This window comes from Nostoc sp. DSM 114161 (genome assembly GCF_052692665.1).
Window position 1 is genome coordinate 7,565,794 of record NZ_CP195141.1, and the last position, 230,686, is coordinate 7,796,479.

Annotated in this window: 209 protein-coding genes, 2 tRNA genes and 1 pseudogene (2 of these 212 running past the window's edge); 115 read left to right on the plus strand and 97 right to left on the minus strand. The window is 42.3% G+C overall.

All coding sequences use genetic code 11. The features are described 5' to 3' along the window. The 3 genes in view from NSTC745_RS31585 to NSTC745_RS31595 are tightly spaced (at most 31 nt apart) and all read left to right on the plus strand, a layout consistent with a single transcriptional unit that may run on beyond the window. Positions 1-153 carry the 3' portion of a hypothetical protein gene (locus tag NSTC745_RS31585; protein WP_445634539.1) on the plus strand. It extends 567 nt beyond the left edge of the window, so the window shows 153 of its 720 coding nt (coding positions 568-720); the start codon falls outside the window, past its left edge; it ends in the stop codon at positions 151-153. Between the two features lie 11 nt (positions 154-164). Further along, complete coding sequence (locus NSTC745_RS31590) at positions 165-635, plus strand: hypothetical protein (protein WP_445634540.1); 471 nt, start codon at positions 165-167, stop codon at positions 633-635. Between the two features lie 31 nt (positions 636-666). Further along, a complete protein-coding gene (locus NSTC745_RS31595; protein ID WP_445634541.1) occupies positions 667-873 on the plus strand; it encodes a hypothetical protein in 207 nt (68 codons plus the stop codon). On the opposite strand, the gene NSTC745_RS31600 is transcribed toward NSTC745_RS31595, so the two are convergent. After that, complete coding sequence (locus NSTC745_RS31600; protein WP_445634542.1) at positions 870-1,157, minus strand: TRADD-N-associated membrane domain-containing protein; 288 nt, start codon at positions 1,155-1,157, stop codon at positions 870-872. The genes NSTC745_RS31595 and NSTC745_RS31600 overlap by 4 nt on opposite strands. A 150-nt stretch (positions 1,158-1,307) precedes the next feature. Between NSTC745_RS31600 and NSTC745_RS31605 the strand changes: the two genes are divergently transcribed. The 5 genes from NSTC745_RS31605 to NSTC745_RS31625 all read left to right on the plus strand — a co-directional run bounded on the left by NSTC745_RS31605 (position 1,308) and on the right by NSTC745_RS31625 (position 14,639). Further along, the gene (locus NSTC745_RS31605; protein ID WP_445634543.1) at positions 1,308-3,584 is read left to right on the plus strand and encodes an NACHT domain-containing protein; all 2,277 of its coding nucleotides are present in this window, start codon (positions 1,308-1,310) and stop codon (positions 3,582-3,584) included. Between the two features lie 79 nt (positions 3,585-3,663). Beyond that, positions 3,664-12,375 (plus strand): tape measure protein, encoded by an 8,712-nt coding sequence (locus NSTC745_RS31610; RefSeq protein WP_445634544.1) that lies wholly within the window; start codon positions 3,664-3,666, stop codon positions 12,373-12,375. Between the two features lie 126 nt (positions 12,376-12,501). After that, a complete protein-coding gene (locus NSTC745_RS31615; protein ID WP_445634545.1) occupies positions 12,502-13,269 on the plus strand; it encodes a TIGR04255 family protein in 768 nt (255 codons plus the stop codon). Continuing rightward, positions 13,259-14,047, plus strand: a complete 789-nt coding sequence (locus NSTC745_RS31620) for a hypothetical protein (protein WP_445634546.1) — start codon at positions 13,259-13,261, stop codon at positions 14,045-14,047. The genes NSTC745_RS31615 and NSTC745_RS31620 overlap by 11 nt, the downstream gene beginning before the upstream one ends. Beyond that, positions 14,040-14,639, plus strand: coding sequence for a hypothetical protein (locus NSTC745_RS31625; RefSeq protein ID WP_445634547.1), 600 nt, complete (start codon positions 14,040-14,042; stop codon positions 14,637-14,639). The genes NSTC745_RS31620 and NSTC745_RS31625 overlap by 8 nt, the downstream gene beginning before the upstream one ends. Positions 14,640-14,781: 142 nt before the next feature. Here NSTC745_RS31625 and NSTC745_RS31630 read toward each other — a convergent pair whose 3' ends face one another. The 3 genes from NSTC745_RS31630 to NSTC745_RS31640 all read right to left on the minus strand — a co-directional run bounded on the left by NSTC745_RS31630 (position 14,782) and on the right by NSTC745_RS31640 (position 16,417). Next, positions 14,782-15,762, minus strand: coding sequence for a pentapeptide repeat-containing protein (locus NSTC745_RS31630; RefSeq protein WP_445634548.1), 981 nt, complete (start codon positions 15,760-15,762; stop codon positions 14,782-14,784). A 2-nt stretch (positions 15,763-15,764) separates the two neighbouring features. After that, positions 15,765-16,205 (minus strand): hypothetical protein, encoded by a 441-nt coding sequence (locus NSTC745_RS31635; protein WP_445634549.1) that lies wholly within the window; start codon positions 16,203-16,205, stop codon positions 15,765-15,767. Between the two features lie 86 nt (positions 16,206-16,291). After that, complete coding sequence (locus NSTC745_RS31640; RefSeq protein WP_445634550.1) at positions 16,292-16,417, minus strand: hypothetical protein; 126 nt, start codon at positions 16,415-16,417, stop codon at positions 16,292-16,294. 183 nt (positions 16,418-16,600) lie between these two features. Here NSTC745_RS31640 and NSTC745_RS31645 point away from each other — a divergent pair, with 183 nt between their 5' ends. Then, positions 16,601-17,185, plus strand: a complete 585-nt coding sequence (locus tag NSTC745_RS31645) for a hypothetical protein (RefSeq protein WP_445634551.1) — start codon at positions 16,601-16,603, stop codon at positions 17,183-17,185. Here the strand turns inward: NSTC745_RS31645 and NSTC745_RS31650 are convergent. Continuing rightward, positions 17,182-17,391: a hypothetical protein gene (locus NSTC745_RS31650; RefSeq protein ID WP_445634552.1), complete on the minus strand. Its 210-nt coding sequence runs from the start codon at positions 17,389-17,391 to the stop codon at positions 17,182-17,184. The genes NSTC745_RS31645 and NSTC745_RS31650 overlap by 4 nt on opposite strands. Here NSTC745_RS31650 and NSTC745_RS31655 point away from each other — a divergent pair. After that, complete coding sequence (locus tag NSTC745_RS31655) at positions 17,369-17,836, plus strand: hypothetical protein (protein WP_445634553.1); 468 nt, start codon at positions 17,369-17,371, stop codon at positions 17,834-17,836. The genes NSTC745_RS31650 and NSTC745_RS31655 overlap by 23 nt on opposite strands. Positions 17,837-17,885: 49 nt before the next feature. Then, positions 17,886-20,189 carry a hypothetical protein gene (locus tag NSTC745_RS31660; RefSeq protein WP_445634554.1) on the plus strand — a complete coding sequence of 768 codons (2,304 nt, stop codon included), beginning with the start codon at positions 17,886-17,888 and terminating at the stop codon, positions 20,187-20,189. 242 nt (positions 20,190-20,431) lie between these two features. Here the strand turns inward: NSTC745_RS31660 and NSTC745_RS31665 are convergent, their stop codons facing one another. The 3 genes from NSTC745_RS31665 to NSTC745_RS31675 all read right to left on the minus strand — a co-directional run bounded on the left by NSTC745_RS31665 (position 20,432) and on the right by NSTC745_RS31675 (position 22,573). Then, entirely contained in the window at positions 20,432-21,691 is a 1,260-nt protein-coding gene (locus tag NSTC745_RS31665) for an RNA-guided endonuclease InsQ/TnpB family protein (protein WP_445634555.1), read from the minus strand. Positions 21,692-21,789: 98 nt separating this feature from the next. After that, complete coding sequence (locus NSTC745_RS31670; protein ID WP_445634556.1) at positions 21,790-22,338, minus strand: HNH endonuclease; 549 nt, start codon at positions 22,336-22,338, stop codon at positions 21,790-21,792. Further along, positions 22,331-22,573 (minus strand): helix-turn-helix domain-containing protein, encoded by a 243-nt coding sequence (locus tag NSTC745_RS31675; protein ID WP_445634557.1) that lies wholly within the window; start codon positions 22,571-22,573, stop codon positions 22,331-22,333. The genes NSTC745_RS31670 and NSTC745_RS31675 overlap by 8 nt, the downstream gene beginning before the upstream one ends. 160 nt (positions 22,574-22,733) lie before the next feature. Here NSTC745_RS31675 and NSTC745_RS31680 point away from each other — a divergent pair, with 160 nt between their 5' ends. The 7 genes from NSTC745_RS31680 to NSTC745_RS31710 all read left to right on the plus strand — a co-directional run bounded on the left by NSTC745_RS31680 (position 22,734) and on the right by NSTC745_RS31710 (position 26,502). After that, positions 22,734-23,012 carry a hypothetical protein gene (locus tag NSTC745_RS31680; protein WP_445634558.1) on the plus strand — a complete coding sequence of 93 codons (279 nt, stop codon included), beginning with the start codon at positions 22,734-22,736 and terminating at the stop codon, positions 23,010-23,012. Positions 23,013-23,093: 81 nt separating this feature from the next. Further along, a complete protein-coding gene (locus tag NSTC745_RS31685; protein ID WP_445634559.1) occupies positions 23,094-23,945 on the plus strand; it encodes a KilA-N domain-containing protein in 852 nt (283 codons plus the stop codon). 27 nt (positions 23,946-23,972) lie between these two features. Continuing rightward, positions 23,973-24,218, plus strand: coding sequence for a hypothetical protein (locus NSTC745_RS31690; RefSeq protein WP_445634560.1), 246 nt, complete (start codon positions 23,973-23,975; stop codon positions 24,216-24,218). Positions 24,219-24,371: 153 nt separating this feature from the next. Continuing rightward, a complete protein-coding gene (locus NSTC745_RS31695; protein ID WP_445634561.1) occupies positions 24,372-24,602 on the plus strand; it encodes a hypothetical protein in 231 nt (76 codons plus the stop codon). Further along, a complete protein-coding gene (locus tag NSTC745_RS31700) occupies positions 24,583-25,176 on the plus strand; it encodes an HNH endonuclease (protein ID WP_445634562.1) in 594 nt (197 codons plus the stop codon). The genes NSTC745_RS31695 and NSTC745_RS31700 overlap by 20 nt, the downstream gene beginning before the upstream one ends. After that, entirely contained in the window at positions 25,169-25,417 is a 249-nt protein-coding gene (locus NSTC745_RS31705; protein WP_445634563.1) for a hypothetical protein, read from the plus strand. Before NSTC745_RS31700 ends, NSTC745_RS31705 begins: the two co-directional genes overlap by 8 nt. Positions 25,418-25,590: 173 nt before the next feature. Continuing rightward, the gene (locus NSTC745_RS31710; protein ID WP_445632702.1) at positions 25,591-26,502 is read left to right on the plus strand and encodes an IS982 family transposase; all 912 of its coding nucleotides are present in this window, start codon (positions 25,591-25,593) and stop codon (positions 26,500-26,502) included. Between the two features lie 94 nt (positions 26,503-26,596). On the opposite strand, the gene NSTC745_RS31715 is transcribed toward NSTC745_RS31710, so the two are convergent. Genes NSTC745_RS31715 through NSTC745_RS31725 form a run of 3 tightly spaced genes read right to left on the minus strand, consistent with a single transcriptional unit; the run spans position 26,597 to position 29,003 of the window. Continuing rightward, complete coding sequence (locus NSTC745_RS31715; RefSeq protein ID WP_445634564.1) at positions 26,597-28,435, minus strand: pentapeptide repeat-containing protein; 1,839 nt, start codon at positions 28,433-28,435, stop codon at positions 26,597-26,599. A gap of 31 nt (positions 28,436-28,466) precedes the next feature. After that, positions 28,467-28,676 carry a hypothetical protein gene (locus NSTC745_RS31720; protein WP_445634565.1) on the minus strand — a complete coding sequence of 70 codons (210 nt, stop codon included), beginning with the start codon at positions 28,674-28,676 and terminating at the stop codon, positions 28,467-28,469. Then, positions 28,677-29,003 (minus strand): hypothetical protein, encoded by a 327-nt coding sequence (locus NSTC745_RS31725; protein ID WP_445634566.1) that lies wholly within the window; start codon positions 29,001-29,003, stop codon positions 28,677-28,679. It abuts the gene before it with no gap. Positions 29,004-29,148: 145 nt separating this feature from the next. Here NSTC745_RS31725 and NSTC745_RS31730 point away from each other — a divergent pair, with 145 nt between their 5' ends. The 5 genes from NSTC745_RS31730 to NSTC745_RS31750 all read left to right on the plus strand — a co-directional run bounded on the left by NSTC745_RS31730 (position 29,149) and on the right by NSTC745_RS31750 (position 34,922). Next, the gene (locus NSTC745_RS31730; protein WP_445634567.1) at positions 29,149-31,530 is read left to right on the plus strand and encodes an NACHT C-terminal helical domain 2-containing protein; all 2,382 of its coding nucleotides are present in this window, start codon (positions 29,149-29,151) and stop codon (positions 31,528-31,530) included. Positions 31,531-31,915: 385 nt separating this feature from the next. Then, positions 31,916-32,470, plus strand: a complete 555-nt coding sequence (locus NSTC745_RS31735; RefSeq protein ID WP_445634568.1) for a hypothetical protein — start codon at positions 31,916-31,918, stop codon at positions 32,468-32,470. Then, positions 32,460-34,010 carry a hypothetical protein gene (locus NSTC745_RS31740; protein ID WP_445634569.1) on the plus strand — a complete coding sequence of 517 codons (1,551 nt, stop codon included), beginning with the start codon at positions 32,460-32,462 and terminating at the stop codon, positions 34,008-34,010. The genes NSTC745_RS31735 and NSTC745_RS31740 overlap by 11 nt, the downstream gene beginning before the upstream one ends. Further along, entirely contained in the window at positions 34,007-34,285 is a 279-nt protein-coding gene (locus tag NSTC745_RS31745) for a hypothetical protein (RefSeq protein WP_445634570.1), read from the plus strand. The genes NSTC745_RS31740 and NSTC745_RS31745 overlap by 4 nt, the downstream gene beginning before the upstream one ends. 43 nt (positions 34,286-34,328) lie before the next feature. Further along, positions 34,329-34,922: a hypothetical protein gene (locus NSTC745_RS31750; protein ID WP_445634571.1), complete on the plus strand. Its 594-nt coding sequence runs from the start codon at positions 34,329-34,331 to the stop codon at positions 34,920-34,922. Here the strand turns inward: NSTC745_RS31750 and NSTC745_RS31755 are convergent. From NSTC745_RS31755 to NSTC745_RS31770, 4 genes are all read right to left on the minus strand, one after another. Further along, a complete protein-coding gene (locus NSTC745_RS31755; protein ID WP_445634572.1) occupies positions 34,905-35,540 on the minus strand; it encodes a hypothetical protein in 636 nt (211 codons plus the stop codon). The genes NSTC745_RS31750 and NSTC745_RS31755 overlap by 18 nt on opposite strands. 152 nt (positions 35,541-35,692) lie before the next feature. Continuing rightward, a complete protein-coding gene (locus NSTC745_RS31760; RefSeq protein WP_445634573.1) occupies positions 35,693-37,630 on the minus strand; it encodes a pentapeptide repeat-containing protein in 1,938 nt (645 codons plus the stop codon). 30 nt (positions 37,631-37,660) lie between these two features. Further along, positions 37,661-37,870, minus strand: coding sequence for a hypothetical protein (locus tag NSTC745_RS31765; protein ID WP_445634574.1), 210 nt, complete (start codon positions 37,868-37,870; stop codon positions 37,661-37,663). Next, on the minus strand, positions 37,871-38,221 hold the full coding sequence (locus NSTC745_RS31770) for a hypothetical protein (RefSeq protein WP_445634575.1): 351 nt from the start codon (positions 38,219-38,221) through the stop codon (positions 37,871-37,873). Positions 38,222-38,368: 147 nt separating this feature from the next. Here NSTC745_RS31770 and NSTC745_RS31775 point away from each other — a divergent pair, with 147 nt between their 5' ends. Then, on the plus strand, positions 38,369-40,663 hold the full coding sequence (locus NSTC745_RS31775; RefSeq protein WP_445634576.1) for an NACHT C-terminal helical domain 2-containing protein: 2,295 nt from the start codon (positions 38,369-38,371) through the stop codon (positions 40,661-40,663). Between the two features lie 135 nt (positions 40,664-40,798). Here NSTC745_RS31775 and NSTC745_RS31780 read toward each other — a convergent pair whose 3' ends face one another. Next, on the minus strand, positions 40,799-41,920 hold the full coding sequence (locus NSTC745_RS31780) for a pentapeptide repeat-containing protein (RefSeq protein ID WP_445634577.1): 1,122 nt from the start codon (positions 41,918-41,920) through the stop codon (positions 40,799-40,801). Between the two features lie 296 nt (positions 41,921-42,216). Here NSTC745_RS31780 and NSTC745_RS31785 point away from each other — a divergent pair, with 296 nt between their 5' ends. Further along, complete coding sequence (locus NSTC745_RS31785; RefSeq protein ID WP_445634578.1) at positions 42,217-42,594, plus strand: hypothetical protein; 378 nt, start codon at positions 42,217-42,219, stop codon at positions 42,592-42,594. A gap of 11 nt (positions 42,595-42,605) precedes the next feature. Here the strand turns inward: NSTC745_RS31785 and NSTC745_RS31790 are convergent, their stop codons facing one another. Genes NSTC745_RS31790 through NSTC745_RS31800 form a run of 3 tightly spaced genes read right to left on the minus strand, consistent with a single transcriptional unit; the run spans position 42,606 to position 44,988 of the window. After that, complete coding sequence (locus NSTC745_RS31790) at positions 42,606-44,300, minus strand: GIY-YIG nuclease family protein (protein WP_445634579.1); 1,695 nt, start codon at positions 44,298-44,300, stop codon at positions 42,606-42,608. A gap of 40 nt (positions 44,301-44,340) precedes the next feature. Further along, positions 44,341-44,691 (minus strand): four helix bundle protein, encoded by a 351-nt coding sequence (locus NSTC745_RS31795; protein ID WP_445634580.1) that lies wholly within the window; start codon positions 44,689-44,691, stop codon positions 44,341-44,343. A gap of 51 nt (positions 44,692-44,742) precedes the next feature. Beyond that, entirely contained in the window at positions 44,743-44,988 is a 246-nt protein-coding gene (locus NSTC745_RS31800; RefSeq protein WP_445634581.1) for a helix-turn-helix domain-containing protein, read from the minus strand. A gap of 165 nt (positions 44,989-45,153) precedes the next feature. On the opposite strand from NSTC745_RS31800, the gene NSTC745_RS31805 reads away from it, so the two are divergent. The 16 genes from NSTC745_RS31805 to NSTC745_RS31880 all read left to right on the plus strand — a co-directional run bounded on the left by NSTC745_RS31805 (position 45,154) and on the right by NSTC745_RS31880 (position 55,514). Continuing rightward, positions 45,154-45,462 carry a hypothetical protein gene (locus tag NSTC745_RS31805; protein ID WP_445634582.1) on the plus strand — a complete coding sequence of 103 codons (309 nt, stop codon included), beginning with the start codon at positions 45,154-45,156 and terminating at the stop codon, positions 45,460-45,462. Positions 45,463-45,534: 72 nt separating this feature from the next. Beyond that, on the plus strand, positions 45,535-45,765 hold the full coding sequence (locus NSTC745_RS31810) for a hypothetical protein (protein ID WP_445634583.1): 231 nt from the start codon (positions 45,535-45,537) through the stop codon (positions 45,763-45,765). Beyond that, the gene (locus NSTC745_RS31815) at positions 45,762-46,547 is read left to right on the plus strand and encodes a BRO-N domain-containing protein (RefSeq protein ID WP_445634584.1); all 786 of its coding nucleotides are present in this window, start codon (positions 45,762-45,764) and stop codon (positions 46,545-46,547) included. The genes NSTC745_RS31810 and NSTC745_RS31815 overlap by 4 nt, the downstream gene beginning before the upstream one ends. 27 nt (positions 46,548-46,574) lie before the next feature. Continuing rightward, positions 46,575-46,820 carry a hypothetical protein gene (locus NSTC745_RS31820; protein ID WP_445634585.1) on the plus strand — a complete coding sequence of 82 codons (246 nt, stop codon included), beginning with the start codon at positions 46,575-46,577 and terminating at the stop codon, positions 46,818-46,820. A gap of 153 nt (positions 46,821-46,973) precedes the next feature. Continuing rightward, on the plus strand, positions 46,974-47,204 hold the full coding sequence (locus NSTC745_RS31825; protein WP_445634586.1) for a hypothetical protein: 231 nt from the start codon (positions 46,974-46,976) through the stop codon (positions 47,202-47,204). Further along, a complete protein-coding gene (locus NSTC745_RS31830; protein WP_445634587.1) occupies positions 47,185-47,781 on the plus strand; it encodes an HNH endonuclease in 597 nt (198 codons plus the stop codon). Before NSTC745_RS31825 ends, NSTC745_RS31830 begins: the two co-directional genes overlap by 20 nt. 924 nt (positions 47,782-48,705) lie before the next feature. Next, positions 48,706-48,999: a hypothetical protein gene (locus tag NSTC745_RS31835; protein WP_445634588.1), complete on the plus strand. Its 294-nt coding sequence runs from the start codon at positions 48,706-48,708 to the stop codon at positions 48,997-48,999. A 68-nt stretch (positions 49,000-49,067) separates the two neighbouring features. After that, positions 49,068-49,682 carry a hypothetical protein gene (locus NSTC745_RS31840; RefSeq protein WP_445634589.1) on the plus strand — a complete coding sequence of 205 codons (615 nt, stop codon included), beginning with the start codon at positions 49,068-49,070 and terminating at the stop codon, positions 49,680-49,682. 679 nt (positions 49,683-50,361) lie between these two features. Next, positions 50,362-51,099 carry a hypothetical protein gene (locus tag NSTC745_RS31845; RefSeq protein WP_445634590.1) on the plus strand — a complete coding sequence of 246 codons (738 nt, stop codon included), beginning with the start codon at positions 50,362-50,364 and terminating at the stop codon, positions 51,097-51,099. A gap of 91 nt (positions 51,100-51,190) precedes the next feature. Beyond that, positions 51,191-52,141, plus strand: coding sequence for a major capsid protein (locus NSTC745_RS31850; RefSeq protein WP_445634591.1), 951 nt, complete (start codon positions 51,191-51,193; stop codon positions 52,139-52,141). Between the two features lie 158 nt (positions 52,142-52,299). Then, on the plus strand, positions 52,300-52,713 hold the full coding sequence (locus NSTC745_RS31855; protein WP_445634592.1) for a hypothetical protein: 414 nt from the start codon (positions 52,300-52,302) through the stop codon (positions 52,711-52,713). Further along, positions 52,704-52,967: a hypothetical protein gene (locus NSTC745_RS31860; RefSeq protein ID WP_445634593.1), complete on the plus strand. Its 264-nt coding sequence runs from the start codon at positions 52,704-52,706 to the stop codon at positions 52,965-52,967. The genes NSTC745_RS31855 and NSTC745_RS31860 overlap by 10 nt, the downstream gene beginning before the upstream one ends. Beyond that, complete coding sequence (locus NSTC745_RS31865) at positions 52,936-54,033, plus strand: hypothetical protein (RefSeq protein WP_445634594.1); 1,098 nt, start codon at positions 52,936-52,938, stop codon at positions 54,031-54,033. Before NSTC745_RS31860 ends, NSTC745_RS31865 begins: the two co-directional genes overlap by 32 nt. Before the next feature lie 3 nt (positions 54,034-54,036). After that, positions 54,037-54,594 carry a hypothetical protein gene (locus NSTC745_RS31870; RefSeq protein ID WP_445634595.1) on the plus strand — a complete coding sequence of 186 codons (558 nt, stop codon included), beginning with the start codon at positions 54,037-54,039 and terminating at the stop codon, positions 54,592-54,594. 3 nt (positions 54,595-54,597) lie between these two features. Further along, positions 54,598-54,957: a hypothetical protein gene (locus tag NSTC745_RS31875; protein ID WP_445634596.1), complete on the plus strand. Its 360-nt coding sequence runs from the start codon at positions 54,598-54,600 to the stop codon at positions 54,955-54,957. Beyond that, complete coding sequence (locus tag NSTC745_RS31880) at positions 54,957-55,514, plus strand: hypothetical protein (RefSeq protein ID WP_445634597.1); 558 nt, start codon at positions 54,957-54,959, stop codon at positions 55,512-55,514. Before NSTC745_RS31875 ends, NSTC745_RS31880 begins: the two co-directional genes overlap by 1 nt. Here NSTC745_RS31880 and NSTC745_RS31885 read toward each other — a convergent pair. From NSTC745_RS31885 to NSTC745_RS31945, 13 genes are all read right to left on the minus strand, one after another. Then, positions 55,500-57,827 carry a hypothetical protein gene (locus NSTC745_RS31885; RefSeq protein WP_445634598.1) on the minus strand — a complete coding sequence of 776 codons (2,328 nt, stop codon included), beginning with the start codon at positions 57,825-57,827 and terminating at the stop codon, positions 55,500-55,502. The genes NSTC745_RS31880 and NSTC745_RS31885 overlap by 15 nt on opposite strands. Beyond that, a complete protein-coding gene (locus tag NSTC745_RS31890) occupies positions 57,767-58,150 on the minus strand; it encodes a hypothetical protein (protein WP_445634599.1) in 384 nt (127 codons plus the stop codon). Before NSTC745_RS31890 ends, NSTC745_RS31885 begins: the two co-directional genes overlap by 61 nt. 83 nt (positions 58,151-58,233) lie before the next feature. Further along, the gene (locus tag NSTC745_RS31895) at positions 58,234-58,662 is read right to left on the minus strand and encodes a hypothetical protein (RefSeq protein ID WP_445634600.1); all 429 of its coding nucleotides are present in this window, start codon (positions 58,660-58,662) and stop codon (positions 58,234-58,236) included. Beyond that, positions 58,659-59,048 (minus strand): hypothetical protein, encoded by a 390-nt coding sequence (locus tag NSTC745_RS31900; RefSeq protein WP_445634601.1) that lies wholly within the window; start codon positions 59,046-59,048, stop codon positions 58,659-58,661. The genes NSTC745_RS31895 and NSTC745_RS31900 overlap by 4 nt, the downstream gene beginning before the upstream one ends. A 50-nt stretch (positions 59,049-59,098) precedes the next feature. Further along, a complete protein-coding gene (locus tag NSTC745_RS31905) occupies positions 59,099-59,497 on the minus strand; it encodes a hypothetical protein (RefSeq protein WP_445634602.1) in 399 nt (132 codons plus the stop codon). Further along, positions 59,494-60,084 (minus strand): hypothetical protein, encoded by a 591-nt coding sequence (locus NSTC745_RS31910; RefSeq protein WP_445634603.1) that lies wholly within the window; start codon positions 60,082-60,084, stop codon positions 59,494-59,496. Before NSTC745_RS31910 ends, NSTC745_RS31905 begins: the two co-directional genes overlap by 4 nt. Further along, a complete protein-coding gene (locus NSTC745_RS31915; RefSeq protein ID WP_445634604.1) occupies positions 60,081-60,683 on the minus strand; it encodes a hypothetical protein in 603 nt (200 codons plus the stop codon). Before NSTC745_RS31915 ends, NSTC745_RS31910 begins: the two co-directional genes overlap by 4 nt. A 9-nt stretch (positions 60,684-60,692) precedes the next feature. Next, entirely contained in the window at positions 60,693-61,673 is a 981-nt protein-coding gene (locus NSTC745_RS31920; RefSeq protein ID WP_445634605.1) for a hypothetical protein, read from the minus strand. Between the two features lie 124 nt (positions 61,674-61,797). Continuing rightward, positions 61,798-62,214 carry a hypothetical protein gene (locus NSTC745_RS31925; RefSeq protein WP_445634606.1) on the minus strand — a complete coding sequence of 139 codons (417 nt, stop codon included), beginning with the start codon at positions 62,212-62,214 and terminating at the stop codon, positions 61,798-61,800. Next, positions 62,211-62,813, minus strand: coding sequence for an alpha-ketoglutarate-dependent dioxygenase AlkB family protein (locus tag NSTC745_RS31930; RefSeq protein WP_445634607.1), 603 nt, complete (start codon positions 62,811-62,813; stop codon positions 62,211-62,213). Before NSTC745_RS31930 ends, NSTC745_RS31925 begins: the two co-directional genes overlap by 4 nt. Beyond that, on the minus strand, positions 62,810-63,001 hold the full coding sequence (locus tag NSTC745_RS31935) for a hypothetical protein (RefSeq protein WP_445634608.1): 192 nt from the start codon (positions 62,999-63,001) through the stop codon (positions 62,810-62,812). The genes NSTC745_RS31930 and NSTC745_RS31935 overlap by 4 nt, the downstream gene beginning before the upstream one ends. Further along, a complete protein-coding gene (locus NSTC745_RS31940) occupies positions 62,998-64,398 on the minus strand; it encodes a hypothetical protein (RefSeq protein ID WP_445634609.1) in 1,401 nt (466 codons plus the stop codon). Before NSTC745_RS31940 ends, NSTC745_RS31935 begins: the two co-directional genes overlap by 4 nt. 47 nt (positions 64,399-64,445) lie before the next feature. Further along, the gene (locus NSTC745_RS31945) at positions 64,446-64,886 is read right to left on the minus strand and encodes a hypothetical protein (protein WP_445634610.1); all 441 of its coding nucleotides are present in this window, start codon (positions 64,884-64,886) and stop codon (positions 64,446-64,448) included. A gap of 368 nt (positions 64,887-65,254) precedes the next feature. On the opposite strand from NSTC745_RS31945, the gene NSTC745_RS31950 reads away from it, so the two are divergent. Next, positions 65,255-65,602, plus strand: a complete 348-nt coding sequence (locus tag NSTC745_RS31950; RefSeq protein WP_445634611.1) for a helix-turn-helix domain-containing protein — start codon at positions 65,255-65,257, stop codon at positions 65,600-65,602. Here the strand turns inward: NSTC745_RS31950 and NSTC745_RS31955 are convergent. Continuing rightward, positions 65,556-65,786 (minus strand): hypothetical protein, encoded by a 231-nt coding sequence (locus NSTC745_RS31955; protein ID WP_445634612.1) that lies wholly within the window; start codon positions 65,784-65,786, stop codon positions 65,556-65,558. The genes NSTC745_RS31950 and NSTC745_RS31955 overlap by 47 nt on opposite strands. Before the next feature lie 346 nt (positions 65,787-66,132). Here NSTC745_RS31955 and NSTC745_RS31960 point away from each other — a divergent pair, with 346 nt between their 5' ends. Further along, positions 66,133-66,366, plus strand: coding sequence for a helix-turn-helix domain-containing protein (locus NSTC745_RS31960; RefSeq protein WP_445634613.1), 234 nt, complete (start codon positions 66,133-66,135; stop codon positions 66,364-66,366). Position 66,367: 1 nt separating this feature from the next. On the opposite strand, the gene NSTC745_RS31965 is transcribed toward NSTC745_RS31960, so the two are convergent. Continuing rightward, a complete protein-coding gene (locus NSTC745_RS31965; protein ID WP_445638730.1) occupies positions 66,368-66,670 on the minus strand; it encodes an HNH endonuclease in 303 nt (100 codons plus the stop codon). Between the two features lie 216 nt (positions 66,671-66,886). Between NSTC745_RS31965 and NSTC745_RS31970 the strand changes: the two genes are divergently transcribed. From NSTC745_RS31970 to NSTC745_RS31980, 3 genes are all read left to right on the plus strand, one after another. Then, positions 66,887-67,093: a hypothetical protein gene (locus NSTC745_RS31970; RefSeq protein WP_445634614.1), complete on the plus strand. Its 207-nt coding sequence runs from the start codon at positions 66,887-66,889 to the stop codon at positions 67,091-67,093. Positions 67,094-67,382: 289 nt separating this feature from the next. Then, positions 67,383-67,793, plus strand: coding sequence for a hypothetical protein (locus NSTC745_RS31975; RefSeq protein ID WP_445634615.1), 411 nt, complete (start codon positions 67,383-67,385; stop codon positions 67,791-67,793). 355 nt (positions 67,794-68,148) lie between these two features. Then, the gene (locus tag NSTC745_RS31980; RefSeq protein WP_445634616.1) at positions 68,149-68,274 is read left to right on the plus strand and encodes a hypothetical protein; all 126 of its coding nucleotides are present in this window, start codon (positions 68,149-68,151) and stop codon (positions 68,272-68,274) included. Positions 68,275-68,431: 157 nt separating this feature from the next. On the opposite strand, the gene NSTC745_RS31985 is transcribed toward NSTC745_RS31980, so the two are convergent. Beyond that, positions 68,432-68,650: a hypothetical protein gene (locus NSTC745_RS31985; protein WP_445634617.1), complete on the minus strand. Its 219-nt coding sequence runs from the start codon at positions 68,648-68,650 to the stop codon at positions 68,432-68,434. Between the two features lie 215 nt (positions 68,651-68,865). Here NSTC745_RS31985 and NSTC745_RS31990 point away from each other — a divergent pair, with 215 nt between their 5' ends. The 5 genes from NSTC745_RS31990 to NSTC745_RS32010 all read left to right on the plus strand — a co-directional run bounded on the left by NSTC745_RS31990 (position 68,866) and on the right by NSTC745_RS32010 (position 72,339). Further along, the gene (locus NSTC745_RS31990) at positions 68,866-69,750 is read left to right on the plus strand and encodes a hypothetical protein (protein WP_445634618.1); all 885 of its coding nucleotides are present in this window, start codon (positions 68,866-68,868) and stop codon (positions 69,748-69,750) included. Between the two features lie 111 nt (positions 69,751-69,861). Beyond that, positions 69,862-70,014, plus strand: coding sequence for a hypothetical protein (locus tag NSTC745_RS31995; RefSeq protein WP_445634619.1), 153 nt, complete (start codon positions 69,862-69,864; stop codon positions 70,012-70,014). A gap of 78 nt (positions 70,015-70,092) precedes the next feature. After that, complete coding sequence (locus NSTC745_RS32000) at positions 70,093-70,845, plus strand: Rad52/Rad22 family DNA repair protein (RefSeq protein ID WP_445634620.1); 753 nt, start codon at positions 70,093-70,095, stop codon at positions 70,843-70,845. A 42-nt stretch (positions 70,846-70,887) separates the two neighbouring features. Next, positions 70,888-71,508, plus strand: a complete 621-nt coding sequence (locus tag NSTC745_RS32005) for a hypothetical protein (RefSeq protein WP_445634621.1) — start codon at positions 70,888-70,890, stop codon at positions 71,506-71,508. A gap of 57 nt (positions 71,509-71,565) precedes the next feature. Then, positions 71,566-72,339 carry a hypothetical protein gene (locus tag NSTC745_RS32010; protein WP_445634622.1) on the plus strand — a complete coding sequence of 258 codons (774 nt, stop codon included), beginning with the start codon at positions 71,566-71,568 and terminating at the stop codon, positions 72,337-72,339. Here NSTC745_RS32010 and NSTC745_RS32015 read toward each other — a convergent pair. Next, positions 72,331-73,422, minus strand: coding sequence for an integrase (locus NSTC745_RS32015; RefSeq protein WP_445634623.1), 1,092 nt, complete (start codon positions 73,420-73,422; stop codon positions 72,331-72,333). The genes NSTC745_RS32010 and NSTC745_RS32015 overlap by 9 nt on opposite strands. Before the next feature lie 149 nt (positions 73,423-73,571). Further along, positions 73,572-73,643, minus strand: a tRNA-Thr gene (locus NSTC745_RS32020). A 398-nt stretch (positions 73,644-74,041) separates the two neighbouring features. Between NSTC745_RS32020 and argF the strand changes: the two genes are divergently transcribed. The 7 genes from argF to NSTC745_RS32055 all read left to right on the plus strand — a co-directional run bounded on the left by argF (position 74,042) and on the right by NSTC745_RS32055 (position 81,178). Continuing rightward, positions 74,042-74,962, plus strand: a complete 921-nt coding sequence (gene argF, locus NSTC745_RS32025; protein ID WP_445634624.1) for an ornithine carbamoyltransferase — start codon at positions 74,042-74,044, stop codon at positions 74,960-74,962. 229 nt (positions 74,963-75,191) lie between these two features. Beyond that, entirely contained in the window at positions 75,192-75,797 is a 606-nt protein-coding gene (gene lexA / locus NSTC745_RS32030; protein ID WP_445634625.1) for a transcriptional repressor LexA, read from the plus strand. A 123-nt stretch (positions 75,798-75,920) separates the two neighbouring features. Next, a complete protein-coding gene (locus tag NSTC745_RS32035; RefSeq protein ID WP_445634626.1) occupies positions 75,921-77,399 on the plus strand; it encodes a DNA phosphorothioation system restriction enzyme in 1,479 nt (492 codons plus the stop codon). A 318-nt stretch (positions 77,400-77,717) separates the two neighbouring features. Next, positions 77,718-77,891 (plus strand): hypothetical protein, encoded by a 174-nt coding sequence (locus tag NSTC745_RS32040; protein WP_180267563.1) that lies wholly within the window; start codon positions 77,718-77,720, stop codon positions 77,889-77,891. Beyond that, entirely contained in the window at positions 77,888-79,960 is a 2,073-nt protein-coding gene (locus NSTC745_RS32045; RefSeq protein ID WP_445634627.1) for an AAA family ATPase, read from the plus strand. The genes NSTC745_RS32040 and NSTC745_RS32045 overlap by 4 nt, the downstream gene beginning before the upstream one ends. A gap of 5 nt (positions 79,961-79,965) precedes the next feature. Further along, positions 79,966-80,631: a hypothetical protein gene (locus tag NSTC745_RS32050; protein WP_445634628.1), complete on the plus strand. Its 666-nt coding sequence runs from the start codon at positions 79,966-79,968 to the stop codon at positions 80,629-80,631. 85 nt (positions 80,632-80,716) lie between these two features. Next, complete coding sequence (locus NSTC745_RS32055) at positions 80,717-81,178, plus strand: DNA phosphorothioation-associated protein 4 (protein ID WP_445634629.1); 462 nt, start codon at positions 80,717-80,719, stop codon at positions 81,176-81,178. A gap of 161 nt (positions 81,179-81,339) precedes the next feature. Here NSTC745_RS32055 and NSTC745_RS32060 read toward each other — a convergent pair whose 3' ends face one another. From NSTC745_RS32060 to NSTC745_RS32075, 4 genes are all read right to left on the minus strand, one after another. Further along, entirely contained in the window at positions 81,340-81,828 is a 489-nt protein-coding gene (locus NSTC745_RS32060; RefSeq protein ID WP_445634630.1) for a hypothetical protein, read from the minus strand. Positions 81,829-81,879: 51 nt separating this feature from the next. After that, on the minus strand, positions 81,880-83,340 hold the full coding sequence (locus tag NSTC745_RS32065; protein ID WP_445634631.1) for a DNA sulfur modification protein DndB: 1,461 nt from the start codon (positions 83,338-83,340) through the stop codon (positions 81,880-81,882). Positions 83,341-83,352: 12 nt separating this feature from the next. Next, positions 83,353-84,012 carry a GIY-YIG nuclease family protein gene (locus NSTC745_RS32070; protein ID WP_445634632.1) on the minus strand — a complete coding sequence of 220 codons (660 nt, stop codon included), beginning with the start codon at positions 84,010-84,012 and terminating at the stop codon, positions 83,353-83,355. 84 nt (positions 84,013-84,096) lie between these two features. Beyond that, entirely contained in the window at positions 84,097-85,695 is a 1,599-nt protein-coding gene (locus tag NSTC745_RS32075; RefSeq protein WP_445634633.1) for a DGQHR domain-containing protein, read from the minus strand. Positions 85,696-85,849: 154 nt separating this feature from the next. Between NSTC745_RS32075 and dndC the strand changes: the two genes are divergently transcribed. Then, the gene (dndC, locus tag NSTC745_RS32080; protein ID WP_445634634.1) at positions 85,850-87,493 is read left to right on the plus strand and encodes a DNA phosphorothioation system sulfurtransferase DndC; all 1,644 of its coding nucleotides are present in this window, start codon (positions 85,850-85,852) and stop codon (positions 87,491-87,493) included. An 8-nt stretch (positions 87,494-87,501) separates the two neighbouring features. Here dndC and NSTC745_RS32085 read toward each other — a convergent pair whose 3' ends face one another. Then, complete coding sequence (locus NSTC745_RS32085; RefSeq protein WP_445634635.1) at positions 87,502-87,828, minus strand: helix-turn-helix domain-containing protein; 327 nt, start codon at positions 87,826-87,828, stop codon at positions 87,502-87,504. A 40-nt stretch (positions 87,829-87,868) separates the two neighbouring features. On the opposite strand from NSTC745_RS32085, the gene NSTC745_RS32090 reads away from it, so the two are divergent. Together NSTC745_RS32090 and dndD are read left to right on the plus strand one after the other, a co-directional pair. Further along, entirely contained in the window at positions 87,869-88,123 is a 255-nt protein-coding gene (locus NSTC745_RS32090; protein WP_445634636.1) for a hypothetical protein, read from the plus strand. A 113-nt stretch (positions 88,124-88,236) separates the two neighbouring features. Beyond that, entirely contained in the window at positions 88,237-90,222 is a 1,986-nt protein-coding gene (dndD, locus tag NSTC745_RS32095) for a DNA sulfur modification protein DndD (protein ID WP_445634637.1), read from the plus strand. Positions 90,223-90,359: 137 nt separating this feature from the next. Here dndD and ftsH2 read toward each other — a convergent pair whose 3' ends face one another. From ftsH2 to NSTC745_RS32135, 8 genes are all read right to left on the minus strand, one after another. Then, the gene (gene ftsH2 / locus NSTC745_RS32100; protein WP_445634638.1) at positions 90,360-92,246 is read right to left on the minus strand and encodes an ATP-dependent zinc metalloprotease FtsH2; all 1,887 of its coding nucleotides are present in this window, start codon (positions 92,244-92,246) and stop codon (positions 90,360-90,362) included. Positions 92,247-92,595: 349 nt separating this feature from the next. Beyond that, on the minus strand, positions 92,596-93,087 hold the full coding sequence (locus tag NSTC745_RS32105; protein WP_445634639.1) for a hypothetical protein: 492 nt from the start codon (positions 93,085-93,087) through the stop codon (positions 92,596-92,598). Between the two features lie 206 nt (positions 93,088-93,293). After that, on the minus strand, positions 93,294-94,742 hold the full coding sequence (gene gltX / locus NSTC745_RS32110; protein WP_445634640.1) for a glutamate--tRNA ligase: 1,449 nt from the start codon (positions 94,740-94,742) through the stop codon (positions 93,294-93,296). A gap of 175 nt (positions 94,743-94,917) precedes the next feature. Continuing rightward, a tRNA-Asp gene (locus NSTC745_RS32115) sits at positions 94,918-94,991 on the minus strand. Positions 94,992-95,169: 178 nt separating this feature from the next. Beyond that, entirely contained in the window at positions 95,170-96,696 is a 1,527-nt protein-coding gene (locus NSTC745_RS32120; protein ID WP_445634641.1) for a serine/threonine protein kinase, read from the minus strand. A 101-nt stretch (positions 96,697-96,797) separates the two neighbouring features. After that, positions 96,798-98,417 carry a serine/threonine protein kinase gene (locus tag NSTC745_RS32125; protein WP_445634642.1) on the minus strand — a complete coding sequence of 540 codons (1,620 nt, stop codon included), beginning with the start codon at positions 98,415-98,417 and terminating at the stop codon, positions 96,798-96,800. 394 nt (positions 98,418-98,811) lie between these two features. Next, entirely contained in the window at positions 98,812-99,996 is a 1,185-nt protein-coding gene (locus tag NSTC745_RS32130) for an esterase-like activity of phytase family protein (protein ID WP_445634643.1), read from the minus strand. Between the two features lie 151 nt (positions 99,997-100,147). Beyond that, on the minus strand, positions 100,148-101,608 hold the full coding sequence (locus NSTC745_RS32135; protein ID WP_445634644.1) for a TM0106 family RecB-like putative nuclease: 1,461 nt from the start codon (positions 101,606-101,608) through the stop codon (positions 100,148-100,150). Between the two features lie 128 nt (positions 101,609-101,736). Here NSTC745_RS32135 and NSTC745_RS32140 point away from each other — a divergent pair, with 128 nt between their 5' ends. From NSTC745_RS32140 to NSTC745_RS32175, 8 genes are all read left to right on the plus strand, one after another. After that, positions 101,737-102,930: an aminotransferase class V-fold PLP-dependent enzyme gene (locus NSTC745_RS32140; protein ID WP_445638731.1), complete on the plus strand. Its 1,194-nt coding sequence runs from the start codon at positions 101,737-101,739 to the stop codon at positions 102,928-102,930. A 112-nt stretch (positions 102,931-103,042) separates the two neighbouring features. Further along, the gene (locus NSTC745_RS32145) at positions 103,043-104,125 is read left to right on the plus strand and encodes a glycosyl transferase (protein WP_445638732.1); all 1,083 of its coding nucleotides are present in this window, start codon (positions 103,043-103,045) and stop codon (positions 104,123-104,125) included. A gap of 8 nt (positions 104,126-104,133) precedes the next feature. Next, complete coding sequence (locus NSTC745_RS32150) at positions 104,134-104,523, plus strand: hypothetical protein (RefSeq protein WP_445634645.1); 390 nt, start codon at positions 104,134-104,136, stop codon at positions 104,521-104,523. Between the two features lie 43 nt (positions 104,524-104,566). Next, positions 104,567-104,980, plus strand: coding sequence for a secondary thiamine-phosphate synthase enzyme YjbQ (locus NSTC745_RS32155; RefSeq protein ID WP_096537801.1), 414 nt, complete (start codon positions 104,567-104,569; stop codon positions 104,978-104,980). Positions 104,981-105,251: 271 nt separating this feature from the next. After that, entirely contained in the window at positions 105,252-106,001 is a 750-nt protein-coding gene (locus NSTC745_RS32160) for a hypothetical protein (RefSeq protein WP_445634646.1), read from the plus strand. Positions 106,002-106,041: 40 nt separating this feature from the next. After that, positions 106,042-106,830, plus strand: a complete 789-nt coding sequence (locus tag NSTC745_RS32165) for a Nif3-like dinuclear metal center hexameric protein (protein WP_445638733.1) — start codon at positions 106,042-106,044, stop codon at positions 106,828-106,830. A 313-nt stretch (positions 106,831-107,143) separates the two neighbouring features. Then, positions 107,144-107,362 carry a hypothetical protein gene (locus NSTC745_RS32170; protein ID WP_445634647.1) on the plus strand — a complete coding sequence of 73 codons (219 nt, stop codon included), beginning with the start codon at positions 107,144-107,146 and terminating at the stop codon, positions 107,360-107,362. A 788-nt stretch (positions 107,363-108,150) separates the two neighbouring features. Then, on the plus strand, positions 108,151-108,462 hold the full coding sequence (locus tag NSTC745_RS32175; RefSeq protein WP_096537805.1) for a DUF6679 family protein: 312 nt from the start codon (positions 108,151-108,153) through the stop codon (positions 108,460-108,462). A 149-nt stretch (positions 108,463-108,611) separates the two neighbouring features. Here NSTC745_RS32175 and NSTC745_RS32180 read toward each other — a convergent pair whose 3' ends face one another. The 4 genes from NSTC745_RS32180 to NSTC745_RS32195 form a co-directional block, all read right to left on the minus strand. Further along, the gene (locus tag NSTC745_RS32180; RefSeq protein WP_096537806.1) at positions 108,612-110,279 is read right to left on the minus strand and encodes an MBL fold metallo-hydrolase; all 1,668 of its coding nucleotides are present in this window, start codon (positions 110,277-110,279) and stop codon (positions 108,612-108,614) included. A 603-nt stretch (positions 110,280-110,882) separates the two neighbouring features. Beyond that, entirely contained in the window at positions 110,883-111,350 is a 468-nt protein-coding gene (locus NSTC745_RS32185) for a DUF29 domain-containing protein (protein WP_445634648.1), read from the minus strand. A 368-nt stretch (positions 111,351-111,718) separates the two neighbouring features. Then, complete coding sequence (locus NSTC745_RS32190) at positions 111,719-114,865, minus strand: efflux RND transporter permease subunit (RefSeq protein ID WP_445634649.1); 3,147 nt, start codon at positions 114,863-114,865, stop codon at positions 111,719-111,721. A 146-nt stretch (positions 114,866-115,011) separates the two neighbouring features. After that, positions 115,012-116,469 (minus strand): efflux RND transporter periplasmic adaptor subunit, encoded by a 1,458-nt coding sequence (locus tag NSTC745_RS32195; protein WP_445634650.1) that lies wholly within the window; start codon positions 116,467-116,469, stop codon positions 115,012-115,014. Positions 116,470-117,206: 737 nt separating this feature from the next. Here NSTC745_RS32195 and NSTC745_RS32200 point away from each other — a divergent pair. Beyond that, on the plus strand, positions 117,207-118,088 hold the full coding sequence (locus NSTC745_RS32200) for an Npun_R2479 family HD domain-containing metalloprotein (protein WP_445634651.1): 882 nt from the start codon (positions 117,207-117,209) through the stop codon (positions 118,086-118,088). 118 nt (positions 118,089-118,206) lie between these two features. Next, a complete protein-coding gene (locus NSTC745_RS32205; protein ID WP_445634652.1) occupies positions 118,207-119,322 on the plus strand; it encodes an ABC transporter permease in 1,116 nt (371 codons plus the stop codon). Positions 119,323-119,410: 88 nt separating this feature from the next. On the opposite strand, the gene NSTC745_RS32210 is transcribed toward NSTC745_RS32205, so the two are convergent. The 3 genes from NSTC745_RS32210 to NSTC745_RS32220 all read right to left on the minus strand — a co-directional run bounded on the left by NSTC745_RS32210 (position 119,411) and on the right by NSTC745_RS32220 (position 123,957). Then, positions 119,411-119,632, minus strand: a complete 222-nt coding sequence (locus NSTC745_RS32210; protein ID WP_445634653.1) for a hypothetical protein — start codon at positions 119,630-119,632, stop codon at positions 119,411-119,413. A 217-nt stretch (positions 119,633-119,849) separates the two neighbouring features. Continuing rightward, positions 119,850-122,579 (minus strand): AAA family ATPase, encoded by a 2,730-nt coding sequence (locus tag NSTC745_RS32215; RefSeq protein ID WP_445634654.1) that lies wholly within the window; start codon positions 122,577-122,579, stop codon positions 119,850-119,852. A 304-nt stretch (positions 122,580-122,883) separates the two neighbouring features. After that, positions 122,884-123,957, minus strand: coding sequence for an AAA family ATPase (locus tag NSTC745_RS32220; RefSeq protein ID WP_445634655.1), 1,074 nt, complete (start codon positions 123,955-123,957; stop codon positions 122,884-122,886). Positions 123,958-124,147: 190 nt separating this feature from the next. On the opposite strand from NSTC745_RS32220, the gene NSTC745_RS32225 reads away from it, so the two are divergent. Next, the gene (locus tag NSTC745_RS32225) at positions 124,148-124,690 is read left to right on the plus strand and encodes a hypothetical protein (protein ID WP_445634656.1); all 543 of its coding nucleotides are present in this window, start codon (positions 124,148-124,150) and stop codon (positions 124,688-124,690) included. A gap of 98 nt (positions 124,691-124,788) precedes the next feature. On the opposite strand, the gene NSTC745_RS32230 is transcribed toward NSTC745_RS32225, so the two are convergent. The 3 genes from NSTC745_RS32230 to NSTC745_RS32240 form a co-directional block, all read right to left on the minus strand. After that, entirely contained in the window at positions 124,789-125,736 is a 948-nt protein-coding gene (locus NSTC745_RS32230) for an SGNH/GDSL hydrolase family protein (RefSeq protein WP_445634657.1), read from the minus strand. 256 nt (positions 125,737-125,992) lie between these two features. Beyond that, positions 125,993-128,005: a tetratricopeptide repeat protein gene (locus tag NSTC745_RS32235; protein WP_445634658.1), complete on the minus strand. Its 2,013-nt coding sequence runs from the start codon at positions 128,003-128,005 to the stop codon at positions 125,993-125,995. Positions 128,006-128,732: 727 nt separating this feature from the next. Continuing rightward, positions 128,733-129,251, minus strand: coding sequence for a COP23 domain-containing protein (locus NSTC745_RS32240; protein ID WP_445634659.1), 519 nt, complete (start codon positions 129,249-129,251; stop codon positions 128,733-128,735). A gap of 137 nt (positions 129,252-129,388) precedes the next feature. On the opposite strand from NSTC745_RS32240, the gene NSTC745_RS32245 reads away from it, so the two are divergent. From NSTC745_RS32245 to NSTC745_RS32255, 3 genes are all read left to right on the plus strand, one after another. Continuing rightward, on the plus strand, positions 129,389-132,019 hold the full coding sequence (locus NSTC745_RS32245; RefSeq protein ID WP_445634660.1) for a two-partner secretion domain-containing protein: 2,631 nt from the start codon (positions 129,389-129,391) through the stop codon (positions 132,017-132,019). A 143-nt stretch (positions 132,020-132,162) separates the two neighbouring features. Further along, positions 132,163-133,914 carry a ShlB/FhaC/HecB family hemolysin secretion/activation protein gene (locus NSTC745_RS32250; protein WP_445634661.1) on the plus strand — a complete coding sequence of 584 codons (1,752 nt, stop codon included), beginning with the start codon at positions 132,163-132,165 and terminating at the stop codon, positions 133,912-133,914. A 124-nt stretch (positions 133,915-134,038) separates the two neighbouring features. Further along, positions 134,039-136,738, plus strand: a complete 2,700-nt coding sequence (locus NSTC745_RS32255) for a CHAT domain-containing protein (RefSeq protein WP_445634662.1) — start codon at positions 134,039-134,041, stop codon at positions 136,736-136,738. 214 nt (positions 136,739-136,952) lie between these two features. Here NSTC745_RS32255 and NSTC745_RS32260 read toward each other — a convergent pair whose 3' ends face one another. The 3 genes from NSTC745_RS32260 to NSTC745_RS32270 form a co-directional block, all read right to left on the minus strand. Continuing rightward, positions 136,953-137,576, minus strand: a complete 624-nt coding sequence (locus NSTC745_RS32260) for an NUDIX hydrolase (protein WP_445638734.1) — start codon at positions 137,574-137,576, stop codon at positions 136,953-136,955. A 222-nt stretch (positions 137,577-137,798) separates the two neighbouring features. Beyond that, positions 137,799-138,824, minus strand: a complete 1,026-nt coding sequence (locus tag NSTC745_RS32265; protein WP_445634663.1) for an ABC transporter permease — start codon at positions 138,822-138,824, stop codon at positions 137,799-137,801. 96 nt (positions 138,825-138,920) lie between these two features. Further along, positions 138,921-140,573: an ABC transporter substrate-binding protein gene (locus tag NSTC745_RS32270; protein ID WP_445634664.1), complete on the minus strand. Its 1,653-nt coding sequence runs from the start codon at positions 140,571-140,573 to the stop codon at positions 138,921-138,923. Between the two features lie 496 nt (positions 140,574-141,069). On the opposite strand from NSTC745_RS32270, the gene NSTC745_RS32275 reads away from it, so the two are divergent. From NSTC745_RS32275 to NSTC745_RS32300, 6 genes are all read left to right on the plus strand, one after another. Continuing rightward, entirely contained in the window at positions 141,070-141,396 is a 327-nt protein-coding gene (locus tag NSTC745_RS32275; RefSeq protein ID WP_445638735.1) for a hypothetical protein, read from the plus strand. A 465-nt stretch (positions 141,397-141,861) separates the two neighbouring features. After that, positions 141,862-143,391, plus strand: a complete 1,530-nt coding sequence (psbB, locus tag NSTC745_RS32280; protein WP_445634665.1) for a photosystem II chlorophyll-binding protein CP47 — start codon at positions 141,862-141,864, stop codon at positions 143,389-143,391. Between the two features lie 136 nt (positions 143,392-143,527). Then, positions 143,528-143,632 (plus strand): photosystem II reaction center protein T, encoded by a 105-nt coding sequence (locus NSTC745_RS32285; protein ID WP_096537819.1) that lies wholly within the window; start codon positions 143,528-143,530, stop codon positions 143,630-143,632. 348 nt (positions 143,633-143,980) lie between these two features. Then, positions 143,981-145,042, plus strand: a complete 1,062-nt coding sequence (locus tag NSTC745_RS32290; protein ID WP_445634666.1) for a 30S ribosomal protein S1 — start codon at positions 143,981-143,983, stop codon at positions 145,040-145,042. A 453-nt stretch (positions 145,043-145,495) separates the two neighbouring features. Next, on the plus strand, positions 145,496-146,230 hold the full coding sequence (locus NSTC745_RS32295) for an HAD family hydrolase (protein ID WP_445634667.1): 735 nt from the start codon (positions 145,496-145,498) through the stop codon (positions 146,228-146,230). Between the two features lie 245 nt (positions 146,231-146,475). Next, the gene (locus NSTC745_RS32300; RefSeq protein WP_445634668.1) at positions 146,476-147,057 is read left to right on the plus strand and encodes a Uma2 family endonuclease; all 582 of its coding nucleotides are present in this window, start codon (positions 146,476-146,478) and stop codon (positions 147,055-147,057) included. A gap of 149 nt (positions 147,058-147,206) precedes the next feature. Here NSTC745_RS32300 and NSTC745_RS32305 read toward each other — a convergent pair whose 3' ends face one another. Further along, positions 147,207-148,223 carry a sulfate/molybdate ABC transporter ATP-binding protein gene (locus tag NSTC745_RS32305; RefSeq protein ID WP_445634669.1) on the minus strand — a complete coding sequence of 339 codons (1,017 nt, stop codon included), beginning with the start codon at positions 148,221-148,223 and terminating at the stop codon, positions 147,207-147,209. A gap of 112 nt (positions 148,224-148,335) precedes the next feature. Then, positions 148,336-149,769, minus strand: a complete 1,434-nt coding sequence (locus NSTC745_RS32310) for a transglutaminase domain-containing protein (protein WP_445634670.1) — start codon at positions 149,767-149,769, stop codon at positions 148,336-148,338. 236 nt (positions 149,770-150,005) lie between these two features. Here NSTC745_RS32310 and chlP point away from each other — a divergent pair, with 236 nt between their 5' ends. Then, positions 150,006-151,226 carry a geranylgeranyl reductase gene (gene chlP, locus NSTC745_RS32315; protein WP_445634671.1) on the plus strand — a complete coding sequence of 407 codons (1,221 nt, stop codon included), beginning with the start codon at positions 150,006-150,008 and terminating at the stop codon, positions 151,224-151,226. 353 nt (positions 151,227-151,579) lie between these two features. Then, complete coding sequence (locus NSTC745_RS32320; RefSeq protein WP_445634672.1) at positions 151,580-152,287, plus strand: choice-of-anchor K domain-containing protein; 708 nt, start codon at positions 151,580-151,582, stop codon at positions 152,285-152,287. Positions 152,288-152,494: 207 nt separating this feature from the next. Here NSTC745_RS32320 and NSTC745_RS32325 read toward each other — a convergent pair whose 3' ends face one another. After that, positions 152,495-153,619 carry a site-2 protease family protein gene (locus NSTC745_RS32325; protein ID WP_445634673.1) on the minus strand — a complete coding sequence of 375 codons (1,125 nt, stop codon included), beginning with the start codon at positions 153,617-153,619 and terminating at the stop codon, positions 152,495-152,497. Between the two features lie 529 nt (positions 153,620-154,148). Between NSTC745_RS32325 and NSTC745_RS32330 the strand changes: the two genes are divergently transcribed. Beyond that, the gene (locus NSTC745_RS32330) at positions 154,149-155,618 is read left to right on the plus strand and encodes a TrbI/VirB10 family protein (RefSeq protein ID WP_445634674.1); all 1,470 of its coding nucleotides are present in this window, start codon (positions 154,149-154,151) and stop codon (positions 155,616-155,618) included. Positions 155,619-155,878: 260 nt separating this feature from the next. Further along, complete coding sequence (locus NSTC745_RS32335) at positions 155,879-156,706, plus strand: CDP-diacylglycerol diphosphatase (RefSeq protein ID WP_445634675.1); 828 nt, start codon at positions 155,879-155,881, stop codon at positions 156,704-156,706. A gap of 195 nt (positions 156,707-156,901) precedes the next feature. Here the strand turns inward: NSTC745_RS32335 and NSTC745_RS32340 are convergent, their stop codons facing one another. Both NSTC745_RS32340 and NSTC745_RS32345 read right to left on the minus strand, forming a co-directional pair. Further along, entirely contained in the window at positions 156,902-157,591 is a 690-nt protein-coding gene (locus NSTC745_RS32340; protein WP_445634676.1) for a phosphorylase family protein, read from the minus strand. Continuing rightward, entirely contained in the window at positions 157,584-158,438 is an 855-nt protein-coding gene (locus NSTC745_RS32345; protein WP_445634677.1) for a ferritin-like domain-containing protein, read from the minus strand. Before NSTC745_RS32345 ends, NSTC745_RS32340 begins: the two co-directional genes overlap by 8 nt. A gap of 266 nt (positions 158,439-158,704) precedes the next feature. On the opposite strand from NSTC745_RS32345, the gene NSTC745_RS32350 reads away from it, so the two are divergent. From NSTC745_RS32350 to hpnH, 3 genes are all read left to right on the plus strand, one after another. After that, positions 158,705-161,383, plus strand: coding sequence for an efflux RND transporter permease subunit (locus NSTC745_RS32350; RefSeq protein ID WP_445634678.1), 2,679 nt, complete (start codon positions 158,705-158,707; stop codon positions 161,381-161,383). Positions 161,384-161,447: 64 nt separating this feature from the next. Continuing rightward, entirely contained in the window at positions 161,448-162,458 is a 1,011-nt protein-coding gene (hpnA, locus tag NSTC745_RS32355; protein ID WP_445634679.1) for a hopanoid-associated sugar epimerase, read from the plus strand. 53 nt (positions 162,459-162,511) lie between these two features. Further along, positions 162,512-163,531: an adenosyl-hopene transferase HpnH gene (gene hpnH, locus NSTC745_RS32360; RefSeq protein WP_445634680.1), complete on the plus strand. Its 1,020-nt coding sequence runs from the start codon at positions 162,512-162,514 to the stop codon at positions 163,529-163,531. A 179-nt stretch (positions 163,532-163,710) separates the two neighbouring features. Here the strand turns inward: hpnH and NSTC745_RS32365 are convergent, their stop codons facing one another. From NSTC745_RS32365 to aepY, 4 genes are all read right to left on the minus strand, one after another. Then, positions 163,711-163,974: a hypothetical protein gene (locus NSTC745_RS32365; protein WP_445634681.1), complete on the minus strand. Its 264-nt coding sequence runs from the start codon at positions 163,972-163,974 to the stop codon at positions 163,711-163,713. Positions 163,975-164,041: 67 nt separating this feature from the next. After that, on the minus strand, positions 164,042-165,979 hold the full coding sequence (locus tag NSTC745_RS32370) for a P-loop NTPase fold protein (protein ID WP_445634682.1): 1,938 nt from the start codon (positions 165,977-165,979) through the stop codon (positions 164,042-164,044). 126 nt (positions 165,980-166,105) lie between these two features. Next, entirely contained in the window at positions 166,106-167,224 is a 1,119-nt protein-coding gene (locus NSTC745_RS32375; protein WP_445634683.1) for a 2-aminoethylphosphonate aminotransferase, read from the minus strand. Between the two features lie 3 nt (positions 167,225-167,227). Further along, the gene (gene aepY, locus NSTC745_RS32380) at positions 167,228-168,505 is read right to left on the minus strand and encodes a phosphonopyruvate decarboxylase (protein WP_445634684.1); all 1,278 of its coding nucleotides are present in this window, start codon (positions 168,503-168,505) and stop codon (positions 167,228-167,230) included. 120 nt (positions 168,506-168,625) lie between these two features. Between aepY and NSTC745_RS32385 the strand changes: the two genes are divergently transcribed. Beyond that, the gene (locus NSTC745_RS32385; protein WP_445634685.1) at positions 168,626-169,021 is read left to right on the plus strand and encodes a four helix bundle protein; all 396 of its coding nucleotides are present in this window, start codon (positions 168,626-168,628) and stop codon (positions 169,019-169,021) included. A gap of 126 nt (positions 169,022-169,147) precedes the next feature. Here the strand turns inward: NSTC745_RS32385 and aepX are convergent, their stop codons facing one another. From aepX to NSTC745_RS32405, 4 genes are all read right to left on the minus strand, one after another. Then, positions 169,148-170,770 carry a phosphoenolpyruvate mutase gene (aepX, locus tag NSTC745_RS32390; protein ID WP_445634686.1) on the minus strand — a complete coding sequence of 541 codons (1,623 nt, stop codon included), beginning with the start codon at positions 170,768-170,770 and terminating at the stop codon, positions 169,148-169,150. Between the two features lie 414 nt (positions 170,771-171,184). Then, entirely contained in the window at positions 171,185-171,934 is a 750-nt protein-coding gene (locus NSTC745_RS32395; RefSeq protein ID WP_445634687.1) for a phosphocholine cytidylyltransferase family protein, read from the minus strand. 176 nt (positions 171,935-172,110) lie between these two features. Further along, a complete protein-coding gene (locus NSTC745_RS32400; RefSeq protein ID WP_445634688.1) occupies positions 172,111-172,953 on the minus strand; it encodes a cyanophycinase in 843 nt (280 codons plus the stop codon). Positions 172,954-173,456: 503 nt separating this feature from the next. Further along, positions 173,457-173,660, minus strand: coding sequence for a hypothetical protein (locus NSTC745_RS32405; RefSeq protein WP_096537839.1), 204 nt, complete (start codon positions 173,658-173,660; stop codon positions 173,457-173,459). Positions 173,661-174,198: 538 nt separating this feature from the next. On the opposite strand from NSTC745_RS32405, the gene NSTC745_RS32410 reads away from it, so the two are divergent. Continuing rightward, positions 174,199-176,109, plus strand: coding sequence for an acetate--CoA ligase family protein (locus NSTC745_RS32410; RefSeq protein WP_445634689.1), 1,911 nt, complete (start codon positions 174,199-174,201; stop codon positions 176,107-176,109). Positions 176,110-176,132: 23 nt separating this feature from the next. Here NSTC745_RS32410 and NSTC745_RS32415 read toward each other — a convergent pair whose 3' ends face one another. Next, complete coding sequence (locus tag NSTC745_RS32415; RefSeq protein ID WP_445634690.1) at positions 176,133-176,753, minus strand: Uma2 family endonuclease; 621 nt, start codon at positions 176,751-176,753, stop codon at positions 176,133-176,135. A 198-nt stretch (positions 176,754-176,951) separates the two neighbouring features. Between NSTC745_RS32415 and NSTC745_RS32420 the strand changes: the two genes are divergently transcribed. Next, entirely contained in the window at positions 176,952-177,542 is a 591-nt protein-coding gene (locus NSTC745_RS32420) for a thioredoxin family protein (RefSeq protein WP_445634691.1), read from the plus strand. Positions 177,543-177,750: 208 nt separating this feature from the next. Here the strand turns inward: NSTC745_RS32420 and NSTC745_RS32425 are convergent, their stop codons facing one another. Next, on the minus strand, positions 177,751-177,873 hold the full coding sequence (locus tag NSTC745_RS32425) for a hypothetical protein (RefSeq protein ID WP_445634692.1): 123 nt from the start codon (positions 177,871-177,873) through the stop codon (positions 177,751-177,753). A gap of 305 nt (positions 177,874-178,178) precedes the next feature. Here NSTC745_RS32425 and NSTC745_RS32430 point away from each other — a divergent pair, with 305 nt between their 5' ends. Then, positions 178,179-178,553 carry a hypothetical protein gene (locus tag NSTC745_RS32430; RefSeq protein ID WP_445634693.1) on the plus strand — a complete coding sequence of 125 codons (375 nt, stop codon included), beginning with the start codon at positions 178,179-178,181 and terminating at the stop codon, positions 178,551-178,553. A 41-nt stretch (positions 178,554-178,594) separates the two neighbouring features. Next, positions 178,595-178,924 (plus strand): hypothetical protein, encoded by a 330-nt coding sequence (locus NSTC745_RS32435; RefSeq protein WP_445634694.1) that lies wholly within the window; start codon positions 178,595-178,597, stop codon positions 178,922-178,924. A 529-nt stretch (positions 178,925-179,453) separates the two neighbouring features. Here NSTC745_RS32435 and NSTC745_RS32440 read toward each other — a convergent pair. Then, the gene (locus tag NSTC745_RS32440) at positions 179,454-179,678 is read right to left on the minus strand and encodes a hypothetical protein (protein WP_445634695.1); all 225 of its coding nucleotides are present in this window, start codon (positions 179,676-179,678) and stop codon (positions 179,454-179,456) included. A 348-nt stretch (positions 179,679-180,026) separates the two neighbouring features. On the opposite strand from NSTC745_RS32440, the gene NSTC745_RS32445 reads away from it, so the two are divergent. Next, entirely contained in the window at positions 180,027-181,844 is a 1,818-nt protein-coding gene (locus NSTC745_RS32445) for a tetratricopeptide repeat protein (RefSeq protein WP_445634696.1), read from the plus strand. 89 nt (positions 181,845-181,933) lie between these two features. On the opposite strand, the gene NSTC745_RS32450 is transcribed toward NSTC745_RS32445, so the two are convergent. Next, positions 181,934-183,022, minus strand: a complete 1,089-nt coding sequence (locus NSTC745_RS32450) for a hypothetical protein (protein WP_445634697.1) — start codon at positions 183,020-183,022, stop codon at positions 181,934-181,936. A gap of 456 nt (positions 183,023-183,478) precedes the next feature. Here NSTC745_RS32450 and NSTC745_RS32455 point away from each other — a divergent pair, with 456 nt between their 5' ends. Together NSTC745_RS32455 and NSTC745_RS32460 are read left to right on the plus strand one after the other, a co-directional pair. Next, positions 183,479-184,222 carry a pentapeptide repeat-containing protein gene (locus tag NSTC745_RS32455; RefSeq protein WP_445634698.1) on the plus strand — a complete coding sequence of 248 codons (744 nt, stop codon included), beginning with the start codon at positions 183,479-183,481 and terminating at the stop codon, positions 184,220-184,222. A 189-nt stretch (positions 184,223-184,411) separates the two neighbouring features. Next, entirely contained in the window at positions 184,412-185,887 is a 1,476-nt protein-coding gene (locus NSTC745_RS32460; RefSeq protein ID WP_445634699.1) for a pentapeptide repeat-containing protein, read from the plus strand. A 162-nt stretch (positions 185,888-186,049) separates the two neighbouring features. Here NSTC745_RS32460 and NSTC745_RS32465 read toward each other — a convergent pair whose 3' ends face one another. Beyond that, complete coding sequence (locus tag NSTC745_RS32465; RefSeq protein WP_445634700.1) at positions 186,050-186,586, minus strand: hypothetical protein; 537 nt, start codon at positions 186,584-186,586, stop codon at positions 186,050-186,052. A 316-nt stretch (positions 186,587-186,902) separates the two neighbouring features. Here NSTC745_RS32465 and NSTC745_RS32470 point away from each other — a divergent pair, with 316 nt between their 5' ends. The 5 genes from NSTC745_RS32470 to NSTC745_RS32490 all read left to right on the plus strand — a co-directional run bounded on the left by NSTC745_RS32470 (position 186,903) and on the right by NSTC745_RS32490 (position 197,346). Further along, positions 186,903-187,157, plus strand: coding sequence for a helix-turn-helix domain-containing protein (locus tag NSTC745_RS32470; protein ID WP_096537916.1), 255 nt, complete (start codon positions 186,903-186,905; stop codon positions 187,155-187,157). Continuing rightward, positions 187,147-188,772 carry an ATP-binding protein gene (locus tag NSTC745_RS32475; RefSeq protein ID WP_445634701.1) on the plus strand — a complete coding sequence of 542 codons (1,626 nt, stop codon included), beginning with the start codon at positions 187,147-187,149 and terminating at the stop codon, positions 188,770-188,772. Before NSTC745_RS32470 ends, NSTC745_RS32475 begins: the two co-directional genes overlap by 11 nt. Continuing rightward, positions 188,769-189,245 carry a response regulator gene (locus NSTC745_RS32480; RefSeq protein ID WP_445634702.1) on the plus strand — a complete coding sequence of 159 codons (477 nt, stop codon included), beginning with the start codon at positions 188,769-188,771 and terminating at the stop codon, positions 189,243-189,245. Before NSTC745_RS32475 ends, NSTC745_RS32480 begins: the two co-directional genes overlap by 4 nt. Next, complete coding sequence (locus NSTC745_RS32485; protein WP_445634703.1) at positions 189,242-191,206, plus strand: response regulator; 1,965 nt, start codon at positions 189,242-189,244, stop codon at positions 191,204-191,206. Before NSTC745_RS32480 ends, NSTC745_RS32485 begins: the two co-directional genes overlap by 4 nt. A gap of 677 nt (positions 191,207-191,883) precedes the next feature. Next, on the plus strand, positions 191,884-197,346 hold the full coding sequence (locus NSTC745_RS32490) for a trifunctional serine/threonine-protein kinase/ATP-binding protein/sensor histidine kinase (protein WP_445634704.1): 5,463 nt from the start codon (positions 191,884-191,886) through the stop codon (positions 197,344-197,346). A 423-nt stretch (positions 197,347-197,769) separates the two neighbouring features. Here the strand turns inward: NSTC745_RS32490 and NSTC745_RS32495 are convergent, their stop codons facing one another. Further along, positions 197,770-198,987, minus strand: a complete 1,218-nt coding sequence (locus NSTC745_RS32495; protein WP_445634705.1) for a M20 family metallopeptidase — start codon at positions 198,985-198,987, stop codon at positions 197,770-197,772. Between the two features lie 685 nt (positions 198,988-199,672). Further along, positions 199,673-199,957 (minus strand): DUF2470 domain-containing protein, encoded by a 285-nt coding sequence (locus NSTC745_RS32500; protein WP_445634706.1) that lies wholly within the window; start codon positions 199,955-199,957, stop codon positions 199,673-199,675. A 280-nt stretch (positions 199,958-200,237) separates the two neighbouring features. Between NSTC745_RS32500 and NSTC745_RS32505 the strand changes: the two genes are divergently transcribed. Then, complete coding sequence (locus NSTC745_RS32505) at positions 200,238-200,987, plus strand: metallophosphoesterase family protein (RefSeq protein WP_445634707.1); 750 nt, start codon at positions 200,238-200,240, stop codon at positions 200,985-200,987. A gap of 120 nt (positions 200,988-201,107) precedes the next feature. On the opposite strand, the gene NSTC745_RS32510 is transcribed toward NSTC745_RS32505, so the two are convergent. Then, on the minus strand, positions 201,108-201,965 hold the full coding sequence (locus tag NSTC745_RS32510) for a M48 family metallopeptidase (protein ID WP_445634708.1): 858 nt from the start codon (positions 201,963-201,965) through the stop codon (positions 201,108-201,110). Between the two features lie 378 nt (positions 201,966-202,343). Here NSTC745_RS32510 and NSTC745_RS32515 point away from each other — a divergent pair, with 378 nt between their 5' ends. After that, positions 202,344-202,877 (plus strand): DUF4330 domain-containing protein, encoded by a 534-nt coding sequence (locus NSTC745_RS32515; RefSeq protein ID WP_096537904.1) that lies wholly within the window; start codon positions 202,344-202,346, stop codon positions 202,875-202,877. Positions 202,878-203,018: 141 nt separating this feature from the next. Here the strand turns inward: NSTC745_RS32515 and NSTC745_RS32520 are convergent, their stop codons facing one another. Continuing rightward, a complete protein-coding gene (locus NSTC745_RS32520) occupies positions 203,019-203,915 on the minus strand; it encodes an alpha/beta fold hydrolase (RefSeq protein WP_445634709.1) in 897 nt (298 codons plus the stop codon). Between the two features lie 554 nt (positions 203,916-204,469). Between NSTC745_RS32520 and NSTC745_RS32525 the strand changes: the two genes are divergently transcribed. Together NSTC745_RS32525 and NSTC745_RS32530 are read left to right on the plus strand one after the other, a co-directional pair. Beyond that, a complete protein-coding gene (locus NSTC745_RS32525; RefSeq protein WP_445634710.1) occupies positions 204,470-205,054 on the plus strand; it encodes a hypothetical protein in 585 nt (194 codons plus the stop codon). 218 nt (positions 205,055-205,272) lie between these two features. Continuing rightward, entirely contained in the window at positions 205,273-206,037 is a 765-nt protein-coding gene (locus tag NSTC745_RS32530) for an armadillo-type fold-containing protein (RefSeq protein WP_445634711.1), read from the plus strand. A gap of 98 nt (positions 206,038-206,135) precedes the next feature. Here the strand turns inward: NSTC745_RS32530 and ftsE are convergent, their stop codons facing one another. Both ftsE and NSTC745_RS32540 read right to left on the minus strand, forming a co-directional pair. Next, entirely contained in the window at positions 206,136-206,882 is a 747-nt protein-coding gene (gene ftsE / locus NSTC745_RS32535; RefSeq protein ID WP_445634712.1) for a cell division ATP-binding protein FtsE, read from the minus strand. A gap of 284 nt (positions 206,883-207,166) precedes the next feature. Then, positions 207,167-207,937, minus strand: coding sequence for a WecB/TagA/CpsF family glycosyltransferase (locus tag NSTC745_RS32540; protein WP_445634713.1), 771 nt, complete (start codon positions 207,935-207,937; stop codon positions 207,167-207,169). Between the two features lie 409 nt (positions 207,938-208,346). On the opposite strand from NSTC745_RS32540, the gene NSTC745_RS32545 reads away from it, so the two are divergent. The 3 genes from NSTC745_RS32545 (at position 208,347) to NSTC745_RS32555 (ending at position 211,327) form a co-directional block, all read left to right on the plus strand. Beyond that, a complete protein-coding gene (locus tag NSTC745_RS32545) occupies positions 208,347-209,066 on the plus strand; it encodes a response regulator (protein ID WP_445634714.1) in 720 nt (239 codons plus the stop codon). Between the two features lie 158 nt (positions 209,067-209,224). Beyond that, positions 209,225-210,898 carry a SpoIIE family protein phosphatase gene (locus NSTC745_RS32550; RefSeq protein ID WP_445634715.1) on the plus strand — a complete coding sequence of 558 codons (1,674 nt, stop codon included), beginning with the start codon at positions 209,225-209,227 and terminating at the stop codon, positions 210,896-210,898. 3 nt (positions 210,899-210,901) lie between these two features. Next, positions 210,902-211,327: an ATP-binding protein gene (locus NSTC745_RS32555; RefSeq protein WP_445634716.1), complete on the plus strand. Its 426-nt coding sequence runs from the start codon at positions 210,902-210,904 to the stop codon at positions 211,325-211,327. A gap of 90 nt (positions 211,328-211,417) precedes the next feature. Here the strand turns inward: NSTC745_RS32555 and NSTC745_RS32560 are convergent, their stop codons facing one another. Next, positions 211,418-211,846 (minus strand): nuclear transport factor 2 family protein, encoded by a 429-nt coding sequence (locus NSTC745_RS32560; RefSeq protein WP_445634717.1) that lies wholly within the window; start codon positions 211,844-211,846, stop codon positions 211,418-211,420. A gap of 255 nt (positions 211,847-212,101) precedes the next feature. Between NSTC745_RS32560 and queG the strand changes: the two are divergent. Both queG and NSTC745_RS32570 read left to right on the plus strand, forming a co-directional pair. After that, positions 212,102-213,081: pseudogene (gene queG / locus NSTC745_RS32565) on the plus strand (tRNA epoxyqueuosine(34) reductase QueG). Next, positions 213,050-213,679, plus strand: a complete 630-nt coding sequence (locus tag NSTC745_RS32570) for an HAD-IA family hydrolase (RefSeq protein ID WP_445634718.1) — start codon at positions 213,050-213,052, stop codon at positions 213,677-213,679. The pseudogene queG and the gene NSTC745_RS32570 overlap by 32 nt, the downstream one beginning before the upstream one ends. Positions 213,680-213,804: 125 nt before the next feature. Here NSTC745_RS32570 and NSTC745_RS32575 read toward each other — a convergent pair whose 3' ends face one another. After that, positions 213,805-214,179, minus strand: coding sequence for a hypothetical protein (locus NSTC745_RS32575; RefSeq protein WP_445634719.1), 375 nt, complete (start codon positions 214,177-214,179; stop codon positions 213,805-213,807). A gap of 219 nt (positions 214,180-214,398) precedes the next feature. Here NSTC745_RS32575 and NSTC745_RS32580 point away from each other — a divergent pair, with 219 nt between their 5' ends. Then, positions 214,399-214,929: an orange carotenoid protein N-terminal domain-containing protein gene (locus tag NSTC745_RS32580; RefSeq protein ID WP_445634720.1), complete on the plus strand. Its 531-nt coding sequence runs from the start codon at positions 214,399-214,401 to the stop codon at positions 214,927-214,929. A 70-nt stretch (positions 214,930-214,999) separates the two neighbouring features. On the opposite strand, the gene NSTC745_RS32585 is transcribed toward NSTC745_RS32580, so the two are convergent. From NSTC745_RS32585 to serA, 3 genes are all read right to left on the minus strand, one after another. Further along, the gene (locus NSTC745_RS32585) at positions 215,000-215,764 is read right to left on the minus strand and encodes an ABC transporter ATP-binding protein (protein ID WP_445634721.1); all 765 of its coding nucleotides are present in this window, start codon (positions 215,762-215,764) and stop codon (positions 215,000-215,002) included. A gap of 686 nt (positions 215,765-216,450) precedes the next feature. After that, entirely contained in the window at positions 216,451-217,371 is a 921-nt protein-coding gene (gene prmA, locus NSTC745_RS32590) for a 50S ribosomal protein L11 methyltransferase (protein ID WP_445634722.1), read from the minus strand. Between the two features lie 146 nt (positions 217,372-217,517). Then, a complete protein-coding gene (gene serA / locus NSTC745_RS32595) occupies positions 217,518-219,098 on the minus strand; it encodes a phosphoglycerate dehydrogenase (RefSeq protein WP_445634723.1) in 1,581 nt (526 codons plus the stop codon). Positions 219,099-219,644: 546 nt separating this feature from the next. Between serA and NSTC745_RS32600 the strand changes: the two genes are divergently transcribed. Next, on the plus strand, positions 219,645-220,511 hold the full coding sequence (locus NSTC745_RS32600; RefSeq protein WP_445634724.1) for a Uma2 family endonuclease: 867 nt from the start codon (positions 219,645-219,647) through the stop codon (positions 220,509-220,511). 90 nt (positions 220,512-220,601) lie between these two features. Here the strand turns inward: NSTC745_RS32600 and NSTC745_RS32605 are convergent, their stop codons facing one another. Together NSTC745_RS32605 and NSTC745_RS32610 are read right to left on the minus strand one after the other, a co-directional pair. After that, on the minus strand, positions 220,602-221,453 hold the full coding sequence (locus NSTC745_RS32605) for a bifunctional class I SAM-dependent methyltransferase/HIT family protein (RefSeq protein WP_445634725.1): 852 nt from the start codon (positions 221,451-221,453) through the stop codon (positions 220,602-220,604). Positions 221,454-221,531: 78 nt separating this feature from the next. Continuing rightward, entirely contained in the window at positions 221,532-222,335 is an 804-nt protein-coding gene (locus NSTC745_RS32610; protein WP_445634726.1) for a Uma2 family endonuclease, read from the minus strand. A 515-nt stretch (positions 222,336-222,850) separates the two neighbouring features. Here NSTC745_RS32610 and NSTC745_RS32615 point away from each other — a divergent pair. Continuing rightward, positions 222,851-223,243, plus strand: coding sequence for a hypothetical protein (locus NSTC745_RS32615; RefSeq protein ID WP_445634727.1), 393 nt, complete (start codon positions 222,851-222,853; stop codon positions 223,241-223,243). Positions 223,244-223,746: 503 nt separating this feature from the next. On the opposite strand, the gene NSTC745_RS32620 is transcribed toward NSTC745_RS32615, so the two are convergent. Continuing rightward, the gene (locus NSTC745_RS32620) at positions 223,747-223,881 is read right to left on the minus strand and encodes a hypothetical protein (RefSeq protein WP_445638782.1); all 135 of its coding nucleotides are present in this window, start codon (positions 223,879-223,881) and stop codon (positions 223,747-223,749) included. Between the two features lie 657 nt (positions 223,882-224,538). Here NSTC745_RS32620 and NSTC745_RS32625 point away from each other — a divergent pair. Continuing rightward, complete coding sequence (locus NSTC745_RS32625) at positions 224,539-225,024, plus strand: sensor histidine kinase (protein WP_445634728.1); 486 nt, start codon at positions 224,539-224,541, stop codon at positions 225,022-225,024. Positions 225,025-225,644: 620 nt separating this feature from the next. Continuing rightward, positions 225,645-226,793 (plus strand): histidine decarboxylase, encoded by a 1,149-nt coding sequence (locus tag NSTC745_RS32630; protein ID WP_445634729.1) that lies wholly within the window; start codon positions 225,645-225,647, stop codon positions 226,791-226,793. A gap of 96 nt (positions 226,794-226,889) precedes the next feature. Here the strand turns inward: NSTC745_RS32630 and NSTC745_RS32635 are convergent, their stop codons facing one another. Beyond that, positions 226,890-230,276, minus strand: a complete 3,387-nt coding sequence (locus NSTC745_RS32635) for an EAL domain-containing protein (RefSeq protein ID WP_445634730.1) — start codon at positions 230,274-230,276, stop codon at positions 226,890-226,892. A 215-nt stretch (positions 230,277-230,491) separates the two neighbouring features. Then, a protein-coding gene (locus NSTC745_RS32640) for a ParA family protein (RefSeq protein ID WP_096537882.1) crosses the window boundary here: on the minus strand, positions 230,492-230,686 show its end. The gene runs 690 nt beyond the window's last position; the window shows 195 of its 885 coding nt (coding positions 691-885); its start codon lies beyond the right edge, outside the window; its stop codon occupies positions 230,492-230,494.

The window sequence follows — 230,686 nt, forward strand, 5'->3', positions numbered from 1 at the left end:
GTAAATCAGAAAATTACTGAAGAAGACTTGGGAAACTTGCCGCCGAACATCGAGATCCCAACTGGGGAGAAATCTACTGGCGAGTCCGCCGCTACTGGCCCCAAGAGCAGCGGTTCTCGCAAGAAAACTTTGGCAACCAGCCAACCTGGGTAATTTTACAAGCGTTGCACTACGGCGCCAAGTTGCACCGCGAGGAGTTGCACCTTGGCGAACTCGGCATTGCTACTCTCACTTCGTGCTTTGTGAACTCGAACCGCGACCCCAAATCTGAAGCCGCAAAACCTTCGGACTTTTTCTACTTCACGCCTGTTGAGGATGAAGGCGATCGCATTCCAAACACTGCTGCCAATGCCTTTTTCGCTCTGGCTGATGCGGGTAAATTGCCGGGGTGGTGTGTGGCGATCGCGCCTGTGGATAAATTAGTTAAATCCCGCAATGGTGTTGCCGTTAATCCCGTCGTTTGGGTGGGTGAGGGCGTGGTGCTGATTCAGCCGACAATTGATAATGGATTGGTCAGGTTCCCCTTGGGGTTCGTGGATGGCGTGAGTGGGGAAGTCACTACGGATAGCGGTGTGGTGAGAGTGCCGGAGTTAGGTCAAGCGTGGGTACTGGATGGGGAGTTTGCGCTTATGTAATACGTCCGCCTGCGACTGCCGAATTGAATTCATGAAAAATTTTTCAGGATGCTACGGTTCGTTAGTTGTTGTAAAAAGAAAAATAAGCGATCGCTTCCACCAAGAACATTCCTTTTCAATAAAGATGTCTCTCGGTTATGAAAAATTTTTCATGTACGCTTATTTTGAGTTGAGAATTGGGGGCGATCGGTTATGCACGAAACGCGATCGCGCCCTAGTTAGTAGGACACTTCTCTAATGAGCGTCGTTAATCTCAGCCAAAGTTTTGTCAAGTCTATCGTTAGCTTCCTTGGCAAGTTGAGCGCATCGCACGCTAGCAGCTATTCCTCCAGTGGCGGTAACAGTTCCCTCTGTAGCTTTGCCTGACAGCAATAACCCAGCACCCACTAAACTTACAAAGAAAGACATGGCAGTAGCAAACAGAGTCAGGTTAAAACTATGCCGAGCTTGGCGCAAACGTTCCATCAAAACTTGCTGATTAAAATTGGGTTCGCTTTGGTGAGATACCGTCAACTTATTCATAAATTTATCCATCACTCAACTGCTTCAAGTCTCGCAATTTGTTGCCCAAAGTTCAGTCTAGATAAGGGTTTTGCAGAAATAGTTTTCGTATGGGTTTGGTATAACTTTGGATTTTTACCATTAAAATAAGCATAGTTTTTGCGTTGAGCTATGCCCAGAAAATCGCTGAAAGCGTGTCCAGCAGGTATTGAGAAAGCGAGAATAGCTTTGACTGGTAAAGCTTGGTCATACGACAAATTGGCAGAAGCAATAGGAGTACAAACCCGTCAGCCAGTAGGCAATTTTTTTAATGGCAAGGGAGTAGCTACCGAAAACTTTGTTGCTATCTGCCAAGTGCTGGAACTCAATTGGCTAGAAATTGCTGGTCAGGTTGATTCGACCACTGATTTACCCAAGGAAGCTAATGTCGGTAATGACATCGCTGCTCTAGTCCAAGAGGTACGGGAAAAGGTAAGACCTTATATCCAAGAGCGTTGTGGCACGATGCGGGTGCTGGATATGAGACAATCTATTGGATTAGATGACATTTACACTGATGTCAATATTTTGGAGCAAATCACTGGACGCAGGCGGTTGAAAATTGAGGATCTGCAAACAGAACTATTACAAAACTCCGATGTAGAAGAACTCAGTCGTTTTGGACTTTGCGTAACCCAAAAGCGAGTACCAGGGCTAGAAGCAGTGCAACAGCACAGCAAACTCATGGTATTGGGTAAGCCAGGAGCGGGGAAAACCACATTTTTGAAGTACCTAGCAATCCAATGCATTGAAGGACAGTTTCAAGGCGATCGCTTTCCAGTTTTTATCACTCTCAAAGATTTTGCAGAAGCGCACAAAAAGCCAGACGTTTTAGAATATATTGCTCTAAAGTTATCTAAATATCAGGTGACAGATGCCAGCACCAAAGCAGAGCAACTCTTAAACTACGGGAAAGTATTAGTCTTATTAGATGGGTTAGATGAAGTCCGAGAAGAGGACACTAAGAAGGTATTAAATCAAGTCCAAGAATTTTCATACCAGTTTCACGCAAATCAATTTGTTATCACCTGTCGAATTGCTGCCAAAGAATACACGTTTCAAGGATTCACTGAAGTAGAAGTCGCAGATTTTAACTCCGAACAAATCGCCACTTTTGCTCAAAATTGGTTTCGATTAACTGACCCAGTTAAAGGTAAGCGTTTTATCCAAAAATTGAATGATAATAAGCCAATTGAAGAATTGGCAACCAATCCCTTGCTGTTAACTTTGCTTTGTTTGGTGTTTGGTGAAGTTGGAAATTTTCCAACGAATCGCTCCGAGCTTTACGAAGAAGGCTTGGATGTGCTGTTGAAAAAATGGGATGTCAAACGCAACATTGAGCGGGATGAAGTTTATAAAGGACTATCCTTGCGACTTAAGGAAAATTTACTTTCGCAAATTGCTCTAACTACTTTTGAACGCAAGGACTATTTTTTCAAGCAAAAGACAGTTGAAGCGTACATCGCTGACTTTATCTCCAACTTACCCAATGCTCGTACTCAACCCAAGGAATTAGAACTAGACAGCGAAGCGGTTTTGAAATCAATTGAAGCACAGCACGGGTTACTAGTAGCGCGGGCAACTGGCATTTACTCCTTTTCTCACCTAACCTTTCAGGAATATTTTGCTGCTAGAGAAATCAAAGAGAAGTCTGCTGAGGTAAATTTAGTAGAGCATATTACTGAGAAGCGATGGCGAGAGGTCTTTTTACTTGCCGCATGTATGATGCGTGATGCAGATAATTTAATACAACTAATGAAGCAAAAAGTTGATGGTTTACTACCAACTGATGAGAAATTGCAGCAGTTACTCACTTGGGTTGAAGAAAAATCTCGTTCTGTAGATACGCTTTACAAACCTGTTGCTATTCGAGCTTTCTACCTCAGCCTCTCCCTCGACCTCTCCCGAACCCTCGACCTCTCCCGAACCCTTTCCCTCAACCTCTCCCTCTCCCGAACCTCCTCCCTCGACCTCTCCCTCGACTTCTCCCTCTCCCTCTTCCTCTCACTCTCCCTCTCCGGAGCCTTCTCCCTCTTCCTCTCACTCTCCCTCGAGCTCACTCTCTTCCTCTCCCTCTCCCTCGACCTCGAATTGAAGCGATCGCTTCAACGACTAGTAGACCAACTCCCCAACGTTGACGATCGAGAAGCATTCAAGCATTGGCGGCAGGAAAACGGTAAAGTCTGGACTGAACAACTTAAAACAGTAATGATTGAACATCGCAATATTGGTCATGACTGGCAGTTCAACAACGAACAAAAACAACTATTAAAGCAGTATTACAACGCCAATAAGCTACTAGTCGATTGCCTCAACAGCGAGTGTTACATCAGCCGAGATGTGCGACAGCACATTGAAGATACATTGCTATTACCAATTAATAGCCAAGGTATGAAAAATTTTTCATGAGCATCAGCAGCCACCCTTTAGAGGTGATTTTTTGCTAGAGAGGGGAATCTAAGACATGATGTAATGCAATTGTCAGGTTATGGGAACCCTCGGCTCCGCTTCAATCAAATTAAACCTGGATCGTTCCCAATTTGACAGCGATCTAAAAAAGTTACAGCAGCAGGATGCGGGATCTGTTGCTCTCAAGCTCGACACTAAGGGTTTTGAGCAGCAACTCAAGGGACTGCGATCGCAACTAAAACCAATATCAATCGCCGTTGAACTCGACACAACAAAATTCAACGAGCAAATCAAAAAGCTTGCGATCAGCATCGACCCCATCAAAGTTGACTTAGCGCCCAACGTTAAGGATTTTCAGGAGAAGCTAAAGCGACTTGGGCGAATTAGTCCGATTGACGTTGAGGTTCGGGTTGATAAAGCAGCAGTCAAGAAAGAGTTTGTAGAGATTGGTAAGTATGCTGCTGATGGGTTTGCCCAAGGATTCACCGGGGCTGAGGATGCGGGTAAATCTGCCGTTGATTCAATGGTGAAGTCGGTTAAGTCCCAACTGGGGATTCAATCGCCGTCGAGAGTTTTTAGGGAGATTGGTAGATATTCTGCCGAGGGATTACTGGAAGGATTGCGCCCTGATAAAGGCAAGATCCGCAGTATTGTCAATTCAATTGAGGCAGAGTTTAAGTTCAACTCCATACTGGTTGACTTGGAGCCAGACTTAGTTAGATTTCAAAAAAAGCTGAGATCGCTCAAAGCATCAGTTGACTTAAATCCTGATTTCGGGGATATCTCCAAGGCGGTTGAGAAGGGAGTCAGAGGAGCATCCAGCAAAAATATATTCACAACCTTAACTGGGGGACTATTCAAGACGATCGCGGGCATTGGTACTGGGCTATTGGGTGTAGTGTTATCGCCCTTGAAAAGTGCTGCTGGCGCTGCTATTACTGTCTTTACTGGTGCCGGATTGAAGCTGGGGGAAGAACTCAGCACTGGCATCACAACTGGCATCAAAACATCAATCAAAGACGCACTAAGCAACACTATTGGTAGTGGTAGTGTTGTGGGTGAGGCATTAGGGGAAGCGATCGCTTCTGGATTGGGTACAGCCATCAAATCCCGATTCCCGAACGCCCTCAAGCAAGCAACTCAAGTAACTAAAGAAATTCTAGGAGAGGACAAGGTAACTGCTGCGGGGGCTGCCAGCCGCGCCAAAGCTCAGGCATCTCAGAACCAACAGCGCGAAGTAGCTGTTACTCAGCTGCAAAAAGAATTTCAAAAAAGTGTAGCCAAGGGCGAAGGTGCAAGGGCAAGACAACTTAAAGGAGAGATTGATGCTGCTGCCCCTGGACTCGCTGCCGATACCCAAAGTTTTACAGCAGAGTACGCGGCAGAGCAAAAACGCTTGCAAGAAGCTGCCGCAAGATTCCGCGTTATTTTAACTCCAGAAAGACTCATTAAAAAGCGGGTCAAAGAATACGAGGCACAAGTCAAAAAATACGAGCAAGCGATCGCCCAACTCGAACAACAGGGCAACAAACAGCAAGCGGCTCAACTTCGCCAAGTTTTATCTCAACTCCAAGCGCCCAACACAGACCCCAGTAAAATTTCCGAACAAGAGCTGCGTTTTCAACAAACTGCTCAACTAAGCAAAATTCAAAACCAGTTTGTCGCCCGCAACCTGCAACAGCGTTTTGGGGCGAGGGCAACAGACTTGCAACAAAGAAAAGCCGAACTCGCACCGAAAATTCAAGAATACGACTCCATCACTGGACGAATTGGCGGAATTGCTAGGGGATTGGAGGTGTTAGGCGCTGACCCAATACCACAAGAAACAAAACCTGTCGCCAAATCTCGTCCGACCCAACCCCAGTTATACAGAAATATTTTTCAAGAAGTTCTGGGACTATCTGGAGTTGGCAATGTCGATCCGAGTCTAATTCCTAAATTAGCTATCTCAGGCAAGTTACGAGCCGGTGCATTCGGAACCTACGATCCCGCTCGCAACCAAATCGATGTTTCCAAGGAAGCCTACGAACTCATCCAAAAAGGTAAACTGGACGCTCAAGCAATTGAGACATTAGTGCATGAGGTTCGCCACGCCTTGCAGTTCGATTTCGGTAGGGCCGATGTAGCAACAGGTAAAGCCGCAATTCCATTGCTATCCCCGAACGCTCAAGAAACACGGCAATTAGGCAGAAGAATCGAGCAAAGCGTGGAAGTTCAATCGCCCGAATTGCAGCCTATTTCTCGCAAATTAGAAGCCGATGCCTATGTATTTGCTTCGCGCAATTCCAAAGGTGTGGCTCAGAAGTTGCAAAAAGAATCGGCGATTGGCGATTTTGAAAAAGCTTTTGGGATTGGCGGATCTAAGGCAGAATTACTAATTAAGCGATCGCAAACCGAAGCCACCAAGCGACTCTTAAAAATTGGTGAATTTGCCAAGCAATATGGATTGGATTTGCAGCATGAAATGGGTTCTATTGCTGTCGAATTAGAGCAGATTGCTAGCTCAATTGCTCCGCTGCTCTCCAAAGCTTCTGGGCTAGAAGGATTATCTACCCAAGAAATAGAACAAATTCAACAAAGTCTAGAGTCTGCGTTAACTGAAATTATCAATTCTATTGGCGCAACTCCTGAAAAATTAAAAGCGATCGTCGTTGCTAAAACTCAGCAGCCCAAAGCCCAAGAGCCAACACCCGAACTCGAAGCAAATCTTAGCCGACTTAACGCTAAAGATATCCGTGCATTATCCAAAGAGTTGGGAGTGCCGACGTACAACAAACAAGCCAAAAAGAACTTTACCAAGCCCGAATTAATTCAAAATCTTTTAGGCAGCGTTGACCTACAAAAATTAGAGGCAGCCCTGCCCAGTGTCGGCAAACCATCGCCAGAAGTCTTGGTTCAAGCCAAGGAATTGGTAAAAATTCCTCGCAGTTTGCTGCAACTGGAACTCGAAGCGGAGCGAATGCAGATTAAAGAAGCATTTGCCCAAGCTAAGACCAATGGCGATGCCAGCGCACTCAAGCGGGTATTGGATGACATTCATAAATCTCAAGAATTAGTTACCCAAGCCCTAGCTCAAGATATCGACGCAGATATCAAGGCAGAACTAGAAGGGTTTCGCCTCAATTTGAGCAAGCAAAAATATAAAACTAAAGGCGAACTAGGTAAACTTAATCTTCAGCAAAAACAATCCTCACGAACTCGCGTCCCATCCGTCTCTCAAATGGCAGGTGGCAATAGTTTTGAGTCTCTCGCATCATTTGAAGATGCAGAAAACGCTCTTGCTGCGGCTAGAGCGCAATTATTCAAATTCATTTCTCAAGCGAAAAACGGCAAACAGAATTCCTCAGCTTATGGTGATTTTTACACAAGGCAAACAGCTAAGCCATTGGCAGCGATGGAGGCTCAAGCCAAAGCTCAAGAAAAGTCGGCGAAAGGTGCAGCTGCCCAGACCCAAAAAGAACTAGAAGCAGCCAAGCGTTTATTAGAGCAAGCCCAAGCCCAACAAAAAGTTATTGCCGAAGTTAACGCCAAACTAAGCGACTTAGAAGATGTTAATTCCTACGATCCATCAGTTAGTGCCGACGTTGCGATCGCTGACGCCAATAAAAATAAAAATAGGCGGGATAACACATTTAAAGAAATCCGCTCTGCACCGCTACAATTTCTACAGCAACGCTCCAAAAATGCCACTATTCAAAAGGCAAGATACATCACTGAAAATGCTGAAGGCATTGCCAATTTAGTCGGCGCAAAGTTAGGTGACAACCCAACCGCACAGCAAACCAAGACGCTTATTGGACTTCAAAATGCATTCGGGACTTTAGGAGAAGCCGCAACTAAATTCGGACAAAAACAATCTAAAAATAATTTTAAAGAACTAGATACCGCAGTTAAAGAATTAGAGAAAAGCCTGCGACAACTAGGAATACCATTTACCTTAATTAACCAAGAAATAGATGCTTACGTCAGCAAACTAAAAACTTTACAGGGGCAAGGCAAGATTGATGTCGAAGTGGATGTTGAATCTCTTGCTCCTGAAAAATTTAGTTTCATAGATAATATATTAAGCAAATTTTCAGGATTGGAAGTTAGAGGAATTAAGGCGATCGCGGGACTTGTCAAAGGGTTTTTATCCTTTGGGGCGATTACTTTTGTCCAACAATTTTTTACTAATCTCGCCAAGGATGCTTTCGGGGCATTTGTCGAACTTGACAGACTTAAAACTGCCCTCAATTTCGCTAGTGGTGGCTCAATTGGTGGCGCTCAAAATTTAGCCTTTGTACGCAAGACCGTTGAAGACCTCAAAGTTCCTCTGAAGGCTTCCACAGAAGGATTTGTGCAACTTGCTGCCGCTGCCAAGGGTTCAACTCTGGAGGGCAAGCAATCCCGCGAATTGTTTTTAGGTATCTCTCAAGCCAGCACTGTATTGAGTCTCAGTGCCGATCAAACCCAAGGCGCGATTCTGGCTCTCTCGCAGATGATTTCCAAAGGGAAGGTATCGGCTGAAGAATTACGGTGTTACGATTCCAACACAGAGGTACTGACATCTAGAGGATGGGTTCGTTGGGACGAAGTAAGCGATCGCGATTTGTTCGCTTCTCAGAATTTAGAGACTGGAGAAATCGAGTTTCAGTTGCCAACTCGGACAATCAGGTATCGCTACACTGGCTTGATGCTTCGCGTCAATTCACCTGATGTTGACTTACTTGTTACTCCCGACCACCGGATGGTTGTGAGAGGTGCCAACGATACTAATTTCAAGATAGTCAAGGCGAAGGACTTAGAACTCCAACCATATTTTTATTTGGCTGGACTTGATAGTAGTACACAAGTGTTAGTAGAGCCATCAAGTCTAGAATGGGTTGAATTCGATGATGAAGTATTTTGCGTAGAGGTTCCATTTACTACGCTTTACGTTCGCAGATCGGGTAAAACCTGTTGGTCTGGTAACTCGCAACTTGGCGAACGCTTGCCGGGTGCGATGGGGATTGCAGCGCGGGCAATGGGCGTTACAGAGGCAGAATTCCAAAAGCTTTTAGACTCTGGGAGCATATTGTCACAAGATTTCTTGCCTCGCTTCGGTGCCCAGCTAAGGCTAGAATTTGGCGATGCCGCGAAAGATGCGGCGGGTAATGCTCAATCAGCAATCTTTGACCTGCAAAACTCATTCTTGAGCTTGCAACAGGGCATTGGTGAGGGAGTATCACCAGCTGCTACAGCTGGGTTGAGCGGGTTATCAGCAATCTTGAAGGGTGTAGCTTCTGTCTCTAAGGAATTGGGATTTATCCTTTTAGCGGTCACAGCAACACTCTCACTGAAAATGGTGGGAGCATTGCAAGCTGTGATTGCCCAACTAATTGCCACCAAGCTAGCTACTGGCACGCTAGGCGGTGGTATGGCGAACTTAGCCCAGACCATTAACAATTCTTTCTCTGTCAAGTTGTCTGCTGGTATTTTTGCGGTTTTGGAGATTGTCAATCTCCTAAATCAGGCGGTTAACACCGAATTAGTTAAGTCTTTCGACGAAGCAGCCAAAGCCGCAATTAGAGCAGCCGATGCTTCCGACGCAGCCTTTAAAAAAGGAAAGGATGGCAAACCAAAGCAAGTAGAAACAGCCCCAGAAGCCAGTAGTGGCCCTGGCAAATTTGCTGATGACTTTTTAATCAATCCACTTAAGTCTGTTGGACAGCAACTAAAAAGCAATCCTGTAGCTGCATTCTTGCCAGGTGGGGCAAAGGCTTTGGATGCCGCAAGTAAGCTCAAAACCTTTGGAGAGTACGAGAAAGGCGACATTACAAAAAACGTAGGCAATCAAGTATCCGCAGGTAACAAACTTATTGCTAACGCTAATCTACGAATTACTCAACTGCAAAAAGGCACTGGAGATGGCTCAAGCCTTCCTAATATTGATGCCCAGCTTCAAGCAGCAGAGCAGCAAAGGCAGATTCTACAAGCTCGAATGAAGCGCGAGTTTGTTGATAAAGGCTTAACTGTACCATTTCAATTAAAGCTAGATCTGGAGACCCAAAATAAGAATATTTCCGACCTTAACGATAAACGTGCAAGTATTTCCAAGCCCTTCACTGACGATTTGAATCGCTTAAATCAAGCGATCAACTTTACTAAGAGCCAAATAGAGGCTTTGTCTACAGAAAAAGGCATTAAAGCAGTAGGAGGTGACAAGGCTGCGGATAGCCTCAAGGCTCAATACGAAGATCTGCTGCCTAGACTAAAAAAAGCTAAAGCTCAACAAGAAGAAACTCTCGCCTCATTCCGAATCGATCCAGTAAGAGCATTTACTCAAGCATTACGTGAGCTAAATCTAGCACTGGCAGAGAGTCAGGAGAAGAATAGAGAAAATCTTTCACAACGCAAACTAGCTAATTCTAGAGAAGCGATCGCTGGATTCTCTACCGATAAACTCGCATCCAAAAAACTCACCTTCAAGAATGCTGATGCTGAATACAATGCGGCTCAAATTGACGAAGCGAATTTAGCTGCATCCGTCAAAAGTTATGAAGAGGCAGCATCGAAACCCGATTTTCAAGCCACCTTAAAACGACTTGGGCTGACACCGGATTCTAGTGTTGCCAAAATTGACGATACCCTCAAAAATACAAGTGATGAAGCCGATAAAGGGATATTAGAAAAGCTAAAAGCTGGACGCGAATCTAAAGCAAAATTCACCGAAGCCCAAGCATCTACTGTTGATGCCAAAGCAAAACGGGATCAAGTCATCCAAGATACTTCGCTGTATCTACTAGAAGATTCTGCTGCCAAGGAACGCGCTGCTATTCAAAAGACTGAAAATGATAAAATCTCTTTCCTCAAAGGCGCTCAGGCGGTTAGGCTCCTCAGTGAGGAAGTAGTCAGCGAACAAATTGCTAGAGTTCAACTTAGTAGCTCTCAGTCGCAGAAAAAGAGCTACTTAGACCAGTTAACTACCCTCCGCGCCTATCACGAGCAAGGCAAGATATCTGCTGAGAAATTCACCGAACGCCAACGCGATTTGTCTGTTGAATTAACTTCTGTAGAGCGCCAAGAAGCTGAGAACAGATTAGCCGTGCAGCAGGCGGTCACAGCACGCAGGCTCAAGGATATCGAGCTTATTAACAAGAAAGCTGAAGCCGCGATCGCCACAAAACAAGCTGACAGCACCCGCACCGCAAAAGAGAAATTTTTATCAAGTGGTTTAACGCCACAAGCTCAAGACCAATTTGCCCTGGAACAAACCAGCATTGATGCTACTTCTGCAAGCGATCGCGTTAATTTGATCAAAAACAAAATCGCTCAAAACAAGCAGCTGTATAAAGAGGGATTGCGCGATGCTAGAGACTTCACAGCAGAACAATACGCACTCAACCAAGAACTTGCACAAGCTAACTTGGTGGTAGTCGATCAGAAAATAGCTGCTGAGGAGAAATACCGCGAGACTGTAGAGCATAATATTCAACGGATAATGCAAGCCGAGGAAAATCGCTTCAAGTCGCTGGTTTCTCAGATAGACTTTCAAAAAGCCTCGCTTGACCTCTACAACCAAAGTCTAGAGCGTACCGGGAAGCTCGAAGAAAGCCGCTACAACTTAGCCAAGGCTTTAACCGACGCTGCTGTCGCCCCACTCGAAACCAAGCGCGACAACGCCAATAGAGCTTTAGATTTAAGCCGCAAACTCAAGGACGAAAATCTCGATCCTGGCGTTCGTCGTGAAGTTAATTCTCAGTTGAATGCTCTGGGTTTTGGCAACAACGAACTGGATATTTTAGCCAAACGCAGTCAAATTGAGGATGAGATTGCTGCCAAGAAGCTGGAAGCATTGAAGCTAGAACAGGAGTACCAAAGGAAGTCCCTAGCGCTTGATTTGCAACGCCAGAAGATTGCTGCTGAAACTGCTGTCTACGATGCCCAATCTGCCCAGCTAGCGGCTGCTAAATCTAAATTGGAAGCAGAAGGGGCATTGCGGATTGCTCAAATCAAAAAAGATCCGACCGCCATTAAATCAGCCGAAGTGGGGCTGGAAATAGCAGGACGTGAAATCGAACTGAGTGACAAGAGGCTAGATAATGCGATCGCCAATCTGAATATCCAAGACGAACTCACAAAGAACGCCACGCTGGCGCAGGAGTTAAACCGGCGCAGCGCCATAGACCAACAGCTAGCAGCAGATTCATCCTCTAAGCAAGCGTCGGCACTGGAGAAGGCTGAAGCGATGGCTCCCAAGGAAGCAGGAGGACAGGGGGACAGGGGGACAGGGGGAATTGAGGATAAAGGTTCTCGCCGTCGCCGAGTCGGAAGAATTGGCGAAACCTTCGTGCGAAATGGGCGGACTATCAAGGACGGGGTGGATGTTACCAATTACCAGTATGATGAATCGCTAAACCGCGCCCAAAGCAACATTTCAGCATCAGACTTACAGTTACCCAAAAAAATTGAGATTAACCAGTTACCAGAACTAAGCCGCAAGCCGGGAGAGAATTTATTTGAGGCTTACCAACGGCACAATGAACTGAGTTTGAAAGGCAAAGGTGCTGATATGCCGCCGACTGATATGGTTACAAGCTTTCTCAACAAGGCAGGTATTCAAGTCAGCGATTCTGGCTACAGCCAGTTTGCGGAGTCCTTAAAGATGGCGAACCAAGGGATTGAAAAGCAGTTGGCGACTTTAAACGATCGCATCTTACAACTTGCCAATACACCGCGATCTCTTAGTGTCTCCACCGCCAACCCTGTGGATGATGCGGCGAAATTGATGAGCGATTTATCAAGGGGTCAGGTTGTGGGGGCGGGTTTGTAAGCTTATGAAAAACTTTTCATAAGGATAGACTTAGATATCCTAAGATTAATGAACAGGAATCTTTATTTTTCGTTTTAAATTTGTAGCTTATTAAAAACGTGAGGTTATACCAAATTTAGGTAATCTATGACACGCCGCCAGTATCTTAACCCACCAATACAAGAAGCGGTCTGTGAGTTTCGCTTTGCCCCAAGCCGAGCCTGGAATTTTACAATACCTAGTTTATTTTATGAAAAGATAAAAGATTTTTACACAGGTGAACCACAACAACAGGCTTTTATAGCGACCGAATTCCAAGTCAGTCCCCAGTTTCTAAACCCTGAATTTACGGTAAGACCGGGCTGGACTAAACTTCTGTTCCCCTCTGCGGATGCTAACAAATTAGTGGCTGTAGGACAGGATCTGGCCAGCGTCCACGCCTTACGTCCTTATGAGGGGTGGGAGGGGTTCAAACAAAGAATTGACCGGGCATTTGATGTCTACGTAGACGTTGCTAAACCTGTTGGCGTAACGCGTATTGCTCTTCGTTACATAAATCAAATAGCTATTCCAACTAACGTGGAAATTGAGCTTAGTGATTATTTCACTATATATCCTCAACTTCCAGCGGATGGTGTTCCAAGTAGGATATCAGCATTCTTAACGCGAACTGAATTAATCTATGAAGATATACCAATAAGGCTAGTATTAAATTTATCAGATGCTATATCACCTCCTGAAAAAGCTGGACAAGTTGCAATTGTCCTTGATTTGGAAATTTCTCAAGAATGGGTAGAAAAACCTCTACCTCTAGAAGAGGCACTTTCGACTTTATATGAATTAAGACAAAGAGAAGGGCAAGCCTTTGAGAGTTTAATTACTGACCGCACAAGGGAGTTGTTCGATGTCAAGTAAAGCCGCCTATTACATAAAAGATGATCGTCGTAATTCAGAGACAGCAGCGCTATCTCAGATACGTAGCAAATTAACTCAACTTCCGCCTTCTCAATCAGCAGAAGACTTGCAAAGTGCATCAATTGGGCAAAACTCCAATCTTGTTATTCTTGCGGCAGACAAAACATCAACTGTGGGGAGTTGGAAATATCAGCCTAAGATGGTTGCTTTTTCAGTTAAAAGAGCCAAAGCTATCTCTGAGCAAGCTGAAAATCATGCAGTTCTGGAACTTTCAAACTGGAGCTATTCACCAATTCACAAAACTTACAGAAGAATTGCTGAATTAGGAGCCGACAATGAAACTTATAAATACACCATACAATGGTTAGACAAACTCCGTGACGTTGTTACTGCTAACCAAATGTGGTGGTGCGAGCCATTAGTAAATCTAGGTATCGACTCAGAAATAGTTTTTGAATGGTGGCACGAAAGTAAAAAGTTAACTGTTTGTATTCTGGGAAATACCGCAGAATACATCAAAGTTTGGGGGACTGACATTGACAACGAAATGGAAAACGGCTCGGCGACATTACCCGCTGAACTTACAGATTTATGGAAGTGGTTGGATCGTGAAGATTTAGAAGATGAGCCTAGATTGCATCGTGATGATAAATTTTCTGTTGCCCATAAGCCAGAAGTTTTATTCTCAAAACCCATTGAGCTTGAGACTACAGGTTTACCACTTTGGAAGCCCCATATAGCAATCGATCGTCGCATGATTGAGACTGAAGATGACTGAAGCTTGGTACGAACTCGTAAAAGCAAACACCAAGTTGACGCAGGGAGATATAATTTTTAACTGCCCTATACTCACCTGGAAGCCAAAGATCCCGCAGGTGCAAAAGACACAAACAGAAATTGAAGTACTGAAAGGGGCTGTTGATGCTATCCAGGCTGATGTTGTGGTCATGTCTCAAGCTTGCGACTTAGAAAATGGAAAAGTTAGCAACGTTATTTTATGTCCTCACCTTTCTCTTTGCGCCTATCGAAAAGATTGGGAAGAGGCAATGAAGGCAGGTGGGCAAAATCCTACGGAAAAAGCATGGAAAAGACTTTGTGATGATATCCGTGATGGATATATGTGGAACTTAACCATGTTAAACAATGGTGCGATTAAAAATGAAGCCATTGGAGAGATGGATATAGAACATCGAATTGTTGATTTCCACGATGTTTATACGATTCCACGCAATTTTCTTGAGTCTGTTCTTGAGCAAAGAGCGCGTCCAAGATTACGCTTGCTGCCACCGTATCGCGAGCATTTGTCACAAGCTTTTGCTCGCTTCTTTATGCGTGTTGGACTTCCAGTTGCCGCTTCTAAAGCTTGGTAAGCATCTTGCGATCGCCTCACAAAATCGTTACCTCTGTCATGTGGATAACTTGTGGATAATTTCAGTTTCTTGAAGAGCGATGCCTACGGCGGTAAACTACGCCCTGCTTGAGGCTCATGAAAAATTTTTCAGGTTTGCGAAATTATTTTGGACTCCGAACTGGGGGGCGATCGCCAAAAATTGCCCCTCGTCGTTCTAGGTCGCGTTTCATATAATCTGTGAGTCCTGGATTACTACCAAATAAAGCATCTACAACATTCGCATTGCTCAGATCGGCATCACTCAGTTTTGCATTTCTCAAATCGGCATTGCTCAGATCGGCATCACTCAGTTTTGCATTTCTCAAGTCAGTATTGTTTAGATCGGCACCGCTCAGATTGGCGCTACTTAGAGTAGTGCTGCTCAGATTGGCATCTCTCAATCTGGCATGGTTTAGGTCGAAACTACTCAGGTCGGTATGGTTGAGGTTGGCACGACTCAGGTCGGCACGGCTCAGGTTGATACCAATCAGCTTGGCATAACTCAGGTCGGCATCGCTGAGGTTGGCATGACTCAGGTTGGCACTCCTGAGGTCGGCACGACTCAGGTTGGCACGACTTAGGTTGACGTAACTTAGCTTGGTATAACTCAGGTTGGCACCGCTGAGGTTGGCACGACTCAGGTCGGCACTCCTGAGGTCGGCACCGCTAAGGTAAGCACGACTCAGGTTGGCACTGCTGAGGTTGGCAAAGCTCTGGTTGGCAACGATGACGTAGGGAAGGCTCTGCTTGGCACGGCTCTGCTTGGCACGAGTCAAGCTTTTCAGAATCCGAAAAGCACCACCTAAATTGCCACGAATCAGATTTGCAAAAACTAAATTGAGTCCAATTGGATTACTGCGAAAACTCAAGTTTTGGCTTTGAGAATCTGTTTTAGAGATTGCAAGTCTCTTTTGTTCGCTCCAAGCGACAAATACAATACCTAAGCAAACACTCAAGCCAGCTACAAAACCCGATGGATTACCTCCTGTTAGCAGCAGCATTACTAGAAAACCAGCACCAACTTGAGCCGTTTGTTTAATTAACGAACTCAGTCCTGCTTTGGCATCATCAAAATTGATATTCTTGGGGTTTTCCAGAGTCATGTTTACTTTGTACCGTTTTTTAAATCCTTCAAATCTGCCCAGAAACGACCAATTATTCGGCCCGCAATCACGATCCACAGCATGAAGTCTGATGCCACTATGATAAAGCAGGCATACCGTGAAGCACCTAAAGCATTTTCTTGAAGACAAACGCCGAAGTCAGAAAAACTTTTACCTAAAATAAATTGTCCAAGCAATTCTGGGATTCTGAGTAGAACAGCAAGGGCGATCGCATCCTGGATAGACAGATAAACAGTTTTCCAGTAATCCCCCATCAAGCTGTGTCCTATCGAATTCATAGGCTCCCAAATGCTTTTCAGGATTCGCTCTGTGCGCTTACCTGCTTTTGTCTGCATCTGCACGGGTTGTTGAGCAGGAGTCTGTACAGGTGGTGAAACTGACTGAGGAGTTTGAGGAGGCTGGGGGTTTTGTGGTTGAGTCATCCGAAGATAGCACGAGTGCGGACGCGCTCAAATTCTACCACTTTGGTTTCTTAAGCAATGCTCGTAATTTGCAAAACTATAAGCGATTAAGGCATGAAATGAGCGATCGCGTTGAATTCATCTGCCTTGTTGAAAGCGATCGCTCTTGTGTTGGGGATTATGAAAAATTTTTCATGAGGGCGATGGTTTTTACTGTCTTGCCGAAGCACCACCCTCAAATCTCGTCGCCTTCTTTAATCGTGTATTTTTATAAACAAATGACAGATTTTGCATAAAGCTGGTCGCTTCAATTGATTACCAGACAGAGTTATTTTGATTTCTAGTAATCTTGTTTACTGATAACTAGCACAGAATAACTCTTGTTCCCGAACTAGAGCTTCAGGCAGAAGAATACAATGTTGAAGATCGAAGGTTGCCGATACTGGTTTTTCGGATTAGCGATTTTGATGAATAGTACGTTGACACCTATCTCTGTCCTTGCTCAAGAAATTAATTTAGAAGACGCGAAAGCTCTTATCAATTCTAGTCTCAGACGAGAAATCAATAAACCTAATATATTTAGAGTTTATCCGTCATCAGAACTTGACAGTCCTGAGAATTTTGTGAATAGAGCAGCGTGGTTCGTACTCGATCGGGGTTGCTCTAGTTTCCCTTTGCTCGTCATCACAGGACGTGGCGGAATACCATCCAGTCCTACCGAACCGTTGATTGGCGATGGGACAATAATTAATTGGATAACACTTAAGACAAAGGATGAAAATCGGACTAACGCTACTCCTAACAAAAGGGCAGAGTCGCAAACAAACACTGGAAATGATTTTTTACTAAAGGTCAACCCTGCCAATCCTCCTAGTCAAATTGTGGAAGCTCAGGGGTGGATAGTGGATGCCAATCGTAATGTGTTTCTGGTTGCTCAAGCACCAACTGTCAAGCTCCATGCTTCCTTCACGCCTGCAACTTGTCTGAACCCTAAAAATTAAATATTACGAGTGTGATGCTTGGTTCGCTGACTTGTTAGCAGAGTAACCGACCTGCTATCTGTGTTGAACTCACCTCTGCGCTCAAAGCCACGCGATCGCTCTAGTTGAGGATGAAAACTTTTCATGAGGCGTTGCCAGTAAGTTGACAGGAAATCTAGCACTGTCGCCAACACCAAAGTCCTCATGCGCCAGCTAACTCTCGCCATCTCTGGAATATCAGTCACCCTCAAGAAATTTATCAGTTACGATCGCGTTCTCGCCGACACCGGACAAACCGAATACGGTATCGTCGGCACACCTTTGGATAGCGGCCCGTTTTACGAACCAAAGCACATCTGGACAATCAGTGCGATAGTGACGCTTCAAGAGTGGCGGGCATTGGGGGCAATATTTGGGGAATGCGATCGCTTACGTCGGACTCAAGGCAATTACCGCATCACTGTTGACGATTCAATCCAGGATTTTATCGAGCAGGCGACGAGGACAAGAGCGCTAGCGGCTGGAGGGACGCAAACAACTTTCATGGGTGGTGTTTCATACCCAGCGCGATTCTACGCTAGGATGTTTGAGCCTAGAAGCCAGTGGCAGAGGAATCAACTTTATCCTTACGTGGCGAGCTTTGTGCTGAGGGAGTTGGATAAAGCCACGTAGTAATTCGTAATTGGAACTCTTAATTACGAATTACGAACTACGAATTTTTGTGACCGTCAATCAATCAGCCAGAAATGTCCGCTTACTCATAGGAGGCACGGATTTCACGCCCTGCCTCATTTCCTTTCAAGGCAGCGATAGCCACTTGGATCAATCTGGGCTGATTACCTTCACTGGGCAAATTCTCTTGGGCAAGGCGCTGGGATTTACTCAAAGTTTGGACGATCGCAAAAATCCAGGCACTTTCTGTCGGGGCAAGTCGGTAACATTAGACATTGCCGATACCGCTGGAAACCTGAGACGCCACCCCAGAGGGACGTTGCGAATTCTGACCCCAAAGTACGACACAGAACGGCAGCAGTTAACCCTTGAAGTGGCCGATCTAATTACGCTCCTCAATTTCAAGGAACCGACCGACCCCGACAAGGCAGACAACAAGCCCAACGGTTCTCAGTCAGCAAGCTCTGTAATCACGAAACTGCTACACGAAACCGGAATTGAGAGCGTCTCTGGAACTCTGCCGGATAGGCTCTACAATTACCCGCTAAATCTTTCTGGCTCTTATTTGCAATCTGTTGGCAAATTACTTTATGCCAATAACCTAGTAGGCTGGATTGACAATCAAGAGAGATTTCGGATTTCTAATGTCAATATCCAAGCGCGTCAATCTCTAGTGGGGTTGGTAGTCGGCAGTAATGAAATTTGGTATCGCCGCCTGGGGGGAGCCGAATCGCCTTGCGAGAAGGTGAGAGCGGTGGGGACGCGGATGGTGACAAGAGAGATTGAGCTTAACAGCATCGTTACCACCGAGCAATATGGTTCGCCTGTAGTCATTGACCCCGATACCTCAGGGCTGATTATTCTCAACCAAACCGTTGAAACCCAAAGTTGGGATGAGGATGAGGGGATATTTACAATTCGCTCAGAAATCGCCAAACCTTGGGGCTTAATCGTGCCGCGAGTTTTTTGGGATAAAGTCGATTCCCCGCCGTTATTTCAATTATTTTTGGGCGAAGTCACGATTGAAGAATCATTTTTTGAAAGTGTTGAAGCTGGCGGAAAATTAAAGCAAAAAGTCACGATTTACAATACAGATAAATCGGGGTACTTAACAGAAATTGAAGATGCAAGACCTGATTTTATTGTGGGTAATTTCTTGGGCTTGGTAAATACCAAACAAGTCACCGAAACCTTTACATACGACCCTAAAGAAGTACTTTTAAATAAAGTTACCCAGACTCAAGAAATCGCTGTAATAGTCCTCAACGGTAGCGATGAGAACTGGGATGATTGGCAAACTATCCCCGAATATCTCACAATTTCTGAATATAAATATGAAGAATGGAAGCAGATTGATAAATACACTTGGGAGTACTCCAATTACGTTTTAAAGCCTTTGGTCAAAACTGAGGGTGGCACGGACATTGAGTACTCCGATGATGTTAATGAAAGAGTCAAGCAGAAATTAGCATTAACCTACGACTCCAACGAAAAACGTCGCTCCAATTCAGGGCAAGAAACGCCACCCGCAGCCGAGCGCCGACCAACGGATAAGCGAATTGAAGAAAACCCCATTGAGTACACCGCATACTTCGCTGACCCCTGTTCAGGCAATTTCAAGCAGCGCGATCGCACCTATAACGTGGAATTCCTGGCAGGCATCACCATACCTCATGCAGAATTTTTCATAAGCAGTGATAGTGGGGCAAATCTGCAACTTGAAGCTATAGCTAAGCGTGAAGGCAGGTTACTCAGAAGTAGGTGGCAAGGGCAAGAGATGGCGGGGGCAATTGCCAATACTTTACTCAATGGCTATGAACCACTATTTGGCGTCCATGTGACGGAACTTGATGGCACAGGACAAAATTACCTAGCTGATGGTTGTAGCTGGGTTGTGACTGCCCAAAAAGCGATCTGGAGTTGCGATGGTATTTGGGTAGGTGGCTCAATCGCTGCGATTCCTGTAACTGGCAATGTGGTAATTGGTGGCGTGGAGATACCAACAGACGGCAACGTGGTAGATCCTGGCGCGGTCAACCTGCCATATACAGAAATTGAAAATTTATCAGGAGGAATGGCGTTGGGGGGCAAGGTGATTTCCTACGCCTACTTGCTATCGATCGCCACGGGGGATATTCAAGGCGGTATGGGGTTTGGGGGAATAGCGATCGGCAGTTCGCCCATTGTAATGTCGGGAGGGATGGGGCTTGGGGGAATAGCTACATCTGGCTCTGTGTCTACACTTTATTGGGAAGATTTCACTTGGGATAATGCAGATTGGGATAATCTAGCCCCCTCCCCCGGTTGGGAGGCAATTAACTGGGATGCAATTAATTGGGATGAAATCTTCTAACCGTCATCTTGCAATCGCCCTTACGCTCCATTCTCCATCTCCAAATCGAGACTATGCTTAGCCAACACTGCCTTGCGATCGCTCTCATCCTCAATCCCACAGCGTATATTTTGCGAGGATCTTCGCTTTTTCTTTTTTGGTTGCATAGTTTGAGCAAGTTTTGCTACTAGAAAACCATCGGTTAGACAGTTCTCTAGATTAGGTTTCGCTTACATTGTTCCAATCAGTGACAACTCTCACCGCTAACTGCAAGCAGTGTAGCGGGAGCATCTCAAATTCACATAAGAGACTTGCTGCTTCACGAGCTGACTAATGTCTAAGCCTCCACAGCCAGGAATCGGTAGTCCAACCGACCCAAGTTTTAGAAGATTAAGCGCACTGTTCCAGTCACGGTCAATGGCCAGTCCACAAGAACAACTATGAACACGAATTGCCAAAGTTTTCTCCACCCTAGCACCACAACCAGAACAATTGATACTTGTCCCTCTAGGGTCAACTCCTTTGGTATGCTTGCCGCGTCTTACCGCTACTGCTTGCATGATTTGGAGGAATGCACCCCAAGCAACATCTAGTATCGATTTAGCTAACCGCGTTCTAGCCAAGCCTTTAATGTTCAGGTTTTCAAAAACAATTAAGTCATAGGAGTTAACTAACCAATGGGCGACTTGATAGTGAAACTCTTTTCTTTGTCTTGCTACGTGCAAGTGAAGTCTAGCAACCTTGTTAGCCTGTTTATGGTAGTTCTTAGACCCTTGGGTTTTACGTGCAAGCTTGCGCTGCTGACGAGCTAACGTGGATTGAGCTTTACGGTAATACTGTGGCACTGCAATGCTCTGTCCGTCAGCAGTAGTTAAAAATTTCTCCAACCCTACGTCTATACCAGTAGCAGTTTTGATTTCATCAACAGGTAATGCAGTGGGGACAGTTTTATCTTCCAGCGAGAAACTTACATACCATCCATCGGCTTTACTTAAAATTGTCGCCTGCTTAATCTCAAAACCATCTGGAATTGGACGATGTAAAATAACCTCAATTTCACCAATTTTAGATAACTTAAGAACATTTCCAATTAAGTGTGCGCCTGCTCTGGGACAATTAACACGCGGGAACGTGAATGAGAGAATATCGCCCCGCTTTTTAAAACGTGGTCTTCCTCCTCGCTTACCGTTTTTGTCTGGTACTAACCACCGCTTCCACGCCCGATCCAACCTCATAAGGTTTTGTTGTTGGCACTCGGTATAAATGTTTTTGTACTCAGGAAATAACTGTTTAGCGTATTTGATTTCACCTGCTTGGGTATAGTAGTCTACTTTCTCTGGAATTTCCCCAATTGGTTCACAAATCAAACTGCAACGATTAATTTGTGACCTTGTACGGCTTAACCAATCCAATCTTTGCCCTAGTGCATAGTTGTAGTGACGACGCAGCAATTCACCCCAAGTCTCAAGAGTGACAACCTGTTGTGATGTAGGGCGTAGACGATACTGGTAGGTTAAGTGCATAGTTCGGCAGAAGGCAGGGGGAGCAGGGGGCAGGGAGCAGGAGGCAGAAGGGGAAGAAAGGCAGGAGGCAGAAGGCAGAGGGCAGAGGGGTAGGGGGATTAATCATCATCTCTGAAAATTTCTTCAAGCGATAGAGGCCTACCAGCTAGTTCAGAAGCGAGATCCCTGAGTTTGTACAAAGTTTCAAACTGCCCACGATCAAGCTGCCCTTTTTTTGCTGCCGACAAGGTTCGTTTATCCAATCCAGTCTTGTCTTTAGCTTTTTGGATGGACAGCTGCTTGTCATCAGTCCAGTAGGGTGAGAGGTCAACGTATTTAGGGCAAACGGTGGGCTGCAAAGCGTCTATCTCGTCCTCTGTAAGTCCTGTTGATACCAGAATAGACTCCCATCTACTAGGACAACAGAAGGGTTGAGCTTTGTACCACTTCCCCGGATGGTGATTTGATTTGGACAGATTGCATTCAGAGCAAGCCCATAGCAGGTTGCTGTTTTTGTCTGTTCCACCCCAAGCCCTCGGAATAAAGTGTTCAAGCTCCGATCCACACCTTGAATTGCAATAAACACAGGACTGGCTGAGGTTAAGAGTTTGATTCTCCGTCACTATAGAAGGCAGTGCTAAAGGATTGATGGTCGTTGGGTCAATCATCGAATTTCACCCCAAAGTCAACACCTAGTACCTCTTCAATTTTCCTAAGTGTTGGTTCAGGTAAAACATCGTTCTCTTCGCGCTCAATTCGATACCAATTCGCACGAGTCATGCCAGCAGCTTTGGCTAACTCGTCTACTGATCTTGGATCTCGCTCTCTGGCGTTTTTGATTTTTGCTCCAATGCCAGGGGCATCAACTCGTAATACTCGCTCAATTTGCACATCTACAGGCATAGACAATCTCTTCTATTCAATCACTCTATAAACTCTATGTAAATTGTAGAGTGACACTTGACATAATGTCAAGTAAGAGGATACATTATGAGTATAGAGAAAGCGGTCACGCCTGGACAGCACACCGCTTCTCTATCCACATTTCATGGAGATCATAATCATGACACAAGCGACCTTAGACACTCAAGCGATCGCCCAATTTCAGCTAAATCTTCATCTGTCCGAACAATCAGATGAAGTAGCCGAATACGAGATTGATTCTACTGATGATGTATTTGGTAAGCTCTACCGAGTTTGGGGCGGCGAACAAGGAATCAACCTACTCGGCACTTTTTATCAAGCCTTAGATGGTTTCTGGATTTCACAGCCTTGCAACAGCGATGAACGCCTACCCTGGCACAGCGACCAACAAGCCATCGACGCAATCTTAGCAGCATAAAAACAACACCCATTATCAACGAGCGCCTGTATTTGGCGCTCTTTCTTAGTTCGTAAGAGTCCAAAAAATGAGGTGGAAATTATGTTGCAAGGTGGAAAATTGGTAACGCACGATTGGAACTCTCAAGCGATCGCACAGCTGAGTGAAGCTACTAAAATCGCAAAATATGACGTGCCTGCTAGCTACGTTAACGCTACCCAAATGTGTAAAGCCTGCGGTAAGGCTTGGGCTGATTATGCAAAAACAGACTCAACAAAGACTTACTGGGAGGCTCTTTCTGCCGATATGAATTTATGCATATCGGCACTAGTCATTTCCATCAAAGGTGGAAACAACAAGCAGGTACAAGGTACTTGGGTTCACCCAGAAATCGCCATAGATTTAGCCCAGTGGGTGAGTGTTGAGTTTAGGATTTGGGCAAACAGAACTCTAAAAAAAGTTATCGGCGAGCAAGCTGCACAAACATCTTCCCTTCTGCCTTCTGCCCCATGCCCTCTGCCTTCTCCTCAAGAAATTTCAGATTTATTCGATTTAACCTTGGGCGGTGCGGGATTAGATCCGAAGTTGATAGCAGGCGTAAAACTAAACGCGATCGCATCTTACAACCCCGCCCTACTAGAAGCAGCAGAGATAGCAAAGTCAGCTTTAGCTATCCCAGTGGATGAAAGCTTGGTACGTCCAACACAACTAGGCGAGAAACTAGAAGCCAAGACAGGACAAAAGTGGAGTGCCATCAAGGTCAACAAACTGTTGATTGAGCAAGGTTTTCAAATTCCCAACCCAGATGGTAAAAACCCCGCTTACCTGCCTACCGAAAAGGGTAAAGACTATAGCCAACTGGTGTTAGACACTGCTAAGGGGCGAGATAAAACCGTTCAATCATTGCAGTGGCACTTGTCAGTCCTAGAAGCCCTGGAGGCGAATGACCACTGACTAGACGCAGTTTTGCCAAGGGAGTTTATGCCTACCTGGGTTATGTCCGGTATGAGTCCCCAAGACGTTAGGGTTCTACTCAAGATTGACCGTCAAGAGGCTTTGCATAGATTCCTACGCGATTATTTCATTCCAATGCTGGAAGATCGCGGTTACTCATTCGGTGACCTAGTACAGGCAGCGGCAAGCTGGGCATTTGACCAAGATTTGAAAGCGATTGCCCATCACCTTTGGGATGTAGCCCACGAGTTTTATTTCAATAACAGAGTTTAGGAACATGAAAAATTTTTCAAGAGCAATACTCGCTGCTCTATTCCTCATGCACACTTTCCCCCCTTCTGCCCTCTGCCGTCTGCCCTCTGCCTTTCTTGCTAACAACGAATGCACTCAAGAACACCCTTGTCGTGCTGATGATAGGAGGGAGGGATGAGTCAATTAACTGAAGCTCTTGAGATTGTAGTTAGTGAACAGAGACACGATTGCGTTTGCAATATTACTGCTCAGTTTGTCGAGTCTTTCAAACACCAAGGTTTTGGTTTTGATGAATTGGTTGATGGACTGATGAATTATGCCTGGGCGAACACTGCTTCAGCAGATGCAGTTTATTTCTTATGCCAAGCAGCATTGGCTCTCAAGGATGACTTTACAGATAGATAACGCAACTTACTTGCGTCGGTGTAAACGGTTGTGCCACCACCAAAAAGACCGCAAACGCCCGCACCTAATCGCCAAATACGGCATGAGATGTTTTTGGTGTGGGTACAGCCTGACACCCGAAACATTGACTATCGACCACTACATACCCCTTTCCAAAGGTGGCAGCAACAAGATTAAAAACTTACGCCTAGCCTGCAATGGCTGTAATAACAAACGAGGTGATGCTATGCCAGAAGAAACGCCACAAATCATTGCTCAAAAATCATGTATTCGCTTTCCTAGCCATTGGGCTATTCCCAAATACCATTTGGGTCAACGAGTGAGTCTTGGTCAAATCGTCGGACTAGAATACCATCCTCCTGGCACATTAAGAGCTTATGAACTGGGTGAAGGTTGGAGTTACTGGGTGTGTAGAGATGAAATGTCTGATTCTGTTGAAAGCTGCAAAGAAGAGCATATCAAACCGCTCTCACCAGCAGAAATTAAAGAGGAAATCCAAGCCGAGATTGATTTTCACGCCTCTAAAGTAACTGCTCTTACCGAGCAACTAGAAGAGGTGCGACAACATGATTGACTCCGAACAAAAAGTTTCAATTCGCACTGCCCTGCGGGATTCTAGGCGAGAAGGGCTAATCAATTTCATGGAAGATTTGATTGAACTCCTGCATCAAGAGGGTTACTCGTTCCAAGACTTACTGGAAGCATTAGCGGGCTGGGGATATCGCCAACAGCCACCAACTGATGAGGTGATTAGGCACTTGGAGGATGCAGCACTAGAACTGCATCAGCTAACGACAAACCGAAGCAAGAATTAAGAACATTCTTTAACGTGAGTTCGACGGTTAGAAAAAGCCAAAAAGCTTGCTATATATAAAGCGCGAGAAACTGGACATAAAAGAGCGATCGCTAAGATTGATTGAGAATGAGTAAAAAAGGCACAAAAAAACGCCGAGACTAAAAATATCTAAGAAAAATGAGTGTCTCGGCTATGTCTACCATTGTATCTCGGCTCGATATTGAACAAATCTTCTGTGACGTAGATGATTTTTGTAAGCAGTGGGAGAACTTGTGGCAACAAGTACCACAGTTACCATCCACAAAGGGAGAGTGTCGCAGTTACTCAAGAATGCATTTATCAGAAGTGATGACAATCGTGATTGCATTTCATGGTAGTGGTTATAAGACTTTCAAGGAGTTCTACACGTTGCACGTACTACAAAGCTGGCGTGGAGCGTTTCCAAATTTGGTCAGTTACACAAGATTTGTGGAACTTATGCCTTGGTGTTTAATGTTGTTGTGTTGTTTTTTGCATACACGGACAGGAGAAATTACAGGGATTAGTTTTATCGATTCTACCCCAATTAATGTTTGTCATAACTGCCGGGCGCATTCTCACAAGGTATTTAAAGGGTTGGTAAAATGGGGCAAAAATTCTGTGGGCTGGCACTTTGGATTTAAACTGCATTTGATTATTAATGATTGTGGAGAATTACTCGCATTTTCACTAACTCCAGCAAATGTGGATGACCGAAAACCAGTCCCAGATATGACTAAAGATTTAATTGGTAAACTCTTTGGTGACAGAGGTTACATCTCTCAAAAATTATTTGAGGAGTTATATGAACGAGGGTTGCAATTAGTCACAAAATCTAAAAAGAAAATGAAAAATCGCTTGGTAAAGCTGATTGATAAAATTCTGTTACGCAAACGTGCTGTGATTGAGTCCGTCAATGACCATCTGAAAAATATATGTCAAATCGAACACTCTCGCCATCGTAGTCCATTTAACTTTTTAGTGAATTTGATGGCTGGTTTAGCTGCTTATACCTATTTACCTAAAAAACCTTCAATTGATATTTACCCAAAAGATTTGCCTGCGCTACCTCCTGCTATTTTTTAGTTCCGTCGAACTCACGTTTCTTTACATCAATCGAGCCACCCAGTTGGGTGGTTTTTTGTTGGGTCAAGACCCTTGAAAAATTTTTCATGTACGCTTATTTGGGATTGAAAACTGGGGGGCGATCATCAAAAATAGCCCCTCGCCATTCTAGTTCGCGCTTCATATCCTCAGTGAGACCTTTGCCGCCTCCAAAGTAGGCATTTGCAACAACAGTACTGTCTAAGATGGCATTGCTCAGGTAGGCACCACTCAGGTCGGCATCTCTCAAGTTAGCACCATCCAGATTTGCAGCCCTGAGGTTAGTACCACTCAGGTCGGCATTACTGAGGTTGGCACTACTTAGGTCAGCATAGCTAAGGTCGGCATCTCTCAAGTTAGCACCATCTAGGTTGGCATCACTCAGGTGAACACGGTTGAGGTTGGCATCACTCAGGTCGGCATTGCTGAAGTTGGCAAGGCTGAGTTCGGCGCCACTCAGTTTGGCATCACTGAGGTCGGCACGTCTGAGGTCGGCACTTAAGAGGATAACAGGACTAAGATTGGCACGGTTGAGGTTGGCAGCTGTGAGCTTAGTACGCGTGAGGTCGGCACGTCCGAGGTTGGCACCTTTGAGGTTGACACCACTCAGGTTGGCACCACTCAGGTTGGCACCACTCAGGTCAGCACCACTCAGGTTGGCATCACCGAGGGAGGCATGACTCAGGTCGGCAAAGCTGAGGTCAGCGCCACTCAGGTCGGCAAAGCTGAGGTCAGCACCACTCAGGTCGGCACCTCTGAAGTTCGCAAGGCTGAGGTCGGCACCTCTGAAGTTCGCAAGGCTGAGGTCGGCACCTCTGAAGTTGGCACCTCTGAAGTTGGCACGTTTGAGGTAGGCATGACTTAGGTCGGCATGACTCAGGTCGGCATGACTCAGGTTGGTAAAGCTGAGGTAGGCACGTCTGAGGTACACATGACTCAGGTAGGCATGATTCAAGTTGGCATGACTCAGGTAGGCATGACTCAGATCGGCACCACGGAGGTCGGCACCACTCAGGTTGGCATGACTCAGGTTGGCATGACTCAGGTTGGCATGACTCAGGTTGGTAAAGCTGAGGTCAGCACGCCTGAGGTTGGTACCTCTGAGGTCAGTACGCCTGAGGTTGACACGAATTAAGTTTTTAAGAATCCGAAAGGTGCCGCCTAAATTCCCGGTAGTCAGGTTTGTAAAAACTAAGTTGATACGAAGTGGGTTACCACCAGAAGGCAGTTTTTGACTTTGAGATCGCTCAACTGCATTATCTGAAGTTTCAGTAAGCGCAGCTTTTAGTATTGCAATTTCACTTTCAGGAACATCACCAGCAATAGTAAATTCCAATCGTTGTCGATCAAGATTGGAATTTGGGAGCGTTATAAACTCAACATCTTCTACAGAAACGCCTAATACATCTTGTAGCTGTCCCGATTTGAATAAATTTTCTAGCCGCTCAAGTCCTTCTTTAGAACCTTCCAAAATCAGTTTGATGCTACCACGCTCAATGTCAATAATTTTGATGGAAGTATCTTGAGCCACGTCTTTCAAAAGAGCAGCGATCGCTTTTAATTTTGCTATGTCCTCTGGAGAAACAGTACCAGCAATGGCAAATGCATAGCTTTTCTTATCAGTTAACACTTGTGTAGTACCGCTCGGCTCTTGAATGACCTTATCTTTATCAGTGACGCTGGGTTCTTCTGATTCTGACTCAAATTCTGCAATCTTATCCCAGTCTAAACTCAGTTCTGTGCAAATGGTTTGGAATAGGCGTATCTCAACGGATCGTCCTAAAAGAAAATTTCCTACAGTTTGTCGAGAACAGCCTGCCGCTCCTGCCAAGTATTCTTGTGTCCAACCTTTAAGCTTGAATGCTTCCTTTGCTTTTTCCAGTCCTAGTTTCGATACTCGGCATGACCTACCCATTAGTCAACCTGCCACAACTATTACATTAGTTTTACACGAGTCCATTACAGTTAATGCAAGCGATCGCCACTTGTTGAAAAGTTTTGCAAGAAGGGCGATCGCACTTCAACAATAAAGGCAGAAGGCAGGAGGCAGCAGGCAGAAGGTTTAGATTTTTGATTTCCCGCAATTCCTTCTCCCCTTGTCGCAGGTGATAACTCTTTCCTTCTGCCTTCTGCCCTTTAACTTCTGCCTTCTTCAATTAAGACCCTGGCTCGAATGGCGGATCTATTCGTTGGTTTTGCTCTTGATTTGTAGTCACCTTAGTCGTGGGATTACTTTGCAAGTTAATCTGCGGATTAACCACAGGTGCAGCAGGTTTTAACACCAGCACACCAAACCCAAAAAACATTGCTACCATTGCCACGATCGCAACGTTATTGCTGCTGTCTTTATTCACAGCGTTCATCAGATTTTTGAGCAGTCCATGAAACTGCTGTTCTGTGGTGGCATTTACTGCCCTCAAAAATGATGAAGGAGCATTTAACTTATCATTAGAAGTGCGGGGTCTACGACGATTGAAATCCATTGTTGTAACCTCGTGTTTTCGATGCTTACCTGGATGTTCTCCAGGTTTTTTCTTTATGTTTTTAGAATAGAAATTTCAAAAAAAGCTTTGGTCAAAGTAGGCTGTTAGAGTTATGTAATAGTTATGTCAAAGTTGACTCACAGCTATGACGCGATCGCTTAAAGCATCGAAAACAGGGTTGGAAAAAGCCAATAAAGCATTCAAGCTCAAGGGTTGGACACAGGAATACTTGGCAGGGGGATCGGGCTGTTCTCGACAGACCATCAACAAATTCTTGAAGGGACAACCTGTTGATAAAGGTAAATTTCAAGCCATCTGCACGGAACTGGGTTTAGAGTGGGGTGAGATTGCAGAACTGGAAGAAGAGGAAAAGCAAGCAGTCCGAACCCGTAGTATTGATGAACTAGTACAAGAGGTACGGGAAAAGATAAAACCGTATATTCAGGAGTGCTGCGGTACTATGCGGGTGCTGGATATGACCCAGCCTGTTGGATTAAATGACATTTACACTGATGTCAATATTTTGGAGCAAATCACTGGACGCAGACGGTTAGAGATTGCAGAACTGCTACAAAACTGCGATCCAGAAAAATTCGACCGCTTTGGACTTAGCGGCGTAACCCAGGAGCGAGTACCAGGAATTCAAGCAGTGCAACAGTACAGCAAGTTGATGGTGTTGGGTAAACCTGGAGCAGGAAAGACAACATTTTTAAAGCATCTGGCAATGCAATGCATTGAGGGGAAATTTCAGAGCGATCGCTACCCAATTTTTATTAGCCTCAAAGATTTTGCAGAAGCGACCACAAAACCAGATATTCTTGAGTATATTTTTCACCAATTGTTAGAGCCTAATGTAGATGCCACTGTAAAACTCATTCAACTACTAAAACAGGGCAAAGCGTTAGTTTTACTGGATGGTTTGGATGAAGTCCGACCAAAAGATGATAGCCGAGTCACTAGACAAATTAGAGAGTTTGCTGAGCAGTGTCGTGAAAATCAAATTGTTGTGACTTGCCGAATTGCTGCTAGAGAATACATCTTTAAGAGCTTTGTTGAAGTTGAAGTGGCAGATTTTGATGACCAACAGATTAAAACTTTCGCCAATCAATGGTTTAACCTCAAGAAGCCAGAAAAAGCAGAAAAATTCATTCAAAAACTCCAAGAAGACAAGTCAGTTAAAGAGCTAGCAACTAATCCACTACTCCTGACATTGCTCTGCTTAATTTTTCAAGAAAAAGGAAAGTTTAAGACTAATCGCTCTGAATTATATGAAGAAGGAATTGAGCTACTGCTAGAAAAGTGGGATGATAGCCGTGATATTGAACGCGAACAGATTTACAAGAACTTATCGACTAGGCGCAAGGAAGATTTATTAAGTAAAATTGCACTGACTACTTTTGAGTCTGGAGATTATTTCTTTAAGTCTAGAAATGCTCAAGAGTTAATTTCAGATTATATTTACAATTTGCCTGATGCCCAAACTGAGACCAAAGCGCTACTGTTAGATAGTAAAAAAGTTTTGAAATCGATAGAAGCACAGCATGGGCTACTAGTAGAACGGGCAAAGGGTATTTATTCATTTTCTCATCTGACTTTTCATGAGTTTTTTGCCGCTAGAAAAATCACCTTAAATCGTAATCCTCAGCAGGTATTTCAACAGTTGGATAGTCATATCACTGACAAGCGCTGGCGAGAAGTTTTCTTGCTAACAGTAGGGATATTGGACAATGCTGATGACCTATTGCAGTTGATGAAACAGCGCATTGATAAACTCGTAGCAACTGATGAAACTTTGCAGCAGTTCCTAACTTGGGTAGATCATAAATCTAGTTCTGTGAAAGCGCCCTATAAACCTGCTGCTATTCGAGCCTTCTACTTCGATTTCGCTCGCGACTTCGCACGCGATCTCGACCGCACCCTCGACCGCGACCTCGACCTCACCCTCGACCTCGCCCTCGACCTCGCCCTCGACCACGCCCTTACCCTCGCCTTTGACCGCGACCACGCCCTTACCCTCGCCCGCGACCATGGTCTTGCCCGCGACCTCGCTCTTGACCACGCCCGCAACCTCGCCCTCGACCACGCCCTTGACCATGCCCTCGACCACATCTTCGCCCTCGCCCGTAACCTCGCTCTCGCCCGTGACCACGTCTTCGCCCTCTCCCGCAACCTCGACCTTGCCCTTGCCCTTGCCCTCGCCCTCAGCCCCCCTCCTGAATTGCAGGGTAAGCTGCAAGAACTTAAAAAGCAGCTAGCCGTTATATTCAAAGAAAACTGGCAAAATTTCAAACATTGGTGGCGGACAAACAACCAAGCTTGGACTGAACAACTCAAAAGCCTGATAATTCAGCATCGCAATATTGGACACAATTGGCAATTCAACGACTCTCAGCAGCAATTGTTGCAGCAGTATTACGACGCCAACAAGTTACTAGTTGATTGCCTCAAGAGTGAGTGTTACGTCAGCCGTCAAGTGCGACAGCAGATTGAAGATACATTGCTGTTACCAGTTCAAACTAGCTCCTAAAAGCACGCCCTTAAAATTAGCAGTCATTCCTGCCTTAGATGGAGGTTAAGCTATGACAAAATCCTTCCCATCTGCCCACAGCTACTTAGAAGACCACCTGAAGCGGGTGGTTTTTGTTTGGGAACCTAAGCCTTGACGTAGTGCACTAGTCATTGGGCATTGGGGTTTGGACAAAAAGGGTATTAGTTATTCTTCCTCCCCATCTCCCCATCTCCCCATCTCCCAGCCCCTGCCTCCTACCTCCTGCCTTATGCCCAATCTAATTTTCACAAACGCCTGGATATCCCAAAGTGCCAAAATCCTTTTCCGTGGCAGCACTCCCCCCGACGCCAGTAAGTTCAGGCTATGCTTGGCGAACACTGCGACACTATCCCGCACGAGTTCTATGTCCGATTTTATTGCCAACGAACTCTTGCCAAGCAATGGCTATGCCAGGATAGACGCTAGCTTGTCTAATGATGGCAGCTACGACACAACCGACCAACGCCACGAACTACCCACTATTAATGCTGCCTTCGCTGCATCTGGCGGATCTTTGCAGTTTCAAACTATTTTTTTAATCGCTGATTCGGTCGCAATTTCATCAAAATCTTTCACGAATGCCAACGTCAATGCCACGAGCGATCGGATTACCATTACGAATCATGGTTTTGTCAATGGTGACAAATTAGTTTTCACGGCTGACGCTTTAGCTTTTCTCCCCGGCGGGATTACTGCTGGCACTGTCTACACAGTTACCAACGTTACCACCAATGACTTTCAGCTAACGGGCGTGGACATCACAGATACAGGATCTGGCACATTCCGCGCTAGGAGTGCCAACGGTATTATTGTTGCTTATGCAGTGGAATCAACGCCCATCACCGTAGCTGATGGACAAGGCCACAGCTACCAAATTCCCCTTGTAGTACTGAATTCAGGGTACGTGAATGGAAGCTGATAGCGGTAGCGTTAGCGACTTTGGAGCGTCTGAGATGTTGAGGGCGCGATCGCTTCTCAATCGCAACTTATATCAGCAGAAGATTTCAGATGCAGCCGAAGAATTATCTGAACTTCCGTTACCTACCACTTACCAAAGCTTTGATGCCCAACAGGGATTAGCAAGGCTCAAAGACATTACGAGCAATATCTCTTATGGTGCCGCTCAAACTAACGGCGCCGTGGGTAAGAGCGAAAATATTAGACTCAGGCGAGGTGGGATACTGGCACGATATGATGCGATGCCACGCCGCAAATCGCAAGTTGCAGCAATATCCGAAAGTACCCAAGAATTGGAAGCGGTTTTTTTATTTTATGTAAAAGCTTGGAGCGAATTTGCGGACACAGGCGCTTCTTTTAGAAATGCTGTATTTTTTGAAAGCATTCAGAACACTGGCTATACTAACTTCACGCATAGCAAAAATCAACAAATTCAATCGGATCGAGTTACTTACGAAAATAGCCTTACCGCTAACTTTAGGCATACCGGAGCAAACAACTATCTTGTTTTTGGAAACGTCAGTTCAAATTCTGGGCAGATTTTCACAAATGGGACATATCCTATAAAATTTTTCTCGCCGACAGAAGCAAAAATAACTATCAATATCAACTTCAGCCCAGGGGGCGGGGTTGTAAACACTAGCTGCGGCATTAGTGTTGACAGACAAGTTTCTTTTTTAAGGAATGAAATTCAATCAACAGTCGCAATAATTCCATCAAGTTGTGATGCGTATTCTAGTGGAACTAGCGCCAGTTATGAAGTTATGGTTGCTGCCGGAGAACATTTTGTTACTTGTTTGGGATGCTACAGTTACAGTTACTCAATTAAGGGTAACTCCCCTGATGATTTCATTTATTCAGAAAACTTTTCTGGAAATATTAGCATCACAGTGGAAACAATTACTGGCAGCACCTTTTATCTCCAAAAAGGAAATCGCGTTACAAGATTAGAAGGCATTATAACCGAAAGCATAAATAATACTACTGGCTCACTCGTAGGGTATCTGACTTTTACCAAAACTAGGATATTGGCTCACATTAAATATCGCCATCCTACGATCGCCACCAATGAATTCGTCGATCGCTATTTGCTAACAGGAGCGCAATTAAGCCATCAAAGATTCACCTCGCCCGAAGAAATCCCAGTCTTAGAAGATGACTGGCAGCGAGAATGGACGAGTACTTATTTGCCAGATGCCGACGCCGAAGATCCTTGCATTAATTCACTTAAAAATAATAATAAGCGAAGATTTACTAATATATTTAAAAAGCAAATGATAGCGCTTGACATCAATCAAGTTGTCAATAATCAAAATTTGCAAAATTTAATTAAGGTGCGAGATATTGTTGCAAAGGTTGAATTTAGCTCTTACCGCAGCGAAGGCACTTGCACAATCGAGGCGAAAACAACAAAAAATATTAAATTAAAAAAACTCATCATTCCGGAAAATATTGATGCCTCGGCAGTAACAATCCTTGGGGTTAGCGTCATCACAAAATGAACGAAATTAAAATACTTGAGACACTATCTCAAATTAATCGCGCCGCTTATCAAGCAAGGCAAGTACAAGCACAAAAAACACGCGATCGCGCTTTGGAAAACAGTGTAGAAATCCTCAATTATGATTCGGTCACTGGCAACTACAAAGTCCGAAATACCAACGGTCAAATGTTCTCAGCAAGACCAATTTCCAACGGAGTATTTGCAATTGGCGATCGAGTAAGTTTGGTTGCGCCAGTGGGAGGAATTCCCATTATTGATGCAATGCCGAGATAGCTACTGGAACTCTTAATTCGGAATTACGAATTACTTTCTTAAGATGACTATCCAAACTGGATACGCGATCGCCAGCATATCTGCCCTAAAAGCCCTAACCGATAGCCAAAGAATTGACGGCTATGCAAGACTTGTAAAATCCGACGCCAAGGGACTTCCTGCCTGGTATACCTTCGTTGATGCTAGCAGTGCCACCGGTGACGATGATGCGGTGGTGACTCCGAATGATAGCCCAAGCACTGGCAGGTGGTACAAAAGCAGTGGTGCTGGGGGCGGGGCTGATTTTGGCGGAGGGATAATTTGTACTTCAGGATGCACGATTGGCGGTAAAGCTTTCCAATTTTACGCCCCGCAAAGCAGTTTGGAACTTGTCGTTCAAGTTGGGTTTGGGATTTCGATTACTTCTGGCATCAAATCGATCCAAATTCACAGATGGAACCAAACGCCCAACACGGGACTCGCTGGGAGACAGTTTGCAGCCGAAACGCCTCACACGGGCGGCAAGGCAATAATTACCATCGATAGCACTTATAAATGGATTTCTGTTTTTGCTAAAAATTCCAATAATTCAGGTGCCTACGATGGTGTTTGTTTTACTGTTGATGGAAACGTCATCACATTAGTCGGTTTTAGCTGATGACCTGTTTGACCAATAACTAATGACTAAATCAATTACCCCACCCAGAACTGCCAATATTTTCCTGTCTTGCCAGTAAGCGATCGCGCTATTGGCATCTACATGAAAGCTGTCTAGGCAGTTCTTTAAATAACCAGCGTGTTCGAGTTCATCCTGTAAAATTTTAGCCGCAGTTGCAGCGATCGCTCGATCCTCAACTTCCTGCAAAACCTCGTAAAACTTGGCTACTTGCTGTTCGACTACGCACATAAAAGCTAAAATATCTGCCCAACCTAGTTCTTCGGGCTTTTGAAACCAGAAAAATAGTTTAGCTGCCCAGTATCTTTGGCTGATGCCGTCTAGGGCTTGATAATCTTGTCCCCTTTGCCACACGCCGGTTTGAGTATTCCGGTGCAGCCGCTCAACCCCATCCACCAATCCCCCCAGCATCCTGGCATGTCCATCTTCTTCGGCGTATTGAGCTTTAAGAAATTTCGCCAAATTCAGGTATCCATCATCCTGGGCACGGATAGCTAATTTAAAGCAAAAGATCCCTGCCCCATACTCTAGCTTTGCAGCTGTGCGGAGGGTGGCATTGAAGTTGAGGTAAAGAGCAAGGCGGATGAGGAGTTTGAGCATGGGGCTTCTTCAGATTCATTTAGCTGAAGATTTCCCGAAGGATTGAGAATCGGGTTATTGAAAGCGATCTTCGCAGCTCGCCGAACGCGCATAGCGTCTCGTAGAGAAGGCATCGCTTTATTCAGGCTCATGAAAAATTTTTCAGGTACGCTTTATCGTGGACTGCTGACCGGAGGGCGATCGCCAAAAATTGCCCCTCGCCGTTCTAGATCGCGCTTCATGTCTTCTGTAAGTCCTAAATTGTTTCCAAATAAAGCATCCACAACATTGGCATTTTTTAGGTCAGCACCACTCAGATTGGTATTTCTCAGGTCGGCATTGCTCAGATTGGCATCCACAACATTGGCATTTTTTAGGTCAGCACCATTCAGATCGGCACCGCTCAGATTGGCACTACTTAGAGTAGTGCTGCTCAGATTGGCATTTCTTAGTCTGGCATGGTTTAGGTCAAAACTGCTGAGGTTAGTGCCATTGAGGTTGGCAAAGCTGAGGTTGATGCCATTGAGGTTGGCACCATTGAGGTTGGCACCGCTGAGGTTGGTGCCATTGAGGTTGGCACCATTGAGGTTGGCATCGCTGAGGTTGGCATCGCTGAGGTTGGCACCCCTGAAGTTGGCATCGTTGAAGTTGGCATCAATGAGGTTGGGAGCGCGAAGGTCGATACCCTTGAGGTTGGTGTCGCTGAGGTTGGCTTCCCTGAGGTCGACACCCCTGAGGTTGGTATCAATGAGGTTGGCACCACTGAGGTTGGCATACCTGAGGTTGGCACCACGGAGGTTGGCTCTGCTGAGGTTGGCTCTGCTGAGGTTGGCTCTGCTGAGGTTGGCTCTGCTGAGGTCGGCATTACTTAAATCTCGATCTGCTGCTTGCTGATTAACAATCTCCCAAACTAAACGCCATTTACCATCAATCTGCGTCTCTTCATTAAGATTTACACCCCTGAGGTTGGCACCACTGAGGTTGGCATCAATGAGGTTGGCATCAATGAGGTTGGCATCAATGAGGTTGGCACCACTGAGGTTGGCACCACTGAGGTTGGCATCAATGAGGTTGGCACCACTGAGGTTGGCACCACTGAGGTTGGCACCACTGAGGTTGGCATCAATGAGGTTGGCATTTCTCAGGTCTCGACCTTGAGATGTTTGATTAACAATCTCCCAAACTAAACGCCATTTGTTGCTAATTATTGTTGTTTGGTCAATGATGGCATCATGCAGAGAAACACCGTTCAGGTTGGCATCGCTCAGGTTTGTCCCTCTCAAGTCAGCACAATTCAAGTCGGCACCTTCTAGGTTGGCATCGCTCAGGTTTGTCCCTCTCAAGTCAGCACAGCTTAGGTCAGCATTAGTGAGGTTAGTGCCTCTCAGGTCTACACCACTCAAGTCAGTATCAGTTAAGTCTCGACCACTAGCTCCCTGAGCAATAATTTCTTGGACTAAACGAATTTTATCTTGCTTTTCACCTGTAGTGCCGCTAGGTAATGACTGTACATTTTCAACAGGCATACCCAATACTTCCGTCAAGTTGCCTGATTTGATTTGCTCCTCAAGCCTTTTAAGACCTTCTCGTGAACCGCTGAAGGTTATTTTTATACTGCCTTTTTCAATCCGATCAATTGTTAAACTTGCATCCTTTGAAGCTTTTTGCATCAACACTAGCAAAGCTGCCTGAACATCGGGATTATTAAGGACGCTTTCTACATCACCAGTAAGTGTAATAACGAGTTGTTCTTTACAGTTACCATTTTGGTTTTTTGCTAGGGATACCGGAGAAATCAATACTTGTGTAGCACTGCGCTCTTCCTGGAGAAGCTCACAGTTTTTTTCTCGTTCTGTGTCCATACCAAGATTCCTGCTGGATTGCTCGTCTTCTGGCTCCAGTTGTGCAATCTCTCCCCACTCCAAGTCTAGTTCATTGCACATAGCTTGAAAGAAGTGCTTTGCAACAGGTCGCCTAGCAAAAAATTTGATTACGGTCTGTCGAGTGCAACCTACTCTTCCTGCCAAGTATTCTTGTGTCCAACCTCTAAGCTTGAATGCTGCCTCAGCTTTCTCAAGCCCTTGCTTTGATGCTTGGCATGACCTACCCATTGTCAACCTGCCACAACTATTACATTAGTTTTACACGAGTCCATTACAGTTAATGCAAGCGATCGCCACTTGTTGAAAAGTTTTGCAGCAAGGGCGATCGCACTTCAACAATAAAGGCAGAAAGCAGGAGGCAGCAGGCAGAAGGTTTAGATTTTTGATTTCCCGCAATTCCTTCTCCCCTTGTCGCAGGTGATAACTCTTTCCTTCTGCCTTCTGCCCTTTAACTTCTGCCTTCTTCAATTAAGACCCTGGCTCCAATGGCGGATCTATTCGTTGGTTTTGCTCTTGGTTAGTTGTCACTGTGGTAGTTGGGTGAACTTGCAAGTTAATCGCTGGCGGATTAGCTGCTGGTGTTGCAGGTTTTAGCGCCATCACAGCAAATGCAAAAATCATTGCTGCAAACCCAAAAAACATTGCTGCCATTGCCACAATCGCAACGTTATTGCTGCTGTCTTTACTCACAGCACTTACCAAATTTTTCAGCAGTCCATAAAACTGCTGTTGGGTAGTGGCGTTTACTGCCCTGATAAGTGCTTTAGGAGCATTTGAATTATCATTGGAAGTGCGGGGTCTATGACTATTGAAATCCATTGTTGTGGTCTCCGTGTTTTCGATGCTTACCTGGAATTTATCCAGGTTTTTTCTTTCTGTTCTTAGAATAGAAATTTCAAAAAAAGCTTTGGTCAAAGTAGGCTGTTAGAGTTATGTAATAGTTATGTCAAAGTTGAACTTACAGCTATGACGCGATCGCTTAAAGCATCGAAAACAGGGTTAGAAAAAGCCCAACGTGCATTCAAGCTCAAAGGTTGGACACAGGAATACTTGGCAGGGGCAGCAGGTTGTTCTCGTCCGGTTGTCATCAAATTTTTTGCTGGACGACTTGTTGATAAACAGATATTCCAAGCCATCTGCACAGAACTAGGTTTAGAGTGGGGTGAGATTGCAGAACTAGAAGAAGACGAAAAGCAAGCAGTCAAAACCCCTAGTGTTGATGAACTGGTGCAACAGGTACGTCAAAAAGTGAGCGCATTCATCCAAAAACAATGTGGATTCATGCGTGTTCTGGACATGACTCACCCAATTGAGCTAAAGGACATTTACACCGATGTCAACATTCTGGAGAAAATTACAGGACGCAGACGCTTAAAGATCGCTGAACTTTTGGAAAACTGCAATCTAGAAGACTTTGATCGCTTGGGTCTGAGCCGGGTGGCAGAAAAGCGAGTGTCGGGACTGGAAGCTGTTGAGCGATACTCCAAGCTGATGATTTTAGGAAAGCCAGGGGCAGGCAAGACAACCTTTTTAAAACGAATAGCAATTCTATGTAATTCAAGACAATTTTTGCCAGATCGTGTCCCCATTTTTATAACTCTTAAAGAATTTGCAGAAGAACCTCAGCAACCAAGTTTATTGCAGTATATCAATGACAATTTTGCTCTCAGCGATATTTCAGACCAAGAGATAACTAAAACGGTGTTGCATCAGGGTCGGGCAATTGTGTTGCTTGATGGGTTAGATGAAGTTAGGCAAGCAGATAATCATCGGATTTTAAGAGAAATCCGTAACTTTTCAACTGACTACGATGCAAATTACTTTGTCATGACCTGCCGGATTGCATCGAAGGAATATACATTTGAACAGTTTACCGAGGTTGAGGTTGCCGACTTTAATGAAAAACAGATTACCGAGTTTGCTACTAAATGGTTTCAAACTAAAGATCTAAAGAAAGCCGAACAATTTATTCAAAAGCTGCAAGAAAATCAACAGATTAAAGAACTAGCTACCAATCCCTTACTCTTGACACTGCTGTGCTTGCTCTTTGGGGAATCGACAGATTTTCCTTCTAACCGTTCTGAGCTTTACCAAGAAGGGGTAGATGTATTGCTCAAAAAGTGGGATGGTACGCGCCATATTGAGCGAGATGAGGTGTATCATAAACTTTCTCTCAAACGCAAACAAGACTTGTTGAGCAAAATTGCTTTAGAAACGTTTGAGGGAGGAAATTACTTCTTTAAAGAAAGGCTTGTAGAAGAATACATTAGTAATTACATTCAAAATTTACCTGATGCCCAAACCGACCAACAAGCACTGTTGTTAGACAGCAATGCAGTACTGAAATCAATTGAAGCACAACATGGATTACTTGTAGAACGGGCAAGAGGGATTTATTCATTTTCTCATCTAACGTTTCATGAGTTTTTTGCTGCTAGAAAAATTACCTTAAATCGTAATCCTCAGCAGGTGTTTCAACAATTAGCTAGTCATATCACTGATAAGCACTGGCGAGAAGTTTTCTTGTTGACTGTAGGGATATTGGACAATGCTGATGATTTGTCGCACTCAATGAAACAGGAAATCGATCAACTCTTAGCAACTGATAAAAAAATACAGAAGTTTCTCACTTGGATTGAAGAAAAATCTCGTTGTGTTGACTCTTTCTATAAATCTGCTGCTGTTCGCGCCTTTTACTTCGACCTCGACCTCGACCTTGGCAGGAACCTTGTTCGCGATCTAGACCGCGCCCTAGACCCGGCCCTAGACCGTGAACTCGCCCTCGACAGCCCTCTCAACCGCACCCTCGCCCTCTACCAAGACCGCGACCTCGAATGTGCCCTCGCTCTCGCCCTTTACCACGACCGCGACTTCCGTTTCTACCGTACCCGCGAGGATGAGGCCGACTTCGACCACAGTCGCGTCCTCGCCATTAAAAACACCCTCACCCATACCCGCATCCGCGACCGTGAATTGGAGGAGAAGTTACAAGAACTTGCACAGCAGCTACCAGACAAAGAGTCCCAACAGTGGTGGCAAGAAAAAGGTCTAGCTTGGACTCAAAAACTCAGAACCGTAATGATTGAATATCGCAATATTGGACATGACTGGCAGTTCAGCAAGGAACAAAAAGAACTATTGCAGCAGTACTATGACGCAAATCAGCTACTAGTTGATTGCCTCAACAGCGAGTGTTACGTCAGCCGAGATGTGCGACAGCAGATTGAAGATACACTTCTCCGACCCATACCGTTTAATTAGGCTCGTAGAGCGATCGCCCTATTCAGGCTCATGAAAAATTTTTCAACAACCAATGATTTTTGCAGCGATTTTGGGAGATCTAAGTAGACAGGCAAAATTCCTATATCCAATGACTTGCGATCGCCCAAAAAGGCATCACTTTACTAATATCATCCCTGCTGCTTTTGGGTCAAAACCAGGAGGGAAAATAGTCGGACATGGGTAGTTATTTGAATAAAGTTTACACGTTTTAGGACTAGTACTTTTATCTGTATATTCAGCTTCTTGCAACTTGGTATTACTCAGGTTTGCGCCCTGTAGATTGGCATAACTCAGCTTTGCGCCCTGTAGATTGGCATCAAACAGCTTTGCCCCTTGTAGATTGGCATAACTCAGGTCTGCCCTTTGTAGATTGGCATAACTCAGGTCTGCCCTTTGTAGATTGGCATAACTCAGGTCTGCCCTTTGTAGATTGGCACCACTCAGTCCTGCCCCTTGTAGATTGGCAAAAAACAGGTCTGCCCCTTGTAGGTCAGCATAACTCAGTCCTGCCCCTTGTAGATTGGCACCACTCAGTCCTGCCCCTTGTAGATTGGCATCAAACAGGTCTGCCCCTTGTAGATTGGCACCAAACAGCTTTGCCCCTTGTAAATTGGCATCATTCAGTCCTGCCCCTTGTAGATTGGCATCAAACAGCTTTGCCCCTTGTAGATTGGCATAACTCAGGTCTGCCTTAGAGAGTTGAATACCACGCTTTTTATCAGTACCCTTGCGAGAAGGAAGTAAGTAAGCATTTGGTGCTTCTAAGCCTGATAAACTTTCCCTCTGCCAGCGCAACCAAAACCAAGGAATTCTTCTGGGTTCACTGTTGAGAAACTCCAATGCTTGTATTCGCCCACCACTACCGGGTTGATTATGTGCAGAATTAATAACCTGCCATGCCTGGTACACTTGTGCATCACGACGCTGTTGTTCGCCAGCAATGAATGTAATTGCACCAATCAGCACTGAGGCATTTACTGCTTGACTTAAAGTTTTAAAGGATATGGCATTTTTTATTGAAGTTGCAGCAGATACTTTTAACTGCTGGTAACGCTTGTCTATCCTCCAACGAGTAACAAACCACCAGTGTTGATTTAAAAATTCTATTGCTTTAGACCAATCATCTTCAGGAGTGCCACTTTGTTTGTTACGTTCGCGAGTTGCCCATATCTCATAAGCCTTAGCCTGAATTAATTTGATTGGAATAGATTGTCGCGGTGTCAGCTTCTTTAGCATTTAAGGCATGATTATCGGGCTGATAGCAGAAAAATTAACCATCAAACTAGACTCCAAAATTTTTGGAGAGCCGAGCGTCCAGCAATATCTACGGCGAACTGCACTAACGCAACATTTTTACGAGTTCTAATCTACCAATATCTGATCTACACAAGCAATTCCTCGCTAAGAAAATTTTGGCGTGCAACTTCATAAGAGCGATCGCACTATTCAGGGTTATGAAAAATTTTTCAGCAAGCAATGATTTTTGCAGCGATTTTGGGAGCTATAAGCAGAGAGCCAAAATTCCCATACCAATGAAACTGATATTTTTAAGCACTGCTTTTGCTGGTTGTGTTCTCCTCACTAGTTGTTCGTCGCAGTCTCCGCAATCGCAATCTCCTTCAACTACCTCTACCCCCCTTGTTATCTCCACTCCAGCACCTACGCCCTCTCCTACTCAATTAACGGATGCTGAAAAACAGAATAGGGATAAGTTAGCCAAGGAACTAGATCGAATCGATCTTGAGTTCAGAGAGAGGCAAGAAAAACTAGACCAAGAACGTCGAGAAAACAAATTATGCAGAAGCCAAGAAGCACTGGCTGATTTCAGCCCCAACGACGACACAGAGCTAAGTGCTGAATGCAAAAAGCGATTAGCTGACTTGGATAAGGGAGCAAGTAAAACTCATTGATTGCGATGGCTCTATCTAGGAGATTCTATTTCATCTGCCCAATTCCAAAGCGTAAGCTGTTGAAAACTTCCATTGCCTTCTCCAATTTTTCCAAGCTTAGAGGAAACATTGGGCAAAACCCTGCTGTGCTTATTTTTGGGATTTACCCACACACAGTTTTCAGGGCAATAGGGAGAATTTGGATCGATTAACTTGAGGCGCAAACCATCTTGATAAGTTGGCCCCATATCTTCGTAGAAATTGGTGAAATCTTTCCATCGTTCGCAAATTGTAGAACCAGTGTAGTCTCTAGATTTTGGATTAGTCGCGCCATGAACGAGGTAGTCCCAGAGTTTATAAATTCGTGTCTTTGACAAACCGTGTGGCTTCTTGGCATTAATCCGACCTACGTAGATTCGTTTCTCAGCAGCCTCAATGTTAATATTTTCGCGCTTTGCTAATGCTTCTGCTGCTGCTTTAACAGACGGGTAAAGAATCGGAGCTCCAGGAAGTCTGGTAGGTTTACCAGGAGATCCACCAATTTCACCGCCCTTACTGACGTTGTAACCGTTGGGAGCTAAAGTATTTAACTTCTCGATCCATTCCCGTTCTTTGGCTCTAAGCTCTTTGGGACTACAAGCAGAATCAATAACTTCAATCGTGAAATTTTCTTTGCCAAATGAGGCGATCGCTTTATGCAAAAGAGAGGCATCTTTCCTGAGAACTTGTTCTAGATGACCTTTCCAGCGTTCGTCTAAGGTTGTTGTTGTCAGCCCTATGTATTGCTTGCCATCTATAAGATTGGCTATTAGGTAAACAACGCCATTGCTGTAACTTAATTTAGGGGGAGTAAATAAGGCTTCTTCTGGCTTCATTCCTTCGGCGATACGCCTTTTCACGGTTGTAGAACTCACTGGAGCGTTTAGCTGACGAACAGCATCTTCTATACCGTTGTAAGTTACGCCATTTACCTTAAAAGGATGCCGGGGGTTTGATTGTGCATCGTCAAAAGCTTGTTCTAGAGTCCAGCCAAGCTCTAATCGCTTAACTACAGTCCAGTAATCTTTATCTAATTCCTGACAGGCGTGTTTGATGCTGCGATACTTAACGCCTTTGTATTCAAAGCCAAACTGAGCTTCGGTTACATTTTCTTTGGCACAGTCAGGACATCTATGACCTCTAAGATGATTGCCAGGACTTTGTTCAAAACTTCCATGAGCAGTGCAAATGATAGTTACTTTGGTAGCTATGTTGATGTAATTTGCCTGACTGTAGTCGTATCTATCGCCATGTTTAGCACGGGCTTTTTGGATAAACTCTTCTTTTGTTAAAGTTTGCTTTTGGTTGAAACACTTAAGACACCCAGAGCCATTTATGTGGGCAATAGGGACTTGCTCAAAGTCACCGTGGATAGAGCAAGTGATTACAACCTTGATGTCTATTCGTGTATAAATAACCTTGTCATAGCCATAGCGATCGCCATGAGCTTGCCGAAATCTGGCAATGATATCTTCTTGGGTGTTTCGCGCTCGGTCATCAAAGCATTTGCGACAACCTACACCGCCAAGATGATGGCTAGGAGTAATTTTAAATTCGCCGTGTTCAGGGCAAATAACATTAACTTTAGTGCTGGAATTTAGGTAATTTACCAAGCCGTAATCATAGAAGCGATCGTGCTTTGCTTGGGCTTGTTGGATGAATTCATCCTGGGTTTTACGTTTTGGCATTGGAAGAGAAGGCAGAGGGCAGGAGGCAGAGGGCAGAAGGTTAAGACTTAATTTTGTTTAGGGTAGAAACTAAGATGCTTTGCATCTCTTCTACTTCCTTTAAGATTGCTTGAAACACTTGCCTTTCTTTAAACCCAACTTCGAGGGCAATTGTTAATTGCGTGTCTAACTCTCGCAAAGAGCCAAGTGCTATGTGAAGAAACTGGATGTATTCTCCTGTTGTTCTGCGCCCATATCCTTCAGCTATATTGCTTGGCACAGAAACCGAGGAACGCCTAATTTGACTTGTTAATCCGTATATTTCAGTTTTGGGAAAATCTTCAGTAAATCTATAACAATTGACTGATAACTGAACTGCTCTTTTCCAAATAAATTGATTTTTGTAGCTCATAAGTTTGAAGGTACAAGAAACGCAGGAGGCAGAAGGCAGAAGGCAGAAGGGTTAATCATCAAACTGCACGCCAAAATTTACACCTAGCACTTCTTCAATCTTGCGAAGCGTTTCTATAGGCAGACTTTTGGTGTCTTCGGATTCAATCCTGTACCAGTTGGCAGTGGTCATGCCAGCAGCAGCACATAAATCAGTAAGTGAGCGAGCGCTTGCTTCTCTTGCTTTCTTGATTCTTTTGCCTAAGTCAGGAACCTCTATTTCAATAACTTTTTTGACTTTCATTAATGAATTTTTCATAGCATCTATCCTCAACTGTCAATTATCGCTTGCGATACAGTATACTTCTATAAAGTCTAACTTGACAAGTCTAAATTATAACTTTATAGTTTAGATATAGAGAAAGCGCCCCGGTCTGGACAACTAAAGCGCCTCTCTATTCCAAAAACTATGGAGATCATGATTATGACATTTACAGCCTTCGATCCTCAAGTAGAAGGAAATTCCCTTCTGCCTTCTGCCTCCTGCCTTCTGCCTTCTCCTCGCGATCTCGCCCCACATTACGAAATTGACAGCGCCGAAGATGGTGATTTTGGCACTTTATACAGGCTGTGGAAAAGTTACATTTTCTTGGGTTCTTTTTACCAAAATTTATCTGGTAAATGGATCGCTCAACCCGCTAATAGTGATACCAGGGCAGAATGTGACACAGAATATCAAGCACAGTTAGTTATCTTGGCGATTCAAGGTTTAGTCGTTCCAGCAGCAGCATAAACACAACACTCATTACCTAGAGGCGCAACGCTCGCGCCTCTTTCTTGCTTTGTTAAAAAATGAGGTGAAAATATGTTGCAAGTTGGAAAATTGATAATTAACTTGAGCGCGATCGCCTACGTTGATTTAGAGGCGAAACAAAATTACATCACAAACAAAGAAGCTTCTGTTGGAGTCAGAATTTATCTGAATGCGCTCAATGGGCAAGGAAACCTAGAAAGCTTGTTTTTCAAAGGTGAGGAAGCTGAGTATTTGCGGAAGTATTTCACTTCCGTTGCATCTCTGTGTGGGGGTGTGGAATGAGCAGCCTAACAGTATTTGAATTTGAGTCTCACGAAGTTCGGTTTGTTGGCACAGCAGTTGACCCTTGGTGGGTAGCAGCAGATGTTTGTGCAGCTGTCGATGTCAAAAATCCGAGTCAGGCAATAGAGCGTTTGGACGATGATGAACGGGCTATGTTTAACATAGGTCGTCAAGGTGAAGCTTGGTGCATCAACGAGTCTGGTTTATACTCTCTCATCCTTACTAGTCGCAAAGCACAAGCAAAACGCTTTAAAAAATGGGTGACATCTGAAGTGTTACCAAGCATCCGCAAGACTGGCAAGTATGAACTACCACAAGCGGAACAATCCCCGACGCTACCCCCTACCCCAACTCCTCAAGAAATTTCAGATTTATTCGATTTAACCTTGGGCGGTGCGGGATTAGATCCGAAGTTGATAGCGGGGGTGAAACTGAATGCGATCGCATCTTACAACCCCGCTCTACTAGAAGCAGCAGAGATAGCAAAGTCAGCTTTAGCTATCCCAGTAGATGAAAGCTTGGTACGTCCAACACAGTTGGGCGAGAAATTAGAAGCCAAAACTGGACAAAAGTGGAGTGCTATTAGGGTTAACAAACTGCTTGTAGAGCAAGGCTTTCAAGTTTCCAATCCAGATGGTAAAAACCCCGCTTACCTCCCTACTGAAAAAGGCTCATCGTACAGCCAATTGGTACTAGACACTGCCAAGGGTAGAGATAAAACCGTTCAATCTTTGCAGTGGCATTTGTCGGTGTTAGAAGCTTTAGAAGCGAATGACCACTGACTGGATGAGGTGTTACCGAGAGAGTTTATGCCTACCTGGATTATGCAAGGCATGAGTCCGAAGGACATCAAAACTCTACTCAAGATTGACCGCCAAGAGGCTTTGCACAGGTTCCTGCGCGATTATTTCATCCCACTGCTAGAAGATCGCGGTTACTCATTGGGTGACCTAGCACAGGCAGCAGCAAGCTGGGCATTTGACCAAGATTTGAAAGCGATTGCCCATCACCTTTGGGATGCAGCCCACGAATTTTATTTCAACAACAGAGTTTAGCAATATGAAAAATTTTTCAAGAGCAATACTCGCTGCTCTAGTCCTTGTGCATTCTTTCCCCCCTCCTGCCTTCTGCCTTCTGCCCTCTGCCTTTCTTGCCGCCAACAAATGCACTCAAGACCACCCTTGCCGTTCTGTTCATAGGAGGGAGGGATGAGCCACTTGACCGAAGCTCTTGAGATTGCACTTCTAGAACAGAGGCACGATTGCGTTTGCAGTATTACTGCTCAGTTTGTCGAGTCTTTCAAACACCAAGGTTTTGGCTTTGATGAATTGGTTGATGGCTTGATGAATTATGCCTGGGCGAACACCGATTCGGCAGATGCAGTTTATTTCTTGTGCCAAGCAGCATTGGCTCTCAAGGATGACAAAACCGATGGATAGCCCAAAGAGTTTACGCATCCATAAAGCTCTATACCACCACCAAAAAGACCGCAAGCGTCCGCACCTAATTGCCAAATACGGCATGAGATGTTTTTGGTGTGGGTGCAATCTGACACCTAACAACATGACCATCGACCATTACATACCCCTTTCCAAAGGTGGCAGCAACAAGATTAAAAACTTGCGCCTAGCTTGTGCTAGCTGCAACAACTTTCGAGGTAACACGATGCCAGAAGAAACATTGAAAATTATCGAAACGGGCAAATTTCTCCGCATTCCCAGCCATTGGGAAAGTCCCAAATATCGTTTGGGGCAAATGGTGAAACTTGGGCGCATCATTGGTGTTGAGTACCAACTGCCAGCGACAAAAAGAGCTTATGACTTGGGCGAGGGATGGATTTACACCGTGCTTGTTGATGATGAAGAATATGAAACACAAAATGTCAAAGAGTCTGACATCGAACCAGTTTCATTAGAACAATTACAGGCTGAAATCGAACGCCAGCAAACCCTTGTTGCGCTACATCAAAAAAACTTAGCAGTTTTACTCAAGCAGTTAGATGAGGCACAAGCATGATTGATTCAGAGCAAAAGGTTTCAATCCGCACTGCCCTACGGGATTCTAAGAGAGAAGGGCTAATCAATTTCATGGAAGATTTGATTGAACTGCTGCATCAAGAGGGCTACTCATTCCAAGACTTACTGGAGGCGCTTGCAGGCTGGGGGTATCGTCAAAAGTCGCCTCCTGATGAGGTGATTAGGCACTTGGAGGATGCAGTGTCACAGCTGCACGAGATGACGACAAACCGAAGTAAGAATTAAGGACACCAAAAACCACCCAACGACTAGGTGGTTTTTCTTTTCTTCTTATCCCTTATATTCCCAGACCCAAATGTAAAGCATGACAATCTCAAGTAAGACAATTTACTGTTGAGTTAGTTTTGCACCAAATTGGTGTTTTAAATATACCATTTTTACATTTTTAGTGTAGACTTAAAGTGTAAACCTGATTAAGGGCAATACATGATGCGACTTAATCAATTGATTCATAGAGGATTGATTTATAAAGCTATGCTTTCAAAATCGTTAGAAACCTTATCTGTCACTGAATTGGAATCGACCTTACTTTCTTCATCTATGCTTGTAGCACTGCTTTTAGGAATATCAAGAGCGATTACTTCGCTTAGATCCTTAGATAGTAGTGTCAGTTTTTTAAGGGACAGATACTTCAATCTACAAAAAACTCGACTTGTAAGTGCAACAGCTTACAAGACCTTTCGGTTAAGACATCTATTCGTTGAGCCAACAGAAAGGCAAAAAAGCAGAGGGGCAAACAGAATCGTCCACCACTTAAGACTCTTCCGCTCCTTTGCTCCTCCGCTCCTTTACTCAATGGCTGACCTCACTCACATACAAGTAAATAAATCTGTCCTCTCTGATCCGAACTGTATTGCAATAGCTTAGACAATGGCTAACACTAATTTGAGTTTTGAGGTAATTTATGAAGTCTAAAAACATCACCAATGATTTAGATACAGGACAAAGTCCCGCTTCAGATGGACTCTCCAATGAACAAGCTTCCAACGCTTCCAGTGTAAAACGTATGTCCATCAGTTTATCTGGGGACATTGCTCGTATGCTAGAATTCCTTGCTGAATCTCAAGGCATCTCTCAAAATGAAGCTCTCCGTAAAGCAATTGCGACGGAAGCATATTTGCTACAGGAAAGACAGCAAGGAACTAAAGTGCTACTTCAAAAACCTGATAAAGAAATTCGGGAGGTGTTATTTAGATAAGTGAAGCATTGACTGAAGCGTTGGAAGAATCTCTCGTTGTTCGCCAACTTATTTTAGGGATTCTGCTTATGTCAGGCTTAGACTCTAACTCGGTTAACTCGTCCACCGCTTCTAATAGCGAAATACAACAAACTTCTAATAGCGAAACACAACAAGCTTCTAATAGCCAAACACAACAAGCTTCTAATAGCCAAACACAACAAGCTTCTAATAGCAAAACACAACAAGCTTCTAATAGCCAAACACAACAAGCTTCTAATAGCCAAACACAACAAGGAGCATCAACTCTTACTGGCACAAAACCAGTTGCCAACCTACATGCTCAACTCAACCTCTCTGACTGCATCACGTCTGTTCCCATCAGTCAGAAAATCGCTGAAGAGATTGCAGCTTCAGCTGCCAAACAAAGAGCTAAATCTGCTGAACAAAGGGAGACAACACGCACTAAAATAGCTAAATCTGCTGGACAAAGGGAGACAACACGCACTAAGTTAGCAATATTACTAACAAAATTTTTCGGCTTGTCTGTGGGTACAATTTTGCTATCAATACTATTTACAACTTTCACCCCTAATGCTGACAAAACTACTATCAAAGACCTGATTTCACAAATTATCCCCCCCCAGGTCACGTTACTTAGTTTCGCTTTAGGTTTTTACTTTGGGAGCAACAAAGAAAACTAGATATATTGCTCTCTACTGAGGATAGCTTGTAAAGAAGAACCAAAAGCTCAGATACCATATCTGAGCTTTTTATTTTTCTGAGATGGAATCCTGTTTGTGTAACGTTACACAAGCAGATTTCCCAAAGGTAAACAAGTTCTTGATTTAAACCTGAAACAACAAGCAGCCCAGCTAGAACAAGAGAAGTACGCAACCGGGTACAGCAAGCTCAGAGCAAGGCTGGTGTTGCCCAGGCTCAGGCTGATTTAGCCAAAGTTCAAGCTGACCCTAACGCTACACCTGAAGCCATCCAAGTGGCTCAACTGAATTTACAAGCTAAAGCAGAAGAAGCGATCGCTTTACAATATTCAGGTTTGCAACCCAACACTAAAACAACGAGTCATAAATGCCGTTAAAGAAGGTGGCTTGGCTGCATTTGAGAAAGCGATTGATAACCCAGCAGGTGCTTTTATTGTTGCCGCAATCAAAGGCTGGCAGGAAGTCGAAGCAGAAGATTAAACTGCTTGCGCCCTCCCCATCTACCCACAGTCATTTAGAACACCACCCAGTTGAGTGGTGTTTTGATTTGGGGATAATCGCTTTTTCTCTATAGCTTTATATTCCCAGAACAACCCCGAAACCTTATATTGAAATACCAACCGGGAAACCTGGAGGCGACGTAAAAGCGTGATGCTTAACTATGCCTCCAGAATTAGATCCGACAAATCCCACAACCGAACCTAAGCAATACACTGACGAAGAAATTAGCAAAATCCTAGCTACAGTTAAAGCTACTCGCACAGAACGAGACGATGCAGCGAAAAAGGCTAAAGATTTAGAAACCAAAGTAGCTGAACTCTCTGGACAAATAGAGACAATTAAAGGCATTGACCCTGAAAAATACAAGGATCTTGAGAGAAGGGCTAAGGCTTACGAAGAAAGCGAACTTGAAAAAAATCGCAAATTTGAAGAACTAAAAACTCTGTGGACGAGCGAAAAAACGACTCTACAGCAGCAAATTCAACAGATGCAAGATAGCCTTAAGCAAAACCAGATAATCAACGCCCTAGAAAAAAGCTTCTACGCGACCGGGGGCAAGGCTGGTAAAGACGAGGATGGTTACTCATACTTTGATTTGATACGCGATCGCGCCGCAGAATACATCGTCCTGGACGAACAGGGCAAAATTAATGTCATTGACCCTCGCCATAAAACCCCACTTAAAGACACCAAGGGCGTGAGCTTTACTGTCGATGATTTGATGCTCAAGCTCAGAGGTGGCGGGCCCACAGCTGCATTGTTCGATCCGATTGGCAACGGCGCTGGTGGGGGAATGACGCGATCGCATGGCACGCAAAATGCCGCGATGTTGCGAGAGCAGATAAACAAACTACCTCGCGCTGAAAGGTTGACTAAGGCACGGGAATTAAAAATTTAGCAGACAAAAATTTTCTTTCAGGAGCAGTGTGAGACTGCCTCATAAGCAATCTTTTGGCGTGATGCCATAAGGGCGCAAGCAAACCCTATCTTTGACATCACGAATTATGCCAATGACGCTTTTGGAGGCAGCGAAACTCGCCCCCTCCATTGAAACTGCAACAATCATTGAAGAATACGCCGCACAATCAGACATTCTGCGCGTTATCCCCATTGAAGATCACGAAGGATCGGGCATCCATTACAACCGTGAAGATCAGCTACCAGGCGTAGGTTTCCGAGGCGTGAATGAGGGATATACCGAGTCTGTAGGTGTGGTCAATCCCCAGTCCGAGGCTTTCAAACTCGCCGGTGGTGACTTGGACGTAGACACCAGCATAATTGACGCTCAAGGCGAAAGCGTTCGCTCAGAACACGAATTGATGAAGGTAAAAGCCCTGTCCTTGATGTGGACAAGGAATTTTATCAAAGGTGATTCCCGCGTTAATGGTCGTGTATTTGATGGCTTGCAAGTGCGGCTCACTGGCTCTCAGCTAGTAAGCAATGCCGCTGCCGGGGCTGGGCTTTCGCTTTTGAGGCTAGATGAAGCCATTGACTTGGTTGATGAACCCACGCACTTGATTATGAGCAAAGCCCAACGTCGTAGGCTGACAGCTGCGGCTCGTGCTGGCATTGGTGGCGATATTCGCTACGACCAAGACGAATTAGGCAAGCAAATTGCCTACTACAACGACCTGCCAATTCTCATTGCCGATTACGACAACCTTGGCAATCAAATTCTAGACTTCACCGAAACTTCTCCAGACGGAACTTCTAGTACTGCCTGCACCAGTATTTATGTCGTTAGCTTCATGTCCAAAAAGCTGGTTGGCATTCAAGGTAAGTGTCAAGGTAAGTTCGGTATCTCTGTTAGGGACTTGGGCGAACTGGAAACCAAGCCGGTATTTAGAACTCGCGTTGAGTGGCGGACTGCGATCGCTTGCTACCACGGACGAGCAGCTGCACGCTTGGCAGGAATAACCGACGCAGCGGCCACAACTTAGGTCAGTTATCAGCGGAGCCGGAGCCACTCCGCCTCCGGTAAACAGTCAACAGTTATCAAGGGAATATGAAAAATTTTTCAACTACCCCATGACAACTGCTAACTGACAACTGATAACTGATAACTGATAACTGATAACTGACAACTGATAACTGAACTATGCCACGCTCAACTATTGCCAATCGTCGGGCTATTCAATTTGATAAAGCCCTTGAACTGCGCGATTACGCCGCCGCTGCCATCTCTGCTTCCACCACTGAGACTGCGATCGCTTTCCCAGCTACCAAGCTCAAAGCCTATAAATGCGTAGTAGACGTGGCCGCCTACACTGGCTATGTCGCTAGCAGCGCTCAATGGGATATCACCGTTGAAGCCTCCACAACAAGCGGTGGGACTTATAAAACTGTGGGCACATTTACTGCTCTGGGCGCTCAAAATCGCTTTGATGTGCCGCTATCCGGCGAGTGGGTAGATGATATAGTTGCGGACGCTGCCTATATCCGCGTCAAGGCAGTGAAAACTGGCTCTCCCGGAAACCTCACCTATGGAGCATTCTTGGCGCCATGCTGCTAAACCAAGACCCAGTAACTTTATACGGGCCCAACGGAGGCTCTAAATCCATTCCTGCTGTTGACGCGCCTGGATGGTTGGCTGCGGGTTGGACTTTAGAAGAGAGCAGGGAGGCAGGGGGGCAGGGAGCAGAGGAGAATAACTCACCAGTCAGCAGCCCCCAGTCCCCAATCCCCAATCCCTCAAGACAACGCAAGAAACCACTAGCAGCAATACCAGAAGACGATGGCGACGGAAACACCTTACCGGAAAGTTAATGTCGTCGATGGCAACGGCGATTTAGTCTCTTTTGGCGGTGGCAGTGGCGGCGGTGGCGATGCCTCTGCCACTAATCAACAAACCGAGATTACAAGGCTAACTGAAATACGCGATCGCTTGCCCAGTGTCGCAGCTTCAGAAACAACCCTCCAGCAAGTTAGGGATGCCATTAAAGCTCAAATCGATATCGCCTCCACCATTTGGACGGATAACAGCGGTGCGTTTTATGTTAGGCGAGATCTGGTCAACGAGGGGACGGGGACAATCACTGTTTCATTCACAGACCCTTCGGGCAGTGCGGCGACGCCAGGGGCGGGACTAAGGCCCTTAGCCACGACCGACAAAGACACGATAACTGACTTTTACGACGTACTTACAGGCGGCACTGGCTACTCAGTTGGCGATCTGTTGGCTAGGGTTGCGATCTTAGATGCAAACAGTGGCACGCCTGCTGCTACTTTTATTTGGCTCAATCTAACGGCGGGCACAATCCTTAGCTCTGCGCCGACATCGGCAAATATCGAAAGAGCCAATGAGAGCATAGGTGCTAGGCAAATAGGGACGTGGAATTTTAACTTGCCAGCAGGAGCGGCTTCTCAATCTGATATTCAAGAGGTACGCGATCGCATTGGCAACAGCGCTGTTTCTGGCGCGACGATGCCAACTGGTGGCGTGGGCTTATTTGGATGGTTGAGCGCCATTTACCTTTTCTTGACCCAGAGAATGCCCGCTTTGATTAGCGGACGCATCCCAGTTGACGTACAGTCGTCGATTGTGACGGCGATCGCCCCCTCTTTCACATCCCTGACACTTACAAGCGCCAACACTGAATATTTTTTCGCCTTTACTTCAGTAAAAAAATACGCTTTCAAAGTTTTATCAGGCGGTGGAGGTTTGCGATTTACCAACGTCACGAATAAGGTCGCGGGCCCCACCTTGCCTTACTACACCCTCGATAGCACTGCCGAGGAAGTGCAAGATTTTGGAAATTGCACTTTCACGGGCACATTGTATTTTGCTAGCTCCACGCCTGGAACCACTGTGTTGATTCAGTACTGGGGCTAGGCAATGCAAAGAAACCTAATTTACCCAAATTCTCACCCAGGATATAGAAGCGGAATTTATTACGTCACCGATCCTTACATTATTTCCAGCAGTTCTAGCTCAAATATTCCGAACAACACTCTTTGTTACATTCCTCTGTTCGTTCCTCAACCGATATCAATTGACAGGATAGGAATTTTTGTAGGCACTGGACTCACAGGATCTTTATGTAGATTGGGATTGTATAGCAATAGCGATGGACTGCCAAAAAATCTAATTTTTGATTCAGGAGATATATCGTGTGCAACTGCCGGATTTAAAGAAGCAGTTGTTTCGGCATTTCTTGTGCCTAATTATTACTGGATTGGAGCGAATAGTTCGGTAGCATCGCCTTCTCTTTATTCTGTCTCGGCACGATTGGGCAATAAATTTTTCATAGGAGAAACTGCTCCAAGCGTGTCCAATTCAGTTGCGATGCTACAACAATCCTCAGTTACATATGGTGCAATGCCTACCATTGCGCCAATATCTTCTTTGAGCTATGGCAATATTCCGCCTGTCTTCTGGTTTAGGGCAGGATAAAACATGAAAATTCAAACTTTTGAAAATGGGGTTGTAGTCGGAGAAACGGAAGTTGATGATTTCATCGCGCCAAATTGGAGCGCTGCCAAAATCGCTTTTTTATCTGATGCTGGATACCAAAGAATTACCCTACAGACGACCAAAATACTTGCAGTAACTAGGCTAGAAACTGCTGTAGTTGATTATGCTGGTGGTATGGAGCCGACTTACCCTTTATTTAAAAATTTTTGGGATGCCATCATTGCAGGTTTAGCTATTCCTCCAACTATTCAAGAAATAAATAACTGGAAAGCGATCGCCACAAATACCAATATGAAATTCACCTTCGCCGCAGATGGCACGATGATTTTATTGGGGGATTGATGCAAAGAGCAACTTCATCGCTGCCAAATGGCAAATCCTATACAATATCTACAATCGAACCAAATCCGAAAGCAGATTATTGGGACGAACCAGACGCCAATGGCAGAATTTCTCAATGGGAGTGGAGTGGCAGCAATTGGATAAGTAGAGAAAGGTTTCGCGCCACAGTAGATTTATATACAGGACAAACAATATCAGTATTAGGTGCTATTATTGGGCTTTTAACTAATAACAGCACCGATATTTCTTTTAGCACGGGAAACGTTAATCATTTATATTTAGTTAAATTAAATGTGGGATTTAGTAGCACGGGAAATTTGTCAGCAAGTAATTATTGGAGATTGAATTTTAAAAGTGCTGGCTCGATTGTGCAAACACTAAACGTACAGTCAGGAAATAATGGAGAAATCACCGGAGATGTGCGTAAATCTGGAACGGAAATAAATCAAATTTACGCACACAATGGTAGATACCAACTAAACTTAATTCAAGTTGGATCGCCACCAAATATTAGCAATCCAGTGGCGATGATTGAATACAGGTTAGCTAGGCCCTAGAAACTCCAACGCCTCTTGATGGCTCATGCCACGCCCTCGTAATTGGCGATAAGCAAATTTCAATTTTTCAGGTACTTCATTCTTAAGGGTAGGACTAGATATCAAGATTTCAGGCAATTGAATTTTCGCAATTATTTCGAGAGTCATTTTTTTGGATTCATCCTCACTTATACCTGAATCTATAGATTCACAGTAGGTGATGAATTGCGGGAGGAGCGAATCAATTAATCGCTCTTCAAAGGCGATGTTACTTTTAGCTGATTCAATAGTTTTTTTGATCTCTTTCGTCTGCTTGGGTTGAGCTTCTAAGTCCTGAATGCGCCAATTTTGCTGAAAAATTCGCTCTTGACAGATGCGGATTTGTTGGTCAATAGCAAGGACATCGCAGCGGATGCAGTCTCTTTGAGCATCTTCGGTTGGTGGTTTGGTGCATGGGTGTAACCCAAATCTAGAGCGCCAGAAGGGATCGGGGAGCGATTCTTCTTTTGCTCTTTCAACCAAAAGTAGCTGGTCAAAGCGGACTTTCCCAGAAGTTCCATTCGCCCACTCTATATGGGCAAAGTTTTTTTCAACCCTTTCAATAACGCCTCGCCTGCCTCTGCCAGCAGGCCAAGCAGGCGCGACTTTATCGCCTTTTTTGAACTCAGTCATAGATGAAGGCTGTTCGTCGTTCTGGTTCGTAGAAAATTTTTCAGGAGTGCTAGCGATGCCTTCAGTAGCCTTTGGTTTATCGCTCGATAGGGCTTCGCGCTGTTCCCACTTCTCCCAAGCCCGATCGAATTCTTCAACAGTGTCAAAACCATCAGGTTCTGGGGGTTCATCGGTATTGTCAAAAAAGATAGTGGCTTGCCCCGAAGCTTCAATTTGGTGTGGCACTTCTCCAAAGTCATTCGGGTTCCATCGGTCATTTTCAATAACACGCTTGAATCTCCTGAAAAATTCAATAGAGACTTGATATGTTTCGTCAGGGCCATGCTTCCATTTGATTTGATATGGTTTTTTCCCCTTAGAAATCGCCCTCACCTCGAACTCTTGAGTCACGCCGGGATTGAGAGCGAATTTATCACCCACCGCGATCGCTGGAGCCAACAGATCGTCTTGACAGGCACAATCCGGTTTTTCATCCCAAATCACCCACCAGCCGCCAGTATATGGATGCCAGCGAGCAATGACACCATTCCCCCAGCTTGCTCTTTTGACCCTCAAGCCTTCCCAGAGATTGCGGGAGTGTAGGTTTGTCGGGCAAGCAGTAAAAGTTTTGTCGTCATCGTCTATCAATTGGGCAAGCTCTTCTTGTGCGCCGACGAACTTACCAAAGCGGTTAGATGTGGCATCCCAATACCTGCACCCATTCTTGAGTCTGGAGAGAGCCTGTTGACGTTGTTCCGATAGAATTTCTTCGCCTCTGGTTTTTGGTTTTGATTCTTCGTCAGATGACTTTTGTTCCAAGAATTTGTTTACTAATTCCTGGGGAGCGATCGCAAACCTGGCAATAGTTTTATCATCTCGCTCCCAGTTGTAAGTTAAACCTTTGCCGGATGCTGGCACAGGAGCTTCACCAAAGCCCAGCCAATCGACGACAAAGCCAAACCCTAAATTATCAATGACTTTCGCAAGTGACCCCTGTTGGTCAACAATATAAACTCCTGGCTTGGTGTTATCCTTGACTACCTCAATCTTCTTGGGCGATAGCGCAGGGGTAGCGAGTCCAGGAGCGTCTGAAATTCTTTTTACCAAACTAATAGGCCAATCAAATGGCTCACCGCCGACGCTGAGAGCAAGCCTCGTGTCTCGAACGCCGCATACTTCGGCGCACTCTCCTTTCATAGCTAGTTTGGCATCGGGGTTTTTAGCTTTGGTATTTATATCCCCAAATTTTACATCGCAAAGAAATTCGACGCGATCGCCAATTTTGATCTGCTCTGGCTGTCCGAGATTGGGTGCGGTGGTAGTAGCCATAGGGTTAATCACGGGAAGCTTCCATCCTTTATGCAATGCGCTTGTCTTTGCCAAAACATTCATCAGACAGCCGCGAGATAAACCATGCTGTTCGGCAAAGGCTTTCAAGTTGCTGCCTTCAACAATTTCGCCAGTAGGTGAGAGGAGCGTAAATTTTCTGTGTTTGCGATCGCTTGGCACAATTGGTTGTCCATCTGGACTGCAATGTCGCCAGCCTTTGTGCGTACCCCTAACGCATCTAGAAATTCGGGATAGCGCGATCGGACACAAGTCGTGTTGACGAGCAAATTCACTCAAGCTGGTTGTGGTGTGAACTTCTCCGGATGGTGATACGAAGTAGTAAGTCGGGGGCACAGGTAATTTCCTGCCGCCAACAGCTTTTGTCCATCCTTTGTAACTGTGTAGCCTGCCATTAAGAACACCACGAAGCGCGGATTCACACAATCCGTGTTCTTGAGCAAACCTACGAATCCTTTACCTACAAAAACTTCTCCCCTCGGCGAAACAAAGTCATAATCGCGATTATGAAAGTTATCAAAATCCCCTTTCTTGTTTCGCCCTCCCTTTGGCTTGCAAAGTCTCTGTTTGATATCCCAAGGTATTGGCTGACCTTTTTGGGGTTTCCACCTCAGAGCAAATAGGGAGATTTGCTTTGGCGGTTCACAGGTAGTGGTCATCCCCAATCCTCCCAGTTTGCTTCAATCCTTCTGTCGCTATAAGAATTAATTGACATTTTTACTCTCCTTTCATCGATTCACTCTTAAAAAGGGATATCTTCTGTCGATATTTCGCACTGAGCATATTCTTGGTCGATCGCTTTTCTTAACTCTTCAAATCGAGCAAAATGTTCTTTTCTCACGTAGGCACAATACCTGCGGTTGAGCTTGTAATAAGCTTCTTTCCACTGCTCAAACTGGATAAGTTTGGCTGCGTAATAGAGCAAGAAATCACAGTTATTCAACCGTTCAAAGCCGTATTCGGGTTTTGTCCAATCGTCGCGTTTGCCGTTGTTCAAATAAATTGCTGGCAAATCCCCCAGGATAAAGATTTCATACAAATCCCATGCCTCCGTCCACCGATAACAGGTTTCTGAGTTGATGCATTCATCGTAGCGATCGGTTTCGTCTGGGCATTCCCAGCCAAGGGGACAAGTATTTATTTCTTTTGATTCTTCAATGCAGCGTATCATGCTACCTCCTCTACTACCTCACACTTGAGAGGATGCTGGCAAACAACTTTTAACCAAGACTCTTGCTCGATCCAGGTTTCTTCGTCCTCTTCATCTCGAAGCAGGATATCAGAGTCAATTAATTCCTCGTAAAGTCCGCCCAAGGCGTGACAGCAATCGGTTTTCTTCGTGAAGCGATCGCTTAAACGAGAACAATCAAGACACATTTTGTAAGCAGACCATTCACCATCCCAGCAGCCACGTAGATGCTTGTAAGTCTCCCCTGCCTTTATCGGGTGGCAACACTCACAGCAGGAAATATCTTTCTCGGCTTTAACCTCGTTTTCTTCCCACAACTCCTCCCCTTCTTCATCCCAGTCAGGGCGTTGGATGTCACAATCACACATTTGCTGCCTCCAATTGCTTTAAATCGATCTCGATATCAAAAAGTCCTTGCCTACCTCGAATGGGAGCCGGTTTGATTGCCCTGATGTTCTCCAGCTTCCAAGCAAACCTCCCAATCGCCCACCAGTTTTTCTGCTTCGGTTTGCTCAGCGATGAATTGCTGCGTCATCTTTATGCAATCAGTCAAATGCACGAGGGCAACAGCGCACCCAAAAGGCAGGTCATCCCACATCGGAAACCCGTCGTTGGGTTCGGATTTTAAAATACCGAGATCGTCTTCAAAAACTTTTAGAATGCGTATCCAGTGATAAAACTGGTCATCTTTGTTCCTTTTGGCAGAACAAATCAATAGCAAGCCTCGGTAATTAGTCCCCCACGAGCGCGTCTCGTACCGCTTCAATCCCAAAGGAATGAGCGAGGCGTGGGGTTGCCACAAACTGATCGCTTTCATGAATAAAGCTCCTTTATCCCCGCTTGAAGTGCCTCTTCTGGATCGCCATAGCATCCGTGCAACAAGGTATCGCCAGGGATGCCGCCACTCATCACACCGCCAGCTATGCTCGCTGAAAAAGAATAATGATTTTCGACGTGGGGATGCCGCCACACCGTAACCCACCACTCCCCTCTGGGATTACCCTTGAATTTGCAGCCAGATTCTTCAAGAATGGGATTTTTGTCAGCATCGAAATCGATTTCCCCGTTGGGAATTTCGTAAAGTTGGGACTGTCCCTGCCAGCAAAAACGCTTGATGGGTCTGGGATTTGCTATGTGCCATACGCGAGAGTAATTAGCACTGATACGTTGACACCTCACCACATCCACCACCCCAATAACTTGTCCCAAAAACAAGCGATCGCGAGGTGGAAGGATAAGACCCGACTTCCTGGAAAATTCTTCAACATCCGGCTGGGTGCAGAATTTCCCGACGTGAATGGCAAGCTCGCTAGGACAATCTATATGCTCGTTACGGTAAAGGGTGGAGTGTCCTGCATTGAATATCGCCCAGACTAGGGGCGCCTTGACTGTGATGGCTTTCATGCTCGATCTTCCTTCAACCACTGACGAGCAACGATGATTGAATTTTCAAAATCTTCTGCCGACTTGGCGCTGATTTCTTCCTCCATCCTTGAAAGAATGTCCGCAATGTTGTTAACAGTCCCTCCAGTCTTTCTGGTCAGTTCGCTCACTTTGGCAATGCGTTCAAGCTCATGAGTAGGGGTGGTTTTGAATTGTTCGATCAGTTGTTCTTTGCGATCGCTCGTCATGTGTCCCGTGCAATTTAAAATTATTCGAGCTACCAACCGTCCGCGTTTGGATAACTCAGCTATCTGCTCAGGCGTTAGCCTGTCTTCATGAGAAGGCAAAGCAGCGAGAGTAAAATCCCCCATAACACACTCCCCTGGCGGTCTGTACTCGCCTTGAGCAAATTCAAGAATCTGCTCTGCTGATGGGAAAAAATTGTACGCTCTGGGGTGTTTTTTGAAGCAACGGGCAATACCGTTCTGCAATCGCCCTAAAGACAAGTGCTTGAGCGTTTCGTACCATGCAGCCTCTAATATCCCGCCGTTGAGAATATTGGCACCATAAAAGCTTTGTAATTCAGATACGGAATCCTTGAAGTCTTGGTAATCGAGCATTGAGAACTCCTAGTAATTCAAATTCAGTTTGATGGGTGGTTTTGAGGCTCGATTGATTTGTTGGGCAATACTAGTGTGGCGATCGCCAGTTTGTTTGACGAGTAACCACTCAGCAACCAAGTCTCTCAGCTCTCCCCATCGAAGCGGGTCTTTTTCGCAATTCACTATCCAGCCTTGGGCAGCCGCTAGCTTTAACCCTTTGCCGCCATTGGCATTGGCAGCTGTAAAACTTTTAAACTCAGCATCGATGTCGTTTGGACTAACGTTTAAAGCCCTGCCGCTTCGTCGATAGTGCTTGATGATATCGCCCATTTCTGCCTGTATCCAAGTCTTATATTCAATTCCGTAACTTGGAACTTTCCCTGATTCCTCAAAAATTTGCTGGATTGAATTTAATGGCTGAATTTGATAATGATTCTCACCTCGCGGAATAATTGCCCCTGATGAGGGTTTATTTTGCTGTGCAGATTCACTGATTTCTGGGTCGTTAGCAGATGGATGTTCTGACACTTCTTTGACTGATTCAGCCACTGTGTCTGATTCCCCCCCCTCTTGTTGTTGGGGGGTAAGGGGGGAAATAGATACTTCTTTTTTAGTTATTTGATCTGAATCAGTATTTATTATGTTGCAGGTTTCCCGATCGCGGTAAACCTGCTCCTCGGATTGTCCGTTTTCAGGTTTTGCGATCGCGGTTTCTGGATGTTCCCAAATCACAGTTTCCCATTCACCAAGTCTGCCAGTTTTAGGATCTCTTGTTTGCTCTCTCGTAAGATATCCGCACTCTTCCAATTCGTGAAGTGCGCTTGCGATCGCTGTGCGTCCATCCTTGTCAGATTCGTTCACCAAATGCTCAATTTTGACTTTCCATCCGTCTGGGTAGCTTAACAGTAAATGATGCAATCCCCTAGCTTTAAAACTTAATCGCTTGTCCCTGATGGCGGCATTACTCAGACAAGTGTAGTTCTTCCTGTGGCTAACACGAATTGTCATCGTGCTACCTCCAAATTGTTGTTAATTTGGGCTGTAAAAGTGGTATTATTAGATAGTTTCATTGGTTTCCTTTGTAGTCCGCGTTTAATCTGCGAAGGAAGCCTCTTTTTTTAGAAAGAGAGCTTCATCGAATTTTCCAGAAAGGCTGTTTTACAAGTTGATAAGTCAGTGCTGAATTGTTGTCGAAGTAGTGAGATGCTTTACCTTCATCAACAAGCCGCTTGAGAACTGCGAATATCTCAAGATAAGTAGCGCCTGTGGTGTCTTTGATCTGCCCAGCATTGCAGTCTTTAAGAGCTAGTTCAGCCTCAATTTTTTGTGTTAGATCCATTGGCTTATCGCTTGCTATTTGGCGTGCATAATTTAGGTGGTGTTCGATTTCGTTGAGGTAATTAAGAATCATTTCGTCATCGGATTCGGACTGAAGATAAGATTCAGTTCTGCCAACAAATCGGACTAATCTGTGCAGCTTTGATTCGGCTTTTACTAAGGCGTAAAAAGCGCGAGCATAATACCAGGGCGAATCGGGTCTTGCACTCATTTGAATCTTCCGTAAGGACGGAAGGTTAGGTTGATTCGTTCAAGGAGGCATCTATTATCTTTGGGTAATTGATGAACGTAACCCTCCTGACAACCAGGCAGCATCAACAACAAAGAGCCATGCTCAAGCCAGAAATGAGTGGCTTTGCTGCCCTTGATTTTGGGCTTTACTGAAAATTTTCGGCACGCTCCCAGGCTAATGGAAGCGATCGCCGGACGATACCCCATTGACGGTTCGTCGTCTGAGTGCCAGCCGATGGAGTCTTGCCCGTTGCGGTAGCGATTGCCGATCGCGATATCGAATTCGTGAGAGCAAAATGCTGTGATGCGATCGCGTAAATTCAAAAGTTCAGAAGTCCAAGGCAGCGCTTCAAGATTGACGCTATTGGAGTATAAATAACTCGCGCCATCCTTGCCATACATACACTCAAGTCGAGGGACTTGAAGGGGCTTGCCCAGCATTCTGATTTCGTTTTGCCGCCACGCCAACGTTTTGGAATGCTTGAATAACTCGTCAGCTTCGGATTTGGACAAAAAGCCATCAATGTACTCCACTGGTAATGTGGTGGAGATATCAAACAAAGTTAGTTGCTGCATCATTTCACCCAGTAGCCGTAATCACCAACAACTGTTTGCAAACGGTAAAACATATACGTCTTGGTCAGCTCGTTGACTAATTTGCAGCGCCGGCCCTGAGCCATTGCCACCATCTCTGGAGTAGTCTTTACTGGTTTGCCAGCAATGATGTTGAGATAGGTGTCGGCATCCAAGGTAATTTCGGGAGTCATGCTGCCTTGTGTGCTAGAGATTTTTCTAGAGCTTTCCATATCGCATTTAGCCTATCCGTATCCAGTTCTGGTTCAATCCGGCACATCATCTCATACAGCTGCTTGGGGGTGAGTTTGAGTAAGGCGATCGCTACCTCTTCCACTGGTTCTGGCTTGAGGTTGATACTCGACGGCTGCACTGAATCTCGCGGATCGCCCTCGTTGCGAGGAGCTTCTGGAAAAATTTGCGATCGCGTCCCCAGTCCCAAGCTTTGCTGTTGCTGCTTGAGTTCTTGAGTTACGGATGTGAGCGGTTGTGAGGATTCTTCTTTTAAAGGTTCTAGATATCTCAAGGGGATGTTTTTACGTTCGTTTTCGGGAGTGCCATCAATGTGCGCCATTATTTCCAATGAAAGGATGATTCGCGCTGTGGCAGTTTTTCCTTCGTATGGCCCGCCGATTATCTTCACGCGATCGAGTTCTTTGGGTATCCAGCGCAAAACCGGAGCGGAGGTTTCCTCCGATCTGGATTTTGTAAGAGAGCGCTTTCCCGACTGCGAAGTGTGAGTTTTGCTGGGGGCGGGAGGAGCGGATTCTTTGACCAGTTTGTAGGCTGCATCTACACCACGCGGTCTTGATAACAGCTGTTTGAATTGCTGGTGGCGATGATGCTGCACGCTCCCAGATGGCGCGGAAGAGGATTCGTCCATTTGCCTGACGGCCGCTACGGCGTGTTCGTAATTCACCCCGGAGCCAAGTCCTACGCGCTTGGCGATGATGTCGCGGGTTGTTCCCTGTCCCTCGCCCGTTCTGCCCTGGCGACTCTTGGCTTCCTCGCGCTCGATTTTCTCCCACAACAAGCCTTCTCTGACTTTCTGCTCGATCGTTTTTTCCCTGCCCACATTACCTGCTAAGAGGGTTTTGAGTTCCTCTTGTTCTGAGGTGAAAATTTTAACTTCACAGTTGAATTCACCTCTCCCTAATTCGCAACCAACCTTGAAACAGCTGTTACCGCTCACCACGCGATATTTTCCTTGCCCATCAGGAGTGACAACCAAAGGCTTGATCCAACCAGTCTGCGATATCGCTTCTTTCAGGGCAGACAAGTCTTCGTTATCGCCATAAATCGAAGAGTTCAAGGGGTGAACGTAGAGTAAATCGGCGGCGATCGCGGTAAGTAATGATTCTGATGGTTTTGGCTGGACTGTCACCATTACCACCTCTTGATCCAGTCTTTTCGCTGCTTCTAGGGCGTCGATACTATCAATCAATTGCCCTGATTCGCTGATGATGATGTCGGGGATATTTCCGTTTGTGGAAAATTTTTCAAGAACTTCTGTAACGGCGTCTTCATTGATACTCAAGCGGCTGGGAACCTCTATCTCGTGAGGGTTCCAGGATTTTAGGTTTTGTGCCATAATGGTAAGTTAACGTTAATTTTTGTGTCGCGTCAGTTCTTGTCAAACTACGCGATTTTTTTGTTGCTTTTTCGAGTGCCAAGAGGGACAGATCGGCGCTTCTCAGGGCGTTGCAGCAACCGAGTAGAGCATTTTTCAATGTGAAATTGATAGCGTGGGACTTGGGAATTGGGCGATCGCACATCCCGAACTTCGTGTTCTAGTCGCAAGGTTCCGTCCCTGACCATGATTCGCAGCTGTTCGGCTGAATCTAAATCGAGGCGGCTGTAAGCTTGCTCGGTGTCGTACCACTGCCTTTGAGTTTGGATCGTATTGAGTCCTAGCATTTCTACCAGAACTTCTTTGACAGCATCTTTAGTTATTGCCCTTAGCTGTTCATCGTCAACCAGCTTTTGGGCTTTTTGTATTTGATATGGTGAGGCAGTCGGAATCTTGGCGGTTTCCGTCGAGTCCGAACTGCTGAACCCGAAGGGTGGACTTTGCTCCATAGCTATGCCGCCTCTTTTTGCTGTCTTCTTCTGCTTCGAGCCTCGTCTTTGTCAAGAAGATTCTCAAGCGCTTCAACGAGCAAGGCTGTCATTGTTGTGCGTCGCTTCTTAGCGTTCTCACGCAACCTTTTGTCAAGGGGTTTTGGGATGTTATAGCAACGGGATACGCAGCCGGTTGGTATGGACATGAAATAACCTCGTAATTACAGCAGTAATTTATTGCTATTTAGCAGCAATTTGCTGATGCTACTAAGTATATATCACATATTGGGTGTTTGCTTTTATGATCTGTATGATCTGTGAGCAAGATTTTTAGCGAAAAGCCAGGGCGGAAATCACCTCTGAACTGAACTTTTCAAGGCAGCGATATGGACGAGCAAGCAAGAGAGCGCACGGCAGAAATTGTCAGACGAATTAAAGGAAGGCGAACCCTAGCGCAGTTTGCTAAAGCTCTAGGGGTATCGCCGGGAACTGTCCGCAATTGGGAGGATTGCGTTAGCTCTCCTGGGTTGGATGGGCTGATTGCGATCGCAGAGGATTCAAAGCAGCCATTAATTGAAATTCTGGCTGAGATCCTTGGAGAGGATCTCTTCAGGCGCCCTCAGCCAGAAGTTGCAGAGGAGGTCTTGCTGCAAGCCAATTTGTTGAATAAGAAGGAAAGATTGCGTCTTATTCAACTTTTGGCGGCTGACCTAGTGGATGTTTTGGAGGATTAGCAGCTTGCTCTAGGTAGAAGGCTGAATCCTGCCATTCGGGCTGATTCTCTGCCCAGAGCGATTGAGCCATAGCAAAATCACCAAAGGAAAATCCTTCAGCTTCCATTAAGGGAATTAATTCGCCAACAAAGTTTGCTAGGGCATTGATTCTGTAATCTCTAAGTTTGTTGCTGATTTCGTTCATAGAGTAAGTTGGGTAAGATGACGGAAATTTCAAAAATTTCCATCTCTGCTACTCTTTCTAACGAATTTCGGCGCATCAGACTCGAAGACGAGGTTTTGGAGCAAGAGCAAGAGCTGTAGCCCGTATGCGAGATCCTTTTGCTTGCGCGATTTGGCATAAACACCAAATCATTAATTTAGATTTTGAGGTGGTTAACAATTTTTATTGTACTTCTGGGATTTTTGCATTCATCGTAGCGGTGAATGGATTCATCTTGACAATCAATCGTGCTTGCAGCAATTTATGGGGCAAACAGAGTCGGCAAAAAAGGGGGGTAGTTTAAGTCTGCCGAACTGTGGATGAATTGATGCCGATTAAGTGGCGCTTGGCTGTATTGATGGCGGATAGAGAAGTTGATTATAAAGAATTAGCCCGAATGACAGGATTGCACCCAGGTACTGTGAGCCGACACAAAAATACTCGCGTGATGCCAGAGCGCCTAGAAAGGGAAACGCTTTTGAAGTACTGCGAAGCTCTCAATTGTCAACCGGGCGATCTGCTGGTTTACGTGCCACCACCGAAAGACGAAAGCTCTAGTTAGGTCAGCGCCGGACGCTGACCCTTATCGCCTCTGGCAGTGAATTACCTCGCCCCTGATTGCATGGACGGCAGGCTGGTCTGAGATTTATTAGTTTGTTGCTGCCTCCTTTGGATAATGGAATGAAGTGGTCGATGGTTAATGTTTGTGGCGTCAGGTCACAGTTGCACCAGAAGCATTGGTAGCCGTATCGCTCGATTAAGAGCTTTTTCCTGTACCGCATTTGGTCGGGAGGAAGGCGTTTGTGCCGCCGAATGGGTTCAAAAGTGCAATAGGTTGCAGGGTCTGGTATTGTTGAATTAGTCATAAACTTCAGAGTTTGTGAGAACCGCCCTGCGTAGTGAAGCCTGGAAAACGACACTACGCAGGTTTTGTTTTGGCAAGCAGACACTTTTTAAGTGTCCGCTCCAAGCGAGGACGGTAGTCATCCTCGTTTGGAATGTGAAAAATTTTTCACAAAGTGGGTTAGACGCGATCTGGTTTTGGGATTGCTAAATACAGTCCTATTCCAGATAAAAGTTTTATGGAAGAGCAAAAGCCCAAGGGAAGCGTCAACCCGCTTGTAGCGTTGTTGATAATAGTTTCGGGAGCGATCGCAATTCTTACTTTCCTCAGTAACGCTATCAATACACCAACGGTTCGGCAGTTTGATGATGCCGCAAAGCAAGCCGAAATTGCTGCTTGCGAATCGGCAAAGGGATATAAAAATACCGAGGATTGCTATAAGTGAGAATCAAATTTTTCGCCCAGAGATATGCCTGGTATCTGGTGGGCATTCCGGTTGGGTTTGCGCTCATCTGTCGGCTATTGAATGCAATCGGCGTGGATTCGCCACTTACTAGAAACCTAGAAGATGCGAGAAAGTTAAATCGGCTCAGGAGTGCCAGAGGTGGTGAACCATGAAAAACTTTTCTTTGAAGTTTACGCAAACTTCAAATGTTTTTCAGTGTCCTTGCTGCAACACTGTGAAGTAGCAAAAGACTACAAAAGAAGGAAGTATTAACCAGCCACTATCCAGCATGAATTACCTCAAGCGATTAATCGGTGTGTTATCTGTTGCGGCAATTTCACTTTCAAGTACCAATGGATTTGCGCTTGCCCAAGACACCCAAAAATACGTGGATGTCGGTTCCGATAGCAATGGCGATCCGTTTTTGCTAGACACCACCACAATGGGCGAGACAGATAAAAAATTTGGAAGCGTCATCAAGATTTACCAACTCAAAAATGAGTTGATGTATGAGTATGCGCTTCATGCTGCTTGTGGTGATGAAAAATTGTGGATAGTTGGGCATAGAGTTTATAACGGTAATACAGGAAAGAAGATAAGCGAGGGCAAGGATAGCCAGGAAATTCCTGCCCGTGGGGATGCTCCAGGTAGCACAGCTATGAAGTATTACTGTCAAACTATTGGCGCTCGTGGTTGGTAGTTCCTGAAAAATTTTTCAGGACTGTCTAATTTCCCCATCCACCTCTACCCAAGTCGCCTGACAATGGCGCTGTCAAGGTAGCCACATTTAATTTTCAAAGGTTCTGTTGAATCGTCGGAGTTAAATCCAAGCTCCGATGATTTGTTCGTTCAAGCGTCAAAGATGCTTCTTACTTCTCAGGAAACAAGCTTTCCAAGGCATCGAGTTCTTGTTGGGTTTCTGCATCAATTGGCGGCATTGGTCGTGCCATGATTTCAGAAAGTGTCAGTTTTTGTTTGTCAGTCATAATTTCAGTTTTCAAAGTTTGGTAACCCAAGGCAGAGGAAACGGCGCCTGAAGTCATCCTGTAGGGCGGATGTGCCAGCAATTGGCTACCGATATCAGGGCAGCAGCACGCGGTTTTTTGCCCCCTAGCTTGGGCGGGGCGACTCGCTTTTCGGGAGGTGCGATTCGCTCTTACATCAAAAGCGATCGCGGTTAATGGCGATCGCTTTAAATTAACTGTACAACAAAAATTTAACTTTGTTAGACAAAACAGCGAAAAACTTAAAGCCCGCTTTCATCGTCATGAAGCGGGCTTTTTTTGACTATCCGTGAAATTAAATTGTGCTGATGCCTGAGAGACTGATTTTCTTCTCTCAGGCGGCGGATTCCCCCATGAATTTTTCCTCAAGTTTGGTTAGTCGCTGTTTGATTTCTTCTATGTCAGAATTTTGCTCTAATTGCTGCTGTAGATATCTTTCAACTAACTCATTTAATACTTCCGACGACTTCTTCCCCTCTCTCTCAACTTTTGCTAAAAACTCGGTTTTTTTACTTGTGGGTAGACGGAACGTTAATCTGTCGTCTGCCTTCATTGCCACTTGCTTGCTCCTAAGTCTAACGCTGTGATTCAAGTATAGAACGACTTTTTATGATTTTATATAAATTTGTCTCACAACGTTCGCCAAGGTGCGACAATTGTTGTACATTAGATTCATGGCAACCAAAAAGGCGATCGCTCCCCAGCCTCGACAACTGAAAGCAAATCGCCTCGATGGAACCCTCTTAGTTAGATCAGGTACAAGAAATTATGGCACACCCAGTTTACTCAAAAGAACAACTTGAAAAATTTTCCAGGAACCAGTTGTGGGAGATATGCGATTCAAAAGGAATCACCCGTCGTCGCAGCTGCTCTGATTGCATCAATGACATTCTGAAGGCACAGCAACAGCTTCAAAAGGCGCTAGCCCCATCTGACGAACAAGCAGTTGCCCAAACGGAATTAGAAGCCCATATCAAAGCTCAAGCCGAGGAAATTGCACTTGAAAACCAACGGCTAGCGATGAATCAAAAAGGCTACCAAGATGCTGTTGCAGGACTAGAAATGCAGTCAGGCGATCCTTGCTATCGGATGGGTTTTGAGCGCGGTTTCCGGGACATTTCGCCCATTCCTGCTGACGATTCGAGCAGTCAGGCAATAGTTTTCGAGAAAGTGGCAAACGGTAGATGGCAGGCAAACGTTAATGGTGTTTTGGCTCGCATTGCATCTGTCAAAGATGGATACAAAACCAATCTCACCGGCGACATGGTGTTGGTTGATTTTGGGATTGCGATCAAAGAGTCGTTGTTAGCTGTTGCCAGACTCCAAACACAGCCAGAGAAACCCGCACTGGAAGTTTTTGCAACTACTCGCCCGAATGTTTATGCGGTTTACAGCCACAAGTCAGGACAAGAATCTAAACGCTACGAAGTTGACCTAAAATCTGAGTCTTGCACTTGTCCCCATTACGAACACCGACACGACCAAGAAGGCTTCAAAGATAAACATATTGAAGCAGTAAAAATAGCGCTATCACTTCGGACTACGCCACTGCTCTTTGAAGAGGAAATGCTTTTAGATAAGCCATTTGATGAACTTACGGCTCAGGACTGGCAGCAACTCGGAGCATCAGAACTTGAATTAGTAGCGGCTTAAAAAGTTTTAGACGCCTGTTCGTAGCAGGTGACCACCTAATAAATCAAAAGCGATCGCTCTGGTCTGGAAAACGTAAAGCGATCGCCCATTCACCCTCATTTGATGAATACCATGAAGCCTATCTCAACTTTGCTTGCATTGACAATATCTACTATTATTTTTGCACCTATTGTTCAAGCTGCCGATCTAACACACGCAAACTCTACAACCCAAGCTCCTACGCTTGACGATGATGTGCCACATAGAGGTAGTGGCAAGCGATAAGTAAAAATTAAATTGTTTATCCGAGGGGCGAAATGCCCCTCACGTCTTTCAAAATCGCGTCTATTAATAACGGTGAAAATGATTACTCCAGAAGTTAGGGACGAATTACGCCGCATTCAGTCCGAACTTAAAAAGCTATTTCCTGCTGATTTACACGAAGTCCGAGAACTTCCAGGAAGCAATAAAAAGTGGGTTTTTCTTCGCTGGCAAACTATCAGGGAGCGGCTAGACGAAGTTGCGCCAGACTGGATGAGCGACTATTCCGAAATTCAATACATGGGTAACGATGCTATCTGTAGGTGCGGGATTACGATTTTGGGGGTGAGGAAGGAAGCGATCGCATCTGTCCCTATCTCATTGCAAAGCAGTAAAGGCAATGAAATGACCCGTGGCAGTGCAGCCGATAGACTTGCCGCTGAGGGGTTGAAGAACGCGGCCGAATCTTGGGGCGTGGGACGCTATTTAGACGATCAACCGTCTGTTGTTCGGTACCTCTGGGAGAATCGAGTCCAATTGTCTGACCAGATGGAGCAAGAAGTACGACGACTAGCTGAACAATACAAAACTCATGCGATGACTCATGTGAGTTCGCCCAAAAAACCGTCATCTGCTCCAACCACAGCAGTTGCGCCCCTATCTCCTCCCCCAGTAGATCGCAATCTGCTGAATGCCGAGATCGAATCGCTCTTGAAGCGGAAAAATATTTCCGTCAAGCAAGCTCAAAACGCGCTATTTGAGTTGTTTAAGGTGCGATCGCGCCAGCATTTAAATGATAAACAGCTGCAAGAGTTCTTGGAGTATTTGAGGTCTAGTCCAGTCGCAGCGAATTAAAATTTTTGAGTTGAAATTTTAACTAATGGAGTGGTAATTAAAATGGTGAAAATCTTATTTCTGGATATTGACGGAACTGCTACCGAGACGATTTCAGGGCATACCTTCAAACAGCATCCCCAGGATGTGAAGGTGATGGAGGGAGCAGATAAAGCGGTATCTCATTATCACAACCAGGGATGGACGGTGATTGGGGTATCGAATCAAGGTGGCTGTAGCGCGATCGATCCGGCAACGGGCAAGCCGCGTAAATCGATAGAAGATGCGATCGCCGAGATGCAGTTCACTCTCGAACTATTCCCCAAGCTAGAATTGATTCTTTTTTGCCCTGATTTTGATGGGGAAAGGCTCATTAGCGTTGGTAGAGGGATATGGAGCGAAAGTCGCCAATTGGAGGGTGTGACTGACAGCTATCGCAAACCGGGCATCGGAATGATTCAATATGTTCGCAATGGTTACTGCGAAATCTCAGACAAGATCGAAGACTGCTATTTTGTAGGCGACAGACCCCAGGACGACGAACAATGCGCTATCAACGCTCGGATTGACTTTTGCCCAGCTAATGTGTGGCGCGACAGATTTCGTCCTGGAATGTTTACTCATCAAGTCACGCCAAAGCAGTTGAAATTTTTGGAAGGGGTGGAATTTGCTCCCCGTGAATGACGGCGATCTACTCACTAGTACGGATGCTCATTGTGCGACAAATTAAAGTAACGCTAGGTGAAAAGTTTGGAAGGCTCACAGTTATATCTCAAGCCCAAAGCAACAGAGGTACAAGATGGAATTGTCTTTGTGACTGCGGGGTTCAAACAACTGTTCGAGCCTATTCTCTTACAAGCGGAAAGACAAAATCATGTGGATGCTTACAAAGGCAAATGCTGGCGCAACAATCAACAGTTCATGGTAAATCCAACACTAGAGCCTATTCCAGTTGGTCAGGCATTATCCAGCGTTGCACGAATCCCAAAAATGCCAGGTATCCTCTGTATGGAGGGCGCGGAATCTCTGTATGCGTTAGCGAAGCTTTGTCGAAGACATCGCTGGATGGAGTTTGCCAACTTCTTTGCGGATATGGGCGAACCACCAACAAATTCGCACAGCATAGATAGGATAGATGTCAACAAAGGTTATTATCCAGAAAATTGCAGATGGGCTACACATAAAGAACAGGTGCGGAACACCAGAGTTAATAGGTATGTCGAGCATGATGGTGAGGTTAAAACTTTGGCGGAGTGGGCTGAAATTTTTCAAATACCTTACACAACGCTTCACGGACGACTCCGAAAGAAGCTTAGTCTTTCTGAAGCGATATCCATTCAGCCTCGCCCTAAAAGAGAGGCACTTATAATTGAATGGAACAACGAATGCCTAACACTAAGTCAATGGGCTAAGAAAGTCGGAATAGCCAAACATTCTTTGTGGGATCGCATTTACAAGCGTGGGTGGTCAATAGAAAAAGCTTTGACAACTCCGCCAAGAGGCTCCTCACCGTAAATAAAACTGCTCGTTAATGCGCTCAAATATTTCTTGATGGTCAATATCTGTAAGATGCCTGCCGTAGGTGTTTGTGTGAACTGTGGGTGAGTGCCCCATCCATTTGGCAGCAACAATAATTGGAACTTTGTATTTTGTGGCGGCGCGGATCGCGTAACTATGCCTTAAATTATACGGCTTAAAATTTACACCATAGCGTCTTAAAGCCTTGTAGACCCGACTTCCCAAATCTTTATCGGTCACGCCTTCCAAGCTTACTTTGGAGGGTTTTTTGTTTTCCCATAGCTTCCATTGAATTACCCATTCCAGTGGCAGCGGATAAACAATTCTTTCACCTGTTTTACCGTCAGCGACAGTGCAGGTGTAGGGATGAACAGAACTGACTTCACTATAGAAGGACTCATGAGGCCGAAGTCCAAAGCAAGACATTACACCAAAAACCCACTGCCATTCAGAATGAGAAATTGCATCCCTCACGGCCGCAATTTCTTCTTCTGATGGTAACTGGCGAATAATTTGTTTGCTGCTGGAATACTCGCCTTGATATTTTTTCAAGTCAACTTTCACTCCAGCAAACTTTGCTAGCTGCTCAAGTTTTTGGCACATCGTTCGGCGCGTCCAAGTGTTAGCGGGAGTGCTGACGACAGTGGTAATTAAAATTTCAGGCGTTAGATTTTCGTTCTGTGGCAACTTGTTAAAACAAGCTTCGTAATGGCGCTTCCAAGTCTGCTGCTTGGTCGGGTCATCGCCATTGCAGGCGTTGTATTCCTGCTTGAATTTATCCACCCAATAGCCACAGGTGAGCAATCGCTCTTTCTCTTCTCCCAGATATTTACCCCAGTCAAATCTTCCGCTGGCCAGCAATCCACCAATTTCCTTCGCCTCTGCTTCGGCTCGTTGCAGCCCTGCGGGATTTGCATATATCCCCAAGGATAAATACTGCTGATGCCAAACTAATTTATTGCTTAGAGGCTTTGGCGGGAAAGTTCCACGCAAAGATAAGCGATCGCCCCTCTGGCACACCACCACCCCCACATTCCCAGCTTTCAATCGCCCGTTAACCTCGTCAAGAGTCCACTTCACTGAACTAATTCTGAACTAAATCACTTCCACAGTTAACCATATTTCAGGGTAATTTTAGGTAATATTAATACAGTAAACCGCAGAAAACGCGGACAAATAATTTGTCACTAAAACGCCAAAACCCCGCATCTAGCGGGGTTTTAATTCAAAGCCAGCAGTCGGATTTGAACCGACGACCTTCCGATTACAAGTCGGATGCACTACCACTGTGCTATGCTGGCGAGTTTTTTGTAAGCTTTGCTCTCAAGTAGCAACCACAATTTCTAATTTTAGCATAATCAAAGTATTTGTCTAGGGCGATCGCTAAAAAATATTTGCCTGGGAAATAGGGAGTGGGGAATGACTGCTTTGATAGTAAATTAATCTAGAAAATCTGAGATTTTGCCAAGTTCGCTAGTTTTTCAAGTATGGATGCTTGGATGCGCCTTCAAAATGCGAGGTTCCTAAAAATCAATTATTGCGATCGCGAATAATGTTGGTAAATTAATATTCATAGCAAAAGCTAACTCAAATCCTGGGCTGGACGCCAAAATATCTGGTACATTTGCAAAATTGTACTTTTTTGACACGGCTGGGTAAAGAAACAGAATTATATAATTGTTCTTTACACATCACAAGCATGGCAGCGTTGAACGGACGAGATTTATTAAGTCTGGCGGACATTAGTCCAACGGAAATCCAAGAACTTCTGCAATTGGCAACTCAACTTAAAACCAAACAGCTGAAGTTACAGTGTAATAAAGTGTTAGGGTTGTTGTTCTCTAAAGCTTCAACTCGCACGCGGGTAAGTTTTACTGTGGCGATGTATCAACTTGGCGGACAGGTAATCGATCTTAACCCCAATGTTACTCAAGTAAGTCGTGGGGAACCCATACAAGATACGGCGCGAGTCTTAGATAGATATCTGGATATTTTGGCAATTCGCACCTTTGCACAGCAGGAATTGGAAACTTTTGCTAACTATGCCAAGATTCCAGTCATTAATGCCCTAACTGATGCAGAACATCCCTGTCAAGTATTAGCTGATTTATTGACAATTCAAGAAGCTTTTGGCAACCTTTCTGGGTTAACTTTAACCTATGTGGGTGATGGAAATAATGTAGCTAATTCTTTGATGTTGGGCTGTGCTTTGGTGGGAATGAATGTCAGAATTGCCACTCCCAAAGGATTTGAGCCAGATTCTAAAATTGTAGAGCAAGCAAGAGCGATCGCTAATAATAAAACTGAAGTCCTACTCACTCACGACCCAGAATTAGCCGCCAAAGGAAGTGCTGTACTTTATACTGATGTTTGGGCAAGTATGGGACAAGAAGCAGAAGCAGACAACCGCCTGCCAATTTTCCAACCTTACCAAATTTCTGAGCAGTTATTGAGCCTTGCTGACCCACAGGCAATTGTTTTACACTGCTTACCAGCCCATCGTGGTGAAGAAATTACTGAAGCAGTTATTGAAGGTTCTCAATCACGAGTTTGGGAACAAGCAGAAAATCGCCTCCACGCCCAAAAGGCTTTACTTGCTAGTATTTTAGGCGCAGAATGAAGGAAGTAGAGACGCGATTCATCGCGTCTGTACAAAATATAAGAGTCAGAATAGCGACGTGCGACTGACTCTTGACGAGTTATTTAAAAAAAACAACAATAAATAGGTGGAAGAAAAGAAAAAAATATTCTTACTTTTGCCTCTAATATTTTTACTTTTCTATTGCCTATGGGGAGTTTTTTGTAGTACTAATGTTCTAGAGACATTTATAATTACTTCCCAAAAATTTATGGAACGTCTAACGGAAGCTCAACAAGAACTTTACGAATGGTTGGCAGAATATATCCGAACGCATCAGCATTCGCCTTCAATTCGCCAAATGATGCAAGCGATGAATTTGAAGTCGCCAGCACCAATTCAAAGTCGTTTAGAACATTTACGTACTAAAGGATATATAGAATGGACTGAAGGGCAAGCAAGAACGATTAGAATTTTGCGTTCTGTTAAACAAGGCATACCAATTTTGGGGACAATCGCTGCTGGTGGTTTAATAGAACCATTTACTGATGCTGTAGATCATTTAGACTTTTCTAATTTATCGTTACCTCCCCAAACCTACGCTTTGCGGGTAGCTGGCGATAGTATGATTGAGGATTTAATTGCTGATGGCGATGTGGTATTCTTGCGTCCAGTAGCAGAACCAAATCATTTGAAAAATGGTACTATCGTTGCCGCGAGAGTTGATGGATTCGGTACAACATTAAAACGTTTTTATCGTCAAGGCGATCGCGTTACTCTCAAACCAGCAAATTCTAAGTACAATCCCATTGAAGTCAGCGCGATGCAAGTGCAGGTGCAGGGTTCACTGATTGGTGTTTGGCGGGGTTACAACTGAATTGGGGAATGGGGCGTGGGGAGATGGGGAGATGGGGAGAAGAATTCATAACCAATGCTCAATGCCCTATGCCCTATGCCCTATGCCCAATGCCCAATAAATAATTTAGTTTGTGCTTAACATATGTACTTGACGGCAAATCCAGTGCGGCAACTGCCCACTTTCCGCTTAAAACCACCATTTGCGAGAGAAAGTAAGGGCAGTTATCAAACATCGCAACCATTACCAGGATGTCCACGAAAGCCTCCATCTTTGCAATTGCGGCAATATCAGCAAGAAGCGATCGCCAACTGGTTTGCTAATAATGGTAGAGGGACGCTCAAAATGGCTACTGGTAGTGGTAAAACTATTACGGCATTGGCGATCGCTTGTGAATTATATCAGCAGATTAATTTACAAGTACTGTTGGTGGTGTGTCCCTATCGCCATCTTGTCGCCCAGTGGGCAAGAGAATGTGAAAAATTTAATTTGCAACCGATTTTAGCCTTTGAAAATTTACGCACTTGGCAAAGTCAACTTTCAGGGCAAATTTATAATCTGCGTTCTGGTTCGCAAAGTTTTGTCACGGTTATTACTACGAACTCGACTTTAATTGGAGACGGGTTTCAATCTCAACTCAAATATTTTCCTGCGAAAACTTTAATTATTGGCGATGAGGCGCATAATTTAGGCGCACCCAAGTTAGAGGAAAGTTTGCCGCGCCGTGTTGGGTTGAGACTCGCTTTATCTGCTACGCCGGAGAGATATTTTGATGATTTAGGGACGCAATCTTTATTTGATTATTTTGGTCCGGTTCTTCAGCCAGAGTTCACTTTAAGGGATGCGATCGCCTGCGGTGCTTTGGTACATTATCTCTATTATCCGGTGTTGGTGGAGTTAACTGAAGCAGAAAGTATTGCTTATTTAAAGTTAACTAAAAAAATTGGGCGATCGCTACTATATAGAGAACGAGAAAACGGACAAGCAGGATTTGAAGAAAATGAAGATTTAAAGCCATTATTAATGCAAAGGGCAAGGTTAATTGGTGCAGCCGAAAATAAATTAAATGCTTTGCGCGATTTAATGGCAACTCGCCGCGAAACTAGTCACACGCTTTTTTATTGTAGTGATGGTTCACCGGAAACAGGACAACGTTCATCGTTACGTCAACTCAAAGCTGTTGCCAAAATTCTCGGAGTAGAAATAGGTTACAAGGTTAGCACCTATACGGCTCAAACTTCTTTAGAAGAAAGGGAACTATTACGTTGTCAATTTGAAAGTGGTGAATTGCAAGGTTTGGTGGCAATTCGTTGTTTGGATGAAGGTGTCGATATTCCTGCAATTCAAACTGCGGTGATTTTATCAAGTTCTGGTAATCCGCGTCAGTTTATCCAGCGACGAGGGCGAGTTTTACGCCCTCATCCAAGTAAAGAACGTGCAACTATATTCGATATGATTGTTTTGCCACCACATTTAGATAGAGAAACAATAGAAGTTGAACGCAATCTATTAAGAAAGGAGTTACGTCGGTTTGTTGAATTTGCTGATTTGGCTGATAATGCTGGTGAAGCCAGAATGAAATTGCTGGATTTACAAAAGCGATATGGTTTATTAGATATTTGATAATAAATCAGATTGTATTTGTATTTTTTTGTAAAAATGTTTCTACCTTTGTAGAAACGAGCATTAAGTATGAAATAATTAAATTATGGATTAGATTATAATGGATGTAGGCAAAATTTTTAAAGTTGCTTATATCCCATTATAATATAGTTTATTAAAACTAATTTTATCAGAAAAACATTAAAGAATAAAGCCTTTTTTGAAAAAATCTCTATTATAGTTTCTGAAAATTTAAAGATAACGCTAATAGTAGCTTTACGGTGGCAAATACAGGATTAGAGAAGGTTAAAATATAAAAAAATTATTTTAGAATCCAAGATGCCACAAGAGGCGAATATCGATGATGTTCAGGAGCCAATTACCAGCGCTCCACCGGAAGTACGACAAATTATTGAGCGAGTGTGGAAGCTGGAAAAAAGTAGGCTAGATCGGAAAAGTAAAGGGCATATTAACGATGATATTCTAGATATTATTAAGGAAGCAGTGCAATGAAGCTGACTTCAATTAAGCTGTGCAATTTTCGCTCCTTTTATGGTATAACACCAGAAATGAATCTGGCTGGAGGAGAGATTCACAACACGACGATTATTCATGGTAATAATGGTGCTGGCAAAACAAGTTTGTTGAATGCATTTACGTGGGTGTTATATGAGAAATTTAGTGCGGCGTTTGCATCAACAGAACAGTTAGTAAATAAAAGAGCGATCGCCGAAGCCGAAAGAGGGCAAACTATAGAATGTTGGGTAGAAGTTGGTTGGGAACATGATGTCACCCGCTACCGAGTTAAACGTTCTTGTCGGGTTTACAAAAACGCTAGCGAAATCGAAGCAGGTAAAACTCAATTAACCATGTGGGTGAGTGGCGACGATGGCAAATGGAATTTACCAACTCAACCACCAGAAGATATTATTAATCAGATTTTACCAGCTAGTTTACATCAATATTTTTTCTTTGACGGCGAGCGAATTGAAGAGATAGTTCGTTCTGATAAAAAAGCCGAAATCGCGGAAGCGACAAAGATTTTCTTAGGCGTAGAAATCATCGAACGTTCAATTACACATTTGAAAGGAGCTAAAAAAAGTTTAGAAACCGAATTAACAGCTATTGGTGATGCGGAAACTAAACAACTTTTACGGCAGCAAGAAAAGTTAGAACGTGAAATTGATAGTATCGCCAAACGGCAAAGCGAAATTCAGCAAGAGTTAGAATATCAACAAACTTTCAAAAAAGAAACAAGCAACCGTTTACGAGAACTCAGTGCTGCTAAAGAACTGCAAGAAAGACGGCAGAGTTTAGAATCGCAGAAAGAAGCGAACCGAGAAGAATTGAAAAAAACTAGAGACGCGCTGAAAAAAGTGATTTCGGCACGAGGTTATACAGTCTTGTTGTCAGATACTACAAGCCAATTTCGCAAAATTCTTGATGATTTTAAGCAGCGCGGTGACTTAACGTCGGGAATTTCGCGGGAATTTATCAATGAATTACTGAAATCTAAACGTTGCATTTGTGGCGCAGATTTAAATGCAGGGACTCATCATCATAATAATGTGCAAATCTGGCTAGAAAGAGCAGGTTCATCGACAGTAGAAGAAACTGCAATTCGTATGAGCGCCCAAGTAGATGAAATTGATAAGCAAGCAATAGCGTTTTGGGAAGAAGTTGACAGAGAACAACTTAGAATCGAACAGTTACGGCAAACTATATCTCAAATCGAAAGCGAACTAGATAGCATTCAAGAACGATTACGCAAAGATGCTAACGAAGAAATTAGCAGTTTACAGAAGCGCCTAGACCAGATTGAAAACAAAATTGATGAATTAAATCGAGAACAAGGTGCAAATCAGCAGCGTATTGCTCATTTAAAAACAGAAATTGATGCTTTAGCTAAACAAATCGCTAAACAGAAATTGAATGAAGCTAAACAAGTTTTGGCGCAGCGACGCATCAACGCCACGCAAGATGCTATTGAACGCTTAACAGAAGTCAAAAATCGTCAAGAAAAACAATTTCGTCTGCAACTGGAAAAGCGAGTGCAAGAAATATTCACGGAGATTTCTGTTGCACCATATATTCCAAAAATTAGCGACAAATATGAATTAACGTTGGTAGAAAATACCGCAGGTGTCGAAGCGCCAGTTGCAGCTTCCACGGGAGAAAATCAAATTCTGAGTTTATCCTTTATTGCCAGTATCATAGATAGAGTGCGGGAGTGGAGCGAGAAGCGAAAAATGATGATGCTTCCCGATAGCAGTACCTTCCCAATTGTCATGGATTCGCCATTTGGAAGTTTGGATGAAATTTCGCGGCGACACATTGCGAAGACAATTCCTAAATTAGCAAATCAGTTAATAGTGTTAGTTACAAAGACTCAATGGCGGGGTGAAGTTGAAGAAGAAATAGCAGAGAGAATTGGTAGAGAATATGTGCTGACTTATTATTCTTCTAAACCAGATTGCGAGCAAGATTATATTGAATTCGGTGGCGAAAGATATCCTTTAGTCCGGCAAAGCCCCAATGAATTTGAGTATACCGAGATTATGGAAGTGGAACGCGATCGCTAAATTAATTGCATACAATTATATTTAACATTATTTGTCGCTTTGTGTGGGCGATCGCCATCATCATGAGCCGAGCCAAAATTCTCGATCCATCCGAGAGCTATACTTTCAGCAAATATGCCGAATTAGCCTACGATAGCGCCGATATCCTAGCTGAATTTGGTGTTACTCTCAACAATAGCTCACTCCAACTCCCACAACAGTTACCAATAGATCCCGAACCACTGAGAACAGAATTACAAGAAAATCTCACTTTGGTAGATCCTGTTTCCGAAATGGCTAGACGCGAAGCACTGATATTTCCGATTCTCAAAACAGTTTGCAAGTTCATTCAAGTACCCCTCAAAATTGAATATCCCGTGCGAGTCAGCAATTGGCTTAAAGGCAGTTTTGATTATTTCATTCCTACACCGCAAAATTTATTAGTAATTGAAGCTAAAAATGCAGATTTAGCAAGAGGTTTTACCCAGTTAGCAGTAGAATTAATAGCCCTAGATCGATGGACTGATTCAACAGTTCCCATGCTTTATGGTACCGTCACAACAGGCGATACCTGGAAATTTGGAATTTTTCACCGCCAAGAAAAAATAATTGACAAAGATATCAATACTTATGCAGTTCCTAGCGATTTGAATTTGGTGCTTTCTGCTCTCTTTGGTATTGGTTTGAGCTAGGTGGAGAATCATTATTAGACATTTACATGGTATGGTATAGCTTGTAGTTTTGGGTTAATATAGCTACACAGTAGATATTAAGATCATGGCTGCAAATAGGATTAGGATTGCTAAAGATAAGGCTGAGTTAGTAAAATCCTTAGTCGCATCAAAAGACACAACAGGGCCTTTTCAAACTTATGTAGAAGTAATGGTTTTTGCAGCAGCTTTAGGAACAAAGCATAAAAAACGAGTTCCTTTAGAAGGAGTTGCAAAAGATTTATCACCACTGCGACAAGATTATTTTTCTAATAGCTTTGTTCTGTTAATTAATTTATTAGCTATTATTGAAACCAAAGACATTAAGATTCTTAGTGAAGAGGATGTAGCTGACGAGCAACGCATCCATATTTTTGAAGAGTATGCTAATGGTGGGCTAGAAATTCTACAAAATGAACTGCGTGGAGCAGTAGACTATTCAGAACGACTTTTATTGATTCTTAGTTATGAAAGAACAAATACAGAGCAGCAAGATGAGGAATTTGATCTAACCAAATTCCTCTCTTGAATGATCACTGATTCCTAAAGTTATGCTTCATAATACTAATTATATGGCTCTTCAGATATATATAATTAGCTTGCAAAGTCAAGCTTTGTTTCTGTACTTGTAGGCTTCTTGCTTGAGAGCCTTAATATGCACCCTCATATAGAATTGATATAACTCACCAATTAGCTTTCTGAATCTAAAGTAGGTTCAGAAATATCAGATGAAATTTTTTCAGATAATGATTCATTACTTAACTTAGGAATACCAGCAGCTAGTACAGCAGCAAACCTGCTACGAACAAGTTCTTTTTTATCGTCAGCAGATAATGTATCGTGATCTCTACCATATAGGCCATTTATATTAAACCCTGCGTACAAATTGTCATAAGCCTTTTTGCACCCAGGCCATTGAGCTGTGCTTCTCTCTGCTGCAAAGAAGTTCAGAAGCTTTCGACTAGATTGAATAGCTGTGTCATTAGGGGCATTTATTTGGATTTTGCGTGAACCGAAGTACCACAGAGAAAGCACAGAGAATATTTTATCTTCTACCGTTTTCGCTACCCTGATGTTTTCATTACCTGGATTCAACGCTATAAATGTCCATAAACGGAAACCATGATTACGTAGAGAGGCATCTACTTTCAGTATTTCTCTATCATAAAGTCCATCCATAAAACTTAAAACATCTTCAATATTGCCTAGATTGTTATCTTTTCCTCCAAATTAAAACTCTACTACTTTACCTAGTCTAACCATTGCCTTTTGAAAAATGGCTTTAAATGCCCATTGATTCTTTTTCATCCTATCAATTTCATCTTGATGGGTAATAATTTCTCTAATATTCCATTCACTATCTTTATTAGTTTCTTGGTCTTTGATTATTGCTTTATGCTTTTTAGTTTGTGCTTGAAACTGCCCAAAAGTTCCCTCAATTAAGTTATGTTGACGAGCATACTCAAGCAACTCGTGGTAGGGTTTGAAATGTAGTAATAGTTTGAGAACCCAAGGACGAAAATTTTTCTTGAAGCCTTCTACTGCTGAAGCTAGGTAATACTCTGGTAAACGCGCAAAGGGAGCTAGGGGTTCTTCTTCATCATCGCAACAATCCTCTATATAATATCTAGAGAGAGGTCTTCCGTCATATTGGACTTCTTGCCCATTTACACCTAGAGAAGAATTAATCCTTTTGATAAGCTCCTGAACTTGCTTTTTATCCATAGGATCGGATGGCTCTTTCAAATCTAACAATGCTGACACTAGTAGATCAAGATGTACTAGTGAATTGAGATAATAAGAACTATCAAACCTGTTGGAATCATCCTGCCAGCGTACTAGAGAAAGGGGAAGTAAATCAGGAGCATCTTGAGCTGTACTATCAGTCAGTAATGTTCTTACACATCGTGCATTAATACTCTTATCATCGAGTATAAGCTCCCTCGCTTTATCCATTGGCTTCGCATTCTTGTTTAAGTCAGTGAATAGTTCACGGGATATACTGCGGATAGAATGATCTGCTTGGTCTTGTGTATTCAAAAAGCCAGCACCATGATGAAGTAATACAAACAGCACAGGAATTTGCGTCTGTTTCTCAACTGGACGGAGAGTCCCACCTCGGAACTTTTCATCTTCTCGAAAGGTACGGAGTGCCCAAAGCCGATGTTGTCCATCTACCGCCACTGCAAGTACACGGTTTGCATCCCAGCGCAACCGAGCTTGTTGCCCAATTGAAACAAATTGAACCCCTTCAAAATAGGCATTTGTTGCATCAGAGTGGTTCCATTGAGCATCTTCCGTATCAGTACCGTCCCAAGGAATTGGTGGCGCAGTAGATGCATCTGAATCCTCAAAAGCGTCTTTAATTTTGTCATCTGCTCCTTTTGGCATTAATACTATTGTGATGGCATTAAAAAACTTTAGTTTTTTAGAATCCAGAAGATAGCCTTTGATAATATCTTGGCGAACTCTATCTTCATCTATTTCTCTTTGAAAAAGTTCTTTGAGTGACCATTTTGCTTCTAGTGAAGCTGAAACCTGTTCAGCAACTCTTAGCTCATCAATAGCTCTGTCAATTGTCATTAGGGAGATAACATATGGAAGCGCTACTCCTTCTGCTAAAGTATATTTCCCAGTCAACCCATATAATGGGCGATTAAACTTCGCGTTGTCTCCGCCTTTGGAAATCATTAGCATAATATTTTAACCGTACCTAAGAGTAAATGAGGGAAGAAATAATCTGGAAAGAATATCTTCAACTAATTTTTCTGACTCTGATTCTGAAAATTCACTTTCTAATTCATCTTCATCATCAGCATTGCTGCCATTACAATTTAATTCACTGCTAGTAGTAATGACTAAAAGTCTAGACCGATCAATGCTATGACCCGCAATTTTCAAGCGTTCACGAAGAAGACTATTTTCATAAAGATGACTACGAATTCTGTTATAGAGATTACTAGCCTTACCTATATATAGTGGCTGTTGAAATAGAATAGAGTTTTCTAAAAGCATGAAGATCAATTCACGGAAGCAGGGATTGTCCGCAAGATTTTTTAAGGCGGACTCCTTTTGAAAAGAGGTTTCAGACTTTAAAATAATCCTATTTGATGGAGGGAGTCGCGTCTCTCTAGGAGCAGAGTGAGCTTTATATAGTTCATCAAGAATAGACGTAAAAAAAATACTCGAATCATACTTTGCATCTGGATCAAGCTCAAAGCGTCGGTACCAAGCGTAAATTCCACCTGTATTTTTAGGTATACGGCTTAAAAGAGCATTAATTCCGCGCATTTGAGCCAAATCGTATAACAGGACGTTTTCACTTAGTTGTTGTACAACATCTTTACTGTATAACCATGCCACTAATTAGCCTCCCTTTATACATAAGTCTGTACCAAGGTAGCATAAGAATTTCTTTAAAGGCGAAAAGCGACTAATGATTAGCAACTACAGAATGGGTGGAAGCCCTACCGCCTTCGGTTCAACAAACTTCCCATCAAAACCCATCGTTTGTTTTTCCACAGTTCTAGCATCCGCCAAAGCCTTACGAAGTTCAGCACATTCCATTGAATCTTGCATTCCGCCAAGGATGTAAATTAATAACTTTGTCGCAAATTCTTTTCCAGAAACCTGTACTCGCTTTTTATTAGGATCATACAAAACCCCATACCAAAGAGACTGAGGATATTCCATACCAGCAAAACCGCCTTGCTGGTCAAACTTTCGCAATTTCTTAAAAATACTGGTTATAGAAAAACCTTTTTTAAATACTAAAAATCCTAAAGCTTGAGCTAAGGCAACTTGCGCTACAGGACGGAAAAGTATATTTGCTTCACCACCGCCCTTTTCAAAACTAAATCTTCGCAAAACTGGTGTATCTTCATGTTCCAAAATTTTATAACTAGGCAAATTAGCCAAATTATCAAAAAGCTTTTTAAATTCCTCAATTCCTTCCTCAATTTCTTCATCTTCTGGGCGCATAGGAATTAAACCTTTTTCCAATGGTTTCCAGTGTGGGAATTTTTGACCTAAATATCGCTCAGACATATCTTGTAGTGCTTGCAGCGTCGTTAAAACTGTAGAATTCGCTGCTACAGTTGCACTATTCCAATTAACACGCGGGTTACGATTTGGACGTTGTTCTAAAAGTGGATGAGTCACTGCAATTTTTCTAGCCACAATAGAAAAACCATCATCTTCATTTAACTGCGCTAACTGACCTTTAGTTAAAGGCGCAGCCATCAGGTTGACATGGACAAAAATCGACCTTACCCTTCTTCTAGCTTGGTTGCGAGTCTCCCCAGAATTTACTGCACAAATGAACTCAATACCAATTTTTTCTTTAGGTAAGCTTTGTAAATAAGCAGGATCTACCTGATATTGGTCTATCAAATCTGACACAGTAATAAAACTATCATCAGCAGTTTTATCCTTTTTATATCGCTGGAGTTTGCCAGTTTTAATTAACTCCATTAAACCCTGAACTCCCATCAGCCGATGTTGACCATCTAGTGCATAAATGGTTACATTTTCTTCAGAAACATTGAGCAAGCCGACCTTACCATCTTTATCTAGAGGTGTAAAATCGGTAGTAGATTTTGTGGCGCGTTCCTCACTGTCCCACTCAGATGCTTTAGGGTTATCCACCCAAGGTTGATTAATTACTACTAGTACTGCTGGAAACTTATGATTTTTTCTCGCAGCCAAATACTGAACTAAGGGTGCTTGACGCGACCAGTCAACGGGACGTTGTTGAATTTCATCAATACTATCGGCATCAATTTCGATGTTATCTGTTTCTGGATTGTACTTTTTTTGTAGCAGAGGTAAACCAGAAGCAAAATGCACTCGCCCTGCAAACCATTCTAGGGTGACAGAACCAACATAAGCTTCACTTCCACCCATCTCAGTTTTTTGAACGAGAATTTGGTCTTTTTTCTCTAAAAATTTCTCTAGAAGTAAAGCTAGTACCTCTTTTTCCTTGTTTTCTCTCTCTAGGTACTCTCTAGCAATATCAGCAGTTAGATCAGATGCACTGTCTCTCATATTAATTTTTAAAAACTTACTCTTGTAAGGTAGCTATATTTTCCAAAAAGTTAGATACTAATAAATCAGTTTTTAAAAACTTTTTGGGAACCCGCGCATTCTATACGCTGAGGTAAAAAAGCGGTAACGCCCAAATGTCCAGAGGTAGGAAGCAATGACTGAAGCACAACAGCCAGAAAATAAAGGTCAGCAGACACGTACTGTAGCAGAGTTATTAGAGGATATCCAAGTTCTTACCACTGAAATTCAAGAATTGTATTGTTTGGATGCGATCGCTTGGATTATAGGCGTATCTTGGGGCAAAGACTCTAGCACCGTTTTGCAACTTGTTTGGAATGCGATCGCTGCCCTCTCTCCGGAAAAAAGAACTAAAACAATTCATGTAATTACAACAGATACTCAAGTAGAAAATCCTATTGTTGCTGCGTGGGTTCGTCAATCTATAAACCAACTGGAATTGGCTGCAAAAGAAAAAGGGATGCCGATTCAAGCACATCTACTACATCCAGCAGTAGAAGACACATTTTGGGTAAATCTCATTGGTAAAGGTTACCCAGCCCCCCGCAACCAGTTTCGCTGGTGTACGCCTCGTTTGAAAATTAATCCAGCCAATCAATTCATTCGTGAAATAGTTCGAGCCAACGGTGAAACAATACTTGTTTTGGGTACTCGTAAAGCAGAAAGTGTTAAACGGGCTGCGACTATGAAAAAACATCAAGCAAGTAGGGTAAGAGAACGCCTAAGTCCTAATGCTAGCCTTCCTAATTCTTTAATTTATACTCCTATTGAAGATTGGAGTAATAATGATGTTTGGATCTACCTGAACCAATCTGACAATCCTTGGGGGCATAGTAATAAAGAATTATTCAGTTTATATCGAGGTGCAACAGCAGATAATGAATGTCCTTTAGTTATAGATACCTCAACTCCCAGTTGTGGCGATTCACGATTTGGCTGCTGGGTTTGCACACTAGTTAATCAAGATAAATCTATGCAGGCAATGATCCAGAACGATGAAGAAAAAGAATGGATGCAGCCTTTATTAGATATCCGTAATGAATTAGATGCTGAAGATGATAGAGACAAAAGAGACTTCCGAAGACTTAGAGGAGAAGTCCAATTATTTGAACGCAATAAAGATGGAAAAGTCTCTGTTGAACCAATACCTGGGCCATATACAAAATACTGGCGCGAACATTGGTTAAGACGAGTTTTAAAGGCACAAACTCAAATTCGTCGCACAGCACCGGAAAATATGCGCGATATTACCCTGATCTCCCTAGAAGAACTGAGTGCAATTCGCCGTATTTGGTTAGAAGAAAAACACGAGTTTGACGACAGCTTACCCCGCATTTATCAAGAAGTCACAAGTGAAGAATTTAAAGACCCGCGTCCTGGTGCAGACCTTAGCCTATTAGGTAGCGATGAATGGGCTGTGTTAGAAGAAATTTGTGGAGATGATGAGATGCACTTAGAATTGATAGCAAAACTCTTAGACACAGAACGCCAATTTCGGAAAATGTCGCGTCGTATAGGAATTTACGAAAGCTTAGAAAAATGCTTCAAAACTAGTTCGCGTTCTCAAAAACAAGCTGTTGATAATGCTCTTTTAACTTATGATTTGAAAAAAGCAGTAGAACAAGGTGATATTGAAAAAGTTAAACAGTTAACTTTAGCAGATTTTGTGACACCAGAGGAACAAACAACTACACCTGATACACAAATTGACACAACAAATACTACAAAATCTGCTGACAATGCCAAGACTTGGGCAAATATGAAATTTAAAAATAAATAGACAAAGCCTTAAGGTTGCTCATTATCATCGTTAGCATCTCCCAAGTACAGCCTGATAAAATCTTCGGCTGCGGCTGGATTAATTTTCTTGAGTGCATCACGAATTTCTAACAGCGTATCAGCAACAGGATCTCTAATTTCATTCACCCAACGGTGAATATTTGGCCGTCCTGTTCCCATTGTCACTGCTAACTTGTTTTGGCTGATGCTGTATGTTTCCAACACCTGTTTGAGTGCTTTTCCTGCTTTTCCCATGCCTTTGATTGTGTCAAAGGCTTCTGACAGAGTAAATGTTACCCATCGGTAACAAAAGGTGTAAGATAGTGTTGTTGCCAATAGGTAACAGCGTCACTTATCAACAAACAGGTAAATTTCAATGACTACAAGCTTTCTAGCAGACATTTGTCAAACCACCGCGCCGCTTGTTTCCACCAATGATTCTACAGAAACAACACCAGATAGAGAGTCTGTAAAAGTAGTAATTTATGGTTCTAAAAGAGGAGTTAACAACACAATTCTGACTTTATATAAACTTGGTTTCGCCCAAGTTAACGAGTGGAGTCCTTTATTACCTAGTTCTAACCCTGGTGAAGTTATGAGTATTTTAACTAGGCACATTGTGACAAACTAATTAATGGTTCATCGCATTAATTTTAAGAAGTGGGAGTGGTCAGATCCCCGACTTATTGAATAAGTCGGGGATCTCGTAGCCCATCTCGACCTATATTTTATCTATCAAGACAAATGATATTTCTCGAACTCGTATTACAAAATTTTGGCCCTTACTCTGGCAAACAAGTAATTAATCTTGACCCAAGAACTGAGGAAAACCCCCGCCCAATTCTCCTATTAGGTGGTATGAATGGTGGTGGTAAAACTACTCTCATGGATGCTATTCGTCTTGCCCTATATGGACAACGCGCCCAATGCTCAACCCGTGGTAATCTAAGCTATGGAGATTTTTTAAATCAATGTGTTAACAGTAAAGCTAACCCAATTGACAAGACCAGAATTGAGTTACTTTTTGAACATATTGAAGACGATAAACCAGTTAAATATCGCATTGTACGCTACTGGGAAAAAAATCCTAAAGATGGTAAAGATACATTAGGAATTTTAGGGGATAATGATACTTGGCCAGAGTCTTTAGTAAATATTTGGGACGACTATATAGAAAATATTCTACCTTTAGGTATTTCCAATTTGTTCTTATTTGATGGGGAACAAGTTAAGGAATTGGCGGAACAGGAAACACCACCACAAGTGGTAATAGAAGCTATTCGCGGACTATTAGGACTAGAATTAGCAGATAAATTAGCAATAGATTTAGAAATTTTAGTCAACCGCAAGCGTAAAGAAATGGCTGATACCAAAGATTTAGCTAATCTAGAAGAAATTGAAAAAAGGTTATTACAACAGCAAGAAAATTATCATACAACAGAACAAGAATTAGCTAAGTTCAAAAATAAAATTGAAAAATTAGAAACTATTCAAAGTGAAGCCTTAGATAAATTTGTATCTGAGGGTGGTAAAATCGCCGCAGAACGCAGTCAGTTAGAAGAAAAACAAAAAGAAAAAACTACTGCATTAGAAACAATTCGGCAGTCATTGGGTGAATTAGCTGCTGATATTTTGCCTTTAGCGTTAATTCCTAATTTATTAAGTCAGGTAGAAGCACAGGGAGCAAATGAATTTCGTAATCAGCAGGTACAACTTGCCAGAGATGTTTTGCTTGAGCGAGATAAACGTTTACTTGAATGGCTAAGTCAGTTAGCGATCGCCTCAACCCAAATCGACAAAATTCAATCATTTTTAGCCGAGGATGTAGATAATTTATATGCAAGTTCGTTCCAAGCTGAAGCACCTTGGTTATTAGCTGATGAGGAAAGTTTGAGTCAACTAGATAATGTGAGATATCATTTACAAAATGCTCGTAATATTGCAAAACAAAAGTTAGGTAATCTCAAAAATATAGAAGAAGAAATTATTACGTTAGAAAGACAAGTGCAGACAGCAGCAGAACCAGAAGCTTATCAAAAGCTGCGTGATGCTGTGGACGCAGCACAAAATGAAGTTGTGCAAGCTAAAGCAAATTACGAAACAACTAGGCAAAAATTAGTAGCATTAACAGATGCAATTGAAATAACGAAAAAAGAATTAAAAGATTATACTGACAAAAATATAGACCATAAAAATAGGGAACATATCATTACCTCAGCTTCTAAAGTTCAACAAACACTTAAGGTTTTTCGAGAAAAGTTAACTTTGCGAAAACTCAATAAATTAGAGGAAGAAGTGAAGAATTGTTTCCTCTACCTACTGCATAAATCTGACTTAGTATTTCGCATCGCTATTGATACTAAAACCTTTGCTTTATCTTTGTTCGATTTTGATGGGAAACCAGTTCCCAAACATCGCCTTTCGGCTGGTGAAAAACAACTACTAGCGATCGCCTTTCTCTGGGGATTAGCCAAAGTCTCTGGCCTGCGCTTACCCGTAGCCATCGACACACCCCTCGGCAGACTCGACTCATCCCACCGCAACAACCTAGTAGAAAAATACTTCCCGGCCGCCAGCCATCAGGTAATTCTGCTTTCTACTGATACAGAAATTGGTAAAAAGGAAGTGGAAACATTAAGGAAAAATGAAGCGATCGCCCGCGAATATCTACTCAAATACGACTCCGCTACTCGCCAAACAACAGTACTAGAAGATCGATATTTTTGGTAGTAGATATCGGTGAGAAACGCGTGCGATCCCAAGTTTCAATAATAATTTTGCAATAAAAAATGAGGATAGCCAACACCATCCCCATTTTATTTTTTGTTCTTTTTCCATTTCCAGGCATTAGCCTAGAAATCAATTATTTAAAGTTGTGGTACGTACTGTTGTTTCTCTGGCACTTCAGCGTACTCAGCCACAATCTGACGAAATTCTTCGCCGTCAATGGTTTCCTTTTCGATGAGTAAATCTACTAAGCGATCGGTGACTGTGCGATGGTCGCGGATAATTTTCTTAGCAGTTTCATAGCAATCTTCAACGATCGCTCTGACTTGAGCATCAATCCGAGAAGCGATCGCTTCAGAATAATCAGATCTGGTCATCCAGTCACGACCCAAAAACACTTCACCCTGTTGGCTTTCCAGGGACAAGGGGCCTAAATCGGACATCCCGAACCGGGTTACCATTTGCCGCGCCATTCCTGACAACTGCTGCAAATCTCCACCAGCACCTGTGGTTACTTCCGCAGGGCCAAAAATCACTTCTTCAGCAGCGCGACCGCCCAAAGCACCAGTAATCCTAGCTTTCAACTGGGAACGAGAAATTAATCCTTGTTCTTCGTTGGGAGTAAACCAGGTTAAACCTTGTGCTTGTCCGCGTGGAATCAAGGTAACTTTCTGCACTGGGTCGTGGTCTTTTAACAAAGTCCCCACCAAGGCATGTCCAATTTCATGGTAGGCAATTAAGCGCTTGCTCTTGCTGTCAACCAATGGAGTACCTTCCATCCCAGCGACTACGCGATCCACCGCATCATCAATTTCGCGGAGAGTGATAGCTTCTTTGCGTCTTCTGGCGGTGAGAATTGCCGCTTCGTTAAGCAAGTTGGCTAAATCGGCACCAGTGAATCCGGGAGTACGGCGAGCGATCGCTTCTAAGGATACGCTAGGATCTAGTTTCTTGTTCCGCGCGTGGACTTGTAAGATTTCCAAACGCCCTTTGATATCGGGTGCATCTACTGTTACTTGGCGGTCAAAGCGACCGGGACGCAACAATGCGGCGTCTAATACGTCGGGACGGTTGGTAGCAGCAATAATAATGATGCCAGTGTTACCTTCAAACCCATCCATCTCGGTAAGCAATTGGTTGAGAGTTTGTTCTCTCTCATCATTACCGCCACCGATACCAGCACCCCGTTGTCTACCTACGGCGTCGATTTCATCGATGAAGATGATACAGGGGGCGTTATCTTTAGCTTTTTTAAACAAATCGCGGACGCGGGATGCACCCACACCAACGAACATTTCCACAAATTCCGAACCAGAAATGCTGAAGAAAGGTACGCCTGCTTCCCCAGCGATCGCTTTTGCTAGTAAAGTTTTACCAGTTCCAGGAGGCCCGACTAACAACACTCCCTTAGGAATGCGTGCGCCCACAGCAGTAAATCTTTCTGGCTGTTTCAGGAAGGTGACAACTTCTTGCAATTCTTCCTTAGCTTCTTCAATCCCAGCTACATCATCAAATTTGACTCCGGTTTTAGCCTCCATTTGGAAGCGGGCGCGGGATTTGCCGAAGTTCATTGCTTGACCTGGCCCGCCAGGAAGGTTGCTAGAACGCCGGAACAAAAAGAATAATCCAGTAATCAATAAAACTGGAAACACCAAATTGCCCAATAATCCCCAAATTGCGCCATCATTCCGCATGGGGTGAGCATCAAAACTAATTCCCTTTTCTTTAAGCTTGGTTATTAACTCAGGGGCGTTAACAGGCAGATCCACCCGCCACCTTTGGATGTGATTTTCCAGATCTGGATCGCGGGCTTCTAAAATTGCCGTTCTACCGCCTTCGTACAGATCTACACTGGTGACGCGATCGGCATCCAAATATTCTAGGAAGCGACCATAGGTCATACGGGTATTGGCTGCATTTTTACTCATATCCGCAGGCGCACCTGCGAAAGCTCCTTGCCAGAAGAAAAAGCCAATTACCAAAGCTGGCAACGTCCAGAGAACCAGGACTTTCCAGGAGAATTTCATGTTAATTTGCCTCTAGTTGCCTATACAATTCATTAGCCTTAGCAACGAATGGTCTATCACTCTGTCACTTTGAGCCGTTAAACGGATGTTCATAAATCCATTTGTTTAATTTGATTTCTTACATGCACAGCCATACAAGCCTTAGACCATTATGGCTATGTCAACAAGAATCTTAATTAAAGTTAACTTAATTTTAATACAATATTGCACTAGAAAAGAAACAGAATGGGCATGGAGAGGTGTGGCAAGTAGGGGAAAAGGTTAAAGGGTAAAGGGAAAAGGTATAAATTTAACCTTTCCCCCTTACCCCTTTCCCATTCTCCATGCCCAATGCCCCATGCCCAATGCCCTACTTAACTTCTGTAATTTGTAGAGTGTAAGGAAGATACTTGCCTTTGTCGTAGGAACCAACCCAAATTTGGTAAGTTCCAGCCAGCCATTCACCAACAATGCCGGCATTTTTACCATCAAAATCGTCATTGCACCAACTACCACCGGGCCCCTTCACAATCATGGTGGTGTCCTCAGGACTTTGGACTCGTAGCTTTAGGTAATCAAATTTACTGGTTAATACTAATGTGTGGTCTGGTGTTTCATCAACAAATCCAGTACAAGGGCCAGTGGCTGTTTCAGTTCTACCAGCTACTTGATTTCCAGATATTGAGCCACCACTCATCCCGCGAACTGTCAATGGGTCTGGGGAAAACTGTGGCCCAATGGTGAGATCTCCAAATATCGTTGGCGCTTCTTGGGCATCAGCTATGACATTAGCTGAAGTGATGAAGAGCGTAACTATCATTAACGATAATCTCATCCCTCTATTGAGCGCTTTTGTCGGCATTGTAATTAGGTTTGCTTCTAAGTGCTTTTGAAGACATGATTTTTACATACCAAGTTCCCAATATGAGGAGAATTGACTACAAAGGGGAATGGGGACTGGGGCAAAGGGCAAGGGGCAAAGGGCAAAGGGAAAAGGGCAAAGGGGAAAAGAAACATCCCTCCTTTTCCCTTTAACCTTTCCCCTTTTCCCAAGGCGTTGCCATCTCCCTACTCCCTACTTTCAGTTATTGCTCTAGTTAAGCGCGGCCGATCTAAACCAATCTGATTGAGGAGTAACCAAGATTGGATGAGGTCGGGGCCGTGAACGTCTCCAGTTAAAGCTGCTCTGAGCGATCGCATTACTAAGCCTTTTTTGACTTTTTGCTCTTTGACCGCTTGTTTAATAATGTCTTGGGCAGATTCTTCCGATAGTTGTGACTGATTTTCCAAAGCCGTGACAATCCCTTCTAGGACAGCAGCAGAACCTTCTTGTTTGAGTTGTGCATTCCCTTCGTCGCTAAATTCAACTGTGTCGCTGAAAAACACTTGACTCATAGCTACAGCATCTACCAGTCGAGTCAAGCTTTGGCTAATTAAAGTTACTAGCTGTTCTAACCAAGGGCGATTGCGTCCACCGTCAAATTTATACCCAGTTTCTTCCCAATAGGGTATGAGTAAATCTGTAAGTTTATCTACAGGCATATTGTGGATATACTGACTGTTTAGCCAATCGAGCTTGTCCCAGTCAAATTTTGCACCTGCTTTATTGACTCGCTCAAAGCCAAATTCTTTGGCTGCTGCTTCTAAAGTAAATATTTCTTGTGTTGAGTCTGGGGGCGACCAACCAAGTAATGTCATGTAATTCACCAAGCCTTCAGCAGTAAAGCCCATTTTCTGAAAGTCAGAAATAGAAGTTACTCCATCCCGCTTGGAAAGCTTACGCCCTTCCTTGTTTAAAATCAGTGGCGCGTGGGCGAACTCTGGGATTTTTGCCCCGAAGGCTTCATACAGCAGAATTTGTTTAGCAGTGTTGGCGATGTGGTCTTCTCCCCGAATGACGTGGGTGATTTGCATATCGATGTCATCCACTACAACTACAAAGTTGTATAAAGGTTGACCGCTACCTTCTTCTGAGGCGCGGGCGATGACCATATCGCCACCTAAATCGCTACCTCGCCAAGACATTTTTCCCCTAACTAAATCGTTCCAGACAATTTCGCGATCGTCTTCGATTTTGAAGCGAATGACAAAAGAACGACCTTCGGCTTCAAAAGCGGCGCGTTGTTCTGGGGTGAGGTTGCGGTGACGGTTGTCATAGCGGGGAGCTTCACCTCTGGCTTTTTGTGCTTCTCGCAAAGCCTCTAGTTCTTCGGGAGTGGTGTAGCAGCGATAGGCTAAGCCTCGATCTAGCAGTTGTTGTACTGCTTGTTTATAAAGATCCAAGCGTTGAGATTGAAAAAATGGCCCTTCATCCCAGTTCAGTCCTAGCCAACGCAGTCCTTGAAGGATATTTTCTGTGTATTCGGGACGCGATCGCTCTAGGTCTGTGTCTTCTATTCTTAGAATGAACTTCCCGCCGTGGTGGCGGGCAAATAACCAGTTAAATACACCCGTTCTCGCTGTACCAATATGCAAACTTCCAGTAGGACTGGGCGCAAGACGTACTCTGACAGTCACAGTTAATTCTCTCTTTTACAAAGCATGAATAAATGTACCTTATATTTAAACTCTAAGCCCTGAGTCCATAAAGATACGATTTCTTAGGTCTGTACTGAGTCTAGGAGTACCACGTAACTGAGTTACATTGTTCTGATACTTCAGAACTCAACACTTACTATTTATAATTTTAGAACGGGACTGACGGGGCTCGAACCCGCAACTTCCGCCGTGACAGGGCGGTGCTCTAACCAATTGAACTACAGTCCCTTAATTTTCAACTTTCCTATCATCACTATTTTTTTTCTATTTGTCAAGTGTTTTCGGGTTGGAAATTAAAAATTTTTTGTGGGCATTGGGCAAAACCCTTCGGTTAGGGAAAAGGTAAAAGGGGGGATCTTTCCTTTCCCCTTTGCCCTTTGCCCTTTGGCGTTGCCATCTCCCCAGTCTAAGTAGAGCCTGATAATACAACCTGGGGCTTTGATTCTAAGTGCTGCAATATTCGTGATTGCATTTGTTTATACTGTTGCTTTAATAGCTGTTTACTCAGGTGGGATTGAGAAGTGGGCGGTAGGTTCTGACTTTGTTCCACCCAATTTTTTAACATTTGGCACTGAGTTGAGTCAATGCGACTGCTGAGAACATTAGCACAGGAATGTGGTGCTTCCAGAGTAAAAAAAATCAATGGGTAGCGTTCATTTTTAGCCAGGAAACTCACCAGGTTAAGATTTTGGTGATTTTGCATATCTAGGTAGCAAGGTAGCCACTTAGGGGCTAATTCCCGATGATAAAGTACAGTCACCCATAACAGCATTGGGTGGGGAGATGTGATGAAAACAAATTGATTGTATCGCGTAGAAAGAGCATAGTTTTTGATTTCTTGTTGAGGCAACATTAACCACAGTGCTGCTACATATTTTTGTCCGGTATCTATAAGCTGGGAAAAAACAATTTCTTGAATTGGTTTGTTCTCAGGCCAGGAAAGTTGGCGACAGGTTTGTTCTAATGGGATTGTTAAGCCAGAATCTAAAGGACGGCTGAGGATGGATCTAGAAGCTAAAGTAGTAGGTAAAGTAGGACAATTAGATTGTTCTATGCTGTTGAGAACTTGCAAAATTTGAGCAATATTTTGTGGGCGATCGCTTGCTTTTTTAGCAAGGCAAGCAACGATCAAATTATTGAGCTTTTGAGGTAATTTTAAATTGGGTTTTACATCTGCGATCGCCTTTGGGGCTTCAAAGTGATGTGCTTTATACCAAGCACCGAAAAAATCAGTTTCTGGTTCCCAAGGTTTTTTGCCTGTAAGCATCTCAAACATCATTACGCCCAGGCTATAAATATCTGAGCGACCATCTAATTTTTCCCCATCTAGTTGTTCTGGAGAACAATAGGGCAAAGTTCCATTAAAACCTGTACTTGTACTAGCTGTTGATGCATAATTTAAAAATTTAGCAATACCAAAGTCTAAAATCTTAACTAAATGACCCAATATTGGATCGGGAATAACTAATATATTTGCAGGTTTGATATCTCTATGAACTAACGGACAAATTTTGCCGTCAATATTAATACCTTGATGGGCACACTGTAAACCCAAACAAATTTGTCGGGTGATGGTTAAAAACATCGGTAGAGATAGAGGAATTAAATCTTTTAAGCTCTTCCCAAACAGATATTCCATGACGTAGTATGGTTTTCCTTTTTCACTAACGCCATAATCATACGCCCGCACGATATGTACGCTTTTTTGACTCAAAGCTGCACTCATTAAAGCTTCACGAGCGAAGTCTTGCTGCATTTTGCTATCGACAACAGTCTGAGTCAAAAACTTGATGGCAACTGGTGTTCCCCCTAGCAAAATATCATTTGCTAAAAAAACTTCCCCCATGCCACCGCTGCCAATTAATTGCTTGAGTTCATAACGATTGGCAAGCAAGCCCGTACTACTTGTAGATGCAAATGGGCTTTGATTCACTTTAATAACCTCTGCTCCTTAGTCTATTTACAGTTCGTAATACCAAAATAGATATATTGTTAGCTAATGGTGAAAAGATTTTTGATTTTGATAGTAACATTTTAACGAATCGATAAAAATTTAAAAAGAATCTCCCAAAATTTAGCTAATCTATTTTTTAAATTTTCTTTTTGAGTTTTTTGTTCTGCAACTAATTTGCGTAAAATGTCGAATTTTAGCTTTTCATATTCTACCTTTAAAATATTTTTTGCTTCTTGAGGTAAGATTGATTCATTGAATTGCTGATTCGTACTTAACGAATCCATAAGTTGCTGACGTTGGTTAGCTGTCAGACTTAAGGTTGTTACATGGGAGCAACGATTGGGATCTTCTAAAGGAAAAAATAGTAGATGATAGTAACCTACTTCGGCTAAACTGCGTGCTATATTCTGCCCTTTACTATCTTTCAAATCTAAAAAATAAGGTAGCCATTTAGTAAGAGAAGGTTCGGCATCGTACAGCACAGTTACCCATAATAACATTGGGTATTCATTCATTTTAGTAATAAATTCTGTACTATGTACTTTATCCAAAAATTTTATAATCTCTTGTTTTGGCAACATCGCCCAAAAGGTTGGTATAGGTCTTTGAGGAGTATGTAATAAATGCGGAAATCCAATAGGTGCAACTGGTTTATTTTTAGGCCAATTTTTCTGCAAACACTCTTTTTCTGATAATAATGTTGCGGGAACTAGTTGCATGTCTGATGAGATTTCAACATTATTTCTAGGAGTATAACTAGTATCCTCAAGCTGACTATTTACTTTTGCTAATTCGTCTAAAATTTGGTTGATATTTTGAGGGCGATCGCTTACTTCTTTTGCTAGACAACTCATTAATATTTTTTGTAATCCCTGGGGTATTTTTACTTGGGGATTTACTTCTTCAACTGTAGGTGGCATTTGAAAACGATGTGCTTGATACCAACTACCAAAGGAGTTACTTTTTGTCTGAAATGGATGTTTACCTGTCAACATTTCAAACATTAATACTCCCAAACTGTAAATGTCAGAGCGTACATCCAACAGTTTGCGTCCTTCCATGTGTTCTGGAGAACAATAAGGCAAACTGCCAATAAAAGAATCTGTCAGGGTCATCCCACTTCGCTCTGTTAAAAACTTGGCAATACCAAAATCGAGAATTTTGACAATTTCTCCGTGTTTAGTATCTTGAGTCAGAAATATGTTTTCTGGTTTGATATCTCTATGGACAATAGGATAAATTTCTCCTTTGAGACTAATACCTTGGTGGGCACATTGTAAACCCAAACAAATTTCAGTAGAGAGATCTAAAAACTGCGATATTGTTAAAGGCTTAACTTTGAGAATTTGTTTGAGATTTTTACCCTGGAGATATTCCATTACATAAAAGGGAATTTTATCCTCGGTGACACCGTAACTTAAAATCCGAACAATATGTTTACTTTTACGACCCAATTGAGCGCCAATAAAAATCTCTCTGGCAAACCGTTGAGACATGTGCTGGTTGGATAGACTAAGTGATAGAATTTTGATGGCGATCGCCATCCCACCTTTAGCAGTATCTTCTGCTAGGTAAACTCTACCCATCCCTCCTTTACCAATTAAATCTCTGATTAAATACCGATTATTTAAAAGTTGTCCAATATAATTGTCTAATTCTACTTTTTGCCCTACCATATTCTCAACTTTGTTTTGTGCCATAAAAATCAATTATGAAAAATATTGTTGGCAAAATACTTGAATAAGTTTAGTCAATTATTAGTTCTTATTCTTAAAAAGAAATTTAGGTTTTTTTACAGGAATTGAACGATATATTTTAATAAATTATTCCAAGAAAAATTTATTTTCTTAAGCATCGATCGCTTCTCTGCAAAAGCTCTTATACATTGTGTAACATATTTATTAAGGAATACGGTTGAGAAATTCCACTGAAAGTGCGATTAAAGTAGATAAATTTAGCTTCTAGGTTCCGTGAATACACAGTAACAATCAGAAAAACTAAATATAGTAATCTTATTTAATTTCTGAAAATTTACATATTCAGATCCCCGACTTCTTAAAGAAGTCGGGGATCTAACTTTTCAAACTGTGTACCTTAACGATTGAGATTCGGCAGTAAGCGGCGTAGTAATCTCATTAGCGGTGTTTCAATTTTGATTTTAAAAGCTAGGATTTTGGTGCGTTGCAGAGAGTTAAAATTGTTGTCGCTGATGAGAATTAATGAGCGCTGTCCGTCAGGTAACTTAGGGCCAAGAGTTAGACCTTCAATGTTGTCTAAGACTACATCTAGAGTTCTTAAATCTAACAATAGTTTTTTCTGAACAGGTTTAATATTCTTGGAATCAACTGCTAAAAGGCTATCAATATTGTGGATATCATCGGCTCCTGCTAAAGAAAATTGAAACAGAGAAACAGCGAATCCTAAACCTGTAAAAGACCGTTCTAAACTTAAAAAGTGCCCTCCATCGTCGAGAGCAAATAGATCGGGTAATCCACTAGCGAACTTACCCGTCAAATTCAAAAACTGTGCTACTGGTTGAGTTGGGTAAAGAAATTCCTGTTCTAGCTGGTTGGTGAGCAAGTTATATTGCAAAATCCGACAAGGACTGCCGATTTTAGGTTGCGCTGCTGAACCATCTTGAATTAAAGCATTTTCTGTAGCTGTAAATAGATATTTTTCATCAGGTGTAATGGTTAGGCTTTCAAAAGCTAAATTGTTACGGATACCTTGTTTACCTTTTTTATCTGGCAAAAACTTATTTGGTATGGGAAGTGTTCTAATTTCTTTACCAGAAGATAGGGAGAATTCTTTAATAAAAGGATTAATTAATTTGCCAACATCGCCTTCTGAAGAAATAAATACAGTACCTTTATTAGTTAAAGCAATGCCTTCTGTATCAGTTGTACTAGGGGGAAATTTGTCACCGTTTTCATTTAATAAAGTAGTAACATTAACAACGGTAACTCCATTTTTTTGTAGAGAACCCTTGGTTAAATCGATTTTCAAAGTATAGAAACGGGTATTACCTTTTTGTCCGCGGTCATCAGAAATCGCGTAATAAAGGTTATTCTTGGCATCATACGTAATTCCAGATAAACCTCCAACTTCAGTTTTTTGGAAGGTTAAATTTTTCGGTAAAGTAACTTCTCCGATAAATTTTATACTACTGATTTCACTAGCTGTTGAAGGGAAGTTTGTGAAGAAGAGGCTAATAATTAGAATCGGTATGAAAAAATAAATAATTCGTGGGAATACGAAGATTTTTTTAATTAACCGCATGGAAAGCTATTACTAAAAAGTGACTGGGGACTGGGTAATTATACCAATTCTCTCTAATCCGGCAACATATTCAAATTTCTCTAAATGTCATCGGAATTGGTATTAGAAACTCTTTCCCCACTCCCCACTCCTCATTAGGATTTAGCACTAATTAAGCGAGTTGCCAAGCATATTCATCCTCGAAAAACTGAACGAGCCAGTCTTTAACTAGGCGGGTGGCGCGGCAGTCATCTTCGTTGTAGCTTTGGATACTTTCTAATAAAGTACGATCGCCTGTTTTTAACCATTGCTCGTACCAGTGAATACACTTAGCTCCACTAGCTTCTTTATTACGCCACTCAAATCCCAACCAACGAGCGATCGCTTTGAGAGCATAGCTTTCTACAGGCAATGCTACGCTTTGGGTTAATTGTTCGTATATATCGACAAATCTATTCAGTACGGGACGCACGGAGGAGTAAGGAGTATTATAAAGCTTTGCCAGCCGTTGGACTGTATCAAATTCATACACACAAAAATGATAAATTGGTGCTTGGGGATATTGCCAAACCAAATTCAAAAATTGCTGCCAAACTAATTCTTCGTCTTCTGGTTTATCTGCTAAAAAAGAATAAAATTGTTCTGTGTTGGCAACTCTATCTACCACCAAAACACCCAAAAGATAATTTAAATCCAAGTCTGGTTGTGCCTCAATATCAAAGTAAAGCTCTATAGGTGCTGTGAATGTAATATTTTCCTTTGGTAGCGGATACGGTAAAATTAAAGGTCGTTTTTGCAGTACAGATTGAGCTTGCACTACTAACTTCGCCGCTACTTGGCTGTCAAAACCAACTAGGTTTTCGAGAATGGCTGGACTGGTGTTGGCGAGAGATTCCAGTGTAGTTATATTTAAGGTTTGGAGTTGAGTGTAGCGAATGGGTGTTACACCTGGTAAGAGTGAGAGATGTTGCTGAGTTTGAGCGATCGCATAACATTGACTATACCAATGACAAAGATTACACTTCTGTCGAGAAATAAACACCTCTGGCGGATTTGGTAACTCTAAAACTTGAATAAATTCTTCCAGAATTTGCTGCATTTGTGGCGTCCATTTAAACAAATCCACCGCATAACTAGTGTTTTTAGTTCGCAAAATCAACAAAGCTGTTTCGGGTACAACTCCTTGGACTGTTGCCAAAACTTGGGCATGAAACGCGGCCACAACTTGATATTCTTGTTTAGGACGCTTACCGAGTTCAATACTAGCCGGCACATACATCCAATCTCCAAAATGAGATTGTCCTGGCTGTTTAACCAGTAAATCTGGACGACTCAGTAAGGTGTATGCTTCAGAATAAGTTGCTGACAACACTCCTTTATAGATGTACTCAACTCCTCGTTGCATCAATTCTAAAGTTGCCTTTTCTCCGGCTTTCCAACTTCCATATGGATAATCAGGCTGCTGGTAAGTCAGCTGTGCCAAATTACTCAGTTGATGAGCAATTTTGTCTTGTTGGAGTTTCCCCAATAGTTCATTCGGAGCATCACGCTGACCTTTGTCACCGTGGATATCTAAAAAAGATCGGCGTTTACACCGTTGGTATTGCAGTAGGAGTTCAGCATTAATCAGCATTTCTTTAAGTTAACAACAATTAGCACTCTCTGGGGGTGGCTCAGACAATTAATAATGGAATGGGAGTTGACTGTTGGCTGTTGGCTGTTAACAAATGACTAATGACTAATCCAAAATCCAAAATTAATATGGCCACTAGTTCTGTTGCACAAACCAGATTGCATCGCCATCGAGAGCAATTTCCGGCATTATCTAATAAGACTTATTTTAATTATGGAGGACAAGGGCCGATGCCTCTTGGGGCGATGGATGCGATCGCTCAAACTCAAGCCGATCTTCAGCATATAGGCCCCTTTGGTAATGAGGCATATCGCTGGCTAAGGGCGCAAGTGCAAGCTGCTAGAGCTGCGATCGCTTCCGAGTTCCAGATCCCAACTGATACAATCAGCCTGACTCAGAATGTCACTGTTGGCTGTAATATCGCTATGTGGGGTCTAGAATGGCGGGCTGGCGACCATATACTAATCTCAGATTGCGAACACCCAGGCGTGATTGCCACAGCCCAAGAAATTAGCAGGCGATTCTCTGTAGAAGTTAGTACCTGTCCCCTAAAGGCAACTTTAAATGAAGGCGACCCCGTAAAAGTTATTACCCGGCATTTGCGCCCCAACACCCGCCTAGTAATATTAAGCCATGTTTTCTGGAATACAGGTCAGGTTTTACCTCTCGATAAAATTGCCGAAGTATGCAGAAATAATCATTCTGCATTATTAATAGATGCTGCCCAATCTGCTGGTTTATTGCCTTTAAACTTGACTGAATTGGGAGTAGATTTTTATGCTTTCACCGGTCACAAATGGTTATGCGGCCCTGCTGGTGCAGGGGGTTTGTACGTGCGACCAGAAGCGCGAGAAAGCCTCAAACCTACATTTATTGGCTTGAATGGCATTGTTGTCGATAGCCAATCTCAGCCTGTGGATTGGCTTCGCGATGGGCGACGATATGAAGTCTCTACAGTAGCTTATCCTTTGTATGTCGGTTTGCGGGAGGCGATCGCTATCCATCAACAATGGGGAACCTCACAAGAACGTTACGAACAAATTTGTCACAACAGTGAGTATCTCTGGCAAAAGCTAGCAACGTTAACCGATGTTAAATGTCTGCGAACTTCTCCACCAGAAAGCGGCATAGTCTCTTTTGAACTGACAAATAATCAGGCTCAAGCTCATCTTAAATTAGTCGAATTTTTAGACTCACAAAAAATATTAACTCGTACAATTGCCAACCCTAGCTGTATCCGGCTCACCGTTCATTACTTTACTTTAGAATCGGAAATCGACCAATTAATTGAGGCGATTCAAACTTTTTGCAAAAATAGTTAAAAGTTAATAACTAACAATTAGGAGTTGGAATTAAAATTCTAACTCCTAATGACAAATGACCAATGACAAATGACCAATGACCAATGACCAATGACCAATGACAAACTTAAAAATGGAACGCCCAATTTTATATTTAGCCATCACTAACCACGGATTCGGTCATGCTACCCGCATGGCTTCTGTAGCTGCAACAATTCAAAAGTTATGTCCAGAAGTTCTGCTAATTATGGTGACCACTGCGCCGCGTTGGTTGTTAGAGTGCTACATAGAAGGCGATTTTATCTATCGTCCCCGTGCATTTGATTTGGGTGTGGTGCAAGCAGACAGTTTAACAATGGATAAAGCAGCGACTTTAGAAAAGTTGCTGGATATTAAAAAGCATCAAAATTCGTTAATTGCTTCAGAAGTTAACTTTATTCGTCAAAATCGCGTGAATCTCATCTTGGCAGATATTCCCTTTCTTGCTTCTGGATTTGCGAATGCTGCAAACATTCCCTGCTGGATGATTAGTAACTTTGGTTGGGACTTGATTTATCGAGATTGGGGAGGTGAATTTTTAGCAGTTGCAGACTGGATTAGTGATTGGTATTCAAAGTGCGATCGCCTCTTTCGTCTTCCTTTCCACGAAGAAATGCAAGCTTTTAACAATATCACAGATATTGGCTTAACAGGTGGTTCTCCCCATTATCCCCTTGATGATTTACGCTCTCTTTGGAGAATAACTACACCAGTCGAAAAAACTATTTTATTAACTTTTGGTGGCTTGGGTTTACAGCAAATTCCCTATCATAATTTAAAACAATTCCCAGATTGGCAATTCATTGTTTTCGATGCATCTGCCCCCGATCTACCAAATTTAGTAAAAATTAATGACCGCAAATACCGTCCTGTAGATTTTATGCCCATTTGCGGGCGAGTCTTTTCCAAACCTGGTTACGGTACTTTTGCTGAAGCCACAAAATTACAAGTACCGTTAGTTACTCTTGTGCGTGAAGATTTTGCTGAAGCAAGTTATTTAATAGAAGGCATAACTAACTACAACCAACATCAAATTATTACTCCTGCTGACTTTTTTGAAGGGACTTGGAATTTTCTGCGTGAGTCACCCCAACCACCAAAGCAATCCCAACCAATTGCTAAGGATGGTAATGAAGCGATCGCTCAGGCTGTAATTAATTATTTTCAGTCAAATTAAAATCAATAATGGAAAGTTCAACAATAGATAAAGAAACGTTAGAATTAGCTGCCCAAGATGTACGTCGAATCCTTGAAAGACAAAAGGAAGAACGCCAAGTTTTAATCGCTCAGATGAACATCTTGTTTGTAACAAACACAGCATTATTAAGTTTTCTAACAATATCTAGACTAATTACCAAATATAGCTCTTTCAGTGTATTAGAAACATTGTTATTGCTTTTCAACTTTCTGCTACTAATCTGGGCTTTATTACCACGTAAATTTTTTGTCAGTCGCAACCTAGAAACTGAAGATTTTCAAAATAGATATTTGGGGTTTTCACTTCAAGAATATCATTTACATATGTTGGCGAACTTGAGAGAGACTTATAATAAAAATCAGAAGCAAGTAAATTGAACTGGCAACTAACTTTTCCTGTCACCAATAATTATTGTTTCAAATGAGTCACTACCAAAAGTTATTAAGAATTACCACCACTGGTAAATCTTTTTACAATATCACTAATAAAATTGAAGCGATCGTTGCAGAATCGGGTGTTGAAACTGGTCTTTGCACTTTATTTTTACGCCACACTTCAGCCAGCTTAGTTATCCAAGAAAACGCCGATCCTGATGTTCTTGTCGATCTAGCTAATTTTATGGCAAAACTAGTGCCAGAATCAGCTAAATATATTCACGATGCAGAAGGCGCCGATGACATGCCAGCACATATTCGTACAGCCCTCACTCACACTTCTGAACATATCCCCATCAATCGCGGCCATTTGGTACTGGGAACTTGGCAGGGAATTTATATTTGGGAACACCGCCAGCGCAGCCATTCAAGGGAATTAGTTGTCCACATTTCTGGATAAAAATTATCAAATTTAATTTGTTTAAAGCGCAACTTTATAGAGTTTAAATACTCTGTTGTTACTGCCTAGCCTTTGGATAGAATATTATAAACCTTGCTGTAATCCCTTTTTGGTGCAAAATCTTCATAGAAATAAACCATATACATACTGAAAATTTTGTGTGTATCAGTTTGTAAATAAAAAATTAAGTTTGTTTATAGTTTTTTAATAATTTGTTTATTTAAAGATAAACTAATACTTAATGTCAGTTGGGCGGGCTATTTCAATTACTATGAAGCAAGAACTAACACCGACTCATACTTTCCAAGTTATCGATCGAATACTTGCCCAGTACTCTGTTAATCTTTTGTCACTGAATCCCGAAAAAAAAATAATTACCAGTTTTGCGGAATTGGGTAATTTAATTGCCGAAGAAAATACCGACATCCAAATTATCACAACTCTTCAGGAAACTTTGGAATGTATAGTTGATAGCCAGTTGCAAAATTTTCCAGAAAACATATTCTGGGATTTTGATTTTTTGGTAAGTAGTATGCTGAGACAGGCTTTAGTAGCAGAGGAAGGTGCTGTTTCTTTTTTAAAGACTTTTTGTGAAAAGATGGTTTCCCTGACAGAGATGTTCGGAATTCACACAGAAATTCGCTTTCGCTACGTCCACGACTTTCTATATGGATTTGATTGGGCAAGATGGGTACAGAAAGATCCGCAAAATCGTGCACATATAGAACCTTTTAGCTTAGTTTTTTTTGATTATTTACTGACTAAAGGTAAGGAACTGATACAACGTATTAGCCACGGTCAAATTACTTATTATAAATTGTGTGACACGGGCTACCGCAATCCCTTCTCCTTTTCTCGCGAACCAAAAGATGAATATCGTTTGTTAACTTATCTTGCCCAGGAAGAACTGATTCCCGTAGCAGTATGGAACTGGAATGCTAGCCCTGTATGGAATAAACCTTTCCAAGAAATACGTCAGCAAATAGCATTAAAATTAGATATTCAACCACAGAAACACTGATTAGCAATCAGAAATTACAACTTAAAAATTAATATTAATGATGAAAATTGCTGATTTAATTACTTGGTTTGAAGCATGGGCAAATCCCGCTTGGTGTGAAAGCTGGGATAATTGTGGCTGGCAGATTGAGCCTGGAGTGTTGCAGGAAAGAGCACGAGTATTGGTGTGTTTGACACCAACTCTAGCAGTAATGCACGAAGCGATCGCTTTAAATGCTAATCTAATTTTTGCCCATCATCCTCTGATTTTTACACCTCCCAAGTCCTTACACAGTGGTGAGGCGATCGCAGAAATGGCACGCTTGGCTTTTACCAATAATATTGGTATTTACAGCGCCCACACGAATTTTGACCAAGTAGACGATGGTACTGCTGATGTCTTGGCTCAAATTTTGCAACTTCAACAAGTTACTCCCATATTACCTACACAGCCTGGATTAGGATATGGTCGTGTTGGTTTGCTAGAGCCATCGATGACACTAGAGGAATTACTAACAAAAATTCAAACCAGACTTGCTCCTCCAAATTTAATTTTTTCACCAACAGCTAATTTACAGCAAATAATTTCACGAGTTGCCGTTTTGGGTGGTTCGGGAGCTAGTTTCATTTCAGCAGTTAGCAAAGCTGGCGCCCAAGCCTACCTAACTTCTGACTGCAAATTTCATCAATTTCAAGAAAGCCGCGATCGCAATCTGATTTTAATCGACGCCGGACATTATGCTACCGAACGTCCTGCTTGCGATCGCTTGGTGCAAAAATTCCAGTCCTTGAACCTCGACTGGGTGCAATTGAGTCAAAAAGATGAGGATTTTCGCCAGTTCTTTGCTTGATTGCCTTTGTTTAACTATTTGTTTAACTATTATTTAGAATGCTTGCCTCAAAGTTTTACTATATTTTAATATTCTTAAATCACCAACGATCGATCGATCTAAACAGCAAAGCTACTGAAAATCTTTGTATTCATCTATGCGCGTATAGTACATACTAAATGCGCCAACAACTTATATATCAATCTTTACTGTGATGTAAATCACTAAACACATGTAATGATAATCACATATTATTCATGTTCCATATCAATTAGGAGCAGAGGGAAATATTCCACACTGGATGTTATAAATCGCTCACTCTGGCCTAATCAAGATGATTCGCACAATCGTTGAATCTGCTTTTCAAACTGGATATCTTAGTGTTGAATCTGAAGGTTTACTCCATCAAGTGCTGGCTACTAAATGCTACAACTCAGAGGATTTGTCAGCCCTCGCAGGCCTATACGATGCAGTTCGCACAGGTCAAATTAAACGAGAAGCATCCTCGTCCAATATGCTAATGGAATTACCTCTACCGAATAAATCTTTTTGATACTTATATAAGGGTAGTAAGGCACACAGGGACAAGGAGACAAAAATAGAAGTTGGAGCCAAGCCTTTCGACATAGAAGCTTTGCCGCAAGCATCCAAACTTCTTCTGTTGGAGACGCTGCGCGAACGAGGAAAAGGGAAAAATCGCAACAAGTCTTTCCTCCCAAGTTTTGTTCGCCCCAAACCGACCTCAGGCTTCTCTTCTTGTCTGTGTGTCCTCACTTCCCCATCCCCTTGTTCCTCCGTGTCCCCGTGTCCTCTTTTCCATCTTTCTCCAACTCTTGTGCAAGCAAAAACCTGAAAACTCAAAACTCTTTGTGTGTTGTTTTTGAAAATCATCAAGGTCAGCAAGAGAATGAGTTAAGATCAAATACACAGGGGTAAAAGTAAAGCCAAGTCCCCGGACTTCTTAATAATGCCAATGACTACAAGTAGGCAAATTAAACAACCGCAATCAACGCTTGTTTCTCAGTATTTTTTATTACATAATGGTAGAAAGGACTCACCAGCAAATATTAACCTTGCGAGGAGAAATCCTGACTTGTTCGACTTCTATGAAGCAAACATTCCCTAAAAGCCCGAAAGAGATTGAGTTCACTGGTAAGGCAACCATTGGTTGATGACCCAAAATATCCTAGATTCTGACAACTACAAGCAAATCTTGAGATAGGGTTATGAGGCGTACTTGTTCTCAACCGTGAAATTAATCTCTTAAGGGTGTAATCTAATGGGGTCAAACCCAGATTTTGACAGGTTTAACTACGTTGTTTAAAAAGGCAGAAGCAGTACATGCTACACCGCAAGATTTATCAACTGTGTTGCGACGGGCGGGAGGTATGTGTTTTCTTGCGGGATCAGCAACGCTGGATTGAGCGTGCCCGCATCATAGACATAGAGGGAGATTTAGTAACCCTGCGCTATGAAACAGACGAAGAGGACGAAATTTGTTCTTGGGAAGAAATGGTTCGTCTTGAGAGCATCGGTGCTGTAACACAAAAGTTAGCTTCAGTGCCACGCGGAAATGTGGAACCTCTCCTGACAGAGGATTGTCCCGAAGCCGAACGCATCCGCAATCGTTACACTGACTCCAATCCTGAATAATTAGTCATTAGTCATTGGTCATTGGTCATTAGTCATTGGTCATTTATTATTTGCAAACACAAATGACAAAGGACAAATGACGAAGGACAAAGCGCAAAGTCCGATCGGAGGAAACCTCCGCTCGGAACTTTGTAAGAGAGGGCAAATGACTATTGACTATCATTTAACCGCTCGAAAGCAGGACAGTAACCTTCTAAAGTTACCTTAAAGTTATACAATGGGGAAGCTGGATTCCAACACCGCTGCCCCCTTTGATGTCGGCAAGTACCGCAACAGTCTACATCAGTCCATGTATAGCGATCGCTATTTTGATTGAGCAGTTCTCGCTGAGACAATCCCCGTAATACTAGTTCCTCCCCTTGCCAGCGAGCTTCGATTAAGCCAGTATCAGCAAAATGTTGCCAGCGAGGATCGGCTGTGATGGCATCGGGGAGGGTGATTGTAACTACTGTTCCTAACTCCGTCAGTTCGCCTTCGTAATTCGTCTCTGGGGCTGCGGGTTGCAAGAACGTATCGCCAATGGGCAATTCCACCAAAGTCTCAGCCGCTGGAGAATGTATGTGATAGCGGTTTTGTAACTCCTCTAAGCTTGTGAGGTCGGCTAAGTAGGCAGGAGAACCGTGGACAAAAATCACGTGCTGGGGTCGCAAATTATGAATTAGTTGCGTAGTACCAGGGCCATCACTATGCTGAGCTAAGAGGTAGCTTTCGACAGTGGTGGGTGCTAAATATTTTTTGTTAAGTTTTATATCAATTTTTTCTGGTACGAGGATCAGCCAAGGGCCGGTATTAAGTTGGCAGTGTTCGCGTAAATCAGCTGTCGAATCAGTTAGGACAATACAAGGAGACTTGCCAACAGTGGCACGTTCTTCTGGGTGCAAACGACGCACCCGCGGACGCACCCGTTCGTCCCAAAATAAAGGTTGATGGCGCGCAAAGTTCTGTACTGATGGGGGGAGGTGGGGCAGCAGTTCTAGGTAAGCGTCGCAGCCAGTGGCGACGGCACCATCCACCCAGATATCTAAATCTCGTCCAGTGAAGTGGTGATGAGAGCGCAAGAGCATCAATAGTTCTTGACCCAGCCCTAAAGCGGGGGTGGGGAGAATTACAGAACAACGCTCGGCGATCGCTCGATTAATTCGCTCTGCTAATTGATTTTCTTGGTTGCGGCGATGGGGATGGCGGGATGTGCCATAAGTGCCTTCAATAATTAGCACATCCAAGTCTAAGCCCCGTAATTCCTCTAAACGCAAACCTTCTACTAGGCGGGAGTTGGATAAGAAAAAGTCCCCTGTATACAGTAGCTTGTAACTACGGTGTTGGGTGGTGTAGGTGAGGAGAATTGCCACTGCTCCTGGTAGATGCCCTGCGGGAAATAATTCTGCCACTAGACCGTCTTGGAATTCCACTGGCGATCGCAACGGCAAAGCGTGACAAAATTGAGAGATTTTTTCGGGGTCTTGATCTTGCCAATTCAGTGGCAGTAACTTACTGGTTACTTCGCTGCCATAAATGGGTAACTTAGGAAAAGCTTTGTGCAGTGCCAGTAAGCCTCTGGCGTGATCTGGGTGGGCGTGACTAACTAAAACTAAATCTGCTGGTAGGGGCGGACTCGCTCCACGTACCGACTTGCCAAGCCCCCTCCCCAGCGATGAGATGTCCTCCAAACCACAATCTAACAAAATGCGGTGTGGCCCCATCTTCACTAATAAACACACGCCCTCATCGTGATGCTGAACGCTATAGGGCAAACATTCTAATTCACTACCCGCTTCCCCAGCATCTACGCGAGAGGATGCCGACAGATTATCCCTCATGCTCTCCTCCCCTCAAACCTCATCGTCATGGACATATCCCAAAACCCAAAAATTGCACAAATTTCGGTTTTGTGACTTAGGGGTAAGTTTTATCATGCGCCCCTACACCCTGAGAATACGGATTTTTGATTGGGGAGGACGCCTCTACCGAACCCGCACGAGTTCGGAAAAGTTGGATAACGAGAGAGCTATCAAACTACTAGCTCAAGGAGCCTTGCCTCTTGCCTGTTTTCCCTGTGAAAGTTATGAGCGCTCTTAGCCAACTTACCCTACGGAAAGTTGCCCCAGCGTCTACAAATTTCTCTTAATGCGCCGAACCATTGCCGTGATAGTTATCTGAGTCATAGAATCCGTTTTTCGTGCCAAAAAATAGACACGAAACCGTAAATATAACTGTTAAACCAGCTAGAATCAGCTTGACATCCATTTGTTTGCTGTCCTTTCTTCAAGACTTTCCTATATTAATTTAGTGCTTCCACAATCAAATGGAATCACTAGAAAATCTTTACTATGCATATATCGATTGGGCAATAGGTAAAATTACCGCAATCAGTTCAGATTGTAGAACTTTTCGGTCAACCTGTCCATCCTTGAGACGTAAACCTACAGTCCGTAAAAATCTTCATCTAGAATTTGGTCGATGGAAAAAGGGCAGACTGTGGGATATTCACTTTCTTGGGGTATCCGAACTCCAAACTTAGCTAGCTTACCTTCCTTAATGGCTAGCTTGCGAGCATCTGGGTAGGCTTTTTCCACCGCTTCTACTAAAAAATTTTTTAAAGAAGGAGTATCTGCCAAATTATTGACAACTCGTTGGCGATGTTCAAGTATTGAGGTATACCAGCTGCCTTTCATTGTATCGGGTACATCATACTGAACTGGTAACTTGAGTAAATGCGACAACAAAATTGTGAGATTACTTTTGAGGGCATTTTTCTCTGCTTTGCCCAAATCAACCAGCTCCTCAATCAAATGCTCAATATCCAACGCCTCAAAATCATGATTTTGTAACTGTTGAATGGTTTGCTCAATCCATAATTGTAAATCGCGATCGTATAGTGGGTTAGGCATTTGTCAGATTAACTCCTAACTATTTAACATTGCAACTAGCTCCGAAAGTTTATTCGATCGCAGTGATGATGTGCGATCGCACAAATTTGGGCATGGAGCATTGGAGATGAGGGAGAATAATAACTCCTCACTCAACAAACAGTCCTCTGTCAACAGTCAAACTAATTCATTTTAATTATGAATTATGAATTAAGTAAGTGGACACAATCATTTAGAAGACGCATTTCGACTGCGCTCAATGCTCGACCTTTGAGAAAACGAGGCTTGAGCGACTTGCCCTGAGCGGAGTCGAAGGGAGTCGAAACCCGGTAATCTCAAGTTAGGTTTAATTTAGTCCTTCTACTTAATAATTATTTGGTCAACACTCCTTATTGCTGCGGTGGTTTCTTACCAAATCCATAGCGCAGTGTATCCATAATCCAAGTTTGGAAGTTGTCAATGTAGCTAAATATCACTGGCACTACCACCAGTGTTAACAGGGTGGAAGTTGTGAAACCGCCCATAATGGCAATTCCCATTGGTTGGCGGACTTCAGAACCGGTGCCAATTCCCAATGCTAAAGGCAGAGTACCTGCGATGGTTGCTAGGGAAGTCATGATAATCGGGCGCAAACGCGACACGCCAGCTTCTACTAGCGCTTGACGTTGGTTTTTGCCTTCCTGCATGTTGATGATGGTATAGTCTACTAACAAAATCGAGTTTTTAGTGACAATTCCTAACAGTAACACAACACCAATTAAGGCATATATTCCTAAAGGTTTTTGACCAACCATTAACGCTACCAATGTGCCGCCTAAACAAAACGGCAAAGCTGCCATAATCGATAACGGATGGAGAAAGTTGTTATACAGCAGCACCAGAATTGCATAGATAGACATTAATGCTAGTCCCAACGCGCTGCCAAAACGGCTGAAAATGTCTTGCATAATTTTGGCGCTACCTGAAGGTTGCTGTACTACTCCTGGGGGTAAGTTTTGCATTGCAGGTAGTTTGTTGATTGTTTCTACTGCTTGTCCTAAAGAAATACCTTGGAGGTTGGCTTCTACAGCTACTTGGCGGGAGCGATCGTAGCGGTTGATGGTAGCAGGGCCGCTACCAAAATGGATATCTGCTACTGCTACGAGGGGGACTAGTTTACCATTTTGGGTGGGGACTTGGAGATTTGTAATTGTGTTGATGTCAGCTCGTGCTTCGGGGTCGATTTGCACGCGAATGGGAATTTGCCGATCGCTCAAATTAAATTTTGCTAAATTGGCATCGTTGTCGCCAATGGTACCAAGGGAAGCAGTGCGGGCGATCGCTTGCACTGTCACTCCTAAATCTGCGGCCCGTTGCGGGTTTGGAATTACTAAAATCTCTGGTTTCACCAAACTTGCAGTTGAGGAAACTTCCACCAATCCCGGTATGCTTCGCATCTGTTTTTCTAAAGCATCAGCAGCTTGATTTAATGCTTGGGGATTTTCACTTCTGAGGACAATTGATAAACCTTTGCGGCTGTCACCTGGTGACTGGCTTTGAAAACTAATTCTCGCTCCTGGTATTTGCAAAAATTTAGGGCGTACTTGTTCCTCAAACTGTTTTTGGGAAATATCCCTTTCTTCTCTGGGTTTGAGATTAATAGTCAAGGTTGCAGAATTTATTTCTTCTGTTGCGAGTACCCCTGCAACTACTGGGTTTTGGCGGATGAGGTCAGTGGCTTGTGTTGCTACTTTGTTAACATCTGCCAAAGTGGAACCAGGAGGTAGTTCTATAGTGACGTTGGAAATTCCAAAGTCACCATCATCAACGAAACCCTTGGGAATTAAAGGAACTAGCATCACACTGGCAACGAAAAAAGCTAAGGCGATCGCCATTGTTGTCAATCTATGCCGTAACGCCCACTGGAGCAGCGATCTATAAGGTTGAAAACGCCGAGTTGTTGCGATTTTGCTACCGTTACCGCTACCTGGAAGTGTAAATTTAAAATTAAAGAATTTTATTACTCCCCTACCCTTGTGCCCCCCTGCCCCTCCGCCCCCCTGCTCCCTATCCTGCTTCTCTTCCAACAGATACGCCCCCATCATCGGCGTAATCATCCGCGCTACAAGGGTTGAGAAAATTGTGGAAACGGCAACGGTAACCCCAAATGGTTGGAAAAATTGCCCCGGAATCCCACCCATAAAAGCAACGGGCAAAAACACAGCAATAATCGTCGCCGAACTTGCGATTACCGCCAATCCGACTTCATCAGAAGAGTCAAAAGCTGCTTCCCAAGCTGATTTCCCCATTGCCATGTGTCGTTCCATGTTTTCAATTTCCACCACGGCATCATCAACTAAATTGCCCACCGCCAAGGCTAATGCCAACAAAGTCATGTTGTTGAGGGTGTAACCAAGAGCCTGCTGCACTGCAAAGGTGGGAATCATTGACAAGGGCAAAGCAACGGCGGTAATTAATGTGGCTTTCCAACTACGTAAAAATATTAAAATCACGATGACAGCCAACACCGAAGCTTGAATTAATTCATCAATGGTGCTTTGGTAAGATTGACGGACAACATCGGCTCTTGTAAAAATTAAATCGACTTTTACATCTGGAGGGAGTGTTTTTTCCAGTTCTTTAACAGCTGCTTTTACTCCTTGTTCCACGGTCACCAGGACGCTGCCAGTACTACGCAACACCTGAAAAGCTACAACGGGTTGATTGTTTAAATAGGCGGCTTGGCGAATATCCCCAAACTTATCTTCTACAGTTCCCAAACTGGATAAGGGTACGGAACCACCTGTTGGTAAGATGATTTCGTAGGTTTTCAAAATATCGACATTGCTAGCACTTCCAAGGGTGCGAATACTTTGTTCGCTACCACCGACTTCGGCACGTCCTCCAGGTAAGTTAATGTTTAAAGCGCGGATTTGGTCGTTTACTTGGGTGGCGGTGATACCTAAAGATTGCAAGCGGTCTGGATAGAGGTTAACGCGGATTTCTCGATCGACTCCACCGATACGCTGAATTTGTGCGACACCAGGAACTCCCAATAAGGCGCGGCTAATGGTTTGGTCTACGAGGTTGCTTAATTCTTCTACAGAACGGCGATCTGATTTCACGGCGTAGGTAACGATGGGGCCGCCAGAAAATTCCAGACGTTCGACAATTGGGTCATTGATATCTTGGGGTAAATCTTGGCGAATTTGAGCGATCGCATTGCGGACATCATTAGTGGCGCGATCGCTATCTGTACCCAAAACAAAATTGATTGTCGTCTGAGAACTACCATCGCTGACCTTGGAAATCATATTATCGATATTGCCCAAGCCAGCAACAGCATCTTCAATTTTTTTCGTTACTTGCGATTCTAGTTCCGTCGGCCCTGCACCCGGTTGGGTGACTTTTACCACAACTGCCGGCACATCAATATTTGGGTTCGTATCAATCCCTAAGGACATGAAGGAAAACCAACCCAATATCGTCAAAATTAAAAATAAAACTATCGTCGGAACAGGTTTTTTGATCGACCAAGCAGAGATATTAAAAGACATTGGGAAATTTTAGATTAGTTATTAGGCATTGGGCATTGGGCATTGGGCATTGGGTATGGGAAAAGGTTAAAGGGAAAAGGGAAAAGGAATAAATTTAATCTTTCCCCTTGTCCTCTTCCTATGCCCCATGCCCTATGCCTCATGCCCTAATTTACAATTCGCACTTTGTCGCCATCTTTGAGATATGGTGCACCATCAACTATTACACGTTCGCCTAATTGCAAGCCACTTTTGATTTCTACTTTGTCATCGTTAGCAGGATCTCCTAACTCTACTTTTTGGCTGCGGACTGTATCCTCAGCCGATATGGTAAATACGATTACACTTGAGTCTGCTTGGGACTGCACTGCTTTTTGCGGTACTACCATACTGATGGCTGAACTGGTAGTAATTGCAGCACGGGCAAACATTCCTGGTTTGAGGGGAGTTGTTGGTGGTAAGTCAATTTTTACTATAGCCTCACGTCTTTGATCGTTTACTAGTGGTTGTATTTCCCTGACTCGTCCTTGCGATCGCACGCGGCGATCGACATCAGAAGTAATTTGCACCGATGCACCAACTTTTACCTGTGTGAGTTGAGTTTCAGGCACTTTTGCTTGAAGCTCTAGTTTTTCATCCCGAATAATCGAAAATAGCTTTTGTGTACCACCAACTACAGTTCCCACTTGGGTTTGTGGTGGCACCCCAGTAACATCACCAACCCTAGCAAGTTTCTCGGCGATGACTCCAGAAACCGGCGCACGGACTACAGTTTGCCCCAATTGAGTTTGGAGTTGTTGCAACCTAGCAGCACTACTTTTGACATCGGCTTTGGCTTTGTTGATGCTGGCTTGGGCGTTGGTAATGTTCGACTGGGCACTTTTAACGCTGGCTTTGGCACTACGGACATTTTGTTGACCGAGATTCACAACTTCTATGGCAGTTTTCACTGCGTAGGAACGAGTGTCGAGTTCTTGTTTGCTAATGGTTCCAGAGTCGGCAAGTTGTTGATATCGTTGATAATTCTTACCTGCTTCCTCTAACTTTGCCTGGGCTTGGGCTAAATCTGCTTGTTTTTGCTGGACTATTGCCTGACTTGATGCCAAATCTGCCTGTCTGGATGCCAGATCTGCTTGTCGGGATTTGACATCTGCTTGTTTTGATTCCACATCTGCTCTTGCTTGGCTAATTTGGTTTTGGAGTACGGAATCATCCAATATGGCTAACACTTGACCATTTTTGACAAAAGCTCCTTCTTTGACATTTTCAGGGATGCTTTTAATTTGTAGTCCGTTTGTCTGGGGTAGCACCGGAATTAGATCGCTGGCTGTTACAGTACCAGTTGTTTTCAGGGTACGCATAACACGGGCGTTTTCCACTGCGGCGATGGTGACTGTCATCGCTGGGTTAACTTTTTTATCCGCGATCGCTCCTTGTTGGCGAGATGGCAGACGACTGAATACAGCCATACTACCAAAGGCGATCGCTATCCCTAAACCTGTACCTAAGAATAATGGCTTTAACCATGTTCTGGTTTGTTTTTGCTCCCATTTGTTTGGCAAGGTAGCATCTTCAGAGGTTACAGGTTCTTCCACCTCAACTTCTGAAAGACTTTCATCGCTCACAGTGCCACCTCCAATTCCTGTGTATGTTTACCAGTGTTAGTACTTTCTTAAGAAAACTTGAAATTTATTTACTTTATATCAAAAACGGCGCATTTTTTAGTCAATATGTTTTGGATGCGTGAGTATATAACATAACGAAACAATAATTATTTAACAGAATAATTACTTAAATAATACATAAGAAAATAATGTAAATTAAAATACAAACTAATGTAATTTCATCTATTAACTGTAGTATTGTGGCAAGACAAATTTCCAAAGTTGAAAATTCTCCCTTGTCCGGCTATCTCCAAATCTTTGTGTCAGTTTTAACCTATTGCTTTTCACTCGGTCGAGTATTACGTCACAGAGGATATGTATTTAGATCACTGCCGCTCGCGAGTTAAAAATGAAAAATTTAATAGATAAAGCTAATCTGGATTTATCTAATTAAAATTAAAAACGTTAATGTACTTTGCTATACTAGCTAGTTATTTTACTACGCAATCCATAATCCCTCTGAAACGTTTGTATTGCTGAAAATCCAAAGCTTATCCTGGAATGCAGTAGAGGTCAAGGTAGCGTCTACATCTAAACCTGAGTTAAAAAAGAGCAAACTGCATTGTCCCAAATTACACCAAGGGTATTGGGCTTGGAAAGAGGCAAAGGAGCAGGGAGCAGAGGGGGAGGATCTTCTCCCTTGTCTCCCTTGTCTCCCCAGTCCCTGAATAAAAAATTACATACCAAAGCAAACAGATATGTTCAATGCCACCGAAATTTTAATTGATGCCTTTGTAAATCAAATTCGAGAAGGCTACCGTCGCACCTATGGCTGCTTCAAAAATGACTATCAGGACATTATTGCCTGGGCTGGTAGCATGGCTTTGGAAAACATTGCCAATAGCGACGCCCTTTACCATAATGTTGAACACACTGTCTTAGTTACTCTGGTAGGGCAAGAAATTTTACGTGGCAAACACATCAGAGAAGGTGGTGTTTCCAGTGAAGATTGGCTGCATTTCATCATCTCCCTAGTCAGCCATGATATTGGCTACGTTAAAGGGGTTTGCCGACAAGACCGGGAAACAGCAGGGTTATATGCTACAGGTAAAAATGGCAGAATGATTTCTTTAGCTCCTGGGGCTTCTGATGCCAGCCTCACGCCATATCATGTCGATAGAGCAAAGCTGTTTATTGATGAGCGTTTTGGGGGTCACAAGTTAATAGATGCGGATGCGATTAAAAGCAATATTGAATTAACTCGATTTCCAGTGCCTGCGGCGGAGGATCAGCAAGATACAAAATGCTTTGCAGGATTAGTACGTGCTGCTGATTTGATTGGGCAATTAAGCGACCCACGTTACTTAAAGAAAATTAATTCTTTATTCTACGAGTTTGAAGAAACTGGCATGAATAAAGTCTTGAGCTATAAAACTCCTGCCGATTTACGTAAGAACTACGCGAAATTTTACTGGAATGGGGTATATCCCTATATCCAGGAAGGACTGCATTATCTGTCGCTGACACAACAAGGAAAACAAATTCTGGCTAATCTCTACTCGAATGTGTTTGTTGTAGAACACGAAAGACAACAAGAAGAACAACAACGGTATTTAGAGGAGTTAAGAGTTAAGAGTTAAAAGTGGGGAGTGGCGAGTTAAGAATTATTAACCATGAATTATGATAAACATGAAAGTTTGATAAATCAGAACTCAGAACTCCTAACTCATAACTCATAACTCATAACTTCTAACTACTATGGATTGGTGGCGACGACTGAAGAAAAATCCTTTGGCACGATTTGGGGCAATTTTGCTGTTAATTTTCTACATAGCGGTAATTGCAGCCGATTTCATTGCCCCTTATGACCCCTATGCCTCACAGCCTAATGGTTCATTGCTGCCACCAACTAAGGTGTATTGGGTTTCTCAATCGGGGCAGTTTATTGGGCCTCATGTTTATCCGACGACTCAGGGAGAGACGAATTTAGAAACAGGCGATCGCGAACTGATTGTAGACTTTAAAAAGCCCTCACCCTTGCGTCTATTTGTCTCTGGTGCAGAATACCGATTGTTACAGCTAACTTTGCCACTACCCCCCAAGTGGGATGAAGTTACAATTTTTCCCGGTATTCCCTTGAATTGGCATTTGTTTGGCACAACAAATAGCGTAAAATTTAACCTTTTAGGTACTGATGACCAAGGCCGCGACCAACTCAGTCGCTTGTTGTATGGCGGCCGCATCAGTATGTTTATCGGAATTTTTGGCGTTGCTATTTCCTTTCCTCTCGGTTTGCTGATAGGTGGAATTTCCGGCTACTTCGGAGGTTGGACAGATAGCATCATCATGCGCTTGGCAGAAGTGTTAATGACTTTCCCTAGTATTTATCTTTTGGTCACCTTGGGGGCAGTTTTGCCACCTGGGTTAAGCAGTACCCAGCGGTTTTTGTTAATTGTGGTGATTACTTCGGTTATTGGCTGGGCTGGTTTAGCACGGGTAATTCGCGGACAGGTACTATCAATTAAAGAGCGAGAATTTGTGCAAGCCTCACGGGCAATGGGCGGTAACCCGCTTTATATTATTGTCCGCCATGTTTTGCCGCAAACAGCTACCTATGTAATTATCTCTGCGACTCTGGCAGTTCCCAGCTTTATTGGTGCAGAAGCGATATTGAGTCTGATTGGTTTGGGTATTCAACAACCAGACCCCTCTTGGGGCAATATGCTTTCTCTGGCTAGTAATGCTTCAATTATGGTTTTGCAACCTTGGTTAATTTGGCCGCCGGCTATATTGATTATTCTGACAGTGCTGGCATTCAACTTACTCGGCGATGGTTTGCGAGATGCATTAGACCCGCGGAGTTTAAGGAGATAAGTTGTTAGGATAGCAAATGCGATCGCCGAAATAGTAAATGCTGTCGCAAAAACAGCAAATGCTGTCCCCGAAATAGTAAATGCTGTCGCTAAAATAACAAATGCTGTTGCTGAAATAGTAAATGTTGTCGCAAAAATAACAAATGCTGTCGCTGAAATAGCAAATGCTGTCGCTGAAATAGTAAATGCGATCGCCAAAATAGTAAATGCGATCGCAAAAACAGCAAATGCTCTCGCTGAAATAGTTTTTGCTGTCGCTGAAACCATTTCTCTAAAAATCTTTTCAACAAATAAATCGGCTGTAGGGGCACAACATGTTCATTCGTGTCAACTTAAGCTCAAAGCTTTGTTACACAGCCGTTTACCCCACCCCTCAATCCCCTCCCCGATGCCTTGGGGAGGGGAGGTTTTGCGTCAGCAAAGCCGGGGTGGGGTAACGCGCATCTTGAGGGTAAGTGAGTAGAACTTGCTCATCACGTTTTCATCAGGGTTTCACGTTAAGTTGACACCAATGAACATGTTGTGCCCCTACCGTAAAACCCAGCGGCGAAACAGTTCTACCATAATCCGCCATTTTCCCTGAGTTTCTTCAACGACATCATGACGCTTCAAAGTATTTAGTGCTTCCTGTAAATCAGCGTCGTTCATACCTGTAGACTGAGCTAAGGCATCCACACTTAGCCCCTCTGGATGAGGTGCAAGTAATCGTACAATTGTTTGTTGACCGCCAGCACCCCGCGCTGCTTGACCCCAAACTCCATCAAAGTAGCCGCTTCCCTGTTTGAAAAATTCAGGGTCATTGATAACTGCTTCCACATCTTCCACTGTGAAAACTGGGTCACGGCGTCGTCCTTGCTCAAAAACAAAGTCATTGTAGCGGCGCACTAGCTGAAAACCCACGAGTTGCACTAAATATGGTTGACCGTGTGTTAAAGCATAAATTTTATCTAAAGCTTCGGGGATGTAGTCGAGAGGGAAGTCTTCATTATCTGGGTTAGCGAGAATTTGGCGAGTAGCTGTATGTTCTTGAAAGCCTACATGAATACGAATGACGCTGGCAAAGAAAGGTTGAAAATAATCTGCTGTCATTTCCTCTAAGGTATGCAAACCAGCAAAGGCAAAGGCAATTTTAGAACTCATTTGCACTAAACCCCGCAGAAAACCCATAAAGTCGATAGGAATTTTTCCGGCTTCAATTAAATCTTCAATTTTCTCGAACTCGTCTAAGGCAATGATTAACCCACCGTCTAGGTTTGCTTCCACTTGTTTTAAATAACGTTCAAAAGTCCGGTAGGGAAGATTTAGTAAATCAGCATCAGCTGGGGGTGGAAGTTTTACAGTTCGAGAAATTTCATCACAAATTGCCATTAGCACTTCACCGACACCTTGGGGAGTATCTCCCAAACGTAGCAAGTTGACATAGGCTAGCTGTATTTGTGAGCCTAGACAGTTAGCAGCGTTAAGCAAAATAGAAGTTTTGCCCATCCGCCTGTGACCGTAGAGAACTACAGACTGGAGTTGATTACCCATTACCCAGAGTTCTTGTAACTGTTTGATGATATCTTCTCGCCCAACAAAGAGATGACCTTCAACGGGGTCACCTACAACATAAGGATTAACCACAGGTTTGGTGATGGAAATTTCTCCCACTTCACCAGCAATTTGTAAAAGGCTTTCTTTCCAAGTTTGAGCAATATCTATAATTAGCCCTTGCTCTGCTTGCGGTAATATGTCGGCTTGATTTAAGATTTTTGTCAGTTCGCCTAATGCTCGATTTAGAGCTAAAGATCTGGCTGAACGTGAGACGCTGCGGTTAACAAACTGGACATCTTCAACAACTCGACGCAGATGAGCTAGGACTTCCCAGGTATCTGGACGTAAAAGCGGTTCCTGTGGAAAAGGAGGTACTTGGATAGCAGCAATAGAAGCTGGTTTTTTAGCTTCATGAAACAGACTTAGAGTTTGGGCAAGGGTAAACATTTCCTCGCCATAGAGAAGAGAACGCACTACACCAAAAGCCTTTACTGCTTTGGCTGGTTTTTTTTCATGCAGATGCCAGAAACCAGCAGCAGCAGCACGGGCAGGAGTATCTAAGCGAGTGTCTGTATTAAAACGAGCCTGTAAATTTTCTTTCCAAGAACGAAGGAAGAAAAGGAAAAAGGGGAAGGAGAAGAAATCTTTGATAAACCTTGACTTTAGGGTTTCATCTAAAGAAGCCGAAGCAAAACGTACTATATTCCAATCAAAGGGATTTGCTGCTAGACGAGAGACATTCCAAATGATTTGCTCTGATGGAATTGTGGCAAGTACTTTATTGACTGCTTGGGCAACAGGAATGAATTGTAGGGTATATGCCAGCAGTTCATTAGTATTATGTAAACCTGTTTCCCAATCATTTTGCAACCAATTTTGCAGGCGCCTAACAAGATTAGGAAGGGGAAGCGGAGTGATGCGAGGGAGTAGCCAACTACCGTTTTGAATAGTTCGCAAGTTTAAAGGTGAGCCAAGAAGCCAGGTTTCTGGACGGAGTGCCGCCACGCCTACCGCCACGCCTACCGCCACGCCTCCTGCCACGCCGAACGCCACGCCTCCTGCCACGCCGAACGCCACGCCTCCTGCCACGCCGAACGCCACGCCTGCCGCCATGCCTACCGCCACGCCTGCCGCCACGCCTACCGCCACGCCTCCCGCCACGCCTCCCGCCACGCCTCCCGCCACGCCTCCCGCCATGCCTACCGCCACGCCTGCCGCCACGCCTGCCGCCACGCCTACCGCCACGCCTGCCGCCACGCCTACCGCCACGCCTCCCGCCACGCCTCTCGCCACGCCTATCGCTATGCTGAATGCCAGGCCTACTGCCACGCCTCCCGCCACGCCGAACGCCACGCCTATCGCTATGCCGAACACCATACCCAACGCCACGCCGAACGCCACGCCGAACGCCACGCCGAACCAGTCAACTGTAACATTTAGAGCCTGAAAAATTAAGCCTATGGCTACAGGTGTAATTACTGTTAAAAATAGCCCTTGGAAAAGTAACTGGCGTTGGATAGTATTTTGACGCAATAACTCCCATCCCTTTCGCCAATTCATTTCTTCTTGAGGAATATACCCACCCCCGAACTCATCCATATACCACCGCAAAGCTTGGGGAAAGAAAAACACCCAGTACAAAAGGTGCAGATAATCTAAAGGGTTCCACAGCGAGAGGGGACGCTTTAACTTGGGTTTTAAGTCTAAGCGGGGTACAGAGGTCATTATTCAACCTCCATCATCACCCATGAAGAACCTAAACCCCCAGCCCCCTTCTCTCTGAGGGAAGGGGGAATAGGAGTAATCTTGCTCTCCTCCCCTTGTAGGCTACCGTGTACACACAAATCCGAGTTACTTTGAGATCCCGGTTTTATCCCCCTTAATCCCCCCCCCTTTCCAAGGGGGGAAACAAGAAAATCTAGTTCCCTCCCCTTGACAAGGGGAGCGTTAGGGTGGGGTAATTCGATAACTTGTGTGTACACCGTAGCTTGTAGGGGAGGGGTTGAGGGAGAGGTCAAAGTCGTGTCATTCATTGCAAACTCTCCACATAGCGCGAATAAGTTTGATAACACGATTGCATCAGTTTGCGAGGATGTCCGCCACTTTGTTGGATGAGTTGGATGATTTCCTCTTCAGTAAAGCTCACTGAAGTATTAGCTAAACGGCTGGTAATAAAAGCACGCATAGTAGTTTCATCCCAAGGATGAATGTGTTCCTCTTGGCAAATACCCGCCAAAGGAGAAGTATCACTTTGCTCCTGACTATCTTTAAAAAGGTTGTTCAGGGGTTCTGTGGCAGCTAAAATCAGCTTCAACGGTGAATTACTTCCTTCGGCTAAACCGCGCAAATAATCTCTGATTTTGCGAGTAAAACCTTCCCTATTTAGTTTTCCTAAATTATCTATAGCCAATAGTATTTTACGATTTCGTAAATTGCGAGTTAACTGATAGTCTTGACTTTCAGGTATACCAATCTCATGGCACAAATCACTATAAAATTCACTTTCATTATGAAGTAAATTCAGGTCTAAGAAAATTGGCTGACGTTTAACGTTGAGACGATTTTCCGCTTCTTGGGAAATCATCCATAACAGCGAGGATTTTCCGATTCCCTCTTCCCCAATTAAAACGACGCTACTACCGCTATTCAAAACTTCAAATATTCGGCTGATTTCCCGCTTTCGGTCAAAGAACAGATATTTTTCTTCTACTCTGCCAGTAAAAGGAATGAAAGGATTGTGATTTTCTGGTGATGAAAAATCGGGCTGTGATTCAGCTTCTTGTACTGGATTAGTTGCTTCTAGAATTAGTTCTTGATAAGGTAAAGCTTTTTCTAAATGTTGTCTATATCCTTCTTTGATTGGATTTTGGAAATTTTTTTTTGTAACTTTTATTCCTAAATGTTCTGTAATCTTTCTGCATAACTTTGCACCCACATCTCTCACATGTTCTGCACTATAAGACCCATCATTAACAATTTCTGTATACTGCTTTCTCCCTTGCCACATACCTAAAAATAGTTTTTCTTCCAACTCATTTAAGACTTGCCGATCGTTCTTTACAAGTAGATCGTTAATGAATGTTAAGAGTTCTTGTGAGTCCATTACGTGTAGTTGAATTGGCAGAGCAAAGTTAAAATCAGTCAGTAGTGTAATACTTTACCCTACAAACCTACATTTGCCTACTTTCCCTTACAAGAATTTAATTACTCAAACTTCCTACTAACGCCTACTTATAGAACCTGTGTCTCAAGTGATGATGGTGTTACAGCAAAAAAGTAGAGGAGTTGGAAAAATGGCAACTTTTAAACAACAGGTTATACTTGCTCTCATCGCTGCTACTGGCGCTATAGTAGCTACGGTAGCACCTGTATTAATTGAGGGCGAAAAATCTTCTTCAGAACCAAAGCCTACAGTCACCGCCACCTCTACAACTTGTGACAAAGTGAGTCCTGCAAAAATATGCGTTGATAATCTCACTGTGCAGGTTAATAGCAACGAACTTCAGCAAGTGAAAAATGGCGATCGCCTACTGCTAAAATCTGGAGATACTCTCAGATTATCAAACCTCAATTATTGCATACCAGCGAAAGCTTCAGTTAATAAAATAGATGTCAAAGGGCATCTATTTAAAAATGGAATTGAGAGTTATAAAAATAGTTTTTTAACTCCGAGTACCTTTCCAATTAATGCTGCTTGTCATAATATTGGTAACTTCCAAAAAACCTGGACACTTGAACCAGGACAGCATCGAGCCAGCATACCCATCATTAAATATGTTGGCAGCAATAGAATTGTTGACAGCAGTTTCTACTTTGACTTGGATGTTGGACTATAATTTCAATTGCCGTAGCAACTTTGTTGAAGGCAGAGGATAAAATTCCTCTGCACTCCTCACTCATCAGTCATCAACTTTAAGGGAGATAATTTATTTCTTCAAATTCCCCTATGCGTGCGTTGACGTTTTAGCACTCCTACTGTACCTAAAGCCCCCAATGCCAACATTCCTAAAGCTGGCGAAGATTCTGGAACTGCTACTAATGCGGCTCCTGCTAAAATGCTGTGAGTGTATGCTGTGGGATGCAGCTGATCCCAGAATAAATATTGATTCGGGTCGGGACAGGTAGTGAAACTCGTTGGGCTAGTTATTGTCAAGCAAGCATCAGTGACATTAGTGAAACCAAATTCTCCCGGAGATGCAAGCCCTCTAGTAAATAAGGAATTAACATCAAAAAGGGTGACATGAATATCTTCTTGCTGGTTCAAAGTATTAATACCTACCGCCAACCCGGAGTTATGGGCGTTAGTTAAAGCAGTTAGTCCAGCAGAAACCGTTGGGTTTTTATTAACGCCAGGAAGCGCACCTAAATTAGGTAAATTGACTACAAGAAAATTTTCGGCACCAACACTAGCAAGTGATTTTACCGCAGTTATTAAATTATTAACTGGCTCAGCAGGGTTTGTTACCCCATTACGGTAATCATTTGCACCAGCCCAGATTACATATAGCGCCTTGTCATCAGCTTGAGAATTAGCTGTGGTAAAGCTTGTTATCTGCTGAGTTAATCCTGGTAAATTTGGATTAACGCTGTTCAAAGTACCTGTGGTAGCACCACCAAAGGCAAAGTTAGTTAGTGTTATTCCCAAACTAGAAGATAAACCTTCTACCCAAACAGGGCCATTGGTAAAGCGTCCCTGAAAATAAGGTGGACTGGGAGGAAATTCATCTCCTGTAGCCGCTTTGATGAAGTTGTAAGCATTGCCAGTATCAACTAGGCTGTCACCAAAGGCGTAAATTTGACTAAAACTAGCGGCCGATGCTTTGAGTGAAAATACAAAAGAAGAAGATAATATAAATCCTGCGGCTAAAACTTGTTTTTTCATGCTGATTATGATTAGTCTTTTTTACTAAATAGTTTAGAAATCTTGAAAAGTTATTTTAGTGGATGTAGAATTTTAGATTGCCTCATTTTGAATGATAAATAATTGAGTAAGTCGGCAGGAAAAAACAAAATTATCTCAAAATAAATACGGATAATAGATGTACTAAAATGACCAAAAATATGGACGCTCATTTCAGTGAATTTCTGATTAATTTAGTATTTATCTTCCGCCTAAAGCTTCGATTTAATTAGGAAATTTAGCCATTTATTTTGTTTGGGCAACTTTCTTTAGCTTGTTGTGCGGGTTGGTAATTGGGTTTGAGCTTCAAAGCTTCCTTGAAGGCAGCGATCGCTTTTTTGTTTTGCTGGAATTTACACAGGCTCAACCCTAAATAATACCAGACTTCAGCTTTTTGAGCATCGCTTAGTTTGTGACGATCTAGAAGATAATAAAATTGCGCGATCGCTCGATCGTCTTGCTTTAGCGCTTGTAGTGTCATCCCTTTACCCCGTAAAGCCACAAAGTATTCAGGATTGTATTTTAATGCCTGTTCATATGCTTCTAGAGAACGTTCGTATTCTTGTTTTCGGAATAATACCCTACCTTGATAGCTAAAAGCAATGGCTAATTCTTTAGCATTTGTATTTTTCTGTTCAATTTTTGAAATTTCTTTGAAAAGGTCAATTGCTCGATTAATACTAGTAAGTGCAGCATCAGGTTTGTTGAGTGCTAGTAGTGCTTCAGTTTGATTAATCCAAAATACAGGATCTTTGGAATTGAGTTTAATGGCTTTATCAAAAGCGGAGATTGCCTCATCATATTGTTTGAGGTTAAATAGCGCTTCTCCTTTGCAATTCCAAGCATAAACAGCTTCTGGATTAATGATAGTTGCTGTCGTGCATGATTCTAGCATCTGGTCGTAGTCTTTGAGTCCAGCTAGTGCATAGCCTCGGTTAGTCCAAGATTGGTAGTAGTTGCTATCAAATTTTAAAAGGTTGTTGTATTTGGCGATCGCTTGTTGGTATTCTCCTTGCTGTAACAAACCATTACCTTGTTTGAAAATCGTTTCTACTTGTAACCATCTAAATATACTCAACCCAAAAATAATCAAGCCAGAACCACAGACCATTAAACCAGCTATTCCTAGCAATGCCAAAAATCGTTTATTTAAACTAGGTTTAGGTGCAGTAATAGGATTGCTGACATGCAAATTATTATCTGGTGAAATAGTTGTTTTTGCTGATGATGCAGAAAGTATTTTCTCTAACTCCAGGTTTACCCAATTGGAATTAAAAACTGCTTGGTAAATGCGGTTTGCAACTTTTAGCTTGTCTTCTTTTTGAACTATTAATCCTATATGTAAAAGTTCTGCCTGTTCTGGGCTATTGTTGATTGGTAATTCGCTCTCTTGCCAAATTTCTCGGTACAATTTCAACAAAGATAAGGGATCGCATTGCTGATTGTACATTATACTTTCACGGATGCTTTGCAAATACTCAGCAGTGATTTGAGTTTTCCAATTGTTAATGAAGTTCTTATGTACTACTTGTTGGACTATTACTGCTTCTGCTCCTGCGGCAATATTATCCGGCCATTCCACAAGCAATTGACAAATTTGTTCTGTCAAATTCGGTTGTCCATCTGTCCAGATTCGGACTTCTGCTAGCACAGCTTCCAAACAACTAGCTTTTTCTTCTAATTTTTTTAATAATTCTAGAGTAGTAGGGCTAAAAAGTGTTAATGTTGCTGATTCCTGCTCTGCCGAATTGAAAGCAAAAGCTGAATGCTCAATGGGGTTCAAGATTTTCAAATTGTTCTGCTGTGACACTACGCTTTTCAAATGTAATTGTTCTGTTTGGCTTGAGCTTTGATTATTTAAAACTTCTGGTTGCTGGAGTTGGGATTCTAAAGCCAAATGCTCTAGAAAAAAATTAACTGTAGTCGGTTTCAACCAGCCCTTAAGTATTGCTAATTCCCCAAAGCGAAGTTTTTTGGATGCTTGTTCGGCAAGGATAGTTCTGATTTGCTGTTCGTTTAATAGTCCAGCTTCTTTTAAATATTTGCCCAAACGCTGTTTTGGTTTTTGCTCCAGTAACACTGGCCATTTGTCAGAGAAAAAATCAGCCGTTTCTTGTTTAAGCCATCCATGCAAGACTAGAATTTCACCAAGCTTCAACCCAGTAACTTTGGTCTGCTCTTTGAGAGCAATTTCTATCTGCTCGGATGAAATTAGGTCAGCCTGTTGTAAAACTTTACCAAGTGGCTTCATAATCAAAAAAATATATTTAGTTATGAAGGTAACAAAACAAATTATTTTTTTGAGTTATCAAAAGTCAATTTTCTTATTCATGTAACAATTCTTACCTTTTTGTATAAATATCTTTAACTAAGTGGGTGCGGATAAACAAATTTAACTGTTGAAGGCTCAAGTTTCTTGGAGAAGATAAACTTGAGCTACTGCTCGACTAGGTTTTGGCGGTTTCAGCACCGTCTGATGCTTCAAAACTTCTCTTGCGTTGGCTTAGCCAACGCAAGAGACTTTGCGCTTTGTCCTTTGCCATTGGTCAAGGTTTCAAGGGTAATTCTGTTTATTTTCACCGACTTACTTAGATGATTAGTTGTGTTAGTATTTTATATTAGGACTTACGATGATATAAATATATACTTAATTTACTTAATTTTTATAATAATAATTAACAGTAACTTAACTCTCTAAGTCAAGTATGGCAAGATTTATAGTTTTAATTGATAGTTTTAATAGAAATTAAATATACTTGATTTAAGTTTTGTATCATTTATTTACTAAACAAAGTTTATTTTTCAAATTCAAGAGACTCGCCACGGCAGTGGATATCAAGCCCAAAAACCTCGATGGAATTTAACTAAATAAACTTCTTAAGTCGCTAACTTTTGGCGATCGCTATTATCTAGGTAGCACCTATACAGCCCAATCTCTCCCAGGCTAAGCACTTTTTTATATCGAAATTTTAGAAAAGTTAAAATGGCCACCAAAAAGGCTTGGTGTTAGTGTAAGTACGGCTAAGAGTCCGGCTATCGGAAGGCTTTCCTTGCTTAAAATCGCTACCTAACATTTCGTATAAAGCTTGAGAAGGATTATCAACTGGTTTGAGAATAAATAAAACTTTAGCGCTGTAATGATTGCAACCAATACCTCTGCGTTCTACTGCACACACAACAGATTGCTCGTTGAGGCGATCGGCGGTTAAATATTCAGAACCGCCCATATCATAAATACTCTGTAAACTTTTAGCTGTGTTCTGGCAATTTTGCGCGCCATTCAGTGCAGAAAAATATTTCGTAAGGAAATTTAACATGATGTAATCTTTAACACTTCCGTCTTTTTCTAAACTCAAAATCACTTTTGGTGTAGTGGCGTTAGTCTTGCAGGTTACTTCTACGCTATTAGCTCTACTGGGCACAGAGACTGCTAATATAGCACCCAGAGCTAATATTGGGGCTGTTGCCATAGTTGCCCAAGACTGCAAGTTGTTCATATTACTTAAACACCTTTCTTGACCAAAATTTAGGCTGGAATATAAACTCAATAATATCATTTTTAGTTAAATGTACTTAAATTAAGCTAAAAAACATTTAAGTAATTTTTCGTTTTGGGTGATTTACCCCGTGTAAAATGAAACAATTTTTTTGCAAAATTTTAATTACCAGTAGTGCTTATATCTCTTATCTAATTACCGGCTTCCCTGTTTTAGCACAAATTTCTTCAGACAACACACTTGGTGATGGACAAAGCGTAGTTTCACCAGGGACGACGCCAGGGCTGGATTTTGTAATTACAGGCGGAACACAAGTCGGTAACAATCTCTTTTATAGCTTTCGAGAATTTTCTGTTCCCAATGGTGGCGAGGCTTTTTTCAACAACACCGCACCTTTTAGTAACATTACTAACATCATTAGCAGAGTTACAGGTGGTTCAGTTTCCAATATTGATGGGTTAATTAGAGAAAACTACGGTGCGAATCTTATTCTCATAAATCCCAGTGGTATTAACTTCGGTGCCAATGCTCAACTTAATATTGGCGGCTCTTTTTTGGCGACTACAGCAGATAGCCTGAAATTTGCTGATGGTGCAGAATTTAGTGCTACCGATTCTACTTCCCCTCGGCTAACTATTAGTGTGCCAGTAGGCTTGCAATTTGGGCAGAATCCGCAAGCGATTCGCGTCCAAGGTCAAGGTCATAACATCAGTCTAGAAAGCCCGCTCTTCTCGCCCTTCACTAGGGGAGAAACCGCCGGACTAAAGGTGCAGCCAGGTAATACCCTAGCTTTGGTGGGAGGAGGAATTATTTCAGAGGGGGGAACGCTGACAGCCGAGGGCGGACGCATTGATTTAGGTAGCGTGGCTGGAGGTTTAGTAAGTCTCAATCCCAGCCCTCAAGGTTGGAATTTAGGCTATCAAGGGGCGACAAACTTTCAAGATATTGCCTTATCTCAAAAAGCATTAGCAGACACCAGCGGCGCTGGTAGTGGCTCGATTCAGTTGCAAGGGCGAAACATTTCCATCCGCGATGGCTCAATGGTTTTGATTCAAACCCAAGGAACGGAATCAGCAGGAGGAATTAACGCCAATGCTTCTGAATCCTTATCTTTAGTGGGTACTACAACAGACGGGCGGATTTCCAGCACCTTATTTACAGAAACTATCGGCGGTGGCAAAAGTGGAGATATTAGCGTTAATACCCCCCGCTTAGTCCTTCAAGATGGAGCAGCCATAGCTGCGGCTACTTACAGCCCTGCTACTGGTGGGAATGTTGATATTAAAGCCGATGATTCCTTGCTAGTGTCAGGATTTTCACCATTTAATCCCACTCGTTTCAGTAATATTACGGCAGGGAGTTTTGGGCCTGGGAATGCGGGAACTCTTACGATCGCAACCCAGCAATTAACTGCGCTTTTAGGAGGGAATATTGCCTCTGTAACTGCTGGTACTGGCTCTGGTGGAAACGTAACTGTAAATGCCTCGAAGTCAGTGGAATTGATCGGTGTTACACCATTTGTTTTCACTCCTAGCCAAATAACTGCTGGTACTGGCGGCTCCGGAAAAGCTGGTAGTGTGGTAATTAATACTCAACGTTTGGCAATCAAAGATGGTGGTAGAGTTGATGCTTCCACCTTAGCCAGCGGCCCTGCTGGTAGCGTTACTATTAACGCTCAAGAAAGTGTAGAGGTAAGTGGCAAAGTTCCAGGCTCGGTAAATCCGAGTTTGATTATCTCCTCAGGTAATATAGTCGATCCGCTCTTGCAACAACTATTAAGAGTACCTCCTATACCCAGTGGAGCTTCTGGAGATGTGACAATTAATACTGGGCAATTAGTTGTCAAAGATGGCGCACAGGTGACAGCGAGGAATGATGGCACCGGGGACGCAGGGACGTTGCGGGTGAATGCTGGCTCTATTTTGGTAGAAAGTCAAGGTGGAATCACGGCCGCTACCAAAGGGGGTCAAGGTGGCAACATTGATTTACGAGTCCAAAATTCCTTACAGGTGCTTGGTAATAGTCAGATATCTAGCGACAATTTTGGGATGGGAGCAGGTGGAAGATTGACAATTGAAGCTAGTCAGTTGACACTCGATCGCTCCTTGTTATCTGCTGCCACCACATCAGGGGAAGGTGGTAACATATCTCTGCAAACGAATGCTTTATTGATGCGTCGTAACAGTCAGATATCTGCAACTGCCGGCGGAAGTGGTGACGGAGGCAATATTAGTATTGCTGGCTTTAGTCCGGCCAACTTTGTGACGCTGTTAGAAGACAGTAAGATTACCGCCGACGCTTTTGAAGGTATGGGAGGAAATATCAGTATCGATACCAGAGGATTCTTTGTCTGTCCGACTTGTCAAATTACTGCTAGTTCCGAACTGGGAGTTGCCGGACAAATCAGTGTTATTACACCAGAAGCCCAAAGTAATTTTGAAATTATCGATGTACCGCAAGAAGTAGCGAAACCAGAAGAAGTGGTAGCTCAGGCTTGTCGAGGGACAACAAATCAAAACAGAAGCGAATTTACCATCACCGGACGTGGAGGATTGCCACCTCGACCGAGCGAACAGCTAAGTAGTGGAGCTTTAATTAGTTTTGAGCCAGCTGATGCCAGTGCCGCTACTAAGGTGAATAATACTTCCCAACTGCCGCCTCCCGCCAGAGGTTGGTATGTTAACGCCCAAGGTGTCCTAGTTCTCGCCAGCCAAGTGCCTAATCCTACTCCCTATGCTTTTGGGTTAAATTCGTCTAATTGTCAATGAACTGGGGATTGGGAAGATGGGGAGCAGAGGGGCAGGGGAGCAGAGGGGCAGGAAAGGCAGGAGAGGATAATCAATGCCCAATGACTAATAACTAATAACTAATGACTAATGACTAATGACTAATGACTAATGACCAATGACTAATGACTAATGACTTATCCAAAATGGTATTAAGTGTTTGGCTGCGGAGATTTTTTTTGTCTCCTTGTGTTGCCTTTATACTGCTGGTGTATCATACAAATTCTGCTTGCGCCCAGCCGATTAATCCTGTAACGCCAAAGCCGCCGGAACAACCCCCAACTAATCCCCTACCACCAACAAACGTACCCATCCAAATACCCCCGACAGTACCGCCAACCCCCGAAGAAGCCGTAGATATTCCGGGCAGTATCATTGTGCAAAAGTTCGAGTTTGTTGGTAATACTGCCTTCAGCCAAGAAGAATTAAACTCTGCGATCGCCAATTTTACACGCCAACCAATTACCTTTGCCGAACTCCTCAAAGCTGCCAATCAAATTACCGAACTGTATGTGCAAAAGGGTTACATTACCTCTGGTGCTTACATTCCCAGTCAAGAATTTCGTTCGGGTATCATCAAAATTCAGGTAGTAGAAGGCAGCTTAGAAGATATTCAAGTCAATGTCATTAAAGGACGCTTGAACTCAAATTATGTCCGCAGTCGGATTGCGATCGCTACTACCAAACCGCTGAATATCAACCGCCTGAAAGAAGCTTTACAACTGCTGCAACTCAATCCCCTAATTGAAAGCTTAGATGCCGAACTTACTGCCGGTACTAGACCGGGTGTAAATTCTCTAGCCGTGATAGTCAAGGGAGCGAGAACTTTTAATACGCAACTCAGTATTAATAATAACCGCAACCCCAGCATTGGAACTTTTGAGCGCGGCATCGGCTTCTCGGAAGCCAATCTTCTGGGAATTGGCGATCGCTTGAGTTTTGCCTACAAAAATACCGATGGTAGCAATAGTTATGAAGGTGGTTATACCTTGCCAGTGAATCCCCGGAATGGCACCGTTGGCTTCAACTATCGGATTACCGACAACCAAATTATTGAACCTGATTTTAAGAATTTGGATATCGAAGTAAATTCCCGTGAGTTTGAATTATCTTTTCGCCAACCAGTTCTGCAAAGAGCCACCCCAGAAGTTAACCAAGAACTCACCCTGAGTTTAACCGCAGCTAGGCGAGAAAGTAATTCTTCGATTCTAGGAGTGGATTTTCCCTTGTTTGCTGGAGCCGATCCTCAAGGAGAAACGCGGATATCTGAATTGAGTTTCGCCCAAGAATGGCTACACCGGAGTCGCAAAGAAGTCTTGGCCGCTCGTTCCGAGTTTAATTTGGGGATTGGAGCTTTTGGCGCCACGATTCATGATAGCGAACCAGATAGCCGATATTTCCTTTGGCGGGGACAAATGATTTATTTGCGTCTCCTCGGTCAACCAAAAGCACAAACAACGGCTCCGACTTTGTTGTTGCGTTCTAATATTCAATTGACTACCAGCTCTCTACTTTCTCTTGAGCAGTTTAGCTTGGGAGGTCAAGGAACAGTGCGGGGTTATCGCCAAGATGTTTTACTCAATGATAATGGCATTTTTGCTTCCGCAGAATTGCGATTACCCATTGCCCGTTTTCCACAACTGCAAGGGACTTTACAGGTTGCACCATTTATCGATTTTGGTACTGTGTGGAATACAGGCAGAGAAAATCCCGACCCTAACACTTTATTAGGCTCAGGATTAGGACTACTTTGGCAAATGGGGGATAGATTCACAGCCCGCTTAGATTGGGGTATTCCTTTAATAAATATTGATAATAGCAAGCGCACATGGCAAGAAAATGGCGTGTATTTTCAAATGGAGTATAGAGCGTTTTAAGTAGGAGGCAGGGGGCAGGGGAGGCAGGGCAATTTTATTGAGTGAAAAACTGTTGCGTTGAATTGATACGTTTTCCAGTGTTTGTATTTAAAAGTCTTTAATTACAACTGAGCAGCTGATAAAAATGATTTATAAAAATTACCGTCGTCTATTAATATTTATCCTTTCAGGGTTATTGGGGCTGTTATCTAGTTTGACTATGCCGGCTTGGTCAAATTTTTCCAATTTACATGCTAATGCTGGTAGTCCTTTAGAATTAGCGAGGCAAGGCGAACAACGGTACAATGGCGGAGAATTAGAAGCAGCAGCAAGGTTATGGGAAGCGGCGGCTGAGGCTTATGAAAAAATTGGCGATCGCGATGGAATGACTAAGAGTCTGATTAACAAATCTCAGGCTTTGCAAGATCTAGGATTGTATCCTAAAGCTTGCAATAGTTTACTCCAAGCTTTTGCGATTCCAAACCCCAACTGTAGCCAAACCCAAATCGAGCAACTCCAAAAAAACCTAGCTCAAAAAGGTGATTCTCTGACTTTAACTCAAGCGATTGGTTTGCACAGTCTTGGTGATGTCCTACGCAGACAAGGGTTATTACAAAAGTCGCAAGAAATCTTGCAATTAAGTCTTTCTTCGATTGGCGAATCGGCTGAAAAAAGTGCAGTGCTAGTGAGTTTAGGCAACACCGAACGGATCTTAGGCAACCAAATCCGCGATCGCTGGGACTATGATGTGGTAACGGACATTATCGATCGCAAATCTGTCATCGATGGTCTAAGACCTTACAATCAAGCTATTAATTACTATATTGAAGCAACAAAGGTAGCATCAGCGCCACCAATACCGAAAATTCAGGCACAACTCAATCACTTCCAGCTATTACTGGAGATGAAAAGATGGTGGAGCGAACAGACGCAACGCCGGATTGCTTCTTGGACGAGATTTTCTGAATCTAAATTAATTCAACGGGCGAAAGATTTCCTCTCTGGGTTGGAGTTGCAGTTGAGCCAAGATGCTCAAGCATTGCAAAATCAAATTTTACCTAACTTAGCTACTCTTGCTCCCAGTCGTGCTGCCATTTATGCCGAGATTAACTTTGCTGATTCTTTGATGCAAAGCGGACAAATAAATCAGGTTGAACCTTTATTAGAGAATGCACTCCAACAGTCACGAACTCTGCAGAGTAGACGAACCGAAACCTATGTTCTAGGGTATTTGGGCAAACTTTACGACAAACAAGGACAGTTAAATCGGGCAACCAAGCTGACACAACAAGCACTGATGTTAGCCCAAGAACAAGATATCAGTGGTGATGCTAGGGAAATTACTTATCTTTGGCAATCTCAATTAGGAAGTTTACTACGAAAACAGGGAGATCCCAAAGGAGCGATCGCAGCTTACACCGCCGCATTTAATATTCTCCAATCCCTACGCAGCGATTTAAATGCTAACAATCAAGATGTCCAATTTGACTTTCTCCAAGAAGTCAAACCAGTTTATTTAGAATTAGCAGATTTGCTGTTGAAATCAAATTTGACTGACAAGGAATTAAATTCGTTAATAGTTTCTAGTTCTAAGATTAATCGGGAAAAATCAGAAACCAAAAATTCTCAAAAACGTCTAGAATTAGCCCGCCAAGTGATAGAATCTCTGCAATTAGCAGAACTAGATAACTTTTTTCAAGACCCCTGTTCTGAAACAGCAAATGTGGCATTGCAAATTGATAATATTGATGCCAACGCAGCTGTAATCTATCCGATTGTTTTGCCAGAACGCTTAGAAGTTATCCTTTCCGTGCCGGGAAAACCTTTGCAGCAAGTAGTAGTTCCTATTAGCGAACAAAAAGTTAATGAAACTTTAGATCGGCTTTACGATAATTTAGACAACTTTAGTATCAATAACTCTGCACGAAATATTGTCTCTACTTCTAACCCAAATCCCCAAGAATTAAAGGAAAATCTACAAACACTTTTACCAATTTTTGGAGAAGTTTATAATTGGCTAATTAAACCTTTTGACACAGAGCTAGATCCCAAGCAAATCAAAAATTTAGTATTTGTACTAAATGGGAGATTGCAAAGAGTCCCAATAGCTGCACTCTACGATGGACAAAACTACCTGATTGAAAAATATAGCGTTGCGTTGGTTCCTAGCCTACAACTGCTAGCTCCTCAAAAATTGGAAAGAAAACAACTTAAGGTTTTAGCTGCTGGAGTTAGCGAACAAATTAAGGTACAAGGAGAATTTTTTGCTGCACTGGTTAATGTTCCAAAGGAATTAGACCAAATTAAACAAACTTTTCCTGCTTCCGAAAAACTGCTCAATCAAGAGTTTACTGTCAAAACTATTCAAAAACAGTTAAAATCAAATTTTCCTGTTATTCACTTAGCTACTCATGGGCTATTTAGTTCTAATCCCCAAAAGAATTTTGTGATTACAGGAGATGGTCAAAGTATTAGTATTAATGAGTTGAGTGCTTTGTTAAAAGAACCAGGTACAACCATAGAATTATTGGTGCTGAGTGCCTGTGAAACTGCTACTGGCGATGAACGAGCTGTGTTAGGTTTGGCAGGAATGGCTGTTCGTTCGGGGGCACGCAGTACCCTTGCTACTCTCTGGCCTGTAGGGGATGCTTCTACCGCCCAATTTATGGGTCAATTTTACCAAGACTTGAAAAAGCCAGGGGCAAAACAAGCAGATGCTCTGAGGAAAGCTCAACTATCCCTGTTAGAATCTTTGAAGCTAAATCCACCTTTTGAAGAGTTGCAGAATTTACCACCTCATCCTTATTATTGGGCACCTTATGTGTTAGTGGGAAATTGGCAGTAATGGCTGTTGATGGTTGAGATGTAAATTATACAAATTGGAAAAAAGAATGCGACAAATAGACCATTTGTAGAGATGCGATTCCTCGCGTCTTACAGCGCTTTTCATTTGGATGGAATACATGCTTGAATACTAAATTATCGTAAGGGCACAACAATGCTAAAGCCCCTACTGTGGTCTATTCAACTGCAAATTGCTGTAACCCAAGGATGTGTTGTTAATCGAAATCTGTTGGCTTATTTGGATCGCGGTAATATTCAAATAATCGAGTAATTTGAGATGGGACAACACGAGTTAGGGACAAGTTTGGAATTTCTGTTTCTCTAAAAAACGCAACTTCCTCGGTTTCAAAACTTGCTTTTGGAGTTCCACCTATTAATTCGCACTGAAAAAATAGTTTATAAATATGGTATGCCAATGGTGGATGCCCATGACGGCTATGATTTCTATCGTAGACAGCAAGCAGCTTCACAACTCTGGTTTGATATCCAGATTCTTCATATACTTCTCGTACAACTCCATCACTCGGCGATTCGCCTATATCTGCCCAACCTCCTGGTAATGTCCAGCAGCCATCTTCTTTTTCTCTGACTAAAAGAATTTTATCTGAATCAAACACAGCAGCCCTGAGATCCACTTTTGGTGTGGCATAACCTACTTCGGAATTAAATAAATTAAGAAGAGAACTGGCTTCAATATTAGAGTGTGTTGATATAATTTCAGCAGCAATTTGACGCACTTGCTGATAACGTTCCCTGTCAAATGGGTTTTCATTGTACGTCAGCCCATTTTGAGCGATCGCTTGTAATTTTTGTCCCCATTCTAACCACTTGAGGCTCATTTCAGCTTCTTGTACGATTATTTGCTTCGGAATTTTAGTCATAATCTTCCAACTACAATTTGCTGTTAAATCTCATCGATTGATGTCATAATAATTTATTTTTTTAACAAACAAATTATTAATGATAAATTTTTTCAGCAGTCTTTTGCTACTAAACCTAATTTCTTCAAACAAATTAACTATGCTCGTCTATTTGACCAGCTAAGGTGTCATATATTTTAGTTAATATCGAATTCGTGGGTCTACATAAGCATTTAAAATGTCAATTAAAATGCTGGCACTAACAACGATCGCTCCAAAAAATACTAATACTCCCTGGACTGTGGGATAATCGCGATCGCTAATGGCTTGATATAGTCGATTGGCTAACCCAGGCCAAGAAAATGTTACTTCTGTCAAAATCGCTCCACCCAACAAAGACGCAAAGGTTAATCCTAAAACTGTAATCACCGGAATTAAGGCATTTTTCAACGCATGGGAGACTAAAATCTTATTTTCGGCAATTCCTCTGGCTCTAGCTGCTTCTACATAATCTGCTTGTAGGGTTTGCTTTAAATTCACTCGCACAATTCGTTCAAAAATCCCACTCAGTAAAAGCCCCAAAGTCAAACTCGGTAAGGCAAGATGATGCAAAGATGTAAAAAACTGAGTAAAGTTTCCAGCTAGTAAGCTATCAATTGTATACAATCCTGTGATAGGCGTGGGGGCGGGAAGGTTGGGGGGAAAACGGTTAGAGTTGGGAAACCAACCGAGTTGTACTGAAAAAATTAATTGGAAAATCATTCCCGCCCAAAACATAGGGAGTGCGTAGGTGACGATACCAAACAACCGCCCACCCAAGTCAAAAGATGTTCCAGGACGGGAAGCCGAAAGAGTACCGACTAAAATCCCTACGATGAGTGCAACAGCCATACTACATACAGCTAACTCCACCGTCGCTGGAAAATATTGTGCAATGATATTCCAAACATTTTCTCCCCGACTCAACAAAGAAGTTCCTAAATCAAAGCGCAACACATTTCCTAAGTAATTTAGATACTGTAGCCACAAAGGCAAATCTAAACCGAGTTGTTTTCGCAATTCTTCTTTAGCTGCTTCTGGCGCACGTCCGCCGAGAATCGCATCTGCGGGATCTCCTGGCGTCGCTCTGAGTAAAAGAAATACAATAGTGATGATAGTTAATAGCTGAAGTGGCGCTAACAGTAACCGGGAAACAATGTAATATTGTAAAGCTTTAGAACGAGACATAAATTTAGTTATTTGTCATTTGTTATTTGTCATTGGTCATTGGTCATTGGTTATTTCTACCTCATTGCCCAATGCCCAATGCCCTATACCCAATGTTTACTTTTTAATTGTCTGGTAAACCAAAATTTGGGTTGGATTAAGTTTTACATTATTAACCCCATTTCGGGCAAATACATAGTCTTTGTTTTGCCATAGGGGAACGTAAGGTACATCTATAATTACTTGATTTTGAATTTCGCTAAAAATTTTCTGCCGTGCTTCGGGGTTTTGTTCTTGACGTTGCCGATCGATTAACTTATTAACGGTTTCGTTATAGTAAAATGAACCCTGAGTTTGACTGCCTCCATCTTCACATCCTTTAGCCGCTGAACCTTTTTCACAATACAAAAATGGCTGGACGTAATTATCTGGATCTAAAAAGTCTGGATACCAATCAAGTAAAGCTGCTGGATATAATCCTCTAGAAATGTCTTTAAAGAAAGCAGGGCCTTCGGCAACGGCAACTTCAAATTGCAGGATTCCATCCATTTTGGCATCGACAAGGGATTTAAGTGTCTGTGCTGCCAAACTCCGAGTAGGCGAACTAGAAGGATACCAAACTTGAACTTTTGCCGGATTTTCTTTGGAAAAACCAGCGGTAGTTAATAATTGTTTGGCTCGATCGAAATTAGCATCACCATATTTATCTTTAAATAATGGTACAGATACATTAAATGTAGTGGGAATCATGCTATAAAGCGGATTTGCTTGACCGAGTAAGACTCGTTCGTTGATTAGCGGACGGTCAACTATTGAAGCGATCGCAGCTCTTACTTCTGCCTTATCTAAAGGCTTTTGATTCCGGTTTAACACCATATAACTGACTACACTACCTTCAGCAGCGATCGCTTGCCAATCCCCTTGTTTACCACCTTCTTCCAAACTCCGAGTTTGGTCTGGTTGTAGGGATAAATAAGCTACATCAATTGCTCCTGTGCGAAAAGCATTAAATAAGTTAACTGGACTAGTTTGGATTTGAACGTTAACGCCTTTATTAGCTGGCTTTTCGCCCCAATATTTATCAAACACATCAAATCGCAGCGAATCAGTACCATACTGGGCTAACTTGTAAGGGCCAGTACCCACAAAAATATTCGGCTTGAATTTACCCGCACCGACTTCGTAAGCTTTGGGCGAAACTGCACACACCCCAGGAAACGCCAGCAGTGATGGAAAGGCTGCAAAGGGCTTTTTCAACTTAATGCTTAACTCATACTCCCCTGTGGTTTTCACCGAATCTACTATATCCCCTAGTAAGAAAGAGGGTTTTCCTTTATTTTCAATAAAGCGCTGGATGGTAAACGCCATTGCTTGGGCGTTGAAGGGAGTCCCATCGTGAAAAACTACTCCCTGGCGTAGAGGGATGGTATAAGTTAAGCCATCTTGACTGACTTTTGGTAATGCTGTGGCGAGTTGGGGTTTAATTTCTGTGCTTCCTGGTTCGTAATTGTAAAGGCGATCGCTCATATTAAACACTAAACCCAGGGCTGCTAACTCATAAGCATCAGCCGGATCGAGGGTTCTCGGCTTGGCTGTTGTACCTATGGTAATGCGACCATCACCTGTAGGACTATTTACAGAACCCGATGGCGGCGTAGTTGTTTGTGGACGAGGAGTGCAACTCACAACTAAAAATAAACATACACAGAACAAAGATAGGAATTGTATAATCCGATTCCAGCGTTTCACGGATAAGGAAAACCATGTCATAGCAATAAAATTTTAGATATCAGCGGTCAGACATCTTACTACATTTGCGGGTATTGTGCCTTAATTTTTACAAATAATTTCGGCGATGGTTGTAGCTAAGTATATACGTACAAATAAGCTTATATATTGGCTTATTTTCAGCGAACACCGTCATTATTCGATCGTCCTTTGTAAATACAAATGCTAATCACTAATGACAAAGGATAATTAGTTAAATGAGGAAAAGTTTTTATTTAATTAAGATTTTAAATATTGACTAAATTTGTCGTAGATTCATAGTTACTAGGGAAGTAAGTTTGTTAAGCTCTGACAGTAACTCAAGTAGCGTACACAAAAACTTAGCCTGTTGCTGCTTGGTTATATATACCGTGGAGCCGTTTATTATAGAGAACAGCTGCATGGTTTTGCTGACAAATCTAGTATTTATACATCAGCGAAAAAAGCGATCGCGATATCACCAACAGCAGATTTAAAGTCTAATAGCGAGACTAATACCGTGAAGTATTTCTTTCTATCTGAGGGATGGACAGTTGCTAGAGTATGGGCATCTGACGGACTCTGGCAAATCACCGCATGGCGACGCCAACCAGATATTCAGCGAATGAATATTTGTTTAGTGGAAGAAAACGAATTGCTATGGCTTTATCGAGTTGAAGAAGCCATCTTAACCGTAGAAGTGAAGCCAACAACCCCAGTAACCACCAGTCAGACTATCGGTCAAGTAGTACTCAAGCGTTTGATGAGCGCCGAACAAGTAATCGAACGCCTGGGTAGCGCCCAAACCAAGTGTCACCTGCAAAACATTCAATTGGTGGTTCAGTAAAAATTGGCCATAGGGCAAAACCCTTCGGGTAGGGAAAAGGGAAAAGGGTACATGAGAGATCTTCCCTTTCCCCTTTGCCCTTTGCCCATACTGCCCCATTCCGTAAAGAAAAGATAAGCAAATTTAATCCCTGACAGGATTGGTAGCGAAAAAACTTGGACATGCTACGCGATCGCATTAATTTACACGCTTGCAAACAGTTCCATCAATAGTTACACTTTTTAAAACATTCTCATTTTTGCTTGGCGATGGCTACCCCACGGGGTAAACCTCAAGGGAGCGAGTAAGCATTGCCAAACCACCACGTTGTCTGGCTTAATTAAGACTAAGTTGTGGTCAAACTCTGACTCTGGCAATAACAAAAAACAAAAGAGAGTTTTCTGAGTGGCGGTTTTCGTTTCTCAGAATCTCAGTAAGAAAATTGCTTTGTTAAGTAAACTAACTCATCGAGGAGGAGCGTAGTCGATGGGACTACCCTGGTACCGAGTACATACAGTCGTTCTGAACGATCCAGGGCGGCTGATTTCTGTACACCTGATGCACACTGCCTTAGTAGCAGGCTGGGCTGGTTCAATGGCACTATATGAACTGGCTACTTTTGACCCAAGCGATCCGGTTCTTAACCCGATGTGGCGTCAAGGAATGTTCGTGCTGCCCTTCATGGCACGTTTGGGCGTTACCCAATCTTGGGGTGGTTGGAGTGTTACCAGTGCTTCAACAGGCGATCCTGGCTTTTGGTCATTTGAAGGCGTTGCTGCGGCTCACATCGTTCTTTCCGGTCTATTATTCCTAGCCGCCGTTTGGCACTGGGTTTATTGGGATTTGGAACTCTTTAGAGATCCCCGCACAGGTGAACCCGCTTTAGACTTGCCAAAAATGTTTGGCATTCACCTGTTTTTATCTGGTCTACTTTGCTTTGGCTTTGGTGCTTTCCACCTCACCGGATTATTTGGGCCGGGGATGTGGGTTTCTGACGCCTACGGTGTAACTGGCAGCATCCAGCCAGTAGCACCAGAATGGGGCCCAGATGGTTTTAACCCATATAACCCTGGCGGCATTGTGGCTCACCACATCGCTGCTGGTGTTGTTGGTATTATTGCAGGCTTATTCCACCTGACAGTCCGACCCCCCGAAAGGCTCTACAAAGCTCTACGGATGGGTAACATTGAAACAGTACTTTCTAGCAGTATCGCAGCGGTATTCTTCGCTGCTTTTGTGGTAGCAGGTACTATGTGGTACGGTAACGCTACCACCCCCATTGAACTGTTTGGTCCTACCCGTTACCAATGGGATCAAGGCTACTTCCGTCAAGAAATTCAGCGTCGCGTCCAAAATAGCGTTGGTCAAGGTGCAACCCTTGAGCAAGCTTGGTCAGCGATTCCAGAAAAACTAGCTTTCTACGATTACGTCGGCAATAGCCCTGCTAAAGGCGGTCTATTCCGTACAGGGCCGATGGATAAAGGTGATGGCATTGCTCAATCTTGGCAAGGTCATGCTGTATTCAAAGATTCTGAAGGACGGGAATTGACCGTGCGTCGTCTCCCTAACTTCTTTGAAACCTTCCCAGTGGTCTTGACCGACGCAGATGGAATTGTCCGCGCTGACATTCCCTTCCGTCGGGCAGAATCTAAGTATAGCTTCGAGCAATCTGGTGTCACTGTTAGTTTCTACGGTGGTGACCTCAATGGTCAGACCTTTACAGAACCAGCGGACGTGAAGAAATATGCTCGTAAGGCTCAAGGCGGTGAAATCTTTGAATTTGACCGGGAAACCTTGAACTCTGATGGGGTATTCCGCACCAGTCCTAGAGGTTGGTTTACCTTCGGACACGCTGTGTTTGCTCTCTTATTCTTCTTCGGTCACCTGTGGCATGGCGCTCGTACAATCTACAGAGACGTATTTGCCGGTGTTGAAGCGGATCTAGAAGAACAAGTTGAATGGGGTCTATTCCAGAAAGTGGGTGACAAGTCAACCCGCCGGAAGGAAGCCCTCTAAGGAACTGGGGAATGGGGGCTGGGGACTAAGAAAGAAGTATTTAGAGATACTTTAAAAGTACTTAATACCCAATCCCTAATCCCCAATACCAATCCCTAATCCCTCATTACTAGCTGGATAGGCAGGAACTCATAAAATGGAAAGCGTTGCATACATCTTAATTTTTACCCTGTGTATAGGTGTTCTCTTTTTTGCGATCGCATTTCGCGAACCTCCCCGCTTTGAGAAAAAAGAGAAATAGGTCGCTATTACCACAACTTTAAGAGCATTGATTTTAGTATCCGTTGCTACTAAATACTGTAGTAACGGATATTATTGTGTTTGTCATTAGTCAAAACCCTTCGAGTAGGGAAAAGGGGAAAGGTTAAAGGAGGGATCTTCCCTTTCCCCCTTGCCCTTTTCCCCTTTCCCCAATCCTTTTAATATTGTGATATAATTTCCAATCTTGGGAGTTGATATGTGTTAACACTAGCTTTTCTGCGCTAGGATGAAAAAGGATGTTAAGTGCGGACTGCATTAAAGACAGTTGCACGTACATCGCGTTTGTCGCACAACCTTTACGGAGACTAAAACCAGGAACTAAATCAGCATGGTCAATCAGAATTTAACCGCTACAGAAATTGGATTCACTCACGAAGATTTCGCTGCTCTACTTGACAAATACGACTACCATTTTAGCCCTGGAGATATTGTACCAGGAACCGTTTTCAGTATAGAGCCGCGCGGCGCTCTGATTGACATTGGTGCTAAAACAGCAGCATACATACCCATACAGGAAATGTCTATTAACCGGGTCGATGCCCCGGAAGAAGTCTTACAGTCAAACGAAACACGCGAATTTTTCATCCTCACCGATGAAAATGAAGATGGTCAGTTAACTCTTTCCATTCGCCGTATTGAATATATGCGGGCTTGGGAACGGGTGCGACAACTGCAAGCAGAAGACGCTACCGTTCGTTCTGGGGTATTTGCTACTAATCGTGGTGGTGCATTGGTAAGAATTGAGGGATTACGTGGTTTTATCCCCGGTTCCCACATCAGTACCCGCAAGCCTAAAGAAGAACTGGTAGGCGAAGAACTACCACTGAAATTCCTAGAGGTAGACGAAGAACGCAACCGCTTAGTTCTATCTCACCGTCGCGCGTTAGTTGAGCGCAAGATGAACCGCCTAGAAGTTGGCGAAGTAGTAATTGGTACAGTTCGTGGTATCAAACCCTACGGTGCTTTCATTGATATCGGCGGTGTCAGCGGTCTACTACACATTTCCGAGATTTCTCACGAACATATTGATACACCTCATAGCGTGTTCAATGTCAATGATGAAGTGAAAGTTATGATCATTGATTTGGACGCAGAAAGAGGTCGGATTTCTCTATCTACCAAGCAACTAGAACCAGAACCTGGTGATATGATTAAAAACCGGGATTTGGTCTATGATAAAGCAGAAGAAATGGCTGCTAAGTATCGCGAACAGCTGCTAGCTAAGCAGCAGGGTATTACTGCTGCGCCTGCTGGAGCTGCGGAAGTTGTAGCAGATGAAGAAATTCCCCCAGCAGTGGAACTTGAAGACGAAATTCCCCCAGCTATTGAAGACGAGATTCCCGCAGCGACAGAAACCGAGGACGAGATTCCCGCAGCTATTGAAGAGTAATACATTTATAGTTTTACTGTCTTTAATGAAGAGTATTAAAGCATTGTTGAAAGAGGGTTTTTCCCTCTTTTTTTATGTATTTTGTCATTAATCATTAGTCATTGGTCATTTGTTATTAAGTGGTTATACCAATTCACGAAAATCCTGATACATATAGATTTTTTGTAGGGGTTTAGCATTGCTAAACCCTTACCCATTTATTTGTATCATTATTAAAGTGAAATGGTATTACGCAAAATTATTTATGTCATTGCCTTGGCGTAGCCTTCCCGTAGGGTACGAAGTGAAGCAATCCAAAGCCGCAAGCGAATTGCTTCTCTACAAGACCAGGGGGAACGTTTCGCTCTACTCACTGTTTGACAAATGTATATTTAATTTTGTACAACTACTTAGCAAATGACCAATGACTAATGACTAACGACTAATAACTATTATTAAATGGAGTGAAATATTTTGGTAACTATTAAATGTAGAAACGTCACTTTTTATAATGTTCAAGCAATTTTGTTTGATAAGAATGGTACTTTAGAAGACTCAGAAATATTCTTGCGATCGCTCGCACAAAAGGCAGCTAGGTTAATAGATGCTCAAGTTCCCGGCGTTGGGGAACCGCTATTAATGGCATTTGGCGTCAATGGCAATATCCTCGACCCAGCAGGCATAGTATCGGTAGCGAGTCGCCGCGAAACAGAAATTGCTGCTGCGGCTTACATTGCCGAAACTGGAAGAGGATGGTTTGAATGCTTAAAAATAGCTCGTCAAGCTTTGGATGATGCCGAAAAATATGTTGGACTAACTCCTTCACCGTTGTTTGTAGGTAGTTTGGAGATATTGAAATATCTACACGAAGCTGGTATTAAACTAGGTATCCTCTCAGCTGCGACAAATGATGAAGTAAAACAGTTTGTAGCTCATCACCAATTAAGTGATTATATCCAGCTAGAAATGGGAGTCGATGAGGGGCCGAGTAAACCAGACCCAGTGCTATTTTTGCAAGCTTGCCAAGCCTTGGGAGTCGAACCCAGCGCTACCTTAATGGTGGGTGATTCCATTGGTGATATGCAAATGGCGCGTGATGCTAAAGCCGCAGGTTGTATTGGAATCACTTGGGTGGGTAATTTGGATAATGTTAAAGGTGCAGATGTGGCGATCAATCAACTCGATGAAATTCAGATTTTAGAAGAGTAAGAATTGAGAATTCAGAATTCAGAATTCAGAATTCACAAGCTTTTTATAGTCAAGTTAATGACGGTAGAATTTACGAAAAAAACTTTTCAAACTCTTATTCCTCTGTTTTCTCTACCTCTTCTGTGGTTCGATTTATGGATGAAGTATTCTGTCTTCTGACTCCTGTACAATCAGCATAATATTATTATTTTGTCAAGCTAAAAATGCTAATATACTAATTACTCTTCACAGTTGCAAAACAAGCTATGCAGAATACAGAACCAACGTTGAAACTTCGCTTGTGGACAGTTGAAGAATACCACCGGATGGCTGAGGCTGGGATTTTTGATGCAGATGAACGGGTGGAACTCCTGGAAGGAAAGATAATTTGGATGATTGCGAAAGGAACAGCTCATCGGTCAGCAGTGGGTAGAACAGATTACTTACTCAAAAATAGATTAGGCGATCGCGCTTGCGTGTATATTCAAGACCCAGTAAAGTTAAATGAAAGGTCTGAACCGGAACCAGATATTGCTGTTGTGAAAGTAGATCCGCTAGACTACGCAGACCATCATCCCACCCCAACAGAAGTTTATCTGATTATTGAAGTAGCAGATAGCAGCCTGAAACTAGACTGTGAAACCAAAGCTAAAGCATATTCTCAAGCCGGAATTACAGATTATTGGGTGCTAGATGTGGTTAGCCGTCAATTGCACGTTTTTCGAGAACCAACTGAAGATGGCTATCAAAGTGAAGTGATTTTAGTAGAAAATGCGACTATTTCACCTTTAGAATTTCCTGATTTAAGCATTGCAGTTTTAGAAATGTTACCCCCTATAGTTGGATAAGTGAATTATCAATTACGAATTACTAATTACGTAGTTTGCTTCTCGCCAAAGGCGAGTATTACGAATTTTTATTAACTAAACCCCAAAATAATAACTGTGGAATTCAGCTATTAATCTGGGGTTTTGAGCGTTAACAAACTAACAAAATTCTAAATTGAATAAGACACTGGGAAGGATTTGGCATCCTTTGGCTTTACATATACCCGCTGTTTCGGTTCTAACTCTAATTGATTATAGCGATCGCGTGTTAAATGCGCCGTCACTACTTGCCCATCATCGCAAGTTAATTCTACCTGAATTTCCCAACCCAAATGTATCAAGCGACTGACTATAGCAGGTGTAGTGGCACCATTAGCACTAGTTTCTAAAATCACGTCTTGGGGACGCAAAAATACTTGCGGATGGGGTGTATCAAATCCACTACTTTGAAAAATCCTCGAATTGCTAGGCAATACGTTCACCGGGCCGATGAAACTCATCACAAATGCAGTGGCAGGATTATCATAAATTTCAGCTGGCGTTCCTACCTGTTCCACTCGCCCTTTATTCATCACCACAACTTCATCGGAGACTTCCATTGCTTCCTCTTGGTCGTGGGTGACGAAAACCGTGGTCACGTGTACTTCGTCATGGAGGCTGCGTAACCATGCCCGTAAATCTTTGCGGACTTTAGCGTCAAGTGCGCCGAAGGGTTCATCTAGCAATAAAACTTCCGGTTCTACCGCCAGTGCCCTTGCTAATGCTACCCGCTGTCTTTGACCGCCAGAAAGTTGTGATGGATAGCGATCGCCTAATCCACTCAATTGCACCAATTCTAGCAACTGTTCTACACGCCCTTTAATCTTCTTTGCATTTGCCTTGCGAATTTCTAACCCAAAAGCAATATTCTGCCTCACAGTCAAATGCTTGAATAAAGCATAGTGCTGAAACACAAATCCAATATTTCGCTCTTGCACAGTTTGATATGTCGCATCCTTGCCGGTCAGCAGGATTTTGCCACTATCTGGCATTTCTAAACCTGCTATTAACCGCAGCAGAGTAGATTTACCAGACCCCGATGGCCCAAGCAGGGCAACTAGCGAACCACTCTTAATTTCCAAGCTGACTCGATCTACTGCCTTGAAATTCCCGAATTGTTTGGAGACGTTATCAACTACAATGCCCACTGCCGCTGTACCTCTGCAACTAAATCTACAGTTCCTTGCTAGGAATACTGTGTCTTACATATACCATACATAATTCTTTTTGGATAAATAAGATTTAGGTAATTTCTGACTTCTAGTGCAGTAGAGCATGAAATTTTAGTTGACCCAGGAGGCTAACTTTTTGCCCAAGACTTAACACATAAACTTCATAATCTCCTGATTCTGCAAATTTGCAGGAGATTTCAGTTTCTGTGCTTCCATTCCATCGACTCTGGCATCTTTTGATATTTTCTACTTTTCGTTGGGTATCTCGATTGTCCTCTAGCAAATTTACAGATCCTGGCAACTCCCAAAATGAAGACTCAGATTTTTGTACCTTAGTATAGAGGGCAACAATTTTTTTGCGGTAATTTGAAGAACTAGTAATTTTAATTGCAGCGACTTTTTCAACATTTGTTTTATATTCAGTTGGTGAAATTAGCGTTAGGTCTTCGATGAAAAATTTAGGTGTTAGAAGTGGCTTATTTTCAAAAGTATTGTAATCTTCACGGCGGGGTAAGAGTTGCCAATCTAATTGGTCAGGAAAATGACTAATACTCATTACTTGCGGAGGAAGTGTAAGATACTCTGCACTATACGACGAAAATCCAATTTCGCTAGAATCCCTATCGTCCCAGGTTGTATCAACTAATTGCCAATTATCTAAAATTTTGACTGCATTCCAAGCATGATTTGTCCAATCATAATCGGAATTGACCAGTCTAACCACCTTAGGAATTAACTCCACAGGCGCTAAATCTCGACGAATTTTACCTCTTATATAAACAACATCTGCACCTATAGCTCGTCCCAATGCCATGAATAAATTAGCATAGCCCTCACAAACACCCTTGTGAGTTAAAAAAACAGTTTTAGCATCTTGAGCAGGCCGTATACCCGTTTTTAGCACATCTAAATCATAGGTAACCCGACTAATAACATAGTCATGTATCGCTTTAATTCGTAAGTATGGGTCTGATTGATGTTGAGCAATATATTTGGCAACAGATTCAATACTTGTTTCTGCATTAGATGGCATGTTGGCAATAATTGGAGCGATCGCTGCATTATCTTGCCACGGCCAAGGGGAATTTAATATAGGAGGTGTAGGTTTATAGACTATAGTATTAACCAACTCATCAATTGTATTGCTAAATAAATACGGATTACTTTGATAAATCAATGCTATTATTAGTAATGTATAACCTAAGAAATATTTAGGCTTAATCCGTTTAAAATTATTCTTTTTCCAAAATAACAAAGGTTGTGTATCGGATTGATAACGAACTAGAGATATTTTTTTCTGAGAAACAAAAACAATGAAACTACAAATAAAAATCACTGCAACAATGCTGAATAAAAGTGTTGCATTACCGATAGCTAAACTGCCTTGAAAAAAGAAATATACAAAGGCACTCAAAATACCTACAAGCAGCAAAAGCACCCCAATCCGAACTATGCGTTTTCTCTTTTTCTGCTTCAGCTTACGAACTTCTTCGAGAAAACGGTTTTCAAGACTTTTAGGCATAAAAGACCTTTATGAAAAATAATGTATTAGCGATCGAGAGTAATATTTCATTCGTATTACAAAAAATTATACTAGTAAATTCTCCAGAACCCAAATTTCCGTTAGCAATTTCGCTTTTTGTATCAAAAAGTTAAGGAATATTGCATTTAAGTCAAAACCTGGAGGTAAAGCGCCAAATCAGCCAAAAGACCGTGGTAGTATGCTCTCGGTAAATGTGAAGATTGGGAGAAAGACCTTTGACACTACGGGTTGCTGTTATTGGGTCAGGCCCTGCTGGTTCCTCTGCCGCTGAAACACTAGCAAAAGCTGGGATTGAAACCTACCTGTTTGAGCGGAAGCTAGACAATGCAAAGCCTTGTGGGGGCGCTATTCCCCTGTGTATGGTGGGTGAATTTGACTTACCACCAGAGATTATCGATCGCCGAGTGCGGAAGATGAAAATGATTTCGCCTTCCAACCGCGAGGTCGATATCAATTTGCTAAATGAAGAAGAATATATAGGAATGTGCCGCCGGGAAGTCCTAGATGGCTTTTTGCGGAATCGTGCGGCAAAACTGGGCGCAAATTTAATTAATGCCACTGTTCATAAACTCGATATACCAACAAACAATACCGATCCCTACACCATCCATTACGTTGACCATACAGAAACTGGTGCGGAAGGTGTTGCCAAAACCCTGAAAGTGGATGCCATCATTGGGGCTGATGGAGCAAATTCGAGGGTTGCCAAAGAAATGGATGCCGGGGATTATAATTATGCGATCGCTTTCCAAGAGCGGATTCGCTTACCCGAAGACAAAATGGCATACTACAACGACCTCGCGGAAATGTATGTCGGTAATGATGTTTCTACAGACTTCTACGCGTGGGTTTTCCCCAAATACGACCACGTAGCTGTCGGTACTGGCACAATGCACGTTAACAAAGCCAGCATCAAACAGTTACAAGCTGGTATTCGCGCCCGCGCATCCGAGAAACTGGCAGGCGGTAAAATCATCAAAGTAGAAGCGCACCCCATTCCCGAACATCCCCGTCCCCGTCGTGTTGTCGGTCGCATCGCTTTGGTGGGAGATGCTGCTGGTTACGTTACCAAGTCATCTGGCGAAGGTATTTATTTTGCCGCCAAATCTGGGCGGATGTGTGCCGAAACCATTGTCGAAGCATCTAACAATGGAAACCGCATTCCCACAGAAGACGACCTTAAGGTTTACTTGAAGCGTTGGGATAAAAAATACGGACTCACCTACAAAGTTCTGGACATTCTGCAAAGCGTCTTCTATCGTTCCGACGCCACCCGCGAGGCCTTTGTGGAAATGTGCGACGACCTCGATGTACAGCGGCTAACATTCGATAGCTATCTGTATAAGACCGTTGTTCCAGCTAATCCCATCACTCAATTAAAAATTACTGCCAAAACCATTGCCAGCTTACTTCGTGGTAATGCCCTTGCGCCCTAAGTGAATTCACAATTCACAATTCCAAGATTAGAAGCAGAGGATTCATAATTTTGAATTATGAATCCTCTGCTATTATTTTTTCAAATAGCAACTTGATATTAAATTGACAAGTGCTAAGATAGTCAATTTGGTTGCTGGTTATAAAGTTAGTTAAAATTACAAAATTCATAAATATTTGCAAAATTCATAAAATAGGTTTATTAAATATAAATTACTCAATAAGATTTCAAAAAATATATATAAATACTTCATGAAAACTACAAAAAGATGTTGGCGCATTTTGCGTAAATTTACTACGGTAGACTGGAGACTTACTAAAAAGAAGCCCAGGGTGAAAATTGAAACCTAAGTTTATGAAGCAAAGTTTAGTTGTTGCAACTGCGGTATCTAGTTTTTTTGTGACTGCGACCACAGCATTCGGCTTCTCTGGTCAAGCAGATGCTTTTTCTTTTTCTGGTATCTCCAGCGGTACATGGGGAGTACCGACTCCGGGAAGCCTTGATACCAACCCCACATTTACAGGTGTAGGAACCAACACATTTACTTGGGGTCAACCTTCTCCACCATCAACACTTCCAAATAAACTAATCTTTGATGGAAGTTCTTTTTCAGGAAACACCGACTCTATATTTAAAATAGGCGAATTGAAGTACTTTAACGAAACAGTACTCAAAGGCACAAGCGTTGAATTTGTACCTTTAAATCTCAATCTATCCCTCAACTCTCCTGTTGGAATTAACCAAGCTTTTAACTTCGACTTCCGTTTGGTAAATACACCAAATATCGCAACAAATACGCCAGAACAAAATGCAGATTTTGTATTTATAGACACAAATTTGAGCTATAAAACATTCACTTTTGCAGGTAATAAATACACACTTGAGCTAACAGGCTTTAATCCGGATGTTCCTCTATTCAGTATTCAAGCAATTGAAGGAGGTTCAACTACAAAATCTGTTTATGCCAGAATTAAAACAATACCAGAACCGACAACAATAGCGGGTCTATCTTTGTTAGGAATATACTTGATATCTCGGAAAAAATTATTGCATAAAAATTAACTATGGAAATCATATTTGATTAGAGAGTAATGGTTAGGGAATCGGTGTTTTCGTTCTGCATATAGTTTTTTTACGCAATCAAACAATAGTCCTGTATACAGTGGACTTGGTCAATTATCCCAGTCACAATTGGGATGCAGTTCACAAAAAAAAGTCCCTCAGAAATTGTGAGGGAGGTTGAAGAGAGAATATTGTTTTTTGAGAAGACTATGCAGGGTTAGGTTGGGTTTGACTTTGCAACAGTCGGAGAATTGCAGATTTTTCTAAGATTCCCACCAGCACACCATTGTCACGAATTACAGGAAGCACAGAAATCTTTTGTTGTTCTAGTAGCTGGATAACTTCTATTAAAGGTTGATGCGATCGAACTGTGGTTGATTCTGTAATTGGTCGCATGACTTGTTTAACTTGGGTTTCTGACCACAATGCTGTAGGAATGGTTCGTAAATTATCAGTTGCGATCGCACCTACTAATTGTCCATCATCATCAGTCACTAAATACCGATACCAATTTTGTCCGCTTACGACTTGTTCGTCAGCAAACTCTCTCAAGGTCAGATTGGCAGATACAATTGGGCTATTAGCAGTTACAGCATCTTCAGCGGTTAAACCCGTGAGTTTTTCTTGCACTCTGGCAAATTGAGCCGCATTACCAGCATTTTGCAACAAGAAGAAGCCAACTAACAAGTTCCAGAAGTTACCCAAACTGCCAAATAATATTAGCGGAAGTATACCAGAAAGAACTGCTACCCAACCGAAGATTTGACCAACTGCGCTGGCAAAACTTACACCTTTATAAGGATTGCCTGTAATTTTCCAAACAATGGCTTTGAGTATATTTCCGCCATCTAAAGGCAAGCCAGGAATCAGGTTGAACAGTGCTAATGCCAAGTTAACAGCAGCCAAGACACCGAGAATTGCAGCTAGCGGCCCGGATACAGGCGTAGTAACAATAATGGCTGTAACGATTCCGAAGAGTAGTAAGCTAACTAAGGGGCCGGCGATCGCTACCCAAAACGCTTCACCAGGAGTTTTCGATTCTTTTTCTAAGCTTGCCAAACCACCAAAAATAAACAGTGTGATGGATTTGACATCAATTCCCTGACGGATAGCAACAAAACTGTGTCCTAATTCGTGGGCGACGACAGAGGCAAACAACATCAGCGCTGTCATCAATCCCAACAGCAAAGCTAATCCCGCAGATAATTGGGGAAATTGCGTCGCGAGTCCGCTGCTATAGCTCCAAGTTACCAAACCTAGAACTAAAAACCACGACGGATGGATGTAGAAGGGAATCCCGAACAGATTACCAACGCGAATTGTGCCATTCATGTCGTTCACCTTTGATTTCAACTGCGAGAGGTTTGCTTTTGTTCCTCTCAATGTCTTTAGTGTAACGAAATGTTAAGGCGTTTTAATCTTTGCGGCAGTAGTGTTGTCCGTCAGTAAAGGTGCGGTTATTAGGAATGGGGCACTTGTAGTAGACACCAAAGTATTGGGCATTGAGTACTAGGCATTCACAAAACAAGGCTCAAACTTTTTCTCCCCCTGCTAGAAAGCCCCCTGCCTTATCCCAACAATAATTATTTACGCCGACCTACTTAACTGAATTCTATTATATGCACGCTTACATAGAATTATTATTAGCTATTCAAAAATTAAATGCATATTTTCAGACATAATTAATAGTTTTATGTCTAAAAATATGCATAGCAAAATTTAATTTTAAATGTATTCTTTATAATAAGAGCTTACATTTTTTCAGAACATATTTTCATATTCGATTAAAATATGACTTCCCAAAGTAACTTGAAACTGCTTTTAAGATACACTTCGGCGTTTATCTTAATGCCATTAGTATATGAACTTTAATTCATCTTCTTCAGAAGATTCTTCGGAATTTGAATCTAAGATGGCAAGATTAGTTGGACTTGAAGAAGAAAAAAGTGTTGATAGTGGAGTAATTGCAGAAAATTCAGTTTTATTGGAATTAGAATCTCCTGAATTAGAAAAAGTTGTAACTGATGAATCATTTTCATCTAATCCCCTTGCTAAGTTAGCCTTAGTAGGTGGTATAAATTTATTTATAGTTGTGTTAGTTGGCGCATTTTTATCACACTTGATAAGTTACAAAAATCAAAAACCAAAAAGTAATATAGTTAACTTTACAGTCGAATCACAACCAACTCAATCTCGTCAACAAATTTTAGAAAACGAAATAGAGATTCTTAAAACTAAATTAGCTCTTACAGAACAAGCACAAACCGTAACAAAAGCTCAACAAAACCTCAGAATTCCAGCAACACTTATTTCTAAGGTTAAAGTTCAATCAAGTAAACATTTAACTGCTTCTAAAGCCAGAATATCAACACCTGTACGAACAGTCATAATTGCATCTCGAATTCAAAACCCCAACTCTCAAAAAGTGACTCATTCACAAAATATAGCTACTTTTACACCAGCGCCCCCACCATCAATCATCAACACAAATGCTAAACCATCCCCACCCGATCCTCTCCAGGAATGGGCTAATTTAGCAAAGTTAGGTAGCTACGGTGAAGTTTATGTTACTGCTCAATTTGGTGTTAATCCTATTAGTTCTCAGCCTGAAAACACCAATGTAGCGTCACAATCAATTAATTCTAATAGTAACCCTAACCCAACACAAGAATTGCAAAAGCTAAAGGTTGTTAAAGTAGGGAGTACTGCTAAAGCTGTGATAACAACAATTATATTTGGCGAGACTAATCAAAAACAAGAAAATAAAAATATATTTATTGTGCGTTTGAAAGAACCATTAAAAGCTACAGATGGCACAATAGCTTTACCTAAAGATATTGAATTATTGACTAAAATTGATTCGATTTCTGAACGCGGATTGTTGCAGTTGAATGTAATAAAATTTATCTCCGATAATAACGGAAAATTAATAGAAACAAGCTTACCTAATAACGCAATTATTATTCATAGTATTGAAGGTAAACCTCTGATAGCAAGTAAATATTCTAATTCCGGTTCATCCATAGCATCGATGGATGCAGGATTGTTCGTGATAGCAGGTGTTCAGAAAGCCGCAGAGTTACTTAATCGTGGTAATACCACATATCAGTATCGTGATATTAATAACAATAATAATCCTCAGATATTTACTAATGACAACCAGCGCAATATTGCGGCGGGAATTGTAGAAGGTGGTTTAAATTATGTGGTTCCTCAAATTGCACAACGCAATCAACAAGCAATCACCCAAATGCTACAAAAAACTAACGTTTGGTTTTTACCAGCAGGGAAAGAAGTTGAAATATATGTCAATCATACAGTGCAGTTTTAGAAAATATTAAAAATTGATATAAAGTAAATGATTATGTTAAATAACCAATATTTATGTCTAAATATTGAGTTTTGAATCTTGATTTTTAAAGTTTATTAGTACAAAATAAATTGAAGTTAAAAATTTATGCTAATCGTTAAACAATACAAAAAATGATAACTTGTATTGAATCTTCCGATTAAAAAAACGATTTAATATCCAAATTTGGATGTATTTTATCTCATTATCAAAAATTACTGATTAATTAGAGAGAAATCACTATGAAAAGTTTCTTATTTTTGCAATTATTTTTTTCGATTAATAAGCTAATGTTGAATAATAGAAGTTCGAGAATTAAGTACTTGTTTGCTATATTGTTAACTTCTATAACTGAACTGAGCTTCATTAATATTGCAAGCTCACAAACATTAGATCAAAATGATAGAGATTTCCTTTGGCAAAAAGTTCAACAATGTGTTGCAAATCAGCAGGGTCAGCCTCCCAAACCAGACCCATGCCTGTATGTGGATCTTAACAATAGGTATGTTGTGGCAAATGGAAGTAACCCAGTTGAATACTTATTACTGCCAACTGATAAAATTGAAGGTATAGAAGACCCTAATATATCGCAGTCAAACTCAATACCTTATTGGCAGTATGCGTGGGAAGAAGCTCGAAAGTATGTACCCTCAAAAAAACCGCAGGTGCAATACCGAAATCAATATGGATTAGCAATTAATTCCAAACAAGCTCGTAATCAGGATCAATTACACATTCATTTGTCTTGTATTAAGCAAAGTGTGAGTATGCAGCTTGAGACAAATGACAATACAATTCCCAATAGAAATTTTAACAATTTTATTTTGACACTTGAGAATAATCAATATAATATAATCAAGTTAGATAACGATTCACTTACAAATAATAATAACCCTTTCTATCTTGTAAATAGATCGCTGGGATCGTCACAAAAGATGGCTGACCAAAGTATTGCTGTAGTGGGAAGAAGACGGGGAGGATATTACATTCTCAAGACTGAAAGTGACGCTAGCAAAGGCTATAATGCAGCTGCTGAAAAATTACTTGATGAAGATTGTAGCACTCAATAATAGCAGTAGCAGTATCATACTTATCCTATAAGGATTGTGGCATAAAACTTTTGCCTCTAGGCTATATCGCAAATAATCAAAAATAAATTTGATATTATAGCAATTCAAATAATGTTTGCGACACATCAATTATCCGTAAGGGCACAACATTGTTGTGCCCCTACCTATCTGTCGCATTATTTTTTCAAATTGGTATTAGTCAGAAAAGACCTGATTTGTAACCTGCTTTAACACTTTTAGTCCTATTAATGAACCTCGAATTAGGCGAGCAGCAGCAAAAGGTCGGCGGAGCATTCCCATAGCTAAAGGCAAAGGACGCAGTGAACCATCAGAGTCGATCGCTCCTGTAAGGTCAGGAATATCGTGCTGACAATCGTCGCTGATTACTCGCAACATTGCCACCGCTACCCCAGCTGCATTAAAAAACTCTAGGGCAGTAAATCCTTCCATATCAACAACATCAGCCGCTAAAGTCTCAGCCAGACGGCGTTTTTCAGCAGCAGATGAAATGACGCGATCGCTCGTTAATGATTTGATTGGGAAGTGAGCAGTAGGGAGTGCTGAGTGTAACTGTGCGGTGAAAGAGCGATCGCATTCTTGTCGTTTTCCTTGATAAAGGCAATCTTGATACAGCACAACATCACCAACAGTGTAGCGATCGCTCAAGCTACCACATAAACCCATAACCAGTACTCTCGATTTTGTAGCCTGAATTTGTCTACTTTCTGCCGATTCTTGCAGGTATTGAAGTAAAGGTTTCATCCCAACAGGTATGGGTAATACCGTTGGGATGGAGCCAGTAAGATTGCGTAATCCACGACACACGGCTTGATATTCTGCTCCTTGAGGCACAAGAATTGTGTCGTGGGGTAAAAAGTTAGGCACTAGCGCTCTCGATATTCTGGAGTTTGCGTTTGGGTATTAATTGGAGGATGCTCAGGGTGAAATTGGCAAGTCTCGGCAACAATTGGGGTTGTAGCAATCGGGGATCGTACTTGCTCATTCGCCGCTGATTTTCTAGCAAGCAAATATGTAGAAATTTTTCTAGTGTCAGGTCTTTAGTAAAGATGTTCGTGCCAGTGGCAGCAAAACCAGTTCTACTGGCGTCATCATTGCCAAAGACGGCAATCAGATTGCTGAGTGCCTTGCCGTAATGCCAGAGAGTTTTGATACTCCGGAGTGGGGTAAATCCCTGACCGCGTCGAATTTGTGTATAGGTGAACCAGTTGACAAAAAAGACAATATGGCGTGTCTCTTCGTCTATGATGGGATCGAAGATAGTGAAAATTGACTCTGGAAAGACATTAGCTTCGCGGGCGATCGCAAATAGCCCGTAGGCAAAGAAAGTATCCAGACATTCTTCAAAGCCAAAGCGCGTAAATATTGGCTCAATATTTTGGGGAACTTCAACGGGGGGACGTTCTGGCATTTCGATGCCGTAGCGATCGATTAATGTTTTCAATAAACGAGCGTGACGTAATTCTTCTTGACCTTGGAGAGCGGTGGTAGCTTGCAAAATGGGATCGCTTACCGTTTGCGCGTAAGCACTAATTATAGCTCCGGCTTGCCGCTCTGTATCTAGAGCTTTCTCCCAAAAGGGAATACTGCGTAGGAAACTCAAAGCTGCATCGTCCAAATCTGGCCAGGGAAGATACTCAGGCTCGTATTCCCTGTAGCTTTCGGTAAAGCTTCGACAGAATAATTCCTTATGCTCGACAGAACCAAGTTTCATTGTTACAGTTCCATGCTGTGTTCAAAGAAAACAGAATTCAGAATGGGCTACGCCCCGCTGCGCTAACAGAAGTCAGAATGACGTTGAGTTCAAAACTCCCCACGTCAGTTTCACTGACACCTGAATTCTTTCTTGTTATAAACTTTGTCATAATTTAAGTGACAATAAGTAATATTGCCATTTGGTGGTGACCAAAACTCGCAAACCGAAGGCGATTGCTGTAGCATGACTAAATAATTGTGTCACCCGCACGATAATTTTCCAAGATGGTAAAGCTTTCTAACTCAAAATCCGCACGAGAATTCTTCAATATCTCCAGATTAGCGATTAAATTTTCGTGGCTGACCGTGAGTTTTTGGATTGCCGTTACGGTAGCTGGTGTTCTTGCTTTCAGTTCTCTGAAGTATGCATTGTTTCCAGATATTACCTTCCCAGTGGTGGTTGTAAATGCTACAGCACCCTTGGCGACTGCGGTAGATACAGAGACCAAGCTCACCAAACCGCTAGAAGAGAGCCTGCGTTCCTTAAAAGGATTGGAGAATATTCGCTCATCCACCTATCCAGGTCAAACAGCGGTTGCTTTGTCTTTTGCGGTTGGTACGAATCTAGAAACATCAACTAAAGAAGTTGAAACTTCCCTAAAGCAAGTGGCTCTACCTGAGGGAGGGACTTCTAAAATTATTCCCTTGAACTTGAACGAGTCAGCGGCCATAAGCTATGCGATTCAGAGCAAGACACGGAATCTCACAGATTTGACTAAGTTGGCGAAAGACCAAATTGTACCAGCGATCGCTAAACTACCAGGAGTCCTCAAAGTTTCACTGCTCGGCGATGCTAGTGCAACTCCTTTAGATCCATCGAAGCTCAGTCCAGCAGCTCTTACCCAACAAGGATCTACCTTAGTCCGTTTTAACGGTCAAGATGCACTTGCATTTCAGGTAATCAAACGCGCCAATGCTAACACCTTAGAAGTAGTAAGTTTAGTTGAAAAAGAAGTCCAAAGGCTGCGTACACTCAAAGATGTCAACCTCACCTTAGCTGCGACTCAAGCAGAATATATCCGCCAAGCTACGCAATCAACAATAGATGCTCTACTAGAAGCAATCTTGCTGTCCATTGTCGTCATCTTTCCATTTTTATGGAACTGGCGAGCCACCTTAATTTCTGCATTGGCGATTCCTGCGTCGATTTTGGCGACCTTTATCGTCATGGCGATATATGGCTTTAATTTAGAGACAATTACGCTGCTGGCTTTAGCTTTGGTGATTGGCAGTATCGTTGATGATGCGATCGTTGATGTAGAAAACATCATGCGACATGTCGATGATGGAGAAAATCCCCGCCAAGCAGCGCTTTTAGCAACAAATGAAATTGGATTGACGGTTACAGCAGCCACATTGACGGCAGTAGCAGTTTTTCTGCCCATAGGTTTAATGGGCGGGGTAATTGGTCAATTCTTCAAGCCCTTCGGTATCACTGTTTCAGCAGCAATGCTGGCTTCTATGCTAGTAGCTCGGACTTTATCTCCAGTTCTGGCAATCTACTGGCTAAAACCAAAATCCTCTACTTCCCCTCGTCGCGAAGCAAAAACCTGGGTGAAGTTCGCCCAATTTTATCGAAACTTGCTTGCTTGGTCTTTAAATCACCGCAAAATAGTTATCGGATTAGCTGTACTCAGTTTCATTGCAGGTATAGCACTGATTCCACTAATTCCCAAAGGTTTTATTCCCAAATTAGATCGCGGCGAATTCAATATTGCTTACACAGCTCCGTTACCAAAAATCCCCGACTTAGCACAGCTTAGGGGAGCAAGGGGAGCAGGGGGAGAAAAATTAACTTCTTTATCCCAATCCCCAATCCCCAACCCCTTAACCGATTCCCTCGAAGTTGCAAAGAAACTCGAAGCAGTCGTGAGAAAAGATCCCGCAGTGGAAACGGTATTCACCACCGTTGGTTCGCGTGAGGGCGAGCCGAATAAAGGCACGTTATACGTGAGGCTCAAAGAAGACCGGAAAATCGCAACTGCCCAATTACAAGACCAGCTGCGCTCCTCATTGCCTGTGCTTCCTGGGGTAACTACCAGTGTTGAAGACATTAAATTTGTCGATAGCGGCGGTCAAAAACCTCTGGAGGTGGCATTACGAGGTGACAATCTCCAATCTCTGAGCAAAGCTGTGAAGGCAATTAAAGAGAGGATTGAGAAAATACCGGGATTTGTGGATGTGACAGTTACAGGCCAAAGCAATTCACAAGGTACGGTGTTGCAAATTGAGCGTCTAAATAATCAGCGGGTAGCTTATATCAGTGCTAATCTTGGCAAGGATCTGTCTTTGGGTGATGCTACTGATAAAGTAGTATCTGAAGCCAAAGCCGTATTGCCGTCTGATGTTTCCTTAAATTTGGGAGGAGACTCTGCCAAATTGAATGAAGTTTTTGGCAGTTTTGGCAGTACTCTAGCTTTATCTGCTCTGTGTATTGTTGTGGTACTCATTTTGCTGTTCAAAAGCTGGGTAGATCCTTTGGTTATTGGTGTTTCATTGCCTTTGGCGCTGGTAGGGGCGATGTTGGCGCTACTGATTACCAAAAGCGACTTTGGTATGATTTCACTGATTGGCTTCGTGTTTTTGTTGGGACTAGCAAACAAAAATGCCATTTTATTGGTAGATTACATCAATCAGCTACGCTCTGCTGGGGTAGACCGCACCGAAGCAATCCTCAATACTGGACTAGTGCGGCTCAGACCAATTATGATGACCACCGCTTCTACGCTTTTAGGAATGCTACCGATCGCCTTAGGTCTTGGTGCTGGTTCCGAATTGCGATCGCCAATGGCTGTTGCCATCGCAGGTGGGCTTGTAACATCAACTATCCTCAGCTTAATTGTTGTGCCGGTCGTCTACACAATTTTGGATGATTGGTTTCCCCGCAAGAAATTTAAGATTTGAGATTTGAGATTTTTGAATGCGAATGACTTCTGTATCCAAAAAATCAAAATAGGGAAATTCCAAGTTGATAAATCCAAAATCCAAAAGAGTTTTTGTCACAGGGGGTACGGGTTTTATTGGTGCCCACTTGGTGCGATTGCTGCTGCAAGAAGGATACACAGTTAAAGCACTGGTACGTCCTAGCAGCAATCTGCAAAATCTACGCGGTCTGGAGGTGGAAATTGTCAAAGGTGATTTGAACGATGCAAATCTCTGGCAACAGATGAGCGATTGCCAATACCTGTTTCATGTGGCAGCCCATTATTCTCTGTGGCAAGCAGACCGGGAATTACTCCACCGTCACAATGTTTTAGGTACCCGCAATGTCCTAGCAGCAGCCCAAAAAGCAGGGATTGAGCGCACCGTTTATACTAGTTCGGTGGCGGCCATTGGGGTGGGATCGCTTGGTGAAGTCGTTGATGAGACACATCAAAGTCCCTTAGAAAAATTGGTGGGTAACTATAAAAAGTCTAAATATCTGGCCGAACAAGAAGCTATACAAGCTGCTGCCAAAGGTCAGGAGGTAGTTATAGTCAATCCCAGCAGCCCTATTGGATCGTTGGATATCAAACCTACCCCAACAGGTGATATAATACTGCGGTTTTTGCGGAAACAAATGCCTTTTTACTTGGATACTGGTTTGAATTTTATCGATGTGCGGGATGTTGCATGGGGGCATTTACTGGCCTTACACAAGGGTAAATCTGGCGATCGCTATATCTTGGGGCATCAAAACCTCAGTCTCAAGCAACTACTCGAACAACTCGCCGAGATTACAGATTTGCCAGCACCCCAACGAAGTTTACCAGCTTGGTTACCCTTGAGTGTTGCTTGGGTTGATGAGAAAATTCTCGCACCACTGGGGAAATCGCCTTCAGTGCCGATAGATGGCGTTCGCATGGCCAAACAACCTATGTATTACAACGCCGCCAAGGCAGTGCGAGAGCTAGGTTTACCTCAGTCTTCACTGAAGGCGGCACTCCAGGATGCTGTGGATTGGTTTGTTGCTCAGGGTTACGTTAATGAGTACAAATAGGGGCGCATCCCCACAGTGGTGTTTCTATATCTTAAAGAGGAGCGATCGCAATAATGGCAGTTAACTTACAACAAGCTATAGATATCGGCAAGTATCTGGTTACTCAACGTCTGTTGGGACGCAAACGCTTTCCTTTAGTCTTAATGTTGGAGCCTCTTTTTCGGTGTAATCTAGCCTGTACTGGTTGTGGTAAAATCCAACATCCAAAGGAAATATTAAAGCAAAACCTCACCCCAGAACAGTGCTTTGCCGCAGTGGAAGAGTGTGGCGCACCGGTTGTCTCAATTCCTGGGGGAGAACCTCTACTACATCCCCAAATTGATGAGATTGTGCGGGGATTAGTCGATCGCAAAAAGTACATTTACTTGTGTACCAATGGTTTGCTGTTAGAAAAGAGCCTGGATAAGTTTCAACCTTCCCCTTATCTGACTTTCAGCGTCCATCTAGATGGAATGCGGGAATTGCACGACCGCTGTGTCGATCGCAAAGGTGTTTTTGATATTGCCGTCCAAGCCATTCGCGCCGCTAAAGCCAGAGGTTTTCGCGTCACCACTAATACCACTATCTTTGAGGGAACTGACCCCAAAGATATGCAAGAGTTCTTTGATTTTCTGGAAACGCTCAATACTGACGGGATGATGATTTCTCCTGGCTACAGTTACGAGTGGGCACCAGATCAAGATCATTTTCTCCAGCGAGAACAAACACGCGCCTTGTTCCGGGAAATTCTCGCTCCATACAAAACCGGTGCAAAAAACTGGAACTTCAATCACAATCCCCTGTTCCTAGATTTTCTGATCGGTGAGAAAGACTACGAATGCACGCCTTGGGGTAGCCCAAGTTATAGCGTTCTCGGTTGGCAAAAACCTTGCTATCTGCTGAACGAGGGTTATTACTCTAGTTTCCAGGAATTACTCGCAAAAACTGACTGGAGTCAATACGGCCAGAAGAGTGGTAATCCCAAGTGTGCCGATTGCATGGTTCACTGTGGCTACGAACCTACTGCTGCGATGGATGCGATGCAACCGCAAAATATGGCACGTGCCCTTACTAGTGTGTTTGGCAAGAATTAAAAGCAGCAATTAAAACATTTAAGCTACGAAATGGCATCTAGCGGGGCTTTTTCAGCTCCGTTTTTCTATTAATTTTTGTATGATTATTAGAGGTCTATTCAACCAAATTTATCCAAGCTAAAGCGGAATAAACCTTAACTCAACTACAAAATTAGCATCTACATAAATCAATTTTACGTTCATGATTTTTCTTCAATAGGAAACAAATATACCATAAATTGTTGATCTCGCTCTTCTCGTATTTGATGAATGATTTCATCAATATCTGGTTCCAAAATTTGACCGTTAAGCCGTTGCTGAATAGCTTGAGCGTTGGCTAAAATTCTTGGTCTTAGCTTTTGCCAATTAGATTGATGTGTTAATTTTTGGTTTAATAACTCTCGCTCTTCAGCAGACAAAGCTTTGATTGCACTGGCTAAAAATTCAACAAGCTGAATATTCATAGATTTATTTTCCTGATCAAACTGGCTGGTGAAGCGGCTGAATTGTTGACGACCTGCGGTAAGTGATTTATTTCAAGCCTGTTCCTTTGACTTCAAGCTTTTCAATCGCTTTATTTAAATAACGTTCAGTCATTAATTTTAGAGAATGTCCGCTAACCTTACCTTTTTTACTATTAGCTTCATTTAACAATAAATCCCTAACAGATTTAAGCCACGTCAACTCTTCAGACAATTTTTCATTAATATCATCGAACTCATATCGTTTAGTTAGTGCCCAACCAACACATCGTCTGTCGTCAAACTTCATGACGATAAATTTTTCTACAAATACAAATGGTTCTATATATTTTAGTATCGGAATTTCATAGTATATTTGCTCTGGTAAATTACTTATACAAATCATGTGGGAAAACTTCCACACATCGTTTTGCATGATAGCTAGTAAATCTTGAGCAGCACCAGGCATATTCTCAACATTTGCTGAATCTCGGACTTTCTTAATATAAGAAGAAAATTCTTTAAATTCTCTAAGTTCTTTCCCTTGATAACCAAGTCCTGCATATGATTCAAGTATATAATCATCAGCAGAAATATAGTGATTTTCAGGAATATCTAATTTATTATTGTCTTTCAAATAATCAATATAAAGCTTTGACTCTTCCAGAATATCTTCTTTGTTTTTTTGGTATAATTCTGCTTCGGAGAAGATTAAGAAAAGTCCAGTAATATGCTTAATAATTCCAAGTTCAAGAAAATGTCTTTCAGCATATTCTAATTCCACTTTTTTAAGTAAATTTTCAAACTCATCATCATTAAGATAGGAAAAGTGCCACAATCGAACCCAATTAGGAGTATTTTCATCTTGAAAATATTTACTATTTGACAGTGATTCTTCTAGTTTTTGGGTGTCTAAAATACCTTTATCAAAAAAGATTTGCCACCATATTTTACTTGGAAATGGCTCGTGTAAATTAAGATCGGGGTATTTTCCAAGTATTTTCTCAAGCTTAGTTTCCTCTTGGTTATTCTCTTTCGTAGATAAATTATATTCTTGACGCGAATGAACTTGCTTTCTTATGAGAGATTTATATTCATCTTCTAATTTACTAATATCTTTTGGAAGCATCATTCCACGCTTAATTTCAATAGAGAAAGCCATAAGTAGTTTCAAGAGGTCTTGAAGAATTTCTGGTTTACTTTTTGCTTTATCTGGCAATACTTCAAAAATCCTCTCAAAATCTAAAACAATTTGCTTTAAATTTCTTAAATTCTCATATTCTGCTTTCTGATATAAATCTTCTATTAATTTAGTATTGTCAGATAAAAATTTGCTGACATCTGCATTATTCACTCCAGTAATAAAATTTTCTAATGCGCCTTCAAAATAAAGAGAAATACCAAAAGTTTTACCAATTAACTTCTCCTTAATAGCTCGATAGCCTTTACTGGAATTACTACTATCTTGATTGAGTATTTCGTCTTCATTAGCAATAATGATTACTTTTAAATCTTGATGCTCTACAAAGTAGTTAATATAACCCAATAAATTACCAATATCTATCTTGCAACGTTCTAAATCGTCAAATATTAAAATCCTTTTATCCGTACCCTTCAGATAGTCAGGAATATCTATTTCTGGAATTCCAATAGTCCATGTCCCATCATCTTTGCCATCATTAGTCAAATCAATTTTTAACGCTCCTTTTAAAAAACCTTTAAAAATCTTTCCTGTTACTGCCATTCCCTTAGATGATAGTACAGGATGTAATTGCTGAAAAAAAGCATCTTCTATTTCAGAAAAGCTAGCCATCCCGTAAAGGCTAACATACAAGAATTTATGATTATTTTCTTTCGAGCTTTTAAGGTAATTTTTGATAAACCATGTTTTTCCACACCCCCATTCGCCTTTTAGTAAAATAGCAAAACCGGGTGCGTGAGACAAACTACAGTAATAATCTAAGTACGCTTCGATATGGCTGTTAATTTGCTTGTTGTCTTGGGTCATTTTTTATTTTCATCTACATACAGGCTTATTTCATTATTTGAGCTGAGGTTCCATACAGATACTACAATTGTGATTAAGACATAAATTTAACGAAAAAATCCTTGTCAAGCCGCAGGACAGGTTTAATTACTGTTTTTTTGAAATAAGTTGTTTAACAACAGCAACAAATCGTTCCATGTCAGCCTGAGTAATAGCTCCCATTGTCGATACTCGAAAGATAGATTGGGCTAAATTTCCTTGTCCAGAATAAATTACATAATCTTGTGCTTTAAGTTGGTCGTGAAATTCTTCATAACTGAAATTATCTGGCAAATAATAAGCATTCAAAACTACAGATGAACTTCCTTCAGGAAGTAAAGGTTTAATTCCCATTGACACTAAGCCGTCTCTAACTAAGTTTGCAAGTTGGCTGTAATAGCTGTGTCTAGCACGCCATCCTCCTGCTTCTGCCATTTCTTGCAAGGCTTCTGCTAAAGCATAAAATGTCTGTACTGATTGAGTAAAAGGTGTACCGCCTTTATCTTGTTGCTGGCAATAGGTTGCTAAATCTAAATATAAGGTGCGAGGGATTGTATCTGATGACGGCAATGCATCTCGCCGCAAAATAACGAAAGATATTCCAGGGACACCATGCAGACATTTATTGGCTGTTGCAGCACAAGCAGTGATTCCCCAATCTTCAAAATTCAATTCCTCCGCACCAAAGCTGCTGACTGCATCTACTAATATTTGAATGCGGCGTTGCTGACAAATTGCAGCAATTTCTACCAAATTGTTGAGGCGACCAGTAGTAGTTTCGTGGTGGACAACAGCGAGGTGGGTGATATCGGCGTTTTCATCTAACAGTTTAATTAAACCTTTGATATCTATTTCTGCATCCCAAGGATGGGAAAGTGTGATGTAATTAATGTCATGAATTTTGGCAATTTTAGATATTCTTTCGCCATACACCCCATTTTCAATTACCAGCAATTTCCCATTTCTTGGGACTAAACTGCTGACCATAGCTTCCATCGCTGCTGTACCAGAACCGGTGAGTAGGACTGCTGCCCAGCGATGCCTACGGTGGGCTACGCCTACGTCTGCAAGATCGTAAACTTGAAGTAACTGTTCGCGGATTCTGCTTTGCAACTCGGAAAATTCTACTTCCCGATGACATAAATCGGGATTTAACAGGGCATTTCTCACGCGATCGCTCAAATTAACAGGGCCGGGATTTAGTAAAATCATTTTGTTATTAGTCATTAGTCATTTGTCATTTGTCATTGGTATTCCCCGCGTCCCCGCGTCTCCTTCAATATATTTCATGAAGCGTTGCAAAACTGCTTCTGGGGTGAGGTTGGGTCGAGGTAACTTCTCTAGGGTTCCGGGACGGATTTTGAGATGGGCGAATTTTGGTCTAGTTTTCGTATCTGCGGTAAATAAAGCATCTAAAAGACTGGGGTCGTCTCCGGCTAATGTGACGCCGTAACCGCAGGCTTCGGCAATTTTGGCAAAGGAGATACCAAAAGAGACGGTAGCTTGTGCGCCTGTGGAATCGTGGACTTCATTATCTAAGAGAATATGGATTAAATTAGCACCGCCATAAGTGCCGATAGTCGCAAAATTACCCATTCGCATTAATGCTGCACCATCGCCATCAATCACTACAACCTTGAGATCTGGACGTGCTAAGGAAAGTCCCAATCCCATTGAGGAAGCGCAACCCATCGACCCGACCATATAAAGGTGATTTGCACTGTCTTTACTGGCGAAGAGTTCCCGCCCCGTGTATCCGGTAGTGGCAATTATTACAGTATTTTCGGGGTTAACGAGTTCCACAATTCGGGCTAAAGCTTGGTTGCGGGAAATCCGTTGTTCTTGGTTACCGCGAAAAAAGCTTTGCTGAATATGAGCGTAATTGTTATCTTCGCGTTTGGGGATAGAAGAACGAGTGAGTGCATGGGGGGCAATTGTTCCCTTACGCATAATTAGAGCATAGGGACGACGCTCTTGTTGCATGTAGGCTGTGGCTCTTTGCAAGGCTGGTTCTATTTCTGCTGCATCTGTGGGGAAAAATTCCCAAGGTACAGTCATAGTTTCCAGTAATTTATCTGTGATTTGCCCCATTAATTCATGTTGCGGTTCATCTTGCAAATTGCGATCGCCTCTTAGGGTACAAATAACTAGTACTGGAATGCGAAAAATATAATTCAAGGAAGTTAGCGGATTAACTGCATTCCCCAAACCAGAGTTTTGCATCATCACCACTGCATGTTTACCTGCAATTGTAGCTCCAGAGGCGATCGCCACAGCATCTCCCTCATTAGCTGCGGAAATATAAGTCAGTTGAGCGTCGTTAATCACGTAGTTAATAAACGGCGTCAAAAAAGAACAGGGTACGCCAGTATACCAATCAAAACCAAAATTACGAGCAGTTTCTATGAATTCCTTTGCTTCAATCATAAGTAATGTGGGGAGGTGGGGGGATGGGGATGTGGGGGGATGGGGAGGTGGGGAGGTGGGGGGATGGGGTGTTATTGCCATCGTTTACCCTATAATTATATTTTTTGCTATTATTGCTACTTATAATTAAGGGTTTTTACGGCTAAAGAGTAAAGAAAATTAAGATAGTATTTTTGTACTTGCACAGATGTAATAAGAAATATGGGGATAGAGTTGATTAAGAATCATAGAGATTTAGAAGTGTACAAGATGGCATTTGAGGCTGCAATGCAGATTTTTGAATTGTCTAAAAAGTTTCCAGTTGAAGAACGATATTCTCTAACCGATCAAATTCGTCGATCCTCACGTTCTGTTTGTGCAAATCTCGCTGAGGCATGGCGTAAGCGTCGTTATGAGGCAGCATTTGTAGCCAAGTTAAGCGACTCAGAAACAGAAGCTGCGGAAACTCAAACCTGGATTGAGTTTGCTGTTAAATGTGGATATTTAGATCGTGAAGTAGCGCTAGAACTTTACCAAACTTACAACCAGATTCTAGGTAAACTAGTAAATCTAATCGCTCACTCTTCTACATGGGTCATTCCTCCTAAGAAAAATTAATAAATTTACTAATTTGTATATACTCATTACGATCGACAAATAACTGAATTTTTCCCCACCTCCCAATCTCCCCACCTCCCCACCTCCCCACCTCCCCACCTCCCCATCTCCCCACCTCCCCATTCCTTATTGTTTCAATTGAAACGCCAAATCTAGGTCATCTAAAGAATTAACATCTAACCAGTTACCGCGAATATAAAGCACCTTAATCGGTTTGCCTTGCTCGATTAAATAATTGCACAATTCTGGCAAACCCAAACTATTAAATTCCGGCCGCGTTTGCAATTCATTGAGTGCTTGACTTACCCATTGTCTACCTTGACTTCGTAAGCGCAACATTCCAATCCAGCGTCCGCAGGAATTTCCTAATTGAGTTTGGGTTGCTTTCGAGATGTGCAAAAGGTTAACGTCTTGTCCGAAGATGGAAAGGTCATCTGCAACCGAACAATAAGCATAGTCAGGGGAACCGCTAACCGATTTAGAGTTGATGACAGAATCAACCACAGCCACAATTTCTCCAGGACATTCTAATAAATCTCGCAAGATATAGCTTCTAAATAATAAATCGCCATAAAGTACGAGCATTTCGTCAGCAAAGCTGGCTTGAGCGCAGGCTAAGGATGCTAATTCTCCAGTTGTTTCATAATCTGGATTACGAATTACTTTTGTCCCCGTAACGTTGATAGTTTCTGCTTTGTAACCTGCGACAACTGTAATATCGTTGATGGCAAGTTTTTTGAATTTATCTACTAAAAGTCTGAGTAGGGGTTTACCTCCAAGAGGTAACATGACTTTTGGTTTATCTAAAGTCAATCCTGCTAATTCTTGTCCTCTGCTAGCAGCTAAAACGATCGCTTGAGTATGATGGCGTCCGTTACTAAAGTAGCGTTTTTCGGCTTCTAGAAGTTCATCAGCTCCCTGTAAGCGGAAAATTTCTTTTACTGGTGCAATATCATCTTCAATGTTGATTAAAGTTTCGCTGGCTTGAACTTCGCGGGCGATCGCTTGCATACTAGCAACAGCAGCTCGAATCATGTGGTTTGCCCAAATGACTAAATTAACTTCAGCTTTGCGAAATACATCGGTAGCGGTGCTGTAATATTTAGTCGGTATAATTACTAATGGAGAGCGTCCGGCCCATTCTTTGGCAAAGGCTAGCACTTGGTCGGGACGGGATGATTTGCTGTGAACCAGGATAGCGTCTGCTCCCGCTGCATGGTAAGCTTCCGCTCGCCGCAATGCTTCTGAGAGATCCCAACCGGCAATTAAAGCTTCGAGTCGAGCGATAATGCAGAAATCAGGATGTGTTTGACTATCTTTGCCTGCTTTAATTTTGCCGCAGAATTCATCAATATCAGCCAAGGCTTGGCGACTACCATTAATAAAGCTATTAGTTTTAGGAAAAAGTTTATCTTCAATACAAACTCCAGCAATACCTCGCTGTTCTAATTTCCTAACCAAGCGACGCATATTATTAAAGTTGCCATAACCCGTATCGCCATCTAACAAAATGGGGATGTTGGTAACATCAGACATGAACTCTAGCATTTCTACAACTTGAGTCCAACTGGCTTCGTTATTGTCCCGAACGCCATATTGAGCCGAAAGAGCTAATCCACTCGCCCAAATTCCTTTAAATCCAGCCTCTTCCACAATGCGGGCGCTAATTCCATTGTGAGCTTCCATGATGAATTCGAGTTGAGGCGATTCCAATAATTCCCGCAGTTGAGAAGACTTATTTAATAACATTTTAGATTTTGAATTTTCGATTTTGGATTGTGAAAGAGGTAGGGAATATGTTTTTTGAATATCCATTTGGTGCAACGCAACTATTTTTCAATTTGTATGGTTTTTGAGACGCGACGCCAGTCGCTACAACGGGGGGAACCCCCGCAACGCGCTGGCTCATAAATCGCCGTCTCTACAAGTGTTGGGGTCTTATCTGAACTCTATTAGGCTTTAAATTTACCCCTTTTCCTACTAGGTAAGGGGGTTAGGTTCAGCTTGGGTTTTACAAATTAGATGAACAGTCAGCATTAACAATGAGTGCTAAAGATTTGTTCTATCTTGCAAAAGATTAATCTTGTGTGTTTAGCTCGGTCTGATAGCTATGAATCAAACCTATTTTACTTATTAATTCTGAATTATTTTGACAAAATTTATTTATTGTGCCATTTCAATTTTAGGTAAAATTTCGTTTTTGGCACGTTGAATATCTTCTGGAAAATCGATTTCAATCCAAGGTAAACCAGTGATGTCTTCGTAACCAAATACTTGTGGGGTTTCTAATAACAGATCCCGAATTACTTCTTCATAAGGTTGGTCGTGCAGTCCGCCAGCAACATATTCTTCTGTGCGGCTGGCGAGACGGCTAGCGATCGCATTTTCAAAACGAAAGAATCCCACTGACTCCCCGGCAAAATCATAAGCTAAGTTCCAAGCAACTTGTTTGCGAAACTCCACTATATAATTGTCTTTCACGCAAAGTTTCACTGGTTCATCCCCCACTTCAAAATCTCGATCCAATAAGAAGCAATTGGAAATATTTGTTTTTACTAATCGTTCGATGATGTGGCGATCGTACAAAACATCTGCATCCATTAACAATAAATTATCGGCAGCGGCAAGATGTTGGCGTAAAGCCCACAAGCTGATAACACTACCTTTGGTATAGTCAGGATTGTAAACTGTAGTAACCCAGTTTTCGGCTCCCAATGCTTTGATTTCATCCTGAATTTTTTCTGCCTGGTAACCCACGGCAATTACTACTTCGTCTATTTGATAATGACGAAGATAATTCAAATGGCGCTCTAATAAAGATTTGCCGTTAAATTTCAGTAAGCATTTGGGTTGGTTTTGCCCATCTTTACCCAAGCGTTGTCCAACACCAGCAGCTAATATTATGGCTTTCATCGTCAAGTTACTAACTGAACTAAGATACTAAAAAACTGGGAAATTTTTCGTATTTTCCCAGTATTTTATAATGACTGCATTTTGCTGAATTAAAAGTTTATTAACTAATTCTTAACATATAAGAAATAGCAACTAGCGATCGCCGATTTTTTTCCACAGGACTAACGCACAGGTAATTAACCAACTCCTACAGAGACATTTGCCACAGAGCCATTGCTGAGGATAGGCTGGCGGGTTTTGAGGTCAAATTTGAAGCCATGTGGCAAAATATGTAGCTTGGCTCCACAAATCGCCAGCGGCTCATCCTTCAAAATTTCGCTCACATTGTTATATGTAGCTTCTGATTCATCGACAATTGTGACAGCACCTTCACCAATCACTTCAATTTGAGTATCTGTGACAACCATCGCGGTATTCTCATCAATACCGAATCCCAAAACAGCCGGCTCTAGTACCAAAGCTGAGATTAAGCGTCCCAATCTTCCCCGCTGAGAAAAATGCTGATCGATTACCACTCCTGGAAGAAATCCCATACCGGGGCCCATTTCCACAGTTTCGATCCGCGGGTTGGTTTGCGAATCACCTTCAACAATCATTTTATCTGGCATTACCGCAGCTCCGGCGCTCGTACCTGCAATCACGGCACCTTCAGCATAGCGTTTGTGAATCGCCGCATCGATGTCAGTATCCTTGAGGATGCTGGTGATGCGAGCTTGATCTCCTCCGGTAAAGAATATCCCACTTGCATTACTAATAGCTTTCAATGCCGTAGATGAAGACGCATCATCGCGAGTTTCTGTGTCAACGATGCGGACATTCTCGGCTCCTAATCGCTCAAACACTCTAATATAATTTTCTCCCACTTCTCTCGGTAGTTCTGTCGCCGCTGTCATAATCACAATGTTAGCTTTTGTACCTCCAGCGCGGCGTACAAATTCCCGCAAAATTTGGGAATCTCCCTCTTTGTCTTCAGCTCCGCCAATAATTACTAATTGTCTTTTAGAGTTACTTTCTACCATAATGCCCCCTGATTTGATTTAGATAAATTTCAATAAACCATGACAATTAAATCTATAATATCTCCCTTTTGGAAGATTACTTGAAAAAACTAGTATGAAAATTAACGATCGCAATTAGACCAAACGATTTTTTAAATTACATAAACCAATACAGTTCAGATCCCCCCGCCTGCGGCGACCCCTTTTTTAAGGGGGTAAACAGATTTTCTTAGCCCCTTTTTAATGGGGGTTGGGGGGATCTTAAAACACTAGCTGAACTGTATTGTTGCATAAACAAGTTGTAGCCTCTAGATATATTTTCTAGAGGCATAATTGATGGTGTTGGAGTTGGCGATCGCAGACTTTTAAGGAAAATTGAGTTGATCTTAATTCTAGCAAGAGAATTATTTTTTAATTGTGCGAACAAATTCGCCCTTAACTAAAAAAATTTATCCCCTATCGGAATGCAGAATTAAATTTATCCGTATTTTAAATCCAAAATCCAAAACTTCCTGATGAATGATTTAACGAATCCCGCTTCTGTAAAGCAAATTACTCAAGAAAAAACGTGCTTGTTCTAGTGGGAGATGTCTGGGTTTGCCTTGATAGACAATTTGATACTCTTTGATGTCTGGCCCATCTCCATGCCCAGAAATTAGCCTCCGGTGAAAAGCTTCTTCAGCCAGTAGCCTAACTTCATCTCTTAGAGCAGCTTGTGTGCCATTCATACTTTGCTGTTTCCTCAATACCGTATTGGTTGATACTGTATATAGATTTATACAAATAATTGCTAAGGTATTGCACCTTTCAAAGGTCGTATATTTGGTTATTCATCAGGATGAATTGAATGCGATTTTATTTTTCGGATGAATGAAAATTAAATTATGCCTTGAGATAGTTGAAGATGCTTCGTAATCTGGTTAGGGTAGGTTCTGTGTCAATTCGCAATTCACAATTTGCAATTAAAATACGCATCTATTCAATTGAATAATTGGATAAATTGTGTGTTTAAAGCCGACACTGAATAGAAACACTGCGTTAACGTAGCGGGACGTAGCTCATTGCAAAGTGGTAATTGCAAATTGCTATGTCAAAGTTATAACTCCCCAAAATTAAGTGAATCAATCGTTAGAATTCAGTATTCAGGAGGAAGCAGAGCGATGATATATGTAAGTATTCTGACTCATGAATTCTAACAATCAATAAGTCTGAGTAATCGAACTCAGCATCTCAATTTCAGGGTGTTTAGCCAAAGGTTCATAATCAATGGTTCAACAAAAAAGCAGCGATTTAGTCCGCATTAATGCTAGAAGAACGGATGTATTCGATATTTTCAACTTCAAGCATTACATTGGAGCTAACCCTTATTTAGATAGAGGGGCACTAGTATTTGATTTTGCTCTAGTTGAGTTGAAAGAGCCTTTGCCTATTGAGGATTATATTTCGAGAATTGGCGATCGCTATCCCCATCTTGGCGACCAAAGCTACGAATCCTATGCCCATCTATTTGCCCAAGTGGCTTCACAAGTTGGAAAATTGGACATGGATTTGCACCTCAGTCACTGGAGTGTCAAACCATATGCAAAATCCACGCGAATTAGTATCGAATCTCTACACGAACGCACAACTAGAGAAGTAGTTTACTTTGTTTGGGATTGGTTTGAAGCCATTACCCAAGACACGGACTTCGACTTTGAAGATCAGCTAGTAAGGCTGCAAACTAGGTTTCGCGCATCTGTTTATGGCGGCCCTACAGTTTACGCCCTATTGCGAACAGCCAATGAAAAAGGCATTCCCGCATTTTATTTGTGGGAAGAAGGATTGACGCAATACGGTTTGGGAAAAAAACATGTCCGGGGAGTAGCAACAACATTTAACCGCGATAGCCATCTAGATTCGGAATTTACTACCCGCAAAGATGACTGTAAAGCATTTTTGAAAACTCTGGGTTTTCCAGTACCTGAAGGCGAAATCGTCTTTTCCGAAAAAGAAGCTTTCGCAGCAGCTAGACAAATTGGCTACCCAGTAGCAGTTAAGCCAGTGGTAGGTCATAAAGGAATTGGCGTTACGGCTGACGTGCAAGACTCTAAAGAACTGGAATCTGCTTATAGTCGGGCATTAGCAGCGATTCCTGAAGACCAGCTACCCAGAATCATAGTAGAGAAAAGCATTTCAGGATCGGATTTTCGTTTGTTGTGTGTCGATGGTAAATTCGTCGCCGCCACAGAACGCCGTCCCGCATCGGTTGTTGGTGATGGCTACCTAACCATCGCAGAATTAATTCGTCAAGAAAACCGCAAACCCGCACGTTTAGATTCACCCACCTCCCCCATGAGTAAAATTCTGGTGGACGATGCGATGGAACTCTATCTAGACGAACAGCGTTTGTCATTGGACAGCGTAATTGAAAAAGGGCGCACCGTCTACCTACGTAAAGTAGCCAATCTTTCCGCCGGGGGTATGAGCATCAATGCAACGCATACAGTTCATGCTGACAATATTATCCTCGCCCAAGATATTGCCCAACACTTTCAGCTGACTTGTTTGGGTATTGATGTCATTACCAAAAGTCTTGCAGAATCTTGGAAATCGAGTAACTTCGCTATCTTGGAAATTAACGCTGCACCAGGAATTTTAATGCATTTGAAACCTTCTGAAGGTGATAGCGTTGATGTACCTTCTCATATTTTAGAAACGTTTTTTGAGTCTGGTACAGATGCGAGGATACCGATTATTACCTTTAATAAAATCTCCGTTGAAGAACTGCAAACAACAATTGACCATATCCTTTTACAACATCCCGACTGGACAATCGGTGCTGTTTGTCGCGACGCAGTTTTTGTGAATCGCTCGAAAAAAGTATTAAGCCCAACTTACAACAGTAACGTTCAAACTTTGCTGCGTCATCCCAAACTTGATTTGTTGATTGCTGAGTATGGGGAAGAGGTATTAGAGCAAGAGGGTATGTTTTACCACCGCAGTAATATCGTAGTTTTGGATAATCCCACCGAAACTGAGATGATGTTGGCGCGGGATGTTTTTGATAGTTCTACTGTGGTGGTTAGAAAAGGCAACGACATTTCTATTCGTCGCAAAGGGTTAATTGAGGATTACACTTTGGGTCAAGACGAACCATTTACACGGGTTTATTTGAAAGAAACTGGAGCGATTTTGTAAGTTACAAAAGTTTTGCCCAGTTCCTAACTTGACCGACCTGCGGTAAATATTTCTTCTGCTGTCAAACTCAAGTTAGGAAATGTTTGGGAGAGCAGGTATTCTGTTCTCCTAAACTGCTGTACTTGGTAAATTCCATCAATTAACTGATAAATCGTAATTGCAGGTTCTTTGGATGAGCCAATGTAGCGTTTCCCTCCCAGCCCTAGATAATCTGCAATCCAATATTCTGGAATGCCCATAGCTTCGTAGTCTTCCACTTTACGAGCATAGTCATTCTGCCAATTGGTACTGACTACCTCTACTACCAATTTGACGGATTTACCTAATGTAATCACTGGTGCAGTTTTCCATAATGGTTCATTTCCTAAAGCCTGTCGATCGACAATTACAATATCAGATCTAAAGGCTGAATTTTGACCTAATGGTTGAATTAGGCATTTCATGGGAATGAACCAAGGCAAGTTAAGCAGATCGATCGCTACATTGAGCTTACGATTAATTAACCCAGCTACCTGCTCGTGGAGTCCAGTGGGTTCCAAGTCAATTAGTTCTCCATCAATTAATTCGTAGCGTACCTTATCCAAATAGTTCGCAACAAATGTTTCAAAGCTCAGGCTACCTATATTACTAGTGGCTGAAACCATAGAGATTTGCCCTTCCAGATCTATGACTAAAGTAGGTATTGCTGCTTTTAATTATTCTAACTAACTTTGATATCATCAAAATTTTACTCGCGTACAGACAAGATTAATCGCATCAGTAACCACTTGCGGTGTTTATTGAAAGCGGTTCGAGTCAGCTAAACTGAAAGAGACTACTTAATAAGTTTTAATAATTCTGTTATGAGTACGGGTTCGCCAGTTAATTCTCCCGAAAAGCCTGAATCTAGCTTAGGGAAGCGTTTGAGAAACTTCTTAGTTGCGATCGTCGCGATCGCCCTTAGCGTTGCCTTTGTCTTAGGATTGCGAACTGAAACAACTTCGGCTTCCCTGTCCAAATTAAGTGAAGCGTCCACACCGCTAGAAGTAGCAATGACCAACGGTAAACCATCTTTAGTGGAGTTTTATGCTGATTGGTGTACAGTCTGCCAAAAAATGGCACCAGATATCGCTCAACTAGAAACAGAATATGCTGACAAGCTGAATTTCGTGATGTTGAATGTCGATAATACTAAGTGGTTGCCAGAAATGCTGAAATATCGCGTGGATGGGATTCCGCACTTTGTGTTTTTGAAGCCGGGTGGAGAAACCATCGCCCAGGCGATCGGCGATCAACCCCGGACAATCATGGCTAGCAACTTAGAAGCTTTAGTTACTGGCTCGTTTCTTCCCTACGGTCAAGCTAGCGGACAAGTTTCCAAATTCTCAGCCCCAGTAGCACCAACGCCCAGTCAAGATGACCCCCGCAGTCATGGTAGTCAGGTAGTGAATTAGCAAGGTATGGGACATGGGGCATTGGGGAGCCGCGGCGGCGATGCCGGCTTGTTCGCGCAGCGTCTCCGACAGGAGAAGCAAGTGGCGTCATTGGTTATTCTCCGCGTCCCCGTGTCTCCCCATCTCCCCACACTCTTCAATGCCATTGCTACATTGCGTGACTAGCCGATCGCAAAAATGCGATCCGATGGTAGTGAGGCTTGATTATCTATACATTTGGTAAAAATATCGCAGTAGTTTGATTAAAAGATTGCGTCATTTTCAGTAGGGATGGTTGGACAATAATAACTTGACGCTGTGGCGATCGCAAAACCATAAACTGTGATGACAATCATTAATTTTATGATTTAGTATATCGCTATCTATACAAGAGATTTGTAACTTTTTCTTAGCAAGCATTCATTACAAAAATCTTCTGCACATCTTTGATTGCAGAAAACTGCAATCTGCTTGGCTGAAATATGCAGTTATATGAGCAATAAGTTGAATGACTTATTTTTTTAATAAGTTTAATCTAGAAACTATCAGGAACGATTAATAAGCAAAAACACCAAAGCAAATATGGATTATCAAGTAATTTAGTCGTTTCAAAATTACTTTATTACGAATAAAACAACTTTTTTTGAGGTTTTTCAAATGATAAATCGCAAGTGTATTGCTTTTGGTTTTGTATCTATGCTTTCTACGGGTTTAGCGATGGGCATGAGCAGTGTATCTGCTTCATTTGGTGAGAAAGTCCAGAACAACAGCATAATGCTGGCGCAGATTGGACTGACTAATACACAGGTGACGATTTCCCCTGAAGGCTTCGATCCTAATTGTGGAGCTTTTCGGGCAACCGTCAGCACCAATTGGGGGACATACACTGCCTGTTATTATAATCAGTCAAACAAGCAAATATCAGGCTTTTATACACTCTACTATTACAACCAACCAGGTGGGGTGTGGTACTCCTTCGATAATGGAGATGAACAGTCATATGTCAAATGGGATACAGTAGCGCGTCAGTAAATAAAATGGAAGCCTGTTACAGTCAACAAAGGTGCAAGAAAATGAAAAAAATCTCTAGAAAATTGGTAGCAAGTTTATTTATTGTTCCACTTACTGTTTTCAGCTTTTCACTTAAAAGTAATGCTCAAGTTTTCGCTCCAGAAACGCTTACAACTCTTCAAATTTGTAATAGCATTATGAATTTGCAAGATGCCGATCCCGATAATTCTGAATTGAGAATCGGACGTAGGGAATGTGAAGTGCGTGCTTATAATGTTCAGCTTTGTACAGCTTCGGGTAGCAACTATGCAGCTTGTTGGGATGAAAATTATACTCAGGCTGTGAATATTAGTACTGAAGAGCTTGAAGAGATTATTGCTAACAATCAATAAGCTGATTTTCTGCACGGAAGAAAAGTGTGTGCTTCTCGAACATTGATTAATGATTTAAGCACACACTTAATTATTTCATGCACAAATAAATTCTCTATTATTCCGAGCAAACTTACAAAAACGTGTAATTAATGGTTAAAGTCCTCCTGATAAAGGTACTTAAAAAAAATAGAAGAGAGTATTCGATATCTTTACCAACTTGCTAATTGCAGAAATTAAATTTTTATTAAGAATATTTAGTTATTTCTCTTTTAGAAATCTCTGGATTCAAACAATAAGTAATTAGCCAGATTTATCGCAAGAGTAATAATTATTTTAATACTATAAAATTATGATGCTCTGGAAAAGTCACTGCGCGATCGCATTCTTTAATGAAGCAATAACCTACTATAGTGCAGTAAAGAATTTGCATCATATAAAACGAATGCTGACGGAACTAGTGCAGACATTCAACAATCAATCTTCTTTTAATTAAATGAAACCTGGCAACGGGATTGAAACAAATAAAAAACGCCGTAGTGCTTGCCTTTTAGGCTTTGTTGCCAATCAAATCTCGCTTAACTGCCTCGCAAATAAGTCGTCGCAAATATTTTACTCTCTCTTCTTGTGGAAGTGCGTGCAGTGCATCATGAATACTTTGTGGCAACTTCACACCTGTTACCTTCTTAGCTAAAGGCTCAGCTAACTCCTCTGTATAGCCTTTGAATTGCTGTTCTTTGAATCCTTCTGATTGCACTGGCGTGGGATTACTCATTGCTGGTTAACCGGGTTTATATTATGATAATCCCTACAAAAATACTAGTCAATTTATTAAAATTCTGTTGAAGAAGAATTCAGAATTCAGCAATCTTGAGGCTCGTGGACACGGCGAATCGCGCCTCTATGCGCCAGTCGTACAAAATACCTTTCCTGTATTCTGATGACTGACGCCAATATTGCTGTTTGATAATGAAAACTGCTGTAAATGAAACCCAATCGCCCTTTTGCAACCAAAAATTCCAACACTAGGCACAATAGTACTTAAAATGCTTTTCAAAGCATTTCATCAAAAATGCCCATACTTGAAAGCTAGGGGCTATCATAAGTCAAAAAAATTATTTATATGAATGCTGAAGATTTTTTCAACCAAGGATTCAACAATAATTTAGAAGGGAAGTATCAAGCAGCCATTACAGCTTACACCCAAGCCATCAAACTCAATCCCGATTACGCCGAAGCCTACCATAATCGAGGAATTATTTCAAGTAGTGTCACAGATTATCACAGTGCGATCGCCAATTTTAATCGCGCCATCGAAATCAACCCCAATTTTGCCACAGCCTACTATCACCGCGGCAATGCATACTACTTTTTAGGAGATTATGAAAAAGCCATCGCTGACCATAATCAAGCATTAGCCATCGACTTGAATCTCGCCCAATCCTACCACAGTCGCGGAAATGCCTACTTTGCCTTGGCAGATTACGACAAAGCGATCGCCGATTATATCCAAACCATAGAACTCAGCACCCAATTAGCTGATAACATCAATATTGATATTGCCAATGCGTATCATAATCGCGGTGTAGCTCGTTTCGATCGCGGCGATTCTCAAGGAGCGATCGCAGATTTTCAAGAAGCTTTACAGTGGTATCCGGATTTTGCCGCAGCTTACAGCAATCGCGGTAATATTCACCACCTTTTAGGAAATTACCATGAAGCGATCGCCGATCATCATCGAGCATTAAAATTAGATCCTAACTTGGCAGAGGCTTATCATAACCGAGGTAATGCTTACTACGCTTTAGCAGATTATGAAAGTGCGATCGCAGATTACAACCGCGCCTTAAAAATTAACCCCAAGTTTGCCAGCGCATATTACAATCGCGGTTTGGTTCTCTCTCGCCTAGAAAATTATCAAGCCGCAATTAAAGATTTCGATCGAGCGCTGAAACTCAATCCTGATGATGTGCAAGCTTATTGCGAAAGGGGTCTGGTGCGTAGCACCCTTGAAGACTACGAAGGGGCAATTGCAGATTATGACCGAGCATTGCAAGAAAATCCGACACTAGCTTTAGTATACGGCTTCCGGGCGAATGCGCTTTGCCGATTGGGAAATTATCAAAGTGCGATTGAAGATAGTAATCGGTTGTTACAACTCAATCCTAATTTAGCGGAGGGATATTGCGATCGCGCCGCAGCTCGTCGTTCTATTGGAGATCATAAAGGAGCAATAAAAGATTACGACAGGGCATTGCAGATTAATGATAACTTAGCGGCGGCTTATTATGGCCGGGGTATCGCCCGTGAAGCTTTGCAAGATTTCCAAGGAGCAATTGATGATAACACAATAGCCATAGAATTGATGCCTGACTTTTCCCAAGCTTACTGCAATCGGGGCAATGCTCGCCGTCTTTTAGGGGATGAACATGGAGCCATTGCAGATTATGACAAAGCTTTAGAAATCAATCTCGATTTAGTCGAAGCTTATTACAACCGAGCTTCTACCAACTATGCTTTAGAAAAATATGAAAGTGCGATCGCAGATTACACCCAAGCATTGCAAATCAATCCTCAATCTGCTGCATTTTACAGCGATCGGGCTAACGCTCGCTACGCCATAGAAGACTATTATGGTGCGATAAAAGATTACACTCAAGCAATTGCCATCGACCCTAACTTTGCTGAAGATTGGTACAATCGGGGGCGTAGCTATTCTCTTTTAGAAGACTTCAACTTAGCCTTAGCAGACTTAAACGAAGCCCTACAACGTCAACCTCATTGGGCTTCAGCTTACATCCTGCGAGCAGATGTCTACCGAAATTTGGGTAATTTGCAACAAGCGATCGCTGATTTTCAAAAATCCGCAGACTTGTATTATCAAGAAGGAAATATCCAGTATCATCAACAAATTATAGAGCTAATTGAACAACTGCATTGAAGAAGGCAGGAGGCAGTAAACGGGTAGGGGCTTTACAGCTGTAAAGCCCCTACTACGATCTGTACCTCACCGACTTGCAATTTGCTGTATTAATTATTGTTCGGCGTAGCAGAAATCAAGAAAGAGTAATTAGTATTCCCTGCTTGCGGTTGGAAGCGTATGTAGTAAGTACCCGGAGACAAATTAAACTTTTCAATCGTATTTCCTACAATACCAGTACCAGGCTTAAATACAGCGGTATTTCTAGAAGCTAGAACATTACCGTTACTATCAAGTATTTGCTCAAGTACACTGTTAAAAACGCTATAGTCTGATATATTAACAGTGCTAGATTTATTTAAATCAAACCGATAGTAGTCATTGGTATCAGAGGAACCAACGTTTTCAAGTTGTTGAATAAAATTTGGATTTATGGCAAGTTTGCTAGCAGTATTTAATGTGTTTCCGCCGTAGTCATTAGTGCCCTTGCGTCCTTCACCAAAACCATAAAAATCAAAATGTTCCACTAAGCTAACGCCTTTTAAAAAATTTAAATCAGGATTATTAGCTTTATAATACCCAGCATCAAAAGAAGATGAAGATTTACGCCCTTCATTAATTCCATAGACTTCAAAATGGTCTAATAACTGCCTGTTACTCAAACTAGCCAAGTCTTTATTGTTAGCCCGATAGTAGTCAAATTCAAAATAGGGTATGAACTTACGCCCTTCGTTTATACCATTTATTTGAAAATGATTTAGGAGTTGAGAGTTATTCAAAGAAGCGAGGTCAGAGTTAAAGTTTTTATATGAGAACAGATAAAAAATTGAAGAAAAGTAACGCCCTTCTGAAATTCCATAGTTTTTCAAATGATTAAATAATTGCTCATTGTTAAAGCTGCTGAGGTCAGTGTTGTTAGTGCGATAGTAGCCAAGACTAACAATCGGAGAAAAATTACGTCCCTCAGCTATCCCATAATTTTCTAAATGATTTAACAGTTGGCTGTTGTTAAAGTTGGCCAGGTCAGGATTACTAGATCGATAGAAATTCAAATTAATCAGTGGTGAGAATAAACGACCTTCATTGATACCATAGGTTTGGAAGTGAGACAAAGCTTGAGCATCATTGAAACTAGATAAATCACTATTGGCGGCACGATAAAAATTAGCATCAAATACATTTGAGATAGTTAGAGTCATGCGATCGCTCTCCGAAAACTACTTTTGCAATTGTTATTTTCTAATAAGAATCAGTATAAAGCAATACGGTTGTAGTGCAAAGCTTTTCGTTTTCGCGAGGTATGTCATGTATCACTGATTACGGATCGATCAAAATTGTCATGATGAGGGCTAATTGCTAGTGAAGAATAAACAATCCTGAGTACAACTAATGAGCGATCGCGGTAGGTATTATGTATGTTACTAACTAGTTATTAAACGCTTATATTATGCCTTTTAAAAAAATAGTTTTGCAAGAAGGCGTCAAGATAAAAAGTTAAAGAGAAGGCTTTGTTCTCGTTCGCTTTCTTCTTGACGCTACTTCTGTAGCAAGTCTATTGCCAATTTTGCTGATTGCGCTAGCATATTCCAATATTGCTATGAATTAAACAATATCCATAATAAGGAAATTGTCGAAAACCCTCTGAGTATTTTTCTATGTTTACAGCGATCGCTAATAGCTTTGGTGTCATGAAAAATATTTTACCAACCAATGAAAAACTGTTATCAAAAATGTTCCTTAAGATATATGATTTTCGGGAACATATTAAGCAAGTTCCGCATTCTTCCCCAAAACAACGTTTAAAAATCGCAATTGCACAGTTAGGCGATCGCACAATAGAAAGCAGTATAGTTATAATTAACGATCTAGAGCAAATTGCCCATAATCATCCACAGTATCACTGGATAATCATGGACATTCTGGCTAGTTTTATTCGCAAAAACGCTTCTGACACGCCCCAAAAGCAACATCTGTGCAACCCCCCAGCAAAAGTTCGTAGAGATATTCAAGCGGCTCTTACCGTTATCGCTCGAAGAGATGTAAACCAAGATCCAGAAAATGAGCAACTTGATTTGAGCCATACGGACATCAGAGGAGCAAACCTAAATCAAGCTAACCTAGAACAGATAAATCTTTATCAAGCTAATCTTGCTGGGGCTAACCTAAAAGAAGCTAACTTAGAGGGAGCGATCCTCAGTGCAGCTAATTTAGAACGAGCTAATTTATATTCAGCTAACCTCAAAGGCGCAATCCTCAGCGCTAGCAACCTGCAATGGGCGAACCTCCAAAAGGCGAACCTGCACCGTGCCAGCTTATATTTAGCTAACCTACGTGGAGCAATTCTTGATGATGCCACACTCGATCGAGCAAATTTCAGGGAAGCTAAATTTTCTGAGTAATTTGTAATTCCTAATTGGGATAGTGTAACAGTTTAACTGATTTATTTAGACAGTGATTTACTAGTATATCCGATGTGATTCGTAACTTAAATGACTCTTGTGACCATATTATAATTTTTTTGCTAAATGCTATACTATTTTGTCCAAATAACTAAGTAATAATTCTAGGTTGTAAGGAAAATTTTTACCATGTCTTCTAAAAAGACAGACACTTTGTTGAATTGGTTGATAACAATAACAGTTATATTTGCTGGTTCATTGACTGTCATTTTCTTCGCGTTGTCCAGTGTTAAGGAATTGTCAATTCAAGAGAAAATCCAGTATAGAAACCAAGCATTAACAACCACTGCAATAGTTTTTCTAGCATCCGCAGCAATGTTTAATGCTTATTATGCAGCAAAGCGTACCCAAGCGTTGCAGAAAAATGCGATCGCCGCTGAGAAAAACTTAGAAATTGACATTCAGAATGCAAAACTCAATCAAGACAGATTGATTGCAGAACGCTTTATGGGAGCAATTTCCCAGCTGGGGCATGAAAAAATTGAAACTCGCACAGGCGCAATTTACGCATTAGAAAGAGTTGCTCAAGATTTCCCCAAAGAACACTGGACAATCATGGAAATCCTCACTGCCTTTGTGCGAGAAAATACACCAATCGAGCAAGTAAAACCAGAGCAATCAAAGTCAGAATACTCACCAGCAATCTACTCCAGTAGGCGCAAAGGTGGGTCGCGTCCGACACAGCAATTGCAGCCAAAATTCCATGACGAAACAATAAAAATACGCACCGATATTCAAGCAGCTTTAACTGTTATCGCCAGACGGAATTTACTCGAAGACCCAAAAGATCAGAAACTTGATTTACGCAATACCGACATTAGGCGAGCAGATTTAGTAGGAGCAAACCTGCAACAAGCTGACCTCCGAGGAGCAGACTTGAGTGGGGCTGATTTGCGGGGGGCAGATTTATCTGAAGCTGACCTGAACGGCGCTAGACTGGTTCGCTCTATTCTTTATGAAACCAAATTGCTCAAAACCAGCCTGTGTGGTGCCGATCTTTGTTGGGCTAACCTCAACCGCGCCAATCTCTGCGGTGCAAATCTGCGGTCGGCTAACCTTAGTGGAGCAAGTCTGCGTGCTACAAATCTCCAAGGAACAAACCTGTATAAAGCCAACTTACAACAAGCAACCTTAAAAATTGCCAACCTCTCAGGAGCAAAGCTGTTTTTAGCTAACTTGCAAGGAGCAAAACTCGGTAAAGCTAACCTGCACATGACTGGTTTGATTGGCGCTAACCTTTCTGGCGCTAACTTGAACGGTGCTAATCTTTCTGGCGCTAACTTGAATGCAGCCAAACTCCAGCAAACAGAAGTTTATTTTGCCAATCTTTCCGAAGCCAGTTTAACCGAAGCAGATTTGTATCAAGCAAACCTCATCGGCGCCAACCTCCAAAGGGCAACTTTTTATCAAGCTAATCTAACTCAGGCAAATCTCATGGGAGCTAACTTTTTCCAGGCGAACCTGAGTGATGTGAAACTCGAAGGAACAATTTTGACGGGAGCAAAAAACCTAGAGTTGCAGCAGATTAAAAAAGCACTTGGCGATCGCACTACTCGCCTACCCGATTATATGGAAGCACCGACCAATTGGCGACAATCAGGCTGATACGATTTTAGATTGGCAATCCCTCGTGCATCTTTTTTAGTTTAAGTCCATCTATCGCAATCATTTATTCAATTGGGATTACCAGAGCATCAATTAGTTATCTAGGCGCATTCTACCAGTTTCACAAAATAATATAGTTTTTATCCACAACATCTCAATTTTTCAAAAATTTACCATATTAAAGCAAAAACGCTCTATAATTCTCTTACTTTGCTTCCTTGGCGTCCTTGGCGGTTCGTTAAAAGAGTAAATCTTCTTAAAACGCGAACCTTTAAACCCCAATATTGAACCTCTGAACCCCAACGTTGCGCCTTTGAGCCTCGAAATTGCGTCTTTTATCCTCAACGTTGCGCCTTTTATACTCGAAATTGCACCTTTTATCTTCAACGTTGCGTCTTTTATACTCGAAATTGCACCTTTTATCCTCGAAATTGCACCTTTTATCCTCGAAATTGCACCTTTTATACTCGAAATTGCACCTTTTATACTCGAAATTGCACTTTTTATACTCGAAATTGCACCTTTTATACTCGAAATTGCGTCTTTTATACTCGAAATTGCACCTTTTATCCTCGAAATTGCGCCTTTGATCCTCAACGCTGACCTTTCAAACGAATACACTTCAGTATTCAAGCCCCAGCATTTATCCGCAGGGATTAATAATTTTGAATTTTGAATTTTGAATTTTGAATTTCCCAAGGGCATCTTCCCCGCCCTTCCAAATCAACACCCAGCAAAAGCGACCATCTTCCAAATAAACAACATCCCGCTGCTTGGAGTCAACAGTCAATAGTAGACCTCTTGCAAAAGTCCCCTAACACCCCACCCCCAGCCCCTCCCCGCTCGCGGGGAGGGGAGACTTTGACGTAAGTCAAAGGCGGGGTGGGGTTCTTTTTTTTGATTTATGCAAGAAGTCTACTCAACAGTCATCAAACTCGAAAATATTCCCTAAGTAAGAGACATCTTATAGGACAAGTGTCCTATTTTAGTCATACCGGAGGAATAGGAAAAGGAGATGTCTGTAACAAAACAACTGGAAATTTTAGATTTAATTCGGGAACTGCGGCAGCAACTCAATCTTTCCCAAAAACAGTTTGCTGTTAGACTGGGAGTCTCATTCAAAACAGTCAATCGTTGGGAAAATGGCCATACAGTGCCTTCACGGTTAGCACTAAAAATTATAGAAGAAACGATACGCCAGATGGGTGAACCCGGCAAAAGACTGCTAAATCAGTATTTTCCAGAAGCAGAATCCGGTTATGACTCATAAGATGAGGGTTTCTCAACCCGAAAACATCTTTATTACTAAAAGAAAAAAAGGCGCACTGATTCGGGATTATTTCCTAAACTATGGTGTTGCTTTCTTATCTGTTTCCTTAGCACTGGGAGCTACCTTGCTGCTGAATAAATATATCAGCGCGACGCCTGCGGCACTGCTTTTTGCTGCGATTATGGTGAGTGCTTGGTATGGTGGCTTAGGGCCGGGCTTATTCGCAACTGTTTTGTCTACTTTGGCACTCTACAAGTTGTTATTGAAGCCGCTTTATTCAACAAATACTACAAATTTGAACATTTTAATTTCCTTAGTTGTGTTCATACTAGCAGCAGTGTTAATCAGCTCGCTCAATGAATCGCGCCGCACAGCTCAACGCAAAGCTGAAGAAAGCTTGAAGTTTCTCCATGAAAGCGAGGCTAAATTCGATCGCTTCGTACAGTTCAATGAAGAAGTACTGTGGCGACAAGAAACACAACTGCGCTTAATTACCGATACACTGCCAGTTTTAATTGCCTTTGTGGATTCGCAACAGTGCTACCGCTTCAACAACCGAGCTTATGAAGAGTGGTTTGGACAACCGGCCGCAGAAGTCTATGGAAAGCATCTTTGGGAAGTCTTGGGTGAATCTGCATATCAAATCATTCGTCCCTATGTGGAACAAGTACTAACAGGAGTGCAGGTTAGCTTTGAAACGGAAATTCCTTATCAAAATCTCGGAAAACGCTACATTAATGCTATTTACGTTCCCCAATTCGACCGACAGGGAACCGTTGAAGGGTTTGCGGTGTTGATTAGTGATATTAGCGATGTCTACAACGAGCTTCGCTTACGCAAACTTGCCGAAACTCAACTACAACAATTAAACGAAACCCTAGAGCAACGCATTCAAGAGCGCACGGCCCAGTTAGAAGCTGCCAACAAAGAACTAGAATCCTTCTCCTATTCAGTCTCTCACGACTTGCGAGCGCCATTCCGCCACATCGCCGGATTTATAGAATTGCTTAACAAGCAGCCTAGCTCCAAAAGCTTAGATGAAACCAGCCAGCGCTACTTGAGAATCGTCGCCCAAACCGCAAAACAAGCAGGAGTACTAATTGATGAGTTGCTGACATTTTCCCGTATGGGGCGCACAGAGATGCGTTATGTCACCCTAAATATTGAAGAACTAGTGCAAGAAATAAAACGGGATTTGCTTGCAGAAGTCCAAGGACGCGTCATTAATTGGCACATCCAGTCATTACCCCAAGTGCAGGGCGATCCTTCCATGCTGCGGCTGGTGCTTTACAACCTGATGAGCAATGCCGTTAAATATACCACCACTCGCAGCACGGCAGAAATCAGCATTGGCAGTAGCGATAATGAAAACGAAATAATCTTTTTTGTGCAAGATAACGGCGTTGGCTTTAATATGCAATATGCCCATAAGTTATTCGGAGTATTTCAACGCCTGCACAGCGACCCGCAATTTGAAGGCACAGGTGTTGGATTAGCAAACGTACAGCGGATTATTCATCGGCATAATGGTCGAGTTTGGGCAGAGGGTGAAGTTGACAAGGGAGCCTCCTTCTATTTCTCACTGCCAAAGTTGTCGAAGAAGGAGACGGAATGAAAGAACTCAAGAGAATTCTGCTGATTGAAGACAGTGCTAATGATGCAGAATTAATATTGGCTGCCTTGTCAGAAAACCATCTGGCAAACGAAGTGGTGGTAGTGCGCGATGGAGAGGAAGCTCTAGATTATCTGTATCGCCGGGGACTTTTCCGGTTGCGGATGGAAGGGCATCCTGTTGTGGTACTGCTCGATTTGAAATTACCTAAAATCGATGGACTAGAAGTGCTAGCACAACTCAAATCTGACCCAGTAATGCAAGTGATTCCGGTGGTGGTACTAACTTCTTCCCGCGAGGAACCGGATTTAGTTCGATGCTACAAATTAGGCGTGAATGCATATGTCGTCAAACCCCTAGATTACCATGAGTTTGCCGATGCCATTAAGAGTATGGGATTGTTTTGGGCGGTGATTAATCAGCCACCTCTTGGCGCTTTACCTCCTGTACCAAATCGTCAACAGGAGAGCAAATGATGAGTGTCCTTCGTTTTCTCCTTTTAGAAGATAGTCTGTTGGATGCAGAACTTACCGAAGTGATGCTAGCCGAAGGAGGAATTGATTGCCAAGTCATAAGAGTCGAAACTGCGGCTGAGTTTTTGGCTGCTATTTCTACAGAAACTTTCGATTTAATTCTTGCCGATTATGCCTTGCCTGCTTTTGATGGGATTTCTGCCTTGGAAATTGGTCGAAACAAATTTCCAGAGATTCCTTTTATTTTTGTTTCTGGGGTATTGGGTGAAGAGTTAGCCATCGAAGCTTTGAAGAATGGGGCTACAGATTATGTTTTAAAGCAACGTTTGGGGCGGTTAGTTCCCTCTGTGCGGCGTGCATTGCGGGAAGCCAGAGAACGCCGCGATCGCCACCTCATAGAAGAGTCTTTACAAAAAAGTGAAGCCAAGTATCGCCGAATTGTCGATACCTCTTATGAGGGAATTTGGACGATTGATGCCCAAGGGCGAACAGAGTTCGTCAATCAGCGGATGTCACAAATGTTAGGCTATACAGCAGAAGAAATGCTCGGTCGCTCCATATTTGATTTTATGGATCGGCGTGATGATATTGCCCAAAAAAAATTGGAATGGCTCAATGTTGAAGGTAGCGATCTCAAAGAAGGTCGATTGCGCTGCAAAGATGGTTCGTATCTTTGGACGCTGATTTCTGCTAGAGCTATTTTTAATGAAGAGAATGAATTCTCAGGCGCGATCGCCATGTTAACCGACATCACCGATCGCAAACGCACCGAAGAAGAACGCGATCGCCTTTTGGAGAGGGAAAAATTAGCGCGTGCGGAAGCAGAAGCCGCCAACCGCATCAAAGATGAGTTTTTGGCAGTGCTTTCCCATGAATTGCGATCGCCCTTAAATCCAATTCTCGGTTGGGCAAAACTCTTGCAGAGCCGTAAATTTAGCGAAACAGCCCTACAAAAAGCACTCTCAACCATTGAGCGCAATGCTAAATTACAAGCTCAACTCATTGAAGACTTGCTGGATGTTTCTCGCATCCTCCAAGGTAAACTCAACCTGAAAATGATGTCAGTGAATTTGGCATCCACCATTGAAGCAGCAATGGAAACGGTGCGTTTAGCAGCAGAGGCGAAAACCATTCACATTGAAACGATGCTCGATCCGACAGTCGGCATTTTGGGCGATCCAGGTCGCTTACAGCAAGTCGTGTGGAATTTATTATCCAATGCCGTCAAATTCACAGCCACAGGCGGACGAGTAAATGTGCAATTAGAGAGCATCGACGCTCACGCGCAAATTACCGTCAGCGATACAGGAAAGGGAATTAGCCAAGAGTTCTTGCCCCATGTGTTTGACTATTTCTGTCAAGGCGACAATACAACAACTAGAAAATTTGGTGGACTGGGATTAGGGTTAGCGATCGCTCGTCACTTAATCGAAATGCACGGCGGATCGATTTGGGTTCAAAGTCCTGGGGAGGAGCAGGGAGCTACCTTCACAGTTAGATTACCACTACTCAAGAACAATGCAACAATTAACCATCAAACCAATGCTGATTCTACAACTGCCGTTTCTACCTTCTTTCCATTGATGGGGATACAAGTCTTGATTGTAGATGACAATGACGACAGCCGCGAGTTTTTCACCTTTGTACTTGAAGAATTTGGAGCGACGGCGATCGCAGTTGCATCAGCAACTGAAGCATTAGAGACTTTAGGACAATCAAAACCAGATATCTTGCTCAGCGATATTGGAATGCCAGAAATGAACGGCTATATGCTGGTAAAAGAAATACGTGCTTTCGAGGCACAAACGGGAACAGAAAAGATGCCAGCGATCGCTCTGACTGCTTATGCAGCCGAAATCGATCGGCAAGAAGCACTTCAAGCAGGTTTTCAACAGCACCTCGTTAAACCCGTGACACCAGAAGAATTACTTATGGCAATTTCGAGTTTGATTAAAGATAAGTAAATAAAAGGCAAAAGGCAAGCTCAGAAAATCATATCGTGTACGGTTGCAGACTTATCATTGGGAAAAGGGACTCATGTTAAAGGAGAAAGGGAAAATACCAAACCTTTCCCCTTTTCCCGACTTCTGCAAGAAGTCTAATTATTTAGAAGACGCATTTCGACTTCTCCCAAGGGGAGACGCTACGCGTAGCAAGATCCCGAAGGGTACGCTCAATGCTCGAACCCTGAGAAGACGAGGGTTGAGCGGAGTCGAAACCCGGTAACCTCTTTTTTAGCAAGAAAGGCAGAGGGCAGGAGGCAGAAGGCTTTTATGTAATTCTGATTCCTACCCTCTGCCACGACCGTCCCTTGCGCGTCTCCAAGAGTTGGGAGTAAGGGTTTAAGCCCCACACCAAAATTTTCAATTTGGTGTCTTGCAATCAGTGTAGGTCTGAAGCCTACACTGCATTGTAGTCCTTCTGCCCGACGCTCGCGGACTCGCTAACGCTGCGCTATCTGCCCTCAGCATAGCTGCCTTCTTCACTTTAATTCAGTGTTTCTACTTATCAGTTCTGAATTCTGTTTTAAGTAATCCTGATATTACAACGTATTGTGAAAATATATGTAATTTTGTCATAAATATTACATATTTCAAGCTGGATGGGCATCTTAAGAATGCTTATTTTGCAAGAGAAAACAATGACGACAGCTACTTTATCTGGTTATCAATTCCTGGAAACCCTTCACACTGGCGGTAAAACTATTATTTATCGCGGGCGCAGAGAAGCAGATAATACCTCAGTCATTGTCAAAACTCTTGTTGACGAACATCCACTTCTAGAAGACATTGCGCGACTGCGCCACGAATATCAAATCATTGAACCGCTGCAAATACCTGGAATTGTTAAACCTTATGAGTTAAAGACTTATCAGCATGGCCTAGCTTTAGTTTTGGAAGATATTCCAGGTTCGTTGCTCAAAGAAGCGATCGCGACTCAAACAATTACCTTAATTACTTTCCTCAAGATAGCGATTAATTTAGCAAACACCTTAGCAGAGTTACACGCCCAACAGATTATTCACAAAGATATTAAGCCGCACAATATTATCATCAACCCTGATGGCGAAGTTAAACTAATTGACTTTAGCATTTCCTCGCGGCTCGATAAAGAAAATCCCAGCTTGAGCAATCCCAATTTGCTCGAAGGTACGCTTGCCTATATGTCGCCTGAGCAAACAGGTAGAATGAACAGAGGCATTGACTACCGCACTGACTTTTACTCCTTGGGCGTGACATTGTATGAAATGTTGACGGGTACTTTGCCGTTTCATACTAACGACCCAATGGAGTTGGTACACTGTCACATTGCCAAAATGCCAGCAGCACCCTGTAAAGAAACTATGTGCCGCGTCTTAGAAGAGGTGCCAGAGGCCATTAGTGTAATTATTTTAAAGCTGTTGGCGAAAACAGCAGAGGAACGATATCAAAGCGCCGCAGGTCTAAAAGCAGATTTAGAAGTATGTCTGTTTCTACTGCAAACCACTGGCAAAATTGAAAACTTTGTACCGGGAACGCGAGACAAATCTGGGCATTTTTTAATTCCCCAAAAGCTGTACGGACGCCAAGCAGAAGTAGCAACATTAATGGCTGCATTTGAGCGTGTGGCTCTTGGTAGCAGCGAAATAATGCTGGTTTCTGGTTATTCCGGGATTGGTAAAACTAGCGTTGTCAGCGAAGTTCATAAACCAATTGTGGGGGCGAGGGGTTATTTTATTGCTGGCAAGTTTGACCAATTCAAACGCAATATTCCCTATGCATCCTTGATTCAAGCTTTCCAATGTTTAATTGGGCAATTACTCACCGAAAGCGAAACCCAAATCCAGATATGGAAAGAGAAACTGTTAAGCAAATTGGGAGAAAACGGGCAAGTAATTATCGATGTGATTCCCGAAGTCGAACTAATTATTGGGACTCAGCCACCTGTAACACAACTGGGTGCAACTGAATCTCAAAATCGTTTTAATCGCGTTTTTGGGCAATTTATTGGAGCATTTACCACCCAAGACCATCCCTTGGTTGTGTTTCTTGATGACTTACAGTGGGCAGATTCGGCATCATTGAACTTAATTGACCAATTGATGACAGATAGCGAGCGTCAATATTTATTATTAATTGGAGCATACCGCGATAACGAAGTTTCGCCAACTCATCCACTGATGATGAGTTTAGATAAAATTCAAAAAACAAATGCAGTGGTGAATAATATTGTTCTGTCACCGTTGCAATTAAAAGATGTAGAAGCGTTAGTTGGCGATACATTAAATGGCACAGAAGGCATTAAGCCGCTAGCAGAATTATTATTTCACAAAACCTGCGGTAACCCTTTCTTTTTAACGCAACTCCTCTTAACTCTACATCAAGAAGACTTTTTAACTTATGAATTCAATACAGGAATGTGGCTGTGGAATATCCAAAATATTCAAGCGTTCGGTATTACCGACCTGAATGTTGTTGAACTGACAGCAAGAAACATTCGCAAACTGTCGCTAGAAACGCAAAAAGTACTGAAATTGGCTGCTTGTATTGGCAGTACATTTAACTTAGATGTATTGGCGATCGTTAACGAAGCATCACCTTTAATAACTGCGGCGCAATTGTGGTCTGCTTTACAAGCTGGGTTAATTTTACCGTTAACTCAAGATTACAAAATTCCCCTAGTATTTGCTCAAGAGGAATCAGGCAAAATTAATTTAACGGATGTCAAGGTTGACTACAAGTTCTTACATGACCGAGTGCAGCAAGCGGCATATTCTTTGATTCCTCATGACGAGAAAAAAGAAACTCACCTAAAAATTGGTCAATTGCTGCTAAAAAATACCACACCAGAAGCTCGCAAAGATAATATTTTTGCGCTGGTCAATCAACTTAATTACGGTACTGAATTACTGATACCTGAAGCACAAAAATACGAGCTAGCAGAACTGAATTTGATAGCAGGTCAAAGAGCAAAAGCATCCACAGCCCACGATTCTGCTATTAAATATTTGCAAGTTGCTTTAGGACTGTTAGCATCTGATACTTGGCAAAATCACTATCAACTAACATTAACCATCTATGAAGAAGCAGCAGAAGCAGCATTTTTAAGCGGTGATTTTGAAGAAATGCAGAGATTCGTTGAGATAGTCCAAAACCACGCCAAAACGCTGTTGGACAAAATTAAAGTGTATGAAGTCCAGATCCAAGCTTACATGGGGCAAAACAGGCTCCTAGAAGCGGTTAACACAGGGCTACAAGTTTTAAAGCTGTTGGGGGTGGAGTTTCCCCAAGAGCCGAATGTATCAGACATTGGGCAGGCACTAGGGGAAACTGCGGCAATTTTGAGTGCAAGGCGAATTGAGGATTTAGTCGATTTGCCTCACATGTCCGACCCCTATAAACTAGCAGCCATAAGACTTTTGTCAAGTATCTTTTCTCCTGCCTACATTGCTGCTCCCGCACTGTTGCCCTTGACGGTGTGCAAACAAGTACAATTATCCGTCCAATATGGTAATGCTTCTCTATCTCCGTTTGCTTATGCCAATTATGGTTTTCTTCTTTGTGGCATTGTGGGAGAAATTGATTCGGGTTATCAGTTCGGTCAGTTAGCTTTAAGTTTGGTGTCAAAGTTAAATGCTCAAGAAATTAAAGCTAAGACAATCTTCATAGTAAATCTATTTATCCGACCTTGCAAAGAGCATTTGAAAGAAATCTTAGAGTCTTTTATGTCAGCTTATTCTAGCGGAATGGAGACAGGAGATTTAGAATATGCAGGCTATTGTCTACAACAATACTCCTCTTTTTCTTACTTTAGCGGCAAAGAACTGGCTGGACTTGAAAAAGAGATAGCAATCAACAGAAATGCTACTTATAAAATTAAACAAGAAACAGCACTTAATTATATAGAAATTTATCGGCAGACTATCTTAAATCTGCTTGGAAGAAGTGAAAATCCCTGCGTTCTCAAGGGTGAAGCTTGCGACGAGCAAATAAAGTTGCCATTGTACGAGCAAGCTAAGGATACAGCGGGAGTTGGATACATATATTGGAATAAATTTTTACTTAGTTACTGGTTTGAAAATTATTCAGAAGCGATTGAGAATAGTCTCATTGTAGAGAAGTATTTGAACGGACTAATAGGAATGCCCGTTATTCCTATTTTCCATTTTTACGATTCTTTAGCACGGTTAGCAGTGTATCCCGATAGCCAAAATTTAGAGCAAAATGCCATTCTCGATCGCGTCCAAGCTAATCAAGAAAAAATGCAAAAATTGGCGCATCATGCCCCAATGAATTATCTGCATAAATTCTATTTGGTAGAGGCAGAACGGCATCGGGTTTTAGGTGAAAAATTAGAAGCGATCGAAATGTATGATAAAGCGATCGCACTTGCTAAAGAAAACGAATACATCAACGAAGAAGCATTAGCCCACGAACTTGCAGCTAAATTTTATCTGTCATGGGGTAAACAAAGCATTGCCCAAACCTATATGACCAATGCCTACTACGCTTATGGTCATTGGGGAGCTGTTGCTAAAGTCAAAGATTTAGAATCAAAATACCCGCAATTAATCGTGCGAGGTTCAAACACAGAAAAACTAACAAACAAGCACCTAGAACTTAGTCAAACCAGTTCTACTACCGGAGGCTCTCATCTTCTTGACTTGATGGCAGTAATGAAAGCTTCACAAGTGCTTTCAGAAGAAATAATGCTAAATCACCTGCTGGAAAATTTGATGAAAAATGTCATCGAAAATGCTGGCGCCGTCCAAGGTTTCTTGATTACCAAGCACGAGAATCAATGGATGTTAGAAGCGGCAGGAATCGTTAAAGAAAAAGATGTTAATGTTGTTGTTAATTCGCAGTTTTCAGCAAATTCACCTTTACTGCCAATTGCCTTATTCAACTATGTCGAGAGAACCAAAGAAAACCTAATTTTAGATGATGCTATAAAAGACCCACGCTTTGCTGCTGATGCTTATATTGCCACTCATCAATCGAAGTCAATTTTATGTTTGCCGCTAATTCATTCTGGTAAGTTTACTAGTATTCTTTACCTAGAAAATAATTTAATTACTGGTGCTTTTATCCCAGAAAGAGTAAAGGTGCTGAGTTTATTGACGGCACAAATTTCCATCGCCATTGATAACGCTCGTCTCTATACCAATTTGCAAGCTTACTCACAAGAACTCGAAGCTAAAAACGCAGCTTTGCAAGCCTCCGAAACGCGAGAGCGAGAAAAAGCCCTCGAATTAGAGCAATATCTCGACAAACTACAAAAAACCCAGGCTCAACTCGTGCAAACTGAGAAAATGTCCAGCTTAGGACAACTGGTCGCTGGTATTGCTCATGAAATCAACAACCCGGTCAATTTTATCTTTGGCAACCTCAACCATGCCAACGAATATACCCAAGATGTGCTAAGACTACTCGAACTCTACCAAAAACATTACCCGTTGCCCAACCCAGAAATTCAAGAAGAAGCCCAAGCAATCGATTTAGAATTTTTGCTAGAAGACTTGCCCAAGCTATTATCCTCTATGCGGGTAGGGGCAGACCGGATTCGCAAAATTGTTGCTTCTCTGCGAACCTTCTCGCGTATGGACGAAGCTGAGAGAAAAGCTGTAAATATTCATGACGGTATCGATAGTACCTTGATGATTTTGCAACATCGCTTGAAAACGAAGTCAGAGTATCCAGCTATTGAAATTACCAAAGATTATGGCAACCTGCCTGAAGTCGAATGCTATGCAGGCGAATTAAATCAAGTGTTTATGAATGTGCTGAGTAATGCGATCGATGCTTTAGAGGAGTCATTATTCAAGAATCCAGAAAAAATGACTAGCCCAAGCATTAGTATTCATACCGAACAAGTTGACGCTCATCAAGTGGAAATCCGCATTGCAGATAACGGTCTGGGTATGCCGGAATCTGTTCGACGGCGCTTGTTCGATCCTTTCTTCACCACAAAACCTGTGGGCAAAGGTACTGGTATGGGCTTGTCGATTAGCTACCAAATTATTACCGAAAAGCACGGCGGCTTGTTATATTGCCAGTCAGAACCAAATCAAGGTGCAGAGTTTATTATTCGGATTCCAGTTTCGTTGGAAGGCAGCAAAGTTTAAGCGATCGCATAACAAGCAATAGGCAATAAACTTATACCAATTCAAAATTCAAAACTTGTATTGAGGGCAGTCGAAGTATTCAAAATTCAAAATTAAGAAGACTAGATATCACAAAGGTTTGGGCGTGTATATCTGTCGCGTTCTTTTTTCAAATTGGTATTACGTGAATTCGACGAACCTCTCCCTGCCTTGAACTAGCGTTCAAGTCTGTCCCTCTCCGAATCGGAGAGGGACGGTTTTACGTAGTAAAACCAGGGAGAGGTTTTTTATTTGGCTAATTAGACGGACACCATATAAACCGTCGAATTCACGTTAAACCTCTAAAGACCAAGGCAAATGTTGGATTTTACTCCGTACCACTACGAGGAAGCAAGCTACAACCCAACCTAGTACCTATACACAGTCCCAGTTCGCGGTTCCCTTTTATCTAAAAAACTTCTCCACGCATCTGACAAATATCTCCACACCCATTCCCAACGCCGTTTCATCAAAATCAAACCTTGGGTGATGATGTGGATAAGCTAAATCTTTCTCAGGATTCGCAGAACCCAAAAAGAAATAGCAACCAGGCACTTCTTCTAAGAAAAACGACATATCTTCAGCAGCCATAGTTTGGCATTCTGGTACAATTCCCACAGGAGTTTCTACAACTTCTTCTGCTACAGACCGCACCAATTGAGCCATTTTTACATCATTAATTACTGGTGGATAAAGCGACCAATAATCTAAGTCATACTTCGCACCCTGACTCTGACAAATTCCGGCAATAATCTGCTCGACGCGCTGATGGAAAAAGCCTTTAAAACTCGGATTAAAATACCTGACAGTAGCACTCATTTTCGCTGTGTCAGCAATTACATTCCGCTTGGTTCCAGCATGAAGTTCGCCCACCGTCACGACAGCCGAATCAATAGGATTCACATTCCGAGCAACAATAGTTTGTAAAGCATTGACAATTTGAGCAGCAACGACAACGGAATCCACTGTTTGATGAGGTAGTGCGCCATGTCCACCTTTGCCCAAAATTGTACAGTTAAAGCACTCCACAGCCGCCATCAAAGCCCCAGCACGAACGCCCACCGTCCCTAAGGGCAAATTATTCCATAAGTGCAAACCGATAATTGCGTCAACATCAGGATTTTTCAGCACCCCAGCTTCAATCATCGGCTTTGCGCCTCCTGGTGATTCTTCTGCTGGCTGAAAGATAATTTTTACGGTACCAGAGAAATCTTGACGATGTTGTTGCAGATAGTAAGCTGTACCTAAAGCGATCGCAGTATGTCCATCATGTCCACAAGCGTGCATTACTCCATCATGCTGCGATTTGTAGGGCACTTCGTTAAGTTCTTGAATTGGCAAAGCATCCATATCGGCTCGAATTGCCAAAACTTTCTCAGTGGGGAGTTTGTTACCTTTGATTGTGGCGACAATACCAGTTTGGGCAATACCAGTTTGATGCTCAATTCCCCATTCTTGCAATTTTTGTGAGACGAATTCAGCAGTCAGTTTTTCCTGAAAACCCAACTCTGGTTGTTGATGTAATCGCCGCCGCCACTCTATCAATTGTGGTTGCAATGAGCGAATTGAAAGTCTAATTCGAGATAAGTCAACAGAAGAAGGGTTGGGAAAAGTGGAAACCATTATTAAGACAAATGTAGTTTCAGCAGAGCTAACTTACGTTATTTTCCCACTTTAACGCAATCTGTCGCCCATTTAAGTTACACAAGCTTCAAGCGGTTTTTATTTGTTGCAGTTTTCTAATAGTCACTATCAGCCACACAAATACCCTTACATTTAATACCGTTGGTAGCGGTACGCTGGCAATGAGAACATAGAATTTTTTCCTTTTCTGTTTCTTGATTTATCTCTATAGGACTCATATTTGATTTTTGAAATATACGTTGTGGCATGGCAAGGCTAAAATAGTGCATAAAATTTAGCTCTTGTGGGGTGGGCCGGAAAGCTCGCCCCGGACGGGTGAGTACACTCATCCCACAATAAAATTTATTGTAACATTTTAGTTTTGACACCCTACTACAGATACTTAAATTTTTTCAATCAATTCGATTTAGTTTGATTAACTTTGTGATATTCTTCTATGACGACTCCATAAAATGAACCCAAGATTTGCTATATAAGCCGATATAAAAACTACGATGTCTTCTGTAGACGCATCCGTTATCTTTAATTTTACCTACATATTTTTGTACGGCTATCCTCTTAATTCTTTGCCCTTTAAAAGTTGCGGTGCTATATGCGATCGCTATCATTAAAATCAGAGAAATTAACCGATTATTAGAGACAAGGGTTCCCTCCAAGCTATTTTCTACTTTGATTTCAACCGTGCCTGCTTTACCATTGCAATCAAAGTTTGATGAGCATCTTCCGAATCTGCTAAAACACGATCGAACTTAATACGGACTGGCACATTTTCCCCATTCACTTGTGCTGTTAAATCCATGCCCTGTGCATCAATTGACAGCATTTTGGCTGCGATCGCATCTGTAATACCGCCAAAAGTCTTAGCATAAAGAACCACTGCATCGCTATGATCTTCATTCATGTGGTTGCAGATACGCGAACTAATTTCAGCAGAAAAATTGTTAGACATTGTGAGATAAAAATTTAGGTATACAGCAACACCTTAGATTCTAGGCTAACAACCTAGATTAAATTTACTAATTTTTAAATTGTCACAAAAATCATAGACTATACTATATTCCGATCGCCAGTTAAACCTATTCCTGACTGCGATAATAATTAAATTAAAATTAAACTTTAAATTAAAATAAAGGTAATCCAGTGTTTTTACCTGTCATTGCGGAAACAAGACAGCTTAAACTGTAGCAGAAGTATGAGCGAACATTCAAAATTATTGTAGCCAAGAGACAATGAGCGAAACTAACCCCAGACGAATTGTAATTGGGGATGTACATGGTCACTATGAAGGTTTGATGATATTGTTGGAGGCGATCGCCCCCACATCAGACGATGAAGTTTATTTTCTGGGAGACTTAATCGATCGCGGACCTCATAGTGCACAAGTAGTTAATTTTGTCAAGCGAAATAACTACGCGTGTTTGCTGGGAAATCACGAGCAAATGTTATTAAGCATTCTCACTGATGAAAGGGCTTCTTCCCCCAGGATGCAAGCATGGTTATACAGTGGGGGGCAAGCTACTGTAGCCAGTTACCACGAGGCTACAATTCCAGATGACCATTTAGACTGGTTTAAGTCTTTACCTACATATATTGACTTGGGGGATATTTGGTTAACTCATGCTGGTGTTGACCCTTCTAAGCCAGCAATCGAACAAACAGCCGAGCAGTTGTGCTGGATACGAGAAGAATTTCACAGCATTCCCAAGCCTTACTTCCCTGATAAGCAAATTATCATCGGTCACACCATTACCTTTACTCTACCAGGGGTTTCTCCCGGTCAACTGGCACAAGGACAGGGATGGCTAGGCATAGATACTGGCGCTTATCATCCTCGGAGCGGATGGTTGACTGGGCTAGATATTACAAATAATGTAGTATATCAAGTTAACATTTTTAGAAATTATCTGCGTGCCCTGCCCTTAAAAGATGCAGCGATCGCAATTGACCCAGCTAAAATCAGAGTTCATCGCCGGGATTAGGGATGATGGGAGCAGGGGAGCGGGGGAGCAGGGGAGCAGAGGAGAGTTTTTGTACAAGTTCTTTCTCCTGTGCCCCTCTGCCCCTCCGCCTCTTCTGCCCTATGCCCAATGCCCTTAACATTACGCCAAAGGTCGAATATTGGCTCTATAACTAGCACTATCCAATCCGTAAGTTTTATTACTAGGTTGGGACTCAATTGCACGTTTGAGGTTAGCAATGCGATCGCTGGTTCCGGGGTGCGTACTCAAAAATGTAGGGACAGAACCACCCTGTTTCAAAAGCTTTTGCATAAAAGAAACCATAGCAGACTGAGCATAACCAGCCCGTGTCAAAGTTTTTAATCCTCTTTTGTCGGCATCATATTCATCTTGACGGCTGCGGGGACGATTTAGGGCAAGTTCTACACCAATATTGACAGCTGTATTGCGGTCTAAACCAGTTGCACTTGCTAAACCACTAGCAACCGCTTTTTGGCGCATCTGTTTAACTAAGTGTCTTCCACCAATATGACCAATTTCATGGGCGATAACGCTTGCTAGTTCTGCTTCATTATCTGCGGCTTTGAGCAAACCCGTGTGGACATATACATAGCCTCCCAACGTCGCAAAGGCATTAATGGCGTTATCTTCAACTACTTGGAAAGTATAGCTAAGATTGGGGCGATCGCTATTAGCCGCTAGCCGCCGACCAATTTGTTCTACATAGCTATTAACTCCAGCATTCTTGTAAAGCCGGACTTGACTCCCTATTATTTCCTGATTGATCTGCTTGCCAATATCAGTTTCCTGGCGATCGGATATATTAGATAGCTGAAGTACTTGGACACCCTGCAATATTAGAGGCAAGAATTCTAAACTTCTTCCAGGCAAGGCTGTACCCAGACACAGACTCAAAGCGACTACCAGCGAAATTAGTGGATAAAACCAGCGACGCCGCCACATGCGGTAATTTACAACAAAACCTTTCCAATTCAACATAATCTGCACTGAAGATAATTTCGAGAGAACGTAAAATGATAAGACAAATTATGAGACGGATTTAGAGTATTCTAAGTTGCATTATTAGTTCAAAACCAAACGGATCGTTATACAGCTAATACTTACGCAAATATACCGAAGTTTAGAAGGCTAACGATTCCCTCTAGAGATAGGCTTAACATTAGATATTATCTTTTGGGTACATCAGTTCCAATCTGTAAAATTTTAGGGTTAGATACAGCAGATCTAAACTTACAAACTCGTGATAAACTGTCCACCAGCCTATTTGAGTTATTACCAAATAGATACAATTACCCTTCCTGTCGAAAAGATTCTTGCTACAATCAATTACTTCGCTATTACCTTGGAAAACTTTTTATGGCTATTTTAGATTCAAAAGGTCGTTTGTTTGGCAAAATTAATCTCCTAGATTTAGGTGCTGCGTTGGTAATTTTGCTAGTTATATTTGGCATCTTTATCTTTCCTGGCACTTCTGGTTCTGTTGCCCAAGTTGGTGCCAAAACAGTACCCATTGAGGTCGATTTAGTAGTTCGTGGTTTGAATGTACGCGACCCAGAACAATTATTCAATAACGGATTAAAAAAAGGCGGTAAAACTAATGTGATTATCCGCAACCAACCTTATGGGCAAATTGAGATTAAATCAATTCAACAGCTACCAAGAACAGTCAATGTTTTCCAACCTGATGGGACTGTTAAAGAACTGCCAGATCCAAAAAGCAATAATTTTAGTGCAGATTTTCTCTTAACTTTAGATGGCAAAGCACAAGTGACTCAAAGCGGCCCTGTTCTTGGTAACAGTAAAGTTAAAATTGGAATGCCATTTGAGTTGGAAGGTTTTAACTACAATTTCAATGCTACTGTCATTGATGTCAGAATCAAAGACAAATAGAATTCAGGAGTCAGAATTCAGAATTCAGAATTCAGAAGGGTTTGATACCAAACTTAATCAGTTAAAAATTTAATAAGTTGTAAAAAGTTTCATTTTCAAGTCACACGCTTGATTCTGACTCCTGAATTCTGAATTCTGACATTAATTAAGCAAAGGCAAAAACTTGCGAATTAACCCAATTGTGACTGCTGGCAATTCTAACTGCGGTGTTAAGCCTACATCTTCCAATTGTTGAAAAAACCGGATTGCTTGGGGATTCATTTCGGCGAGGCGACGGCCAATTCCAGGGCCTGTAAATTGCGATTTTTGTCCCCAAATAATGGCGGTGGGAGCGGTCAATTGTTGTATATAAAGGGATAAATCAAAACACAAATCCCCACGTACAAAAGACAGTGCTGCATACTCAGCATTCGGCTGTTGGGCTGATTCGAGATAAGCATCTACAATTTCTTGGTAAACTCGGTTAGGCTGAGCAAATTGTCGTTGCTCTAAAAAGCTGCGAATACCCCCACTCGTAGCAACTCCAGTACTGTACAGCACGCGGTCAATAATAGGAACACTGATTAACTGAGCAAAAAAGCTGCGGGAATAGTCTTCGCCAAAATCGGAAAGTCCGGCGGGAGTAGTGAGAATTAAAGACTTAAATAAATCGGGATGAGCGATCGCCACTCTAATTGTAAAGGCTGCGGTCAAAGATGAGGCGATCGTTGTTACCGGGCCAGTACAAGTCTGCTGCAAAAACTCGCTAATTGTTGTCAAATAATCGTCAATTTTATAACTACGTGCGGGATGCTCAGATCTACCCCAACCGATTAAATCTGGTGCAATAATCCGATATTCAGCAGCAAAAGCCGGATAAACTTTCGACCACTCATAAGCAGAAGATCCACCACCAAAGCCATGTAAAAAAACCAAAGTTTCCCGGTCGTCTTTGACAGTCGCATCATTGTGCCAGGGCGACCCAACATTAGTATAATACACCATCTTACCTAATGTGGTAATTACGGAGCGTTGTTCAAATCCTATTGGCTGAAACATAAATATTTTTCTTCACTTTAATGATTCATTAACATGGATAACACCAGAGACAGGGAGATAAGGGGACGTCAAGAGAAATCCGAACACGGCTTTAACTAATGGTAACTTCGGAAATACACAGAGGTAATTGTTTGCGTCCTGCGTCTCCTACTCCCCACGTCCTCTTCCTTCTTTGCGTCCCCGGATCTCCCACAGATTTATTATCGGCGAACCAATCACTTTAGGACTTCTGGCCAGCGTCAGATTAAGTAGATGTAAAACTACTGAAGCAGTTGTAAAGATTTGGTGTTTATTTTTTCATATTCAAAAATAAATTAACCTTGTAATTACTATGTTTTCACTATTTTGCGTAGTAGCAAGTATCACTATAGATATAAATACAGATGAGTTGTTTATGATACTCTATAAAAAAACTCATAAATAATTTTGAGCTTCAAAAATAGCCAAAACGATCGTTTTAATCAGCTATTAGTTTTAGTTCTGGATCTAAAAAGAATAGCTTTTGATATATTACCGATCTGATTATTCTCTAGGTAATGGTAAGGCGGAATGTCATGGTAAAGCAGGCTACTCTTCAATCAAATAAAGTACCAAGGATTGAAGACCCTAAATTTGCGCTTGACAATTTTGATATACAAAACCAAATTACAGCTTCATGCCGACGCGATCGCGTCGAGCCACCTATTGACCTTACTGAACTCAGCATACCTACTTGTATTTTTTTAGACTTTGAAGACTTAAAGTGTTTTGAAGTAGTAGAGCGCCAGTACGAACGCTGGGGAGTAATTTTTCAGAATTCTCTAGCAATACAGCCATCAAATCCAGCATTTCCTAGCTATTCAGGGCTGACAGTGTTGATGGGAGCGCCCAAAAGCGGATTTTTAGAAGCTAGTTTCTTGCATCCTGTCAACTCGGTTAGTGCCTTTGTTACTAGTTCGCAGCGGCTAGTGCTTTCGGCTTACGATCGCGATCGGCAACTCCTCGGACAAACCGTACTACCAAGCGCCAATCTGGCCAATTCTGATTCAGCAATTTCCTCCAATACGTTATTATCCATAACTGCGAATAACATTTACACTGTTACCTTCTGTGCTTTTGACGGTCAATTCGTCCTTGATGACTTTCGTTTTTGTCTCTAGACTAGAAACGTTAAAAACTCAGTAGGAAAATAAAGCTTACTCATCCGAGTCCGGGTATTGTTTTAGAGTATATTGTTCATGGATCTCCCCAAGGGTAGAAATTAGAGTGTGATTTATAATCTCCTAGTATTTTTACCAATTAGGGAAACTCCTTGATTTGTTTGTCTCTAATTAAAACTTTTACAATAGGTAATCTCGCATTCAAGTAGGTAAACACCGTGGCACAGGCTTCGTCTTCTTGGCAGCAATTGATCGAGCAGATCCCCTACTGGTCGCTTCCAAAGTTCAAGATAGGAGGAAGCTCAAAACAAACTTTTAAACGCTACTCTGGGCCTGGAGGCTTTCTTGGGTTCCTGGCGATCGCCGTTGCTATGCTGTTGTGGAACTGGAAACTCCTATTAGCTTTGTTAATCGGTGTTGGAGTAATGGTATTAGTTTACTCAATGCAAGAGTGGGACTGGCAATTGCGCTGGTCTAAAATACGCGAGTTTTTAAACAGTCCAAACCGTCGGTTAGTCTTAGCAGTTCTCAGTGGTGGTATTGCTACTGTCAGCACTTACATGGCGGCTGCAATTTGGGTTGACTCTCATAGTCGGTGGATTGCGGCTGGTGCGATCGCCCAAGGCGTAGGAACCCTGTTAACATTAATTTTATTAGTATGGCAACTTGTCAACTTTTATCGAAATCGAGAAGAAGACCGCCTAGAGCAGTTGTTAGTCAATTTAACCGAAAAAGATCCATTAAAGCGGTTAATTGCCCTGCGCCAAATAACTAAATCTATCGCCCGTAAGCGAGTTGATTCTTCAGCGCAGCAAGATGTAGTCGAATGCTTGCAACTCCTACTGAGCCGTGAAAAGGAAGTTGTAGTTCGAGAGGCAGCTTTTAAGATTTTGCAAGAGTGCGATCGCTCACAAGTACTACCACCCAAAACAGCGAAAACTTTCATACCAATATCAGCAAAACTTAAACAGCGCGTTTATTAGTCATTGGGCATTTGTTATTTGTCATTTGTCATTGGGCAAAGGAAAGATCTCTCTTTTCCCTTTAACCTTTACCCTTGTCCTCTTCCTATGCCCAATTATCATTTTCGAGACAATTTTCCATTGCGAACTTGGACTACCGGATGATTGCACCGCCGCACCAATTGTTCATCGTGGGTGGTAACAATCACCGTAGCTCCAAAGGAATTTAACTTTTGGAGAATTTGTATAACTTGCCAGGAATTATCTGGATCGAGATTTCCTGTTGGTTCATCAGCCAGTAGCAGTGGCGGTGTACTGACGATCGCCCTAGCAATACTCACCCGCTGTTGTTCTCCTCCAGACAGTTGATCTGGAAAGCAGTCAGCTTTACTCAGCAAACCTACTAACTTCAGGGTTGGTTCTAAGCGGCGTTGAATTTCTTTACGGGTATACCCTTGAGCTTGGAGTACAAAAGTTACATTTTCTGCTACTGTCCGCTGGTTAATTAGTTTGTAGTCCTGAAACACAATGCCAATACGTCGCCGCAATAATGACAAGCGATCGCCCCTTAAAGCCGCTACATTACATTCATCGACAATTACTTCACCCTGTGTAGGTAACTCCTGACCATACAACAGTTTCAAAAGTGTTGATTTACCAGAACCACTCGGCCCGGTAATAAACAGAAATTCTCCCTTTTTGACCTGAAGGTTCACATTCAGCAAAGCATGAGAACCATTAGCATAGGTTTTGGTTACAGATTGCAATTGCACCTTGGCAACACTATTGCTAACGTGCTGTTGAGTTTCGCTGTTCTGTTTATCAACGGATTTCTCTGTTTTAACTTCAGTTGTTAATACTGCCATTGTTAAATTCTCCTCATACCCACAACCAAACACTCTGCCAACGTAGATTCGACATTCCCCCCAAAATCAGAATTCCCAGGTTTTGCCTGGGAATTTCAAATCCAACAGAGAAATTTAAAATTTGTTAAAGACTCCAGTATTAAGTAGGTAAAAACACCCAAAATTCAGCACTTATAGCAGTTGAAGCATAGTTTAAGACATAAACCCATCGTAAGACCCCAGCCCCAAAACACTTTCTTTGCCTATTACCTATTACCTATTGCCTATTACCTATTACCTATTGCCTATTGCCTATTACCTGCGATAATTGCACTGCTAGCAGTCCAGCGATAGACAAAAGCTTTCATCGCAAACTCTGGCAAAGCTAGCATCCGCCGCCAACGCCAAGGTTCTTTATAGAGTCGATATAGCCATTCCAAATTGTTATTTCCTAACCAAGCGGGAGCGCGAGTTTTAATTCCCGACCAAATATCAAAACTGCCACCGACACCAATCCAAATTGCTTGCGGACATAAATGGCGATTTTCAGCAATCCATAATTCTTGACGTGGCACTCCTAGACCTACAAAAATTACTTGTGGCTGCAATTGGGCAAGAGTTTGTCGCAATTGTGCTTCTTCTTCTGGGGAGTGGTAGCCTGAGTGAGTACCTACTACATTCAAATCTGGAATTTCCTGCTGCCAAAACTCTGCTGCTTTTGCGGCCACTCCAGGTGCAGCACCATAAAAAAAGACTTTTGCTCCTGTCTTGTGTTGTCCAAGTTCTTGCAAAAGCTTTTCTGATAATTCAATTCCTGGACAACGCTGTACTTTTTGCCATAACAACCAGCGTAAATACAGAACAACCCCAGCTCCATCTGGAATCACTAGTTCAGCATTTTGAATGGCCTGAGCTAGGAGGGTGTTCCGCTCTGCTTGGATAGTCATTTCTGCATTGAGCGTTACTACATGAGTTCCTCTGCCCTGTTGCAAGCATTCTAACAACCAGCCTGGATAGTTCGTCATCACATGAACTGGCATTCCCAATACTGAAAATGCTTTAGGCGATTTAGACATAGTGCCTATTTTTGATTGATTTTACACCACATTTCTTTGAATGTTAAGTTTATCAAATATTTTTATCAAAAAAGAATTTAACACGAGCCAGTCTGATTTCTGTCACGAGGATAATGGTAAGGCATAAAAGCCACTATCTATACCCTACAGTACGATCGCCTCCTATCTCACACAGCAATAGCTCTGCAACAATAGAAAGCGTTGGCTGCGATCGGGAATTGCGGGACAATTAAGGGGACATCAAGTGCCCTTGATTGTCACGATTATTTTCCATGTTCCTTTTCAACGTAGGATTTGAGTTGCTCAAGTGTAACACCTCTATACGAAGATGCCTTGAATCTGCACCTCTTAAGACTTTTTAGTAAACTCGACTTTACAGTTAAGGTAGTGTAACGGGCTGAAGTTGGCTATGAGTAAAATTCGTATTGCTCTGATTGAAGATCACGATCTGACTCGCGTAGGTATTCGGACAGCACTACTACAAAAGGATGAAATTGAAGTTGTAGGGGAAGCTGGTACTGCCGCTGAGGGATTAAAAATGTTAAAAGTGCTACAACCAGATATTGCCATAGTAGATATTGGTTTACCAGATAAGGATGGCATTGAGTTGACACGGGAGGTAAAATCTACTACTAATAGCGAAGAGTTAAGCACAAAGGTGTTAATTTTGACACTTCGCGATAATCGAGAAGCGGTATTGGCGGCTTTTGCTGCTGGGGCAGACTCTTACTGTATGAAGGATATCAAATTTGATAATTTGCTGGAAGCAGTGCGAGTAACTTACAATGGCAACGCGTGGATCGATCCGGCGATCGCTCGAATTGTATTACAACAAGCGCAACAAAATCCCCAAAAGTCGGAATCGGCTTTTGTAGATACCAAAGCCGTTGCCCCTAATCCTGATTTTGCGGAAAATCTGGAAGGAATTGAACCCTACACCCTGACAGAAAGGGAGTTGGAAGTGTTACAGTTGATTGTCGAAGGTTGTAGCAATGCGGTAATTGCGGAAAGGCTTTATATCACTGTCGGAACTGTTAAAACTCACGTCCGCAATATTTTGAATAAGCTATGTGCCGATGACCGTACCCAGGCAGCAGTCCGCGCCTTGCGTTCTGGGTTAGTGGGATAAAAGTTAAATTCAACTAGCAGTGAACAGTTATCAAGGTTTCAAACACTGATAACTGATAGCTGTTGAGAATGATTAGTTCTAAATTTTCGTTGGTTATCAGGTGGGATAAAGATCGTACTATCTCGCCACTAAACATAGTTGAAAAATTAAAGTCAAATATGGCTGAGACAGGAGTGGACAAGCTTAAGCTCATGGTGGTAGACGATGAGCCGGACAACTTAGATTTACTCTACCGCACTTTTAGACGAGATTTTCAAGTTTACAAAGCAAATCACGCGATGGGTGCTTTGGAAATCTTGGAGAAAGTGGGCGAGATGGCTGTGATTATTTCTGACCAAAGAATGCCAGAAATGAGTGGCAGCGAATTTTTTAGTCGCACAGTCGAACGGTATCCGGACACAATTCGGATTTTGTTAACTGGTTTTACTGATGTGGAAGATTTGGTAGATGCGATTAACTCCGGTCAGGTGTTCAAGTACATCACCAAACCCTGGAATCCAGAGCGACTCAGGGCGTTAGTCGAACAAGCCACAGATACATACCGTCTAGTGAAGAAGCGCACCCAAGAGTTGCGTCGAGCGCTGCGGCGAGAATCGTTGTTTAATGCGGTGACAACAGCAATCCGGGAGTCTTTAGACTACGACAGTATGCTGCAAAAGACTGTAGCAACCATTGGACAAACCTTTGAAGCTACTAGTTGTTTGCTCAGGCCAACAGAAAGCGATCGCCTCACACCAGAGGTATTCTCATACTACGATCCTCAATCAGATGTATTGGATTGTGCCTTCGACACTGCTGCTTTAATTGAAAAAGTTCTGCAAACTCGTCATCACGAACTTGCTCAAGAAATATACGACGGTAACCCCTGCCATCATCTGGTTGTGCCACTTAGCTACCAGCAACACTTGGTGGCTGTGTTGGCTCTCCACCAATGGGGACGCGATCGCCCTTGGGAAGAGGAAGAGATCCAACTGATTGCTGGTGTTGCCGAACAAGCAGCCTTAGCTCTCTCTCAAGCAAAACTCTACCAACGCCTACAGGAAAAACAACAGCAGATTCACAATGAGTTAGAGGTGGCTCGCCAAATTCAATACAATCTGCTCCGCCAAAGTTTACCTGATATCAAAGGTGCGAAGGTACAAGCCTGCTGCTACCCTGCACGGGAAGTTGGAGGGGACTTTTTTGAAGTGTTTGTCCATCCCAAAGGTGATTTGTGGTTGGCTGTGGGTGACGTTTCTGGCAAGGGCGTTCCAGCTGCTTTATTTATGGCTAGTGTTATTTCTGTCTTGCGCCGGGAATTATCTCAAGAAGCTCCAGCCGCACCAAATGTCGTCATGCAGAACCTTAACCACGCTCTGAGTGAAGACTTGATTAGCAATAATTATTTCATCACTCTTGTGTTAGCCTGCTATACCCCTAACACTGGAGAACTCGTTTACACTAATGCCGGTCATATCTATCCAATTTTATGGTCACACAAAGCGGCCTCACCCGACAGTCCCAATTACCTCAAAGTTCGCAGCGTTCCTTTGGGAATATTGCCTAAATGGCAAGGACAGTCTTGTAGCTTGGTTATCGCCCCTGGAGACACACTGTTACTAACTAGTGATGGTATTACAGAAGCTATGGTATCCAATAATTCATTTGCATCAGTAAAAAACGTGTCTGGCGTTGAGCCAGTTGAACGTTCTATGCTGAATCAAGACGGGCTTTGGCAACTCCTACAAAAAGAGGAAAAACCGCTTTCTCTTAACCATCTAGTAGCTCGCATCCAGGCAGATAACCACGTTCAAGAAGACGATCAAACTATACTCTCGCTGGAGATTTTGTAAGTAATGAAAAGTGAGCTTCACGTACCAAGTGATTTGAATTTTCTCAATATTGTCGAGAACTGGTTGCTGGGATGTTTGAAAATCCAGCTAGGAGACTCGGTAGATTGGTCGCGCCAATCGAGTCGTTTGAGATTAGCTTTAGTGGAAGCCTACTCAAACGCAGTACGTCACGCCCATCGGGACAAACCAAATTTGCCCATATTACTGCGTTTGGAACTCAAAGACCGAGATCTGGCCCTAGAAGTTTGGGACTATGGCGAAGGCTTTGATATGTCTACATACTATGCTCCCGACCCCGTTGAAAAACAAGAAGGTGGTTATGGTTGGCTGATTATGAATCGTCTCATGGATAAAGTAGACTACTCGTTGCAGATTAATGGCGCTAATTGTCTCAAGTTAGAAGCGACTTTACCCGAATTAGTCAAATGAGTAGGTCATACCTGAGAATTCAGAATTAGCTGTGTCCCTAGCTACCAGATCTCGATGGTGTACAACACTCAACTTTAAATTTGCTGTAAGTTACTTTTGGCGTCGTAAAGATAGTAACTCTTGAGGTGAAGCTAAAAGTTTGATTCTAGTATATAAAATTTGCTGTTGTTGGTTGAGGATAAATATCCACAAGACATTTACCCCGCACCAAGAAGTTTGGGCTTTACCTGTCACTTGGACTTGGATCGTACCGTTTTCCAAAGTATCGCTTATTCCTGTATTGGGGTAAGCTTTAATGTTTTGGGCTTCTTGCTTTAAGTAAGCTGCGATCGCATTACATCCAACAATATCAGACTCAAGTGGTGGATGCATCACGCCGTCCTCGGCAAATAAGGCGGCAGTTCTATCGAATTCTCCTGCATTTAATGTTTCAAAATAACGCAGTACGCTTGTTTGTGTAATTCCTTGAATCTGGAATTCTGATGAAGGCTGTACTGGGGATATTTCAGCAGAGGTCATAAAATTACCTGTATTACTTAGCTCAATATTAATTTGATTACAAAAATCGTTAGAAAAAAAGCCACTATTGAGATAGATTGCTAAACATGTATAAATCTTTCTGACGATGGATCTGTTGACTGTTGACGGTTAACAGTCAACAGTTTTGAATTCTGCTATCTGAAGGTAAAATGAATAACAAATGTTTCTCAAAAAAAATACTAGATTAATGTATAATAATCATGCCTGTCGTTAGGCAAATTCAGATATAAAACAATGAATCAGTGTTCCGTAACCAGCAGCAGCGTAGTGAAAGAAAAAGCCAGCGAGTTGGGCTTTCATCAAATTGGGATTGCCGCTGTGGACAGGGTAGATGTTACTGAAGCACAGAGGTTGAAAGCATGGCTAGCGCTGGGTTATCACGCCGATATGGAATGGATGAGTAACCCAAAGCGTCAGGATATTCGGTTAGTGATGCCAGAAGTGCGATCGCTTGTGTGTGTAGCACTGAATTATTACACAGCATATGAACGTCCCGAAGGCGAACAATACGCGAAAATTTCTCGTTATGGCTGGGGAAGAGATTATCACAAAGTAATGCATAAAAAACTCAAGCAGCTAGCCACCTGGCTAGAATCGCTCGATGAAAGCGTGCGAGCGATTTATTATGCAGACACCGGGCCGGTGCAAGATAAAGTCTGGGCACAAAAAGCAGGAATTGGTTGGATTGCAAAAAATGGTAATGTGATTACACGCGAGTATGGTTCTTGGGTATTTTTGGGAGAAGTGCTGACCAATTTGGAACTAGAAAGCGATCGCCCCCATACAGAACACTGCGGTAGCTGTACTCGTTGTCTTCAAGCTTGCCCTACTGGTGCAATTACTCAGCCTTTTGTAGTAGATGCGAATCGTTGCATTGCTTATCATACAATTGAAAATCGGGCAGAAGAATTGCCACAAACACTTACACCCCATTTGCAAGGCTGGGTTGCTGGTTGCGATATCTGCCAAGATGTTTGTCCTTGGAATCAACGTTTTGCTAAGACAACTGATATCACAGAGTTTGCGCCTTATCCTCAAAATCTTGCTCCCCAACTGCTAGAATTAGCCCAAATCTCAGATGGGGAGTGGAACAAACGATTTCCAGCATCCGCCTTACGACGGATTAAGCCAGAAATGTTACGACGCAACGCTCAAGCTAATCTTGACGCATCTAGGCGAAAGATGACCCAAAAAGTAATTATTTTCGATTTTGATGGCACAATTGCAGATACAGTAGATGCCCTTGTCAGTATTGCTAATCGTCTAGCTGTAGACTTTGGTTATATCCAAATAACTCCAGACCAATTAGCTCTACTCAAAAACTTAACATCTAGGGAAATCATTAAGCACACTGGAGTTTCACTGTTTAAGATACCGTTTCTAGTGAAAAAAGTTAAAGGAGAATTAAAAAACAAAATCCGAGAATTAAAACCTATTCCTGGAATTAAAGAAGCATTAATAGAACTCCAAGCTCAAGGATATAAACTAGGAATTATTACTTCTAATTCCAAAGAAAATGTAACGGAATTTCTCAAAATAAATGATTTAGATTATTTATTTGATTTTATATATTCAGGAATTACGATTTTTGGCAAAACAACCATTATTAATAATGTATTGAAGCAAAAACAACTCAAGCCTCAAGATGTAATTTATGTTGGAGATGAAACCAGAGATATCGAAGCATCAAAAAAAGCAAATATTCAAGTAATTGCAGTGACTTGGGGCTTTAATTCACCGGAAGTACTCGCTAAGCAAAATCCAGATTATTTGATTCACAGACCTAGCGAATTACTAGAAGTCATGAAGTGAGAATTTAGAACGGGCTTCGCCCCGCTACGCTAACAGAATTTAGTAGAGACGTTGGAATGCAATACCTCTAGTAGATTTAGATCCCCGATTTATTCAATAAGTCGGGGATCTTTGGCTGAAAAAACTTATTTTTGGGGTTGACCTTTTTCTAAAGCTTTTTCTACTAAATCGTCATCTACACTAGCTACAGCCTCAGTTTTGGCATTTCCAACTTCCTTAGCCAATTCTGTATAATCATCAGGATTACCAGTTGACTCGGTTTGTGTTTTTATTTCTTTTGCTTGAGGAACTTTTTGTTCGGGGGCGGTTGCAGCTTCGGCTGCTGCTGCGCCTTTACCTGTGCGGTCAACTTCGCTAACGCTGAATTGTTGTGCTGCTGCATAATCAGCATCAAAATCCACGTTTGGGGCTTTTTCTTCACCACTAGCTATGTTTTCGGCAGCTAATTGAGCATCATGGGTGGGAGCTTCATTAACATTGGGTTTTATTTCATCTGGCATAATTAAAACCTTAGGTAAATTTTTATTGCTGGGGCAATCATAGCAAAGTAAATCGCTATTTTCTTACTTTCTAGCGAAAGATTTTTACCTCTATTAAAAGATAGATTAATGTTGCTTTTGATAATTAATTTAACTCTTTCTCTTGATAGTAGAATCTGATTCTTAAACTTTGGTAACTCTTAGTCTGGCCTGTTTATTAAATTGTGTTGGAGAAAATTTATGACTACAAGTTACGATAAAAATACTTCTCAAGCCCGAAGCAATGAAACTCAAAAAGTGGTAGATGGGTTTAACGCCTTAGATACCGATGCAAAATTAGCTTGGTTCTATTTTGTTTATAAAAAAATGGGCGATTCAATTACCCCAGCGGCTCCCGCTGCTACCGATCCGGAATTAGCACCAAAGCTGCTAGGAGATTATTTTGAGTTATCAGATGACGAGCAATTGGACATTATGCGGGATATCGTTAACCGCAAAGATACAGAATATTCCCGTGCTTATGGGGCGATAAAAGAAAACAATCAGTTGTTAGTTTGGTATGCTTGGGCAGTAGCTATGGGGGATAAAGTAGTTGATTTGCCAGGTAGCTACCAGCCAAGCCAAGCGATTAATGATTTGCTTTCCCAAATTGAAGGGCTAGATTTTGACGAGCAAATTTCGGTGTTCCGGACAATAGCTGGAGAATTGGGTTACACCGATGTTAAGCCTATTGAAACACAAGCACAAACTGGTAAAACGCCAAGTTTGTAAGCCTATCTCATCCCTAAAAAAGATTTCACGTTCGCTGTTGACTGTTGATGGTTGACAGTCAACAGCTTAATTAGGACATTGCAAGCTGAGTTAAGTCGGTTGGCGTCAGATTTGAGTGTACCACCTGACCATCGCGGAACCAAACGATGCGCTGGGTTTGACGCGCTACTTCTGGTTCGTGGGTTACCATAACAACGGTGATTCCGCTAGCATTGAGTTCGCTAAAGATGTCTAAAACTTCTTGGGTTGTGCGCGAATCAAGTGCGCCGGTGGGTTCATCGGCTAGGAGTACTACGGGACGGTTGACAATGGCACGAGCGATCGCTACTCTTTGTTGTTGTCCCCCTGATAGTTGAGTTGGTTTGTTGTTGAGGCGTTTTGCTAAACCGACTCGTGTCAGTGCAACGATTGCGCGATCGCTTCTTTCTTTTGGATTTACGTTAGCATATACCATTGGCAGCATCACATTTTCTAATGCTGTGAGTTGGGGTAACAAGTGGAATTGTTGGAACACAAACCCCAGCTTTTTGTTACGGATGTGTGCCAATGATTTATCCTCCATTTGCGCCACATCAATATTATCTAAGTAATAATGTCCGCCTGTGGGTCGGTCTAGACAGCCGATAATATTCATAGCTGTAGATTTACCCGAACCAGAAGGCCCCATAATCGAACAATATTCGCCTTCGTGGATAATCAAATTCACATCGTTGAGCGCTTTGACTTCGGTTTCGCCACTGCCGTAGACTTTATATATATTTTCTAAACGAATAATAGTTGATTTTGGTACAGGATTAGGAACTAGAGAATCCGTAATTGAAATAGTCTTTGCCATAAGGATTTGGTTATTAACCAATGTTCGATATTAATTAATTTTATCTTCGCTGTCTCCCTTGTCCTTTATTTATCCACCAAAAGCCCACACGGGTAAAAATAAAGGTAACAACAAAACTCAATAATAATGATGCCCAAAAGGGATGGGTGGATTGTTGGGAGATAAGTAGAAGGACTAAATTAAACCTAACTTAAGGTTGCCGGGTTTCGACTTCGCTCAACGCTCATTTTCTCAAGGTTCGAGCATTGAGCGCAGTCGAAATGCGTCTTCTAAATAATTATGTCCACTTACCTTATTAAACATCGAGAGGCTCAGATCCGCGACTTCTTCAAGAAGTCGCGGATCTTTTTGTTTGTAACTGCTATAGCAAGTAAAACCTTAAGTAAACATTAAGCATATCTACTTATATGTCTTAAGAAAGTAGTTTATAAATTAGGAGAGCTATATTGTATAGATATAATAAATTATTTTGACAAATAGAACAGATTATGCATAATAAACCAGAAATACCCAACAAAACTTATATCTGGGTGAATATTGATTTTGATAAGGTTAAAGACAGAATAAGTGTGGTAACTTGCAAAATTGAGCAGGTTATCCAAAAGTACCAATTTTCAAAAGCTAGTGACTCCGGCAAAAGGAACAATTAGGTTGTTACCAAAGCGATCGCAGTTGGTATTTTTGGCTTAAGAACGTCTTACATTTAAACAACACCATTCTTTGCGTTTCCACAGAGTAGCAACTACCCAGCCATGTTTTTCTAAGGCGTCAGCGACAGCTTTAGATTGTTCGAGTAAAATACCGCTGAAGATAGCCCAAGTGTTAGGCTTAGCGATCGCACTCATTTCTGGAACCAGCTCAATAATTACATTAGCCAAAATATTGCAAACAATACCGTCCACTGGCTTTTCTAGCAGTTTTGTCAAAACCTCGACACTTCCCTGTGCGGGTATTAAACGTTCTGCGCTAATCTCATTCAAGGTACGATTGCTGATAGTTGATTGCACCGCCAAGGGGTCAGTATCCACTGCATAGACTTTCTCAGCTCCCAGTAGCAACGCCCCGATGGAAAGGATACCAGAACCACAGCCAATATCAGCAATTACCGGATGTTCTTGTTTATTGCCAGTACCCACAAATGATTGCGGTACTTCACTTAGACGCATTTCCAAAGATTCTAGACATAGCTGAGTCGTGGCATGATTTCCCGTACCAAATGCTACACCAGGGTCGAGACGAATTACTAAGCGTTGGTTTGTTTCAGGTAATGGTAGCCATGCGGGGTTAATCAGAAAGCGATCGCCAATTTCTTGGGGTTGCCAATATTGTTTCCAGCTAGTGGCCCAATCTTCTTCATCAATCAATTCCCAGCGCAGGGTGGGAGATGAAAGTCCTACACAGAGCGCATCTTGACGCAACCGCAGCGATAGCGCTGCCAAATCTAGTAATTGTGTTTGAATTGTTGGCAAGTAACCCCTGATTAAAGAGGAATTTCCTTTGCTTTCACTAGCTGTACCACGACAGCCAAAATCTTCCAGCCGCCAAAAGATAGAATCTTCTAGGTCTGGTTCGCATAAAATTTGTAGTTCCCACCAGGTGTTTGCCATATTTGAGTGCTGAGTGCAGAGTATGAGAGAGTTAGGAGTTAAGAGTTAGGAGTTAGGAGTCAAGAGTTAGGAGTTAAGAGTTTTAGTTTTTAACTTTTAACTCCTCACTACTCACTCCTAACTTTTTTCACTCAGCACTCAGCACTTTACAGAGTTACTGTATATGCATCGCGAATGCCAGGGACTTTAATAATCTCATCTAAAATGCCCTCAGGTAAAGGGTCGTCGATGCTCAGAGCCATGACTGCATCACCACGGACGATTTTGCGACCAACTTGCATACTGGCAATGTTGACATTGAAACTGCCAAGCAGCGAACCGAGTTTGCCAATAATTCCGGGCATATCGCGGTGTAGGGTAAACAGCATATATTTACTCGGTGGGACGTTAATCGGGAAACCGTCAACGTCGGTGAGATGAATTTCTCGCTCGCCCAACAAAGCGCCTGTGACAGAATGAGTACCTAAAGTACCCGTGGCTTCTAGATGCAGCGTGCCTGCATAATCTCTAATGGAAGCATCGCGGGTTTCAATTACCCGAATTCCGCGTTCTTTGGCTTCGATGCTGGCATTTACATAATTTACGCGTTCGCGCAAAGCTTGGTAAAGTAATCCTTTGAGGGCAGCTACTACCAAAGGTTGACTTTTGTTGGTTGCGAGTTCGCCTTGCAGTCGCACATTCAGGACTTCCACTCGTCCGCCGGCTAACTGTCCCACTAGATTACCTAGAGTTTCTGCTAGTTGCATGTAGGGTTTGAGTTCTTCCAACACATCGGGGCCGAGTCCGGGAATGTTGACGGCGGAACGTGCGGGTAGTCCTAATAGTACATCCCGAATTTGTTCGGCGACATCGATGGCTACATTTACTTGCGCTTCCGTTGTCGATGCTCCTAAGTGGGGAGTGAGGATGACTTCCTTGCCTAGCGATCGCAATTCCGATTCTCCCAGCGGTTCTGACTCAAACACATCCAGGGCTGCACCTGCAATTTTACCAGCTTTGATGGCTGCTGCTAAAGCATTTTCTTCAACGATCCCACCACGAGCGCAGTTAACAATCCGGGCTGTAGGTTTCATCTTTGCCAGAGTTACGGCATTGATTAAGTGGGTAGTTTCTGGGGTTTTAGGGATGTGTAGAGTGATATAATCTGCTTGCTGGAAGAGTAAATCTAGTTCTACTAACTGACAGCCAATTTGTTCGGCTCGTTCTGTGGAGATAAAGGGGTCATAAGCGAGTAATTTCATCCCCATTGCCTTAGCCACAGCAGCTACATGGGAACCAATTTTACCCAAACCGACAATACCGAGAGTTTTTTTGTAGACTTCTGCACCGATAAAGCTATTGCGATCCCATGCGCCGCGTTTCACCGAAGCATTGGCATCGGGGATGTGGCGAGACAAAGCTAGAATCATCGCTATAGCATGTTCGGCAGCAGCGATGGTGTTTCCCTCTGGGGAATTAACTACAACAATTCCTCGGCGTGTGGCGGCGGGAACATCCACGTTATCCACACCCACACCAGCCCGGCCGATGATTTTTAGCTGGGTACCAGCTTCAATAATTTCTTGGGTGACGCGCGTACCAGAACGAATCATTAGCGCGTCGTACTCACCAATAATTTCTATCAGTTCTGCTGGTTTTAGACCTGTTTTGACATCAACAGTAGCAACTTGAGAAAGAATGTCAATCCCAGCTTGGTCAATAGAATCAGAGACAAGAACCTTAGACATGATTACTTTATTTAAAGCTACAGGTTTTGCTGCACAAGACTTTTTAGTTTAGTCTTTATCTGTCGCAATTCAGCAAAAATTATCAGTTTTAATATCAACTTAACCTTGAGTTACACTGCGTGCTGATGGTATGCGGGCGCGAATTGCTTAGTGGTGATATCTGCTGCCTCCTAGTCTTGGAACGCGAGTGGGTGTTTGCACTACCCTGTCGCTAAATATAAAGCATGAATGGTATCGACCTCGATATATTTATTAATAGTTAAGAGTTACCAAAAATTTTATCGGCTTCAGCAACTTTGCGGAATATGCCAAATTGGTAAGCTAAATTAGCCGAGGCTTTTTGTTTACTTGCTGGAAATATTTTAGACAAGGCCAAGCAATACGTTTCGTTAAAGGGGAAAGGTCTTTTTCTTATCCCTTTCCCCTTTCCCCCTTACCCTTTTCCCGACTTCTGCAAGAAGTCTAATATGTCTTCCACTAAAAATCGCTATAATTCTGGTGACCCAAAAAAACCCAGTATTATTTGAGTTTTCGGGAAACCAAGCCATGTTAGAGTACAACTTGCCAAGGTACTTGCCTTCAGCCGAAGAACTACCCGACTCTGATGAAACCCCTGTGGATAATGAGCTACAAGAATTGATACCAGGTTTGCTGAAGTCGATACTGCTCATACTCTGGGCAGAACGTATGGACTGGTTTTTTGGCATAGATATGGGTATTTATTATCACCCTGATAAACCGCCCATTGTGCCAGATGGGTTTTTGAGCTTAGGAGTAGAGCGATTTTATGATGAGGAACTACGTCCTAGTTATGTGCTATGGGATGAAAACGTTCTACCGATTTTGGTACTAGAAGTTGTTTCCCAAAATTATCGCAAAGAATACAGCACTAAATTGGATGAATATGCAGCATTAGGTGTACTTTACTATGTAATTTATTCTTCTCGCCGCCGCCGCAAACCTCGATTAGAAGTGCATAAATTAGTTAATGGTAGATATGAATTGCAAGATGGAAATCCCGTTTGGTTACCAGAAATTGGTTTAGGAATCGGTTGCGAAAGGGGAAACTATAGCGGCGTAACGCGAGAATGGATGTATTGGTATGACGAAGCTGGAAAACGTTATCCTACACCAGCAGAACAAATTAAACTAGAAGTAGAACGCGCTCAACAAGAAGCACGACGCGCTCAACAAGAAGCGCAACGCGCTCAACAAGAAGCGCAACGCGCTCAGCAAGAAGCGCAACGCGCTCAGCAAGAAGCGCAACGCGCTCAACAAGAAACGCAACGCGCTCAACAAGAAACACAACGCGCTCAACAAGAAGCACGACGCGCTGAAATTGCAGAACAACGCGTTCAACAATTAGCAGAACAATTAAGAGCGCTGGGAATCGATCCAGATAATCTCGGTTAGGTAGATGAAAAATAATCTAAAGTACACAACGATTCGTTTTGTACCCGCCTAGAAAGCGTGTTTTACTCCTGAATTCTGAATTCTGCTGTATTACTTTTTAGGAATAACGTTCCTGATTCCACTTTTGGGAGAAACAGTATCACCTTTGTAATGAGGGATGATATGAATACTGGCGTGCATAATATTTTGCCCTGCTTCTCGATTGATGTTCATTCCTACATTAAAACCATCAGGCTCAAATTCAGTTTTGAGAATTTCTTGCACTTTATTTACCATAAACCAGCAAGCAGATTGTTCTTTAAAGGGTAGTTCAAAATAATTGCTAACATGACGTTTAGGGATAACTAAAACATGTCCTTTACTTATAGGATAGCCATCAAATATAGCGTAAGCTGTTGCTGATTCAGTTAAAAGGTTGAGATTTTTACGTGGATTACAAAATATACAATTATTAAATGAGTTTTGCTGATGATTATAGTGAATATATTCATATACTTCCCGATGCTCATCTAAATAAAGTGAAGGAAAAGGAAGTTGCACGATACATTGATATGTAGGTTTTTTATGAACATAATGTTCGCGAAAACCTTCTTTTTTAATATCCCTTCTCACAACGTAATAAGCTTTACCTCCAGCTTTTAATAAATGTGAGATTTGCATCAGAATATTAGCTTGTTCTTCAGCAAATAAAACATTTAAAACATAAAAGCAAATTATTGTATCAAATTTATTCTGAGGATATTCTGGAAAATAATAAGGATCGTAACCTGTAATATCACAGCCTTTTTGGCGTAAAATTTTCACATCATTGCCAAAGCCACAACCAAAGTCTAGTATTTTGCCTTGCAGCAGATTTTGATTTAATAAAAACTGTGCTGGAAATGATAGATAATTTCTTTCGATCGCAGTTAGATGGCTGTATTGATTTTTTTGCTGTTTCATAATAATTTTGGTGCAGATATCCCAAAATTATTATTCCCAGCATTTTTGAGGTTATGCGATGTCTACGATGAGCTATGCCTACGCATCAGGGTCAATACCTAATTCGCGTAACTTAGCTGCTAATATATCAGCACGTTGGCGTTCCTGCTCGGCACGTTGGCGTTCTTGTTCGGCACGTTGGCGTTCTTGTTCGGCACGTTGACTTTCCTGTTCGGCACGTTGGCGTTCCTGTTCAGCTTGTTCGCTACTCCACAACAGCAAATTTCCTTCTACATCCCACCACCGCAGCCAATTTGTGGTTTGGCAAAGTCTTTCGCCATACCAAATTCCCAGGAATAAATCCAATTCAGGAATCCAAAAGCGTCCATTGATATCTGCTTGCTGCAAAGTATATCGTCCATTTTGCAAGCAGCGTACTTCTAAATTAGGTTCGTAAGGATCGTAGGTTACGTAGGTTGGAACATTGAGAATTGTTTCGTAAAAATAGAGCTTACCATAAGGTGGAGTTGAGCGAACTGAGAGTTCTCCACCTTCTGTATCTGAGAGAAATTCCATCACCACAGCAACAGCAGCACCTTCTAAATTCTGGGTATAGCTACGCCGAATTACATCAGCGGCTACAGGGTGTACTTGAGGGACGTAAAACCAGTCTGGTGCTTTGACGACGATTTTTTTATTGACTGTGGCGACAAGTCCAAAATTAGAGCCAATTAGCATCTGCGGTTGGATGCGTTCTGCGGTTCCCAAAGCATCGGTAAGCGCCGCAGCGAGAACGGGTTGTTGAATATTTTCCACTGGATCGTCAGGTAAAATAAAGTCAGCGGGGAGTGCTTCCCAAGTAACAATTGGTTCTTTTTGGGTGGATTGAATTTGTAGAACCATAAAACGACTCCTAATATTAATTTCCAAGTTATCAGTTATTAGGGCTGTCTAACTCTTTAAGTTTGAGACTTTTAATTAAATCTACTGGCGTGGCAAGGCTAAAATAGTGCATAAAATTTAGCTCTTGTGAGATAAGCATCCTGCCTGCCCGGACGGGTGAGGACACCCATCCCACAATAAAATTTATTGCGTTATAGCAGATTGCTACTTTGTGAGGTACAGATAATTGTAGGGGCACAATATATTGTGCCCCTACCCATGTACTTCATTTACCTGAAATACGGTGTAAGTTCTTGCTTTAACCAACAGCATAATCTGTAAATTGTTGTTTGAACGTTGAATAATCGTGGTTGTAAATACCTAAATTAGTTATAAATCCTCACAGAAAATAAGACTTTTCTCAATCATCCCGCTGAAGAAAAACTGATAGGATTGATTTAAAGACTTGTGGAATCTCTTCTTCGCAAACAGACTGGAACTGCATAAATTACTATCAACAACTTTCGGCTCACATTATGAACCGCTTTGCCTCTATTTTTCTCGCAGGCTTGATAGCTTCTGGTTCAGCTTTGGCTATTTCTCCTAAAGCTGATGCCTCTTATCTTGCTGAGTTAGATAGCTATAGCTATCATCACAACGATGATGGTAACTATGAACTTCAGAGTCGTCACTACAGGCATGGCGATCGCGATCGCGACTTCCGCAACATTCGTGACGATGGCCGTCGTTACGACCGCGACAATTATCATCGCGGTCGCTACCATCGCGACAACTATCGCCGCTATGAACGGGACAACCATCGCCGTTATGACCGCGACAATCGCCGCTATGACAGGGATAACGACCTTCGCAATATTCGTGACGATCGCCGTCGCTATGAACGCGATCGCTTCTGGAATCGTTATTAATCCCTCCGCTTTGATTTGTTAAGCTTGGTTCTATTTGCCGGTAGGACAGACACAATCTCTTTTTCCACTCATTCCAAAAGCTGACTTTTCACTCTTATTTAGAAAACTTTGCTTCTATTTCCAAGTAAGAAAGCTTGCTTAGGAGTTAGATTTAGCATTTGTTTTTGCACGTGACGTGAAAAGTCAGATTTCATCGATCGCAATTGCTGAATCAAAACTACAGCGAAGTTTTTTAATTATTTTTTTGGTGCTGGATAAATACCTAAATTTTTGAAAATGAACCGCAAAGAACGCATAGACAATTACCCTTCTCTTCGAGACGCTACGCGAACGGGATCTTGCTACGCGGAGCGTCTCGTAGAGAAGTGGCTTCCCGCAGGGTAGAACGCAAAGTAATAAATTGCACGCTTCAAACACAGAGGCGCACAGAGATTAAGAGAAATTTTTTGAGATTAGTAATTGCAACTCAACTGTTGACTTTTTATTTGCGCCTCTGGGTGAAACTAAATTTCTACTTCTAACAAAGTTTCCGCACTTTCTTTTACCAAACTGGTAACGCTGTGGCGCTCTTGGTTCCACTGCACGCGACTTTCCCAGAAAATTGCCGTATCCAGGATAATTTCGGCGCCATAATGCAAGTTACAACTAATAAATCTCCATCAAATACAAATTGCTAGAGTTTTTCTTCAATTTATTGCATACATCAGAACTGAGGTTTAAAAGTGTATGTTTTTGTGTTTGCTGCTGGTGAATGAAATTTGCAGTTCATCTTGCACTCACTCACCCTTTGTGCAATAAAGAATATCCTCTAAACCTTGTCATTCAGACTTTAAACTCTAACTACTGAGTTCTAAAATCTAAATGTCAAGCTTTTTTCTTGAAACTTTATAACTTTTTGTTCTTCTGCGAGAAGTGATATATTGGCATTTGAGCAGAAGAGCGTAAGGGAAAGGGGAGAATTGAAAAGGGATAGCAAGAAAAAACCCTTGTTCCAAATTGTACAATCCCCCGTCTTGCCTACGGCACGCTCCCCGAACATATGTGAAATAATTTAAAAGGTTTGTGTTGAGACACGTGATGCTATACATCAGGTGTTCATATTACAAGCCCTATCTTTAGATATGGGATTGTCACTTTAAACTCCATGCTGGCGATCGCCAAAGCACCGCAAAACGAAGTATACGACCTTTTGAGCGAACAACAGCGCCAGTTACTAAATAATCTCTAAAATAGCGCCAAGAATCTCTTGGAATTAATCAACCATCCTCGACTTAGCCGATATTGAATCTAAAAAAATGGAACTACAACTAGCTTCGACTTCAATTCAAGAACTATGTGACTCTTGTCTGAGCTTTGTTAAACCTCTGGCATTGCAAAAAAATATTCACTTGAGCGTACAAGTACCTGAAGAACTCACACCCATCCAAGTTGATGAAGAGCGTATTCGAGAAGCGTTCATCAACCTGTTAAGCAACGCTGTTAAATATACTCCAGACGGGGGCAAAGTTTGGATTGAAATCCAACCACACCCTACAAAGAAATATGTCTATTTCAGCATCGTAGATACTGGCATTGGTATTCCTTCCGATGACTTATTCCAATTATTCCAACCTTTAGAGCCGGATGAAAGTTCATACACCCGTCGTGCAAACACAGGTTTAGGATTACTAACTGTGCAAAGAATTGTAGAATCGCACGGTGGTAGTGTCCATGCTGAAAGTCAATTAGGCAAAGGCAGTAGATTCACAATCAAGCTTCCTTGGAAGAAGATGGAGGAGTAGAGAGTGGGCAATGAGGGACGCAAGGACGTGGGAACACAGGGAAAATTTTGGAACTAAAAAATAGGCTTTGCAAAAAATCTACCCTTGTGAGGGAGTGGGGGAGCAAAGGAAAACTTGCTACAAGTCTTTCCCTAAACCTCCGTAACTCTGATGTTTTCACACACAGAAATTTTAATAATGAAGCATATTTCATGACATAATCTGACAGTAAAACCAGACACGAAAGGAATTTCAAGCCTTTTGCCCTTTGGCTATTGCTTGTTCCCCACATAAGTGATTATCCGTATTTCATCCGAGTCAAGAGGCTGTGATACAAAGATGTACAGAGATATTAATAAGTGATTATCCGGAGTTAACATCTATTCGGGTTGAATAATTACAGTATTTTTCGATATTTACGTATTAAGAGTAGTTTGCTAAATTCTATATTCAAATATTTCTCAGTGGTCGAGCTTGCAAAGCTTAAAATACTATAAAAAATTTTTTCCGTATTTGCACTGATTTTATTTTTCATAATAAATCCGATTATTCCTAATATAAAAAAATAGTAAAGGAATCGGGTTTATATGTAGAACTTAGACTAAAACTTCCCTTGAATCAAAACTAAAGAAATGCAGAGTATGTCAGATATAGTTACTAAAAAGTTGGGAAATTTTTTGCAAGAGATAGAAAAGCGATCGCACTTTCATGCAGGTTATCCATACAATTTAACATGTGATTACAGTGAAATAGTCAAATCCTTTAACTACATGTTAAATAATGCTGGAGATCCTTATGTAGAACCAGATTTTGGCCTTCATTCTCGTCAATTTGAACAAGAAGTATTATCTTTCTTTGCCCAACTATATAAGATCCCCGAACATAAATTTTGGGGTTATGTTACTGCTGGGGGAACTGAAGGCAATTTATATGGAATGTTTTTAGCAAGAGAAATTTATCCCAACGGAATTCTTTATTCATCACAAGACTCTCATTACTCAATTCCCAAAGCAGCTAGATTATTTCGCATCAAACATCAAGTTGTAGATTCGCAAATTAATGGTGAAATGGATTACGAGCATTTTGCAGAACTAATTCGCCAAAATCGTGAGTATCCAGCGATAATAAATTTAAATATTGGCACTACTGTTAAAGGTGCGATCGATAACCTAGATAAAGTTATCGAAATCTTAGAGCGTTATAAAATTAAAAATTACTACATTCATTGTGATGCCGCGCTTTCAGGATTAATATTACCCTTTTTAGATGGCGCTCCTCAAGTTAACTTCCAAAAACCCATAGATAGCGTAGCTATTTCTGCTAAATTCATGGGTTCTCCATTGCCTTGTGGCGTCGTTTTAACTAAGAAGAAATGGGTAGAAAGAGTGGAAACAATGATTGAATATATTGGTTCCAAAGATACAACTATTCTCGGTTCTAGAAACGGCCATGCTCCTTTAATTCTCTGGTATGCACTGCAAAGCAGAGGTTATAACGGTTTAGCCAGAGAAGCAAAAACTTGTATTCGGAATGCTCAATATCTTTTTCAACAACTTCAATTGAGAGAATACCCATGTATGCTCAATAAATTCTCTACTACTGTCGTATTTAAAAAACCTTCTCAAAGGTTAATTAAAAAGTGGCAGTTAGCAAGTTTTGAAAATTGGGTACACATTGTAGTCATGCAGAATATTGATAGAGAGAAAATCGATACTTTTCTTGATGAACTTGTTTTAGAAGAAAGGTTGTTCGAGCAAGCAAAAGATTTACAGCTACAAGCAGTAAGCTAAACTATTATTGGGCATGGGGCATTGGGCATTGGGCATGGGGAGATGAAGGAGAAATAACTAATGACTAATGACTAATGACTAATGACTAATAACAATTTAGTTCCTTAAAAAGTCTTTGTAGCAAAAGTTAGCGGCAAGTAATCTTTCTACTTCTGCACTTTGCATCGGTGGTAAGAAGAAATATCCTTGTCCATAATCACATTGCAATGCCTTAAGTTGTGCTAACTGCTCTACAGTTTCTATTCCTTCTGCTGTTACAGACATATTCAAATTATGAGCTAACGTAACAATCGCTCGCACAATTTCTAAATTTTCTCCTCGACTACCTATATTGTTGACAAAAGAACGGTCAATCTTAATAGTTTTTATTGGTAGCCGATGCAGATAATTTAAAGATGAATAGCCAGTACCAAAATCATCCATATGTAACTCCACATTCAGCGCAGTTAACTCGGAAAGTACAGTATTAGCTAATTCAAAATTATCCATCAACAAACTTTCAGTAATTTCCAATTTTAAACTACATGGCTCTAGCCCAGTTTGCTGTAAAATCTGTTTAACTTGTTTAAAGATATCAGCTTGGGTAACCTGTTTACCAGAAAAATTGACGCTAATTGTCAAGTTTAACGAACTAGGAAATTGTTGATGCCATGTATGCATTTGTTGGCACGCTTGATAAAGTACCCATTGCCCGATACTAACAATCATTCCAGTTTCTTCTGCCAAGGGAATAAAATCTTGAGGGGAAACAATTCCTCGTTCTGGATGATGCCAGCGTATCAATGCTTCAAATCCAATAATTTTGCCAGTTATCAGTGAAACAATTGGCTGGTAGTGAAGGCGAAATTCCTCTTGCTTGAGCAGCAATGCATGTCGCAAAGCAGTTTCTAATTCTAAAAGCAAAGATGCACTCTCGTGCATTTTTTGATCGAACACCTCATAACGTGCTTTACCAAGTGCTTTAGCAGAGTACATCGCTACATCGGCATCGCGGATAATCTGCGCTGCTTGCTGATAATCTGGTTTACTCAAAGCAATGCCAATACTAGCATTAGTAAATACTCGATGCTCATTTAATTGAAATGGCAAGGCTAGTACCTTTTTAATGCGTTCAGCTATTTGTGTAGCGGTGTCAACATCATCAATTTCTTCAATTAAGATTGTGAACTCATCTCCACCAAAACGGGCAACTATATCTCCGGTTCGAACAACTGATTTGAGACGATGAGAAATCGCAATTAAAAGTTGATTTCCTAGTAGATGTCCCAAGCTATCATTCACAACTTTAAAGCGGTCTAAGTCTAAGAATAGTACAGCAAATAAATAATTTTTGTCTTGTTTATTACGTTCTATTGACTGCTGCACTCGCTCGATAAATAAACGTTGATTGGGTAACCCAGTTAGCCCATCATGAAGGCTATTGTGTAGTAATTGTTCTTGTGCTTCTTGACGCTTGATAATGTCTTGTTGGAGTTGTTGATTAACTCGAATAAGTTCAATGGTGCGTTCTAAAACTAGTTGCTCAAGTTGGCAACGGTATTGGATTAATTCTTCCTCTGCCAGTTTACGTTGAGTGATGTCACGTACAATCACAACATACTCTCGTAGTTGGGGATTAAATGGTCGTGAAACAGTGGATTCAACTATTCGTAGACCTTGGTTAATTTTTAAAGTTTGCTCGCTCCTAATAGACCATTGGTCAGGTTTGCCGTGATAGCACATTAACAGTTGATTCAAATTTTGCCCAAGCAATTGCTGAATACTCAATTCAAATAATTCTTCAGCAGCTGCATTTGTTTGACAAATCATACCGTTTTCATCTAAGACTAAAACAGTGTCTGGAACTGTATTGAGAGTAGTGATAAATAAGTTTTTTGCTTGTTTGCGTGCTTCATCAATGGCAACAATTTGTGGTAGAGTTGTCCAACAGGCGATCGCCACTCCTGCAAAAGAAAGCGTTACTAGTAAAATCGCTAATAAAGAGTTATGGCTATCATTAGTAACTTTGCCTAATAAATCCCGGATAAACCAACTGCTTGTAGCAGTAATGCAAATTAGTGATACTAAGACAATCACCTGTAAAATAACAAAGTCTGGATTGTGTTTACTAGACTTTGCATCATAAAGATCTGCCCAAAATTTTGGATACAATGCCGCAAAACTTACACGACCTAGCACTGCATCTCCTAACATCAAAAAAATCGGTAATAATAATCCTACTAAAAAATCTCTCCAATTCCAAGCTAAACCTCCTACTATCAGAACTATCGTTTCTACAAAGAAAAAGCTAAGTGACCACCAAGGCCATAATACCTGCGGTTGACCTCGACATAACCATAATCCTAAATGTAGCCCCATAATCGACAACAGATAACAAGTACCTGCAACCGTTACTAATTGAGATACATTCCCCAAATTTAAACAAAGCAAACTGAGAAGAAAGGTAACTAAAATCGCAGGTCCAAGAACACCTTGACGAGAAACTACTGTAAATATCTCAGAAACCTGTTCGTCTAAGCCAAGTTGATATAATATCCGAGGAGAATTAGAAACTGCCGTAGCAGAACTTAAAAGGCAAGATACAGTAATTAAAAGTGTTACTAAAAAAGAGGCATATTTTCCCCAAAAAGGTAAAGAAGCTGCTAGCAAATTTAAAAAAGCATCGTCGCCTATTGTTCGATTTGGAGTGGAACACATTAATACCCAAGAACTACCTAAAAATACTGGAGGAATTAAGTAAGCAGCCACCGTTAAAAATTTCAAAGTTTTATCTGGATTGTGGCTATCAGCAACAAAAGAAGAAGTAGTTTCACAAGCATAAATTGAATAGCTGGCCACAAAAAACCACTTTGCCCATTCTTGAAAGCTCAAGCTATTTATACTAATTACAGGCAAGTTAAAATTATTACTGGAGAAAGTTAACCATATTAGACCTTGAATGCAAAATAAAAATAGTAATAAAATGGCTGGGAATACAAAAAATAAGTGCAGCAACGCTAAAGCACGGCTACCACTGAAGGCCACAATAAAAGGAATCGCTGTAAATACAAATTTTAAAAAATTTTCTGGACAAACAATATTTAATGTTTGAAAATTTACTTTAATTAAGTTTGTCAAAATAATTGCGTAGAGTGCTGGTGCTGCTGCCCAACTAAAGAAGTATCCTAAAGCTACGTAACGACCTAAGTGAGGAAAGTTTTTTAATAGCCTTGTGGTGTAGTTCGGTGTTCCTCCTGCAACATTTGACCAATGTCTACCTAAACTTTGTACCTGCAAATTAAGTAAAAAGGAGACGATGGTACCAAACAACCAAACTAAGATAGCTTTAGACCCTAATGCTGCATGAATAATCGGGGCAGTACCAATCCATCCAACATGACCCGTCAACCCAAAACCCCAGGTTTCCAGATAACTCAGAGTACGCGGTAAACGCATTCGCAAGGGCTGGTTTTTCTCTGTCTGTAGAGAATCATTACTAGTCATTGTTTCTTAGCTAGATTTACTGGCCTTTTCACTCAATAACTGAATCTAGCTATTATAGCTACAGTATAAGTACTGGATTTAGAAAAAGATAAGCTTAATTATCACCAAATTTTATTTTTTTTATATTATTTTTCTATATAAAAATCGACCAATAAAAATTCCCTAAATTCTTTGACAATTAGGGAATTTTGTTGTTTATGAATGATTAGTTAGGACTACAGTTTTTGCAATAACTCCTGAGTTAATTGAAAAAATGCTTTTGAACCAGGCGATTGAGGGGCATTTAAAACAGCTGGCATAAAACTATCAACAGCCTTAGCAACATTAACATCAACTGGTATTTGTACCTTACAAATTTTTTCAACACCGAAATCTTCAACAACACGGTGCATCACTTGTTTATAATATCT

Coding starts and splice junctions, on each gene's coding strand:
- NSTC745_RS31835 (WP_445634588.1), top strand. CDS start 48,706: ATGAAGTCTAAAAACATCACCAATGATTTAGATACAGGACAAAGTCCC.
- NSTC745_RS32105 (WP_445634639.1), bottom strand. CDS start 93,087: ATGCCGACAAAAGCGCTCAATAGAGGGATGAGATTATCGTTAATGATA.
- NSTC745_RS31645 (WP_445634551.1), top strand. CDS start 16,601: ATGTTGAAGATCGAAGGTTGCCGATACTGGTTTTTCGGATTAGCGATT.
- NSTC745_RS31730 (WP_445634567.1), top strand. CDS start 29,149: ATGACGCGATCGCTTAAAGCATCGAAAACAGGGTTGGAAAAAGCCAAT.
- NSTC745_RS32470 (WP_096537916.1), top strand. CDS start 186,903: ATGTCTGTAACAAAACAACTGGAAATTTTAGATTTAATTCGGGAACTG.
- NSTC745_RS32235 (WP_445634658.1), bottom strand. CDS start 128,005: ATGAAGCCACTTGGTAAAGTTTTACAACAGGCTGACCTAATTTCATCC.
- NSTC745_RS31875 (WP_445634596.1), top strand. CDS start 54,598: ATGAAAATTCAAACTTTTGAAAATGGGGTTGTAGTCGGAGAAACGGAA.
- NSTC745_RS32265 (WP_445634663.1), bottom strand. CDS start 138,824: ATGTCTCGTTCTAAAGCTTTACAATATTACATTGTTTCCCGGTTACTG.
- NSTC745_RS32615 (WP_445634727.1), top strand. CDS start 222,851: ATGAACCGCTTTGCCTCTATTTTTCTCGCAGGCTTGATAGCTTCTGGT.
- NSTC745_RS31910 (WP_445634603.1), bottom strand. CDS start 60,084: ATGAAAGCCATCACAGTCAAGGCGCCCCTAGTCTGGGCGATATTCAAT.
- NSTC745_RS32140 (WP_445638731.1), top strand. CDS start 101,737: ATGGCCACTAGTTCTGTTGCACAAACCAGATTGCATCGCCATCGAGAG.
- NSTC745_RS31980 (WP_445634616.1), top strand. CDS start 68,149: ATGTGCCAGCAATTGGCTACCGATATCAGGGCAGCAGCACGCGGTTTT.
- NSTC745_RS32440 (WP_445634695.1), bottom strand. CDS start 179,678: ATGAGTAATCCCACGCCAGTGCAATCAGAAGGATTCAAAGAACAGCAA.
- NSTC745_RS32290 (WP_445634666.1), top strand. CDS start 143,981: ATGGTCAATCAGAATTTAACCGCTACAGAAATTGGATTCACTCACGAA.
- NSTC745_RS31745 (WP_445634570.1), top strand. CDS start 34,007: ATGAACGAAATTAAAATACTTGAGACACTATCTCAAATTAATCGCGCC.
- NSTC745_RS32475 (WP_445634701.1), top strand. CDS start 187,147: ATGACTCATAAGATGAGGGTTTCTCAACCCGAAAACATCTTTATTACT.
- NSTC745_RS32200 (WP_445634651.1), top strand. CDS start 117,207: ATGTTCAATGCCACCGAAATTTTAATTGATGCCTTTGTAAATCAAATT.
- NSTC745_RS31675 (WP_445634557.1), bottom strand. CDS start 22,573: ATGCCTGTAGATGTGCAAATTGAGCGAGTATTACGAGTTGATGCCCCT.
- NSTC745_RS31635 (WP_445634549.1), bottom strand. CDS start 16,205: ATGACTCAACCACAAAACCCCCAGCCTCCTCAAACTCCTCAGTCAGTT.
- NSTC745_RS31815 (WP_445634584.1), top strand. CDS start 45,762: ATGAGCAGCCTAACAGTATTTGAATTTGAGTCTCACGAAGTTCGGTTT.
- aepX (WP_445634686.1), bottom strand. CDS start 170,770: ATGTTATTAAATAAGTCTTCTCAACTGCGGGAATTATTGGAATCGCCT.
- NSTC745_RS31880 (WP_445634597.1), top strand. CDS start 54,957: ATGCAAAGAGCAACTTCATCGCTGCCAAATGGCAAATCCTATACAATA.
- NSTC745_RS32580 (WP_445634720.1), top strand. CDS start 214,399: ATGACTACAAGTTACGATAAAAATACTTCTCAAGCCCGAAGCAATGAA.
- NSTC745_RS31710 (WP_445632702.1), top strand. CDS start 25,591: ATGTCTACCATTGTATCTCGGCTCGATATTGAACAAATCTTCTGTGAC.
- lexA (WP_445634625.1), top strand. CDS start 75,192: ATGGAACGTCTAACGGAAGCTCAACAAGAACTTTACGAATGGTTGGCA.
- NSTC745_RS32430 (WP_445634693.1), top strand. CDS start 178,179: ATGATAAATCGCAAGTGTATTGCTTTTGGTTTTGTATCTATGCTTTCT.
- psbB (WP_445634665.1), top strand. CDS start 141,862: ATGGGACTACCCTGGTACCGAGTACATACAGTCGTTCTGAACGATCCA.
- NSTC745_RS31665 (WP_445634555.1), bottom strand. CDS start 21,691: ATGCACTTAACCTACCAGTATCGTCTACGCCCTACATCACAACAGGTT.
- NSTC745_RS31975 (WP_445634615.1), top strand. CDS start 67,383: ATGAATTACCTCAAGCGATTAATCGGTGTGTTATCTGTTGCGGCAATT.
- NSTC745_RS31995 (WP_445634619.1), top strand. CDS start 69,862: ATGAAGCCTATCTCAACTTTGCTTGCATTGACAATATCTACTATTATT.
- NSTC745_RS31670 (WP_445634556.1), bottom strand. CDS start 22,338: ATGATTGACCCAACGACCATCAATCCTTTAGCACTGCCTTCTATAGTG.
- NSTC745_RS32600 (WP_445634724.1), top strand. CDS start 219,645: ATGTTAGAGTACAACTTGCCAAGGTACTTGCCTTCAGCCGAAGAACTA.
- NSTC745_RS31890 (WP_445634599.1), bottom strand. CDS start 58,150: ATGACCACTACCTGTGAACCGCCAAAGCAAATCTCCCTATTTGCTCTG.
- NSTC745_RS32500 (WP_445634706.1), bottom strand. CDS start 199,957: ATGTCTAACAATTTTTCTGCTGAAATTAGTTCGCGTATCTGCAACCAC.
- NSTC745_RS32555 (WP_445634716.1), top strand. CDS start 210,902: ATGAAAAGTGAGCTTCACGTACCAAGTGATTTGAATTTTCTCAATATT.
- NSTC745_RS31735 (WP_445634568.1), top strand. CDS start 31,916: ATGTCCGATTTTATTGCCAACGAACTCTTGCCAAGCAATGGCTATGCC.
- NSTC745_RS31810 (WP_445634583.1), top strand. CDS start 45,535: ATGTTGCAAGTTGGAAAATTGATAATTAACTTGAGCGCGATCGCCTAC.
- NSTC745_RS32385 (WP_445634685.1), top strand. CDS start 168,626: ATGGGGATAGAGTTGATTAAGAATCATAGAGATTTAGAAGTGTACAAG.
- NSTC745_RS31990 (WP_445634618.1), top strand. CDS start 68,866: ATGGCACACCCAGTTTACTCAAAAGAACAACTTGAAAAATTTTCCAGG.
- NSTC745_RS32055 (WP_445634629.1), top strand. CDS start 80,717: ATGGCTGCAAATAGGATTAGGATTGCTAAAGATAAGGCTGAGTTAGTA.
- dndD (WP_445634637.1), top strand. CDS start 88,237: ATGATATTTCTCGAACTCGTATTACAAAATTTTGGCCCTTACTCTGGC.
- NSTC745_RS32510 (WP_445634708.1), bottom strand. CDS start 201,965: ATGTTGAATTGGAAAGGTTTTGTTGTAAATTACCGCATGTGGCGGCGT.
- NSTC745_RS32400 (WP_445634688.1), bottom strand. CDS start 172,953: ATGGTAGAAAGTAACTCTAAAAGACAATTAGTAATTATTGGCGGAGCT.
- NSTC745_RS31600 (WP_445634542.1), bottom strand. CDS start 1,157: ATGAATAAGTTGACGGTATCTCACCAAAGCGAACCCAATTTTAATCAG.
- NSTC745_RS31830 (WP_445634587.1), top strand. CDS start 47,185: ATGACAAAACCGATGGATAGCCCAAAGAGTTTACGCATCCATAAAGCT.
- NSTC745_RS31605 (WP_445634543.1), top strand. CDS start 1,308: ATGCCCAGAAAATCGCTGAAAGCGTGTCCAGCAGGTATTGAGAAAGCG.
- NSTC745_RS31655 (WP_445634553.1), top strand. CDS start 17,369: ATGCGCCAGCTAACTCTCGCCATCTCTGGAATATCAGTCACCCTCAAG.
- NSTC745_RS32515 (WP_096537904.1), top strand. CDS start 202,344: ATGGCTATTTTAGATTCAAAAGGTCGTTTGTTTGGCAAAATTAATCTC.
- NSTC745_RS32405 (WP_096537839.1), bottom strand. CDS start 173,660: ATGAATGGCACACAAGCTGCTCTAAGAGATGAAGTTAGGCTACTGGCT.
- NSTC745_RS31780 (WP_445634577.1), bottom strand. CDS start 41,920: ATGCTAAAGAAGCTGACACCGCGACAATCTATTCCAATCAAATTAATT.
- NSTC745_RS31750 (WP_445634571.1), top strand. CDS start 34,329: ATGACTATCCAAACTGGATACGCGATCGCCAGCATATCTGCCCTAAAA.
- NSTC745_RS32630 (WP_445634729.1), top strand. CDS start 225,645: ATGTCAGATATAGTTACTAAAAAGTTGGGAAATTTTTTGCAAGAGATA.
- NSTC745_RS32310 (WP_445634670.1), bottom strand. CDS start 149,769: ATGCCTAAAAGTCTTGAAAACCGTTTTCTCGAAGAAGTTCGTAAGCTG.
- NSTC745_RS31950 (WP_445634611.1), top strand. CDS start 65,255: ATGGACGAGCAAGCAAGAGAGCGCACGGCAGAAATTGTCAGACGAATT.
- aepY (WP_445634684.1), bottom strand. CDS start 168,505: ATGGCAATAACACCCCATCCCCCCACCTCCCCACCTCCCCATCCCCCC.
- NSTC745_RS32150 (WP_445634645.1), top strand. CDS start 104,134: ATGGAAAGTTCAACAATAGATAAAGAAACGTTAGAATTAGCTGCCCAA.
- NSTC745_RS31945 (WP_445634610.1), bottom strand. CDS start 64,886: ATGGAGCAAAGTCCACCCTTCGGGTTCAGCAGTTCGGACTCGACGGAA.
- NSTC745_RS32490 (WP_445634704.1), top strand. CDS start 191,884: ATGACGACAGCTACTTTATCTGGTTATCAATTCCTGGAAACCCTTCAC.
- NSTC745_RS31960 (WP_445634613.1), top strand. CDS start 66,133: ATGCCGATTAAGTGGCGCTTGGCTGTATTGATGGCGGATAGAGAAGTT.
- NSTC745_RS32190 (WP_445634649.1), bottom strand. CDS start 114,865: ATGTCTTTTAATATCTCTGCTTGGTCGATCAAAAAACCTGTTCCGACG.
- NSTC745_RS31820 (WP_445634585.1), top strand. CDS start 46,575: ATGCCTACCTGGATTATGCAAGGCATGAGTCCGAAGGACATCAAAACT.
- argF (WP_445634624.1), top strand. CDS start 74,042: ATGGCAGCGTTGAACGGACGAGATTTATTAAGTCTGGCGGACATTAGT.
- NSTC745_RS31680 (WP_445634558.1), top strand. CDS start 22,734: ATGACACAAGCGACCTTAGACACTCAAGCGATCGCCCAATTTCAGCTA.
- NSTC745_RS32075 (WP_445634633.1), bottom strand. CDS start 85,695: ATGAGAGACAGTGCATCTGATCTAACTGCTGATATTGCTAGAGAGTAC.
- NSTC745_RS32065 (WP_445634631.1), bottom strand. CDS start 83,340: ATGATTTCCAAAGGCGGAGACAACGCGAAGTTTAATCGCCCATTATAT.
- NSTC745_RS32205 (WP_445634652.1), top strand. CDS start 118,207: ATGGATTGGTGGCGACGACTGAAGAAAAATCCTTTGGCACGATTTGGG.
- NSTC745_RS32610 (WP_445634726.1), bottom strand. CDS start 222,335: ATGGTTCTACAAATTCAATCCACCCAAAAAGAACCAATTGTTACTTGG.
- NSTC745_RS31725 (WP_445634566.1), bottom strand. CDS start 29,003: ATGGATTTCAATCGTCGTAGACCCCGCACTTCTAATGATAAGTTAAAT.
- NSTC745_RS32395 (WP_445634687.1), bottom strand. CDS start 171,934: ATGAAAGCCATAATATTAGCTGCTGGTGTTGGACAACGCTTGGGTAAA.
- NSTC745_RS31865 (WP_445634594.1), top strand. CDS start 52,936: ATGGCGACGGAAACACCTTACCGGAAAGTTAATGTCGTCGATGGCAAC.
- NSTC745_RS32135 (WP_445634644.1), bottom strand. CDS start 101,608: ATGCTGATTAATGCTGAACTCCTACTGCAATACCAACGGTGTAAACGC.
- NSTC745_RS31770 (WP_445634575.1), bottom strand. CDS start 38,221: ATGGATTTCAATAGTCATAGACCCCGCACTTCCAATGATAATTCAAAT.
- NSTC745_RS32345 (WP_445634677.1), bottom strand. CDS start 158,438: ATGAAACTTGGTTCTGTCGAGCATAAGGAATTATTCTGTCGAAGCTTT.
- NSTC745_RS32445 (WP_445634696.1), top strand. CDS start 180,027: ATGAATGCTGAAGATTTTTTCAACCAAGGATTCAACAATAATTTAGAA.
- NSTC745_RS32185 (WP_445634648.1), bottom strand. CDS start 111,350: ATGCCTAACCCACTATACGATCGCGATTTACAATTATGGATTGAGCAA.
- NSTC745_RS32035 (WP_445634626.1), top strand. CDS start 75,921: ATGTACTTGACGGCAAATCCAGTGCGGCAACTGCCCACTTTCCGCTTA.
- NSTC745_RS31855 (WP_445634592.1), top strand. CDS start 52,300: ATGCCACGCTCAACTATTGCCAATCGTCGGGCTATTCAATTTGATAAA.
- NSTC745_RS32415 (WP_445634690.1), bottom strand. CDS start 176,753: ATGGTTTCAGCCACTAGTAATATAGGTAGCCTGAGCTTTGAAACATTT.
- NSTC745_RS31870 (WP_445634595.1), top strand. CDS start 54,037: ATGCAAAGAAACCTAATTTACCCAAATTCTCACCCAGGATATAGAAGC.
- NSTC745_RS31895 (WP_445634600.1), bottom strand. CDS start 58,662: ATGATACGCTGCATTGAAGAATCAAAAGAAATAAATACTTGTCCCCTT.
- NSTC745_RS32455 (WP_445634698.1), top strand. CDS start 183,479: ATGTTTACAGCGATCGCTAATAGCTTTGGTGTCATGAAAAATATTTTA.
- NSTC745_RS32520 (WP_445634709.1), bottom strand. CDS start 203,915: ATGTTTCAGCCAATAGGATTTGAACAACGCTCCGTAATTACCACATTA.
- NSTC745_RS32570 (WP_445634718.1), top strand. CDS start 213,050: ATGACCCAAAAAGTAATTATTTTCGATTTTGATGGCACAATTGCAGAT.
- NSTC745_RS32145 (WP_445638732.1), top strand. CDS start 103,043: ATGGAACGCCCAATTTTATATTTAGCCATCACTAACCACGGATTCGGT.
- NSTC745_RS31790 (WP_445634579.1), bottom strand. CDS start 44,300: ATGCCAAAACGTAAAACCCAGGATGAATTCATCCAACAAGCCCAAGCA.
- NSTC745_RS31795 (WP_445634580.1), bottom strand. CDS start 44,691: ATGAGCTACAAAAATCAATTTATTTGGAAAAGAGCAGTTCAGTTATCA.
- NSTC745_RS32220 (WP_445634655.1), bottom strand. CDS start 123,957: ATGGACTCACAAGAACTCTTAACATTCATTAACGATCTACTTGTAAAG.
- NSTC745_RS32155 (WP_096537801.1), top strand. CDS start 104,567: ATGAGTCACTACCAAAAGTTATTAAGAATTACCACCACTGGTAAATCT.
- NSTC745_RS32215 (WP_445634654.1), bottom strand. CDS start 122,579: ATGACCTCTGTACCCCGCTTAGACTTAAAACCCAAGTTAAAGCGTCCC.
- NSTC745_RS32240 (WP_445634659.1), bottom strand. CDS start 129,251: ATGAACAACTTGCAGTCTTGGGCAACTATGGCAACAGCCCCAATATTA.
- NSTC745_RS32285 (WP_096537819.1), top strand. CDS start 143,528: ATGGAAAGCGTTGCATACATCTTAATTTTTACCCTGTGTATAGGTGTT.
- NSTC745_RS31740 (WP_445634569.1), top strand. CDS start 32,460: ATGGAAGCTGATAGCGGTAGCGTTAGCGACTTTGGAGCGTCTGAGATG.
- NSTC745_RS32575 (WP_445634719.1), bottom strand. CDS start 214,179: ATGCCAGATGAAATAAAACCCAATGTTAATGAAGCTCCCACCCATGAT.
- NSTC745_RS31695 (WP_445634561.1), top strand. CDS start 24,372: ATGAGTCAATTAACTGAAGCTCTTGAGATTGTAGTTAGTGAACAGAGA.
- NSTC745_RS31685 (WP_445634559.1), top strand. CDS start 23,094: ATGTTGCAAGGTGGAAAATTGGTAACGCACGATTGGAACTCTCAAGCG.
- NSTC745_RS31900 (WP_445634601.1), bottom strand. CDS start 59,048: ATGTGTGATTGTGACATCCAACGCCCTGACTGGGATGAAGAAGGGGAG.
- ftsH2 (WP_445634638.1), bottom strand. CDS start 92,246: ATGAAATTCTCCTGGAAAGTCCTGGTTCTCTGGACGTTGCCAGCTTTG.
- NSTC745_RS32480 (WP_445634702.1), top strand. CDS start 188,769: ATGAAAGAACTCAAGAGAATTCTGCTGATTGAAGACAGTGCTAATGAT.
- NSTC745_RS31965 (WP_445638730.1), bottom strand. CDS start 66,670: ATGACTAATTCAACAATACCAGACCCTGCAACCTATTGCACTTTTGAA.
- NSTC745_RS31940 (WP_445634609.1), bottom strand. CDS start 64,398: ATGGCACAAAACCTAAAATCCTGGAACCCTCACGAGATAGAGGTTCCC.
- NSTC745_RS31915 (WP_445634604.1), bottom strand. CDS start 60,683: ATGCTCGATTACCAAGACTTCAAGGATTCCGTATCTGAATTACAAAGC.
- NSTC745_RS31650 (WP_445634552.1), bottom strand. CDS start 17,391: ATGGCGAGAGTTAGCTGGCGCATGAGGACTTTGGTGTTGGCGACAGTG.
- NSTC745_RS32245 (WP_445634660.1), top strand. CDS start 129,389: ATGAAACAATTTTTTTGCAAAATTTTAATTACCAGTAGTGCTTATATC.
- NSTC745_RS32370 (WP_445634682.1), bottom strand. CDS start 165,979: ATGACCCAAGACAACAAGCAAATTAACAGCCATATCGAAGCGTACTTA.
- serA (WP_445634723.1), bottom strand. CDS start 219,098: ATGTCTAAGGTTCTTGTCTCTGATTCTATTGACCAAGCTGGGATTGAC.
- NSTC745_RS32165 (WP_445638733.1), top strand. CDS start 106,042: ATGAAAATTGCTGATTTAATTACTTGGTTTGAAGCATGGGCAAATCCC.
- NSTC745_RS32605 (WP_445634725.1), bottom strand. CDS start 221,453: ATGAAACAGCAAAAAAATCAATACAGCCATCTAACTGCGATCGAAAGA.
- NSTC745_RS32635 (WP_445634730.1), bottom strand. CDS start 230,276: ATGACTAGTAATGATTCTCTACAGACAGAGAAAAACCAGCCCTTGCGA.
- NSTC745_RS31690 (WP_445634560.1), top strand. CDS start 23,973: ATGCCTACCTGGGTTATGTCCGGTATGAGTCCCCAAGACGTTAGGGTT.
- NSTC745_RS31755 (WP_445634572.1), bottom strand. CDS start 35,540: ATGCTCAAACTCCTCATCCGCCTTGCTCTTTACCTCAACTTCAATGCC.
- NSTC745_RS32000 (WP_445634620.1), top strand. CDS start 70,093: ATGATTACTCCAGAAGTTAGGGACGAATTACGCCGCATTCAGTCCGAA.
- NSTC745_RS31700 (WP_445634562.1), top strand. CDS start 24,583: ATGACTTTACAGATAGATAACGCAACTTACTTGCGTCGGTGTAAACGG.
- NSTC745_RS32060 (WP_445634630.1), bottom strand. CDS start 81,828: ATGGATGGACTTTATGATAGAGAAATACTGAAAGTAGATGCCTCTCTA.
- NSTC745_RS31595 (WP_445634541.1), top strand. CDS start 667: ATGAAAAATTTTTCAGGATGCTACGGTTCGTTAGTTGTTGTAAAAAGA.
- NSTC745_RS32045 (WP_445634627.1), top strand. CDS start 77,888: ATGAAGCTGACTTCAATTAAGCTGTGCAATTTTCGCTCCTTTTATGGT.
- NSTC745_RS31925 (WP_445634606.1), bottom strand. CDS start 62,214: ATGAGTGCAAGACCCGATTCGCCCTGGTATTATGCTCGCGCTTTTTAC.
- NSTC745_RS32350 (WP_445634678.1), top strand. CDS start 158,705: ATGGTAAAGCTTTCTAACTCAAAATCCGCACGAGAATTCTTCAATATC.
- hpnH (WP_445634680.1), top strand. CDS start 162,512: ATGGCAGTTAACTTACAACAAGCTATAGATATCGGCAAGTATCTGGTT.
- NSTC745_RS32435 (WP_445634694.1), top strand. CDS start 178,595: ATGAAAAAAATCTCTAGAAAATTGGTAGCAAGTTTATTTATTGTTCCA.
- NSTC745_RS32180 (WP_096537806.1), bottom strand. CDS start 110,279: ATGAGGGATAATCTGTCGGCATCCTCTCGCGTAGATGCTGGGGAAGCG.
- NSTC745_RS31785 (WP_445634578.1), top strand. CDS start 42,217: ATGAAACTGATATTTTTAAGCACTGCTTTTGCTGGTTGTGTTCTCCTC.
- NSTC745_RS32230 (WP_445634657.1), bottom strand. CDS start 125,736: ATGAAAAAACAAGTTTTAGCCGCAGGATTTATATTATCTTCTTCTTTT.
- NSTC745_RS32460 (WP_445634699.1), top strand. CDS start 184,412: ATGTCTTCTAAAAAGACAGACACTTTGTTGAATTGGTTGATAACAATA.
- NSTC745_RS31705 (WP_445634563.1), top strand. CDS start 25,169: ATGATTGACTCCGAACAAAAAGTTTCAATTCGCACTGCCCTGCGGGAT.
- NSTC745_RS31805 (WP_445634582.1), top strand. CDS start 45,154: ATGACATTTACAGCCTTCGATCCTCAAGTAGAAGGAAATTCCCTTCTG.
- NSTC745_RS31620 (WP_445634546.1), top strand. CDS start 13,259: ATGTCAAGTAAAGCCGCCTATTACATAAAAGATGATCGTCGTAATTCA.
- NSTC745_RS31930 (WP_445634607.1), bottom strand. CDS start 62,813: ATGATGCAGCAACTAACTTTGTTTGATATCTCCACCACATTACCAGTG.
- NSTC745_RS32625 (WP_445634728.1), top strand. CDS start 224,539: ATGGAACTACAACTAGCTTCGACTTCAATTCAAGAACTATGTGACTCT.
- NSTC745_RS32545 (WP_445634714.1), top strand. CDS start 208,347: ATGAGTAAAATTCGTATTGCTCTGATTGAAGATCACGATCTGACTCGC.
- NSTC745_RS32330 (WP_445634674.1), top strand. CDS start 154,149: ATGAACTTTAATTCATCTTCTTCAGAAGATTCTTCGGAATTTGAATCT.
- NSTC745_RS32040 (WP_180267563.1), top strand. CDS start 77,718: ATGCCACAAGAGGCGAATATCGATGATGTTCAGGAGCCAATTACCAGC.
- NSTC745_RS31615 (WP_445634545.1), top strand. CDS start 12,502: ATGACACGCCGCCAGTATCTTAACCCACCAATACAAGAAGCGGTCTGT.
- NSTC745_RS31625 (WP_445634547.1), top strand. CDS start 14,040: ATGACTGAAGCTTGGTACGAACTCGTAAAAGCAAACACCAAGTTGACG.
- NSTC745_RS32170 (WP_445634647.1), top strand. CDS start 107,144: ATGATTCGCACAATCGTTGAATCTGCTTTTCAAACTGGATATCTTAGT.
- NSTC745_RS32325 (WP_445634673.1), bottom strand. CDS start 153,619: ATGAATGGCACAATTCGCGTTGGTAATCTGTTCGGGATTCCCTTCTAC.
- NSTC745_RS32485 (WP_445634703.1), top strand. CDS start 189,242: ATGATGAGTGTCCTTCGTTTTCTCCTTTTAGAAGATAGTCTGTTGGAT.
- NSTC745_RS32585 (WP_445634721.1), bottom strand. CDS start 215,764: ATGGCAAAGACTATTTCAATTACGGATTCTCTAGTTCCTAATCCTGTA.
- NSTC745_RS32005 (WP_445634621.1), top strand. CDS start 70,888: ATGGTGAAAATCTTATTTCTGGATATTGACGGAACTGCTACCGAGACG.
- NSTC745_RS32525 (WP_445634710.1), top strand. CDS start 204,470: ATGGTAAAGCAGGCTACTCTTCAATCAAATAAAGTACCAAGGATTGAA.
- NSTC745_RS31920 (WP_445634605.1), bottom strand. CDS start 61,673: ATGACAATTCGTGTTAGCCACAGGAAGAACTACACTTGTCTGAGTAAT.
- NSTC745_RS32560 (WP_445634717.1), bottom strand. CDS start 211,846: ATGACCTCTGCTGAAATATCCCCAGTACAGCCTTCATCAGAATTCCAG.
- NSTC745_RS31630 (WP_445634548.1), bottom strand. CDS start 15,762: ATGACTCTGGAAAACCCCAAGAATATCAATTTTGATGATGCCAAAGCA.
- NSTC745_RS31800 (WP_445634581.1), bottom strand. CDS start 44,988: ATGAAAAATTCATTAATGAAAGTCAAAAAAGTTATTGAAATAGAGGTT.
- NSTC745_RS32365 (WP_445634681.1), bottom strand. CDS start 163,974: ATGAATATTCAGCTTGTTGAATTTTTAGCCAGTGCAATCAAAGCTTTG.
- NSTC745_RS32335 (WP_445634675.1), top strand. CDS start 155,879: ATGAAAAGTTTCTTATTTTTGCAATTATTTTTTTCGATTAATAAGCTA.
- NSTC745_RS32450 (WP_445634697.1), bottom strand. CDS start 183,022: ATGACTCTAACTATCTCAAATGTATTTGATGCTAATTTTTATCGTGCC.
- NSTC745_RS32125 (WP_445634642.1), bottom strand. CDS start 98,417: ATGGCACAAAACAAAGTTGAGAATATGGTAGGGCAAAAAGTAGAATTA.
- NSTC745_RS31970 (WP_445634614.1), top strand. CDS start 66,887: ATGGAAGAGCAAAAGCCCAAGGGAAGCGTCAACCCGCTTGTAGCGTTG.
- NSTC745_RS32495 (WP_445634705.1), bottom strand. CDS start 198,987: ATGGTTTCCACTTTTCCCAACCCTTCTTCTGTTGACTTATCTCGAATT.
- NSTC745_RS32130 (WP_445634643.1), bottom strand. CDS start 99,996: ATGCGGTTAATTAAAAAAATCTTCGTATTCCCACGAATTATTTATTTT.
- NSTC745_RS32250 (WP_445634661.1), top strand. CDS start 132,163: ATGACTAATGACTTATCCAAAATGGTATTAAGTGTTTGGCTGCGGAGA.
- NSTC745_RS32300 (WP_445634668.1), top strand. CDS start 146,476: ATGCAGAATACAGAACCAACGTTGAAACTTCGCTTGTGGACAGTTGAA.
- NSTC745_RS31985 (WP_445634617.1), bottom strand. CDS start 68,650: ATGAAGGCAGACGACAGATTAACGTTCCGTCTACCCACAAGTAAAAAA.
- NSTC745_RS32225 (WP_445634656.1), top strand. CDS start 124,148: ATGGCAACTTTTAAACAACAGGTTATACTTGCTCTCATCGCTGCTACT.
- NSTC745_RS31935 (WP_445634608.1), bottom strand. CDS start 63,001: ATGACTCCCGAAATTACCTTGGATGCCGACACCTATCTCAACATCATT.
- NSTC745_RS32505 (WP_445634707.1), top strand. CDS start 200,238: ATGAGCGAAACTAACCCCAGACGAATTGTAATTGGGGATGTACATGGT.
- NSTC745_RS31860 (WP_445634593.1), top strand. CDS start 52,704: ATGCTGCTAAACCAAGACCCAGTAACTTTATACGGGCCCAACGGAGGC.
- NSTC745_RS32255 (WP_445634662.1), top strand. CDS start 134,039: ATGATTTATAAAAATTACCGTCGTCTATTAATATTTATCCTTTCAGGG.
- NSTC745_RS31825 (WP_445634586.1), top strand. CDS start 46,974: ATGAGCCACTTGACCGAAGCTCTTGAGATTGCACTTCTAGAACAGAGG.
- NSTC745_RS32160 (WP_445634646.1), top strand. CDS start 105,252: ATGAAGCAAGAACTAACACCGACTCATACTTTCCAAGTTATCGATCGA.
- NSTC745_RS31775 (WP_445634576.1), top strand. CDS start 38,369: ATGACGCGATCGCTTAAAGCATCGAAAACAGGGTTAGAAAAAGCCCAA.
- NSTC745_RS31610 (WP_445634544.1), top strand. CDS start 3,664: ATGGGAACCCTCGGCTCCGCTTCAATCAAATTAAACCTGGATCGTTCC.
- NSTC745_RS32550 (WP_445634715.1), top strand. CDS start 209,225: ATGGCTGAGACAGGAGTGGACAAGCTTAAGCTCATGGTGGTAGACGAT.
- dndC (WP_445634634.1), top strand. CDS start 85,850: ATGACTGAAGCACAACAGCCAGAAAATAAAGGTCAGCAGACACGTACT.
- ftsE (WP_445634712.1), bottom strand. CDS start 206,882: ATGGCAGTATTAACAACTGAAGTTAAAACAGAGAAATCCGTTGATAAA.
- NSTC745_RS32320 (WP_445634672.1), top strand. CDS start 151,580: ATGAAGCAAAGTTTAGTTGTTGCAACTGCGGTATCTAGTTTTTTTGTG.
- NSTC745_RS32175 (WP_096537805.1), top strand. CDS start 108,151: ATGCTACACCGCAAGATTTATCAACTGTGTTGCGACGGGCGGGAGGTA.
- NSTC745_RS32410 (WP_445634689.1), top strand. CDS start 174,199: ATGGTTCAACAAAAAAGCAGCGATTTAGTCCGCATTAATGCTAGAAGA.
- NSTC745_RS31840 (WP_445634589.1), top strand. CDS start 49,068: ATGTCAGGCTTAGACTCTAACTCGGTTAACTCGTCCACCGCTTCTAAT.
- NSTC745_RS31845 (WP_445634590.1), top strand. CDS start 50,362: ATGCCTCCAGAATTAGATCCGACAAATCCCACAACCGAACCTAAGCAA.
- NSTC745_RS32420 (WP_445634691.1), top strand. CDS start 176,952: ATGAGTACGGGTTCGCCAGTTAATTCTCCCGAAAAGCCTGAATCTAGC.
- NSTC745_RS31905 (WP_445634602.1), bottom strand. CDS start 59,497: ATGAAAGCGATCAGTTTGTGGCAACCCCACGCCTCGCTCATTCCTTTG.
- NSTC745_RS31760 (WP_445634573.1), bottom strand. CDS start 37,630: ATGGGTAGGTCATGCCAAGCATCAAAGCAAGGGCTTGAGAAAGCTGAG.
- prmA (WP_445634722.1), bottom strand. CDS start 217,371: ATGGCAAACACCTGGTGGGAACTACAAATTTTATGCGAACCAGACCTA.
- NSTC745_RS32540 (WP_445634713.1), bottom strand. CDS start 207,937: ATGTCTAAATCGCCTAAAGCATTTTCAGTATTGGGAATGCCAGTTCAT.
- NSTC745_RS32260 (WP_445638734.1), bottom strand. CDS start 137,576: ATGAGCCTCAAGTGGTTAGAATGGGGACAAAAATTACAAGCGATCGCT.
- NSTC745_RS32375 (WP_445634683.1), bottom strand. CDS start 167,224: ATGACTAATAACAAAATGATTTTACTAAATCCCGGCCCTGTTAATTTG.
- NSTC745_RS32270 (WP_445634664.1), bottom strand. CDS start 140,573: ATGACATGGTTTTCCTTATCCGTGAAACGCTGGAATCGGATTATACAA.
- NSTC745_RS31955 (WP_445634612.1), bottom strand. CDS start 65,786: ATGAACGAAATCAGCAACAAACTTAGAGATTACAGAATCAATGCCCTA.
- NSTC745_RS31715 (WP_445634564.1), bottom strand. CDS start 28,435: ATGGGTAGGTCATGCCGAGTATCGAAACTAGGACTGGAAAAAGCAAAG.
- NSTC745_RS32090 (WP_445634636.1), top strand. CDS start 87,869: ATGACTACAAGCTTTCTAGCAGACATTTGTCAAACCACCGCGCCGCTT.